The 230,686-nt window shown below is 55.5% G+C and carries 219 protein-coding genes, 5 tRNA genes and 4 rRNA genes (2 of these 228 only partly in view); 95 read left to right on the top strand and 133 right to left on the bottom strand.

Annotation, left to right across the window (positions count from 1 at the left end):
- Positions 1-1,006 carry the 3' end of an SbcC/MukB-like Walker B domain-containing protein gene (locus E2F51_RS12270; protein ID WP_134823576.1) on the top strand. 2,669 nt of this gene lie to the left of the window's left edge, so 1,006 of the gene's 3,675 nt are visible here — the last part of the coding sequence; the start codon falls outside the window, past its left edge; the stop codon is at positions 1,004-1,006.
- A gap of 31 nt (positions 1,007-1,037) precedes the next feature.
- On the opposite strand, the gene E2F51_RS12265 is transcribed toward E2F51_RS12270, so the two are convergent.
- From E2F51_RS12265 to E2F51_RS12255, 3 genes are read right to left on the bottom strand one after another with little or no spacing between them, the layout of a single operon-like run.
- Positions 1,038-1,682 carry a DUF799 domain-containing protein gene (locus E2F51_RS12265; RefSeq protein ID WP_013200996.1) on the bottom strand — a complete coding sequence of 215 codons (645 nt, stop codon included), beginning with the start codon at positions 1,680-1,682 and terminating at the stop codon, positions 1,038-1,040.
- Complete coding sequence (locus E2F51_RS12260) at positions 1,682-2,035, bottom strand: DUF4810 domain-containing protein (protein ID WP_013200995.1); 354 nt, start codon at positions 2,033-2,035, stop codon at positions 1,682-1,684. Before E2F51_RS12260 ends, E2F51_RS12265 begins: the two co-directional genes overlap by 1 nt.
- Positions 2,036-2,052: 17 nt before the next feature.
- Positions 2,053-2,730: a CsgG/HfaB family protein gene (locus E2F51_RS12255; protein WP_013200994.1), complete on the bottom strand. Its 678-nt coding sequence runs from the start codon at positions 2,728-2,730 to the stop codon at positions 2,053-2,055.
- A gap of 308 nt (positions 2,731-3,038) precedes the next feature.
- Here E2F51_RS12255 and E2F51_RS24050 point away from each other — a divergent pair, with 308 nt between their 5' ends.
- Positions 3,039-3,467, top strand: coding sequence for a cell envelope integrity TolA C-terminal domain-containing protein (locus tag E2F51_RS24050; RefSeq protein WP_134823575.1), 429 nt, complete (start codon positions 3,039-3,041; stop codon positions 3,465-3,467).
- Here E2F51_RS24050 and E2F51_RS12245 read toward each other — a convergent pair.
- Together E2F51_RS12245 and E2F51_RS12240 are read right to left on the bottom strand one after the other, a co-directional pair.
- Positions 3,464-4,531, bottom strand: a complete 1,068-nt coding sequence (locus E2F51_RS12245; protein ID WP_371732183.1) for an AraC family transcriptional regulator — start codon at positions 4,529-4,531, stop codon at positions 3,464-3,466. The two genes, E2F51_RS24050 and E2F51_RS12245, sit on opposite strands and share 4 nt — an antisense overlap.
- 147 nt (positions 4,532-4,678) lie before the next feature.
- Complete coding sequence (locus E2F51_RS12240; protein ID WP_013200992.1) at positions 4,679-5,683, bottom strand: phosphotransferase enzyme family protein; 1,005 nt, start codon at positions 5,681-5,683, stop codon at positions 4,679-4,681.
- A 238-nt stretch (positions 5,684-5,921) separates the two neighbouring features.
- Between E2F51_RS12240 and eat the strand changes: the two genes are divergently transcribed.
- Positions 5,922-7,286 (top strand): ethanolamine permease, encoded by a 1,365-nt coding sequence (eat, locus tag E2F51_RS12235; RefSeq protein WP_013200991.1) that lies wholly within the window; start codon positions 5,922-5,924, stop codon positions 7,284-7,286.
- A 35-nt stretch (positions 7,287-7,321) separates the two neighbouring features.
- Here the strand turns inward: eat and mak are convergent, their stop codons facing one another.
- The gene (gene mak, locus E2F51_RS12230; protein ID WP_134823574.1) at positions 7,322-8,227 is read right to left on the bottom strand and encodes a fructokinase; all 906 of its coding nucleotides are present in this window, start codon (positions 8,225-8,227) and stop codon (positions 7,322-7,324) included.
- Between the two features lie 144 nt (positions 8,228-8,371).
- Here mak and rdgC point away from each other — a divergent pair, with 144 nt between their 5' ends.
- Entirely contained in the window at positions 8,372-9,283 is a 912-nt protein-coding gene (rdgC, locus tag E2F51_RS12225; protein ID WP_134823573.1) for a recombination-associated protein RdgC, read from the top strand.
- Positions 9,284-9,357: 74 nt separating this feature from the next.
- Here the strand turns inward: rdgC and ppnP are convergent, their stop codons facing one another.
- From ppnP to aroL, 4 genes are all read right to left on the bottom strand, one after another.
- On the bottom strand, positions 9,358-9,648 hold the full coding sequence (ppnP, locus tag E2F51_RS12220) for a pyrimidine/purine nucleoside phosphorylase (RefSeq protein ID WP_013200988.1): 291 nt from the start codon (positions 9,646-9,648) through the stop codon (positions 9,358-9,360).
- 60 nt (positions 9,649-9,708) lie between these two features.
- Positions 9,709-10,386: an AroM family protein gene (locus E2F51_RS12215; protein ID WP_013200987.1), complete on the bottom strand. Its 678-nt coding sequence runs from the start codon at positions 10,384-10,386 to the stop codon at positions 9,709-9,711.
- A 298-nt stretch (positions 10,387-10,684) separates the two neighbouring features.
- On the bottom strand, positions 10,685-10,876 hold the full coding sequence (locus tag E2F51_RS12210; protein ID WP_013200986.1) for a YaiA family protein: 192 nt from the start codon (positions 10,874-10,876) through the stop codon (positions 10,685-10,687).
- Between the two features lie 103 nt (positions 10,877-10,979).
- Positions 10,980-11,504: a shikimate kinase AroL gene (aroL, locus tag E2F51_RS12205; protein WP_013200985.1), complete on the bottom strand. Its 525-nt coding sequence runs from the start codon at positions 11,502-11,504 to the stop codon at positions 10,980-10,982.
- A gap of 305 nt (positions 11,505-11,809) precedes the next feature.
- Between aroL and E2F51_RS12200 the strand changes: the two genes are divergently transcribed.
- On the top strand, positions 11,810-12,538 hold the full coding sequence (locus E2F51_RS12200) for a DUF2076 domain-containing protein (RefSeq protein ID WP_134823572.1): 729 nt from the start codon (positions 11,810-11,812) through the stop codon (positions 12,536-12,538).
- A gap of 37 nt (positions 12,539-12,575) precedes the next feature.
- Here E2F51_RS12200 and E2F51_RS12195 read toward each other — a convergent pair whose 3' ends face one another.
- Positions 12,576-13,028 (bottom strand): YaiI/YqxD family protein, encoded by a 453-nt coding sequence (locus E2F51_RS12195; RefSeq protein WP_134823571.1) that lies wholly within the window; start codon positions 13,026-13,028, stop codon positions 12,576-12,578.
- 172 nt (positions 13,029-13,200) lie between these two features.
- On the opposite strand from E2F51_RS12195, the gene proC reads away from it, so the two are divergent.
- The gene (gene proC / locus E2F51_RS12190; RefSeq protein ID WP_134823570.1) at positions 13,201-14,010 is read left to right on the top strand and encodes a pyrroline-5-carboxylate reductase; all 810 of its coding nucleotides are present in this window, start codon (positions 13,201-13,203) and stop codon (positions 14,008-14,010) included.
- A gap of 33 nt (positions 14,011-14,043) precedes the next feature.
- Here the strand turns inward: proC and E2F51_RS12185 are convergent, their stop codons facing one another.
- The 4 genes from E2F51_RS12185 to E2F51_RS23830 form a co-directional block, all read right to left on the bottom strand.
- A complete protein-coding gene (locus E2F51_RS12185) occupies positions 14,044-15,573 on the bottom strand; it encodes an FAD-dependent oxidoreductase (protein WP_134823569.1) in 1,530 nt (509 codons plus the stop codon).
- 208 nt (positions 15,574-15,781) lie between these two features.
- Complete coding sequence (locus tag E2F51_RS12180) at positions 15,782-16,087, bottom strand: PsiF family protein (protein WP_105759645.1); 306 nt, start codon at positions 16,085-16,087, stop codon at positions 15,782-15,784.
- Positions 16,088-16,238: 151 nt separating this feature from the next.
- Positions 16,239-16,499 (bottom strand): anti-adapter protein IraP, encoded by a 261-nt coding sequence (gene iraP / locus E2F51_RS12175; RefSeq protein ID WP_013200979.1) that lies wholly within the window; start codon positions 16,497-16,499, stop codon positions 16,239-16,241.
- Positions 16,500-16,728: 229 nt separating this feature from the next.
- Positions 16,729-16,872 carry a hypothetical protein gene (locus E2F51_RS23830; protein WP_162096468.1) on the bottom strand — a complete coding sequence of 48 codons (144 nt, stop codon included), beginning with the start codon at positions 16,870-16,872 and terminating at the stop codon, positions 16,729-16,731.
- A gap of 288 nt (positions 16,873-17,160) precedes the next feature.
- Between E2F51_RS23830 and E2F51_RS12170 the strand changes: the two genes are divergently transcribed.
- The gene (locus E2F51_RS12170; protein ID WP_167738398.1) at positions 17,161-20,241 is read left to right on the top strand and encodes a beta-galactosidase; all 3,081 of its coding nucleotides are present in this window, start codon (positions 17,161-17,163) and stop codon (positions 20,239-20,241) included.
- A 29-nt stretch (positions 20,242-20,270) separates the two neighbouring features.
- On the opposite strand, the gene E2F51_RS12165 is transcribed toward E2F51_RS12170, so the two are convergent.
- Positions 20,271-21,479: a multidrug efflux MFS transporter gene (locus E2F51_RS12165; RefSeq protein WP_013200977.1), complete on the bottom strand. Its 1,209-nt coding sequence runs from the start codon at positions 21,477-21,479 to the stop codon at positions 20,271-20,273.
- Between the two features lie 329 nt (positions 21,480-21,808).
- Complete coding sequence (gene cspA / locus E2F51_RS12160) at positions 21,809-22,021, bottom strand: RNA chaperone/antiterminator CspA (RefSeq protein ID WP_013200976.1); 213 nt, start codon at positions 22,019-22,021, stop codon at positions 21,809-21,811.
- A 571-nt stretch (positions 22,022-22,592) separates the two neighbouring features.
- On the opposite strand from cspA, the gene E2F51_RS12155 reads away from it, so the two are divergent.
- The 5 genes from E2F51_RS12155 (at position 22,593) to E2F51_RS12135 (ending at position 26,632) form a co-directional block, all read left to right on the top strand.
- On the top strand, positions 22,593-22,841 hold the full coding sequence (locus E2F51_RS12155) for a biofilm development regulator YmgB/AriR family protein (RefSeq protein WP_013200975.1): 249 nt from the start codon (positions 22,593-22,595) through the stop codon (positions 22,839-22,841).
- A 292-nt stretch (positions 22,842-23,133) separates the two neighbouring features.
- Complete coding sequence (locus E2F51_RS12150) at positions 23,134-23,481, top strand: hypothetical protein (protein WP_134823567.1); 348 nt, start codon at positions 23,134-23,136, stop codon at positions 23,479-23,481.
- A gap of 48 nt (positions 23,482-23,529) precedes the next feature.
- Entirely contained in the window at positions 23,530-25,410 is a 1,881-nt protein-coding gene (locus E2F51_RS12145; protein WP_134823566.1) for a protein-disulfide reductase DsbD domain-containing protein, read from the top strand.
- Positions 25,407-26,126 (top strand): DsbA family protein, encoded by a 720-nt coding sequence (locus E2F51_RS12140; RefSeq protein ID WP_134823565.1) that lies wholly within the window; start codon positions 25,407-25,409, stop codon positions 26,124-26,126. Before E2F51_RS12145 ends, E2F51_RS12140 begins: the two co-directional genes overlap by 4 nt.
- Entirely contained in the window at positions 26,126-26,632 is a 507-nt protein-coding gene (locus E2F51_RS12135; RefSeq protein WP_134823564.1) for a protein disulfide oxidoreductase, read from the top strand. The genes E2F51_RS12140 and E2F51_RS12135 overlap by 1 nt, the downstream gene beginning before the upstream one ends.
- 32 nt (positions 26,633-26,664) lie before the next feature.
- On the opposite strand, the gene E2F51_RS12130 is transcribed toward E2F51_RS12135, so the two are convergent.
- The gene (locus E2F51_RS12130; RefSeq protein ID WP_013200970.1) at positions 26,665-26,961 is read right to left on the bottom strand and encodes an I78 family peptidase inhibitor; all 297 of its coding nucleotides are present in this window, start codon (positions 26,959-26,961) and stop codon (positions 26,665-26,667) included.
- A gap of 295 nt (positions 26,962-27,256) precedes the next feature.
- Positions 27,257-29,776 (bottom strand): EAL domain-containing protein, encoded by a 2,520-nt coding sequence (locus E2F51_RS12125; RefSeq protein ID WP_134823563.1) that lies wholly within the window; start codon positions 29,774-29,776, stop codon positions 27,257-27,259.
- Positions 29,777-30,075: 299 nt separating this feature from the next.
- Here E2F51_RS12125 and E2F51_RS12120 point away from each other — a divergent pair, with 299 nt between their 5' ends.
- From E2F51_RS12120 to E2F51_RS12090, 7 genes are all read left to right on the top strand, one after another.
- Entirely contained in the window at positions 30,076-30,732 is a 657-nt protein-coding gene (locus tag E2F51_RS12120) for a CPBP family intramembrane glutamic endopeptidase (protein WP_134823562.1), read from the top strand.
- Positions 30,733-30,860: 128 nt separating this feature from the next.
- The gene (locus E2F51_RS12115; RefSeq protein WP_134823561.1) at positions 30,861-32,429 is read left to right on the top strand and encodes an ABC transporter substrate-binding protein; all 1,569 of its coding nucleotides are present in this window, start codon (positions 30,861-30,863) and stop codon (positions 32,427-32,429) included.
- Positions 32,429-33,481, top strand: a complete 1,053-nt coding sequence (locus E2F51_RS12110) for an ABC transporter permease (RefSeq protein ID WP_013200966.1) — start codon at positions 32,429-32,431, stop codon at positions 33,479-33,481. Before E2F51_RS12115 ends, E2F51_RS12110 begins: the two co-directional genes overlap by 1 nt.
- A complete protein-coding gene (locus tag E2F51_RS12105) occupies positions 33,478-34,338 on the top strand; it encodes an ABC transporter permease (RefSeq protein WP_134823560.1) in 861 nt (286 codons plus the stop codon). The genes E2F51_RS12110 and E2F51_RS12105 overlap by 4 nt, the downstream gene beginning before the upstream one ends.
- The gene (locus E2F51_RS12100) at positions 34,298-35,176 is read left to right on the top strand and encodes an ABC transporter ATP-binding protein (protein WP_134823559.1); all 879 of its coding nucleotides are present in this window, start codon (positions 34,298-34,300) and stop codon (positions 35,174-35,176) included. The genes E2F51_RS12105 and E2F51_RS12100 overlap by 41 nt, the downstream gene beginning before the upstream one ends.
- The gene (locus tag E2F51_RS12095; protein ID WP_134824863.1) at positions 35,169-35,834 is read left to right on the top strand and encodes an ABC transporter ATP-binding protein; all 666 of its coding nucleotides are present in this window, start codon (positions 35,169-35,171) and stop codon (positions 35,832-35,834) included. The genes E2F51_RS12100 and E2F51_RS12095 overlap by 8 nt, the downstream gene beginning before the upstream one ends.
- A 144-nt stretch (positions 35,835-35,978) precedes the next feature.
- Positions 35,979-37,553, top strand: coding sequence for an ABC transporter substrate-binding protein (locus E2F51_RS12090; RefSeq protein ID WP_105759652.1), 1,575 nt, complete (start codon positions 35,979-35,981; stop codon positions 37,551-37,553).
- Positions 37,554-37,587: 34 nt separating this feature from the next.
- Here the strand turns inward: E2F51_RS12090 and E2F51_RS12085 are convergent, their stop codons facing one another.
- Positions 37,588-37,782 (bottom strand): hypothetical protein, encoded by a 195-nt coding sequence (locus E2F51_RS12085; protein WP_013200961.1) that lies wholly within the window; start codon positions 37,780-37,782, stop codon positions 37,588-37,590.
- A 442-nt stretch (positions 37,783-38,224) separates the two neighbouring features.
- On the opposite strand from E2F51_RS12085, the gene E2F51_RS12080 reads away from it, so the two are divergent.
- Together E2F51_RS12080 and E2F51_RS12075 are read left to right on the top strand one after the other, a co-directional pair.
- A complete protein-coding gene (locus E2F51_RS12080; protein WP_013200960.1) occupies positions 38,225-38,449 on the top strand; it encodes a hypothetical protein in 225 nt (74 codons plus the stop codon).
- Between the two features lie 104 nt (positions 38,450-38,553).
- Positions 38,554-39,585: an acyltransferase gene (locus E2F51_RS12075; RefSeq protein ID WP_041691919.1), complete on the top strand. Its 1,032-nt coding sequence runs from the start codon at positions 38,554-38,556 to the stop codon at positions 39,583-39,585.
- Between the two features lie 70 nt (positions 39,586-39,655).
- Here E2F51_RS12075 and E2F51_RS12070 read toward each other — a convergent pair whose 3' ends face one another.
- Together E2F51_RS12070 and E2F51_RS12065 are read right to left on the bottom strand one after the other, a co-directional pair.
- Positions 39,656-39,886 (bottom strand): hypothetical protein, encoded by a 231-nt coding sequence (locus E2F51_RS12070; protein WP_013200958.1) that lies wholly within the window; start codon positions 39,884-39,886, stop codon positions 39,656-39,658.
- A 78-nt stretch (positions 39,887-39,964) separates the two neighbouring features.
- Positions 39,965-40,558: a class I SAM-dependent methyltransferase gene (locus tag E2F51_RS12065; RefSeq protein WP_013200957.1), complete on the bottom strand. Its 594-nt coding sequence runs from the start codon at positions 40,556-40,558 to the stop codon at positions 39,965-39,967.
- 547 nt (positions 40,559-41,105) lie between these two features.
- Here E2F51_RS12065 and yjbE point away from each other — a divergent pair.
- Positions 41,106-41,369, top strand: a complete 264-nt coding sequence (gene yjbE / locus E2F51_RS12060; RefSeq protein WP_134823558.1) for an exopolysaccharide production protein YjbE — start codon at positions 41,106-41,108, stop codon at positions 41,367-41,369.
- An 81-nt stretch (positions 41,370-41,450) separates the two neighbouring features.
- On the opposite strand, the gene E2F51_RS12055 is transcribed toward yjbE, so the two are convergent.
- Positions 41,451-42,338 carry a dihydrodipicolinate synthase family protein gene (locus tag E2F51_RS12055; protein WP_134823557.1) on the bottom strand — a complete coding sequence of 296 codons (888 nt, stop codon included), beginning with the start codon at positions 42,336-42,338 and terminating at the stop codon, positions 41,451-41,453.
- Positions 42,339-42,469: 131 nt separating this feature from the next.
- Between E2F51_RS12055 and E2F51_RS12050 the strand changes: the two genes are divergently transcribed.
- Complete coding sequence (locus E2F51_RS12050; RefSeq protein ID WP_013200954.1) at positions 42,470-42,679, top strand: hypothetical protein; 210 nt, start codon at positions 42,470-42,472, stop codon at positions 42,677-42,679.
- A 96-nt stretch (positions 42,680-42,775) separates the two neighbouring features.
- Here E2F51_RS12050 and E2F51_RS12045 read toward each other — a convergent pair whose 3' ends face one another.
- On the bottom strand, positions 42,776-43,924 hold the full coding sequence (locus tag E2F51_RS12045) for a Gfo/Idh/MocA family protein (RefSeq protein WP_013200953.1): 1,149 nt from the start codon (positions 43,922-43,924) through the stop codon (positions 42,776-42,778).
- A gap of 303 nt (positions 43,925-44,227) precedes the next feature.
- On the opposite strand from E2F51_RS12045, the gene E2F51_RS12040 reads away from it, so the two are divergent.
- Together E2F51_RS12040 and E2F51_RS12035 are read left to right on the top strand one after the other, a co-directional pair.
- On the top strand, positions 44,228-45,091 hold the full coding sequence (locus E2F51_RS12040; RefSeq protein ID WP_013200952.1) for a BadF/BadG/BcrA/BcrD ATPase family protein: 864 nt from the start codon (positions 44,228-44,230) through the stop codon (positions 45,089-45,091).
- Between the two features lie 52 nt (positions 45,092-45,143).
- Positions 45,144-46,256, top strand: a complete 1,113-nt coding sequence (locus E2F51_RS12035; RefSeq protein WP_013200951.1) for an ROK family transcriptional regulator — start codon at positions 45,144-45,146, stop codon at positions 46,254-46,256.
- Between the two features lie 52 nt (positions 46,257-46,308).
- Here the strand turns inward: E2F51_RS12035 and E2F51_RS12030 are convergent, their stop codons facing one another.
- Both E2F51_RS12030 and E2F51_RS12025 read right to left on the bottom strand, forming a co-directional pair.
- Positions 46,309-47,400: an ABC transporter ATP-binding protein gene (locus E2F51_RS12030; protein WP_134823556.1), complete on the bottom strand. Its 1,092-nt coding sequence runs from the start codon at positions 47,398-47,400 to the stop codon at positions 46,309-46,311.
- A 7-nt stretch (positions 47,401-47,407) separates the two neighbouring features.
- Positions 47,408-48,013 (bottom strand): GNAT family N-acetyltransferase, encoded by a 606-nt coding sequence (locus E2F51_RS12025; protein ID WP_134823555.1) that lies wholly within the window; start codon positions 48,011-48,013, stop codon positions 47,408-47,410.
- A gap of 557 nt (positions 48,014-48,570) precedes the next feature.
- Here E2F51_RS12025 and E2F51_RS12020 point away from each other — a divergent pair.
- The 3 genes from E2F51_RS12020 (at position 48,571) to E2F51_RS12010 (ending at position 51,668) form a co-directional block, all read left to right on the top strand.
- On the top strand, positions 48,571-49,917 hold the full coding sequence (locus tag E2F51_RS12020; protein ID WP_134823554.1) for an extracellular solute-binding protein: 1,347 nt from the start codon (positions 48,571-48,573) through the stop codon (positions 49,915-49,917).
- A 63-nt stretch (positions 49,918-49,980) separates the two neighbouring features.
- Positions 49,981-50,853: a carbohydrate ABC transporter permease gene (locus E2F51_RS12015; protein WP_013200947.1), complete on the top strand. Its 873-nt coding sequence runs from the start codon at positions 49,981-49,983 to the stop codon at positions 50,851-50,853.
- A complete protein-coding gene (locus tag E2F51_RS12010) occupies positions 50,853-51,668 on the top strand; it encodes a carbohydrate ABC transporter permease (protein ID WP_013200946.1) in 816 nt (271 codons plus the stop codon). The genes E2F51_RS12015 and E2F51_RS12010 overlap by 1 nt, the downstream gene beginning before the upstream one ends.
- A gap of 58 nt (positions 51,669-51,726) precedes the next feature.
- On the opposite strand, the gene iraP (E2F51_RS12005) is transcribed toward E2F51_RS12010, so the two are convergent.
- Positions 51,727-52,023, bottom strand: a complete 297-nt coding sequence (gene iraP, locus E2F51_RS12005) for an anti-adapter protein IraP (RefSeq protein WP_013200945.1) — start codon at positions 52,021-52,023, stop codon at positions 51,727-51,729.
- Positions 52,024-52,375: 352 nt separating this feature from the next.
- Between iraP (E2F51_RS12005) and E2F51_RS12000 the strand changes: the two genes are divergently transcribed.
- From E2F51_RS12000 to E2F51_RS11985, 4 genes are all read left to right on the top strand, one after another.
- A complete protein-coding gene (locus E2F51_RS12000) occupies positions 52,376-52,753 on the top strand; it encodes a hypothetical protein (protein WP_105759661.1) in 378 nt (125 codons plus the stop codon).
- A 189-nt stretch (positions 52,754-52,942) separates the two neighbouring features.
- On the top strand, positions 52,943-54,391 hold the full coding sequence (locus E2F51_RS11995; RefSeq protein WP_013200943.1) for a sugar porter family MFS transporter: 1,449 nt from the start codon (positions 52,943-52,945) through the stop codon (positions 54,389-54,391).
- Positions 54,392-54,505: 114 nt separating this feature from the next.
- Complete coding sequence (locus E2F51_RS11990) at positions 54,506-54,703, top strand: hypothetical protein (RefSeq protein WP_134823553.1); 198 nt, start codon at positions 54,506-54,508, stop codon at positions 54,701-54,703.
- Position 54,704: 1 nt separating this feature from the next.
- Positions 54,705-55,475, top strand: a complete 771-nt coding sequence (locus E2F51_RS11985) for a hypothetical protein (protein ID WP_013200941.1) — start codon at positions 54,705-54,707, stop codon at positions 55,473-55,475.
- Positions 55,476-55,524: 49 nt separating this feature from the next.
- Here the strand turns inward: E2F51_RS11985 and crcB are convergent, their stop codons facing one another.
- Positions 55,525-55,902, bottom strand: a complete 378-nt coding sequence (gene crcB, locus E2F51_RS11980; RefSeq protein WP_053141732.1) for a fluoride efflux transporter CrcB — start codon at positions 55,900-55,902, stop codon at positions 55,525-55,527.
- Between the two features lie 165 nt (positions 55,903-56,067).
- On the opposite strand from crcB, the gene E2F51_RS11975 reads away from it, so the two are divergent.
- Positions 56,068-57,111, top strand: coding sequence for an FUSC family protein (locus tag E2F51_RS11975; RefSeq protein WP_105759662.1), 1,044 nt, complete (start codon positions 56,068-56,070; stop codon positions 57,109-57,111).
- Positions 57,112-57,114: 3 nt separating this feature from the next.
- Here E2F51_RS11975 and E2F51_RS11970 read toward each other — a convergent pair whose 3' ends face one another.
- On the bottom strand, positions 57,115-57,756 hold the full coding sequence (locus tag E2F51_RS11970; protein ID WP_134823552.1) for an acetyltransferase: 642 nt from the start codon (positions 57,754-57,756) through the stop codon (positions 57,115-57,117).
- A gap of 227 nt (positions 57,757-57,983) precedes the next feature.
- On the opposite strand from E2F51_RS11970, the gene E2F51_RS11965 reads away from it, so the two are divergent.
- Positions 57,984-58,499 carry a GNAT family N-acetyltransferase gene (locus E2F51_RS11965; protein WP_013200937.1) on the top strand — a complete coding sequence of 172 codons (516 nt, stop codon included), beginning with the start codon at positions 57,984-57,986 and terminating at the stop codon, positions 58,497-58,499.
- Here E2F51_RS11965 and E2F51_RS23825 read toward each other — a convergent pair.
- The 14 genes from E2F51_RS23825 to E2F51_RS11900 form a co-directional block, all read right to left on the bottom strand.
- Complete coding sequence (locus E2F51_RS23825) at positions 58,474-58,632, bottom strand: hypothetical protein (RefSeq protein ID WP_157868006.1); 159 nt, start codon at positions 58,630-58,632, stop codon at positions 58,474-58,476. The two genes, E2F51_RS11965 and E2F51_RS23825, sit on opposite strands and share 26 nt — an antisense overlap.
- 197 nt (positions 58,633-58,829) lie before the next feature.
- The gene (locus E2F51_RS11960; RefSeq protein WP_134823551.1) at positions 58,830-60,161 is read right to left on the bottom strand and encodes an MFS transporter; all 1,332 of its coding nucleotides are present in this window, start codon (positions 60,159-60,161) and stop codon (positions 58,830-58,832) included.
- Between the two features lie 85 nt (positions 60,162-60,246).
- Positions 60,247-61,665, bottom strand: a complete 1,419-nt coding sequence (locus tag E2F51_RS11955) for a heavy metal sensor histidine kinase (protein ID WP_134823550.1) — start codon at positions 61,663-61,665, stop codon at positions 60,247-60,249.
- A complete protein-coding gene (locus tag E2F51_RS11950; protein WP_013200934.1) occupies positions 61,659-62,333 on the bottom strand; it encodes a heavy metal response regulator transcription factor in 675 nt (224 codons plus the stop codon). Before E2F51_RS11950 ends, E2F51_RS11955 begins: the two co-directional genes overlap by 7 nt.
- Positions 62,334-62,368: 35 nt before the next feature.
- Entirely contained in the window at positions 62,369-63,142 is a 774-nt protein-coding gene (locus E2F51_RS11945; protein ID WP_134823549.1) for an alpha/beta hydrolase, read from the bottom strand.
- 453 nt (positions 63,143-63,595) lie between these two features.
- Positions 63,596-64,753 (bottom strand): VENN motif pre-toxin domain-containing protein, encoded by a 1,158-nt coding sequence (locus E2F51_RS11940; protein WP_245174114.1) that lies wholly within the window; start codon positions 64,751-64,753, stop codon positions 63,596-63,598.
- A gap of 294 nt (positions 64,754-65,047) precedes the next feature.
- Positions 65,048-65,302: a hypothetical protein gene (locus E2F51_RS11935; RefSeq protein WP_134823548.1), complete on the bottom strand. Its 255-nt coding sequence runs from the start codon at positions 65,300-65,302 to the stop codon at positions 65,048-65,050.
- Positions 65,299-66,456, bottom strand: coding sequence for a VENN motif pre-toxin domain-containing protein (locus tag E2F51_RS11930; protein WP_134823547.1), 1,158 nt, complete (start codon positions 66,454-66,456; stop codon positions 65,299-65,301). The genes E2F51_RS11935 and E2F51_RS11930 overlap by 4 nt, the downstream gene beginning before the upstream one ends.
- Positions 66,457-66,684: 228 nt before the next feature.
- A complete protein-coding gene (locus tag E2F51_RS11925) occupies positions 66,685-66,954 on the bottom strand; it encodes a hypothetical protein (protein ID WP_134823546.1) in 270 nt (89 codons plus the stop codon).
- Positions 66,941-67,342 (bottom strand): hypothetical protein, encoded by a 402-nt coding sequence (locus tag E2F51_RS24045; protein ID WP_245174113.1) that lies wholly within the window; start codon positions 67,340-67,342, stop codon positions 66,941-66,943. The genes E2F51_RS11925 and E2F51_RS24045 overlap by 14 nt, the downstream gene beginning before the upstream one ends.
- Before the next feature lie 206 nt (positions 67,343-67,548).
- Complete coding sequence (locus E2F51_RS11915; RefSeq protein WP_134823545.1) at positions 67,549-68,508, bottom strand: glutathione S-transferase family protein; 960 nt, start codon at positions 68,506-68,508, stop codon at positions 67,549-67,551.
- Between the two features lie 167 nt (positions 68,509-68,675).
- Positions 68,676-69,587 (bottom strand): LysR family transcriptional regulator, encoded by a 912-nt coding sequence (locus E2F51_RS11910; RefSeq protein WP_013200931.1) that lies wholly within the window; start codon positions 69,585-69,587, stop codon positions 68,676-68,678.
- A gap of 294 nt (positions 69,588-69,881) precedes the next feature.
- Positions 69,882-70,205 carry an AzlD domain-containing protein gene (locus E2F51_RS11905; RefSeq protein WP_013200930.1) on the bottom strand — a complete coding sequence of 108 codons (324 nt, stop codon included), beginning with the start codon at positions 70,203-70,205 and terminating at the stop codon, positions 69,882-69,884.
- A complete protein-coding gene (locus E2F51_RS11900; RefSeq protein WP_041691918.1) occupies positions 70,205-70,867 on the bottom strand; it encodes an AzlC family ABC transporter permease in 663 nt (220 codons plus the stop codon). Before E2F51_RS11900 ends, E2F51_RS11905 begins: the two co-directional genes overlap by 1 nt.
- A 101-nt stretch (positions 70,868-70,968) precedes the next feature.
- Here E2F51_RS11900 and E2F51_RS11895 point away from each other — a divergent pair, with 101 nt between their 5' ends.
- The 4 genes from E2F51_RS11895 (at position 70,969) to araC (ending at position 76,153) form a co-directional block, all read left to right on the top strand.
- Positions 70,969-71,517, top strand: coding sequence for a helix-turn-helix domain-containing protein (locus tag E2F51_RS11895; RefSeq protein ID WP_013200928.1), 549 nt, complete (start codon positions 70,969-70,971; stop codon positions 71,515-71,517).
- Positions 71,518-71,743: 226 nt separating this feature from the next.
- Positions 71,744-73,783 carry a beta-galactosidase gene (locus E2F51_RS11890; protein ID WP_134823544.1) on the top strand — a complete coding sequence of 680 codons (2,040 nt, stop codon included), beginning with the start codon at positions 71,744-71,746 and terminating at the stop codon, positions 73,781-73,783.
- Positions 73,780-75,180, top strand: coding sequence for an MFS transporter (locus E2F51_RS11885; RefSeq protein WP_013200926.1), 1,401 nt, complete (start codon positions 73,780-73,782; stop codon positions 75,178-75,180). Before E2F51_RS11890 ends, E2F51_RS11885 begins: the two co-directional genes overlap by 4 nt.
- 115 nt (positions 75,181-75,295) lie before the next feature.
- Positions 75,296-76,153 carry an arabinose operon transcriptional regulator AraC gene (gene araC, locus E2F51_RS11880; RefSeq protein ID WP_053141707.1) on the top strand — a complete coding sequence of 286 codons (858 nt, stop codon included), beginning with the start codon at positions 75,296-75,298 and terminating at the stop codon, positions 76,151-76,153.
- A gap of 48 nt (positions 76,154-76,201) precedes the next feature.
- Here araC and E2F51_RS11875 read toward each other — a convergent pair whose 3' ends face one another.
- The gene (locus E2F51_RS11875; RefSeq protein ID WP_134823543.1) at positions 76,202-77,347 is read right to left on the bottom strand and encodes an MFS transporter; all 1,146 of its coding nucleotides are present in this window, start codon (positions 77,345-77,347) and stop codon (positions 76,202-76,204) included.
- A gap of 145 nt (positions 77,348-77,492) precedes the next feature.
- On the opposite strand from E2F51_RS11875, the gene E2F51_RS11870 reads away from it, so the two are divergent.
- Positions 77,493-77,993 (top strand): MarR family winged helix-turn-helix transcriptional regulator, encoded by a 501-nt coding sequence (locus E2F51_RS11870; RefSeq protein WP_134824861.1) that lies wholly within the window; start codon positions 77,493-77,495, stop codon positions 77,991-77,993.
- A 36-nt stretch (positions 77,994-78,029) separates the two neighbouring features.
- On the opposite strand, the gene E2F51_RS11865 is transcribed toward E2F51_RS11870, so the two are convergent.
- From E2F51_RS11865 to proB, 3 genes are all read right to left on the bottom strand, one after another.
- Positions 78,030-78,659 carry a LysE family translocator gene (locus E2F51_RS11865; protein ID WP_013200922.1) on the bottom strand — a complete coding sequence of 210 codons (630 nt, stop codon included), beginning with the start codon at positions 78,657-78,659 and terminating at the stop codon, positions 78,030-78,032.
- Positions 78,660-78,780: 121 nt separating this feature from the next.
- The gene (gene proA / locus E2F51_RS11860) at positions 78,781-80,034 is read right to left on the bottom strand and encodes a glutamate-5-semialdehyde dehydrogenase (protein ID WP_134823542.1); all 1,254 of its coding nucleotides are present in this window, start codon (positions 80,032-80,034) and stop codon (positions 78,781-78,783) included.
- Positions 80,035-80,044: 10 nt separating this feature from the next.
- Entirely contained in the window at positions 80,045-81,148 is a 1,104-nt protein-coding gene (gene proB / locus E2F51_RS11855) for a glutamate 5-kinase (RefSeq protein ID WP_053141697.1), read from the bottom strand.
- A gap of 245 nt (positions 81,149-81,393) precedes the next feature.
- On the opposite strand from proB, the gene ompC reads away from it, so the two are divergent.
- Entirely contained in the window at positions 81,394-82,509 is a 1,116-nt protein-coding gene (ompC, locus tag E2F51_RS11850; protein WP_013200919.1) for a porin OmpC, read from the top strand.
- 122 nt (positions 82,510-82,631) lie between these two features.
- Here ompC and crl read toward each other — a convergent pair whose 3' ends face one another.
- From crl to gpt, 3 genes are all read right to left on the bottom strand, one after another.
- Positions 82,632-83,033 carry a sigma factor-binding protein Crl gene (crl, locus tag E2F51_RS11845; protein ID WP_013200918.1) on the bottom strand — a complete coding sequence of 134 codons (402 nt, stop codon included), beginning with the start codon at positions 83,031-83,033 and terminating at the stop codon, positions 82,632-82,634.
- Between the two features lie 110 nt (positions 83,034-83,143).
- Positions 83,144-84,394 carry an esterase FrsA gene (frsA, locus tag E2F51_RS11840; RefSeq protein WP_134823541.1) on the bottom strand — a complete coding sequence of 417 codons (1,251 nt, stop codon included), beginning with the start codon at positions 84,392-84,394 and terminating at the stop codon, positions 83,144-83,146.
- A gap of 114 nt (positions 84,395-84,508) precedes the next feature.
- Positions 84,509-84,967: a xanthine phosphoribosyltransferase gene (gene gpt, locus E2F51_RS11835; RefSeq protein ID WP_013200916.1), complete on the bottom strand. Its 459-nt coding sequence runs from the start codon at positions 84,965-84,967 to the stop codon at positions 84,509-84,511.
- Between the two features lie 250 nt (positions 84,968-85,217).
- Here gpt and pepD point away from each other — a divergent pair, with 250 nt between their 5' ends.
- Positions 85,218-86,678, top strand: a complete 1,461-nt coding sequence (gene pepD, locus E2F51_RS11830; protein ID WP_053141691.1) for a beta-Ala-His dipeptidase — start codon at positions 85,218-85,220, stop codon at positions 86,676-86,678.
- A 78-nt stretch (positions 86,679-86,756) separates the two neighbouring features.
- Here the strand turns inward: pepD and dinB are convergent, their stop codons facing one another.
- The gene (gene dinB, locus E2F51_RS11825; protein WP_013200914.1) at positions 86,757-87,812 is read right to left on the bottom strand and encodes a DNA polymerase IV; all 1,056 of its coding nucleotides are present in this window, start codon (positions 87,810-87,812) and stop codon (positions 86,757-86,759) included.
- A 241-nt stretch (positions 87,813-88,053) separates the two neighbouring features.
- Here dinB and dpaA point away from each other — a divergent pair, with 241 nt between their 5' ends.
- A complete protein-coding gene (gene dpaA, locus E2F51_RS11820) occupies positions 88,054-88,794 on the top strand; it encodes a peptidoglycan meso-diaminopimelic acid protein amidase (RefSeq protein ID WP_013200913.1) in 741 nt (246 codons plus the stop codon).
- On the opposite strand, the gene E2F51_RS11815 is transcribed toward dpaA, so the two are convergent.
- Positions 88,765-89,532: a class II glutamine amidotransferase gene (locus E2F51_RS11815; protein ID WP_013200912.1), complete on the bottom strand. Its 768-nt coding sequence runs from the start codon at positions 89,530-89,532 to the stop codon at positions 88,765-88,767. The two genes, dpaA and E2F51_RS11815, sit on opposite strands and share 30 nt — an antisense overlap.
- A gap of 29 nt (positions 89,533-89,561) precedes the next feature.
- The gene (gene lpcA / locus E2F51_RS11810; RefSeq protein ID WP_013200911.1) at positions 89,562-90,140 is read right to left on the bottom strand and encodes a D-sedoheptulose 7-phosphate isomerase; all 579 of its coding nucleotides are present in this window, start codon (positions 90,138-90,140) and stop codon (positions 89,562-89,564) included.
- Positions 90,141-90,355: 215 nt separating this feature from the next.
- On the opposite strand from lpcA, the gene fadE reads away from it, so the two are divergent.
- Entirely contained in the window at positions 90,356-92,824 is a 2,469-nt protein-coding gene (fadE, locus tag E2F51_RS11805) for an acyl-CoA dehydrogenase FadE (RefSeq protein WP_134823540.1), read from the top strand.
- A gap of 92 nt (positions 92,825-92,916) precedes the next feature.
- Here fadE and mtnK read toward each other — a convergent pair whose 3' ends face one another.
- Complete coding sequence (gene mtnK, locus E2F51_RS11800; protein ID WP_013200909.1) at positions 92,917-94,116, bottom strand: S-methyl-5-thioribose kinase; 1,200 nt, start codon at positions 94,114-94,116, stop codon at positions 92,917-92,919.
- A gap of 154 nt (positions 94,117-94,270) precedes the next feature.
- Here mtnK and mtnA point away from each other — a divergent pair, with 154 nt between their 5' ends.
- Positions 94,271-95,305, top strand: a complete 1,035-nt coding sequence (gene mtnA / locus E2F51_RS11795; RefSeq protein ID WP_013200908.1) for an S-methyl-5-thioribose-1-phosphate isomerase — start codon at positions 94,271-94,273, stop codon at positions 95,303-95,305.
- Positions 95,306-95,357: 52 nt separating this feature from the next.
- On the opposite strand, the gene E2F51_RS11790 is transcribed toward mtnA, so the two are convergent.
- The 4 genes from E2F51_RS11790 to E2F51_RS11775 all read right to left on the bottom strand — a co-directional run bounded on the left by E2F51_RS11790 (position 95,358) and on the right by E2F51_RS11775 (position 98,305).
- Complete coding sequence (locus E2F51_RS11790; RefSeq protein ID WP_134823539.1) at positions 95,358-96,206, bottom strand: undecaprenyl-diphosphate phosphatase; 849 nt, start codon at positions 96,204-96,206, stop codon at positions 95,358-95,360.
- A 259-nt stretch (positions 96,207-96,465) separates the two neighbouring features.
- Complete coding sequence (locus E2F51_RS11785; RefSeq protein WP_013200905.1) at positions 96,466-97,008, bottom strand: acireductone dioxygenase; 543 nt, start codon at positions 97,006-97,008, stop codon at positions 96,466-96,468.
- Positions 97,005-97,694, bottom strand: a complete 690-nt coding sequence (mtnC, locus tag E2F51_RS11780; RefSeq protein WP_013200904.1) for an acireductone synthase — start codon at positions 97,692-97,694, stop codon at positions 97,005-97,007. Before mtnC ends, E2F51_RS11785 begins: the two co-directional genes overlap by 4 nt.
- Positions 97,691-98,305, bottom strand: coding sequence for a methylthioribulose 1-phosphate dehydratase (locus E2F51_RS11775; protein WP_134823538.1), 615 nt, complete (start codon positions 98,303-98,305; stop codon positions 97,691-97,693). The genes mtnC and E2F51_RS11775 overlap by 4 nt, the downstream gene beginning before the upstream one ends.
- A 150-nt stretch (positions 98,306-98,455) precedes the next feature.
- Between E2F51_RS11775 and E2F51_RS11770 the strand changes: the two genes are divergently transcribed.
- Both E2F51_RS11770 and E2F51_RS11765 read left to right on the top strand, forming a co-directional pair.
- Positions 98,456-99,616 (top strand): pyridoxal phosphate-dependent aminotransferase, encoded by a 1,161-nt coding sequence (locus E2F51_RS11770; RefSeq protein ID WP_134823537.1) that lies wholly within the window; start codon positions 98,456-98,458, stop codon positions 99,614-99,616.
- On the top strand, positions 99,604-100,371 hold the full coding sequence (locus tag E2F51_RS11765; RefSeq protein ID WP_041691916.1) for an amidohydrolase: 768 nt from the start codon (positions 99,604-99,606) through the stop codon (positions 100,369-100,371). The genes E2F51_RS11770 and E2F51_RS11765 overlap by 13 nt, the downstream gene beginning before the upstream one ends.
- A 26-nt stretch (positions 100,372-100,397) precedes the next feature.
- Here the strand turns inward: E2F51_RS11765 and uraH are convergent, their stop codons facing one another.
- From uraH to hpxU, 9 genes are all read right to left on the bottom strand, one after another.
- Complete coding sequence (gene uraH, locus E2F51_RS11760) at positions 100,398-100,733, bottom strand: hydroxyisourate hydrolase (RefSeq protein WP_134823536.1); 336 nt, start codon at positions 100,731-100,733, stop codon at positions 100,398-100,400.
- The gene (uraD, locus tag E2F51_RS11755; RefSeq protein ID WP_134823535.1) at positions 100,730-101,224 is read right to left on the bottom strand and encodes a 2-oxo-4-hydroxy-4-carboxy-5-ureidoimidazoline decarboxylase; all 495 of its coding nucleotides are present in this window, start codon (positions 101,222-101,224) and stop codon (positions 100,730-100,732) included. The genes uraH and uraD overlap by 4 nt, the downstream gene beginning before the upstream one ends.
- Positions 101,221-102,489 carry an allantoate amidohydrolase gene (gene hpxK / locus E2F51_RS11750; protein WP_134823534.1) on the bottom strand — a complete coding sequence of 423 codons (1,269 nt, stop codon included), beginning with the start codon at positions 102,487-102,489 and terminating at the stop codon, positions 101,221-101,223. Before hpxK ends, uraD begins: the two co-directional genes overlap by 4 nt.
- Entirely contained in the window at positions 102,489-103,727 is a 1,239-nt protein-coding gene (locus tag E2F51_RS11745) for an alanine--glyoxylate aminotransferase family protein (RefSeq protein WP_134823533.1), read from the bottom strand. The genes hpxK and E2F51_RS11745 overlap by 1 nt, the downstream gene beginning before the upstream one ends.
- Before the next feature lie 33 nt (positions 103,728-103,760).
- Positions 103,761-104,498: an amino acid ABC transporter ATP-binding protein gene (locus tag E2F51_RS11740; RefSeq protein WP_134823532.1), complete on the bottom strand. Its 738-nt coding sequence runs from the start codon at positions 104,496-104,498 to the stop codon at positions 103,761-103,763.
- A complete protein-coding gene (locus E2F51_RS11735) occupies positions 104,479-105,135 on the bottom strand; it encodes an amino acid ABC transporter permease (RefSeq protein ID WP_134823531.1) in 657 nt (218 codons plus the stop codon). The genes E2F51_RS11740 and E2F51_RS11735 overlap by 20 nt, the downstream gene beginning before the upstream one ends.
- Positions 105,132-105,800: an amino acid ABC transporter permease gene (locus E2F51_RS11730; protein WP_134823530.1), complete on the bottom strand. Its 669-nt coding sequence runs from the start codon at positions 105,798-105,800 to the stop codon at positions 105,132-105,134. The genes E2F51_RS11735 and E2F51_RS11730 overlap by 4 nt, the downstream gene beginning before the upstream one ends.
- 9 nt (positions 105,801-105,809) lie before the next feature.
- Positions 105,810-106,595, bottom strand: a complete 786-nt coding sequence (locus E2F51_RS11725) for a transporter substrate-binding domain-containing protein (RefSeq protein WP_134823529.1) — start codon at positions 106,593-106,595, stop codon at positions 105,810-105,812.
- Positions 106,596-106,900: 305 nt separating this feature from the next.
- On the bottom strand, positions 106,901-107,740 hold the full coding sequence (gene hpxU / locus E2F51_RS11720) for a MurR/RpiR family transcriptional regulator HpxU (RefSeq protein WP_013200892.1): 840 nt from the start codon (positions 107,738-107,740) through the stop codon (positions 106,901-106,903).
- A gap of 208 nt (positions 107,741-107,948) precedes the next feature.
- Here hpxU and E2F51_RS11715 point away from each other — a divergent pair, with 208 nt between their 5' ends.
- From E2F51_RS11715 to hpxZ, 4 genes are read left to right on the top strand one after another with little or no spacing between them, the layout of a single operon-like run.
- On the top strand, positions 107,949-109,535 hold the full coding sequence (locus E2F51_RS11715; protein ID WP_134823528.1) for a gamma-glutamyltransferase family protein: 1,587 nt from the start codon (positions 107,949-107,951) through the stop codon (positions 109,533-109,535).
- 12 nt (positions 109,536-109,547) lie between these two features.
- Positions 109,548-109,736, top strand: coding sequence for an oxalurate catabolism protein HpxX (gene hpxX / locus E2F51_RS11710; protein WP_134823527.1), 189 nt, complete (start codon positions 109,548-109,550; stop codon positions 109,734-109,736).
- Positions 109,733-111,133 (top strand): AtzE family amidohydrolase, encoded by a 1,401-nt coding sequence (locus tag E2F51_RS11705; RefSeq protein WP_134823526.1) that lies wholly within the window; start codon positions 109,733-109,735, stop codon positions 111,131-111,133. Before hpxX ends, E2F51_RS11705 begins: the two co-directional genes overlap by 4 nt.
- Positions 111,133-111,516, top strand: a complete 384-nt coding sequence (gene hpxZ, locus E2F51_RS11700; RefSeq protein ID WP_134823525.1) for an oxalurate catabolism protein HpxZ — start codon at positions 111,133-111,135, stop codon at positions 111,514-111,516. The genes E2F51_RS11705 and hpxZ overlap by 1 nt, the downstream gene beginning before the upstream one ends.
- An 86-nt stretch (positions 111,517-111,602) precedes the next feature.
- Here hpxZ and puuE read toward each other — a convergent pair whose 3' ends face one another.
- The 3 genes from puuE to E2F51_RS11685 are packed head-to-tail and all read right to left on the bottom strand — an operon-like array spanning position 111,603 to position 114,051.
- A complete protein-coding gene (puuE, locus tag E2F51_RS11695) occupies positions 111,603-112,562 on the bottom strand; it encodes an allantoinase PuuE (protein ID WP_134823524.1) in 960 nt (319 codons plus the stop codon).
- 2 nt (positions 112,563-112,564) lie between these two features.
- Positions 112,565-113,335, bottom strand: coding sequence for an allantoin racemase (hpxA, locus tag E2F51_RS11690; RefSeq protein ID WP_134823523.1), 771 nt, complete (start codon positions 113,333-113,335; stop codon positions 112,565-112,567).
- Positions 113,332-114,051, bottom strand: coding sequence for a GntR family transcriptional regulator (locus tag E2F51_RS11685; RefSeq protein ID WP_134823522.1), 720 nt, complete (start codon positions 114,049-114,051; stop codon positions 113,332-113,334). The genes hpxA and E2F51_RS11685 overlap by 4 nt, the downstream gene beginning before the upstream one ends.
- A 144-nt stretch (positions 114,052-114,195) precedes the next feature.
- On the opposite strand from E2F51_RS11685, the gene E2F51_RS11680 reads away from it, so the two are divergent.
- Entirely contained in the window at positions 114,196-115,689 is a 1,494-nt protein-coding gene (locus E2F51_RS11680) for an NCS1 family nucleobase:cation symporter-1 (RefSeq protein ID WP_134823521.1), read from the top strand.
- A gap of 79 nt (positions 115,690-115,768) precedes the next feature.
- Here E2F51_RS11680 and E2F51_RS11675 read toward each other — a convergent pair.
- Positions 115,769-115,845, bottom strand: a tRNA-Asp gene (locus E2F51_RS11675).
- Between the two features lie 133 nt (positions 115,846-115,978).
- Positions 115,979-116,713 (bottom strand): DNA polymerase III subunit epsilon, encoded by a 735-nt coding sequence (dnaQ, locus tag E2F51_RS11670; RefSeq protein ID WP_013200883.1) that lies wholly within the window; start codon positions 116,711-116,713, stop codon positions 115,979-115,981.
- Between the two features lie 51 nt (positions 116,714-116,764).
- Here dnaQ and rnhA point away from each other — a divergent pair, with 51 nt between their 5' ends.
- Positions 116,765-117,232, top strand: coding sequence for a ribonuclease HI (rnhA, locus tag E2F51_RS11665; RefSeq protein WP_041691914.1), 468 nt, complete (start codon positions 116,765-116,767; stop codon positions 117,230-117,232).
- Here rnhA and E2F51_RS11660 read toward each other — a convergent pair.
- The gene (locus E2F51_RS11660) at positions 117,214-117,954 is read right to left on the bottom strand and encodes a methyltransferase domain-containing protein (RefSeq protein WP_134823520.1); all 741 of its coding nucleotides are present in this window, start codon (positions 117,952-117,954) and stop codon (positions 117,214-117,216) included. The genes rnhA and E2F51_RS11660 overlap by 19 nt on opposite strands.
- A gap of 44 nt (positions 117,955-117,998) precedes the next feature.
- Between E2F51_RS11660 and gloB the strand changes: the two genes are divergently transcribed.
- The 4 genes from gloB (at position 117,999) to E2F51_RS11640 (ending at position 122,559) form a co-directional block, all read left to right on the top strand.
- Positions 117,999-118,754, top strand: coding sequence for a hydroxyacylglutathione hydrolase (gene gloB / locus E2F51_RS11655; protein WP_134824860.1), 756 nt, complete (start codon positions 117,999-118,001; stop codon positions 118,752-118,754).
- Between the two features lie 70 nt (positions 118,755-118,824).
- On the top strand, positions 118,825-120,204 hold the full coding sequence (gene mltD / locus E2F51_RS11650) for a murein transglycosylase D (protein WP_013200880.1): 1,380 nt from the start codon (positions 118,825-118,827) through the stop codon (positions 120,202-120,204).
- 305 nt (positions 120,205-120,509) lie between these two features.
- Positions 120,510-121,862 carry an MFS transporter gene (locus E2F51_RS11645; protein ID WP_134823519.1) on the top strand — a complete coding sequence of 451 codons (1,353 nt, stop codon included), beginning with the start codon at positions 120,510-120,512 and terminating at the stop codon, positions 121,860-121,862.
- 1 nt (position 121,863) lies between these two features.
- Positions 121,864-122,559 carry a cyclase family protein gene (locus tag E2F51_RS11640; RefSeq protein WP_134823518.1) on the top strand — a complete coding sequence of 232 codons (696 nt, stop codon included), beginning with the start codon at positions 121,864-121,866 and terminating at the stop codon, positions 122,557-122,559.
- A 25-nt stretch (positions 122,560-122,584) separates the two neighbouring features.
- Here E2F51_RS11640 and E2F51_RS11635 read toward each other — a convergent pair whose 3' ends face one another.
- The gene (locus E2F51_RS11635; RefSeq protein WP_134823517.1) at positions 122,585-123,349 is read right to left on the bottom strand and encodes a class I SAM-dependent methyltransferase; all 765 of its coding nucleotides are present in this window, start codon (positions 123,347-123,349) and stop codon (positions 122,585-122,587) included.
- 82 nt (positions 123,350-123,431) lie between these two features.
- The gene (locus tag E2F51_RS11630; RefSeq protein WP_134823516.1) at positions 123,432-124,235 is read right to left on the bottom strand and encodes an endonuclease/exonuclease/phosphatase family protein; all 804 of its coding nucleotides are present in this window, start codon (positions 124,233-124,235) and stop codon (positions 123,432-123,434) included.
- Between the two features lie 242 nt (positions 124,236-124,477).
- On the opposite strand from E2F51_RS11630, the gene yafC reads away from it, so the two are divergent.
- Entirely contained in the window at positions 124,478-125,392 is a 915-nt protein-coding gene (gene yafC, locus E2F51_RS11625; protein WP_134823515.1) for a DNA-binding transcriptional regulator YafC, read from the top strand.
- A gap of 15 nt (positions 125,393-125,407) precedes the next feature.
- On the opposite strand, the gene dkgB is transcribed toward yafC, so the two are convergent.
- The 10 genes from dkgB to gmhB form a co-directional block, all read right to left on the bottom strand.
- Positions 125,408-126,211: a 2,5-didehydrogluconate reductase DkgB gene (gene dkgB / locus E2F51_RS11620; RefSeq protein ID WP_134823514.1), complete on the bottom strand. Its 804-nt coding sequence runs from the start codon at positions 126,209-126,211 to the stop codon at positions 125,408-125,410.
- A gap of 168 nt (positions 126,212-126,379) precedes the next feature.
- Positions 126,380-126,456: transfer RNA gene (locus tag E2F51_RS11615), tRNA-Asp, on the bottom strand.
- 100 nt (positions 126,457-126,556) lie between these two features.
- Positions 126,557-126,672, bottom strand: a 5S ribosomal RNA gene (gene rrf / locus E2F51_RS11610).
- Between the two features lie 31 nt (positions 126,673-126,703).
- Positions 126,704-126,779 (bottom strand) — tRNA-Thr (locus E2F51_RS11605).
- 84 nt (positions 126,780-126,863) lie between these two features.
- Positions 126,864-126,979 (bottom strand): 5S ribosomal RNA (rrf, locus tag E2F51_RS11600).
- Positions 126,980-127,193: 214 nt separating this feature from the next.
- Positions 127,194-130,101 (bottom strand): 23S ribosomal RNA (locus E2F51_RS11595).
- A 202-nt stretch (positions 130,102-130,303) separates the two neighbouring features.
- Positions 130,304-130,379, bottom strand: a tRNA-Ala gene (locus tag E2F51_RS11590).
- Positions 130,380-130,534: 155 nt separating this feature from the next.
- A tRNA-Ile gene (locus E2F51_RS11585) sits at positions 130,535-130,611 on the bottom strand.
- Positions 130,612-130,686: 75 nt separating this feature from the next.
- Positions 130,687-132,227: ribosomal RNA gene (locus E2F51_RS11580) — 16S ribosomal RNA — on the bottom strand.
- Together the 16S, 23S and 5S rRNA genes with 4 tRNA genes alongside form the textbook arrangement of a ribosomal RNA operon.
- A 390-nt stretch (positions 132,228-132,617) precedes the next feature.
- Complete coding sequence (gene gmhB, locus E2F51_RS11575; RefSeq protein WP_013200873.1) at positions 132,618-133,178, bottom strand: D-glycero-beta-D-manno-heptose 1,7-bisphosphate 7-phosphatase; 561 nt, start codon at positions 133,176-133,178, stop codon at positions 132,618-132,620.
- Between the two features lie 179 nt (positions 133,179-133,357).
- On the opposite strand from gmhB, the gene metN reads away from it, so the two are divergent.
- From metN to proS, 6 genes are all read left to right on the top strand, one after another.
- On the top strand, positions 133,358-134,389 hold the full coding sequence (metN, locus tag E2F51_RS11570; RefSeq protein WP_134823513.1) for a methionine ABC transporter ATP-binding protein MetN: 1,032 nt from the start codon (positions 133,358-133,360) through the stop codon (positions 134,387-134,389).
- The gene (locus E2F51_RS11565; RefSeq protein ID WP_013200871.1) at positions 134,382-135,035 is read left to right on the top strand and encodes a methionine ABC transporter permease MetI; all 654 of its coding nucleotides are present in this window, start codon (positions 134,382-134,384) and stop codon (positions 135,033-135,035) included. Before metN ends, E2F51_RS11565 begins: the two co-directional genes overlap by 8 nt.
- Before the next feature lie 28 nt (positions 135,036-135,063).
- On the top strand, positions 135,064-135,879 hold the full coding sequence (locus E2F51_RS11560) for a MetQ/NlpA family lipoprotein (protein ID WP_134823512.1): 816 nt from the start codon (positions 135,064-135,066) through the stop codon (positions 135,877-135,879).
- Between the two features lie 146 nt (positions 135,880-136,025).
- Positions 136,026-136,430 (top strand): Rcs stress response system protein RcsF, encoded by a 405-nt coding sequence (gene rcsF, locus E2F51_RS11555; RefSeq protein WP_013200869.1) that lies wholly within the window; start codon positions 136,026-136,028, stop codon positions 136,428-136,430.
- Positions 136,427-137,134: a tRNA (N6-threonylcarbamoyladenosine(37)-N6)-methyltransferase TrmO gene (tsaA, locus tag E2F51_RS11550; RefSeq protein WP_134823511.1), complete on the top strand. Its 708-nt coding sequence runs from the start codon at positions 136,427-136,429 to the stop codon at positions 137,132-137,134. The genes rcsF and tsaA overlap by 4 nt, the downstream gene beginning before the upstream one ends.
- Positions 137,135-137,244: 110 nt before the next feature.
- On the top strand, positions 137,245-138,963 hold the full coding sequence (gene proS / locus E2F51_RS11545) for a proline--tRNA ligase (RefSeq protein WP_013200867.1): 1,719 nt from the start codon (positions 137,245-137,247) through the stop codon (positions 138,961-138,963).
- 100 nt (positions 138,964-139,063) lie between these two features.
- Here proS and arfB read toward each other — a convergent pair whose 3' ends face one another.
- Both arfB and E2F51_RS11535 read right to left on the bottom strand, forming a co-directional pair.
- Positions 139,064-139,483, bottom strand: coding sequence for an alternative ribosome rescue aminoacyl-tRNA hydrolase ArfB (arfB, locus tag E2F51_RS11540; protein ID WP_105760833.1), 420 nt, complete (start codon positions 139,481-139,483; stop codon positions 139,064-139,066).
- On the bottom strand, positions 139,480-140,034 hold the full coding sequence (locus tag E2F51_RS11535; protein ID WP_013200865.1) for a YaeQ family protein: 555 nt from the start codon (positions 140,032-140,034) through the stop codon (positions 139,480-139,482). The genes arfB and E2F51_RS11535 overlap by 4 nt, the downstream gene beginning before the upstream one ends.
- A gap of 132 nt (positions 140,035-140,166) precedes the next feature.
- On the opposite strand from E2F51_RS11535, the gene E2F51_RS11530 reads away from it, so the two are divergent.
- A complete protein-coding gene (locus E2F51_RS11530; RefSeq protein ID WP_071822098.1) occupies positions 140,167-140,367 on the top strand; it encodes a YaeP family protein in 201 nt (66 codons plus the stop codon).
- Positions 140,354-140,617, top strand: a complete 264-nt coding sequence (rof, locus tag E2F51_RS11525) for a Rho-binding antiterminator (RefSeq protein ID WP_013200864.1) — start codon at positions 140,354-140,356, stop codon at positions 140,615-140,617. The genes E2F51_RS11530 and rof overlap by 14 nt, the downstream gene beginning before the upstream one ends.
- Positions 140,618-140,656: 39 nt before the next feature.
- Here rof and tilS read toward each other — a convergent pair whose 3' ends face one another.
- The 20 genes from tilS to rpsB form a co-directional block, all read right to left on the bottom strand.
- Positions 140,657-141,958: a tRNA lysidine(34) synthetase TilS gene (gene tilS / locus E2F51_RS11520; protein WP_134823510.1), complete on the bottom strand. Its 1,302-nt coding sequence runs from the start codon at positions 141,956-141,958 to the stop codon at positions 140,657-140,659.
- A gap of 62 nt (positions 141,959-142,020) precedes the next feature.
- Positions 142,021-142,410 (bottom strand): VOC family protein, encoded by a 390-nt coding sequence (locus E2F51_RS11515; protein WP_013200862.1) that lies wholly within the window; start codon positions 142,408-142,410, stop codon positions 142,021-142,023.
- A 76-nt stretch (positions 142,411-142,486) separates the two neighbouring features.
- Positions 142,487-144,634 carry a lysine decarboxylase LdcC gene (locus E2F51_RS11510; protein WP_134823509.1) on the bottom strand — a complete coding sequence of 716 codons (2,148 nt, stop codon included), beginning with the start codon at positions 144,632-144,634 and terminating at the stop codon, positions 142,487-142,489.
- 116 nt (positions 144,635-144,750) lie between these two features.
- Positions 144,751-145,710, bottom strand: coding sequence for an acetyl-CoA carboxylase carboxyl transferase subunit alpha (gene accA, locus E2F51_RS11505; RefSeq protein WP_013200860.1), 960 nt, complete (start codon positions 145,708-145,710; stop codon positions 144,751-144,753).
- 12 nt (positions 145,711-145,722) lie between these two features.
- Entirely contained in the window at positions 145,723-149,205 is a 3,483-nt protein-coding gene (gene dnaE / locus E2F51_RS11500) for a DNA polymerase III subunit alpha (RefSeq protein ID WP_134823508.1), read from the bottom strand.
- 32 nt (positions 149,206-149,237) lie between these two features.
- On the bottom strand, positions 149,238-149,861 hold the full coding sequence (gene rnhB, locus E2F51_RS11495) for a ribonuclease HII (protein WP_053140127.1): 624 nt from the start codon (positions 149,859-149,861) through the stop codon (positions 149,238-149,240).
- A complete protein-coding gene (lpxB, locus tag E2F51_RS11490) occupies positions 149,858-151,003 on the bottom strand; it encodes a lipid-A-disaccharide synthase (RefSeq protein ID WP_134823507.1) in 1,146 nt (381 codons plus the stop codon). Before lpxB ends, rnhB begins: the two co-directional genes overlap by 4 nt.
- Before the next feature lie 3 nt (positions 151,004-151,006).
- Positions 151,007-151,795, bottom strand: a complete 789-nt coding sequence (gene lpxA, locus E2F51_RS11485; protein WP_013200856.1) for an acyl-ACP--UDP-N-acetylglucosamine O-acyltransferase — start codon at positions 151,793-151,795, stop codon at positions 151,007-151,009.
- A gap of 3 nt (positions 151,796-151,798) precedes the next feature.
- Positions 151,799-152,254: a 3-hydroxyacyl-ACP dehydratase FabZ gene (gene fabZ / locus E2F51_RS11480; RefSeq protein WP_013200855.1), complete on the bottom strand. Its 456-nt coding sequence runs from the start codon at positions 152,252-152,254 to the stop codon at positions 151,799-151,801.
- A gap of 162 nt (positions 152,255-152,416) precedes the next feature.
- On the bottom strand, positions 152,417-153,439 hold the full coding sequence (lpxD, locus tag E2F51_RS11475) for a UDP-3-O-(3-hydroxymyristoyl)glucosamine N-acyltransferase (protein ID WP_134823506.1): 1,023 nt from the start codon (positions 153,437-153,439) through the stop codon (positions 152,417-152,419).
- Between the two features lie 3 nt (positions 153,440-153,442).
- Entirely contained in the window at positions 153,443-153,940 is a 498-nt protein-coding gene (gene skp / locus E2F51_RS11470) for a molecular chaperone Skp (RefSeq protein WP_013200853.1), read from the bottom strand.
- 120 nt (positions 153,941-154,060) lie between these two features.
- A complete protein-coding gene (gene bamA, locus E2F51_RS11465; protein WP_013200852.1) occupies positions 154,061-156,463 on the bottom strand; it encodes an outer membrane protein assembly factor BamA in 2,403 nt (800 codons plus the stop codon).
- A gap of 55 nt (positions 156,464-156,518) precedes the next feature.
- Entirely contained in the window at positions 156,519-157,868 is a 1,350-nt protein-coding gene (gene rseP, locus E2F51_RS11460) for a sigma E protease regulator RseP (RefSeq protein WP_013200851.1), read from the bottom strand.
- Between the two features lie 8 nt (positions 157,869-157,876).
- The gene (cdsA, locus tag E2F51_RS11455) at positions 157,877-158,734 is read right to left on the bottom strand and encodes a phosphatidate cytidylyltransferase (protein ID WP_013200850.1); all 858 of its coding nucleotides are present in this window, start codon (positions 158,732-158,734) and stop codon (positions 157,877-157,879) included.
- A gap of 18 nt (positions 158,735-158,752) precedes the next feature.
- The gene (gene ispU, locus E2F51_RS11450; protein ID WP_013200849.1) at positions 158,753-159,508 is read right to left on the bottom strand and encodes a (2E,6E)-farnesyl-diphosphate-specific ditrans,polycis-undecaprenyl-diphosphate synthase; all 756 of its coding nucleotides are present in this window, start codon (positions 159,506-159,508) and stop codon (positions 158,753-158,755) included.
- Positions 159,509-159,696: 188 nt separating this feature from the next.
- On the bottom strand, positions 159,697-160,899 hold the full coding sequence (ispC, locus tag E2F51_RS11445) for a 1-deoxy-D-xylulose-5-phosphate reductoisomerase (RefSeq protein WP_134823505.1): 1,203 nt from the start codon (positions 160,897-160,899) through the stop codon (positions 159,697-159,699).
- A 140-nt stretch (positions 160,900-161,039) separates the two neighbouring features.
- Entirely contained in the window at positions 161,040-161,597 is a 558-nt protein-coding gene (frr, locus tag E2F51_RS11440; RefSeq protein WP_013200847.1) for a ribosome recycling factor, read from the bottom strand.
- A 137-nt stretch (positions 161,598-161,734) separates the two neighbouring features.
- Positions 161,735-162,460, bottom strand: coding sequence for a UMP kinase (gene pyrH / locus E2F51_RS11435; protein ID WP_013200846.1), 726 nt, complete (start codon positions 162,458-162,460; stop codon positions 161,735-161,737).
- Between the two features lie 154 nt (positions 162,461-162,614).
- Complete coding sequence (tsf, locus tag E2F51_RS11430; RefSeq protein ID WP_013200845.1) at positions 162,615-163,466, bottom strand: translation elongation factor Ts; 852 nt, start codon at positions 163,464-163,466, stop codon at positions 162,615-162,617.
- Positions 163,467-163,662: 196 nt separating this feature from the next.
- Positions 163,663-164,388, bottom strand: a complete 726-nt coding sequence (rpsB, locus tag E2F51_RS11425; RefSeq protein WP_013200844.1) for a 30S ribosomal protein S2 — start codon at positions 164,386-164,388, stop codon at positions 163,663-163,665.
- 332 nt (positions 164,389-164,720) lie between these two features.
- Between rpsB and map the strand changes: the two genes are divergently transcribed.
- The 4 genes from map to E2F51_RS11405 all read left to right on the top strand — a co-directional run bounded on the left by map (position 164,721) and on the right by E2F51_RS11405 (position 169,941).
- Positions 164,721-165,515: a type I methionyl aminopeptidase gene (gene map, locus E2F51_RS11420; RefSeq protein ID WP_053140142.1), complete on the top strand. Its 795-nt coding sequence runs from the start codon at positions 164,721-164,723 to the stop codon at positions 165,513-165,515.
- 123 nt (positions 165,516-165,638) lie between these two features.
- The gene (gene glnD, locus E2F51_RS11415; protein ID WP_013200842.1) at positions 165,639-168,284 is read left to right on the top strand and encodes a bifunctional uridylyltransferase/uridylyl-removing protein GlnD; all 2,646 of its coding nucleotides are present in this window, start codon (positions 165,639-165,641) and stop codon (positions 168,282-168,284) included.
- Positions 168,285-168,398: 114 nt separating this feature from the next.
- On the top strand, positions 168,399-169,223 hold the full coding sequence (gene dapD / locus E2F51_RS11410) for a 2,3,4,5-tetrahydropyridine-2,6-dicarboxylate N-succinyltransferase (RefSeq protein ID WP_013200841.1): 825 nt from the start codon (positions 168,399-168,401) through the stop codon (positions 169,221-169,223).
- Positions 169,224-169,548: 325 nt separating this feature from the next.
- Positions 169,549-169,941 (top strand): DUF3461 family protein, encoded by a 393-nt coding sequence (locus E2F51_RS11405; protein WP_013200840.1) that lies wholly within the window; start codon positions 169,549-169,551, stop codon positions 169,939-169,941.
- Positions 169,942-170,073: 132 nt separating this feature from the next.
- On the opposite strand, the gene E2F51_RS11400 is transcribed toward E2F51_RS11405, so the two are convergent.
- The 3 genes from E2F51_RS11400 to dgt all read right to left on the bottom strand — a co-directional run bounded on the left by E2F51_RS11400 (position 170,074) and on the right by dgt (position 174,513).
- Positions 170,074-171,231: a CdaR family transcriptional regulator gene (locus E2F51_RS11400; protein ID WP_013200839.1), complete on the bottom strand. Its 1,158-nt coding sequence runs from the start codon at positions 171,229-171,231 to the stop codon at positions 170,074-170,076.
- Positions 171,232-171,404: 173 nt separating this feature from the next.
- Positions 171,405-172,862 (bottom strand): serine endoprotease DegP, encoded by a 1,458-nt coding sequence (gene degP, locus E2F51_RS11395; RefSeq protein ID WP_013200838.1) that lies wholly within the window; start codon positions 172,860-172,862, stop codon positions 171,405-171,407.
- A 145-nt stretch (positions 172,863-173,007) separates the two neighbouring features.
- Entirely contained in the window at positions 173,008-174,513 is a 1,506-nt protein-coding gene (dgt, locus tag E2F51_RS11390; RefSeq protein WP_053140755.1) for a dGTPase, read from the bottom strand.
- A 120-nt stretch (positions 174,514-174,633) separates the two neighbouring features.
- Here dgt and mtnN point away from each other — a divergent pair, with 120 nt between their 5' ends.
- Both mtnN and btuF read left to right on the top strand, forming a co-directional pair.
- A complete protein-coding gene (gene mtnN / locus E2F51_RS11385) occupies positions 174,634-175,332 on the top strand; it encodes a 5'-methylthioadenosine/S-adenosylhomocysteine nucleosidase (protein ID WP_013200836.1) in 699 nt (232 codons plus the stop codon).
- Entirely contained in the window at positions 175,325-176,122 is a 798-nt protein-coding gene (gene btuF, locus E2F51_RS11380) for a vitamin B12 ABC transporter substrate-binding protein BtuF (RefSeq protein ID WP_134823504.1), read from the top strand. Before mtnN ends, btuF begins: the two co-directional genes overlap by 8 nt.
- A 50-nt stretch (positions 176,123-176,172) precedes the next feature.
- On the opposite strand, the gene E2F51_RS23955 is transcribed toward btuF, so the two are convergent.
- The 3 genes from E2F51_RS23955 to clcA all read right to left on the bottom strand — a co-directional run bounded on the left by E2F51_RS23955 (position 176,173) and on the right by clcA (position 178,426).
- The gene (locus E2F51_RS23955; RefSeq protein ID WP_157868005.1) at positions 176,173-176,385 is read right to left on the bottom strand and encodes a hypothetical protein; all 213 of its coding nucleotides are present in this window, start codon (positions 176,383-176,385) and stop codon (positions 176,173-176,175) included.
- Between the two features lie 167 nt (positions 176,386-176,552).
- Complete coding sequence (gene erpA / locus E2F51_RS11370; RefSeq protein WP_041691911.1) at positions 176,553-176,897, bottom strand: iron-sulfur cluster insertion protein ErpA; 345 nt, start codon at positions 176,895-176,897, stop codon at positions 176,553-176,555.
- 89 nt (positions 176,898-176,986) lie between these two features.
- Positions 176,987-178,426: a H(+)/Cl(-) exchange transporter ClcA gene (gene clcA / locus E2F51_RS11365; RefSeq protein WP_134823503.1), complete on the bottom strand. Its 1,440-nt coding sequence runs from the start codon at positions 178,424-178,426 to the stop codon at positions 176,987-176,989.
- A 171-nt stretch (positions 178,427-178,597) separates the two neighbouring features.
- On the opposite strand from clcA, the gene hemL reads away from it, so the two are divergent.
- Positions 178,598-179,881: a glutamate-1-semialdehyde 2,1-aminomutase gene (gene hemL, locus E2F51_RS11360; protein WP_013200832.1), complete on the top strand. Its 1,284-nt coding sequence runs from the start codon at positions 178,598-178,600 to the stop codon at positions 179,879-179,881.
- Between the two features lie 110 nt (positions 179,882-179,991).
- Here the strand turns inward: hemL and fhuB are convergent, their stop codons facing one another.
- The 6 genes from fhuB to hrpB all read right to left on the bottom strand — a co-directional run bounded on the left by fhuB (position 179,992) and on the right by hrpB (position 191,297).
- Complete coding sequence (gene fhuB / locus E2F51_RS11355) at positions 179,992-181,971, bottom strand: Fe(3+)-hydroxamate ABC transporter permease FhuB (RefSeq protein WP_134823502.1); 1,980 nt, start codon at positions 181,969-181,971, stop codon at positions 179,992-179,994.
- Positions 181,968-182,852: a Fe(3+)-hydroxamate ABC transporter substrate-binding protein FhuD gene (gene fhuD / locus E2F51_RS11350; protein WP_134823501.1), complete on the bottom strand. Its 885-nt coding sequence runs from the start codon at positions 182,850-182,852 to the stop codon at positions 181,968-181,970. The genes fhuB and fhuD overlap by 4 nt, the downstream gene beginning before the upstream one ends.
- Before the next feature lie 8 nt (positions 182,853-182,860).
- Entirely contained in the window at positions 182,861-183,655 is a 795-nt protein-coding gene (gene fhuC / locus E2F51_RS11345; protein ID WP_134823500.1) for a Fe3+-hydroxamate ABC transporter ATP-binding protein FhuC, read from the bottom strand.
- A gap of 48 nt (positions 183,656-183,703) precedes the next feature.
- Entirely contained in the window at positions 183,704-185,932 is a 2,229-nt protein-coding gene (gene fhuA, locus E2F51_RS11340; RefSeq protein ID WP_134823499.1) for a ferrichrome porin FhuA, read from the bottom strand.
- A gap of 293 nt (positions 185,933-186,225) precedes the next feature.
- Positions 186,226-188,727, bottom strand: a complete 2,502-nt coding sequence (mrcB, locus tag E2F51_RS11335) for a bifunctional glycosyl transferase/transpeptidase (protein ID WP_134823498.1) — start codon at positions 188,725-188,727, stop codon at positions 186,226-186,228.
- A 107-nt stretch (positions 188,728-188,834) separates the two neighbouring features.
- Positions 188,835-191,297, bottom strand: a complete 2,463-nt coding sequence (hrpB, locus tag E2F51_RS11330; RefSeq protein ID WP_134824859.1) for an ATP-dependent helicase HrpB — start codon at positions 191,295-191,297, stop codon at positions 188,835-188,837.
- A gap of 56 nt (positions 191,298-191,353) precedes the next feature.
- Between hrpB and thpR the strand changes: the two genes are divergently transcribed.
- The 9 genes from thpR (at position 191,354) to panD (ending at position 198,375) form a co-directional block, all read left to right on the top strand.
- Positions 191,354-191,893 carry an RNA 2',3'-cyclic phosphodiesterase gene (gene thpR / locus E2F51_RS11325; RefSeq protein ID WP_013200825.1) on the top strand — a complete coding sequence of 180 codons (540 nt, stop codon included), beginning with the start codon at positions 191,354-191,356 and terminating at the stop codon, positions 191,891-191,893.
- Positions 191,890-192,594: a DNA/RNA nuclease SfsA gene (sfsA, locus tag E2F51_RS11320; protein ID WP_134823497.1), complete on the top strand. Its 705-nt coding sequence runs from the start codon at positions 191,890-191,892 to the stop codon at positions 192,592-192,594. The genes thpR and sfsA overlap by 4 nt, the downstream gene beginning before the upstream one ends.
- A gap of 181 nt (positions 192,595-192,775) precedes the next feature.
- On the top strand, positions 192,776-193,231 hold the full coding sequence (gene dksA / locus E2F51_RS11315; RefSeq protein WP_013200823.1) for an RNA polymerase-binding protein DksA: 456 nt from the start codon (positions 192,776-192,778) through the stop codon (positions 193,229-193,231).
- Positions 193,232-193,293: 62 nt separating this feature from the next.
- Positions 193,294-194,178, top strand: a complete 885-nt coding sequence (gene gluQRS, locus E2F51_RS11310; RefSeq protein WP_013200822.1) for a tRNA glutamyl-Q(34) synthetase GluQRS — start codon at positions 193,294-193,296, stop codon at positions 194,176-194,178.
- A gap of 128 nt (positions 194,179-194,306) precedes the next feature.
- The gene (pcnB, locus tag E2F51_RS11305) at positions 194,307-195,728 is read left to right on the top strand and encodes a polynucleotide adenylyltransferase PcnB (protein WP_206404491.1); all 1,422 of its coding nucleotides are present in this window, start codon (positions 194,307-194,309) and stop codon (positions 195,726-195,728) included.
- Positions 195,725-196,204, top strand: coding sequence for a 2-amino-4-hydroxy-6-hydroxymethyldihydropteridine diphosphokinase (folK, locus tag E2F51_RS11300; protein WP_105760817.1), 480 nt, complete (start codon positions 195,725-195,727; stop codon positions 196,202-196,204). The genes pcnB and folK overlap by 4 nt, the downstream gene beginning before the upstream one ends.
- A gap of 60 nt (positions 196,205-196,264) precedes the next feature.
- Positions 196,265-197,059 carry a 3-methyl-2-oxobutanoate hydroxymethyltransferase gene (panB, locus tag E2F51_RS11295; RefSeq protein ID WP_105760816.1) on the top strand — a complete coding sequence of 265 codons (795 nt, stop codon included), beginning with the start codon at positions 196,265-196,267 and terminating at the stop codon, positions 197,057-197,059.
- Positions 197,060-197,074: 15 nt separating this feature from the next.
- Positions 197,075-197,929, top strand: coding sequence for a pantoate--beta-alanine ligase (panC, locus tag E2F51_RS11290; protein WP_134823496.1), 855 nt, complete (start codon positions 197,075-197,077; stop codon positions 197,927-197,929).
- 65 nt (positions 197,930-197,994) lie between these two features.
- Positions 197,995-198,375: an aspartate 1-decarboxylase gene (gene panD, locus E2F51_RS11285; RefSeq protein ID WP_013200817.1), complete on the top strand. Its 381-nt coding sequence runs from the start codon at positions 197,995-197,997 to the stop codon at positions 198,373-198,375.
- Between the two features lie 80 nt (positions 198,376-198,455).
- On the opposite strand, the gene E2F51_RS11280 is transcribed toward panD, so the two are convergent.
- The 3 genes from E2F51_RS11280 to E2F51_RS11270 form a co-directional block, all read right to left on the bottom strand.
- Positions 198,456-199,469: an acyltransferase gene (locus E2F51_RS11280; protein ID WP_134823495.1), complete on the bottom strand. Its 1,014-nt coding sequence runs from the start codon at positions 199,467-199,469 to the stop codon at positions 198,456-198,458.
- A gap of 443 nt (positions 199,470-199,912) precedes the next feature.
- Positions 199,913-200,683 (bottom strand): ABC transporter permease, encoded by a 771-nt coding sequence (locus tag E2F51_RS11275; protein ID WP_053140176.1) that lies wholly within the window; start codon positions 200,681-200,683, stop codon positions 199,913-199,915.
- Positions 200,680-201,606, bottom strand: a complete 927-nt coding sequence (locus E2F51_RS11270) for an ABC transporter ATP-binding protein (protein ID WP_013200814.1) — start codon at positions 201,604-201,606, stop codon at positions 200,680-200,682. The genes E2F51_RS11275 and E2F51_RS11270 overlap by 4 nt, the downstream gene beginning before the upstream one ends.
- Before the next feature lie 107 nt (positions 201,607-201,713).
- Between E2F51_RS11270 and can the strand changes: the two genes are divergently transcribed.
- Positions 201,714-202,376: a carbonate dehydratase gene (gene can, locus E2F51_RS11265; protein WP_134823494.1), complete on the top strand. Its 663-nt coding sequence runs from the start codon at positions 201,714-201,716 to the stop codon at positions 202,374-202,376.
- A gap of 70 nt (positions 202,377-202,446) precedes the next feature.
- Here the strand turns inward: can and hpt are convergent, their stop codons facing one another.
- Entirely contained in the window at positions 202,447-202,983 is a 537-nt protein-coding gene (gene hpt / locus E2F51_RS11260) for a hypoxanthine phosphoribosyltransferase (RefSeq protein ID WP_013200812.1), read from the bottom strand.
- A 255-nt stretch (positions 202,984-203,238) separates the two neighbouring features.
- Here hpt and E2F51_RS11255 point away from each other — a divergent pair, with 255 nt between their 5' ends.
- Positions 203,239-204,522: a cystathionine gamma-synthase family protein gene (locus E2F51_RS11255; RefSeq protein ID WP_134823493.1), complete on the top strand. Its 1,284-nt coding sequence runs from the start codon at positions 203,239-203,241 to the stop codon at positions 204,520-204,522.
- Here E2F51_RS11255 and E2F51_RS11250 read toward each other — a convergent pair.
- Both E2F51_RS11250 and cueO read right to left on the bottom strand, forming a co-directional pair.
- Positions 204,519-205,487 carry a glycosyltransferase family 8 protein gene (locus E2F51_RS11250; RefSeq protein WP_013200810.1) on the bottom strand — a complete coding sequence of 323 codons (969 nt, stop codon included), beginning with the start codon at positions 205,485-205,487 and terminating at the stop codon, positions 204,519-204,521. The genes E2F51_RS11255 and E2F51_RS11250 overlap by 4 nt on opposite strands.
- Before the next feature lie 404 nt (positions 205,488-205,891).
- Positions 205,892-207,559 (bottom strand): multicopper oxidase CueO, encoded by a 1,668-nt coding sequence (gene cueO, locus E2F51_RS11245; protein ID WP_134823492.1) that lies wholly within the window; start codon positions 207,557-207,559, stop codon positions 205,892-205,894.
- 186 nt (positions 207,560-207,745) lie between these two features.
- On the opposite strand from cueO, the gene E2F51_RS11240 reads away from it, so the two are divergent.
- The 3 genes from E2F51_RS11240 (at position 207,746) to speD (ending at position 209,896) form a co-directional block, all read left to right on the top strand.
- The gene (locus E2F51_RS11240) at positions 207,746-208,093 is read left to right on the top strand and encodes a YacC family pilotin-like protein (protein WP_013200808.1); all 348 of its coding nucleotides are present in this window, start codon (positions 207,746-207,748) and stop codon (positions 208,091-208,093) included.
- 109 nt (positions 208,094-208,202) lie between these two features.
- Positions 208,203-209,072, top strand: coding sequence for a polyamine aminopropyltransferase (speE, locus tag E2F51_RS11235; RefSeq protein ID WP_105760811.1), 870 nt, complete (start codon positions 208,203-208,205; stop codon positions 209,070-209,072).
- Between the two features lie 14 nt (positions 209,073-209,086).
- Positions 209,087-209,896: an adenosylmethionine decarboxylase gene (speD, locus tag E2F51_RS11230; protein ID WP_013200806.1), complete on the top strand. Its 810-nt coding sequence runs from the start codon at positions 209,087-209,089 to the stop codon at positions 209,894-209,896.
- A 59-nt stretch (positions 209,897-209,955) separates the two neighbouring features.
- Here the strand turns inward: speD and yacL are convergent, their stop codons facing one another.
- The 6 genes from yacL to pdhR all read right to left on the bottom strand — a co-directional run bounded on the left by yacL (position 209,956) and on the right by pdhR (position 220,456).
- Positions 209,956-210,318, bottom strand: coding sequence for a protein YacL (gene yacL / locus E2F51_RS11225; protein WP_013200795.1), 363 nt, complete (start codon positions 210,316-210,318; stop codon positions 209,956-209,958).
- Between the two features lie 183 nt (positions 210,319-210,501).
- On the bottom strand, positions 210,502-213,099 hold the full coding sequence (gene acnB, locus E2F51_RS11220; protein ID WP_134823491.1) for a bifunctional aconitate hydratase 2/2-methylisocitrate dehydratase: 2,598 nt from the start codon (positions 213,097-213,099) through the stop codon (positions 210,502-210,504).
- 265 nt (positions 213,100-213,364) lie between these two features.
- Positions 213,365-214,789 (bottom strand): dihydrolipoyl dehydrogenase, encoded by a 1,425-nt coding sequence (gene lpdA / locus E2F51_RS11215; RefSeq protein WP_013200785.1) that lies wholly within the window; start codon positions 214,787-214,789, stop codon positions 213,365-213,367.
- Positions 214,790-214,972: 183 nt separating this feature from the next.
- Positions 214,973-216,871, bottom strand: a complete 1,899-nt coding sequence (gene aceF, locus E2F51_RS11210; protein WP_134823490.1) for a pyruvate dehydrogenase complex dihydrolipoyllysine-residue acetyltransferase — start codon at positions 216,869-216,871, stop codon at positions 214,973-214,975.
- A 13-nt stretch (positions 216,872-216,884) separates the two neighbouring features.
- A complete protein-coding gene (gene aceE / locus E2F51_RS11205; protein ID WP_013200783.1) occupies positions 216,885-219,548 on the bottom strand; it encodes a pyruvate dehydrogenase (acetyl-transferring), homodimeric type in 2,664 nt (887 codons plus the stop codon).
- A 143-nt stretch (positions 219,549-219,691) separates the two neighbouring features.
- Positions 219,692-220,456 carry a pyruvate dehydrogenase complex transcriptional repressor PdhR gene (pdhR, locus tag E2F51_RS11200; RefSeq protein WP_013200782.1) on the bottom strand — a complete coding sequence of 255 codons (765 nt, stop codon included), beginning with the start codon at positions 220,454-220,456 and terminating at the stop codon, positions 219,692-219,694.
- A 505-nt stretch (positions 220,457-220,961) separates the two neighbouring features.
- On the opposite strand from pdhR, the gene aroP reads away from it, so the two are divergent.
- The 3 genes from aroP (at position 220,962) to E2F51_RS11185 (ending at position 224,922) form a co-directional block, all read left to right on the top strand.
- Positions 220,962-222,317, top strand: coding sequence for an aromatic amino acid transporter AroP (gene aroP, locus E2F51_RS11195; protein ID WP_134823489.1), 1,356 nt, complete (start codon positions 220,962-220,964; stop codon positions 222,315-222,317).
- 221 nt (positions 222,318-222,538) lie between these two features.
- Positions 222,539-223,945 (top strand): glycoside-pentoside-hexuronide (GPH):cation symporter, encoded by a 1,407-nt coding sequence (locus E2F51_RS11190; RefSeq protein ID WP_053140218.1) that lies wholly within the window; start codon positions 222,539-222,541, stop codon positions 223,943-223,945.
- On the top strand, positions 223,945-224,922 hold the full coding sequence (locus E2F51_RS11185) for a family 43 glycosylhydrolase (protein ID WP_134823488.1): 978 nt from the start codon (positions 223,945-223,947) through the stop codon (positions 224,920-224,922). Before E2F51_RS11190 ends, E2F51_RS11185 begins: the two co-directional genes overlap by 1 nt.
- Here E2F51_RS11185 and ampE read toward each other — a convergent pair.
- The gene (ampE, locus tag E2F51_RS11180) at positions 224,896-225,750 is read right to left on the bottom strand and encodes a beta-lactamase regulator AmpE (RefSeq protein ID WP_134823487.1); all 855 of its coding nucleotides are present in this window, start codon (positions 225,748-225,750) and stop codon (positions 224,896-224,898) included. The genes E2F51_RS11185 and ampE overlap by 27 nt on opposite strands.
- Before the next feature lie 5 nt (positions 225,751-225,755).
- A complete protein-coding gene (gene ampD / locus E2F51_RS11175) occupies positions 225,756-226,322 on the bottom strand; it encodes a 1,6-anhydro-N-acetylmuramyl-L-alanine amidase AmpD (RefSeq protein WP_134823486.1) in 567 nt (188 codons plus the stop codon).
- 188 nt (positions 226,323-226,510) lie between these two features.
- Between ampD and E2F51_RS11170 the strand changes: the two genes are divergently transcribed.
- The 6 genes from E2F51_RS11170 to gspE form a co-directional block, all read left to right on the top strand.
- Positions 226,511-227,071, top strand: a complete 561-nt coding sequence (locus E2F51_RS11170; protein WP_134823485.1) for a fasciclin domain-containing protein — start codon at positions 226,511-226,513, stop codon at positions 227,069-227,071.
- 70 nt (positions 227,072-227,141) lie between these two features.
- On the top strand, positions 227,142-227,711 hold the full coding sequence (locus tag E2F51_RS11165; RefSeq protein ID WP_134823484.1) for an RNA polymerase sigma factor: 570 nt from the start codon (positions 227,142-227,144) through the stop codon (positions 227,709-227,711).
- Positions 227,708-228,370, top strand: coding sequence for an anti-sigma factor domain-containing protein (locus E2F51_RS11160; RefSeq protein ID WP_134823483.1), 663 nt, complete (start codon positions 227,708-227,710; stop codon positions 228,368-228,370). The genes E2F51_RS11165 and E2F51_RS11160 overlap by 4 nt, the downstream gene beginning before the upstream one ends.
- Positions 228,371-228,463: 93 nt before the next feature.
- The gene (nadC, locus tag E2F51_RS11155) at positions 228,464-229,354 is read left to right on the top strand and encodes a carboxylating nicotinate-nucleotide diphosphorylase (protein WP_053140230.1); all 891 of its coding nucleotides are present in this window, start codon (positions 228,464-228,466) and stop codon (positions 229,352-229,354) included.
- A gap of 208 nt (positions 229,355-229,562) precedes the next feature.
- Entirely contained in the window at positions 229,563-230,015 is a 453-nt protein-coding gene (gene ppdD / locus E2F51_RS11150) for a prepilin peptidase-dependent pilin (RefSeq protein ID WP_013200774.1), read from the top strand.
- On the top strand, positions 230,015-230,686 hold the start of the coding sequence (gene gspE / locus E2F51_RS11145; RefSeq protein ID WP_134824857.1) for a type II secretion system protein GspE. Its footprint extends 723 nt past the window's final position; only the first 672 of its 1,395 coding nucleotides appear in the window; the start codon lies at positions 230,015-230,017; its stop codon lies off the right edge, out of view. Before ppdD ends, gspE begins: the two co-directional genes overlap by 1 nt.

The following is a 230,686-nucleotide window of genomic DNA, read 5'->3' as shown; positions in this document are numbered from 1 at the left end:
GGAAAGCAGCCAGGCCTGCCTGCAACAGTGGCAGATAGAGCAGAACCAGTTAAATACACTGACCGGACAGCATAACTCACTATCTGAGCAGTCGGTTACGCTGGAACGACGGCTTGAAGATGCTCAGCAAGCGTTGAATACCGCACTGGCCGCCAGTCATTTCAGTGATGAAGCGGACTTCACTGCGGCATTGCTGGATGAAGAACAGACACTGAAACTGCGTGCGTTGCAAAAGCAGCACGACCAGCGTCGCCAGCAAACCAGCGTATTGCTGCAACAGGCGCAAAAAACCCGGGATCGGCATCTTGAGCAGAAACCCGCCGAACTCACGGAGCAGACTGAGGCGTTAAGTGAAGCGGTCAGCCGGCTGGCTAACCTGCTGAAAGAGAATAATCGCCAGCAAGGGGAAACCCGCCAGCAGCTGACCAGCGATGCCGCGCGTCGCCAGCAGCAGCAATCGTTACTGGAACAAATCCGGCAGAACGAACAGGAAGTGGAAGACTGGGGCTATCTCAACCAGCTGATCGGTTCCCGCGAAGGGGATAAATTCCGTAAGTTCGCCCAGGGACTGACCCTTGATCACCTGGTATGGCTGGCGAACAACCAGCTGAACCGGCTGCACGGACGCTATCTGTTGCAGCGTAAATCGAAAGAGGCGCTGGAGTTGCAGGTGGTGGATACCTGGCAGGCAGATTCACTGCGCGATACCCGCACCCTGTCCGGCGGCGAAAGCTTCCTCGTCAGCCTTGCGCTGGCATTGGCGCTGTCGGACCTGGTCAGCCATAAAACCCGGATTGAATCCCTGTTCCTCGACGAAGGTTTTGGCACGCTCGATGCGGAAACGCTGGACAGTGCGCTGGACGCGCTGGATGCCCTAAATGCCAGTGGCAAAACGATTGGCGTGATCAGCCACGTGGAAGCGATGAAAGAACGCATCCCGGTGCAGATCAAGGTCAGGAAAGTCAACGGATTGGGTTACAGCAAGCTGGAAACGCCCTCGGCGTAAAGCGGGCGCCTGGAAGGCGCCCGATGATGACTTACAGGGTCGGCGATTTCGCGCGCGGCCCTTTTAAAATGCCGCCATTGTCATTGGCGCTCAGCAAACGGGCACTGGTGACAGAGGCTACGGTATGCGCCTCATCGCTGACGTTGTTGACGATCTGCTTCACCGCCGCCGCAACCAGCATCCCCACCAGTCCCTGGTTATTGTTGTTTTCGTTGTTCGCCGCGGTGGCCAACCCACTCCAGATTTGCGTGCCGGTGCGCAAATCCACCAGTTTGGCAGTGGCCGTCACCTGGGTCACGCTGTCTACCACAATGTACTTGGTGCCGTACGAAGTGATATCGATGTACAGCGCCGCATCCGCATTGAAGATACTGCGCAACTTAGCCGCGCTGACGCCACGAATGTCGGTGGCATTGGTCAGGCCGTTCTGATTAAAGGTCTCTTCCACCACGGCGACCGGGAAGACGTAGTAGCCCGATTCCGCCAGCGGCTGCGTGACCAGCGAGGCAAAACTGTGGGCGGCATTGATATCCGTGGTGCGATTTTCCGCAGGCAGCACCAGAATCGAGGCCGGCTTGCTGGCACGGAACGCGGTGTAATCATAAGGCGTTTTTTTGGCGCAGCCGGTCAGGGCCAGCACCGCCAGGACGGCGGAAATAACTACAATTTTCTTCATTAATTTGCTCCCTGCTTATTACGCATCAGAAAGTCCATATAGTGAGCGGATTCTGGAAACGCGGTCTTCTCGGCGTTAAATTGCTCGAATGCCAGATCCGGATGACCGGTATCGACATACAACAATCCCAATTGCGCGCGCAGGCCTGGCGCTACCGGTTTATTTTTGGCATGGGCTTGCTGAATAACCGCATTAAGCGTCTCAATTTCTTTTTCAGGTGCCGCACTTTTCTGGTAATAGCTGTAAAGCGAGGGCTGATAGTCACCCCAATAATAGATATTGCTACTTTTTTCGGCGCAGGCCGTCAATAACAGCGCGGTTGTTGCTATTAGCAGTGTCTTATTAATTCGCATTGTATTTCTTCCCTGAGTTATTTAGCTGCGCGCCATGCGCCGGACTCCAGTCCGCTGACCAGATGATTTACCGCTTCACGCATCGCCAGATCGATCACCTTGCCATTCAACGTCGAGTCATAGCTGGCGGTGCCGCCAAAGCCAATCACTTCACGATTTGAAAGCTGATATTCGCCCGCGCCCTGCACGGAATAAACCACTTCAGAGGTGGCAACATCGACGATATTCAGGTTCACTTTCGCGTAAGCAACCTGCGTTTTCCCCCGACCCAGGATGCCCCACAGCTGCTGATCGCCGACTTCCTTGCGTCCGAACTCGGTGATATCACCGGTCACCACATAGTCCGCACCCTTGATGGTCTGCGCGCTGCGCTTGTAGCCCGCTTCAGCCTTGAGCTCATCCAGGTTGGCGCGATCCAGCACGTTAAAGCGGCCGGTTTGCTGCAGGTGGGTGATCAGAATCGTTTTGGACTGATTGCCCAGACGATCGACGCCATCCGAGAAGATGCCGTTCATATACGCAGAGCGGTTATCGAACTTACCGACCGCGATGGGGCTTTTAGCGCCCTGCCAGGCCGGTTGCGTGGCAGCAGTCACCTGAGGCGCTTCAATGGCACGCGAGGATTCAGTCGCGCAACCGCTGAGCATGGCGCTACTTAATAAGGTCAATGCGAGGACGTTAATATAAGGTTTCATTTCTGTTCCATGAATTAAGGTGAAAACCCGTCTGACGGCTTTATTTACGGCAAACCTGTTGCCCTACTTCCCGAAGCACTTAATAAAAACAGGCATAATTTACGCTGGAAAAGCAGAATTGAAAAATAATTTATTTCCGTTATTAAGTAAATTCACTGCCAGTTTGTTTTAATCTGAGAGAATATTTCCGCTGAAGTAGAGATTTATCTGTAAAGAGTCTGACGGCGAAAAAAGAGTCAGCCAGCAAGAAGCTAACAGGATAAACTATCGGCTGGACGTCAGGATTCTTTAGAAATAGTGATGAATAAATGAAAATGAATCGGCACAAAATGGCATGGGCGTTGGCGGCAACGGTGATGACGACGCTGCTGGCCGGCTGTCAGTCAGCCAAAAATACTCAGCAAAATGCCCCGGCGACGGCGCAGGAAATGCAGGCGTTTGCTGACCAGCAGTGCACAGCCGCCACCGCAGAAATGTCTGAGGAAGACTGCCGCTACTACGCGAAAATGCAGTACGGTATTCAGCGCAATTTTTATGACCACGCGCGTTATGTCGGACGCGAATGCGTGCTGACCATCAGCTGGAAACAGAATGGGCGGTATAGCGTGTTGAGTACGTCGGGCGATGAGCAACTGTGTAAGAAAGCCTGGGGCGTGGTCAGCAGCGCGGAAAATCTGCCCGCGCCACCAAAAAAATTTCCCAGCGAAATTATTCTCGACTTCAAGCCGGCCGCTTAACCCGCCAACTCGTCCTGCCGCCACTGACGTGGGCTGATGCCAAACCAGCGGCGGAAAGCGCGGGAAAAGGCGCTGACTTCGGAATAGCCCAACAGCAGCGCCATCTCTGAAATTGGCAGCTGGCGCTGTTGCAGATAGTGCTTGGCCATTTCGCAACGCACCTTGTCCACCAGCGCGGTGAAGCTCAGGTTTTCATCGCGTAGCCGCCGTTGCAGCGACCAGCTCGACAGCCCCATTTTTTCAGCCACCTCTTCCAGCACCGGCTCACCTTTCAGCAACACCAGATGCACCTGTGCACGGGCCTGATCGACAATATTTTGTTGAGGCGTGGCGCTGTTCAGGCGGCGGATCGCATCCTGCATCACCATTAACAGCATCGGATCGCTGTCCGGCATCGATCGCGCCAGATCGCGTTTCGGGATCAGTAATGAGTTGAAGGGTTGATCAAAATAGACCGGCGCATCGAACACTTTGCAGTGCTCATGCCATTGTGAAGGCCGTGGATGCTCGAAATGGACCTCTCTGGGTGCCCAGTTTTTACCCGCCACATGGCGAATAAGGTTCATAAACATCCCCAGCGTCAGTTCAGCATCCTGACGGCGACAGAGGATCGCGCCGTGGCGCACCTGGTAATCCAGCCGCCAGCAATCCCCTTTATCAACCAGCCGGGTGAGCGTGTCGTGCTGATGATACGGAAAGGCATTCACCACGTTCTGCAATGCCTGTTCCAGCGTCGCCGAACACAGGCCGACATAACCAATCAGACCTAATGACTGCGGTTTAAACTGCTTGCCGTAGTGCAAACCGAAGTTATCAAAACCTGAATAACGCGCCGCTTCTTCCATCACGCGACAGTAGTTGATCAGCCCAAGGCTCAAGGTCGGACTGGAAAGCAGTTCGGGATCGATGCCGCTGACGCCAAAAATGCGATCGACATCGCCGCCCTTCTCACTGATAAAACTGCTCAGGCCGCTGGCTGCCGCCGCCAGAACCCCACGATTACTGACGGCGCTGGCATTCAGCGCCGTTGCCATGTCAGGCTGTCTGATAAGACCGGTTTCCATCATCGTCGCCTCGGCGTAGAAAATATGCTGCTAATGCAGCAATATTCATACCAACCTCGTCGGTGACGTTTAAAAACAAGGTGTTATGACAGGACAATCACGGGTAGATGCGGTGCCCGCCGCGTGCCTGCCCGTTCTGAGTGCAACTCAGGCGCCAACCGGAAGCTCGCAGGTCTCAAGGTAGCGGCGGCACAGCCGCACAGAATGATCCGCCCACTGCGGGCCAAGACTGTGTGCCATCTCGGTTTCGGCATGGGATCCGGCCCACGCCATCAGCTGGATGCGGCGCTGGATCAGCAGGGTTGGCAGCATCGCCATCTCTTCATCACTGATATGGGCAATCTGCTCGTAGCCTTTGATCCAGTGATCCACCCACTCTGCTGCACGAGGATGGTGCTCGACAAAACTGATCGCTGCCGCAAGATCGTGCAGATACCAGCCCATGCCGCAGTCGTCGAAGTCGATCACCCGCGTCTCGCCTTTGTGCAGCAGCAGGTTGGTCAGCCGCAGATCCGCATGGATCAAGCCGTAACGCGAGGCGTCTTTACCGAAGATCGTCAGATCGCTACCGACCCGGGCGATCGCTTCTTCCACCACCGGACGATCCTGCAGGCGCAGATTCGGCACATCGCGCCAGTCGCCCCAGTGACTCTGCGGGCTGACCATCGTCTGGTGATCCCAGATGATGCGCTGGAATCCCGCCGGCTTCTGCCAGCTTTTGCTGTGCTGATGCAGGCGGGCGGTGATATGGCCTAACTGCTGGAAGGCACGCGGATCGACCTCGGTGGTCGGCATCTCGCCTTCAATCCAGTCAAACAGCACCACATGGCGCTCGCTACCGTCTTCCAGTTGCAGCGTCTGCACGGTCTGACCCTCTTTATCCGGCACCGCCTGCGGCACCACGATGCCGGTTTCCCGCAGCGCATCGAGCCAGTGCAGCTCACTTTCGATATCCGCACGCTGATGATAATTGCCGCGATGCAGGCGCAGCGCGTAGCGTTTGCCACCGGCTTGCAGTAAAAACGTGGCGTTCTCTGAGCGGCAAAGCAGGCTCAGCGTTCCCTGCAAGGCTGCGGGATAACGGGTGAGCGTGCGCTGAGCAAGGTTTAGCAGCGCGGCTGTATCCAGGTTGTCATATTGCGTGGCAGTCATAGTCTGGCTCCGTAATGGTTGGCTGTCGGTTACCCGCCGTGTGATACCAGCATGGCGTCACCTGCCTCTGACCCGCTTGACCGCAGATGACCCTCTTTTGACTTTAGCGTGCATCTGGCGCTTTTTTTGCTTCTGAGTTGACAGCAGAGCACAAAATTCCTTACGCCAGCGTCAAGTTTTCCGGCGGGCCACGGCTGCATTATCGACTGACAATAAAACTCATCACGGGGAATGCGTTATGACAGGCAAACTGAAGCCCACTCTGGGCACAATACATCTGTGGGGCATTGCGGTAGGTCTGGTGATTTCCGGCGAATATTTTGGCTGGAGTTACGGCTGGGGTGTGGCGGGAACCTTAGGATTCCTGGTCACCACCGCGCTGATCGCCCTTATGTATACCTGTTTTATTTTTAGCTTTACCGAACTGACCACGGCGATCCCGCATGCCGGTGGCCCTTTTGCTTACAGCCGTCGCGCCTTTGGCGAAACCGGTGGCCTGATTGCCGGTATGGCAACCCTGATTGAGTTCGTCTTTGCCCCGCCGGCCATTGCGATGGCTATCGGCGCCTATCTCAACGTGCAGTTCCCCGATCTGAATCCGAAATATGCCGCAGTGGGCGCCTATATCATCTTTATGACGCTGAATATCCTCGGCGTTAAGCTGGCGGCGATGTTTGAGCTGGTGGTGACGGTGTTAGCGGTGCTTGAGCTGCTGGTGTTTATGGGCGTAGTCGCGCCGGGCTTCAGCGTGGCAAACTTCGCCGCCAATGGCTGGTCGGGTGGCGAGCACTTCGGACTGCCTGCGCTTTCCGGGATTTTTGCCGCTATCCCGTTCGCTATCTGGTTCTTCCTCGCCATTGAAGGGGCCGCGATGGCCGCTGAAGAAGCCAGGGATCCGAAACGCACCATTCCGAAGGCCTATATCAGCGGTATTCTGACGCTGGTGATCCTGGCCATTGGCGTGATGCTGCTGGCCGGCGGTGCGGGTGACTGGCGTAAGCTGTCGGACATCAACGATCCGTTGCCGCAGGCGATGAAAATGGTGGTGGGCGAAAACTCCGGCTGGATGCATATGCTGGTGTGGATTGGGTTGTTTGGCCTGGTGGCGAGCTTCCACGGCATCATTCTGGGCTATTCACGCCAGTTCTTCGCCCTGTCCCGCGCTGGCTATCTGCCTGCCGGACTGGCTAAGCTGTCCCGCTTCCAGACGCCACACCGCGCCATCATTGCCGGTGGTTTGATTGGCATTGCCGCGATCTTCAGCGACAGCTGGATTAACCTACAGGGCATGACGCTGACCGCCGCGATGATCACCATGGCGGTGTTCGGTGCCATTGTGATGTACATCATGAGCATGCTGAGCCTGTTCCGACTGCGCCGCACTGCGCCAGAGCTGGAGCGTAGCTTCCGTGCGCCGGGCTACCCAATCGTTCCGGGCATTGCGCTGGTACTGGCCGTGGTCTGTCTGATTGCCATGCTGTGGTTCAATGCGCTGATTGGGGCGCTGTTCGTGGCCTTTATGGTGGCAGGCTATATCTACTTCCTGATGACCAAAAACCAGCGTGCCAACGCACCGCGTGATGCGATGCTGGCAGGCGAGTAAGCAAGAAAAAGGGCCGACCCTCGGCCCTGTTTTTTTTACTGCGGCCAGAGCCAGGCGGCGCCACGTACGCCACTTGAATCGCCGTGAACCGCTTTACGCAGCGGGGTTTCACACTCTCCGCCAAACACCCACTTCTTCATCAACTGCGGCACCGTCTGATACAGACGGTCGTTATTGCTCATGCCGCCGCCCATCACAATCATTTCCGGATCGAAAATATTGACGATGTGCGCCAGCGATTTTGCCAGCCGCAGCTCATAACGGCTCATCGCCAGCTCCGCAACCGGATCCTGCTGCTCCAGCAGCGTGATAATCTCCGCGCCTTTCAGCTCCACGCCGCTCAGGCGGTGATAGTCCGTGGCGAAGCCGGTGCCGGAGATAAAGGTCTCAATGCAGCCCTGTTTACCGCAGTAGCACGGCACTTCTTCGCGGTAACGCAGCTCATCTTCGTCCATCCACGGCAGCGGATTATGCCCCCACTCGCCCGCATTACCGTTGCCGCCAATGTGCGCCTGACCGTTCAGCGCCACACCCGCACCACAGCCGGTGCCGATAATCACCGCAAACACCGTCTGCTTCCCTGCCGCCGCGCCATCCACCGCTTCGGAGACGGCCAGGCAGTTAGCGTCATTGGCGATCCGCACCTCACGGTTAAGCATTTTTTGCAGGTCTTTATCCAGCGGCTGCCCGTTGAGCCAGGTCGAGTTGGCGTTCTTCACCAGCCGTGTGTAAGGCGATAGCGTCCCTGGAATGCCGATGCCGACCGTGCCCTGCTCACCGGTTTTCTCTTCGGCCAGCCTGACGAGGCCGACCATGGCATCCAGCGTCTGCTGATAATCATCACGCGGCGTGGGCACGCGGTGACGGAACAGCGTCTCGCCTGATTCAGCAAGTGCTATCACCTCAACTTTAGTTCCACCTAAATCTATCCCGATACGCACTTGTTATTCCTCATTATTTGACGGTCATCGTCTTACCTTAGAAGGCCGGAGGCGGAAAGGCAATGAAACCCCGCCGCCGATTCGCTATCATGCGCGCTGACTTTGAATTAGCGCGCCTGATGCGCGCCCGAGAGGGAAAGCATAATGCTGTGGTTTAAGAATTTAATGGTATATCGTCTGAATCGCGAGATCCCACTGGCGGTTGACGAGATGGAAAAACAGCTTGAGGCATTCTCTTTCGCTCCCTGTGGCAGCCAGGATATGGCAAAAACCGGTTGGGTTTCGCCAATGGGCCCGCGCCATGATGCATTTACCCACGTCAATAATGGCCAGATCCTGATTTGCGCGCGCAAAGAAGAGAAAATCCTGCCTTCTACAGTGATCAAACAGGCGCTGGAAGCCAAAATCGGCAAGCTTGAAGCCGAACAGCAGCGCAAACTGAAAAAGACCGAAAAAGATTCGCTGAAAGATGAAGTGCTGCACAGCCTGCTGCCACGCGCTTTTAGCCGTTTCAGCCAGACCTTCCTGTGGATTGATACCGTTAACAACCTGATCATGGTTGACTGTGCCAGTGCCAAAAAAGCCGAAGATACGCTGGCGCTGCTGCGCAAGAGCCTCGGTTCGCTGCCGGTGGTGCCACTGACGCTGGAAAGCCCGATTGAGCTGACCATGACCGAATGGGTGCGTTCAGGTGAAACGCCGGCCGGTTTCGCACTGATGGACGAAGCCGAGCTGAAAGCCTTGCTGGAAGATGGCGGCGTGATCCGCTGTAAGAAGCAGGATCTGGTGTGCGATGAGATTGCTAACCATATCGAAGCCGGCAAACTGGTGACCAAACTGGCACTGGACTGGCAGGAGCGCGTGCAGCTGCTCCTCTCCGATGATGGCTCGCTGAAGCGTCTGAAGTTTTCAGACACCCTGCGTGAACAGAATGATGATATCGATCGGGATGATGTTCAGGCGCGATTTGATGCCGACTTTATTCTGATGACCAGCGAGCTGGCGGCGTTGGTGAGCAATACGATTGAAGCGTTGGGTGGCGAAGCGCAGCGTTAAGCAGATGCATTAAAGAAGCTCAGCGCGAGACGGCTGAGCTTCTTTTGGCGCCGAACGGCGTCGGCCCTTCAGGTTTAATCTTTCAGATAGCGGCACAGATAGGAAGAAGGCTCTGCCACCTGCAGATGAAACTCGCTGTGACCCGGGACGTTAAACACCTGGCCTGGCTCAAAGTGCTTCCACTCGGCTTCACCTGGTAACAACACCTTCAACGATCCGCTGACTACCGTCATCTCTTCCGCCTGGCCGGTGCCAAACGTATATTCGCCTTCCGCCATCACGCCCACACTGGCGCGCCCGGTACTGGCACTGTCGAAACCAATTGATTTCACTTTTCCGTCGAAGTACTCACTGACGTTGAGCATATAAACATCCTTAAAATCAGAGAAAAAGATAACAGTGTAAAAGTGCCGAGAAGTTCTCGTTTACACAAGCAGTTCTGCTGCCAGTTTGGCTATTAACACATTGGACAACAATACCGGAATGCCTAACAGTTTCTGCAGGAAATCCCGGTGCCGCTGGTGGTAGCCCAGACAATCCAGCACCACCACATCCGCGCCCTGCTCCTGTAAGTGCAGCGCAGCGGTAATCAGATCATCATCGCTGGTTTCCCACGGGCTGGCTACTGCAAAGTGGGGCTTCTGTCCCAGGCTCTGCCATTTGTACGCCTGCTCCGCGATATACTCTTCCCGCGCCACCACAATACCGACCTGATGCCCACCGGTGATCGCGTCCACCAGCGGCGGCAGGATACGGTAAGGTTCAAGCAGAATGGCGCTGTCAGTAAACAGGTTTTTGTACTGCCCGCTACACAGCATCAGGATAGTCTCAAAGCCCTGCTGTTCAAGTTCAAGGATCTTGTTTTGCAGCGCCGCTTCCACTTTCGCGGCCGAAAGCACCACGTGAGTGCCGTCTTCCAGGCGGGTCATCACCACCTTTTCATTGCCAGCCGTGGCGTATTTTTGCTGTATTTCGTCATGGGTCAGATCGTCAAGCAATCCAACGTGGGCGATTTGTTCTTCAGGGAGATTTTCCAGTAGCAGGGGATGGAGATCGCTACGGGCAGCCTGGCCTAGTGTAAGTGTTGCAAGTGAGTGTTTCATCGTTTTACTTTCCGCAAAGTTCGCCCTGTCAGCGAACGTAACCGCCAGATCCTCAGTGGTGTCAGTACCGGGAACCACAGATACAGAAAGCATAGCAGCTGCCTCTGAAACAGCGTGAGGGTCAGCAGGCGTGGCGGTGTTTTTCAGAAAATCTTTCAAGAGTCAGTCCAGCTCGGGCTAAGGGATGATCGGTTTTTATTTTAGGTAAATCAGGGTGCCACAGAAAAATACGGGGAGGGTCTGGCGGGGTCAAGTCATAATCTCGCGGGGAGATCGCTGGCATCCTTGCCGGCCGCCATCACTCTTTGTCTTTATCTTCGTAACGGATTTTGGCGTCCTGCGCCTCTTGCTCTGTTTCATGCTCACTGATCAGCGTGTCAGGCTTAGGATGATCGGCGCGCAGTTCATACCAGGTGACAGTTTTCTCGGTGGTGCCTTTTTTAACCGGGACAATTTTTGCTTCACGTGGATACGGGGGTTTACCAGCCATATAATTTCCCTCTTGTCAGAATAAAAACCTCTGTCGGCAATAAAGGCCCGACAATCGCGTATCTGACTAAGTATAGACAAAGACTGGTATTTTTCCGCAGTATTTAGCTGGCGCGGGCCAGAGAGAGCATCGTAATGATGTCCTCTACCACCTTGTCCGGGCACTGCATGGCATTAATCACGTAATGCGCGGTCTGCTGATACAGCGCATCCCGGGCTGCCAGCACTTCCACCATTTCATCGGCTATCGGGCGGCCGGTGAGCGTCGGACGCTGATCCTGCTCCGGGTAGGCTTCCAGCCGCGCGGCCAGCACGTTGGCGTCCGCTTTCAGGTAGATAACCCGGCCCTGTTCACGCATAAATTTGCCGTTCTCCGCCGCCAGAACCATACCGCCGCCCGTGGCGATGACCGTGGCCGGCGCCGTCACCGCTTTTAATGACAGCGTTTCACGCTGACGAAACCCTTCCCACCCTTCTGCGGACACAATATCAGCAACGGTGCGCTGCGTGGTTTGCTGGAGGTAGCGATCGGTATCACTGAAGGCATAGCCTAAAGCGTTCGCCAGCGCCTGACCTACGGTAGTTTTTCCGCAGCCGCGCGCGCCGATCAGATAAAGGGGTAACGACATAACTGGCACTTCCTCAGCCTGCTCGTCAGGGTCAACGCCCACGCCGAAAGGCAGATAATGATGAACTTTGCGTCGCATCATACCGATAATTTCCCTGTGCGACCAGTAGTCACTTTTTCTTTACACCCGCCGTGTGACCCATGTCGATTAACAGACTGAATTATAACAATTAACGGGGTGTAATTTTAACTTTACAGTCACAAAATAACCGCGCGATAACAGCAACATTTCCTTACCCGATGCACGTTTACTTTCCCGCGCGTAGCCCCAATATAGTCAGCATCACCCGTTACGGAGTTAGACTAATGCAGAGCGAAGAACAACAGTTAATAGAGAGCCTGTTTGGCCGTTTAAAACAGGCTGAAACTCAGTCCGGCCAGCGTGACGCCGAAGCGGAAAGATTAATCCAGCAGCAGGTTCAGCAACAGCCAGGCGCACCTTACTATATGGCGCAGTCGATTCTGATTCAGGAAGCGGCACTGAAACAGCTGAACAACCGTGTCAGTGAGCTGGAAGCCAGGCTGGCTCAGGCGCAGCAGCAACAGCCCCAGCAGAGCAGCGGCGGTTTTCTGGCCGGCCTGTTTGGCGGCGGCAGTCAGCGCCAGCAGCAGCCGACACAGCCACAGGCCCAGCAGCAGAACCCGTGGAACAGCGCGCCGCCTCCGCAACAGCAACAACAGCCTGCTTATGCGCCTGCGCCCGCTCAGGCTGCGGCCCCTTCCGCGACGCGCGGCTTTTTAGGCGGCGCATTGCAGACGGCGGTCGGTGTTGCCGGTGGCGTGGTGATGGCAGATATGCTGACCAGCATGTTCCATCATTCGCAGCCAGAGGAAATTGTGAACATTATCAACGAGCCGGCGATGCCGCAGGAAAACTTTGATAATAATCTCGATACCTTTAACGGCACCGGCAATGACAATCAGTTCGCCAGTCAGGATTCGGGCTATCAGCAGGATAACAGCAATGATTTTGCTGATTTCGGTGGTGATGACTTCAGCGGCGATGATTTTGGCGACGACGACAGCTTTGTCTGATTAACGCAGCGGGTGGAGTTCTCCACCCGCTTCTTGATTATTTCTTTTTCTGGCTGAGCAGCCACTTATCCAGTTCATTGGCAAACTGCTGGCGATCGCGCTGGTTCAGCGTCGCCGGTCCGCCGGTCTGCACGCCACTGGCCCGCATCGTATCCATAAAATCACGCATGGTCAGCCGTTCGCGAATCGTGGCGTCGCTGTAGCGTTCACCCCGTGGATTCAGCGCAATCGCCCCCTTCTCCATCACTTCTGCCGCCAGCGGAATATCCGCGGTGATCACCAGATCGCCCGCTTCAGCCCGGCGCACAATTTCGTTATCGGCCACATCAAAACCCGCCGGCACGCGCAGCGTGGTAATAAAGCGCGATGGCGGTACGCTCAGCGGTTGATTCGCCACCAACGTGACCTTCATCTGCTCGCGTTCGGCAGCCCGGTAAAGCACCTCTTTGATCACTTTCGGGCACGCATCGGCATCCCCCCAGATTGGCATATGACCCCTTTCCTTTTTGTTATTACGATAAACAGGGAGATCATGCCGTGCTTTTCAGGAATGGCAAATCTAATCTGCCGGTAACGGCTAAACGAAGCGGAAACTGGATAAAGGCCGGGAATGACGTAAGCTAGAGCCGTATCAAATACTGACTGAAACAGGGAGCACAACGGTGGAGAAGAAAATTGGTTTTATTGGCTGCGGCAATATGTCGAAAGCCATTATCGGTGGTCTGGTTTCGTCGGGTCAGATCGCACCTGAGAACATCTGGGTATTTGACCGTAAACCGGCCACCAATGAAGCGATGCAGCAGCAATACGGCATTACGCCGGCGTCCAGCGCGGAAGAAGTGGCCAAACAGGCCGATATCCTGTTTGGTGCGGTGAAACCCAATGTCATTTTGAACGTGCTGAAAGAGATCGCCAACAGCCTGAATAAAGATACCGTGGTGGTGTCAATTGCGGCGGGCATCACGCTGGATTCACTGGCGAACGTACTGGGCCACGACCGTAAGCTGGTTCGCGTCATGCCGAACACGCCGGCACTGGTGAATGAAGGGATGACCTCAGTGACGCCAAACGTGCTGGTCACCAAAGAAGAAGCCGATGAGATTGTTGATATCTTTAAGGGTTTCGGTAAAGCCGCGCTGGTGCCGGAATACATGATCCATGCGGTGGTCGGCGTAAGCGGTTCTTCCCCGGCGTATGTGTTTATGTTTATCGAAGCGATGGCGGATGCAGCGGTGCTGGGCGGGATGCCACGCGCGCAGGCGTATCAATTTGCCGCGCAGGCGGTTAAAGGCGCAGCGCAGATGGTGCTGGAAACCGGCAAACATCCTGCTGAACTGAAGGATATGGTGTGCTCGCCTGGCGGCACCACCATTGAAGCGGTGAAAGTATTGGAAGAGAAAGGCTTCCGCGCGGCGGTGATGGAAGCGATGCAGCAGTGCATGGCCAAATCCGAGCGGATGAGCAAGGCCTGACCTTAAGGGGCGAACGGCGTTCGCCCCTGTCGATCACTTCAGCGCTTCTTTGACCAGCGCAGCGGTTTCAGCCATCGTCATCGGCTCCTGCATCCGCAAGACCAACTCGGCGGTGAAGGTATACAGCCCGCAGGAGGCTACCGCCGCCAGCTGGCCTTTCTGCCCATACAGCGCGACAAATTTCTTATCTGCCAGCGACCCAAACAGCTGATAGTCATCCCACTCTTCCGCATGACCCAGATATTCGTAGCGCGTCCCAAACTGCGCGGTCCAGAAGAACGGCACGCGATCGAACGCTTCGTTTTGCCCCAACATGTTCTTAGCGGCAACCCGACCCTGCTGTTGCGCTACCCGATAGTGCTCAATCCGCAGCGGGCCTGACGCCGCCGGGAAGGTGGCGATATCGCCTGCGCTCCACACCTGGCTGGCCACTTCTAGCGTCTCACTGGTGGTCAGGCTGGCATCGTCATTGAGCGGAATGTCATGAATAAACGAGGTGCCCGGCGCGACGCCCGTAGCCAACAGAACGATATCAGCCGGCACAATTTTACCGCTTTTTAACGCAATCGCACTGACGTGACCGTTATCTTCCTTCAGCTCGGCCACCTCGCCGTCGATAAACTCCACGCCTTTATCTTCATGCAGCTTGCGGAAATAACCGGCAATCTCCTCACCGAAGGTGTTTTTAAACGGCAACGGTTCAGGTGCAATCACCTGTACCTTCACATCCTGCGCACGTAGCGCAGACGCCAGCTCCATGCCGATAAAACTGTTACCAATAATCACCAGCTGCTTGGTGGCATCGACCGCCTGCAGCAGCTTGTCAGCCTGCTCAAGGCTGCGCAGCACATGCACGCCCTGCAGCACCTTACCTTCCAGATCTGGCCGCTGCGGAATGCCGCCGCTGGCAATCAGCAACTTGTCATACTGCAAGCTTGTGCCATCGGCGAAATGCAGGGTCTGATTACGGCTTTCAAGCCGTTCGACGTCCGCCAGCTTATGTTCGGCATAAGCGGAGAAATCCTCTTTTAACAGCGGAGGAACCTCATCAATCTTCATGTTGCCGGAAGGGACAAATTTGGTCAGCACGGTACGATCGTAGGGCGCCTCACTTTCACGATCGACCAGGATCAGCTTGCCGGTAAAGCCTTCCCTGCGCAGCGTCCATGCCGCAGCCGCTCCTGCCGCGCCGGTGCCCAGGATCACAAAGACCGGATCCTGGCGATCGGCCTGGAAAGTGGCCAGCGGCGGCAGCGGTTCGGGATCCACCTGCACCATGCCGTTTTCTACTCTGACCGGATAGCGCTTAAGATCGCTCAGCGCTAACGGCTCGCACAGACTGCCGTCATTCAGGCTGAAGTTGGCTTTATGCCACGGGCAAACCAGCCTGTCGCCATAGATTGCGCCCTGCTCTAACGGCGCGCCAGAATGGGGGCATTTGCTTTGGAAGGCTTTCACTTCCTGCTGCTCGCGGATCAGAATTATACCGGTTTCACCTACCGGCACTCTGACGGGTTTTCGCTCAGGGAGATCCTGTAAAACGATGGCATTTTGATAGCTCACGACAAGGCTCCTTTTTATTATCTGTTTTCAAATCAACAGTAATAAGCCTGGCATTTACAGGGGAAAGGATCGAAAAGGGGCAGGCGAAGCGAGGATAATTAAGGTTAAGCCATTGTTTATCATTGATTATTAATATTTAAGGAAATATGAATGAACGGTGGGACGGAGGGAAGTGCAAAAAGAGGGGCCTGAGCAGGCCCACCTCAGGTTAACTTTTTTTCAGGCAGCTGCTCATATAGGTTTTACGTTCATCCCCTTTCAGCATTTTTTCACCGGCCTGGGTATTACAGGTTTTCATTTTCATCTGCTGTGGCGTCATCGAGTCCATTTTGCTGTCTTTCTTCAGGCAATTGCTCATAAAGGTTTTTCGTTCATCGCCTTTTAAGGTCTTTTCACCGGCCTGCTGATTACACATGGTCATTTTTTGTTGTTGGGCGGTCTTTTCTGCCGCGCTGGCATAACCACCGGCCATTAACGAAAGCATTGCCGCAACCATCAGATATTTCAGCTTCATGTTTTCCATCCCTATTTGATTAACGAACACTCAAAGTTTGGCAGAAATTCAGACGGGAGCGAGAAAGAAAAGCAGAAATAAACATAAGGGAATAATGAACGGGGTCAACTCGTCACCGCATACATGCGAGCGACGGGCTTGATAAAGCAGATTACTGGCGGGGATGAAGCAAAAGGCGCTGAATGTAACCTTCCAGCAATGACGAGTCTTCGGGATTGATGGTCTCTGAACGTGTCGCCGTGTCCATCGCGGTAGTGATGCTGTCTGAGATCTGCTGGAATTGATGACTGTCCAGCTTACGCAGTAATGCGGTCACCACGATTTCTAACGCCTCAACCTGAGCCACTAATTCCTTGGACTCTTCTTCCTTCTCCGCCAGCCTGACCAGTAGTTCTGCAATGAGGTTTTTCATGCGGACGTCTCAGCGAGTTAAAGCAAGACGTTAACACCAGCAAAAAAAAAAGAAAATAGATAATCGCTATATTTTTTCGTTACTTAAACACGGTATTGATTTCATTATTCACTTTTGCGAAGCGCGGCAAATTTTTATTGCGAGCGAAACGTTTTGCTGCCTGTTAATGTCACAAAATAATCGTCAGAAATAAAAATCAGAGGCAATTTGCCTCTGATTAAAGGTTTTATCAGCCTGGGCCCTGAGAGAAGCCACCGCGTGGGCCACCGCCGCCCCAACCGCCACCGTGACCGCCGCCGCCGCCACCACCTGGAGGTGGGAACAGGCAACCACTTAAGGCTGTTACCAGCGCAATCACACTTACTACTTTCATTAATCGGTTCATTGTACAGACCTCCACGGAACAGTGGCGCTGATAGTAAGCGTCCGTCACCGGCCCAGCAATGCAGAATAGTCCGGTTCAGGGCCATTTTTACCGTCAGTCACTACGCTTAACACTTTCCTGTCAGAACCCCGTAACAATGCTGGGTTAACCCGGTAAATTGCGGATTATCCGCAGGCTGTTTTACCTGCGATCGTGCTCGCAGGATCGCAGGGATCTGCTTTACAACGACGCCAAACCGGCGCAATGTGAGCGCATAACATTTATGAGGTATTGTTGATGAAACCCGCTCCTTCTCTCTCTTTGCAACAGCAACTGATCCGCCGTGATTGGGAAAATCCGGCCGTAACGCAATTGAATCGCCTGCCTGCGCATCCGCCTTTCTCCAGCTGGCGTTCCGTTGCTGCGGCCAGAGAAGACAGAGCGAGCGAACGTCGCCAGTCACTGAATGGCGTCTGGAACTTCAGCTATTTCAGCCAGCCAGAACTGGTTCCGGACAGTTGGTTAGCGCAGGATCTGCCGGAGGCGGATCCCCAGCCGGTGCCGTCAAACTGGCAGCTGGCTGGTTATGACGCCCCGATCTACACCAACGTCCAGTACCCTATTCCGGTCACGCCACCTTTTGTGCCGAAGGAAAACCCGACCGGCTGTTATTCACTGACCTTCAGCTGCGATCCGGACTGGCTGACGTCCGGACAGACGCGGATCCAGTTCGACGGCGTGAACTCGGCCTTTTACTTATGGTGCAACGGCCAGTTTATTGGCTATTCGCAGGACAGCCGCCTGCCGGCAGAATTCGATCTCTCCCCGGTGCTGACCCACGGCGAGAACCGGTTGGCGGTACTGGTACTGCGCTGGAGTGACGGCAGCTATCTGGAAGACCAGGACATGTGGCGCATGAGCGGGATTTTCCGCGATGTCAGCCTGCTGCATAAACCCGCCGTGCAGCTGAGCGATATCCAGATTGAAACGCATCTCAGCCCTGAGTTTCACTCCGCCCAGCTGAAAATTCTGGCGGTCTGCTCACTGGAGCATGCCGGGCAGTATCAGGTTGAGGTTCAGCTGTGGCGGCATAACGCGCTGGTTGGCAGCGTTCACCAACCGTTTGGCAGCGCGATCGTGGATGAGCGAGGCCGCTACAGCGATCGCACCACGCTGACGCTGCGCGTGGAAAATCCTGCGTTATGGAGTGCGGAAACGCCGCATCTATATCGGGCGACCGTGGCGCTGCGCGATCTGCAGGGAAACCTGATGGAAGTGGAAGCCTATGATGTCGGTTTCCGCAAAATCGAAATCCATCAGGGCTTGCTGAAGCTGAATGGCAAACCGCTGCTGATTCGCGGCACCAATCGCCATGAACATCATCCGGAGCATGGCCAGGTGATGGATGAAGCGACGATGATCCGCGACATCACGCTGATGAAGCAGCATAACTTCAATGCCGTGCGCTGCTCGCATTATCCCAACCATCCGCTGTGGTATCGCCTCTGCGACCGCTTCGGACTGTATGTGGTGGACGAAGCCAATATCGAAACGCACGGTATGCAGCCGATGAACCGTCTGTCGGACGATCCGGTGTGGTTCAATGCCTTTAGCGAACGCGTGACCCGAATGGTACAGCGCGATCGCAATCACGCCTGCATCATCATCTGGTCGCTGGGCAACGAATCGGGGCATGGCAGCACGCATGACGCGCTCTGGCGCTGGATCAAAAGTAACGATCCGACGCGGCCGGTGCAGTATGAAGGCGGCGGTGCCGATACCGCCGCCACCGATATCATCTGCCCGATGTATGCCCGCGTCGATCAGGATCAACCGTTCGACGCGGTGCCGAAATGGTCACTGAAGAAGTGGATCGGTCTGCCGGAAGAAACCCGTCCGCTGATCCTCTGTGAATACGCGCATGCAATGGGCAACAGCTTTGGCGGCTTTGCCAAATACTGGCAGGCCTTCAGAGCGTTTCCACGATTGCAGGGCGGCTTTGTCTGGGACTGGGTCGATCAAAGCCTGACCCGTTACGATGCGCAGGGCAATGCCTGGCAGGCTTACGGTGGCGACTTTGGTGACACGCCCAACGATCGTCAGTTCTGCATGAACGGTCTGGTTTTTGCCGACCGTACGCCGCATCCTTCCCTGTTTGAAGCGCAGCGTGCGCAGCAATTCTTCCAGTTTTCGCTGCTCAGCACGCGGCCGTTAATCCTGCGCATTGAGAGCGAATATCTTTTCCGCCACAGCGACAATGAAATCCTGCGCTGGTGCATTGAGCATAATGGCGTGGAGATAGCGGCAGGTGAACAACCGCTGGCCATCGCTGCGGAAGGTCGGGTGGATATCGAACTGCCACCGTTTGCCGAACTTGATGATCAGCTGTGGCTTAACGTTGAGATTATCCAGCCAGAGGCGACAGCGTGGTCGCCGGAAAATCATCGCGTGGCCTGGGATCAATGGCAACTGCCTTCTCGTCTGCCGATGCCTTCACCGCTTAAGTCGTTGTTCATCCCCGAAATGGTGGAGACCGAACAACTGATCGAAATTCGTCAGCAGAATCAGCGCTGGCAGTTCTCAAAGCACAGTGGCGAACTGGTGCAGTGGCTGATTGATCAGCAGCCTCAGCTACTGACGCCATTACGCGATAATTTCACCCGCGCGCCGCTGGATAACGATATCGGCATCAGCGAAGTGACTAAAGTCGATCCGAATGCCTGGGTTGAACGCTGGCAGCGCGCCGGTTTCAATCATCTGGAAAGCGAGCTGACAGATTTCCAGGCTGATGCCCTCAGCCGCAGCGTGCAGCTGACCGCCACCCATGCCTGGTTGCATCAGGGCGAACGGCTGTTTATCAGCCGTAAAAGCTACCTGATTGATAGCGCGGGAGAATTACATATTCAGGTAGAGGTAGATGTGGCTGCCGGCTTACCGGCACCGGCCCGCATCGGTCTCAGCTGCCAGTTAAGTCAGCCGGCAGAAAACGTCAGCTGGCTGGGCCTGGGCCCGCACGAAAACTATCCGGACCGCCTGCTGTCCGCGCAGTTCTCACGCTGGACGCAGCCACTGGACGCGCTCACTACGCCGTATGTGTTTCCCAGCGAAAACGGTCTGCGCTGCGGCACAAAATCGTTAAGCGTGGGCAGGATGAAAGTCGACGGGGAGTTTCATTTCTCGGTCAGTCGCTACAGCCAGCAACAGCTTCGCGAGGTGACCCACCGTCATCTGCTGCAGGAAGAGGAAGGCTGCTGGCTGGTGCTGGATGGGTATCATATGGGCGTCGGCGGCGATGACTCGTGGAGCCCCAGCGTCAGCCCTGAATTTCTGCTGTCAGCCTCACGCTATCGTTATGCGCTGACGCTGAAAGCAGAATAAACGCGTGTTCAGGCCTGACGGCAGCAGCGTCAGGCCTGAGCCGCAGTCACCACTTTGCGGTTACGCCAGGTGACGATCAGCTGAACCGTATTGGCCAGGACCACCACCGCCGTTGCCGCAAATACCCAGCGGAATCCGCCAATGGCCGACACGCCGGAACCAATCAGCGGCCCGACGACGTTGCCGAGGTACATAAATGACTGGTTGTAGCCAAAAATGCGTCCGGTAACCCGATCGCTGGAATAGCGCAGCAGCATGGTTTGCACCGCGGGCATCATCGCCCCTTCCGCAAACCCGAGCAGGAAACGCAGAGCACCCAGCTGGAAGGCACTTCCGGCCCACGACATGGTCACAAACAGCACGAAGGTCAGGATCAGCGCGGAAAACAGGATGCGCTGGGCGCCAATCCGGTCGCCCAGTTTCCCCAGCGTCGGCGCCGAAAACAGCGCAGACACGCCGGGTATGGCCGCTACCACGCCGCTGATAAAGGCAATGTTCTGCACGTTCGGCTCAAGTTCCCGCACAAACAGCGTCAGAATTGGGCTGATCGAACCATTGCACAGCTGAATAGTCAGGGTGGTCAGAAACAGGCTGATAATCAGGCCGGGATTGCCGAGTGAACGGAAGACCATGGTGCCGGAGAGCTTATCCTCTTTTTTCACTCGCGGCTGGCCGCCCTCTTTGATCAGGAACAGCGTGATCAGAAAACTGGTCAGCAATAATCCCGAGGTAATCAGGAACACCGCGCGTAGCCCAACCCAGTCCGCCAGGAAACCGCCCATCATCGGCCCCATGATCACGCCGCAAATTTGGGCGGTGGTCACCATACTCATCGCCCAGCCGCTGCGCTCACGCGGCACCTGGGTTGCCACCAGCGCCATGGCGTTGGGAATATAGCCGGACGTCAGCCCCATTAAGGCCCGCAGCAAAAACAGCTGCCAGACATCGGTGACAAATGCCTGCAGAAAAATCACTATCCCCATGCCCAGAGAAGCACGAAGCAGCATCAGCTTGCGGCCTTTACGATCGGCAAGGCTGCCCCACATCGGCGAGACGATGGCCGAGACCATAAAGGTTACGCTAAAGATAAGTCCGGACCAGAGGGTCAGCGAGCTGGGATCGGTAACGCCCAGTTGCTCAACGTAGAGCGGCAAAAAAGGGATGATTTGACTGATCGCGAGGCCGGTAAAGAGGCAGCCGAACCAGACTGAGATGAGGTTAACCTTCCAGGATTCCATCTTGCTGTGCTGAGGGCCTTATAACAGAAGAGCGAGTTGGCAGTGTAACAAGGGCATTTTAGCAATGAGTGGCAAATAACGGGATGGGGTTAACTTTGAAGTTTTACCCTGTTGGCATAGGGTCTCCAGCCGCAAAATGGCGCTGGCGCTGGCATTTCATGCCGGATGCGCAGTATTTCTGACTGGTGAAAACGTGGCGGGAAAGTGCAGCATGTCGCAGCCAGGATTTAAAAGCCCCAGACGCAAAAAACCCGCCGTTAAGCGGGTTTTCGTATTCTCGCTAGCTCTACACGGAGTAGACTCCGGTTCGCCTGCGAAAAGTTCTCTAATTACAGAGCAGTTACGTTAGCAGCTGCTGGGCCTTTCTGGCCGTTTTCGATAGAGAACTCAACTTTCTGACCTTCTTCCAGCGTCTTGAAGCCGCCGTTCTGGATTGCAGAGAAGTGTACGAATACGTCTTTGCTGCCGTCGGTTGGGGAGATGAAGCCGAAACCTTTCTCAGCGTTGAACCATTTTACTAAACCAGTCATTTTGTTAGACATTTGTCTTTCCTTCAATAAGTATTAAGCCGCAAAGGGCACGGGTTTTTCAACAGGGTGGACTTATGAGGCACTTAAGAAGGAAGTCAGGAAGAGATATCAGAGATAACCTTTAACTGAAAACTGCTTTAATAAATTTGCTCGCATACGTTGTCTGTTTCAAAACCGACGATGCATTTACTCATAACGCAGGATGCAGTTCAATACCTGATGATTAAAAAAAACCGAAACCACTATCAAGTCACTGTAAAATAACTAAAAATAGTTTAGTTTTTTTCGTTAAGCGACGAAATCCTCCACTTTACCTTCTCATTTACCGTGGCAAACCCCAGTCAAAACCGGCCTGTGGGTCCGCTCTCCTCTGCGCCAGAGTAAAAAGCATAATGAAAAATATTTCTGATTGTTACTGGCTTTCCTGCGGCTGCCATCTAGAGTAATTAAAATCTCCGCCTGATTATTCGCAGGCTCAGTATCGATTGACCGTCCTGGTGAATCGACGCGTATTTAAAAATGATAATCCTGATCTCATCGGTTCGCCGCTGGGCGATCGGTGGTGCCTTTCTGGAGGTTAATCATGAGACATTCAACGCCTGGCGCTGGCCGCGCAATAACGGAATATTTTAACAGTCCGGCTTTTCATGCGCCGAAAGAGAGTGAACTGCTGGCGGCAATCCTGACCGAACTGATGCGCCGGGGACGGCCTACCCACAGCAAAGTGATTATCGCCACGGTGATTGCCAAGCTGGAAGGGGAAGTCGATGAGGCGCTGCTGCAAGGGTATCGCAATTTACTGACGCAGCTATTGGAAGAGAAAGAAGAGTAATTTTCGGCCTGCCCTCCTGCTTGATGAAAGGTGCCCACCTGCGTGTCGCTGCCTTAATTTCGCCTGCCTGATGCAAAAAAAATCCCGCACGAGGCGGGAATAAGACGAGCATTGCATGTTTCGCAGTGACCAGCAGATCACCTTTGTTAGCCCGATACCCTACCGCGCCCAGGTTGCAATTCTGTGACATGCTGAACTTCCTTTTCCTGATATTACGTATGTTTACACGCGACCAGATTGCTAACCCTGACCACCCCGTTATCATTGGCGCACTCTTTTCAAAGGATTCGGCATGAACGCTCAGCGACGGCGCGCAACGGGATTATTAAGTCTGGCCTGTCTGGTTATCCTGCTCTGTCTGGGTGTGCGGATGGTCGGCGCGCCTGCACCCGCGGTAACCTCCGTTTCAACACTCAGTGACGCGGCTGACTCAGACCTGTCTCCTACCCCTTGTGAACTGAGCGTGAAGTCCCTGCTCTCTGCCTTGCCCGAAATTGCCGCGATGGCGTTGCTGGCATTAGCGGTGGTGATCCTGCTGTTTACGCCATTGCTGATGCGCCTGCCAGTCCGCTACCTGCGTCCGCCGCTGGCCCCGCCTGAACGAAGGCTCCATCTCTGCCACTGCGTCTTCCGTGAATAAGTCACCGCCCGATCGGATTGGTGTCTTTTACTTATTTACGGAGAAACAATGCAATATCTTTTCAGGACCTTACTGGTTGTCCTGCTGAGCCTGTGGCTGCCTGCGTTGCAGGCAGCAGACAGCGGATGGCTGACCACCCCTCAGAACGATCACGCCCAGGTTCGCGTTCGTGCCGATAATGCCAGCGAAGGAACCACCCGCGTGCTGCTGGATATCAAACTGCAGGACGGCTGGAAGACCTACTGGCGATCGCCCGGCGAAGGCGGAATTGCGCCCGAAATACGCTGGGACGGTTCGCCTCCAGCAGCCAGATGGTTCTGGCCGGTGCCGCAACGCTTTGACGTCGCGGGCCTGACCACCCAGGGTTATCACCACCGGGTCGCGCTGCCCATTACGATGGCGGGCAACGTACGCGATCGCCTGAGCGGCACGCTGACGCTTTCAACCTGTAGCAACGTCTGCATTCTGACCGATTATCCGTTCAGTCTGGCTATGCAGCGCCCCTCAGACAAACGCTTTGCGCATGATTTTGCCGAGGCGATGGGGCAGGTTCCGGTAGCCAACGTGCTGACCGATACGCTGCAGGCGGGCTATCAGTCCGGCAAGCTGCAGATCACCGCGACGCGTGCCGGCGGCTGGCGCCAGCCGGACCTGTTTATTGACGATCGCAGTGACGCCAGCTTTGGCAAACCGGCGCTGACCATCAAGGGTGACACCCTGCAGGCAGTGGTGCCCGTCAGCGATCAATGGGGCGAAGGTGCGCCGGATTTGCAGGGCGAAACGGTCTCTCTGGTGCTTGCCGACGGCGGTCTGGCCCAGCAGAGCGAATTAAAAATTGGCCCGCCCGTGGCGTCAATCGGCGGCGGCATTGCGCTGTGGCAAGTGGTGTTAATGGCGCTGGCGGGCGGCTTTATCCTCAATCTGATGCCCTGCGTGCTGCCGGTGCTGGGCATGAAGTTAGGTTCCATCCTGCAGGTAGAACAACGCAATAAACGCGCGGTGAGGCTGCAATTTATCGCTTCCAGCGCCGGTATTATCGCGTCCTTTATGGCGCTGGCGCTGCTGATGACCGTCCTTCGTCTGAGCAACCACGCGTTAGGCTGGGGAATTCAGTTCCAGAATCCGTGGTTCATCGGCTTTATGGTGCTGATTACGCTGCTGTTCAGCGCCAACCTGTTCGGCCTGTTCTATTTCCGTCTGCCCTCTTCTCTCTCCACGCGTCTGGCCACGCACAATGGCGACGGCATCGCCGGGCATTTCTGGCAGGGTGCCTTTGCCACGTTGCTGGCAACGCCGTGCTCTGCGCCGTTCCTTGGAACAGCGGTGGCCTTTGCGCTGGCGGCTTCCCTGCCGATGTTATGGGGAATTTTCATCGCGCTGGGGATCGGTATGAGCCTGCCGTGGTTGGTAATCGCCCTGTTCCCCGCACTGGCGCTGAAGTTAGCAAAAGCCGGTCGCTGGATGAACGGCGTGCGTATTGCCATGGGCGTGATGATGCTGGCTTCCTGCCTGTGGCTGGTCAGCCTGCTGTTCAGTCATCAGGGCGTCAGCTTCACGCTGATGGATGACCACATCAACTGGCAACCGCTGAGCGAGCAAGCCATTACTGATGCCCTCGCCACCGACAAACGGGTGTTCATCGATGTCACGGCCGACTGGTGCATTACCTGCAAGGCCAACAAATTCAACGTGCTGATGCGGCCAGACGTCCAGCAGGCCTTACAGTCCGAGGACGTGGTGGCACTTCGCGGCGACTGGAGCCGTCCCTCTGCGGCCATCAACACCTTTCTGAAACGTCGCGGCAGCGTGGCTGTCCCGTTCAATCAGGTTTATGGCCCAGGCAATCCACAGGGAACCGTGCTGTCACCGCTGCTTGATCGTCAACAATTATTAACCGCGTTATCTGACGCAAAAGGAAAGGCGAAATGAAAAAGTTACTGATAACTCTGCTGCTGGCCAGTTCTCCGGTACTGGCTGCGCCACCGTTTACGCCCGAGCAGGAAGTGCGTATCCGGGAACTGATCCGCGAAACGCTGGTTGAGAACCCTAAAATCCTGGCGGAAGCGGCAGATGCTTATGATAAGCAGGCGCAAAAAGAGCAAGGCGCGGTGATTGCTCAGGTGATTGAACAAAATAAAGCGGCGCTGTTCGAGGATGAGAGCAGCCCACGGCTGGGATCGAAACAGGCCAAAGTGACGCTGGTTAACTTTACCGATTACAACTGCGTTTACTGCAAACAGTTCGATCCCGAGCTGGAGAAATTAGTCAAAAACTACCCGGATGTTGCGGTGGTGATCAAACCGTTGCCGTACCGCTCGGAAACCTCCCTGACCGCCGCACGCCAGGCACTGATGTTCTGGCGTGAAAAGCCGGCGCAGTTTTGGGCACTCCACCAGCGGCTGATGGCAAAAAAAGGCTATCACGATGAGGCCAGCATCAAAGCGGCGGAGAAAAAAGTGGGGCTGAGCTTCATCGAACCCGATCGGCGCAGCACGGAAACCATCAACAGCAACCTGCAGCTGGCCCAGCATCTGGGCGTTTCCGGCACGCCCGCCACGCTGATTGGTGAGCAGATGGTTTCAGGCGCGATCCCTTATGAACAGCTGGAAGCGCTGGTCAAAGCGCAGCTTGAGCAGGTGAAATAATGGCTAAGGGCCGACGCATTCTTCGCGATCTGCTGCTGATGATGATGATGATGGCGGTGCTGTTTACGTTGATTGATTTCTTCCGTGCCCCGCAGGCGCCGACAGGTTTTGCAGACATCCCGCTTCACACCATTGATGGCCGGGACGTGACGCTGGCCGAGCTGAGCATGAAAAAACCGCTGCTGGTTTACTTCTGGGCGAGCTGGTGTGGAATCTGCCGTTACACCACGCCGGACGTGGTGAAACTTAGCGATAACGGCAGCAACGTGCTGACCGTGGCCATTCGCTCGGGTGACGACAGTCGCGTGGTGCGCTATTTGAATGGCAAACATCTGACGCTGCCGGTGGTCAACGATCCGCAGGGAAGCATGGCGGCTAACTGGGATGTCAGCGTAACGCCGACGCTGCTGGTCGTCTCGAAAGGTCAGGTGGTGCAAAGCACTACCGGCTGGACCAGCTACTGGGGAATGAAGTTGCGCCTCTGGTGGGCGCAAAAAAAACATTAATACTGAACGGGCCGGAAATTCGGCCCTTTTTTTTAGCCGCAATAAACCCGGCTGATGTTGCTTTTGGCATCGCCCATAAAGTTCAGACGATTGAGGTTGAAGTCCATTGTCACCGCAGAATTATACGGAATCGCGCGAACAGGATGTTCGAAACGCAATCCATCTATGGCTGACAAGGGTTTGCCCACGTACTGCTGATATTCAGAGGCACCACAACGATCCATTTCCGGATCGACCGCAGCGGAACTGTTCCCATTCTTCGTCGCCGTCTGGCAACCGGATAGCGCCAGCAGCGCTGCAATAGCGGCAATTTTTCCATAAAACTTCATAACTTCTCTCCTGTGCTTTTATCTTCGGCAATCAACAGGAAGCCTACCAGACCCGACGCCGTGATGATAATCGCTTTTCGTAACGCTGTTTGTTTCTGTGATCCGGGATAACGCGGCACAAAATGCCTCAGCGAGATGCCGTAGCCAGCGTTATAATTTAAGAATTATCTGAGATAGGAGGTTCTTATGGAACTGGTTGTGTTTGTGCTGTTCGCCATCATCATGACGTTTGTTGCGGTTCGTGTCCGCTAACGTAAAAAGCCCGCTTAAGCGGGCTTTTTTGTGTCGGCGATCGTCATGCTACCGGTGAAACCGCCGTGTCCAGCAGCAGGCGGAACCGGTCCAGCGGCATCGGCCGGCCGAGGTAATAACCCTGGCCTTCCTGGCAGGCAATCGCCTGCAACTCCTGCAGCTGCTCGCGGGTTTCAATCCCTTCTGCCGTCACCGTCAGGGCAAATGCTCTGCCGAGGCCAATGATGCCTTCGACGATCGACAACGCCTGTGGCGAGTTCGGGAAGTCATTCATATAGGAACGGTCCATCTTCATGCCATCGAATGGGAAGGTTTTCAAATACCCCAGCGAGGCATAGCCTGCGCCGAAGTCATCCACCGTTAACCGTACGCCAAGGGTCTTCAGCGCCTGCATCACTTCCAGCGCGCTTTGGGGATTCTCCAGCGTGATATTTTCGGTGATTTCCAGTTCAAGGCGCTCCGGCGGCAGCCCGCTGCTGTGCAGGGCATTCGCCACGCGCTTCGCCAGGTGGCCGCTGCGAAACTCAACCGGAGAAATATTCACCGAGACGTACATCGGCGACGGCCAGCTCATCGCATCGGTGCAGGCGCGGTGCAACACCCAGGTACTGATATCGATGATTAAACCAGTTTCTTCCGCCAGCGGGATAAAGCTGTCCGGCATGATCATCCCGCTGGCCGGGTGCTGCCAGCGGATCAGCGCTTCCGCCCCTTCCAGCCGCTCTTTTTTCAGGTCATAGCGTGGCTGATAGTACAACCGCAGTTCATCGCCGCCGATGGCTTTACGCAGGTTGCGCTCCATCTCACGGCGTTTGACCAACAGTTCGGCCATTTCTGGCGTGTACCAGGTCCAGCGATTGCGCCCTTCCTGCTTCGATTTATACAGGGCAATATCCGCCAGCCGCAGCAGTTCTTCGGCCTGCATCGCATCGCGCGGTGCCAGCGCAATCCCCAGGCTTGCCCCAAGGAAAACGTCATGCTGGCCGAGCATAAACGGACGACGGAGTTCATCGATCAGCGATTTACAGCAGGCGGCAATTTCCGCCTCATCGGCCAGATTAGAGACGATCAGCACAAACTCATCGCCGCCCTGCCGTGACACCAGATCGCCCGCCTTCAACACGCTGCGCAGTCGGTGAGACACCTCATTCAGCACACAATCCCCGGCCGCATGTCCCCAGGTATCATTGATCGGTTTGAAGTTATCCAGATCCAGGCTGATCAGCACCAGCGGCCGCTCCAGCGTCGGTTGCGCCTGCAGGCGACCGAGCAGAAACTCGCTCATATAGACGCGGTTTGGCAGGCCGGTCAGCGCATCGTGCTGAGATAAATAGTGGCTGCGCGCCTGGGCTTCCACTTCCTGGGTGATATCAGACACCGTGCCGCGATAACCGGCGATCTGCCCATTCACCGTCACCGGATTGGCAATCAGGCTACAGATGCGCTTCGCGCCCAGTGCAGTCACCGAGTAGCAGCGCAACGCATGGCGCAGACCGTCGGCACGCTGCTGGATAATCCAGTCAGAGACCAGATGCTCGTCGTGCTGCAATACGTCATCCAGCGAACGGCCCAGCATCTTCGCCACATCGTAATGGGTGACGGCGGCGAACCGTTTGGAGAGGTAGGTCAGCGCGCCCTGGGCATTGGTTTCCCAAATCCAGTCCGAGGCGGTTTCTGCCACGTCGCGAAAACGGGATTCACTGTCCGCCAGTTCGCGCTGGCTGTGCATTAGCTGGGTGAAGCGATCGTCGGACAGCGCGGCGTTATGCATGGCGTGGTTAATCACTCTGCGGGCCACCAGCGCCAGGATCAGCGCGGTAATCAGCAGCATCGGCAACACGATAAACAGCAGGGTGCCGCCGGGCGCTAACGAATCCCAACGGATCACAATCGGCGGTTCGTCAGCAACATCTTCATTGATCAGCGGCGGGATAAAGCTGTCGTGGGCGCTGTCAGGGATCCGGGCGTTGATGACGCCTATACTGTCGCCAAACGCTTTCAGTTTTTCCGGGGTGAAGCGATTCACAAACACCATCACCGACGGCGGGCCGGGCATCGTTTTCAGGCCAGGGACTTTGCCGGTGGTGATCGGCGCAGCGGCGACAATTGCCGGTGTGGTGCCAATCATCGCATTGGTGGTCAGCGCATTATCCTCGGCGGCGAGCGCGCGGGCACTTTTGATCAGCGGCGCCGCATGAATGCCCAGCCAGCTTTCCAGCTTCAGGTCGGACAGCTTGCCGTTGATCACCGCATAACTTGTCCGCCCGCTGCCATCCACCACAAACACCCCTTCATAGTGATATTCGGTGAAAAGTCCCGGACCAAAGTTCTGCTGATCGTAAGCCCAGACCGGATCCACGGTCAGATGCAGATGGTTCCAGGCTTCGCCCCAGAAGGCATAGTCACGGATATCGGTCAGAATGTTCTGGCGGTTTTCCTTCCAGGCGTTGTGCAGCAAGAACGTCTCTTGCTTTACCGCGTCGGCATTCTGTCGCCAGGCAATGCCGACCACCAACAGCATTGCCAGCAGCATCACGATACTGAGCAACAGGGACAGCGACATCAGTAACCGCCGGGTGAAAAACGTCGTTTTATGACCCTCGGCGGTAAGGTGTAGATTCAGGGTCGGTGGAAATTTCATGTACTCGGACCTTTTCAAGCAGGCTGACTTACTTCGCCTGTCGTTTATTGCCTGCATGGCGTAGTGGAATCGCTGGTCCTCTCGTCCTCAAGACGCGATCGTTAATGCACTATCGGCCTGGCGGGCAAACTGTTTAGCGGGTTTTTCCAGAAATGCGGGCGCCTCGACAGCCCCCAAACCGCTTGCTACCATCCTTTCACCCCGGACCGAGAGACCTTGCAATGAACAATCATGCCGACAGAGTGACCTGTACGCTGCTGTGCATGGGGATGTGCCTGGTCTGGTATTCGATCACCGTGATGATCAGCGCCCTGCCGGCCTATCCGGCGTTAAGGGAAACGGGCCTGTTGATGCCGGTGCTCTGTGCACTGGAGTTTTCCGCGCTGGTGCCGCTTTATCGCTGGTATGCCAGGCACTACAGCAATATCCCGTTCGGTAAAATCAGCGTCCGCCAGGGGCTGATATTCAGCGGACTGCTGCTGTGCCTGATCCTGTCTCAGTCGTTATATCTGCAGCAGGAGAGCTGGACCGGCGGGCAGTTTGGCGAAGGGAAAAGCAAAATCCTGCTGTTCTCGCTGGCGGTGGTGCTACTGGCACCGGTGTTTGAAGAGATCCTGTTTCGGGGATTTGTGCTGCAAGGTTTGCTGCTGTGGGCTCCCCGGCAACGGCTGGCGTGCGCCCTGCTGACTTCGATCGGTTTTGCCGCCATGCACACGCAGTACACCCATCCGCAAACGATGATTGCGTTGATCGCCCTCTCGCTGCTGCTGTGCTATGCGCGCTTAATCTCGGGGGGGTTAAAACTGCCGATTTTTCTGCATATGCTCAACAACCTGATTGGCGTGTCGCCGTGGCTGTGGCTGGCTCTGGCGGGATAACCTGCTGACGGTTTATAACCAATTCCCGCGCGTTATAACAATTTCATCTATCGATAGCCGATAATCTACTATTTGTCTTACCGGCGGGTACCTTACACTCGCCAGCAACTCACAGGTAAGGAAACGTCATGAAATCGTTTTACCCGTCAATTATTGCCCTTGCACTGACCGCCTCCTGGGCTGCTCACGCTGCAACCCCGCCAGATACGCTGGTGATTGCTCAGTCCATTGATGATGCCAGCAGCTTCGATCCGGCCGAAGGATTTGAGCTGACGTCGGTACAGGCGTTTACCAACCTGTATCAGCGCCTGGTGCAATCCGATCCGCAGAATCCGACCGATCTGAAACCGACGCTGGCCACATCCTGGCAGCCGGGCAGCGATAACCGCAGCCTGACCTTTGCCCTGCGCGATGGCGCGAAATTTGCCTCCGGCAATCCGGTGCGTCCGGAAGATGTGATCTTCTCGCTGGGTCGCGTGGTGAAGCTGAACCTCGATCCCTCTTTCATCCTGACCCAACTGGGCTGGACCAAAGACAATGGGGATGCGCAGCTGAAGAAGGTCGATGCAACGCATGTGCAGATTAGCTGGACCGCCGACGTCAGCCCGACTTACGTGCTGAGCCTGCTGGCCGCCCCGGTTTCATCCATCGTTGATGAAAAAACCGCGATGGCCAATGCCAAAAACAACGATTTCGGTAACAAGTGGCTGGCGGTGCATTCTGCCGGCAGCGGCCCGTTCCAGATCCGCAAATACATTCCGCATGAAGTGGTGCTGCTGTCCGCCAACCCAACCTCACCAGGTGGCGCGCCGAAGCTGAAAAACGTGCTGATCAAAAACGTCCCGGAACCGGCAACCCGCCGCCTGCTGCTTGAGCAGGGCGATGTGGATATTGCCCGTAATCTGGGCGCCGATCAGATGGCCGGGCTGAAGGGCAAACCGGGCGTGAAGCCAATGGCGATCCCGATGGCGTCGCTGTACTACATGCAGTTCAACATTGATGCCAATCCGGCGTTGAAAAACCCGGCCTTGTGGGAAGCCTCGCGCTACCTGTTTGACTACAAAGGCATTGCCGACGATCTGCTGAAAGGCCAGTTCCAGGTGCATCAGTCGTTCCTGCCGGAAGGCTTCCTCGGCGCGCTGAACGACAATCCTTTCAGCTACGATCCGGAGAAGGCGAAAGCCATCCTCAAGAAAGCCGGTCTGAACAACGTCAGCTTTAAGCTGAGCGTCAGCAACCAGCCGCCGTATCTGGACATTGCCCAGGCCCTGCAGGCCAGCTTTGCCAAAGGGGGTATTAAGGTTGAGCTGATCCCAGGCCTGAGCAGCGAAATCGCCACCTCGGTTAAAGCCCACAAATATGAAGCCACCCTGAACGCCTGGGGCGCGGATTACTTTGACCCGAACACCAACGCCGCCGCCTTCGCCTATAACCCGGAAGATGGCAGCAAAACGCTGGCCTGGCGTTCAAACTGGCATATCCCGGAGCTGAACAAGCAGACGCTGGCCGCCACCGCGGAAAGCGATAAGGCTAAGCGCGTCGAGCTGTACCAGAATATGCAGCGCGAAATCCAGAAGAACTCCCCGTACGTGGTGGGTCTGCAGGCGCGTAACCTGATCGCCCTGCGCGATAATCTTAAAGGCTACGTCCAGGGCATTAACCCGGATATGGTTTACTACAGCCAGGTCACCAAGTAATGACGGTCACTGTTGCACAAGCCGGGTCCTCCCGGCTTTTCTGGTTAAAGAGCGGACGCCTGCTGACCGGGTTAGCCTCACTGCTGGTGACGCTGCTCGGTCTGCTGGCCTTCACCTTTATGCTTTCTCATCTGTCGCCGGTCGATCCGGCGTTGCAGATTGCCGGCGATCACGCCAGTGAATCGACCTACGCCCAGGTTCGTCACGATTTAGGGCTGGATAAGCCGCTGCCGGTGCAGTTCTGGCACTATCTGACGCACCTCGCGCATGGCGATTTGGGCATTTCCAGCCTGACCAATCAGGCCGTATCCAGCGATCTCTTGCGCACCTTCCCGGCCACCATTGAACTCGCCACCTGCGCGATGATCTTTGGTGCGTTCTTCGGCATTGTGCTGGCACTGCTGGCCGCGTGGAAGCCCGGTAGCCTGCTCGATAACCTTGCGCGGATGATTTCCCTGCTTGGTTACTCGGTGCCGGTATTCTGGCTGGGCCTGCTGGGTCTGCTGCTGTTTTATGCGGTGCTGCACTGGTCGGCCGGTCCCGGACGACTGGACGATATCTGGATTTACACGCTGGAGCCAAAAACCGGGCTGGTGCTGGTTGATAGCTGGCTTTCCGGCGATCCCGAGATGTTCCGCAATGCTGTCGCGCATTTATGGTTACCGGTGGTGGTACTGGGCCTGCTGGCGATGGCCGGTATTACCCGCTTGCTGCGCGCGGCGCTGCTGGAAGAGAGCAGCAAAGAATACGTCACGCTGGCGCGGGCCAAAGGGGCCAGCCGTGGGCGGATTTTACTGCTGCACGTATTCCCTAACGTTCGTGGCACGCTGATTACCGTGCTGGCCCTCTCCTACGCCACGCTGCTGGAAGGATCGGTTCTGACCGAAACGGTGTTTGCCTGGCCCGGCGTGGGACGCTATATGACCACCGCGCTGTTCGCCTCCGATACCCCGGCGATTCTGGGCTCGACGCTGCTGATCGGCAGCTGCTTTATCATCCTCAATGCGCTGGCAGATGCGTTAACCTGGCTAACCGACCCGAGAACCCGATGACGCAAAATCTTACCGACCTCGACAACGTGGCACCATCGCGCCGTCGCCGTCCCCGCCTGACGTCGCTGATGATTGGCGGCACGCTGGTGGCGATCCTGCTGCTGGCGGCGCTATTTGCGCCGTTACTGGCGCCATTCGACCCGAATGCGCAGGAGATGTCCGCGCGCCTGCTGCCGCCTTCCTCCCTGCACTGGCTGGGAACCGATGGCTTTGGCCGCGACCTGCTTTCACGGGTGATTTATGGCTCGCGCCCGACCCTGCTGCTGGTGTCGCTGATCCTGGTGCTGACCATTCCGGTGGGCATGCTGATCGGCATCTGTGCCGGCTACCTCGGTGGCTGGACGGAGCGCGTGCTGATGCGCATCACCGATATTTTCCTGTCCCTGCCAAATCTGGTGATCGCACTGGCGCTGGTCGCCATGCTCGGCCCCGGCCTGATGAACGGTGCGCTGGCGCTGGCGCTGACCAGCTGGCCGCCGTTCGCCCGTCAGGCACGTGCTGAAACGCTGGCGCTGCGTCGCAGTGATTATCTGGCGGCGGCGCGGATGCAGGGCATCAACGGCTTACGCCTGATGTTTGGCCATATTTTGCCGCTGTGTATGCCGAGTGCCGTGGTGCGTGCCGCGCTGAGCCTCGGCGGCATCATTCTGTCTGCGGCCGGCCTCGGCTTCCTCGGAATGGGCGTTCAGCCGCCGACCGCGGAATGGGGATCGATGGTGGCCGAAGGCAGTAAAGTGATATTCGATCAGTGGTGGGTAGCCGCCGCACCAGGCGGGGCGATTTTGTTTGCCAGCCTGGCGTTTAACCTGACGGGCGATGGCCTGCGTGACCGACTGGATACCCGAAATGGCAATTGAAACCTCTGACCTGATCGTCGCGGATAAGCTGAAAATCGACAGTCCGGACGGCACGCCGCTGGTGAAAGAAATCAGCTTCACACTGGGCCGTGAACGTCTGGCGCTGGTGGGTGAATCCGGCTCCGGTAAGTCACTGACCGCCCGCAGCCTGATGGGCCTGCTGGCACCGGGTTTGCAGCTGCAGGCGAAGACGCTGCAGGTGGCCGGAGAAAACGCCCTGACCCTGAGCGAGCGCCGCTGGAGCCAGCTGCGCGGCAGCAAGCTGGCGATGGTGATGCAGGATCCAAAATATGCCTTAAACCCGATGCGCACCATCGGCTGGCAGGTGGCGGAGCCGCTGAAGCTGCACAGCAAGCTGGGACGTGCGGAAATCAACGAGAAAGTCTGTGAGATGCTGGATGCGGTCGGCTTGCCCGATCCTAAGCAGTTGATGCAGCGCTATCCGCATCAGCTTTCCGGCGGGATGGGCCAGCGTGTGATGCTGGCGATGGCGCTGATTGCCGATCCCCACTGCCTGATTGCTGATGAGCCAACGTCCGCACTGGATCACGCGATGCGCGATCAGGTGCTGGCATTAATCCGCCGTCTGGTGGAAGAACGTAATATGGGCCTGCTGTTGATCAGCCATGATTTACAGCAGGTTTCCGAGCATTGCGATCGGGTGATGGTGATGTATCAGGGAAACATTCTCGATACGCTGCCCGCCGCTGAACTGCCCAATGCCACCCATCCTTATACCCGCACGCTGTGGTCCTGTCGCCCGAGTAAAGCCACTCAGGGCCAGGCACTGCCGGTACTGGATCGTGCTGCGCTGGAGGCCTGGCGTGAACATGATTGAACTGAACAAATTAAGCGTTTCCCATCGACAGGGTTATGAGCAGCGCACCGTGGTGCACGATGTCAGCCTGCAGGTGAAGGCCGGTGAATGCTTCGGACTGGTCGGCCCGTCCGGCTGCGGTAAGTCGTCGCTGCTGTGGGTGCTGGCGGGACTGAATCCCAACTGGCAGGGCGAAATGTCGCTGGCACAGCATCAGGTTAAGCCCGGTAAATCCTTTACCGGCCAGTTGCGTCAGGATGTGCAGATGGTGTTCCAGGATCCTTATGCCTCGCTGCATCCGCGTCATCGTCTGCGCCGCACGCTGGCGGAGCCGTTGGCGTTGCTGAAGAAGAGTGACATCAACGATCGTATCGATCGCGGCTTCCGTCACGTGGGATTAGATCCGGCGATGGCCGATCGCTATCCGCACCAGCTTTCAGGCGGACAGCGCCAGCGCGTAGCGATCGTGCGCGCCCTGCTGCTGGAGCCGAAAATCCTGTTGCTGGATGAGCCGACCTCGGCGCTGGATATGTCGGTGCAGGCTGAAATCCTCAACCTGCTTAACAGCCTGAAGCGTCAGGACAATCTGACCATGGTGCTGGTCAGTCACGATCCTGACGTGATCGATCATATGTGCGATCGCGCGGTGCATATGGAACGTGGCTACATCGTCAGCTGAACCTCAGGGGCCGGCCTGCAGGTCGGCCCCAATCTACCTTTCCGGCTATGCTGTTAATCAGATTACGCTTGCCGGAATTGGTATTTCTCCCTCCTGCGCTTTCCCTCTATAGTCCTGAAATCACTCATTTTACAGGACCTGTTGATGCGTAAATTGTTGCCCGTAGCCCTTGCCTGCGCGTTAAGCCTGACGGCTGCTGCCCATGCTGCCACCCCAGCCGATACGCTGATTGTCGCCATCCCGCTGGACGGCATCATCAGCTTTGATCCGGCCGAAAGCTTCGAAACCGTCAGTACCAGCAGCCTGCTGAACGTCTATCAAAAGCTGGTTGATTCGGACCGTACCGATCCGCGCAAGCTGGTGCCGCAGCTGGCATCAAGCTGGCAGCCGGGAAGTAGCGAACATAGCCTGCTGTTTACGCTGAAGTCGGGGGCGAAGTTTGCCAGCGGCAATCCCCTGACGGTGGACGATGTGATCTACTCGCTGACGCGCGGCGTGAAGCTCAACAAAACGCCGGCATTTATCCTCAATGAATTTGGCTGGTCGGCCGACAATATTGACGCGCAGTTCACCCGCCACGGCAACAACCAGCTGGAGATCCGCTGGACCTCGGCCATCGGTCGGGATTTGGCCTTGCGGCTGTTGAGCGCGCCGGTGGCCTCCATCGTCGACAGCAAACTGGCGGAGCAGCACGCGGTCAATCATGACTTCGGCAACGGCTGGCTGAAAACCCATTCGGCAGGCAGCGCGGCTTACGCCATCAAAACCTACGTGCCGCAGCAGGCGCTGGTGCTTGAGCAAAACCCCAATGCCCAACCTCAGCCAAAACTGAAGCGGGTGATCCTGAAAGGGGTCTCCGATCCCGGTTCACGCCGTCTGCTGCTGGAGCAAGGTGATGCCGACGTCGCTTACGAGCTGGGCGCCGATCAGTTTGATGCGCTGAAGAAAGTCTCTTCGGTGCGGGTTGCCAGCTTCCCTTCCAGCCTGATTTATTACCTCGGCTTTAACACCCAGGATAAAGCGCAGCCGGCGTTAGGAAATCCGGCACTGTGGCAGGCCGCCCGCTGGCTGGTTGACTACCAGAGCATTTCGCATGAGCTGCTAAAAGATCAGTATCAGGTGCATCAGGCCTTTTTACCGCAGGGATTTGACGGCGCGCTGGAGAACCAGCCGTTTAAGTACGATCTGGCTAAGGCGAAGGAGATTTTAAGCAAAGGCGGCATCAAGCCGGGCACGCAATTCTCGCTGACCATCGTTAATCAACCGCCGTATACCGATGTGGCGCAGGCCTTACAGGCCAGCTTTGCCAAGGCCGATATTCAGATCGCCATCAAGCCGGTTGCCGAGGCGGAGCTGTGGGCCAAGATGCGCAGCAGAAACTTCCAGTCGATCTTTATTTACTGGGGCGCTGATTACGTCGATCCCAACACCAATGCCAGCACCTTTGCCTATAACGTGCCGAACGGGCCGAAAACCCTGGCGTGGCGCGTCGGTTGGTCGATTCCCAAACTGAGTGCCGAGACGAAGGCCGCCGCCGCAGAGAGCGACGTGAAGACGCGCAACGCGCTGTATCAGCAGTTGCAGACCGAGGTTCAGCAAAATTCGCCTTACGTGGTGACGTTGCAGGGACAAAAACTGGTGGGATTACGCAGTAATATTACCGGGGCCAATCAGGGTATTGGTAACAGCATGCTGTATTACGATCAGGTCAGCAAATAGGGTTAAAGGGCGGCCTCAGGCCGCCTTTTTGCTATCAGGAGATAGCCGAGTCCGTGGAGTGCTTGTGCTTATCCGCTTCAAAGTGATCTTTAAACTGCTCGTAGATAGAGATCATATTGGCGGCATCGCCCTGCATTGGGCTCAGTTTACCGGCACGCACCAGTTCAATAACCAGTTGTAACGCGGCCTGCTTTGGGCTGCTGGCAGGATGGGAGATTTCAGTAGTCATCTTGGCTTCCATGAAAAAGGACGAAAGAGTAATTTTAACAACTTTCCCGCGCTGTGGTGAATTTTTTCCCAAGCCGCCCGACCGCCACCGAACCGCCCTTTTTCCGCCTAAGCCAAATTATCCTGCGCGTTGAAAACTTGATAAAAAAACTGGTCCTGAATTATGGTGCGCCCTGATAGCTGGAAAAATAAATCCCTTTTCACTCAATTATCTCCAATAGGACCGCTTAACCGTCGCCAGATCACAGCCGTGGAATATAGACCAGGTAAAATAAGAAAACTCTGCTGGCTTACCCCCAGGCTTCGTCCGATATTGCATGCCGACGCTTGCAGTCGGCCAGGCACTGATGCGAGGGTCATGTTTTCTGACACCCTTTGCGGAGGGATTGTCAGAGCGGAACCCTTCTTTTCACTTTTTCTGGCTGTCTGATATGAATGGAATAATGAAAGTCATCTCACTGGTGGTGACGCTGGGCGTTAGCACCTTATGGTCCTGTTTTGTGCCCGCTGAGCAAGTGGTCCTGACGCTGTCCCAGGAACAGGATGGCGGTGACGCTGGCCGGGCCTGCATGTACATCCATCAGGGGAAAGCGGAATACCGCGTTGTTCAGCCTCAGCAGGCCTGTCCCGCCACGCTGACGGTAGACGCAACGCGCCATTCGAGCTGAAAGCGCCCGGCCTTTTTCTTAGCAGAAGCTACATCGGCAACCGCGAAATATGATACCTTTAGCCAGGTGGCGACAGTCTGTTCCTTTCCGGCAGAGTGTGCTTTATGACAAGGAACCTGGCATTGAAAACGATTAATATAAAGCTGCTCACACTTGTGGCAACGTTTTTAGTTATTTTGTTGCATACGGCTGCTATCCCTTTTAGCTATTTCCATCTGGCCTGGTCGGTCTCGGTAATGTACGAAGCGCTTGGGCGCATCGCATTTCCGCTGTTCCTGCTGGTCGCCGGTTATGTTTCCCTCAATAAAAATGAGTCGCTACTCAGTACGCTGAAAACCCGCGTGCTGGATTTAGTGATCCCGCTGATTGCCTGGTCGGTGATTTATATTGTCTACGGGCAACAGGTGAAAATGAACCACTCGTCGGTCAGCGTGCTGGAGCTGCTGAGTACCCCGGCGTGGCCGCATATGTGGTTTATTTACACCATGATCCTGCTGTATCTGGTGACGCCGCTGCTGAATACCTTTATCACCTATGGCAGCCAGCAGCGGGTTAACTACACGCTGACCATCTGGTTTGTGCTGGCCTCGGTGTATATGTTATTTGATAACGTGAAGGCCAATTTACTGGAAAACCGTCCGCTGCCGGATCCGAGTAATATCGATATGGTGGTGTATTTGTCCGGGTTTTATATTCTCGGTGGGGTGGTTCGCCGCTTTAAAATAAATCCGAAGGTGATCATTGCGGGCGTTATTTTTATTCTGTCCGTGGTGTTAACGGCGGTCATGACTTACTCCCTGTCGATCAGTACCTTCAAGCCTAACCAAATCTTCCTGTTTTACGCCGCGCCAACCATGGTTGTGGTGTCCCTGTCGTTCTTCTTTATGCTGCTGAATGCCCCGTTACGCTTCGGCAAATCGGCTATTGGGGTGATCCGCGCGCTGTCCAATCTCAGCCTCGGCATCTTCTTTGTGCATGCAATGGTGCTGGAAGTGCTGCTGAACCTGCTGCAGCTTAATTTCGAAGGCTACTATTCGATTCTGACCATTCCGCTGGTGGCGATCGCCTGCTTTGCCATCTCTGCACTGATTGTCTGGCTGATCAGACTGATCCCCTTCGTGCGCCGCATTACCTGAGCGCAATAAAAACGGCCACTCTGTGAGGAGCGGCCGTCTTTCCGACAATGTGCCGGTATGCCACGCGAGATTAGAAGGCTGCAGCAGCAAACCTGTGTGGCTGGTTGATTGCCTTCCGGGCAATCCAGTACAGTAAAATGCGTTCTTCATCGCCATCCTGATCTGCCATCGCCAACAGCTTGTGTGCCAGCGTAGCCTTATTGACAGGTTGCCCGGTGATACTCAGGTCAACCACTGCTTTGCCAATGATAGTGCAGACTTCTTCATCACTTGAGGTGGGTAGGTCACTTTCAATACTCATTATTTCCTCCTGTTGTGGGTAAAGGTTAAGCCTGGCAGACCATACGGAGATTGCCATCTCTAAGTCACATTCCCTTCATCAGGGTGTGCTAACTCCCGCATTCTCCTGCGGTAAATTATCCAGCGAATGGCAGCGATACACCCATGCTGGCGGCAGATTGCACAGCACGCGGCTGCGGTTCCACGCAAAGTATTCGGACAGCAGCGGCTCAGAGAGCGAGGTGTACTGGAACTGCACGAAGACGCCCTGCGGGCTCAGCAGCGACGCGGCGCGCTCCAGAATGCCGTGACGGACCTCTTTCGGCAGCGACAGCAACGGCAAGCCTGAGAAGATCGCGTCGTATTCACCGCTCAGGGTTTCAGCGGATGCGCCGGTGACCCGCAGGCGGGGATCGTCAATGGTGGCCAGCTTGGGATGGAAACGGCTGTTGGTCTCGAAGGCCAGCAGCTCGGCATCGGGCCGCATGCGCGTCAGCAGATGGCGGGTGACCACGCCGTCACCGGCCCCCAGCTCAGCAATACGCTGACACTGGTTCCAGTCGACGGCATCAGACATGGTTTTGCACAGAGACAAAGAGGAAGGAGCGATAGTGCCTGTTTTCCGTGGATCGGAGATGAATTCCTGTAAATACCCGGTTTTATCTTTGATATAGGAAAACGCAGATAACAACATAGTTGAGCCCCTGGCAAAAATGATTACGCCCAGTAAGCCACAAGACACTTAACAATTTCTTAAAACCTTTCAGCCCTGGGTTAAAACCAGGATTAATCGCATAAATGCCGCCGTATTTCGGGGTAATCATTTATATTTCGCAACAGATATCAATATAGCCTCACACTCAATTCGCTCCCGAGAAATTTGCTTTAGGGAGAAAAAGCGAAAAAAAGGCGCCGGTATTTATTCTTAAAACGCAGGGTAAACTACAGCGCAGATTGGCTCATATTTATGGCCAGCATGAGCAATTTGTCCTGTGAGATAAATTCCCGACCGTTTTAAGGATAATCTGGCTTTAATCACCCCGACTTCAATCCCAACGGCCCTTCCGCCAGTCAAGCAACCCTAATCTGTCATTTTTACTGTGGAAATTACTGGCGCTAAACCGGTAACACCTTAATCAGAATAACAATAATTCCCTCTCGGGCGGCCACTATTCAACCCTGAACTTTAAAATTATGCTCTCAAGCGTTGTCTGGTTACCCCTTCCTGAGGAACGATAAAAATGAAAAAAATAACGACGCTTGCTCTGATTTTGACTCTGGCTACCAGCGCCAGCGTCTATGCCGCACCGACTACCGGAGCAGCAGCAGGAAGTGAAGCCACTGCGATGTCTGACGGCAACTCAAATGCTGTGGGTATCGGTGCTGTCGCTGCGCTGTTAGGTGTTGCCCTGGCGACTATGGGCGGCGGCGGTGGTGGTAGCGATGGCTCCAACACCGGCACCACCACCACCACCACCACCACAACCGGCACCATGGCGCATTAATTCGCGTTATCAGCACTGACTGGCAGGATGCGTAATGCGGATTGCAGAGGCCTTTCCTCACGGGAAGGCCTTTTTCATTGGCTAGTCCAGCTGTAAATCCCGCAGCACCATCTCCACTTTTTTATAATCCTCAGGCCGCAGCGGAAGTAGCGGACGTGGCAATACCGGCTGACAAATCCCCAGAATTTCCGCCGCGCTGTACATCACGCGCAGGCTGGTGAGGGTCTTGAATAAGGTCCACATTGGCTGAAGTTCAGCGTTGAGCTGGGCAAGCTGTTCGCCATCCTTGCGTAACGCGGCCTCAGTCAGGGCCATCGCCTGTTTTGGCAGCAATCCGCCCAACACGCTGAACCAGACGTCGCCACCGGCGTACAGGGCTTCTGGCGCATGCCAGTCGACGCTAAAGCCAAGGGCAAAATCGTCCGCGAAGCGTCCACGCAGATCGGCCACCAGATCCTTATCGGTTTTGTCGGACGACGGCTGCTTAAGCGCTTTCACCGTGGGCAGCGTGCCAAGGCGAGCCAGCAGGGTCGGCGTAAAGGTGAAGTGCGTGGTGCCCGGATTGTTATAGATGCAGATCGGCAGCGATGTGCTCTGGGCCACCGCCGCGTAGTGCTGGAACACTTCCTCTTCCGTCAGCGGCGTATAGGACACCGGCGCCAGCAGGATCCCATCTGCGCCCGCCGCCTGTGCATCCTCAGCCAGCTGGATGGCGTCATCCGTGCGCAGCGCACCGGCGCTGACGATAATCGGGATCTCGCCTTGCAGGCAGTTAACGGCGGCTTCAATCGCGCGGCGCTTCTCTTCCCGCCGCAGAAACGCATACAGCCCGGTGCTGCCGAGCAGGCCAACGGAATTGACCTTCGCCTGCTTCAGGCGCAGCAGAACCTTTTCCAGTGCAACAACATCAACCACACCCTGTTCACTGGCGGGTGTGATGGGGAAAGCGGAAAGACCGGTGAATTGCATCAGAAATCTCCCTGAAAGGATTACGCATGGTTGCCCTTTTTTATATCACCTCAGCACACAGGGTGATACCACAGCCGTCTCGCTGCTGGACTATACTGAACATTGGGTCTGATTCATCAAAGGAGTGAGCTATGTTAATTGGCTTCGTTTTACTGGTCAGCGCCTGTGGCCATGATGCCTGTGATGCATTGCCGGTTTCTGAGCACATTTTTCCCACGCAGGTCGCCTGTGAACAAATGGCCGGCCGTATTCACCAGCGTCGGCCGGATGCGGTGTTGCTGTGTGGTGAGGTTCACCGCAATGAAGGTACGACGATTACCCGTGTCAACGGAGAAAAATGACCGTCGGGTTCGGCGGTCAAGCAGTCAGTCAGCGTGCCATCAGAAGGCCAGCCTGCGGGGGAAATGCCAGGCTGACAGTGTCAGGAAGGGAGTTAATTAGCGACCCAAATTGGCGTCAAAGGTGTTCCAGCAGTCCGTCAGATCGATAACCGTCCGCGACTTACGCGCTTCATCGATTTTTATCGCCGTCAGTCCCGCCTCCAGCGCATCAATCACCGACACCTTCAGCAGCGAACCGGTTTTAATGTGCTTCACAATCTCCGCAGCCATCAACGCATCCGCGCCGTAATGGCCATCGTAAGCATTGCCTTCATACTCTGTTGCAACGGTTTTCTCGCCGGTGCGCGCGTCATGGACGCGGAAGTAGTTGCGTACAAAGTCACCTTCGGCCATGCCATCGGTGCCCATCACGCAGAAACGGCGGAACTCATCCGGCACGTTGAGGTTGGCGTGAAATGCCATGGTGGCACCGCCGGCGTACTCCACAATCGCCGTCTGATAATCAACAATATCCGCATCACTTTCGAACACCGCTTCGGTGCTCGACCAGCCGCTCGGCTTGATATGATACAGCTCGGAATCGGCGGTAATCGCGCCCTGAGGTGCATGTTCCGGGGTGAAGGATTTGCGGCCACCGAAGCTGGCAACCCGCACCGGCCGTTCTCCCATTAATCCCTGATAGAGATCGATATCGTGGCAGCATTTTTCCAGAATGTAGGGACCGGCATAGCGCTCGTAGCGACGCCAGTCGCGCATAAAGAACGCCCCGTGATACGGCTTGATGTGCTCGGTGGCTTCGATAGAGGTAATTTCCCCCAGCCGGTTTTCCGCCTTGGCCTGCAACAGATCGTGGTAAAGCGGCGAGTAGCGCAGCACCAGCCCAACCAGAATATTCTCCTGACCGTACTGGCTGATCAGTTTTGCCAGCGCCATGGTCTGCGCTTCGTTGATCACCACCGGTTTTTCCGTGAACACCCGCTTGCCGGCCTTCAGTCCGGCTTCAATATGCTCAAGGTGCAGATAGTTAGGTGAGCCGACCATCAGCAGATCAAACCCGCCTGCTGCCAGCATTTCGTCCAGCGTGGCAAACGCTTTTCCGGCAGGAATACCAAACTTCTCAAGGTTAGGTATGCCCGCGGGTGCCGGATCGACGTACCCGACAATACTGAAATCCGGGTCAGCTTTGTTGAACTCATTTACTACGTTCGACAGCCGAAAGCCCAGTCCGATGATCGCTACTTTCATATTGACCCCTGCCCATCTTGGTCACGGAAAAAGAAAAGCGTCCCTGATGCGGTGTGATCGGCATCCGGAATCGCGCAATTGTTGGACACCAACTTAGTACGACAGAAAAACTAATGTCAACAATGAAAGCTCAAACAAAAAACACATTTTTTATTAAACACTTGATTTAAATCATTATAATATTAACAAACCCATCCATATTTATTTGTTATTGCGATTTAAGTTTTTTTATTTTATCGTTTCGAGCAAAATAGCCAGTAGTTTTTCGCCACACTGTGGGTCAACGCCGGTCACGGGAGGATCATGCAATCAGAATTTTTGATCGGAGTAGATGGCGGCGGCACGCATTGCCGGACCAGACTCACGACGCCTGACGGCAGGATCCTCGCGGAGTGCACCGGCGGATCGGCCAACGTCTATTCTGATTTCACCGGCGCGCTGGACCGCGTCAACACGCTGATCGAACAGACCTTTATCGCCGCTGACCTGCCTTTATCGGCGCGTAAAAACACCCACGCGGTGTGGGGACTGGCAGGGGCGAATGTGCCGTCGGTCGACCAGCGTTTGCAGCAACATCCGTCTTCTTTTGCCCGACTCTCGTTATTCTCTGACGTCGATATCGCCTGCGCGGGCGCCCATCAGGGGCAACCGGGCGCGGTGCTGATTGCCGGTACCGGCAGCCAGGGCGCGGCCTGGGACGGCACGCGTTTTCATCGGGTCGGCGGCTGGGGATTTGCGCTTGCCGATCACGGCTCTGGCGCCCTGCTGGGCCAGCGCGCGCTGCGAAAAGCCTTACAGGCTCACGATGGCATTATTGCCGTCACTCCGCTGACTGAGGCCGTGATGCGCCATTTTTCACACTCACCGGATGCGCTACTCAGCTGGACCCGGCACGCCACGCCCGGCGACTGGGGACATTTCTCGCCCTGGGTGTTTGACGCCGCTCAGCAGGGTGATGAACTTGCCGCTGAGCTGATCGCCGAAAGCGCCGCAGAAGTGACGGTGATGCTGGATGCGCTGGCGCAAGCCAGCCACGGCCCGCTGGCGTTGATGGGCGGAATGGCCGCCCCGCTTCTCCCCTGGCTGGCTGCAGCCACGCGCAATAAGATTGTGCCTGCACAGGAAGATGCGCTGTCAGGTGCTTTGCGTCTGGCCAGCCTCTGTTGAGCCGGTCAACCGCTGACAGCCAGCCACTTACTTTTTGAGACCCGCACCTTTTATGATCGCACCGAACGTTACCTCCCGCATTTTGCGGCTGATTGTTGAGAACTCCCCGATCAGCCAGTCCGATCTGAAAGTCCGCAGCGGGCTGAGCATGTCCACCGTGTCCCAGGCGGCAAACCGCCTGCTGAGCCGGGGGATCATCATTGAAAAAGGCCTGCGTCGCGTCTCGATGGGCAGACCCAAAACCCTGCTCGGCCTGAATCCGGATTACGCCACGGTGGTCGGCATCCAGCTCAATGCGGAACGTAACCTGATTGTGCTGACCGATCTGACCGGCAACCTGATTGGCGAGCAGCAGATGCCCTCAGGCGAGCTGACGCCCAAGCAGCTCAGCGATGCGCTGGCAAAGTTCCTGAAAACCGTTGAGGACAAGCGCGTGGCAGCGATTGGTCTGGCGCTGGCGGGGCTGGTCGATCCGGTCAGCGGCCACTGCATCCGTTCGACGGTGCTGGACTGGACCCACGTGGCGATTGCCTCATTGCTGGAAGAGCGCTTTGCCATTCCGGTGTATATCGAGAACGATGCCAATGCGCTGGCCCTCGCCACGCTGGTCTTCGGTCAGCTTGGCGCAGCGCAGACGGCGATTATCGCCACCTACGGTAAAGGGATTGGTGCCGGGATTATTCTGGATCGGGCGCTGTATCGCGGCCGCACCGGCACCGCAGGCGAGATCGGCAATGCGCTGCTGAACGATGGCTCAAAGTGCACGCTGGAAGAGATCGCCTCGTCCAAAGCCATTCTGAAGACCCTGCAGCAGGCCGGTGAAGCGGTGCCGGCCAATCTGCTGGCGCTGGATAAACACCCGTCACCGCTGGCGCTGCAAACGCTGGCGACGGCCGGTCAGCATCTGGGCCTGTCGCTGGCAAACCTGGCCGTGGCCTACGATCCCGATGTGATCTATCTGGCGATGGAGCCGCAAATGGCTTCGCGCATTTTACTCGATCAGATCAGCCAGAGTTTCCAGGAGTATCGCCTGAAGCTGACACCGCAGCTTACGCCGCTGCAGTTCCTGACCGAATCGAGCCGCATGTGGGCCCTGGGCGCAGCAGGATTCACCGTAAACCGGCTAATTGACGTGCTGTCGGCGCAGGCTGATGAAGAAGGGTAACGGGGTTACGGGCAGGTTCTGGCGGCGGGATTAACCGACGCCAGGCTGAAATCTAGCGGATGCGCATGCCCTGCTCATCGAACAGCATGCAGTGCTGCGGGTTAAGCGCCAGCTGCACCTCTTCTCCCAACTCAACCTCCTCCATTTTCCGCGCTTCAATCACCAGCAAACTCTCGCGGCCAATGTCCAGGTAGAGATAGTTGGTGTGGCCAAGCCGCTCGGCAAATGACAGCGTGCCGGGGAATGACCACTCACGGTTATCCTGTTCGGCGCTGACGAAATGCTCAGGTCGGATGCCCAGCGTCACCTTCTGCCCTTCCTCCAGCGCCGCGTGCACCGGCAATTCAATCGACGTCAGCTTCAGCTCCGGCACCGCCAGCCGCACCTTACCCGCTTCGACAGACAGCACGCGAGCGCTGACGAAGTTCATTTTCGGTGAGCCGATAAATCCGGCGACAAACAGGTTGTCCGGGTCGTGATAGAGATCCAGCGGCGCGCCAACCTGCTCAATTTTACCCTGCCGCAGCACCACGATGCGATCCGCCAGCGTCATCGCCTCCAGCTGATCATGGGTGACATAAATCATGGTGTTACCCAACGATTCATGCAGTTTGGCAATCTCGATACGCATCTGTAAGCGCAGCTCGGCATCAAGGTTGGAGAGCGGCTCATCAAACAGGAAAATTCGTGGCTGACGAATGATCGCCCGGCCAATCGCCACACGCTGGCGCTGGCCGCCTGAGAGCGCGCGCGGATGGCGATCCAGCAGTTCGGTCAGGTGCAGTTTTTCGGCGGTGATCGCAATCTGTTCGGCAATTTCCGCCTTCGGCCGCTTGGCGACTTCCAGCGGATAGGCCAGATTGCCTTTGACCGTCATATTGGGATAGAGCGCGTATGACTGGAAGACCATCGCAATGCCGCGTTCGGTAGCCGACTGGTGGGTCATATCCTGTTCATCGATAAACAGTTCGCCGCTGCTGATCTCTTCCAGGCCGGCGATCATCCGCAGCAGCGTGGACTTGCCGCAGCCGGATGGACCCACGAACACGATAAATTCCCCGTTATCGATTTTCAGATCGATGCCGTGGATCACATTGACGTGCTCGTAAGACTTTTTGACGTTTTTTAAGTGCAGAGTAGCCATAGCGTCCTCAGTTCAGATCCTGGCCCATATAAATGGCATTACTGCGGAAGAGCGGCTGAAAACCGAGTTGCTGATAGAAATAGGCAACCGCTTCATTTTGCAGGCTAATACCGAGATAAACGCCGCTGACACCTGCGGCTTTTAATGCGGCAAGTTCATGTTCAATCAACCGTTTCCCCCAGCCGCCGCGCTGGCCTTCTGGCAAGATATTGATATGCAGATGCGCGGGATAGCGGCGGGTCAGCGCCTCAGAGGCGGTTTCAGGCTGGCGAACCGCATCGAGGATTTTACTGTCCAGCGCTTTAACCGGCTGACGGTCGGCAAAGCGTTCCACCTGCAGTGGCCACCACTCTTTCAGCAACTGCTGCTCAAACGCCACGGTGTCGGGCGTTGCCACCACATAGCCGATTACCTTGCCGGCTTTCTCCAGAACAAAGGCGAAATCAGGGGCAAACAGCGCATAGGGCACGGCAAAGCGGGTGCCCGGATAATGAGGATCGGCATACAGATCGCTGGCATCTTTGCCGGCATCCGCGGTTTTCAGGCAGATCTCATAAAGGGCGTCGGTATCATCGGCGGTTGCCGGGCGGATCTTTCCTTCAAGCAAAGTCATCGTCCACGCTCATACAGTCGGTGAAGAAGAGATCACCAACTTAAATAAAGCCGACTTTGTTTTCAAGAAAAAATAATACCCCTGCGCCGCACCTGAGCCGCTGAGATTATGCAGTCGATCACAGTCTTGAACTTTAGTCTGGCGTAAGAACCCCCGCAGACGGCAATCTGACGGCAAAATCCCGCCATAATGCAGGCGCAGTGCCGTTCTCTGATAATATGGCCCCTGACGACATACTATTTTCATATGACCATTCAGTGGATTAGCTCACCCCAACGCCCACCAGACAGAACACCTGATCGCCCCAGGGAACACGGCGTTTAAGCAGGAAAAACGCGATTCTGCAGTTTTTCACCCTGATAAATGAAAAATTATCAGTTTTTCTGCTCTGCATCACCTTTCAGCAATGCGGAGGTGGGGATGTTTGACTTTATTTAATCATTAAAGTAAGTATGAACTAAGGCTACGTGATCATCTATAAACGCCCTCATGCAACCAGCGGGAAAGTCGGTTGCCATCATGAAAGGATGCTCTCTTGATGTTGGAGAAACAGATCCATGTTCACTGCTTCCAGGGTTACCCGTTCTTCCCGCACTGTCACTACCCGCCCGGCGCTGTCGTTGCTGGCGGTTGGCTTGCTTACCGCACTGTTCCAGCTGCCCGCGCAGGCGGACACCAAGCTGTCCGAGTGGGATATCTATAACTATCCGTCCCAGACCTCGGCCATTGATGAAGCGATCAAAGAGTTTACCGCGCAGAATCCGGGCGTCAGCATTGACCGTTCCGTTCACTCCTTTGACGATACCCGCATCCCGCTGAAACTGTCGCTGAACTCCGGTGACGGCCCGCAGGTTGCCCAGGTGAATCAGGGCGGCGGTGATATGGGTGCGCTGGTGAAAGAGAAGCTGCTGATCCCGCTGGACGGCTACGCCAAACAGTATGGCTGGACCACGCGCTTCCCGGATTCGATGCTGAAGCGCAACCGCTGGTCTGATAGCCAGCAGTTCGGTAGCGGAAGTCTGTATGGCGTTGCCAGCCTCGGTGAAATGGTCGGGCTCTATTACAACAAGCAGCTGCTGGATAAGGCCGGGATTGCCGTGCCGAAAACCATGGCTGAGTTTGAAGCCGCGATGGCGAAGCTGAAAGAACAGGGCACGGCGCCACTGATGTTAGGCATCCTCGACGGCGCTGCCGGCCAGCAGATGCTGACCACGCTGTGGCAGGATCAGATTAGCAGCAGCGATCGCAAAGCGATGGATGACCTGATTTACGACGTCGGCGGCACCTTTAAAGATGCGAAATTGCAGAAAGCTGCCGCCCTGATGCAGGAGTGGAATAAGAAAGGCTACTTCTTCCCAGGCTTCCAGGGCATTGGTAAAGACGATGCGGCCACGCTGTTCCAGAGTGGGCAGGCCGCGTTCTTTGTCAGCGGCACCTGGTATATGGGGCAGTTCAAAGATAATAAAGATATTCACTTCGCTGCGTTCCCGCAGTTCGACGGCGTCAGCAAACCGCTGATGGTCGGCGGAACCGATTTGCCGTTCTCCATTACCCTGACGGCGAAAACCAAAGAACAGCAGGATGCGGCGGCCAAATACATTGATTACATCGTTTCCGACAAGATGGCTGAGAAATGGCTGAAGGCTGGCTTCCTGCCCGCCAGCGCCAACAAGGATGCCAAACTTCCGGCGGACAACCCGTTGCTGGCCGATGTGTATAACGTCTGGACCACGGTTAACGGCCACGATGGCCTTGGCCACTACGTGGACTGGGCAACACCGACCATGGGCAATGCGCTGAATGAAAATGTGCAGCTGCTGCTGGCCGACAAGCTTACGCCGCAACAGATGACCGACAAACTGGATACCAATTACCAGCAGTACCTCTCCAGCCTGAAAAAGTAAGCCCTCTGCCCGGCGCTGCGACAGGCCGGGCCGTTATTCAGTTTGACGCGCGAGAACACCGTTATGCTTAATAAGTCACGACTGCAAAATGCGCTGTATATTTTGCCCTCAATGCTTATCTATTCGCTATTTTTGCTGTTCCCTTTGCTGGTCTCGGTCGGCGTCAGTTTTACCTCGTGGGACGGTGCGACCCGGCCGATTTTTATCGGGCTGAATAACTTTATCCAGATGTTTAGCGATCCGGTGTTCTGGGTGGCGATAAAAAATAACGCCGTACTGATGCTGTTCTACACGCTGTTCCCGCTCTGTATTGGCCTGGTGTTGTGCAGCTTCCTCAACGATACCCGCAATAACAAAGAGCGCAGCCTGCTGCGTATCCTGTTCTTCCTGCCTTATATCATGCCGATGGCGGTGCTCGGCGTGGTCTGGCGCTGGTTATATAACCCGGCCTTTGGGCCGATCGATCACTTCTTCCGCGCGATTGGATTGCCGCAGCTGGCGCTGTCCTGGCTGGGGGATTTTGACTGGGCGTTACCGGCGGTCGGCTTTGTCGCCACCTGGTACTTCTTCGGCTTCTGTCTGGTGCTGTTTATGTCCGGCCTGCAACGTATGGATCCGTCATTGCTGGAAGCCGCCGATCTGGATGGCTCGTCGCGCCGGCAGAAGTTTATGCGCATTACCTTGCCTGGCCTGCGGCCTGAAATTCGCGTCGCGCTGCTGCTGACGGTGATCTCCAGCCTGAAAGCCTTTGACCTGGTGTACGTGATGACCCATGGCGGACCAGGCACCTCCACGCTGGTGACCAACCTGTATATGTATCAACAGGGCTTTGATTTACGCCACTACGGTTACGCTTCGGCGGTGGCCATCGTCGGGATGATCATTGTGTTTGCGATCAACAGTATTATTCATTTTGCCATCCGGGAGCGTCACTGATGCGCGCTACGCCTGTTGTTTCACGTGCGGTTATCTGGCTGATCGCCATTGTCACCATTTTGCCTTTCCTGATGGCGTTGATGACCTCGTTTAAGACGCAAAGCGAGCTGTTTGCCGGGGTATTTGCCCTGCCCTCGCACTTCAGTTTTGCTAACTACGTTTCCGCCTGGCGGGAAGGCCATTTCAGCACCTATTTCCTCAACTCGGTGCTGGTGGTGTTCCCGGTGGTGATTATCAGTATCCTGGTCGGCATTCTGTCCGGGTTTGGTTTCGCCTTCCTGCGTATTCCGGGTAAAACGGTGTTTGCGGCGCTGATGGCGTTAGGCATGGTGCTGCCCAGCGAAGCCTTTATTATCCCGCTGTATCACGAATTGCACTGGATGGGACTCACCAACACCTATCTGGCGCTGATCCTGCCGCAGGTGGCGCTGTCGTTGCCGTTTACCACGCTGATGATTGCCACCGCTTTCCAGCAGGTGCCGAAAGAGCTGGTGGAAGCGGCGGTGATGGATGGCTCGAAACGCACGCGCATATTGTGGGGGATCCTGGTGCCGGCGATCGTGCCGACGCTGACCACTCTGGCGCTGCTGCTGTTTATCTGGACGTGGAATGAATTCCTGATCCCGCTGATTCTGGTCAACAAGGATGAACTGAGGACGCTGCCGATCGGAATGATGTTCTTCCAGAACAAAAACACCATCAACATTCCGGTGCTGATGGCCGGCGCGATGATCGTGATTTTACCGCTGGTGGCGGTATTCCTGGTGTTCCAGCGTAAGTTTATCAGCGGCGTGACGGAAGGGGCGGTGAAGTAGTCGTCGCGCGTATACGGCCTGGGGGAATGCATCGGTGCATTGTCCCAGGCACAGGCGCTTAGCTTTGCTCTTCGGTATCGGATTTCTCGTCAACGTAGCGGGTAACGGCCAGCAGGCGGTTAACGTGGGTCAACAGCAAATCAACATCCGACTGCATAAAACCCTGACCTGAACTTGAGGCGGTGACAATCGCATTCTGGATGTTTTCAGAAATGTTATTGGCCCCTTCTTTACCTGCAGTCAGCAACAGAGCAGCAATCAGCAGAGATTGGGCTTCGACTTGCGCGGTCAGTTCCTTCGCGTCTACATCGATTTTTGCAATCTTCATTAAGATATCAATAACTAACTGTTTCATGGCCTGCTCCTGAAATAATATGCCCCCGAAATTACCATCACCTCTGGTCACGAGTAAACAGGATTTCGCTGACTCTTATTCAGAACTGTTGGGATATTTCTGGCGGCATTACCCGCTGTATCAGCCGCTTGCCGCGCTGCTCCCCTGCTCCTGAATGCGTAATTTTCCTAAAATCTCTTCACACGGTGGCGAACAGGCCGATTTCGACTAGATTTAAGCTGCCAACCGGCTATCCCGCCGGGTTTGGCGCATTCCCTCTACTAATTACACGAATAACCCTGTTATTCCGCCCTCTGTCCAGGGCGTTTTTTTGATTACACACACAGAGAAAAAACGGAGAGGTTAATCCGTCATGGATAAAAATCATTTTTATGAGCGACTGACGCGCTGGCAGCATCTGCGCTTTAATGACGTCACCCTGCGTGAACGTCCCGACACACAAGCCTGGAATAAAAAGTACGAGATTTATATTCAGGACAAGAGCAAAACATCCGCGCAGCTTTACATCCGCACCACCCAGCCGGGTGAGGATATTGCGCAGGTGTTGGGCGAATATCTGAAGTGGTTGCAGGAGTACAACGGCAGCGACATCGCCGTGGCGGCACCACAGGAAACGCCGGTTGTTGCGCGTGGCATCACCAAAGAAAGCTGTCGGCCACTGACCGGCAACCACCAGCCCAGGCTGCATACCACTACCCCCGCTTCAAGGCTGACACGCAGCCTTTCCTAGCAGGCATCAGGCTGCCGGCATTATCCCGGTAGCCTGTCTGTCACTTCCCGCCCCGCCTGATTACCTCGCAAAAAATTAAAAATCGTCATTTCGCTGGCAAATTCGCATATCTGTCTTAAATTTAAGGGTCGTGTGATCTGCATCACACTACTAAAAACAGAATAATAACGTTTTTCCAGGGAGTGACTTGTGACTGACTCATCAAACAGTGGGACGACGGCGGCAAAAGCACCGCAGCCGACCGAACCGCTGGTAAAAGTAATTGCGTTTATTGCCACGCTGGGCGGCCTGCTTTTTGGCTACGATACCGGCGTGATTGCCGGTGCTTTGCTGTTTATGAAGCACGACCTGCATCTGACCTCACTGACCACCGGGATGGTCACCAGCTTCCTGATCCTCGGATCGGCGATTGGGGCGATCTGTGCCGGCCGCGTGGCCGATCGGTTTGGCCGCAAAAAGGTCATTCTGGTGATGGCGGTGATCTTTATGTGCGGCTCGCTGGGCTGTGCGCTGGCACCGAACGTGGTGCTGATGATCCTGTTCCGCTTTATCCTCGGCCTGGCGGTCGGTGGCGCAGCGGCTATCGTGCCAATCTATATTGCGGAAATTGTCCCGGCTAACCGCCGCTGGCAGTTTGTCACCCTGCAGGAACTGATGATTGTTTCCGGTCAGCTGATTGCCTACACCAGCAACGCGGCAATCAATGAAGTCTGGGGCGGCGAAACCACCTGGCGCTGGATGCTCGGCGTGGCCTGCGTGCCGGCGGTGATCCTGTGGGTCGGCATGCTGTTCCTGCCGGATACGCCGCGTTGGTATGCGATGCATGGCCGCTACCGCGAAGCGCGTGACGTGCTGGAGCGCACCCGCCATTCTGGCAGAGTCGAAAAAGAGATGAGCGAAATCCGCAAATCGATGGATTCGAAAAGCCAGAAAAATGCCCGCCGTCAGAAAACCATCTCGGTATGGATGAAGCGGCTGGTGGCGCTGGGGATCGGTATTGCGATGCTGCAACAGCTATCCGGCGTTAACACCATCATGTTTTATGCGCCGACGATGCTGCAGGCGACCGGCCTCGGTACCAATGCCTCGCTGCTGGCAACCATCGCCAACGGCGTGATTTCGGTGATCATGACCTTTGTCGGCATCATGTTACTGAGCCGCTTTGGCCGCCGTCCGCTGCTGCTGGTGGGTCAGATCGGCTGCACCTGCTCACTGCTGGCGATCGGTCTGGTGACCTGGCTGATGCCGGAAACGGTGCACGGTCAGCCTGACGTGCTGCGCAGTTACCTGGTGCTGGGTGGCATGCTGATTTTCCTCAGCTTCCAGCAGGGCGCGCTCTCTCCGGTGACCTGGCTGCTGCTGTCGGAAATTTTCCCGATGCGCATCCGTGGCATGGCCAACGGCATCTCGGTATTTGCCATGCAGATGACCAACTTCTCCATCGCCTTTATGTTCCCAATCCTGCTGGAAGCCTTCGGTCTGACCACCTGCTTCTTTGCCTTTGCGGTGATTGGCGTCGCGGGCGGGATCTTCGCGCTGATTTTTGCGCCGGAAACCCAGGGCAAAACGCTGGAGCAGATTGAAGTCCACTTCAAAAAACACCTGCAGGACGATCCGGCGCCGCAAACCGGTAGCTGATATTGCGTGCCAGGGACGGCACTTCAGGTCTAATTGTTGCATTTCATACTAATCTTATGGAGAGACGTCGGTTTGCCGACCAGGCTTAGTGCTTATTCTTAAGAAAGGATCGTCATGTTCAAGTTTTTATGTTCCCTGTTTTCCAGCCCCGAATTGCTGCTGCAAGTCATGAGCCAGCAAGATATTGAAGAATCCATTGAAGAAGGTGAGCGCATCCTGATTGATGAGGATGGCAGCGCAACCGTGAATATCTTCAGCCCGGATGTGCGTGAGGATTTTGCCCGGCACGTCAACGCGCTGAAGAGGGCTTAACATGGGAACGGCAATATTTATGGTGCTGATGGTGTGCGGCTACTGGTACACCAGTCGCGACCTCTCCACCCGGTTTAAGGTAAAACGCTCTTTCGGCTGGGATGTTTACTTCCTGGTGGCCCTTTACGGCTGTATTTTCGTGCTGCAAGGGGTGATCGCTACCGGAATTATCTGGCTAATCCTGCTGATTGTTTCCGCCGGGCTCAACGCCTTACCGCAGCTGAATGAAGGCTTACACCATCACTGGCAGGTCGAGTTTATGACCTGGAGCTTCCTGGGTATTCAGGCACCGGTGGTGATCATGCTGGCCTTTGCCGTGGCGTTCTGTCTGTATCGCTCCAGCTGGTCTGGCAGTGCCAAACTGAACAGCTCGGGCCGTAAAAAACTCTATAAGAAACTGTCGCGTTCGAATGGTGTTGAAGGGCTGATGTTCCAGTGCATGGAAGAAGGTGAGCTGGCCTGGGTAACGCTGAAATCCCGCCGCATCTATATCGGCATGATCCACACCGCCACCTATGACAACGCCACTACCGCCAATATCGTGCTGATCCCGATGCTCAGCGGCTATCGCGATGGCAAAACCCTCAGCCTGTGCATCGAGCACAACTACAGCAAATGGTATGACGAGCATGGGATCACGCTGGATTCAGAACCTAAATCCGCGATGGCGTTCCGTAAAGTGATCATGCTTGATCAGATTGAAAGCCTGTCGCTGTTTGATGCCGCCAGCGCCAGCGCGTTGGCAATGAAAAGCGACGAAGAACCGGCCTGAGGATCGCGGGCAGCAGCAGCGCGTTGCCGCCCGGTCAGTAAGTTGCGGGTCAGAACAGCAGAGAAATCAGCCAGAAGCCGGCAAAGGTCATCAGCAATGAGCCAATGACGTGGGTGAAGACCGAAATCATCGCCCACAGATAATTGCCGGACTGCATCAATCCGACGATCTCCATCGAGAAGGTGGAGAACGTGGTTAATCCCCCGCAAAACCCGGTAATAATCAGCAATTTCCACGCCGGATCGAGTTCCGGATTACGCAAGAAGTAGGCCATTGCCCCGCCGATGATAAAACCGCCCACCAGATTGACCGTCAGCGTTCCCGGCGGAAGAGACGGAAAAATCGCGTTCAGACGCACCGACAGCAACCATCGCAGGATACTGCCTGCGGAACCGCCCACTGCAATTGCCACTAACGTCTTAAGCATAACTCTCTCATTGTTGACCCATCACCCGGAACGTTAGCCTACTGAGCAGGCTCATTTTTTGCAATAAGCAAAGGTCAGCGGCGCCGGTGATGATCTGCCGGCGGTGGGCTGCTAAGCTTCAACGTTTCGTTAACCTTATTGTCAGCCCAGAGAGCCCGAATCCCGATGCGTCTTTCCGCCGTTTTAAAACACGATATGCTGCTTGGCCTGTGCTGCCTGCCCGCCATTGGGGTAATTTTTCTGGTCGGCTTCCTGTTTCAGCAGGTGCCTGCGGCCAGCATCATGGCCAGCGGTGCGCTGACCTTAGCCTTCGGTGCCAATAAAACCTGGGAAGGATCGTCGTTTTCACTGTTGCTGACCACCAGCCTTGGCCTCGCCTTCTCTTCCTGGCTCGGCTGTCTGACCGGCAACGTGATGCCGCTGTATATCGCCGTGGCGATGCTGTATGCCGGTGTCTATGTCGCGATGGCGAATATCGACAGCAGCGCCTGGTGGATGCTGTTGCAGTGGTCAATTGCCTATCTGGTCTCCGGCTATTATGCCGGCAACATGGCATACGCCGCCGAGCGCGCGGCGTTAACCGGCGCAGGCGGCCTGTTGCAAATGGCCTTTCTCTATCTGGTGTTCCGCCGCTTTCCCTTCCATTTACAGGACATCAGCCCGCGCTCCTGGCTGATGTTCTTTCGCGTCACGCTGAGTAAATACAAACACAAAATTCATCTGCAATGGTCGGTGTTTTATGCCCTGCTCACCATGTGCCTGGCGCTGAGTACGGTGGAAATTTTCCAGATGAAGAACGGTTACTGGGCGGGCATGACGCTGCTGTTCTGCCTGCGGAATAACTACAAGGATACCTTTTCCCGCGTTCAGGCCAGGGTGTTGGGCACGCTGATGGCCAGCATTCTGGCCGCAACCCTGGTGCGCTATTGGCACAGCCCGTTGTTCCTGGTGTGCAGCTTTATCCTATGCGGCTATATCGCCTTCACCTTCTCCTATTCACTGATTTCCAAATCCTATTTCGTCTTTACCTTCTTTGTAACGCTGATGGTGATCTTTATGATTTCAAGCCTGGGCGTGACGCAGACCGATGCGGTTGCCACTCACCGGCTGGAAGCCACCGCCATGGGCGGCGCATTTGCGCTGTTCGCCATCCTGATGACCCGCCTGTTTACCCGCAGGCAGATCGTCAGAAAATCGTCAAAGCCGTAAGCGCTAACGGGAAAGCGGGTCCCAACGGTCACAAAACGCGTTGATGTCGGTGGCTTTAAAATCGGCCAGATGCGCCATGATCTCGCTCATCGGCCAGTCCCACCAGGCAATCCGCGCCAGCCGTTCCGCCACCTCGGGCGAAAAGCGCGCTTTGATCGCTCTGGCCGGCACGCCGCCGACAATGGTGTAGGGCGCGACATCTTTGGTCACCACCGCACCCGCGGCAAGCACCGCGCCAACCCCCACCGTCACCCCGGGCAATACCGTCACCGCATGGCCGATCCCCACATCGTGGCCAATCACCACCTTGTCCGCCCGTCGGGCGGCGAAAAAGTCACGGTCACGCTCGGCGGTGGCGCTGTAATATTCCGCGCAGTAGGTAAAGCGATGCTGTGAAGGCCGATCGATCGGATGGTTGGGTGCCCCTAAGCGGACGTTAGAGGCGATGGCGGTGAATTTGCCAATCTCACTGTCAGCCACCGTACAATACGGGCCAAGATAGCTGTAATCGCCGAGGCTGGCATACTCCAGGTGGCTATGGGCGAGGATTTCACAGCAGCGTCCAATCTCCACTTCACGCAGCGTGACGCTCTCATCGATAAAGGTGTCGGCTAACTTAGGCTGATGCAATTCAATGACGGTCATAAAGCCTCATCTGGTCGGATATCTGGATGAGTGCAGCGCGCACAAAAAGCGGAGCTGCCCTGCATCGGGTTAACTTCAGCAGAGGCTACTCTGGCACAGCCAGATGACAGATTGGTGGAGCGGAGATGACAGACAGCCTTAAGTTAACATTTTGCTGAAAATTCATTTTTCAGCGGCGGATCTTGCGTGATAACGTCTTGCAATCAATCCCTTACTTGCGAACGATTATGCACAGCAGCCCACGACTGACGCTTCGCCCGGTCACCTCCGCAGATGCCCAGGCCCTGTTTGCTATCTATGGCGATCCGGCGACCAACCTGTTCAATCCTGCCGGCCCGTTTTCCTGCCAACTGGTCGCCGATGAGGTGCTGGATAAGTGGCTTGTACACTGGCAGCAATTTGGCTTTGGTAACTGGGCGCTGACGCTGACAGGCAGTGACGAGGTGATTGGCTTTGGCGGCCTGACGGTGCGCCAGGTGAATCAGCAGGATTTCATTAATTTGGGCTATCGCTTCAGCACGGTGGCGTGGGGAAAAGGGCTGGCCACGGAGTTTGCCCGGTGGGCTGTCGATTTTGGCTTTCGGCAGCTCGGCATGACCGAGATTTCCGCCACCGTCAGGGAGAATCACCTGGCATCGCAAAAGGTGCTGATCAAAGCCGGGATGCGCTGCACCGGGATGATCCTCGACGTGGAGGGCTTTCAGCCCAGCTTATTTTTTACGGTTCGTCAGGAGGCTGGGTAGCCTCTGGCTCCTCCGGCACATCGTCCGGGAGGAGCGCCTGTAAAAAGGATTTTTGCTTGCGGGTTAACGCCCAGCCGGCTAACGGCCCATCTTCTTCAACTTCCCGGTTGTCATCGTCCTTCCCTGCAGTCATGCCGCCATTCCCCACAGCAGGAGGAGTGCCCAGAAGGCAATACACCCGATGATAATCACCAGCCAAACCTTTCCTCTGGTCGACATTAGGATCCCTTATACTTGGCAATCAGTTTTAGACTGGTAGCCAGTATAAACAATCAGCACTGGTGATCAACTTTCGGATTATCCTTAGCGAAAAAATCACATTTTTAAACTTTATCTGATTTCGCTCTCACTGCTTTCTAACTCACTCTCCTCTTCGCCATTTTCTTCAACATCGGTTTCTTCGGTGTCAAACATCGCGGTCTGGATGTCTTCTTCGGCGATTGTCGGGTTAAGTGCCGCTGCCAGCGGTGAGCTGGTCAGGCTGGCAGGCAATACCACGTGCGGGATCGGCGCGTCGGTAATAATTTGACGCTGTCTGCTGGCCAGCCAGCTGATCACCGCAATCACACAGCCACACAGGCAGAAGAAGACGTAAAGCATATTGCCGCCCAACGGCTGCATAATCGCGCCGGTGACCAACGGCCCGATACAGGCACCGACGCCGTAAGCCATCAGCAGACAGGCGGTCAGCGAGACCCGGCGTTCAGGCGCAACGATATCGTTAGCCATCGCCACAATCAGCGGATAGAGCGAGAACTGCATCATACTGGTGACAAACGCCACCACCACGATGGCGAAGAAACTGAAGTGGAAAGGCATGGTCAACGGCAGCGCCGCGAGGATATAGAACAGTGCGGTAAACAGCAGCAGGCGGCTGCGGTCAATGCGGTCAGACAGCCAGCTTAGCGGGAACTGAGAAACCAGCCCGGCAAAGATGGTGATGGCCATAAACAGGCCGGTTTGCTGGGTGCTGAAGCCCAGCTGGCTGGTGTACACCGGGGCCATGGCGTAGAACGCACCGATGGCCATGCCGGTCGCCAGCGTCACCAGCAGAATGCGGGGAATGGCGCGGAAAAAGTAGCCCAGTTCCATCGGTGCAGGCGTCATTGGGTGCGGATTGGTGCGGGTAGTCAGGGCCATCGGCACCAGGCAGAGCGCAAAGCACAACGCGACAATCAGCAGGCTTGAGGGTCCGGAGCCAATCTGCGTCATCAGGATGATCTGCCCGGCGGAGAGGCCAAGGTAAGTGGCGACCATATAGAAGCCAAAAATCAGCCCGCGCTGCCCGGTTTCTGCCCCATCATTCAGCCAGCTCTCCAGCACCATGTACTGGCACATCATGCACAGACCGATCACCAGCCGCAGGAAGATCCACATCGGCAGATAATCGGTCAGCCCGTGCCCCAGCACCGAAGCGGTAATGATCCCCGCACAGGATACGTAGGCCCGAATATGGCCGACGCGGGCAATCAGGTTGTGGCCGACTTTGCCACCCAGCACCAGACCAAAGTAGTTGGCAGCGGTGATGGCACCGATCATGCTGCCGCTGACCGCTTCATGGGCCAGCCGCAGCGAGACATAGGTGGTTAGCAGGCCGGAGCCCAACAGCATCAGTAACGTGGTGGTGTAAAGCGGTAAAAAAGTGCCGAGGACTTTTTTCATGACGGCTCCCTGTCTTCATCGTTCCGGGAAAAACCCAACCTGAGCCGTCAACAGTAGTCGCTATTCCGCCCGACAGGCAAGTTCGCTAGCGATCTTGCGGAGGATTCCCACCGCGAGAGGGGAAAAAGAGCGAAAAATGGGTTTCTCCCGACTGACTCTGCACCGCGTAACGTCCCTGATGCAGTTGCATAATGCCGCGCACGATCGACAGCCCCAGGCCGCTGCCGGTTGACGAGTTATGACGTGACGCGTCAGCACGATAGAAACGATCGAACAGCCGCGCCTGTTGCGTCGTTGAGATGGTTGCGCCCTGATTCTCCACCGCAATCGTCACGCCGTCCGGCTCGCTCTGATGGGTAATGGCGATGGTGCTCCCCACGTCGGCATAGCGGATGGCGTTGGCCACCAGATTCGCCACCGCGCGGCGCAGTAAATCGGCGTCGGCGTAAACCGTCCCCTGGTGCGGAAACACCAGCTGGATCTCGCGCTCTTCCGCCGGACCTTCAAAATAGTCAGCCAGCGGCTGCAGCACCTCAGATAAAGGTTGCTCCATGCGGTGGATCGCCTGGCTGGCATCCTCTGCCCGCGCCAGAAACAGCATGTTGTCGATCATCCTTGCCAGCCGCTGCAACTCCTCAAAATTGGAGCCGAGCAGCCCGAGATAGTAGTCATTGCTGCGTTTTTGCGTCAGCGCGACTTCCGTCTGGCCGAGCAGATTGGCGATCGGGGTGCGCAGATCGTGCGCCATATCGGCCGACACCTGGCTCAGCTGCTGAAAGCTGGTTTCCAGCCGATCCAGCATCTGGTTGAACGCCGCCACCAGCGATAGCAGTTCATGCGGCACGTTGGTCAGGGTGATGCGCCGCGACAGATGGCGAACGTCGATGGCGGCGGTTTCCTGCGCCAGCCGGTGTAAGGGCCGCAGGCTGCGGCGCGTCAGGAACCAGACCATCAGCGCCGCAACCAGCGTCGCCAGCACAATCAGCACGCCGATTTGCTGGCGATAGTCGCTGAGCGTGGCGGTGCGCTCGGTCATCAGCCTGCCGGTAATAATCTCCAGCTGGCCGGGCCCGTCACGGGTTTGCGCCAGCGCCGCCGCCGAGATAAACGGCGTGCCGTCATGCGTTAGCTGGTGATGCACGCTGGCCAGGCCAAGCGACTGGCCCTGCGGCACCGGCATCAGATCCGGGATCGCCGCATGGCCAGGGTTGACTTCGATTAACGGCGGCTGACCGGGAAAACGCAGCACCAGCAGCGACTCGGTATTGCCGAGCATATTGGCAAACAGTTTGGGTTTGTCGCGGATCAGTTGTAGCGCGTCTTCATTAAGTAACATCGTGCGGATCTGCTCCATCCGCGACAGCAAGGCGCCATCATCGCGTACGCTGATTTGCCGGGCCAGCGAGTGATACAGCGCCATACCGACGAGGATCATCACCAGCAGTACCATGCCTGAAATCAGCAGCGACAGGCGCGTGGTCAGCGAGAGCGGTTTCATCAGCATCCGTCACCTTCACAGCGATAACCGACGCCGTGCACGGTGTGTATCAGCGGCGTGGCAAAGGGCTCGTCCACCTTCTGCCGCAGCCGGCGAACGGCCACGTCGACCACGTTGGTATCACTGTCGAAATTCATATCCCACACCCGCGAGGCAATCAGCGTGCGGCTCATCACCTGGCCGGGATTCAGCATAAACAGCTGCAGCAAATTGAACTCTTTGTTGGTCAGATCGATGCGCACCCCGGCCCGCTCCACGCGGCGTTTCGCCCTATCCAGCTGCAAATCACCGACCTGCAGCAGCTCATCACGCTTGACGTTAGCGCCGCGCCGCAGTGCCGTGCGGATCCGCGCCAGCAGCTCGGCAAATGAGAAAGGCTTGACCAGATAGTCGTCGGCACCCAGTTCCAGCCCTTTGATCCGGTCTTCGACGGTGCTTTTCGCGGTGAGGAAAATAACCGGGATATTCTGCGCATCCAGCGTTTTCATCACTTCCCAGCCATCCAGCTCCGGCATCATCACGTCCAGCAGGATCAGGTCGTAATGATATTCCTGCGCCATAAACAGCCCTTCGCGGCCGTTTACCGCCACATCAACCACATAGCCAGATTCGGTTAAGCCGCTGCGCATGTATTCCCGGGCTTTGGGCTCATCATCAATCACCAGAATTTTCATCGTCTTCTCCAGGATAGCGGGCGCAGCGGACAGGATTACTTCAGCGCGTGTTGTGCAGCCTGCTCGATCAGTGCGGCAACCTCTTTCGGGTGTGACTCATAGACCGAATGGCTGGCCCCGGCCACTTCCACCGTAGTGCTGTGGGCGCGTTTGGCGTACATACGTTCTAAATCAGGATTAATGATTTTGTCGGCTTTTGCCACCATGTACCAACTTGGTTTGGTTTTCCATGCCGGATCGGGAATATTTGCGGTAAACACCGAGGCTGAGGTCGGCATTTGCGCCTGAGCTTCAAAATCCGCCTGCTTTGCTGAAAGGTCGGCGGCAAAGTCACTGTGGAAGTTTTGTGGCGCAATCATCAGGAAGCCGTCCGGCGTTTTCATAAATGGATGGGCGGCATTAGGAAATTTCTTGCCGTTGATTGCTTCGGTTTCGCCATTATCCAGCGCATGGGCAGCGATATAAACCAGACCCGCCACGTGCGAATCATTGCCTGCCTCAGTAATGATCGCGCCGCCATAGCTGTGTCCCACCAGGATTGCCGGACCCGTTTGCCGATCGAGAATGCGTTTAGTGGCGGCCACGTCTTCCGGGAAGGAAGTCAGCGGCTCCTGCACCAGCGTCACCTTGTAGCCATCATGCTTAAGGATGTCGTACACCGGACGCCAGCCCGAGCCGCCAACAAATGCGCCGTGGACCAGCACGATATTGTTAACCGGTTGCGCCATCGCGGCGCTGCTTGCGCCTGCCAGCAGAAAAGCACTGGCGATCGCCGCAAATTTTACGTTTTTTTTCAGTGATGCGTTCATGTTGCGTTCCTCAGGAGAATGTTGGGTTTACGCTGAGGAGTTTACGGCCCGGCAACTGACGACGGCATGAGCGAGTTATGACAAAAGAATGACATTGGGAGGCAAGGGGCTGAGGTAATGGGGGTTGGAGGAATTCGGGACGGTAATGAGCAAAAAAACCAGCCTCCAAGGCTGGTTTTTTGTGGGGCTCAGGAAGGGTCTGAGGGTGGAGATTTTCTGGCTTTGCGTTCATCTATTTTTGCGAAAATCCATATCCTTGCCCCTGAGGCTATACCTATTATTAAACTCACAACGCATAGGTAGCTCAATGATTTTTCTGAAAAATCGACTACTTCTGAAGTAATTAACTCAATAATTACGTTATTAACCAAAAAAATAAATGTAAAAAAACAAATGCCATAGTAGATTGCGGTTGAAATAAAAAGACTAAATGTTGCTCGCCTCTGGACAGTTTTAATTATCATTAACTTTGTCCTTAAATTTATTACTAATTATTTCCCCTCCAATGCCACCAAATAGATCATTCATTTCTCCAGGAAAAGGAGCTAACTCTCCAAAAAAACCTCCTGCCAAAGCCCCTAAAGCAGCACCACCTACAGCCCCTACATCAGGCCCATCTGTGAACACTGCCCCACCTGCTGCTATGCCTACGTTTTTCCAGACACCACGTCCCGGAGCCAGTGCGCCAGTTATCCCTGCTGATGCACTTCCCCAGTAATCCCAACCTTTACTCTCATTGCCCGGCTGATTTAAGTCAAACCATTGGTAAGAACCATTAGCAATTTCCGCGATGATAGCACCGCCCACGGCTTTACCTATCGATGCAGCAGGTCCTAAGTAAGCTGCGCCCGCTATTAGCACGCCATCCTTATATCCGTTGATTATCACTTTGGGAATATTGGCACCTTCGGGTAGGTCACCAGTAGTCAGCTTATGCAGCCCCGCCTCTTTTTGTTCCAACGTCAGGCCATTCGCCTCTGCGTATCGGTTCCAAGAGCCTGCAGCGTCAATGGAACTCATCATCCCACCCGGTAAGCTCAGGTCATTATTCTCAACCGCGTTCTTACCCGCAACCTGCGCCGTGGCAATCGCCGCAACCGAATTCCCCTCAAGCCCGCCAAGGATCCCTGATGAAATCTGGCTCAGGGCACTGACGATATGCTTCTGTTCTTCCGTAAGATTTTGCGCCTCAACACCCGGATACAACGTGGCGACAATGCTTCTTGCGATCAGCTCTCCACCCGCCGATCCTACTGCGCCTGCCGTTGCGCTGTTGCCCGCCATTTGGGCAAGTACCGCCCCTTCAACCGCATGCGCCATCGCGTTGGCAATCACGTTATCACCGGTGGCCGCTTTTATCTGCCGGGCGATATAAGGTGCCATTGCGCCGCTGGCCGCCGCGCCAAGGTTGCCGGCAGTGATCCCGCTGAAGGCTGCCGTCACCGCAGTAATCGCCATTGGGACGGTACCGCCCACTCCCCAGGTTTTTATCTGCTCGTGATAGGTGGCATCGTCTGCCAGCATTGATGCCCGCTCAGCTGGCGTTGCCTGACGGTATTTATCGCTGGTCAGCATCAGGCGATTTTCAGCCTCAGCTTTAGCATCCTGCACTTTATTCCTGCTCAAATCACTGCTGAACTGCCCGGCCAGTTCCGTGATGCCTTTTGCCTGATACTGAGGTTAAGCTACCCATGCAAGAGCAGGAGGTGTTACGGGCCCTGCGCCATCTCTGCCCGAAGCTCTCCATCCGTAAGCAGCGTGGGCTGATGGACGTGATTTAGGTGATGGCGGAGCCGAAGAAGCGCGGCGGTAGCTGACCGTTAAAGTAAAAATCCCGGCTCGACGGCCGGGATGGGTGAGGTTACTCAGGTTAGAGTGCGTTTTTTATGGGCTTTGCGTTCTTCACTAATTATTCACCCTGATCTTATTTACAGCATCTAATAACTCTTCAAGTTCTTTTCCATAATCATTTGGTCCAAAACTTTCAGTAATACCATTTAACATAAATTCATTGGATATCAAGCTGCACAACACCTCGACCTCGTTTGATGTAAGTATTCCTACAATTGCTTTTTCAGCGAGTGATTGTGTAGAAGCATCACTATCATTACATAAACTGACGATCAAATTCTGCTGGGAAGGATTTAGTAGATTATTCATTTTGCTGTCCCCGATGACGATTTGGCCCAACCTGTAACTACTTTTCCATCCTGATTTATAACAATAACTGCATCTTTTCCAGTATATCTAAACGTTGGACCATATTTTGACGGTACATATTCTATTTTCAGCGGACTCGACCAGGCATTATCTATTGCACTTTTACTTACCTCTTTACCTCCATCTCTCCCAGCTATTTGCTCTAATGCATGTTGAGAATAACTGGTTATTTTAGCTGGAGCTCTGGTTCCGGCAGCCTGTTCAGCAGCAAGTTGCATATTCAATCGAGCACCGCTAGCTACGTTTTCTGCACCATTCATAGCTTTAGTAGCTGCAGCTTTCACCGCCGTTTCTTCAGCAGCTGCCTTGTCTGCACCTACCGCACCACCTTTACCATTAACAATATCATCAATAACAGAGGCAGGTTTACTTGCACTATTCGCCCCCACTATTGGCGTTTTCTCTCCACTTTTCGCGGGTTGATCTAACGTCAAAGCGATAATTGTTGAAGCCAGCACTGCTTTGGTCAGGTTATCCTTATGAAGTTGTGTATTATTCGCTATTGGCTCAAACTGCGATATTGAGTAATTTGCCAACTTCCGGCATTGATCTACGCAATCAGAAGAAGCGGCGAGCTGCTTCAGTTTCGCAAGCTCTGATTTCTGGTCATTAACAGAAATACCTGTCGCCAGCGCCTTTGCCTGCTGTGCTGCGTCCAGCTTTTTCAGGTCAGACCGTAACTGTTCTTTCTCAGCATCTGTCTTCGCCTTCTCGTACTTTTCGGAGAAAGTGATGATGTCCCTATCACTCAGCGAGTTATTCTCAACCGCATTCTTACCCGCAACCTGCGCCGTGGCAATAGCCGCAACCGAATTCCCCTCAAGCCCGCCAAGGATCCCTGATGAAATCTGGCTCAGGGCACTGACGATATGCTTCTGTTCTTCCGTGAGATTTTGTGCCTCAACACCCGGATACAACGTGGCGACAATGCTTCTTGCGATAAGCTCTCCACCCGCCGATCCTACTGCGCCTGCCGTTGCGCTATTGCCCGCCATTTGGGCAAGTACCGCCCCTTCCACAGCATGCGCCATCGCGTTGGCAATCACGTTATCACCGGTGGCCGCTTTTATCTGCCGGGCGATATAAGGTGCCATTGCGCCACTGGTCGCCGCGCCAAGGTTGCCGGTAGTGATCCCGCTCAACTATCGTTACCTGTCGGAATTCATCGCTGGTCAGCTGCAGGACTGTCCAAACATCAGTCTGTAGGATGCGGCTTTGGGACAGGTCAACCGATGAAGATGATTAACCTGTCCAGGATGTTATACGTAAATTGCATAATTAATTGAAAAAAAACAGATTCACAAGCTGATTTTTTGTGGTGCTCAGGAAGGGTCTGAGGGTGGGGATTTGCTGGCTTTGTGTTCATCTATTTTTGCGAAAATCCAGGAACCTAAACTTGCCGCTGTGCCCGCGATGATGCTTGTAACTAAGATATTTAAGATGACCTCTCTGGTCAAAGTCACCTCATCCTCAAATATAAAATCAATAACGGCATTGGCTATGAAGAAAAAAATAAAGCACGCAACATTAAGGTAAATGACTGTCAAAAACAAAAGGGTCAAAGTTATCTTATTGTTTTTATTTATTGGCATTGTCATATTCCTTTTCATTGATTTTAGCTTTGGTTTTATTCCCAATAAATTCACCGCCAACAGAGCCATTAACTTCACTCACAAAACCAGAGTCCGGACCTAAAATAGGTTCCAACACGTGTGGAGAAAGTGCTCCCATAGTTGCACCAAATACCCATCCAGCCTCAGTACCAGTTAAAGCGCTTTTATCCAAATCGTCTATAAATATAGTCCAACCTGCAGAGATGCCGGCATTTTTCCAGACATTTTTTCCCGGAGCCAGTACGCCTGTTATACCTGCTGATGCACTTCCCCAGTAATCCCAACCTTTACTCTCATTGCCCGGCTGATTTAAGTCAAACCATTGGTAAGAACCATTAGCAATTTCCGCGATGATAGCACCGCCCACGGCTTTACCTATCGATACAGCAGATCCTAAGTAAGCTGCGCCCGCTATTAGCACGCCATCCTAATATCCGTTTAATATCACTTTGGGAATATTGGCACCTTCGGGTAGGTCACCAGTAGCCAGCTATCGCTGGTCAGCATCAGGTGCTGTAACGAAAAAAAGCCGTCACCTAAATAAAGGTAACGGCTTTCTGTTAATACAGTCGCTTACAGCCCGTAAGCCGTTAAATCCGGCCCGGCAGGTACAATGCCATTGGGGTTTAATGCCTTAATCGAGTAATAGCCCTGTTTAATATGATCGATATTGACCGTTTCACGCACACCGGGAATATCCAGCATTCGTTTGGTGTAAGCGTCCAGTCCGGCATATTCGTTGAGCTTGCGCTGATTGCATTTGAACAGGCCATGATAGGCCGCGTCAAAACGGATCAGCGTGACGAACAGGCGGATATCCGCTTCGGTAAGCTGGTTGCCGGTCAAAAATGCCCGGCCATCGCTCAACCGCTGTTCCAGCTTATCCAGCATGGCGAAGACGTCATCGCTGGCTTCCTGATAACTGATCTGCGTGGTGGCAAAACCGGCGCGATATACGCCGTTATTCAGGCGTGGGTAGATTTCCGCGTTTAATGCCTCAATCTCACTCTGCCAGTCCGCAGGATAGAGGTCGAAACTGTGACTCGCCAGCTCGCCAAAGCCGCTGTTAAACATGCGCACAATATCGGCTGACTCGTTATTGACGATGGTGCGGGTTTTCTTATCCCACAGCACCGGCACCGTTGCCCGACCGGTAAACGTGGCATCAGCCTGGGTGTAAAGCTGATGCACCCACTCGGCCTGATTCAGTTCGTCCTTATTTGCGCCAGGATAGTCACCAAAGTGCCAGCCTTCATCCAGCAACCATGGCTCGACTACCGACAGGCTGACCACTTTCTCCAGCCCTTTCAGCTTGCGGGCAATCAGCGTGCGGGATGCCCACGGACAAATCAGCGCCACATACAGGTGATAGCGATCCACTTCGGCCTTGAAGCCCGCTTCGCCGGTCGGTCCGGCGGCGCCGTCTGGGGTGACCCAGTGACGAAAGCTTGAGGTCTGACGGACGAAACCGCCCTTCTCATCGGTAGCCTGCACCGGGTGCCATTCGGCCGTCCATTTTCCATTAACCAGCATAAATCCTCCCTTATCCTTTCAGCGGTGTTGGCTTCAGGGCATAGGGTGCGCTACGGGTATCAGTCATGGTGGTGTCCTCTCAGTAGTTGATGAGAGGACTCTATCTTATTTCCGGAATGATGATTATCCAGCGGTTCTGCGGATGTTTTATTCCATTATGGAAACAATCACCAGCCCTGCTCCCAAACGGGCTCGCCGGCAAAGGCTTCAACCAGATAATCGATAAAGGTGCGGGATTTATGGGCCAGGTATTTGGCCGGGGGATAGAGGGCGAACAGCCCGAGCGGCACAATCTCGCTGGCGGCGAGCACCGGCACTACCTCTTTATTCTTCAGGGCTTCGCCAGCGACAAAAGAGGGCAAGCGGGCAATGCCCAGTCCGGCAATGGCGGCTTTTAAGCACACCTCGGCATTGGAGAACTTCAGGCGTCCGTTAACCGGCTGCCCCTGCAGCGCCAGCTTCTCGTCCTGAAACGGCCAGCGCCAGGGATCGCGGAAGTTGGTATCAATAATGCAGTCATGGCTGGCCAGGGCTTCCCAGTGCTCGGGCGTGCCACGCTCTGCCAGATAGCCCGGCGAGGCAACGGTGATAATGCGGATATCGCACAGCTTTCTCGCCATCAGGCTGCTGTCCGCCAGCTTGCCGATGCGCAACGCCAGATCAAAGCCTTCATCCACCACGTTCACCGCACGGTCGGCAAAGCTGACGTCCAGTTCGATACCGGGATAGCGCCGCGCGAAGTCGATCAGATGCGGAGTCAGCTGGGTGGTGCCGAAGGTCACGGGCGCAGAGATACGCACTTTTCCGGCCGGGGCATCCGATGAATTGCGCACCGAGTCATTCAGCGCATCGTAATCCGCCAGCAGCACCCGGATTTTTTCATAATAGGCGCGACCCACGTCGGTGGCGGCCAGCGCCCGGGTACTGCGGCGAAACAGCTGCACGCCGAGATGCTGCTCAAGGCGGGAGATAAGTTTAGATGCCTGGCCGTGGCTGGTGCCCAGACGCTGAGCGGCGGCGGTAAAGCTGCCGGTTTCCATTACCGCGATAAACATCCGGTCGCAATCCAGTCTCTCCATCTCTCGTCTCCTGACGCAAAAATCAGCCCCTAAAATAGCGGCTTAGCCGACTATTCCCAACATTTACCTGAACAGCCACGCGCGTTGCGGCGGCAGGGGGGAATTCCCTCTTTTTGCTAGCAAAAGTAATCCCGAATTTGGCCTAAAGTTTCTGCCGTTATTACCGATGTATTGAGTACTTAACCTAAACACCTGCCAACATCATGACCTATTTTAAACCTGTCGAACTTATTTTATTATCCGTAACAATAGCTTACTGCTTTACCATGTCGTCATGGTTCTGGTAGTTGTGGATCAGGGCACGCCGACGTAACGCAGCAGCGCGGTAACCACCGCCGCCGCCAGAATCACGCCGATTAACGGCACTTTTCGCCAGGCCAGAATCACTGCCACCGCCACGCCCGCCACGCGCGCGGTTCCGGCAAAATGCACGCCTTCATAAAACGTATTCCCTAATGCCACGGCCAGCAACAGCGTGGTGGCGGCATCGGACAGTAATGCCCGCGTGCGCTCGGACAGCGCCATACGATTGCCCAGCTTCACCCCGGCAAAACGCATCAGGTAAGTGCCGACAGACAGTAAGGCGATCCCGGCAATAATTAATTCATTCGACGGCATTATTTTTTCCTCGTCAGTAAGCCCAGCATCGAGATCAGCACCGGCATCCCCACGGCGACAAACGGCGTCACCGCTAATGACAGTAGCGCCCCGGACGACGCCCTGATCAGCGTGGTTTTCGATTTCAGTGACGGGATCACCAGCGCCAGCAGGATCGCCGGAAAGACCGCATCCAGGCCGATCGCATTGATATCCGGCAACAGTTTACCCACCACGCTTCCCGCCATCGCGCCAACCGGCCAGACGATCGCCACGCCCAGCCCACAGAGCCAGTACGCGTCTTTACGCTGTTTCGGGGTGGATTGCGACAGACCAAACACCACGCTTTCGTCATTCATAATGTGGCATCCCAACAGGCCCTTAAGACGGGTGCCGGCCAGATCCCGCACCGCGATGCCGAAAGGAAAGTGCCGGGCGTTAACCAGTAATCCCGCCACCGCCGCAGCCAGCGGATTGCCGCCGCTGGCGATGATGGCAACAAACATAAATTCCGATGCTCCCGCCAGCACAAACAACGTGGAGAACAGCGGTACCCATAACGGAAAACCGTAGGCCGTGGCCAGCGAACCGTAGGAAGCGCCCACCACGCCGACGGCAAGGCACACCAGATAAATGGCTTTTTTAGTCTGAGAGTTCAGGCTGGAAAATGCGTGCATAAGCATAAAGTTTTACCATATCGAACGAAATCGCCATTATAATGAACGCAACAAACAGCGAGATCAAGCGAACGATTCGTTCGATTAAATGAACAAAGAGGTACACCATGACCCAGCCTATCAGCGTCATTGCCGCAAGCCTCGCACGGGAACGCACGCGTGCCGGGTTGTCGCTGGCCGAGGTCGCCCGTCGGGCGGGGATCGCCAAATCCACGTTATCGCAACTGGAATCCGCTAACGGCAACCCGAGCATTGAAACGCTGTGGGCCTTATGCGGCGCGTTGAATATCCCGTTTGCCAAATTACTTGAGCCGGTAAGCGCCAGCACTCAGGTGATCCGCCGGGGTGAAGGCAGCAAGGTGGTGGCTGAAAAGGCCGATTATCAGGCCATTTTGCTGGCAACCTGCCCGCCGGGCGCGCGTCGGGATATCTACCTGCTGATGGCGCAACCGGGATCGGAGCGTCAGTCTCACCCCCATCCGTCGGGATCGGTGGAGCACATTATTGTCACCCAGGGCCGCGCGCTGTTGGGGCTCAAGGCCGCGCCAGAAGAGTTAGGCGTCGGGGATTACATCTGTTACCCCGGCGACCAGGAACATATTTTTGTCGCACTGGAACCCGATACGCTGGCGATCCTGGTGGCCGAACAGAGCTAACCCCCCTTCCAGTAACTGCCCTGCTCACCCGCAGGGCAGCCCGCAGGCTTCTTATTACCGACCCCACCCGGCGAAAGCGCAAAGCGGTCCGGCGAGTTTTGTGATCCAGATCGGACTGCGCTGACGGCAGCAGATTTCTTTATGTTGACGACAGTCAGCTACCGCTTCGGCTGATTGTTCTCCGCTAAGTTAGCAGCACACTTACAGAGACTGCATTGAGGCTGAAATGGATAAGATCTGGTTTGGTACGGCGTATTACCGCGAATATATGCCAGAGGAGCGGCTGGAAAAAGATATCGCCATGATGAAAGCCGCCGGTATCAACTATGTCCGCATTGCCGAAAGTACCTGGAGCACCTTTGAACCTCAGGAAGGCGAATTTGATTTCACTTCGGTGATCACCGTGCTCGACCAGATGCAGGCCAACGATATTAGCGTGATTATCGGTACGCCGACCTACGCTATTCCTGGCTGGCTGGCAAAGAAATATCCTGAGGTGATGGCCGTGACGCCGCAGGGGCTGAATAAATATGGTCCCCGGCAGAAGATGGATATTACCAGTCCAGTCTATCGCTATTATTCCGAGCGTATTATCCGCAAGCTGTTAACGGCCACCGCGTCCCATCCCGCCGTGATTGGTTTCCAGGTCGACAACGAAACCAAATATTATGAAACCAGTGGCCCGGCGGTGCAGATCGCCTTTGTTAAATATCTGCGGAAAAAATTCAACGACGATCTGCAGGCGTTAAATCAGGCGTTTGGTCTGGATTACTGGAGTAATCGCGTGGAGGCCTGGGAAGATTTCCCGTCGGTCCAGGGCACCATTAATGCCAGCCTCGGCGCTGAGTTTCAGGCCTTTCAACGCCAGCTGGTGATCGATTTTCTGCGCTGGCAGGTCGATCTGGTCGGCGAATATAAATCGGCCGATCACTTCGTCACCCATAACTTCGATTTTGACTGGCGAAACTGGTCGTTTGGTTTGCGAAGCGAGGTCGATCACTTCGCGGCGTCTGAGGTCGTCGATATTACCGGCGTGGACGTTTATCATCCCGGCCAGTCGCGGCTGACCGGCGCCGAAATTGCCTTCACCGGGGATATTGCCCGCACCACCAAGGATAAGAATTACTTTGTGCTGGAAACCCAGGCTCAGGCCTTTAAGGACTGGACGCCTTACCCTGGCCAGCTGCGTCTGCAGGCGTTTAGCCATATCGCCAACGGTGCCAGCCTGGTGGGCTACTGGCACTGGCATTCGATTCATAATTCGTGGGAAACCTACTGGAAAGGCCTGCTCAGCCACGACCTGCTGCCTAATCCGGTGTATGACGAGGCCTGCGACATTGGCAAAACGCTGCAGCGCTTAACGCCCGAACTGAGCGGCTTAAGCAAAAGTAACCGCGTGGCGATGCTGGTCAGTAACCGTGGGCTGACCGCCATTGACTGGCATCCGTGGCGCGGACATCAGTTCGGCGGCGACAAAAATCACCAGTACAACGATCTGTTCCGCAGTTGGTACGATGCCCTGTACCGACAAAATATCGAGATGGATATTCTTGATGCCGACGATCCGCGTATCGAACGCTATGACGTGCTGATCGTCCCCTTGCTCTACGCGGCATCCGATGCGCTGTTGCAGCGACTCAATGCCTTCGTCGGGCAAGGCGGCCATATCATTTACTCCTTTAAATCCGGCTTTGCCAATCAGGATCTGAAGGTGCGCACGGCTATCCAGCCGGGCATTATCAGCGAAGCCTGCGGCGTGACCTATCAGCTGTTCGTTGAGCCAGATGAGGTGCAGCTGTCCACTGAGACCTTTGCGCTGACGGAGGAAACAGGTCAGGTGACCGACTGGATGGAGCTGCTGGAACCGGTATCGTCACAGACCGAAATTTTGGCCCGCTATCAGCATCCGCAGTGGGGAAAATATGCCGCCATCACCCGCAATCAGTTTGGCAAAGGGACGGCGACCTATATTGGCTGCAACCTGTCATCCGCCGGAATGGAGCAGGTTTTCTCGACCCTGTTCAGCACGCCGGCATTGAGCGCGTTACGGTCGGAGGTGAGTTTCCCGCTAATAATTCGACGGGCGCAAAGTAAAGCGCAAAAGGACCTGTGCTTTATCTTTAACTACTCTCAGACGCCGCAGCAGCTGCGAAACCCGTTGGGGCAAGCCACTTCGCTGATTGATAACCGGCAGGTTGAACCGGGCGAAACGCTGGAAATAGCCGGTTGGGATTTTGTCATTTTATCTGGCGGAGAAGCGGTATGAAGAGTGATGGCGTGGCAACCCAGCCGATTGGGCTGAAAGAGCGTCTTTCTTTTGGCCTCGGCGATTACGGCACTAACCTCACCTACACCACGATGGTGACCTTTCTCGCCTATTACTATACCGACGTGGTGGGCGTGTCAGCATTACTGGTGGGCTCGTTAATGTTCCTTGCCAGGGTGCTCGATGGCCTGCTGTGCATCTGGGTGGGTGTGCGTATCGATATGACGCAAACCCGGATGGGGAAAGCCCGGCCGTGGGTTCTCTGGACCGCCATCCCGTTCGGACTTTCCACCTTTCTGCTGGCCTGCGTACCGGACAGCAGCTATGCGGTTAAAGTCACCTGGGTGTGCGTAACCTATTTGCTGGCTAACATTCTTTTTACCGCCAATAACATCGCTTATGGCTCGTTGCTGGCGTTGATTACCCGCGATACCGTAGAACGCGGCGTGTTAAGCGTATTCCGCAAAGGCCTGTCGACCTGCGGATCGCTGACGGTCGGCGTCATTACGCTGCCGTTGGTGGCGTGGTTTGGTAACAGCAGCGGTGCGTGGATGACCATCTTCGCCATTTATGGCTTTTTCACCGCGCTGTTTCTTACCCTTACCGCACTGGGCACCCGTGAACGTATTAAGCCGGTACGGCAAGACAACCGCGAAAATATTGAGCTTAAGAAAGTGCTGCCGGCAATACGGGCGAATAAATACTGGCTGATGATCTTTATGTATTTAATGATCACCTTTACCAGCCTGACCGCGCTCAGCACCGTCAGTGTTTATTACACCAAATACATTCTGAAAGACCTGTCGATGATGTCGTGGGTCAGCGTGGCGCAATATTTACCGGGATTACTGACGCTGACGGTGATCCCTTTTTTAATTAAACGACTGGGCAAACGTAAGCTGGCGCTGAGCGGATTACTGGTCTGCTGTATTGGCTATCTTCTGCCGCTGTTTGATCGTCAGGATGCCTTCTTTGTGATAGCGGCGACGGTGGTCAGAAGCATTGGCTTCTGCGGCATTGGTGCCACAATGTTTGCCTTCCTTGCCGACACCATCGATTACGGCGAGTGGGTGTCCGGCTTGCGGATTGAAGGGATTTTATTTAGCGCGGGCACGCTGGGTCAGACGGTTGGCATGGGGTTGGGAACGGCAAGCGTCGGGTGGTTGCTAAGCCTGGCCGGATTCACCAGCGGAGGCGGCATGCAACCCGCCAGCGCCATTCAGATGATCCAGTTCCTGTTTATATTCTTCCCGGTGATCCTCGCGGTGGCCAATATCGTCCTGCTCTATTTCTACAAGCTGGATGCTATTTATCCTCAGGTTGCCGCAGACCTGGCAGAAGGAAAGTTTGCGCAGCCGGTTGATTCCGGGTTATCCGCCACCTCACTGCAAAATTAGTCTGTGCTGAGCGCAGGTATTCTGAATGTTGAGAAGATGTGAGCCGCATCGCGGCAGGGTTAATTCTCTGCGCTATGCTGCTCAACTCTTTATTCTGTCGGCAGGAAGCGCAGCGATGGCGCATAGTGAAGATACCGAGATGCTGAATTTTTCACCTCTCTACAGGCGCTTTACCTTCACCGCATGGATGGTGGCAGGATTCACCCCAATATCCCGCGGAAGTAAGCTCGACTTTTATATTAACCGGGCTGCCGGCATGAAGGGCCACGTGTTAAATATCACCCTAAAAGGTGAAGGGAAAATTCATACGTCTCAGGGCACCTTTATCTGCAAGCCGGGCGAAGTGCTGCATTTTCCGGCTGGCGTACCGCATCATTATGGTCGCAGTGAACACAGCGAGTGCTGGGACCATTTGTGGATCTATTTTATTCCGCGAACCTACTGGATTGACTGGCTGCAGTGGGACAATGTTCGCGATGGCATCGGCCGTCTGACCTTTGCCGCCGCAGAAGACACCAGTCAGATGCAGGCGCGATTTATGGAAGTGATCCAGCTGAGCGTCAGTCAGGAACCGTTATCCGAAGCGCTGGCAATGAATGCCGTTGAACGGGTGATTCTGGAGTGCTTCCGCGCGCAGCCCAATTTGCACCGCCACAAATGCGATCCCCGCATCGAGGCCCTCTGCCAGTATCTGAACGAACATATGGCTGAAGAAACCACCATCGAACAACTGTCCCGTCGTGCCTGCCTTTCCCCGTCACGCCTTGCCCACTTATTTAAAGAAGAGACCGGCCAAACTGTATTTGCCTGGCGTGAGAAACAGCGTATTGCCCGAGCCTGCCTGTTGCTAAGCAAAACCAGTTTTGCCATCACCCATATTGCGTTAACGGTCGGCTACACCGATCCGCTTTATTTCTCCCGCCTGTTTCGAAATCATATGGGAATCAGCCCAAGAGAATTCCGTAAGAAATAAGGTCGTTGCCGGGAAACTGCCGAACATGACTTGCGACTGCGCGGCCTGTCACGCTGGCCGAAAACGGCGGGAGAGGATCATCAGCAACACAATTCCGCCGCTCATCAACATCCATGCCGTATTCAGTGACGCCGTGCTGTCCAGCACCATGCCGGCAATTAATGGCATGGTTGCGGCGATGATATAGCCTCCGCCCTGAACAAAAGAGAGGAGTTTACCTGCTTCTTCCGGCGTTTTGGCGTGGTCAAAGGTCACGATCAGCGAAAGCGGAAACAGTGCGCCAATTCCCAGCCCCAGCAGCAACGTCGACAGGATCGCGGCCTTTCCTCCGAAGAACACCAGACAGAGCAGCCCGGCCAAAATCATCAGCAACACCAGCAGTAAAGGCGCGCGTCTGTCGGTGAAACGGTGGATCACCGCCGAAACGATAAAGCCGGAAACCACTTCGGTTAAGGTCAGCGCGGCGAGCAGAAAGCCGCTGTTACGTGCGCTCCAGCCGTGCTCAATATAAAACGGCGGCAGCCAGACCAGCACCAGCGTGTAAGCGCCGGTCCCGATGCCAAAAAAAGCCAGCAGCAGCCAGGCGCGCGAGGTCGAATACGTTGACTGAACCGGTTGAGTCGCCGCCTGCGGCTGATTCTCTTCGGCGGCGAACCAGATGATAAAGGCCAGCGCTGCTGGCAACGCCGCCAGGCCGAGGGCATAATTCAGCCCCAACGAGACCGACAGCGGCTCTGCTGTTGCCGCCGCCAGCGCTGCGCCGCCCATAATCCCGGTTGAAAACAGCGCCATCAGCGTACCGGTATGCCGGGCGTAGCGCCGCTTGATCAGGGCAGGCATCGCCGCCTGCACCAGGCCAATGCCCATTCCGCCCGCCAGCGCAGTTGCCATTAACATCCCGCCGGACGTATAAAACCCTCTGAACACGCAGGCAAATGTAATAATGCCCAGGCCAGTGGCGATGCCCCGCGCGTAACCGATTCGGCGCAACACCGTGCCGCTGGCCAGCGCGATGACGCCCATCATCAGCACCGGCAGGGTCGTTAACAGGCTGATAGTGGTGCCCGTCAGCTGCTCCTGGCGTTGTAACAGGGGCAAAAGCGGCCCGACAGCGGCCATCAGTGGCCGCAGATTAAGGCCGACCAACAGAACAAGCAGGGCAAACAGCGTAATGGCTGAGAATGCAGATTTCATAACCGACTCCTTCGGATAAGGTGTTGCTCAGCAGAGGTGTGCTGGCAGTGTGAATTGATTTATCTTAACGTTAAGATAAATTTCGCCTTACCGATAGTCGGTGCGCACTAATGAACATGTTAACCACAAAGAATTAAGGGAAATGATGCCAGATCATGTTGATTTCGTTATCGCTCAATGGGCTGACGCCATGCCGGATCTGGATGCGTCGTCGATGGCGGTGTTCGGCAGAATGTTGAGGATTATGAAGCAGCTGGGTAAAGCCCGGGCCAGCGCACTGGCGCCGTTTGGCTTTCGTGAAGGTGAGTTTGATGTGCTGGCCACGCTGCGCCGTGCCGGAGAACCCTTCCGCCTGACGCCCACCCAGCTTTTCACTTCGCTGCTGGTGACGTCCGGGGCGATGACCAACCGGTTAAGTCGGCTGGAAGCCAGTGGGCTGATTGCGCGGATCCCGGACCCGGCGGACAAGCGCAGCATGATGGTGGGCTTAACGCCAAAGGGATTTACGCTGATTGAGCAGGCGCTGGTAGTGCATACGCAAACCCAGGACAGGATGCTGAAAGGGCTCAGTCAGCCACAGCAGATCGCGTTGCAGGATCTGCTGCGCCAGATGCTGGCGGAAGAAGAGAGTGCGTCAAGGATTTAACGAGGCGCCGATCGATGAGATCGATCGGCCGCGACGCTATTTTCTGCCATCCATCACCATGCGCAGGGCCAGTCCGGTCAGCACCATGCCCATCAGCCAGCGCTGGATTTTTTGCCAGGTTGGGCGCTGAGCAAGGAAGTTAGCGATAGTGCCTGCGGCGAAAATAATCAGGCCATTGACCAGCATACTGGTGACGATCTGCGTAATGCCTAAGGTCAGAGACTGGGCCAGCACGTGCCCCTGTTCAGGCCGGATAAACTGCGGCAGCAGAGTCAGATAAATCACCGCGGTTTTCGGGTTAAGCAGGTTGGTCAGCAGCCCCATGGTGAACAGCTTACGCGAGCTGTCGGGCGGCAAATCGCGGACCTGGAACGGCGATTTGCCGCCGAAGACAGCCTGCCATGCCATGTACAGCAGATACGCTGCACCGGCGATGCGCAGCGCATCGTAGGCCAGCGGCACGGCCATAATCAGCGCGGTAATCCCCAGCGCGGCACAGACCATATAAAACATAAAACCCAGCGCCACGCCGGTCAGCGATATATATCCCGCTTTTCGTCCCTGACAGAGCGAACGGGAAATCAGGTAAATCATATTTGGACCGGGCGTCAGCACCAGACCGAGCGCGATGGCAGCGAAGGGAAGAATTTGCGACAGGGTAACCATGCAGAATGTCCTTACGATGTTGAGCAGCAACAGGCGACAACTTCTCCCTGGATACGACCAGAGCCCCTTCCCTGTGGCTCTGCTTGCCCGATAAATTCAGGCTTCAACGTCGGACTTTTGCTTACGCACGCACCGTGTCATTGCCGAAGGCCACCCACTTATAGGTGGTCAGCGCTTCAAGGCCCATCGGGCCACGGGCATGCAGCTTCTGCGTGCTGACGGCGACTTCAGCGCCCAGACCAAACTGGCCGCCATCGGTGAAGCGCGTGCTGGCATTGACGTACACCGCCGAGGAATCGACTTCATTCACAAAGCGATCGGCATTGTGAATGCTGCGGGTCAGGATCGCATCGGAATGCTGAGTGCCATACTCACGGATATGGGCGATGGCCTGGTCAAGATCGTCCACCAGCTTAACGTTCAGATCCAACGCTAACCACTCGTCACGGTACTGCTCTTCAGTGACCGCACTGACTTCAGCCGGGCCTTGTTGCAGCAGCGGCAGCGAACGCGGATCGGCATGCAGCGTGATGCCCTCTTCCGCCATGCTGCGGCTCAGTTCCGGCAGGAAGCTGTCGGCGATAGCCGCATGCACCAGCAGCGTTTCCACCGAGTTACAGGCGCTTGGACGCTGTTTCTTGGCGTTGATAATCACCTTCATGGCCGCTTCCAGCTCGCTCTGCTGGTCGACAAAGATATGGCAAACGCCAATGCCGCCGGTGATCACCGGAATGGTCGACTGTTCGCGGCACAGCTTGTGCAGACCGGCGCCGCCGCGAGGGATCAGCATGTCGACATAGCGATCCAGTTTCAGCAGCTGATTGACCAGCTCACGATCCGGGCTTTCAATCGCCTGCACCGCACCCGCAGGCAGGCCGTGTTCTTTTAACGCCCCCTGGATAACCCGCACGGTTGCGCCGTTGGTGCGGTAGGTTTCCTTGCCGCCGCGCAGGATCACCGCGTTGCCGGTTTTCAGGCACAGGCTGGCGACGTCTACCGTGACGTTCGGGCGGGCTTCATAAATCACCCCCACCACACCCAGCGGCACACGGCGGCGTTCGATGCGCAGACCGTTGTCCAGCACGCCACCGTCGATCACCACGCCCACAGGATCCGCCAGACGGCAGACCTGACGCACATCATCGGCAATGCCTTTCAGCCTCGCCGGATTGAGCATCAGGCGATCCATCAGCGCGGCACTCATGCCGTTCTGCCGCGCATCGGCCAGATCCAGTTCGTTAGCCGCGAGGATCTCCGCGCTTTGCGCTTCAAGGCGGTCGGCAATGGTCATCAAGACCTTATTTTTCTGCACGGTGGACAGCACCGACAGCTGGTAAGACGCGGCTTTCGCGGCTTTGCCCATTTCTTCAAGCATGTCCTGCTCCTTAACTGACGATCATATCGTCGCGGTGAACGGCTACCGGACCATATTCATAACCGAGAATGTCGCTGATCTGCTGGGAATGGTGCCCGGCAATCATCCGCATCGCATCGCTGTTGTAGCGGCAGACGCCGTGCGCCACATCGCGCCCTTGCAGGCTGCGAATGCGGATCACTTCGCCACGCGAGAAGTTGCCGCTCACCTCGCGAATGCCTTTCGGCAACAGCGAGCTGCCGCGTTCCAGAATGGCGGAAAGCGCACCGTCATCAACGGTAATTTCACCCGCAGGCGGCGCACCGAAGATCCAGCGTTTACGGTTTTCCAGCGGGGTTTCCAGCGCATGGAAACGCGTGCCGACCGGCTTGCTGTCGATGACGTCACCAATCACGCCGGCGCGATTGCCGGCAGCAATAATGGTGTCGATGCCCGCGCGGCAGGCCACGTCGGCCGCCTGCAGCTTGGTCGCCATGCCGCCGGTGCCCAGTCCGGAAACGCTGTCGCCGGCTAATGCCCGCAGCGCATCGTCGATCAGATGCACATCACCAATCAGTTCCGCTTCGGGATTATTGCGCGGATCGGCGGTGAACAAACCCGGCTGATCGGTCAGCAGCAGCAGCTTATCTGCGCCAGCCAGGATCGCCGCCAGCGCCGACAGATTATCGTTATCGCCGACTTTGATTTCAGCGGTGGCCACCGCGTCGTTTTCATTAATCACCGGCACGATATGGTTATCCAGCAACGCGCGCAGGGTGTCACGGGCGTTCAGGAAACGTTCACGATCTTCCAGATCCGCGCGGGTTAATAACATCTGGCCGATATGGATACCGTAAATCGAGAACAGCTGCTCCCACAGTTGAATTAACCGGCTCTGCCCCACCGCAGCGAGCAGCTGCTTTGAGGCGATGGTCGGCGGCAGTTCCGGGTAGCCAAGGTGCTCACGTCCGGCCGCCATGGCGCCCGAGGTGACAATCACAATCCGATGGCCTGCCGCATGTTGCTGCGCGCACTGGCGCACCAATTCGACGATATGTGCCCGGTTCAGCCGACGCGATCCGCCGGTTAATACGCTGGTCCCCAGTTTCACTACCAGGGTCTGGCTGCTGCTCATTATTTCCTGCCGTTACGTAAAAAAAAGCGTGAACTGACTTTTTAACAGGTGTGGTGCTGGAAGCCAACAGGCGGCGGGAGAAAAGGCGGAATTTAGCGTGACAATCAGCTAGTTCAAAAGTTCGCAAATAACAAGAAATGAGTCGAAATGTAATAAAACTTTAATCTCCTCAAGGTAAAACGTTCCTGCCTTCAGAGAAGTCTTAAGGCCACTTGAAAACTTACTCATTCGGGATTGATAGCAAAATGAAGAAAAGCGCACTGGCAATCTTAACCGCCGCACTGGCTCTGTCCACCGCTGCACAAGCCGCAGAAATCTATAATAAAGACGGCAACAAGCTGGATCTGTACGGTAAAATTAAAGGCCTGCACTATTTCAGCGACAACGACGGCAGCAACGGCGATAAGTCCTACATGCGTATGGGCTTCAAAGGTCAGACCCAAATCAACGATCTGATGAGCGGTTACGGCCAGTGGGAATATCAGTTCAACACCAACAACTCTGAAGGCAGCGATGCCAATACCGGTAACAAAACCCGTCTGGGCTTTGCCGGTCTGAAATTTGGCGACTACGGCTCAATCGATTATGGCCGTAACTACGGCGTGCTGTATGACGTGGAAGCCTGGACGGATATGTTCCCGGAATTCGGCGGTGACGGTACGGCGCGTGGTGATAACTATATGACCCAGCGTACCACCGGCGTGGCGACCTACCGCAACTCAAACTTCTTCGGTCTGGTTGATGGCCTGAAGTTCGCCTTACAGTATCAGGGCAAGAACGATGCGGGTTCTTCTAACTCGCGTACTGACGTCAGCAAGCAGAATGGCGACGGCTACGGTCTGTCGGCGGTATATGCGCTGGGCGACAGCGGCGTGAGCCTGAGCGGTGCTTATACCTCTTCAGACCGCACCAACGCACAGCAAGCGCGTGTCTGGGGCCAGGGCGACAAAGCCGATTCCTGGGGCACCGGTCTGAAATATGATGCGAACAGCGTTTACCTGGCCGCCATCTACACCGAAACCCGCAACATGACGCCAATCAGCGGCACGGCCGTGATCAACGGTGCCACCACCGCGGTCGCGGGTGCAGCCAACAAAGCACAGAACATTGAATTGGTGGCACAGTACCAGTTCGATAACGGCCTGCGTCCATCCGTGGGCTACGTGCAGACCAAAGGCAAAGACATCGAAGGACTGGGTGATGTTGACCTGGTGAAATACATCGACGTGGGCGCGACGTACTACTTTAACAAGAACATGAACACCTACGTTGATTACAAAATCAACCAGCTGGACGACGACAACAAACTTGGTCTGAACAACGACGACGTGGTTGCTGTTGGCCTGACGTACCAGTTCTAATCCGTTTTTTTATTCCCCGTAACACGCCACTGCTACGGTTGTTCCACCCTCGTTATGTGTCTAAAACAAAGGCTGGCAATTGCCAGCCTTTTTTAATGCTCAGGTTATGACTTCCGCCGGGATCAGGCGGTCAGTTTGACCGGCGCATCCGCAAAGTCTGCAGCGGGTTTCAGCCCCAGCTCCATCTCTTCCAGCAGCGCTTTCAGCCGCACGTGGAAATTGCGTAAGGTCTCTTCCAGCCGTTCGTTATTCTCTTTCCCTTTCACGGTCGACGGCTTCCAGTTGCCTTCTTTATCGAACAGACCGAAGTGGTACTCGTAGGTGAAGTGATCGCTTTGCGCTTCCAGCTCCATCCACCAGCCCCAGAACTCACGCAGCTCAGGTGAGGGTTTCACATTGACGCAGACCGCCAGGCAGTCAAAGAAAAAACGGTCGTCTTCACATTTCGCTTCGCGAATATAAGGCCCCAGCGATCCAAAGCGCTTCATTAAGCGGCTTTTGGGATGCCCACTCGGTAACGTCATCAGTAAACCTCCATCGTTGAGCCTGTTAATTAATCCTCTATGGCGCTTAAACGCGGCAACACAGCGGTTTAAGGCTTAAAGGTTATAGCAAAGGATTGAATTTTAGCAACTCATCGCGTCAGCCGTTTCGCTAACCAGTCGACAATATCACGTAATGCTTTATCAAAGTTGAGCATTGCAGGCGAGAGCGGGATCGGCATCAACTTCCCGTCAGCGGACGAGTTGACGATAAGCCGGGATTCCTCTTCCGGGCTGAACGGGTCGTTTGGCCAGTAGCCGGACAGCATCGGCGTAGGGCATCGACGTCCCAGCAAGCCCTGCATCTTCAGCGAATAACGATTAAGCTCAACGCGCAGCGCAGAGTCAGACGCGGTGGCCATGCCCAACCGGCTGGCCAGCACGTCCATATACATCTCGGGAACGCTGTCCTGCTTCGCCTGATCGCACAGCAGGCTGTGCACCACCGGCCCCAGGCAGGCCACGGCCCGCAGGCGCGGCGCTTCCAGATAGGCCAGCCTGACGGCGACGTTCGCACCAAAGCGGTAGCCAAACGCGCCGACGCGCTGATGATCGACCCAGGGCACGTTCTCCAGCTGACGCAGAACATGCTGATGCAGGAAGCTGGCATCCTGCGTCAGCTTCCATTTGGCCGAGAAGCCTACCGACGGCATATCGATGGTCAGCATGGCGATGCCGCGCGGCGCCAGGTAGTCGTGGAACAGGCGATAATGGTCGGTTTGCAGCGAGTCGAGGCTGCCGCACAGCAGCACGGTAGGATAAGGCGCGCTGACGCCGGGCGGCATATGCAGGAAGCCAAAGATCGGGCTGCCGCCGGGAATGGCAAATTCCAGCTCCTTCAGTTCACCGGACAGGCGCGGCGTGGCTTCTTCATACGCGCGGTTCGCCAGTACCTGCGCCTGCTCGGCCAGCTCATCGCCTTTCAGATGCGGATAACCGGCAATGCCATACAGATTGGCGGCATGCAGCCAGCACTGGCCGGCCTTCGCATCGGTTTCAGCCTCACCGGCTTTCTTCTGCCACAGCGCCGCCTGTTTCGACCACTCATAAATCCAGTTACCGCCCCGATAACCGACCACGGTATCCAGCAGCTGGTCGTCGGTGTGCTCAACGCGACTGACGGCGATGCGGGCCAGCACTTCACTGATTTCCTGCGGGGTGATGCCGCGCCACGTCCACAGCAGGCGGTTGATCATCCGATACCAACCGGCATTACTATCCCCTTCCAACGCGGAGTGGATGGGCAGCGGTTTATGGTGATGGAGACGGCGAACTAACGATGACGTTTCAGGATGCTTGAAGCGAGGTTTGAACAGCTCTTCGCTCAGATTTTTAGGTGACATGACGTAACGATCCTCCAGCACGGGGCATGGGATGAGTCTATCCCAGCCTCAGCCCTGACGCTCGTAAAAACGACAACGCCCGGCATAACCGGGCGTTGCTTTGACGTGCGTCAATCAGCCTTTAACAATTGGCGGCAGATAGACCACGCCCATGTCCCACGGCTGCTCAATCCAGGTGTTCTGCGGGATATCGACCACATAGTCGTCCACCAGCGGGCGACCGGCTGGCTTAGCGAAAATGGTGACGAAGTGCGCTTTTGGATACATATCACGGATGGCCTGAGCGGTGCCGCCAGTATCTACCAGATCGTCAATGACGATAAAGCCTTCACCATCGCCTTCTGCACGCTTCAGCACGGTCATTTCGCGCTGGTTGTCGTGATCGTAGCTGGAGATGCACACGGTATCGACGTAGCGGATGCACAGCTCACGAGCCAGCAAAGAGGCGGGAACCAGACCACCGCGGCTGACCGCGATAATGCCTTTCCACTGTTCAACAGGAAGCAGGCGCTGGGCCAGTTTACGGGCATGAATTTGCAGCATGTCCCAGGTGACGACGTATTTTTCACTCATAAAGGAATCCCGACCAATGGTGTTGGCTTAAAAATGTACAATGGGAGAGGTTGCGCGGAATTATAGTGATCTGAGCCGCTAAAAACCAGCGCCGTGACCCTTTTTTCCTTCCGCGAAGTAAGCACGGCTGCGGAAACGATGATATTCTTTGCCCATCGCGTCAGAGCATCTGACGGGAGTCATCCACTCGCTAAACATCCTCGCCATCCGCAGCCCAGCTGGCCGATGGTGATGACACAGGAGATTTGTCGTGTCTGAATTATCTCAACTTTCCCCCCAGCCGTTGTGGGATATTTTTGCCAAAATCTGCTCGATTCCGCACCCGTCTTATCACGAAGAAGCACTGGCAGAACACATTCTGTCGTGGGCGAAAGAGCAAGGTTTAACGACCGACCGCGATGCAGTGGGTAACATTCTGATCCGCAAGCCTGCCACTGCCGGTCTGGAAAATCTGAAGCCGGTGGCCCTGCAGGCGCACCTCGATATGGTGCCGCAGAAAAATAACGACACCGTGCATGACTTCACGAAAGATCCGATTCAGCCATGGATTGACGGCGAATGGGTAAAAGCGCGCGGCACCACGCTGGGCGCCGATAACGGCATTGGCATGGCGTCCGCGCTGGCGGTGCTGGCCGACCCGAGCGTTGAGCACGGTCCGCTGGAAGTGCTGCTGACCATGACCGAAGAGACCGGCATGGTCGGCGCCTTTGGTCTTCAGCCGAACTGGCTGCAGGCCGATATCCTGATCAACACCGACTCCGAAGAAGAAGGTGAGATCTATATGGGTTGCGCCGGTGGCATTGATTTCACCTCGACGCTCGCCATCAGCCGTGAAGCCGTTCCGGCTGGCTACGAGCCGCTGAAGCTGACCCTGAAAGGCCTGAAAGGCGGCCACTCTGGCTGTGATATTCACGTCGGTCTGGGTAACGCCAACAAGCTGCTGTCCCGCTTCCTGTTCGCGCACGCTAAGGCGCTGGATCTGCGTCTGGTGGACTTCACCGGCGGCACGCTGCGCAACGCCATCCCGCGTGAAGCGGTGGCCACGCTGGCGGTACCGGCAGACAACGTCGACGCGCTGAAAAGCCTGGCGCTGAGCTATCTGGAAACGCTTAAGTCCGAGCTGAGCCTGAAAGAGAAGAACATCAACATCGTGGTTGAGAACGTGGCGGCTGGCGACCAGGCGCTGACGGCGGCAAGCCGCGATACCTTTATTGCCCTGATGAACAGCACGCCAAACGGCGTGATCCGTAATTCAGACGTGATGAAAGGCGTGGTCGAAACCTCGCTGAACCTTGGCGTGGTGTCGTTGAAAGAGGATGAAGCGAAGATCAACTGCCTGATCCGTTCGCTGATCGACAGCGGTAAAGACTACGTGGTGGAAATGCTGACCGCGTTGGGCGAGCTGGCGGGCGCGAAAACCGTGGCCAAAGGCAATTACCCTGGCTGGCAGCCGGACGCGTCCTCGCCGGTAATGGCGCTGGTTGGTGAGACCTATAAAAAGCTGTTTGGCAAAACGCCGAACATCCAGGTGATCCACGCGGGTCTGGAATGTGGTCTGTTTAAGAAGCCGTATCCGGACATGGATATGGTGTCTATCGGACCGACCATTACCGGCCCACACTCACCGGATGAGCAAGTGCATATCGAAAGCGTTGGCCTGTACTGGAAACTGCTGACCGCGCTGCTGAAGGCGATCCCGGCCAAGTCATAAGCCGGCTGACGGGCGGGAGAGATTCCGCCCGTTTTCTTTCATCCCCCGGCAACCTCTGTCGATCACAACTCCGCCGTCTTACAGCCCCAGCAATAACTGCCTTTCCAGCTGCGGATTCAGCAGCGTAACGTGCAATCCTACCAGCCTGACGCCTCTTCCGCCGCGCCGCTCTTCCCAGGTTTTGCGCGCCACCTCGATCAAATCCGCCTTATTCAGCATCGGCCAGATGTGCTCCTGAGTGGTTTGCTGGAAATCCGAGAACTTCAGCTTCACGCCCTGACGCGCAATCTGCCGGTCGGGTTTGATTTTGATCAGCCGACGCTCCAGCTCGTCATACAGGAAATCGATGATCTCCAGGCAGGCTTCCCAGCTGTGAATATCTTCCGACAGCGTGCGTTCCACGCCGAGTGATTTGCGTAAGCGTTCGGTCACCACTTCCCGCTCGTCGATGCCGTTACTGCGTTCCCAGATCACCCGGCCAAACTTGCCAAAGCGTTTTAACAGCGCGGAGAGATCGGTGCTCTGCACGTCGGCGCAGGTTTGCAGCCCCATTTCCTCCAGCTTTTTGGCGGTGACTTTACCGACGCCGGGAATTTTCGCCAGCGGCAGCGTCAGCAGAAACTGCGGTAGCGAGTCGGGCGTAATCACATATTGCCCGTCAGGCTTGTTTAAATCGGAGGCGATTTTGGCGGCGAACTTGATCGGCGCAATGCCGGCGGAAGCGGTGAGATTGAGTTCGCGGGCGATGGTCTGGCGGATGTCGCGCGCCATCAGCGTGGCAGAGCCGTGACAGTGCGGGCTGTCGGTGACGTCGAGATAGGCTTCGTCCAGCGACAGCGGTTCAATCAGCGAGGTGTAGCGCGAGAAGATTTCACGAATATGCTGGCTGGCTTCTTTATAGGCTTCGAAGCGGCCAGGGATCACTTTCAGATGCGGGCAGAGCTTCAGCGCCATCGCGGTGGACATGGCGCTGTGCACACCAAACTTCCGCGCCGGGTAGTTGGCCGTGCTGATAACCCCGCGCTTCAGATGGCTGCCGCCAATGGCGATCGGGATATCACGCAGGCTGGGATCGTCGCGCATTTCTACCGCCGCGAAAAAGCAGTCCATATCAACGTGAATGATCTTACGCATATCCCCCCCAGATGCACTGGATAAGTATACAGTTAATCAGCCGGGTTTCAACATGCCGTTCGCCCGGTAAAGCGCAGCGGCATAGGCTTCCGGCAATTTTTTCTTTCTCAATTTGTTCACTGGCGACTTGATAAAAAAATAGACAATGCTAATGTGACGCAGCGATAGCGGATTTCTCCGATATTGCAAGTGACACTGCCCTCGGGCATAGCATCCAACCCTCTTTTTCAAGGGAACCAGAATGGGCAAAATCGCACTGCTGTTTGCGATGATTTTTCTGCCAGCCGTCGTCTTCGCTAGCGTACCAACGTCCCCGGTACTTCCGCTCGCGCCGGTAAGCAAAGAGTTAAAGAAACAATTACTCGGCACCCCCGTGTATATCCAGATTTTCAAAGAAGAACGTACGCTGGAACTGTATGGCAAAATCGGTAACGACTACCGCTTGCTGGACAGCTACCGCATCTGTAACTTTTCGGGCGGTTTAGGCCCAAAACGTCGTCAGGGCGATTTTAAAAGTCCGGAAGGATTTTACAGCGTGGGCCTTTCCCAGCTGAAGCCTGACAGCCGGTTCTACCGCGCCATTAACGTCGGCTTCCCCAACGAATACGATCGCCAGCAGGGTTATGAAGGGAAATACCTGATGATCCACGGCAGCTGCGTATCGATTGGCTGCTATGCGATGACCGATGCCAACATTGCCGATATCTATCAGTTTGTTGATGCGGCGCTGCGTAACGGCCAGCCGCGAGTGGAAGTGAGCATTTACCCGTTCCGCATGACCGACAGCAATCTGCAGCGTCATCGCAATTCGGTGTATTACAGCTTCTGGAAACAGCTGCAGCCTGGCTATGCACAATTTGTGCAAAACCGCCTGCCGCCGTCAGTGAGTGTTAATGAAGGTCATTACGTGCTGAACCAGCCAGGTTCCCTGATCAGCGCGCCGGTTTCCGGATCAGCGCTCGCGCTCACCGAGGCAAAATAACGCCCAGTCACCTGGTTCAATCTTGTTCCAGGTTTCATTCCCCGTCAGGGGCTGAGTGGCGATCACCGTGACCACGTCGTTCGGCGTGGTCTGCTTTTGAAAATCAATCTCGACATCCTGATCCAGCAACGTGGCTTTGCCAAACGGTGCCCGTCGGGTGATCCAGAAAAGATTGGTCGAACAGAACGCCATTAAATACCGCCCGTCCGACAGCAGCATATTAAACACGCCCTTCTCACGCAGCTCCGCCGCCAGTTCAGCAATATAACGGAATACCGCAGGCCAGTTCCCCGGCGTACGCGGATAACGGGTGGTCAGCTTATGCAGCAGCCAGCAAAATGCCTGCTCGCTGTCCGTTTCACCGATCGGCCTGAACGGCCCGGTATCCATCCCTTTATAGCCTTTCAGCTGCCCGTTGTGCGCATAGGTCCAGTTGCGGCCCCACAGTTCACGGGTGAACGGATGGGTATTTTCCAGCGACACTTCGCCCCGGTTGGCCTGGCGGATATGCGCCACCACCGAACGGGACTTGATCGGGTATTCCTGCACCAGTCGCGCGATAGGCGAATTAAAGCTGGGCTCGGGATCTTTAAAGGTGCGGCAGCCTTTCCCCTCGTAAAAGGTAATGCCCCAGCCATCTTTGTGCGGGCCCGTTCCCCCACCGCGCTGCACCAGCCCGGTAAAGCTAAAACAGATATCCGTCGGAACATTCGCGCTCATCCCGAGCAATTCGCACATAGAAAATCCTCACGTAGCGGCCAGAAAAACTACTCGGCCATCTCTTTTTCAATCAGCAGGATCAGGATGTGGATCACTTTGATGTGGATCTCCTGAATGCGGTCGGCGTAACCAAAGTGCGGCACACGAATTTCCACATCGGCCATGCCGTCCATCTTGCCGCCATCTTTGCCGGTCAGGGTGATCACCTTCATGCCCTGAGCGCGAGCGGCTTCAACCGCTTTGATCACGTTGGCGGAGTTGCCGGAGGTGGAGATACCGAACAGCACATCACCGGATTTACCGACCGCTTCAAGGTAACGCGAGAAAACGAAATCATAGCCAAAATCGTTGCTGACGCAGGACAGGTGGCTGACATCAGAGATAGCAATGGCCGGATAGCCTGGACGGTTCTCACGGTAGCGCCCGGTCAGCTCTTCGGCGAAGTGCATGGCGTCACAATGGGAGCCGCCGTTGCCGCAGGAAAGCACTTTGCCACCGGCTTTGAAGGCGTCTGCCAGCAGCACCGCAGCGCGCTGGATAGCGTGAATATTGGCATCGTCACTGAGGAATTTATTGAGCGTTTCCGCTGCTTCGTTGAGCTCGGCGCGAATGATGTCCTGATACATAGGGAAAGTCCTTTAGAGGTGAGGTCGCCATCAGTTTACCAAGTTGGGAGAGGGGCGAAAAGCGCCCTGCACCTCAAGCTTGGGCTTTGACTTTTGGTGCGGCCGGTTTGTGAGCCAGGTTGTAATTATTATGTAAACAGATTGCTAACGCGCAGCTTCTCCATTAAACCTGTATTCAACAGGTCAGACCTCTTACAACTTACGGAGCGTTAGTTATGATGGTTCTCAGTATCGTGGCCACGATCGTGTTGATCGGCGCACTCTTTTATCACCGCGTAAACCTGCTGCTGAGCAGTGCGATCATGCTCGCCTGGACAGCTGCGTGGTCATTTGCGCACCTCTGGACGCCGTGGCTGTTGATCCCGCTGGCGATTATTCTGCTGCCTTTCAACCTTTTGCCACTGCGTCGGGCGATGTTCTCCAAATCCATGCTGCGCACCTTCCAGAAGGTGATGCCGCCGATGTCGCGCACCGAAAAAGAAGCGATCGAGGCCGGCACCACCTGGTGGGAAGGCGATCTTTTCCGCGGGACGCCGGACTGGCAGAAACTGCACAACTACCCGCAGCCACGGCTGAGCGAAGAGGAACAGGCGTTCCTCGAAGGCCCGGTTGAGGAAGCCTGCCGGATGGCCAATGATTTCCAGATCACCCATGAAATGGCCGATCTGCCACCGGAGCTGTGGGCCTATCTGAAAGAGCACCGCTTCTTTGCGATGATCATTAAGAAAGAGTACGGCGGGCTGGCCTTCTCGGCTTACGCTCAGGCGCGGGTGTTGCAGAAACTGGCTGGCGTCTCCGGGATCCTGGCGATCACCGTTGGCGTGCCGAACTCACTCGGCCCTGGCGAACTGTTGCAGCATTACGGCACCGATGAGCAAAAAGATCATTATCTGCCGCGCCTGGCGCGCGGTGACGAAATTCCGTGCTTTGCCCTGACCAGCCCGGAAGCGGGGTCGGATGCGGGTGCTATTCCGGATACGGGCGTGGTGTGCATGGGCAACTGGCAGGGTCAGCAGGTGCTGGGCATGCGCTTAACCTGGAATAAACGCTACATCACCCTCGCGCCGGTCGCTACCGTGCTGGGCCTGGCCTTTAAGCTGTCGGATCCTGAGCATCTGCTGGGTCAGACCGAAGAGCTGGGGATTACATGTGCGCTGATCCCGACCGATACCGCCGGCGTGGAAATCGGTACCCGCCACTTCCCGCTTAACGTGCCGTTCCAGAACGGGCCGACGCGCGGTAACGATATCTTTGTGCCGATTGATTACATCATTGGCGGGCCAAAAATGGCCGGTCAGGGCTGGCGGATGCTGGTGGAATGTCTGTCCGTAGGACGCGGCATCACCCTGCCATCCAACTCCACCGGCAGCCTGAAAAGTATTGCGCTGGCGATTGGCGCCTATGCGCATATCCGTCGTCAGTTCCGCCTGCCAATCGGCAAGATGGAAGGGATTGAAGAGCCATTAGCGCGCATTGCCGGCAATGCCTACGTGATGGATGCCGCCGCCACGCTGATCACCTCCGGCATTATGCTCGGTGAAAAACCGGCGGTACTGTCCGCCATCGTCAAATATCACTGTACCCACCGTGGGCAGCGCGCCATTGTCGATGCGATGGATATCGCCGGCGGTAAGGGCATTATGTTAGGTAAAAGCAACTTCCTGGCGCGGGCTTATCAGGGCGCGCCGATTGCCATTACCGTTGAAGGGGCCAACATCCTTACCCGCAGCATGATCATCTTTGGTCAGGGCGCGATCCGGTGTCATCCTTATGTGCTGGAAGAGATGGCCGCCGCACAAAGCAACGACGTGGTGAAGTTTGATAAAGCCCTGTTCAGCCATGTTGGTCACGTGGGCAGCAACCAGATGCGCAGCCTGTGGCAGGGTCTGACCGGCGGACGCACCAGCGCCTCGCCAACCCGCGATGCCACGCGCCGTTACTATCAGCATCTGAATCGCCTGAGCGCCAATATGGCCCTGCTGTCGGACATTTCGATGTCGGTGCTGGGCGGCAGCCTGAAACGTCGCGAGCGCATTTCGGCCCGTCTGGGCGATGTGTTAAGCCAGCTGTACCTGGCCTCGGCGGCGTTGAAGCGTTATGAAGATGAAGGCCGTAACGAAGCCGATCTTCCGCTGGTACATTGGGGCGTTCAGGATGCGTTGAATCAGGCGGAAATCGCCATTGACGATCTGCTGCGTAACTTCCCTAATCGTCTGGTGGCGGGTGTGTTACGCCTGACCGTGTTCCCGCTGGGTCGTCATTGCCGTGCGCCTTCAGACCGTCTGGATCATCAGCTGGCGCGTATTCTGCAAATTCCATCGGCCACCCGCACCCGTCTGGGCCGTGGCATGTACCTGAAGCCGACCGAGCATAACCCTGCCGGTCAGCTTGAAGAGGCGCTGGCCGATGTGATGGCCGCCGAAACCATCCACGATCGCCTGTGTAAACAGCAGAAGAAACACCTGCCGTTTACCCGTCTGGATGAGCTGGCGAAGCAAGGCTTGCAGGAGAAATGGCTGAGCGAGGAGGAAGCGAGCGTGCTGATCCGTGCGGAAGCCAGCCGTCTGCGTTCCATCAACGTTGATGAGTTTGAACCTGAAGCGTTGGCGACCCAGCCGGTAAAAAAGGCGCTGCCGGTGGTGCAGGCTGAGCCACAGCAACCGCGCAAAACCGAAGCGGCCTGACCGCTAACGTAATAAAAAAGGCCGGAAACTTTCCGGCCTTTTATGATCCTGTCACCCTGTGGACATCATGCCGACAGGGGGAATCCTCTGGCTCAGCCGTTCTGACGCACGCGGGCAATCAGCGCATCGCTGTCGGCGATATGATCGGCCGCCAGGATCAATGTCCGGCCCAGCGTGATGCACTGGCGAACGCACTCAACGCGCATGGTGTCGTCTTTGATGGTTTTAATGTCGGCGATCTGCGAAATGCCCACGGTACGGCGGATCATTTCCACGCCACAGAAGCCCAGCGTATCCCGCCAGATTTTCTGCAAAAACGCCGCCGCATAGCCCGGATAAGCCAGCGCGCGATCGGTGGTTTTTTCCGCCGCCAGCGCGAGGAATCCTTCGGCAAAACTTTTCCACGCGGCACTGACGTCACGCAGACGCTTTTCGCGCACGTCTGCCGCTTCACGCGGTGCCAGCAGCCCCGGCAAGGCGCAGTAGTTCAACAACAGGTTGCCGAGCGCGCTGCCGACATCAAAGCCAATCGGACCGTAATAACCAAACTCCGCATCAATGACTTTCAGGCTGCCTTCGGCGACAAAAATCGACCCGCTGTGCACGTCACCATGCAGCAAGGCTTCAGCGTTCGACAGGAAGCGATGCTTCAGTGCCGCCACTTTCAGACGCAGCTCGTCGTCGGTCCGCAAGGAGGCGACCAACGGCTCAAGCGCCGGGGCATAGGCGTTACGCTCGTGAATTTCGTAAGGCTCGTCGAAGAACAGGTCTTCGGTCATCTGGCACAGTTCAGGGTTAGTGAAGCGGATGACATCGGCTTTTTTCTGATGAGGATGCTGATGGAAATCAGAGGTATGGAACAGGGTCTGCGCCAGATATTCCCCGAGCTGCGAAGCGGCCTGAGGATAGTCCACTCCTTTAACCTGCTCACCGCGCCAGATGGCATGGCTGGAGAGATCTTCCATCACCATCACCGCCAGCACCGGATCGTAATGCAGGATTTTTACCGTATGCGCCGGGCAGAATGTGCCGTGCACCTTCAGCACTTCGGCTTCAATACGCGCACGGTCTAAGGTCAGCGGCCAGGACTCGCCGACGCAACGCACATACGGCAACGCCTGCTTGACGATCACCCGGCTGACGCCTTCGCTGTCGAAGATTTTAAAGACGAGGTTCAGGTTACCATCACCGATTTCCTGTGACTCCACCAGACTCTCTGGATTTTCAACGCCGCCGAACTGGCGGGCATAGTCCACGGCATCCGCTGCAGTGAAGGTACGGTATTGCGACATTAACTCATCCTCATCAAAACGTTCCAGTCTGCCCATCGCGTATCGTGCGAGCCTTTTTCGCGCAAATTTGTTGCGCAAGCCGTTCAGACGTCTATACATCCGTTCCGCATGTTGGCACAATATGCCCTGATTACGCAACCAGGATTTAACCTTCATGCAGACACTGAGCACAACCAGCTTACAAGTTCGTGATAACCAGCTTTGGATCCTCGATCAGCAGGCGCTACCGCAAAAAAAAATCTGGTGCCCAACGCCAGACGTCGCTGAACTGGTTGGTCACATTAAAGCGTTGAGAGTGCGCGGTGCGCCGCTGATTGGCCTCTCCGCCAGCCTGCTGCTGGCCCTGTTAGCTGAAAACGGGCTGAGCAAAACCGAACTGGCCGAGGCGCTGGAGGTGTTGCGCGCATCACGGCCAACCGCCGTCAACCTGATGAACAATCTGGACCGCATGAAGCAGGCGTTAGCGCAGGAGAATTTTGTGACCGCGCTGACCTTTGAAGCCCTGCGCCTGGTGGAAGAAGACAAAGCCTTGTGTGACAACATTGCCACCGCTGGCGCGAAGTTGATTACGCCGGGCAGTCGCCTGCTGACCCACTGCAATACCGGTGGTCTGGCAACCGCAGGCGTGGGCACCGCGCTGGGGGTGATTTCGCGCGGCTGGCAGGAAGGCAACGTGGCGAACGTCTGGGTGGATGAAACCCGTCCGTTGTTGCAGGGCGGACGCCTGACCGCCTGGGAGCTGGGTGAGCTGGGCGTGCCGTACCGCCTGATTTGCGACAGCATGGCGGCCAGCCTGATGGCGCAGAAACAGGTTGATGCGATTTGGGTGGGTGCAGACCGCATTGCCGCCAATGGCGATGTGGCGAATAAAATCGGCACTTACAGCCTGGCGGTACTGGCGAACTATCACGGCATCCCGTTCTATGTTGCCGCGCCACATACCACGCTGGATCCCGCCTGCCCGGATGGCAGCGCAATACCTATCGAGCAGCGCGCGGCCAGTGAAGTGACCGGCGTTGCGGGCAGTTTTGGTGACGTGCAGTGGGCACCGGAAGATGCGCAGGTTTACAACCCGGCATTCGATGTGACGCCTGCGGCGTTGATCAGCGGTTGGGTGCTGGATACGGGTGTGGTCACGCCTGCACAGGTTGAGGCGGGCATTTTCCAGCCTTCCCGCCCGACCGCGTAACATTGCCCCTTTGCCATCCGCTGCTGGCAAAGGGGATTTCTGTGCGTGGCGATTAGCCAAACACCCCCACCACCACGGCGGCCAACAGGCAGTAGCCGCCAAACAGGTGCCATCTGCCGTGTTCAAGCCAGCGTGAAAGCCAACGCAGCGCCAGCAAACCGGACAGGAAGCTGAACACCATCCCCACCAGCGACGGCACCAGGATCCCGCTCATCGCCCCATGACCACCGGCAGCAGCGGCCTGCCCACCGTGCTGATAGACCCTGACCACTTCCTTAATAATCACCGGCGGCGTTAACGCTACCGCCAGCGCAAAGCTGAACTCTTCCGCCCGTTTGCGGGACACGCCAGACGCCATCCCGGCCGAAATCGTCGCACCGGAACGCGAAAAACCGCGAAACGGCAGGCAGAGTCCCTGAACGATACCGACGATCATCGCGCTCTTTGGGCTCAGCTCGCCGTCTTTATTCTCTTTCTGTCTGGACGAATAGAGGATCAACAGCCCCGCCGCCGCCAGTCCTCCCGCAATCAGTTTGGTATTACTGAACAGCTGTTCGATTTCAAAGTCCGGCGCATTTTTGGCATACAGCGCGGTAATCACTTTTAATAACAGCAGCCCGACAATGCCGGTACACAGGCTGGCTAAAAATATCAGCAGCATATTCTTTTTAAATGCCCGAACTGAGCTGAAATAGGTTTCTACCCAACTCTTCCAGAAATACACAATCACCGCAAACATGGTTCCGGCGTGAAGCATCACCAGGAGCAACGTCATATCCGGGGCGGAAGGATCCAGCCCCAATAACTTCTCGGTCATGATCACGTGAGCCGAGCTGGACACCGGCAGCAGTTCTGCCAGCCCCTGCACGACGGCCAGCAGCAGTACATGGAATAAGCTCAAGACATTCTCCCTCTGTGAAATAAAGATGACGTTTTCATGGCAGGCAAATGCCCACAAAAAATAAACAACGACCCTTAAATTATCACAGCGGTTTTTTTCTGCTCCTGAGCTAAATCTTATTCACCCGGCACGTTTAACTCCCGGCTAGGTTGGCGGCCCGAATTAAGAAACGACCTGGGCGAAGTCCCAATGGCATGGTGAAATGATAGTAAGAATAAAGCGGGCGAAAGCTGCTTTCGCCCCTATTCTTTACCGCGAGTTAAGGCAGACGCGGATAGGCATCCGCGATGGTGTCGCCGGTGAAATTGGCGATCCACCCTTCCTGATTATCGAAAATACGGATGGCGGTGAAATGCGGGGATGACCCCATATCAAACCAGTGCGGCGTGCCGGCGGGCACGGAAATCAGATCGTTCTTCTCGCAAAGGATCTGATAAATGTGCCCATCCAGATGCAGGCAGAACAAGCCCGCGCCTTCGACAAAGAAACGCACTTCATCTTCGCCATGCGTATGCTCGGACAGAAACTTGCCGCGCAGAACCTCTTTCTGTGGATTGTCGGCACGCATGCTGATCACGTCCCAACTCTGATAGCCTTTTTCAGCCACCAGCTTGTCGATGGCGTGTTGATAGGCGTTAATCACCGTTTCCGCTGCCGGGTTTTCGCCCAGATCGCGGTCGGCTTCCCAGCGCTCGAAACGCACGTCTTTGGCGTTCAGCCGCTGGCGGATCTCTTCAGCATCGGTGCTGTGCCACACGGGGGTGGTCGCTTCGCTGTCAGTAAAAATAGTCAGTGCACTCATGAGGAAAACAGCTCCAGGTTGATCTGATCAAAACGGTTTACCTGACGATGGCGGCTTTCGGCATCCGCTTCGCCGCGTAGTAACTGCACGGTGTTCCAGCCCGCATCCTGTGCGGCATCCAGCTCCTGGTGTATATCGGACAAAAACAGCAGCTCATGCGCTGGCAGGCCAATCTCTGCCGCGATATTGCGGTAAGACTGCACGTCACGTTTGGCGCCAACATGGGTATCAAAATAGCCGCTGAATAAGCTAGTGATATCACCCTCATCGCTGTAGCCAAATAATAATTTCTGCGCGGCAACCGAGCCTGAGGAATAAATATAGAGATCAACGTCTTGCTGCTTCCATTTTTCCAGGGCTGGCAATACGTCCGGGTACAGGTGGCCAGTGAAGCTGCCGCTAACATAGCCATCGTGCCAGACCATGCCCTGGAGGGCTTTCAACGCCGTGGATTTCCGGTCTTCATCCATAAAGCCAAACAGCGCGGCGATCAGTTCATCGACCGTGGCCTGCGGCTGAGCCAGTTCGGCACGCAGATCGGTTAAGGCTTGCGCCACGTCTTCGCGGTGCTGGAACGCGGTGATAAATGCCGGCAGATTCTCGCGGGCATAGGGGAACAAGACGTTATGAACAAAGCGAATATCGCTGGTCGTTCCTTCAATATCGGTGATAATCGCGCGGATCATTTGGCCTCCAGCACACGACGTTGTAATTCACACTGGAACAGGAATTCCAGACCTTCAAGATGGCGACGTGCTTCATTGACATCCTTTCCCCAGCAGGTCAGCCCGTGGCCACGCAGTAAAAAGCCGTACCGCAGCGGCGTCTGTTCGGCAAACTGCGCAATCCGCACCGCCAGAGCATCAATATCCTGATCGTTATCGAACAGCGCAATCGGCAAGGCATCAAGGTGCGAGGTCTGCCCGGCGAGGGTTTTCTGCATTTCATAGCCCTGCAACACTAATGCGGCGCCCTTCTCAACCCGGGAAAGTACCGTGGCGTTGACGGTATGGGTATGCAGCACGGCGCCGGCCTCAGGAAACAGGCGATAGATTAAGGTATGAAGCCCGGTTTCCGCCGACGGTTTGCGCCCTGATGGCACCTGATTGCTGGCGATATCCACCTGGATAAAGTCGTCACGCGTCAACGCGCCTTTATCTTTGCCCGATTCACTCAGCAGGCAGTATTCACGGTCCTGACGCACCGACATATTGCCGCCGGTTGCCGGTGCCCACCCTTTTGCACCGATCCAGTGGCAGGCCGCCACCAACTGATCCAACTGCGGGGTTATGCTCATACCTTTCCTTATAGAGCCGGTTATTTTCCGGCCATTTAGTGGCATTTAGACGTCTAAGCGTCTCGATTGCCAAATAGTAGCATCGACGCTATAGTGGCAGCAACACAGGGTTAACACATCATAAAAACCGTTATTCAAGGGTTAACATTCATGAGCCAGACTCCACGCGTTCCCGAGAGCAAACTGCCTGCTCTGGGCACCACCATCTTCACGCAAATGAGCGCCCTGGCGCAGCAGCACAACGCCATCAATCTGTCGCAGGGTTTCCCTGATTTCGACGGCCCGGACTATCTGAAAGCCCGCCTGGCGCACCATGTCAGCCAGGGTGCGAATCAGTATGCGCCGATGAGCGGCGTCCAGCCGCTGCGTGATGCCATTGCGGCCAAAACCGCCGAGCTGTATGGCTACCAGCCTGACAGCAACAGTGAAGTGACGGTGACCTCTGGCGCAACCGAAGCGCTGTATGCGGCGATCACCGCGCTGGTGCGTCCGGGTGATGAAGTGATCTGTTTCGACCCAAGCTATGACAGCTATGCCCCGGCGGTGACGCTGGCCGGTGGCGTGATGAAACGCATCGCGCTGCAGCCGCCGGCATTCCGCGTCGACTGGCAGGCGTTCTCTGCCCTGCTGTCACCACGGACCCGACTGGTGATCCTGAATACGCCGCACAACCCTTCCGCCACCGTCTGGCAGAAAAGCGATTTTGAGTCGCTGTGGCAGGCAGTAAAAGCGCAGGAAATCTATGTGCTGAGTGACGAAGTGTATGAGCACATCTGCTTCGATCCGAACGGTCATGCCAGCGTGCTGGCGCATGCCGAGCTGCGCGAGCGGGCGATTGCCGTGTCGTCATTTGGTAAGACCTTCCATATGACCGGCTGGAAAGTGGGTTACTGCGTGGCCCCGGCGGCGCTGACGGCGGAAGTGCGTAAGGTGCATCAGTACCTGACGTTCTCGGTGAACACCCCGGCGCAGCTGGCGATCGCCGATATGCTGACCGCACAGCCTGAGCATTACCGCGAGCTGCCGGATTTCTATCGTACCCGTCGCGATGTGTTCGTGCAGGCGCTGGCCAAAAGCCGCCTGGAAGTGCTGCCTTGTGAAGGCACCTATTTCCTGCTGGCCGATTACAGTGCGGTCTCAGACCTCAACGACGTCGAATTCTGTCAGTGGCTGACAAAGGAAGTGGGCGTAGCCGCCATTCCGCTGTCGGTGTTCTGTGCGGATGCCTTCCCCCATAAACTGATCCGCCTGTGCTTCGCCAAACAGGAAGCCACGCTGATTGCTGCTGCGGAGCGCCTGTGTCAACTTTAAACCTGACGGTATTACAGCAACCGCTGGTGTGGATGGATGGCGAAGCGAACCTCGCCTTTTTCGACACCCTGTTAGCGGACCTGCAGGGCAAGGATCTGATTATCCTGCCGGAAATGTTCACCACCGGCTTCGCGATGGAAGCGGCCAAAAGCTCGCTGCCGCAGGCGCGGGTGATCGAATGGCTGCAGGCGAAGGCGAAAGCCACCAAGGCCATGGTCGGCGGCAGCGCGGCGATTCAGACCGAAAAAGGCGCGGTGAATCGCTTCCTGCTGGTTGAGCCGGAAGGCAAGGTTCACCACTACGATAAACGTCACCTGTTCCGTATGGCCGATGAACATCATCACTATCTGGCCGGCGATCGCCGTGAAATCATTGAATGGCGCGGCTGGCGTATTCTGCCGCAGGTTTGCTACGACCTGCGTTTCCCGGTGTTTTCCCGCAACAGCAACGATTATGACCTGGCGCTGTACGTCGCCAACTGGCCTGCTCCGCGTGCCGCGCACTGGCAGGCGTTGCTGCTGGCGCGCGCAATTGAAAACCAGGCGTATATCGCCGGATGCAATCGCGTCGGCACCGATGGCAATAACCATCAGTACAGCGGCGACAGCCGGATTATCAGCCCACAGGGTGAAATCCTGTCGGCCGGCGAAGCCCATCAGCCAGCCATTCTGAATGCCGAGCTGTCGCTGGAGAACCTGCGCGAATATCGCGAGAGATTCCCCGCGTGGCGCGATGCCGACGCCTTTAGCCTGTAAGCGGTACGCGAGTAACGCGTGCTGACTCAGCTACCGCGGTAAGTGGACCACGACCAGGGTGAAATCAGGAAAGGCAGATGGTAATGCCCACCCTGTTCGGGCAATACGAAGTCAATTTGCGCGCTGGCATACAGCGTTTCGCGGCCGCTGGCGGCAAAGAAGCTGGCGATGTCGGCCACCAGCCGATACTGGCCCGCGCCCACACCTTGCGGGGTTAAATCCTTGATACGGCCGTCAGCATCGGTACTGCCTTTGCTGACCGGCTGCCAGCCGTTGCTGCCGTGCTGCTCCAGTGAAATCGACACGCCGGTGGCCGGTTTGCCTTCGGCGGTGTCCAGCACATGCGTGGTAATGGTGTTCATGCAAAAGTCTCCTTCAAACGCAGCAGCGTAATTTCACGCAGTTGCTGCAGGGCTTCCTGCTGCTCCTGCTGCGGATCGTTCGCCAGCCGCCGGACCAGCTCTGAGAGCATCTCTTCGCCGCTGCGGCCTTTCGCGCGGATCAAAAAGACCCGGCCAAATTGTTCTTCATAGGCGGCATTGCCCGCCTGAAGGGCCTGTTTAAGCGCCAGATCGTCTGCGTTAACGCTCGACTGCTCGCCACGGGAAAGCGTGGCTTCTTTGCCTGTTCCCTGCGCTTTTTCACCAATGCGGGGATGGGCAGCCAGCGCCTGGTTGAGCGCCTGCGCGTCCCACTCTCCGGCCAGTGCATTAGCGGTGGTCAGTAGCGATGCCAGTGACGCAAACGGTCTGGCGGCCACCAGTGCCTCAGACCAGTCGTCAATCGCCACGCAGTGCGCAATCTGCTGCTTCGCGTCCGCTACCGGGGCCTGATTAAACTGTTCAAGGCTCATTTCACGCCTCCCGACGCCACGTCAAACACCACCCGGGTATACGCCTGAATCGCCTGCGCCACATCCTTTTCCATCACCGCTTCGGCGGGATGATGGCTGATGCCGCGATCGTTACGGACGAACAGCATGCCCACCGGCCAGCGTTCGGCAATGGCGATGGCGTCGTGCCCTGCGCCGCTCGGTAATGAGATGCTACGGCCCTGCACGCCGGAAACGGCGCGGCTTAACGCCGCCTGCAGGCCATCATCACAGCGCGTCGCCGGGATATGATAATACTCTTCGGCGCTGAAGGTCAGCCCACGGCGCAGCGCAATGGCTTCGGCCTGGGTCAGCAGATCGGACAGCAGTTCCGCCAGCGGCAGATCTTCCGGCCCACGCACATCCAGCGTCAGGGCAACGTCGCCCGGAATCACGTTTACCGCGCCAGGTGAACACTGAAGCGTGCCCACCGTCGCCACCAGCTGAGGGCTGTGTTTCGGCGTGGTCTGCTCGATAAACACCATCCATTCGGCCGCCGCCGCCAGCGCGTCTTTGCGGTGCGACATCGGCACCGTGCCGGCATGACCGGCTTCGCCGACAAACTGGCAGTTCAGACGGCGGGCACCGTTGATCGCCGTGACCACGCCCAGCGCCAGGTCTTCCTGCTCCAGACAGGGTCCCTGTTCAATATGCAGTTCCAGATAGGCGACAATCTCGCTGACATCGCGGGCCGCCTGCTGGATTTTTTCACCGTCCAGCCCGATATCAGCCATCGCCTGGGCGACGGTAATGCTGTTGCCATCCGGATGGGTGACCCAGCTTTCCGGCCAGGTGCCGGTAATGCCACGGCTGCCGAGCAGGGTGATGCCGAAACGGGTGCCTTCTTCATCGCCAAAGCCGACGATTTCAATCGCCAGCGGCAGACGTTGCTGCTGTTGATGCAGCGCCTGCACGGTTTCGATGGCGGTCAGGACGCCCAGCATGCCGTCATAGCGGCCCGCATTGCGTACGGTATCGAGGTGCGATCCCAGCAGCAGCGCCTGCGCGCCGGTTTCCAGCCCTTCGTAGCGTCCGCAGATATTGCCGACGCTATCCTGCCAGACGCGCATCCCAGCTTCGCGCATCCACTCGCCCACCAGCGCATTCGCCTGCATATGCTCAGGTGACAGGTAAACGCGCGTCAGCATGCCGGGCGTTTCGCTGATCTCCGCCAGCCGATCGCAACGCGACATCACCCGGGCGGCCGCCTGCGCCGCACTGGCGGCATTCATCAGGCCGTCGCTCATCAGTTGCTCCCGTTGGCGTAATGATCCCAGGCGGACTGCATCGCCGCGCCCTGCGGGGTTTTGTAGCCCAGATGGGTCAGCACTGATTCCAGCGCGCTGAGGGTTTGCATCACGCAGTCTTTACGCGCGTTGTAGCCCATGGTGCCAATGCGCCAGACTTTGCCGTGCAGCGGACCAAACGAGGTGCCGATCTCGATGCCGAAGTCTTCCAGCATCAGCTTACGCGCCTGGTCGCCGTTGATACCTTCCGGGATCACCACGCCCAGCACGTTGTTCATTTTGTGTTTCAGGTTGCCGAAGGTGGCGAGGCCCATCCCCTGAATGCCTTTCAGCATCGCATCGCCATGCAGCTTGTGGCGGGCGATGCCGTTATCGAGGCCTTCCTGCAGGATCAGACGCGCGCACTCACGCGCACCGAACAGCGCGCTGGTGGCTTCGGTGTGGTGGTTTAACCGCTCCGGTCCCCAGTAATCCATGATCATCCCGAGATCGAAATAGTTTGAGTAGATCATCTCGTCATCGCCGTCCTGATGGGCCGCGGTACGAATGCCTTCCTCAACGCATTTGCGCTTGCGGATCGCCGCTTCCATCTCCGCGCTTAAGGTCACTGGCGAGGTGCCCGAAGGGCCGCCAAGACACTTCTGCATGCCCGCAGAGACCGCATCCAGTCCCCAGGCATCGGTTTCCAGCGCGTTACCGGCAAACGACGCCGTGGCATCGGTGTAGAACAGCACGCCGTATTTTTTACAGATTGCGCCCAGTTCTTCCAGCGGTTGCAGCATGGTGGTCGAGGTATCGCCCTGCACGGTCAGCAGCAGGCGCGGTTTCACTTTTTTGATCGCGTCTTCGATCTGATCCGGCGTGAAGACTTCACCCCAGGGCACTTCAATGGTGTGCACTTCTGCCCGGCAGCGACGGGCGATCTCACACAGCAGATGGCCAAAGCGGCCAAATACCGGCACCAGCACCTTATCGCCAGGGCGGATCGCCGACAGCAGGATCGCTTCGATCCCGGCGCGTGAGGTGCCGTCGATCAGCAGGGTCCATTTGTTTTTGGTGCGAAACACGCCGCGATACAGTTCCATCACTTCATTCATGTAATGGGTCATCGCCGGATCGTACTGTCCCAGCAGCTGGCTGGACATCGCGCGCAGCACGCGCGGATCGGCATTGATCGGTCCCGGCCCCATCAACAGGCGTTGTGGCGGGTTAATCTGTGGGTATTTGGTGATATCCATCTGCTCTTTCCTTTTTGGTCTGAACCGGCGCGGTTAACTTAAGCCACGCACCGAGGAGATAAATTGTTTAAGTTCCTGCGTCTGCGGATTGGCGAACAGGCTTTTGCTGTCGCCCTGCTCCCAGACCCGCCCCTGATGCATAAACACCACGCGGTCGCCCACTTCACGGGCAAAGTTCATTTCGTGGGTCACCAGGATTAAGGTCATGCCTTCTTTGGCTAACTGCTCCAGTACCTTCAGCACTTCGCCCACCAGCTCCGGATCCAGCGCCGAGGTGATTTCATCACACAGCAGCACTTTCGGCGTCATGGCCAGCGCACGGGCAATCGCCACGCGCTGCTGCTGTCCGCCTGACAGGTTGGCCGGGAAGTAATCCATACGGTCGCCCAGGCCGACTTTTTCCAGCATCTGGGCGGCCAGCGCGCGACAGTCCGCTTCACTCTTTTTCAATACGCGGCGCGGGGCCAGCATCACGTTTTCCAGCGCGGTCATATGCGGGAACAGGTTGAAGTTCTGGAACACCATGCCGATTGAACTGCTGATTTCACGCGCCTGTGAATCGCGGTTGGTGATGGTCATGCCACCCAGCTTGATGCTGCCTTCCTGATAGCCTTCCAGTCCGTTCATACAGCGCAGCAAGGTACTTTTGCCCGAGCCGCTGCGGCCGATAATGGAGATCACTTGCCCCATATCGATATCGAGATCCACGCCTTTCAGCACGTGGTTCTCGCCATAATATTTCTGCACCTGATTAATGGTGATGAGCGGCATTGAATTTCTTCTCCAGGTACTGGCTGTAACGGGACAGCGGATAACACATCAGGAAGTAGCCCAGCGCTACCAGCCCGAAAACTTTGAACGGTTGATAGGTGACGTTATTCAGGATGGTGCCGGCTTTGGTCAGCTCGATAAAACCGATAATCGAGGCCAGCGCGGTGCCTTTGATCACCTGAACGGCAAAGCCGACGGTGGGCGCAATGCCAATCCGCAACGCCTGCGGTAATACCACGCGAAATAAGGTCTGACCAAAGTTCAGGCCCAGACAGCGTGAGGCTTCCCATTGCCCTTTTGGCAGCGCCAGAATGCTGCCGTGCCAGATAGCCACCAGAAACGCGCTGGTGTAAAAGGTTAACGCCAGCGAGGCCGCGGTCCATGGGGACACATCAATGCCAAATAACGCCACGCCAAAGAACGCCAGGAACAGCTGCATCAGCAGCGGCGTGCCCTGAAACAGTTCGATGTAGCCGCGGATCAGGCGGTTCGGCCAGCGGCGGCGGGTTAATCGCACCATCACCAGCGGTAACGCGACCACCGTGCCGCCAAAGAACGCGGTCAGCGACAGTAAAATCGTCCAGCGGGCAGCCAGCAGCAAATTGCGCAGGATGTCCCAATCGGTAAAGGTATTCATCCCTGGGCGCTCCCTAACCATTTACGGCCTGCGGCCAGCAACAGCTGACGCATCACAATCGACAACGCCAGATAGATCAGCGTGGTCACCAGATAGACTTCAAAACTTAAAAACGTGCGCGACTGGATCAGGTTGGCGGCAAAGGTCAGCTCTTCATAAGAGACCTGCGACACCACCGACGAGCCAAGCATCACGATAATGCACTGGCTGACCAGTGCCGGGTAAATGCGCTTCAGCGACGGCGGCAGTACCACCCGCATAAAGGTTTGCAGTCGGGTTAAGCCCAACACGCGGCCGGCTTCCCACTGCCCTTTCGGCGTTACCTGAATGCCGGCGCGGATAATCTCGGTGCTGTATGCGCCGAGGTTAATCAGCATCGCCAGCAGCGCCGCCTCGCCAGCGGTCAGCTTCAGCCCCAGATTTGGCAGGCCAAAAACGATAAAGAACAGCTGAACCACAAACGGCGTGTTGCGGATAAGCTCGACATAGACGCCCCACAGGCGACTCACCAGCGAGGGCTTGCCGCTACGCAGCGCGGCGCCGAGGATCCCCAGCGAGACGCCACCCACGGTGGCCAGTACGGTCAGCTGGATGGTGACCCACAGGCCGGAAAGCAGTTCCGGCCAGTAGGGCCAAAGAGCGGGAAAGTTCAGTTGCCCAATCATTGCCTGCCCTTACGCGCCCAGATCTGCAGGCAGTGGCGCTTTCAACCACTCTTCAGACAGACCGTTCAGCGTTTTGTCTTTGATCGCCTGCTCAATCAGCGCGTCGACTTTGGTTTTCAGTGCCGGCTCATCTTTACGCATGCCGATAAAGCACGGTGAATCTTTCAGCATAAATTTCGCCACCGGCGCTTTGTCGGCATTCTGGCGGGCAATCGCCGCCACCACCAGGTTGCCGGTCGCCACGTACTGCACCTGACCCGACAGATAGGCAGATAGCGTGGTGTTGTTATCTTCATAACGCTTCAGCTGGGTGTCTTTCGGTGCCACGTCGGTCAGCACCATGTCTTCCACCGCACCGCGCGTCACGCCAATGGTTTTGCCGCTCAACGCCGCAGCATCTTTCAACTGCGCGTCTTTCGGTCCAAACACCCCGAGGAAGAACGGTGCATAGGCCCGGCTGAAGGCGATAACTTTCTCACGCTCCGGGTTTTTACCCATGCTGGAGATCACCAGATCCACCTTGTCGGTCTGCAGATAAGGCACGCGGTTGGCGCTGGTCACCGGCACCAGCTGCAACTTAAGTTTCATCTGCTTCGCCAAGTATTTCGCCATATCAATGTCGTAGCCCTGCGGCTGCAAATCGGTGCCGACTGAGCCAAACGGCGGGAAGTCCTGAGGAACGGCCACGCGCAGAACGCCACGTTTTTCAATGTCCTGCAGCTGATCGGCCATTGCATGCGTCACCTGCGTCAACATCAGTGCCGCGCCAAGCATTGCCAGTATTGCTTTCTTCATTAGGTGTTCCCCGAGTAATAAAACATGAAACGAAAGATTCTTGAATAATTTATCTGCAACTAATGTGCCAGCGAGAATAAAAGGCGGAGAATTTTTTGCGGCGGCGAGCCGCGTGCAGGATCGCGGGGAAGATCGGGCGATAAAAACCGCGTTGAAACCGGAAGTTAAGGTTTTAGTGGCAGTAATTTGCCAGGCAATCGTTTGCTATTGCGCCAGAAGCCCGCGTGAATCGGGCGGGTATGATGAAAGGGTTTAGCGATGGGCCAGCGCCCTATAAACAGGCAAAGCACCAAAATGGTGCCCCATTAGCGCTGTTCCAGCTCGTCCAGATGGCTGTAAAGGTCGGCGATTTGATGAATGCGCTGGCGTCCTTCGGTTAAAAGTTCATGCAGCACGGCATTGGCCAGCAGGTTGATTAAGCTGTTGGCCGAGGCGTAGCTGTCAAAGGCGGAAACGCTGTCCAGCGGAGCGCAAAGCTGCCAGCGGGCCAGCGCAATAATGGCCTGCGCCTGCGGTTCACAGATCACCAGCGTGGGGATGCCATCATGCTGCAGCTGTTGCAGTAACGGCTTGATAATACGGGGACGGCGACGGAAGGCCAGCACCACCACCATATCCTCCTGCGTCACTTCCACCAGCTCTTCAGACAGCGTCTGGCCTGGCTGCGGCAGCACCTGAATGCCGCCCCGCGCCTGCAGTAACTGCTGGCGGAAGTGCAGCGCCACCGGATAGGCGTTGCGCAGCCCGACCACAAATACGCGCTTGCTGTTGGCCAGATGCTGAACCACTTCACCAAACTGAGCGGTATCCACCTCGTTAACCCACTGGGTGAGATTGGCCATCTCCTGCTTGTAGTGGCGGGCCAGCAGCGTGTTGCCCTGCACGGCGTCACGGTTGTCGGTTAACGGCATCCCGCTTTGACGCAGCGTGCGCAGTTCATCGCGCATATCCTTATATTTTTCATAGCCTAAGCGCTTGAACAGGCGGCTGACCGTCGCCTTTGATACGCCGCTCAGGCGGGCCAGCTCGGCGCTGTTGTAGCTGATCAAATCATCAAAGTGATCGAAAACAAAATCCCCTACCCGTTGCTCCTGCGGCGAGAGCTGCGGATAGTGACTTCTGAGACGTTCATCGAGCTGCTTCATGGTATTGACCTTGTAACTTTTGTTTCAGAGAACCTAACATATACAAATAACGTGCCCATCCGGGGAAGTCATTCTGCCGTCAGACGAGAAATTTGTCTCTCTCTTCCGCGCCGGCCGGCAGTTTTCCACGCTTAAGCGCCCTGATCCTGAAAAACTGGAACATCTCTTGCTTCCTTGTTCCCCTGTAACCCTAAAAAAAGAGACTGGAATGATTCAGAGTAATATCGCCCCGCTGGGCATGGCCGTGGCGCCGCACCATCTGGCAAGTGAAAGCGCGCTGGCCGTCTTACGCGAAGGCGGCAATGCCATTGAAGCGATGGTGGCCGCCGCCGCGACCATTGCCGTGGTCTACCCGCACATGAATGGATTGGGCGGAGACGGCTTCTGGTTGATCGTGCCACCAAAGGGTGACCCGATTGCCATCGACGCCAGCGGCGCTGCCGGTTCGCTCGCCGATCGCGCGTTCTACGAGGGCCTCGCGTCGATTCCGCATCGTGGCCCTAAAGCGGCGCTGACCGTGGCCGGCACCGTCAGCGGTTGGGCTGAAGCGTTAACGATTTCAGCCGAGTTTGGCGGCACGCCCACCCCGGTTGCGCGGTTACTGGCCGATGCCATCCGTTATGCTGCCGATGGCATTCCCGTCACCCAGTCACAGTCTGCCGCCACCGAAAGCAAATACCATGAGCTGGCGAAGCAGCCTGGCTTCGCTCACACCTACCTGCCGGATGGCGAAGTGCCGAAAGCGGGTAGCCGCTTCACCCAGCCGGAGCTGGCGAATACCCTCAGCCTGCTGACGGAAGACGGGCTGGAGAGTTTTTATCGCGGTCCGCTGGCCAATAAGCTGGCCAGCGAGATGTCGCGCCTGGGGATGCCGGTCACCCTGGAAGACCTGAATAATCACCGCGCTAAGCGCCGGGTACCGCTGCGTATTCAGCATGAGTATGGCGAGGTCTACAATATGACGCCGCCAACCCAGGGGCTGGTGTCTCTGGCGATCCTTGGCATTACCGACCGCTTAAATATGGCGGAAGCCGATGAAGCCCAGACCGTGCACCGCATTGTCGAAGCGACCAAACTCGCCTTCAGCCTGCGCGATCGCTACATCACCGACCCGCTGCATATGCGCGAAGAGATGCAGGCGCTGCTGGATTCCGACGTGCTGGCCACCCTGGCGAACCAGGTCGATGAGCAGAAAGCCGCGCCCTGGGGAACGGGCAAAGGTCCGGGCGACACCGTGTGGAGGGGCGTGATGGACAGCAGCGGCATGGCCGTGTCATTTATACAGAGCATTTATCACGAGTTTGGCAGCGGCGTGGTGCTGCCCGACACCGGCATTACCTGGCAGAACCGCGGCGCGGCATTCAGCCTCGATCCTGACCATCTGTTAACGCTGATGCCCGGCAAACAGCCGTTCCATACGCTGAATCCTGCCGCCGCGCGCCTGAATGATGGCCGCACCATGGTGTATGGGTCGATGGGCGGAGATGGACAGCCGCAAACGCAGGCCGCCATTTTCACCCGTCACGTGGTTCAGGGGATGCCGCTTCAGCAGTGCATCAGCGCACCGCGCTGGCTGCTCGGCCGCACCTGGGGCCAGGCCTCCGATTCACTGAAGCTGGAAAGCCGCTTTTCCGAACACACCTTTGCACAACTTCGCGCGTTGGGTCACGACGTTGAAGCGCTGCCCGATTACAGCGAGGCCGTTGGTCACGCCGGCGCCATCGTCCGTCATACCAACGGCATGCTGGAAGGGGCATGTGACCCAAGAAGCAACGGCAGCGCTGCCGGTTTTTAACAGGAGAGGATCATGAAGCAAACTTCGCCCGACTGGGCAGCCTACGTGGCACAAATGGAACAGGTTCTGGGCGTGCCGCTGGACGAGCAGCGACGTGCCGAACTGTTAGTGCAGTTTACCCGCATCGCCGGAATGGCCGCCCCGTTGATGGCGTTCCCGCTGGATGATCGTCTGGAAGTGGCAGGAGTGTATCAAGCATGAATCCGGCCTCATTATCCATTACCGACATTCAGGGCGCGCTGGCGAAAGGCGAGCTCAGCGCCCGCGAAATCGCGCAGCAGACGCTGAGTCATATTGAAGCGGCCAACCCGGCGATCAACGCCTGGACGGAAGTGACGCAGGATCGCATGCTGAACGAAGCCGATCGCCTCGATCGTCTGCGTAAAGAAGGCCGTGCGCTCCCGCCGCTGGCCGCGGTGCCGTATGCGGTGAAAAATCTGTTTGATGTTGCCGGGCACGCCACCCTCGCCGGTGCCAGCCTGTTCAGCGATCGTCAGCCGGCAAAACAGGATGGCTTTGCGGTGAATAAACTGAGCGAATCCGGCGCCCTGCTCTCCGGCATGCTGAATATGGATGCCTATGCCTACGGTTTCACCACCGAGAACACCCATTATGGCGCGACCAAAAACCCCCGCGATCTGCAGCGGATCGCGGGCGGATCGTCCGGCGGTTCCGCTGCCGCCGTTGCGGCAGGTCTGGTTAACTTTTCGCTGGGCACCGACACCAACGGTTCGATCCGCGTACCGGCTTCGCTGTGTGGCATTTTTGGCCTGAAACCGACCTTCGGTCGCCTGTCCCGCAGCGGCAGCCATCCGTTTGTCGCCAGTCTGGATCACATCGGTCCGTTTGCCCGTTCGGTGGAAGACCTGGCGGTCGTCTACGACGTGCTGCAGGGACGCGATGTGCAGGACAGCTTCCAGGCGGAGAAAGCCATTCATCCCGCCCATCGCCTGCTTGAGCATGGCCTTGAAGGCCTGCGCTGCGGCGTGCTGGGCGGCTATTTCCAGACCTGGTGCAGTGAAGACGCCCGCGCGGCGGTCGCGGTTGCGGCTAACGCATTGCACGCGCAGGATGAAGTGCTGTTCCCGGAAGCGGAGCTGGCGCGTACTGCCGCGTTTATCATTACCGCCTCTGAGGGCGGCAACCACTATCTCCCGGCGCTGCGTACCCAGCCTGGACGCTTTGAACCGCTGTCGCGCGAGCGTTTACTGGCTGGTGCGATGATCCCGTCGGCCTGGTACGTGCAGGCGCAGCGGTTCCGTCATCACTTTAAGCAGCAGATCCTGCCGCTGTTTGAGCAGTTCGACGTGCTGATCGCGCCCGCGACGCCAACTACCGCAACGCTTATCGGCCAGGAAACTATGCACATCAATGGCACCGATCTGCCGATCCGCGCCAGCATGGGTATGCTGACGCAGCCGATCTCCTTCCTCGGCTTGCCGGTGACCACCGTGCCGCTGCAAACGCCGGGCGGTTTACCGATCGGTCTGCAGCTGATTGCGGCACCGTTCAAAGAAGAGGCCTGTCTGCGTGCCGCATGGGCACTGGAAAAAATGGGCATTGCGCAAGCAGCCCCCGTCAACGTGAGCGCAAACTAATGAAGAGTGAATATATCGATCGCCCGGCGATTCTGGCTGAAGTCACCACCGCGTTTTACCGCTATGAAGAAGCCCTGATCAGCAATGATACTGGGGTGCTGGATGAGCTGTTCTGGCATGACGATCGCACCGTGCGTTTGGGTGCCGGTGAGAATCTGTATGGCATTGAGGAGATCAGAGAATATCGCGCGTCACGGCCGTCAGCCGGCTTGAACCGCGATCTGCGCAATACGGTGATCACCACCTTTGGCGAAGATTATGCGGTGTGTAGCACCGAATTCACCCGCGAAGGAACGGATAAAATTGGCCGTCAGCAACAGACCTGGGTCAAGCTGCCGTGCGGCTGGCGCATCGTGGCCGCGCAGGTCAGTTTGATGGTATAAAGCAGGCGAATCCGGGCCGGATGTAACCATCTGGCCCGGATAGCCGATCCCGGTGGCCCGATTTCTCAGGCCACCCGCTTGCAGACTCACTCCGTCGGCGCGGGATGGGTTTTGACCCAATGCTCGGCGATTTGCTGACGCGTACAAATCCACACGTTTTCGTGCTGCTGAATATGATCCAGGAAGCGCAACAAGGCCTTGAAGCGACCCGGACGGCCCAACAGGCGGCAGTGCATGCCAATCGACAGCATCTTCGGTGCGGTTTCGCCCTCTTCATACAGCACATCAAAGCTGTCTTTCAGATAGGTATAAAACTGCTCTGCGGTGTTGAAGCCCTGCGGCGTGGCGAAGCGCATATCGTTGGTTTCAAGCGTGTACGGGATGATCAGATGCGGCTCCACCGTGCCATCCTGACAGGTGACCTGCGTCCAGAACGGCAGGTCGTCGCCATAATAGTCGCTGTCGTAAGTGAATCCGCCCTGCTCAACCACCAGCCTGCGGGTGTTCGGGCTGTCGCGTCCGGTGTACCAGCCTGTCGGCGCTTTGCCAAACAGATCTTTTAAGGTATCCACCGCCTGCTGCATATGCTGACGTTCCGCTTTCGGGTCCATCGACTGGTAGTGGATCCAGCGCCAGCCGTGGCTGACCACGTCGTAATCGGCAGCCTTAATGGCATCAACAATCTCGGGATGACGCGCCAGCGCCATCGCCACGCCGAACACCGTTAGCGGCAGCCCGCGCTTCTGGAACTCATTATGGATGCGCCAGAAACCGGCACGGGAACCGTATTCATACAGCGAGTCCATCGACATATGACGCTCGGGATAGCTTGCCGCGCCGATAATATCGGACAGGAACTGTTCGGAACCCGCATCGCCATGCAGCACGTTGTTCTCTGCACCCTCTTCATAGTTCAGCACAAACTGCACGGCGATCCGCGCGTTGCCCGGCCAGGCCGCATGGGGTGGATTGCCCGCATAGCCACGCAGATCGCGTGGGTAGTTTTTGTTAAAGCTGTACTCTTTTTTCTCTACGGCATCATTCATGGTCAAAGTCCTTGTGTCGGGACGACATAATCCAGTTTAAGAGAGGCAAACTGACCCGACAGAGTTTTTCTTACAGGATAGTCCAGGTCACCGTGTTTACTGGTCGATAACCCCAGCGCCACCAGCGACTCCACCATTTTTACTGCGGCTCCCACGCCATCAATGACCGGGATACCCAGTTCCAGCGTTAACTCACGCGCCAGCGTGGCCATGCCACCACAGCCGAGCACAATGGCACCGCTGCCGTCTCGCTTCATCGCTTGTATACAGCCTTCGCGCACTTTCTCCTGCGCCAGACCGGTGCCATCTTCCAGTGCCAGCACCGGCAAATCGATGGCATGCAACGCGGCGCAATGCTGTTCAAAGCCATACTGCTGTAGCAAATGCCGTGCAATGATTAAGGTACGCGGCAAGGTGGTGACGATAGAGAAGCGGGTCGCCACCATCGTCGCCATATGCATCGCCGCTTCGGCAATACCAATCACCGGTCCCTGAGCCAGTTCGCGGGCGGCTAGCAGCCCCGGATCGCCAAAGCAGGCAATCACGTGCCCACTGACGCCCAACTCACGGCCCGCCTTGATCTGTTCCAGCACGCCGATGGCGGCGATAGCCTCGTCAAAATGCCCTTCGATAGACGGCACGCCCTGCGACGGGCACACCGCGAGGATCTCGGTTCCCGGCGCGGCCACGGCGCGTGCTGCGGCTCCGATTGTCGCGGTCATCGCCTGGCTGGTGTTCGGGTTAATCACCTGAACGATGTGCTTCACGCTCATGCTTTCGCTCCAAAGCCGGCAAACAGGCGGCCAAAGTCAGGCAGCTGCTCGCCGCTGCGTTCAAAGTGCAGACTGTCTACGATATGCGCGAAATGTTGCTGCATTGCGTCAGTCAGCGGTTGCAGCGCTTTTTGTCGCAACAGTTCAATCAGCCGATCGTGATCGTCACAGCGGCAGCCCTGCTGCCACGGCGCGCCATACGCCGCAATCACCAGCGACGATCGCTGCGTTAATCGCGTCACTATTTCGGTCAGCACCTGATTGCCTGAGATAGCCTGCAGCTGAATATGAAAAGCGGCGGAAAGGCGGATAGCGGCCGGGCCATCGTGCGCCTCGTGCGCCTGTTGTTCCTGGCGATTGAGTTTCTCCAGCGCCACCAGGTGCGTCGACTGGCAACGTGCGAGGATCGCCGGCAGATTGGCACATTCAAGTAAGGCACGGGTGCGGAAAATATCCTGAGCCTCTTCCACTGAGGGTGTCGCTACCTGTGCACCACGTTTGGGCGTCAGGATGATCATTTGCACCGCGGCGAGGCGCTGAAGCACTTTGCGGATCCCGGTGCGGCTGATGCCAAACACCTCCGCCAGCGCTTCTTCCGGCAGCTTACTGCCCGGTGGCAGCTGGTGCTCCACAATGGCCGACATCAACGCCTGATAGATCGGCTCGTCCTTGTCGTTCAGGTCAGAGGCCGTTTTCAGGCCGTTTTCACTCTTCATTACCCACTCCGGTAAACATCAGTTCCGTAAAGAATCGTACACATGAATCTCAAGTTTTGTATACAAAAAAACGATTCTGGCCTGATTCCTGCAATGTCTTCCTAAACCGATTTGCGTTTAGTGACCTATACAGGAGCAGGTTTCATGCCAAATAGTCAGAATGTCAGCCAGGCGTCGGCGGTTGAAGCCCACGCAAACTACAGCCCACGGCTGTGTAACAAAGACCTGGCGCCTACTCGCGACCAGAACTGGAGCTGGTACAACATCTTTTCTTTCTGGATGTCGGATGTACACAGTATGGGTGGCTATGTGGTCGCCGCGAGCTTCTTTACGCTCGGGCTGGCAAGCTGGCAGGTGCTGCTTTGCCTGCTGGTCGGCATCTGCATCGTGCAGATTTGTGCCAACCTGGTCGCCAAACCGAGCCAGATGGCCGGCGTGCCCTATGCGGTGATTTGTCGTCAGGCCTTTGGCGTGTTTGGTGCCAATATCCCGGCGGTGATCCGCGGACTGATTGCGTTTGCCTGGTACGGCATCCAGACCTATCTCGCCGCCAATGCGCTCATGCTGGTGTCGCTGAAATTCTGGCCGTCGCTGGCCGCCATGACGCACGCGTCCTGGCTGGGTCTGTCTCAGCTGGGCTGGATTTGCTTCGGCATTATGTGGCTGGCGCAGGCCATGGTGTTCTGGCACGGCATGAGCGCCATTAAGCGCTTTATCGATATTGCCGGTCCGGCGGTGTATGTGGTGATGGTGGCGCTGGCCGGTGGGATTGTGTACAAGACGGGCTTTGACGGTATTTCGCTGACGCTGGCCAGCAAGCAGCTCACCGGAGGCCAGCAGGTCTGGGAAATGATTACCGCGACCGCGCTGGTGGTCTCCTACTTCTCTGGCCCACTGCTGAACTTCGGTGACTTCTCGCGCTATGGTAAGAGCATGAATGAAATCCGTCGCGGCAACCGCTGGGGCTTACCGTTCAACTTCCTGCTGTTTTCCGTGGTGACGGTGGTGATTGTTTCCGGTACTCAGTCGCTGTTCGGCCATATGATCACCGATCCGATTGAAACGGTGAGCCGCGTCGGCAACGATCTGGCGGTCGCCATTGGTCTGCTGACGATGATCACCGCCACGATCGGCATCAATATCGTCGCGAACTTTGTTTCCCCGGCGTTCGACTTCTCCAACTGTTCACCGCAGAAAATCAGCTTCCGCACCGGCGGCATGATCGCGGCGGTCGGTTCCGTGCTGTTAACGCCGTGGAACCTGTTCCAGTCCCCTGAGCTGATCCCCTACACGCTGGACGTACTGGGTGCCTTTATTGGGCCGCTGTTCGGTATCCTGCTGTGCGACTTCTATCTGATCAAACGCAGCCAGATTTCCGTGAAGGATCTGTTTGATGACACGCCTCAGGGCCAGTACTGGTATCGCGGGGGATTCAACCCGAAAGCCATCGTCGCCCTCGTCCCGTCGGTGTTGATTGGGTTGGTGATCAGCTTTATTCCTTCGCTGCATGACGTGGCAAACTTTAGCTGGTTTATTGGCGTGGCGTTGGCTGGCGGGTTCTATCGCTGGATTGCGCGTGAGGATCGGGTGGTCAGCAGCCAGGGTTATGGTGGTAAGGTTGCGGTAGAGAAGCGTTAATAAAGGAGGGGACGGCGTTTTACCGTCTCCAGAAACGACAAAAGCCTGATTCATTGCTGAATCAGGCTTTCTGAATACTTGGCGGAACGGACGGGGCTCGAACCCGCGACCCCCTGCGTGACAGGCAGGTATTCTAACCAACTGAACTACCGCTCCACCGATGTTCCCCGTCGGGAACGGGGCGAATATTACGGCCAGCCCTTCCCCCCGTCAACGCTTTTTATCGGGGTTTTCAACCGACTGCCTGTTTTTTCGCCTTTTCGCTGATTTAATCCGTGATTTTCAGCACTTATGCGCGCCAGAGGCAGCTTCCGCCCTTCTTCATCACCAGATCCAGCCGCTCTTCGTGGGCCATGTTTTCCGCCTCACTCGCCGATAACACCACCAGCCCCGAGGCCGGACGCGTAATGCGATGAATGGTGTCGCCGTTGCTTTGCTGCTGCTGATCGCCTTCCATCGAGAACTTCAGCAGCGTCTGGCCACCGGTCATCGCCAGGAACACTTCCGCCAGAATTTCGGAGTCCAGCAGTGCGCCGTGCAGGGTTCGCTTGGTGTTATCTATTTCGTAGCGTGAGCAGAGCGCATCAAGGCTGTTACGCTTACCGGGAAACATTTTGCGCGCCATCGCCAGGCTGTCGGTAATGCGGCAGAAGGTTTCGGTCTTCGGAATATTGCGCCCAAGCTTGGCAAACTCGTAGTCCATAAAGCCGATATCAAACGACGCGTTATGGATCACCAGCTCGGCGCCATCGATGTATTCGAGGAAGCCGTCGGCGATGTCGGCAAAGGTGGGTTTGTCGGCGAGGAACTCATCGGCAATACCGTGAACGCCAAAAGCTTCCGGATCCACCAGCCGATCGGGCTTCAGATAAACATGGTAGTTATTGCCGGTCAGACGGCGGTTTATGACCTCAACGGCACCGATTTCAATGATGCGATGCCCTTCATAGTGCACCCCAATCATGTTCATACCGGTGGTTTCAGTATCGAGTACGATCTGACGCGTTGTATTTACTGTGCTCATAGGACCCGTTTATGTCAGACTTGGCGTTTTTCAGCAGGGAGTCTACCAGAGATGACTAAGCAGGTAGAAATTTTCACCGACGGTTCTTGCCTTGGCAACCCCGGACCGGGCGGTTATGGCGCTATCTTACGCTATGGTAAGCACGAAAAAACCTTCAGCGAAGGCTATTTTTTAACCACCAATAATCGCATGGAGTTGATGGCTGCTATCGTCGCGCTGGAAGCCTTAACGCAGAAGTGTGAAGTGGTGCTCAGCACCGACAGCCAGTATGTTCGCCAGGGCATCACCAGCTGGATCCATAACTGGAAAAAACGCGGCTGGAAAACCACCGATAAGAAACCGGTCAAGAATGTCGATCTGTGGAAGCGGCTGGACAGCGCCCTGAGCCACCATGAGATCAAATGGGAATGGGTTAAAGGTCATGCGGGACACGTCGAGAACGAACAGTGTGACGAGTTAGCCCGCGCGGCCGCAGGCAACCCGACCCAGCAAGACGTGGGCTACACGTCAGAATCCTGATGTCCCTGCCGCGAGCGAAACTGGCTGGTTGCGCCAACCGCCGAGGTGATCCTTCTTTTCGCCGCGGCCCGTTTGGCCGGATTCATGATCAGTGGGAAGGTGCGCTTACGCGCGACAATGATGCTCAGGCAGCCCAGCGCCGGAAAATGCGTGCTGATGACCTTGCCGCCCTGCCGGTTCCACGGCACGACCTGGAACCGCGTCCGCTGAACCACTTCGTAATTCAACAGGCTTAGCCAGTCCATTAACCTCATCTGCGTAAACATCCGACTGTTCCACGGCACGCGCTTGTGGATGCCCGGGATCAGTTTGCCGATCCCCAGCACGCTAAATGGGTTAAAGCCGCTGATAATGATCCAGCCATCGTCGATCAATACCCGATCCCCTTCCCGCAGAATGCGGTGCGGATCGCTGCTCCAGGCCAGACAATGTGCCAGCAGGCAGGCATCAACGGATTTCGATTCAAACGGCAGGCTCATCGGATCCGCCTTGACCTGCAGCCCTTCGCCGCTTAATCCCACGTTAACCTGATGAGAGATGGCGCAGCTTTCGGTGTCGATTTCGGCGCTAAGATGGCCCACCTTTAACAGATGAAAACCGTAGAGTTTGGCGAGGCAAGGCTGGAGATGCTTGTTGAGGGCATCACGATAAAACTCTCCCCATGGGATCTCTGCCCACGAGTCTGGCACCTGACGAATTTGGCGTGTTTTAGCGGGCTTCATGCTTTACCATTCTCTTTCCATTTCAGCCAATAAAAGAGGCGATGATGAATCTTACCAGCATTCCGGCACTTCAGGACAACTACATCTGGACATTAAATAATGAACAGGGCCAGTGCCTGATCGTTGACCCAGGCGAAGCGGCGCCGGTGCTCTCCGTTCTGGCAAAAAACCAGTGGCAGCCCGTGGCGATCTTGCTTACTCATCATCATCACGATCATGTTGGCGGCGTGAAAGAATTGCTGGAGAAATATCCGGGAATGACGGTCTATGGACCGAATGAAACCGCCGATAAAGGGGCGACATCGATCGTCAGTGAAGGGGATAGAATTACCGTGCTGGATACCGAATTCAGCGTGATCTACACACCCGGTCACACTTTAGGACACATCTCATATTTCAGTCACCCTTACCTTTTCTGCGGCGATACGATGTTCTCTGGTGGTTGCGGTCGATTATTCGAAGGCACGCCGGAACAAATGTTTGAATCATTTCAGAAACTTAACGAGCTACCCGCCGATACACTGATATGTTGCGCGCATGAGTATACTTTATCGAATTTAACCTTTGCGCATGCCGTTTTACCGCAGGATGCGAAGATAGAGAGCTATTACCGTGAAATTAAGGAGTTACGCGCGAAAAACGGCGTTTCCGTGCCGACAAAGCTGGAATTAGAGCGACAAATTAATGTTTTTTTAAGAACGCAAGAACCTGATTTACAAAGACTTATAGGGTATGAAACATCTCCACAACATGAGTGGCAAGTATTTGCAACTCTACGCGAGAAGAAAGACCGTTTTTGATTTTTCGGGTTGTGTTGCTATGGGCGAGCAAGTATAGTTGCTCGTCTTTTAAGCGAAGAATGACACACACATGAAGGCTAAAGCGATATTACTCGCCTCGGTCTTGCTGGTGGGTTGCCAGGCGTCAAAGCATGACACCAACATCCCGGAACAGCATGCACAGAGTTTGTCTTCGGCAGGTCAGAATGAAGCAGAGCAGGACACAGATCGGTTGTTATCCCCGCGTTGGCAGGATGATGGAACCCGCGTTACGCAGGATAAAGATTTGTGGAATCTCATCAGTACCGAGCTGAAGATGAAGGTTCCGGATAATGCCCGGATACGCGAACAAAAACAGAAATACTTAAGCAACAAGAGCTATCTCCACGATGTAACATTACGGGCAGAGCCGTATATGTACTGGATTGTCGAGCAGATTAAAGAACGTAAAATGCCGATGGAACTGGTACTACTACCCATAGTGGAGAGCGCTTTTGACCCCCATGCGACCTCAGCCGCCAATGCCGCAGGCATCTGGCAGATTGTACCGCAGACGGGGCGAAACTACGGTCTGAAGCAGAGCCAGTGGTATGACGGACGCCGCGATGTTGTGGCTTCCACCAAGGTTGCGCTGGACATGATGGAACGTCTGAACAAGATGTTTGACGGTGACTGGTTACTGACCATCGCCGCCTATAACAGCGGTGAAGGACGCGTCATGAAAGCGGTAAAAGCCAACAAAGCCCGAGGGAAACCGACGGACTTCTGGCATTTATCTCTGCCACGCGAAACCACGGTCTACGTGCCAAAAATGTTGGCTTTGGGAGATATCCTGAAGAACAACAAGCGTTACGGTTTACGTCTGCCGGCGCCTAACGAAACCCGTGCTCTGGCACGTGTCGATGTGGGCCAACAGATTGAACTGACGCAGGCGGCAGAAATGTCGGGCATGTCACTGAGCAAGCTGAAAAGTTTTAACGCGGGCTACAAACGCGGCACTACGGCACCGAAAGGTGGACCTCAGTACATCATGGTACCGAAGTCGAACGTAGCGCAGCTGCGTAACTCGCTGGCAACAGGCGATATTGCTGCCGTGCAGCCAACAGCGTTGGCGAATAACACGACAGCCGGTTCTTACAAGGTGCGCAATGGCGATACCCTGTCAGGAATTGCTAAACGTCTGAACGTCTCGGTGAAAGACCTGCAGCGCGCAAATAACCTGCGTGGCGCAAGTATCAAACCAGGGCAGACCCTGAGCACGGGCGGTAGCGGCAACGCCACCAAACTGGCCGATAATGGCAACAGCATCACCTATAAAGTTCGTAAAGGTGATTCTCTGGCCAGCATTGCTAAAGGGCACGGTGTTGAGATTAAAGATGTGATGCGCTGGAACACCAGTGGCTCACAGAACATCCAGCCAGGCGACAAGCTGACGCTGTTTGTAAGCAACACCAGTACGCCAGACAGTTAAGACTGAGACCGATAAAAAGCCAATCTGCGGATTGGCTTTTTTTATGCCCTGAATTTCCCCTTACTCCCCTTCACTCCACGTTGTGATCGCCTCGCGGCTTCACGCATCCTTGCTGGTACAACTGTGATCAAGATCCAGTAACCGTCAATCAGCGCTTGTATGGTAGTAATCTCAGTGTCTATGTTATCAACTTGTTTATTTTTTGTTCTACTATTTTCGGCATACATAACAAGAAACAGCGTAAAACAGGGCGCGGACCGTTTACTGACGGCCGCAGACAACGATGACATTGAAAGGCACCAGATATGACACTCCCTTCTTCTGAACTGGCTGAACATCAAACGACTCAGGATAGCCCTGCCGCTGGCGCGCAGGCACCCCGGCGTGGGCTTTTACGCTTCCTGCCGAGAGCTCACCCGCTTTCCTGGGGGATGCTGGTGATCACCACGCTGGCGATCCTGATGAATTCCATCGACAGGATTATTCTGCCGACCCTGCTGCCGGCGATCATGAAATCCTTCAACCTGACCGAAGTGCAGGCTGGCTGGCTCAACTCGTTAAGTTTTGTCGGCACCTTAACCGGCGCCGTGCTTTTCGGGCTGTTCTCGGATTGGGTCGGCACCGGTCACAAGCGCTGTTACAGCTGGTGTGTCGCGGTGTTGGTAGAGATTGTCTCGGGTGTCGCTACGGCATTTTGCAAGTCTCTCGGGGCGTTTCAGGCGCTGAGAGTGGCGATGGGGATGGGCACCGGCGGCTCAGAACCGATTAACGTCGCGCTGCTGGGCGAATGGTGGCAGAAAGAGAACCGTGGATTTGCTATCGGCGTGCACCATACCGGCTTCCCGCTGGGACAGTTTATCGGCCCAATCCTGATCGCTGCCATTCTGGCTTTTGCTACCTGGCGCGAAGCCTTTCTGTTTATCCCGCTGATTGGTCTGGTGATCCTGATTGCCCAGCTGATTATCGGCACCCGCAAAAATCATCAGAAAGTGAATGACTGGATTGTTGAAAACAAACTGACGCCGCCGGTCACCGAATCTCTGCAAAAAACGGTAGAGAACGCCTCTCTCTGGTCCAACGCGGTCTCCTGCCTGAAAAACCGCAACTGCCAGCTGGCAATCCTGCTGATTTTTGGCTTTACCTGGGCCGAGATGGGCATTGCTAACTTCCTGACGTTGCAACTGACCCGCGAAGTGGGACTGGACCTTTCCACCGCAGCGATTATTTCGGGTGCCTCTGGCTTAACCGGATGGATTGGCCAGATCCTGTGGGGCAGCTTCTCAGACGTTAAAGGACGCAAACGCTCGCTGACTTTTATTATTGCTGGCTGGATCCTGGCGGCGGCACTGTGCATGTTTATCCACTCTGCCGCGCTGGGTTGGGCGATCCTGATTTTCTGGGGGCTGTTCCGCAACTCTCCCTATCCCGTTGCCTACGCTTTACTGATTGACTCCTCGCCGCGTGCCGCCGCATCCAGCATGGGACTGATGATTGGCCTGGCCGTCGGCATTGCCGGCATTCTGGTTGCGCCCGTTAGCGGCTGGATCATTCACAGTTATGGCTTCACCGTTCACTATCTGGTGATTGTCGGCGTGCTGCTGCTCTCCTGCGCCCCACTGTGGTTTATCAAAGAAACCGTCAACCTGAATAAGGCCTGATATGACTCACGATCTGCTTAGCGTATTGCGTCAACACCGCCTCATCGAGCTGAACCACCAGTATGAGGAATTCATGCCCGTCTGGCCGACCCACGGCAAGTTTTTCTGTAGCCGCGCGGAGGATTATGCTGCCGGAGACGGCAACTATAACTGCCAGCTAAGCCTGGGAGATCACTGCGGTACGCACGTTGATGCGCCGGTGCATTTTATTGAGGGTGGCAAGACGATTGAACAGGTGGACGTGCAGCAACTAACGGGACGCGGACGCTGCCTGGATATGTCCCATCTGGCGGAAAACGCCGATATCACCCGCGAGATGATCGCCTCATGGGAGGCAGAGCATGGCGAGATTCTGGCTCAGGATATTGTGATTTTTCGCACCGGTTATGATGAGAAATGGCGTTGCCGTCCGCATCAGGCGGCGTTTTTGCAGAACTGGCCAGGACTGTCAGGAGAAGGCGCGCAATATCTGATAGATAAAGGCGTGACGGTGTTCGGGACGGATGCGATGTCGCTCGATCGCTACAGTAATGAAGCGCATCCCGCACACCTTGCCGTGTTGGGTGCCGATTGCCTGATTATTGAGAATCTGGCGAATCTGCGAAGCCTGCCGACGGCCTTTATCTTTATGGCGTTACCGCTACGAATTAAGGGCGCTTCCGCCTCGCCGATTCGGGCCGTGGCACTGGTTGAGTAACAGCCCCTTGCGGGGCCGTTTTGATTCAGGGCTTAAACGCCTCGATAAAGATCACGTCAGTACTGAAGCTGCCATCCGGCTGTTGAGCATAGTAGCGCTGCACTTCTTCAGAAGCAGACTGCTGATAAGCCCGGATGGCATCTGCCATCACCTTCGGCGTGCGCATGCGCTCAATCCAGCTGCTGAACTCCAAATCCAGACGGTCATGGCTGACGGCCGTGATTGCCAGCCCGGCTTCCGTGAACATCGTCAGCCATTCTCCAGGATTGTAATCGCGGACGTGGGACGTATCGCGCAGCGCCTCAACGGTCTGTAACCAGATATCCAGCACGGCATTGCCCGGCGCGTTCACATCCATAAAGATCACTTTACCGCCTGGCTTCAGGATGCGCTTCACTTCGCGCAGTGCCCGCCCGACATCATGCCAGTGGTGGGCTGAATAACGGCTGATAACGATATCAAAGGATCCGTCGGCAAAAGGCAGGTATTCCGCATAGCCCTGCACCGTCGACAGATGCTCATAGCCACGCTCTTTCGCCGCTTCAGCCACCACCGCCAGCATTTTCGCCGAGAGATCGTATGCCACCACGCTCTTAACATGCTGAGCCGCAACATAGCTGGCGTGCCCACCACCACACCCCAAATCGAGTAAATGCGCATCCTTTTCCGCAAACAGACGTTCACCCAGACGCTCTAAGTCGCGGCCGCTGGCGTGCACGGCACTGCTCAGATAGGCGCTTGCCTGGTCACCAAACTGTTTGTCGACGTTATCATGATGATGTGTAGCCATATCTCTGTGTTCCTTACTGATTTTTTGGAGTTATGGGCAGAACGTGAGGTCGACCTGCCCGTGACGGCAGGCCAAACATTCCCTAGAGAAGCGCAGGCTTGCCGGGATGGAATTCGACGAGTAGGGGATTGTGATCGGAGGCGCGGGTAACCAGCACGGAGGCTTCAGCCACGCCAAGACCGCGGTAAAACACAAAATCTAACGGACGACCAAAGGCTTTGCGTCGGTGATCGTCGGTAAAGCGCACTTCTTCCAGCCCCATATCGCGGGCGAAGGTATATAACGCATTGATGCGCTGACGGCTCCAGGCGTTAAAGTCACCGGCCATAATCACCGGGCCGCGATGATGAATTATCTGCTCGCCAATCGGCCCCAGCTGTTTGCTGTAAACATCAATCCCCAGACTGAAGTTAACGGCATGGATGTTCACGACCATCAGCATCTGATCGTCAGGCAAGGCATAGGCCGTCACCAGAGCAGATTTAGACAGCCTTAACAAAGGCTCGCGTTCGCGTAACGGGCAGCAATAGACGGGATGGGCGGAAGCCAGCGTCATCACCCCAGACGGATGCTGAGGCAGAGCAAAGGCCGGAACCTGATCGGCGGCCAGATAGTTGGAGGTGGCGAACCGCACCAGCTCCGGCGTGGTTTGCGCTTCCTGTAACAGCACCAGGTGCGCTTCCTTACCAAAATTCTGCAGGACGGAGAGCCAGTCCGCACGCTGCTGTTTGAAGATGTTCCACACCAGCACCCGCAGCGTGGACTCCGTCGTCAGCGGCGTTCCCGGCGGCAAGGCTTTGCCAACGTGCAGCATGGCACCGGGCGGAAAAATGCGTTCCGCTGGCTGTCCCGCTACATATCTCATGGCATACGTCTTTCTTCGCACTCTACCGCCTGGCCTTAGTTACTGCTGAATGAATCATTGTGTCATTCAGTTATAGGGGCTTTGGTAGTGAGTTTCAATCGGATCAGACTAATAACTGCTGTTAGTCGGTAAACAAATGATAACAAGGGCCGAGCGTTATCCGGCTTGCTTGCGGTAACGGTTTCCATAGCGCTCGGGATCCGCACATGATTAAATATCAAAATAATTCAAAGTCTCAGCAGAATTTTGCTCAAGGAGCAATAATGAAGGCCAATTCAGAAGAACTGGCAATCTTTGTCGCCGTGGTCGAGAGCGGCAGTTTTAGCCGGGCAGCAGAGCAGCTGGACATGGCTAACTCTGCCGTCAGTCGGGCAGTCAAAAAGCTGGAAACCAAGTTGGGTGTGGAGTTACTGACCCGAACCACAAGACAGGTCAATCTCACTCAGGAAGGCGAAGTCTATTTTCGCCGGGTCCAGTCGGTGCTACAGGAGATGGCTGCGGCTGAAAACGAGCTGATGGAAAGCCGACAGATACCGCAAGGACTGTTGCGGATCGATGCGGCCACGCCGGTCGTGCTGCATCTGCTGATGCCGATGATCAAGCCTTACCGGGAGCGCTATCCGGAAGTCACGCTTTCGCTGGTGTCTTCTGAGACCTTTATTAATTTGATTGAGCGGAAGGTGGATATCGCCATCCGGGCAGGTAACCTGACTGACTCCAGTCTGCGGGCTCGCCCTCTTTTTACCAGCTACCGTAAAATTGTTGCCAGTCCCGGCTACTTGCAGCAGCACGGTATCCCGCACTCTTGTCAGGATCTCGCCGGGCATGTCTGCATGGGATTTGTCGAACCTCTGAGTCTGAACCGCTGGCCGATAGCAAAAGCCGACGGGCAGCTTTACGACATCACGGCGGATCCCACCTCTAACAGTGGCGAAACCATCAAGCAACTCTGCCTGAGCGGCAACGGCATTGCCTGCCTGTCAGACTTTATGATTGACCGTGAGATCCGCGAGGGAACCCTGGTGGAATTACTGGCTGATAAGATCCTGCCCATCGAAATGCCGTTTAACGCGGTGTATTACAGTGACCGGGCGGTGAGTACGCGCATCCGTTCATTTATCGATTTTCTCGATGAGTGGGTGAAAGCAGCGCTCCCAGGGACACGGGAAGCGCCGTAAAGCCAGAGTGAAGATTTAATCCCAGTCTGGTGCCAGACCTTCAGGGCTGACCAGACGTTCAGCACGATCCAGTTTGGCGATCTTCGCCCGATCCTCTGCATCCAGCTTCAGATCCCTTGCTGCCATGTTGCTTTGCAGATTCGCACGTTGAGTGGAGGAAGGGATCACCGCATACCCTTCCTGCATAGCCCATGCCAGCACTACCTGAGCGGCTGTCGCCTGATGCTTAGCGGCAATCTCAATGATCACCGGTTCCTGCAAGGCTTTACCATATGCCAGCGTCATATAGGAGGTGATAGGGATCCCCTTCTCACGGGCGAAATCCACCACCTTGCGGTTCTGCAGGAAAGGATGGAGTTCGATTTGGTTGGTAGCAATCTGCTCAACCCCGACCGCATCAATCGCCTGCTGCATCAGCCCTGTGGTGAAATTGGAGATACCAATTTGGCGAGTCAGGCCAGCTTCTTTCGCCGCAACCAGCGCCTTCATGGTTTCCGCGACCGTTACCGCGGCAGCTGGCGATGGCCAGTGAATCAAGGTCAGATCGACGTAATCAGTGCGTAACTTGCTCAGGCTCTCTTTCAGGCTGGGGATCAAGGCGTCGGCACTGAGGTTTTCTACCCAAATCTTGGTAGTGATAAACAGCTGGTCGCGCGCCACACCGCTTTCTGCGATCGCCTTCCCTACTGCAGCTTCGTTACCATAAATCTGGGCGGTATCTATGGCGCGATAGCCGAGATCCAGCGCATTTTTCACTGAAGCGATTACCACGTCATCTTGCAGGCGGAAGGTGCCCAAACCGAAGGCTGGAAGTGTCATAAATCCTCTTTTGTTGCTGTTGTTGGTTAAGTTGCGAGGAGTATGACAGAGGAATTATTGACGAAAAAGCCGCTAACAATCACAACACTTTTGCCCTGTGAGCAATAATAGCCAAATGACAGACACAAAAAAGCCCTGAGTCTTATGACTCAGGGCTTCATGTTTAAGTGGCGGAACGGACGGGGCTCGAACCCGCGACCCCCTGCGTGACAGGCAGGTATTCTAACCAACTGAACTACCGCTCCACCGATTCTGTACTGAATTCAGAATGTTGCTTCTGATATCAGGTGTTTCACCCTTTCCGTGTCACTGGAAAGGTCATGACCATAAATGGTCTGAATTGATGCCTGGCAGTTCCCTACTCTCGCATGGGGAGACCCCACACTACCATCGGCGCTACGGCGTTTCACTTCTGAGTTCGGCATGGGGTCAGGTGGGACCACCGCGCTAAAGCCGCCAGGCAAATCTGTTACCGATTTATCGGTTAATTACTGGTGCTGATACCCAGAGTCGAACTGGGGACCTCACCCTTACCAAGGGTGCGCTCTACCAACTGAGCCATATCAGCACGCTTATTTCTTGCAATAAGCGGGTTACTCACGCTTATTTCTTGCAATAAGCGGGTTACTCACGCTTATTGGTCTAAATTGATGCCTGGCAGTTCCCTACTCTCGCATGGGGAGACCCCACACTACCATCGGCGCTACGGCGTTTCACTTCTGAGTTCGGCATGGGGTCAGGTGGGACCACCGCGCTAAAGCCGCCAGGCAAATTCTTGTGCCCGAAACGAATATTTTACGCTGCTGCTTCGTTGGCCGCGCTTGTAAACTCAGTCACATACTTCAGTATGCTCCTTCCTTCACGGCGCTTGCCGCCTTGCTTCAGCAAAAAATCTTTCGTTTCCGCTAATTCTTTAATCCGGTTCAAGCTGAAAATCTCTGTTGTGTCTCTCAGACACCCACCAGAACGCTTCTGGTGTTGTAAGGTTAAGCCTCACGGGTCATTAGTACCGGTTAGCTCAACGCATCGCTGCGCTTACACACCCGGCCTATCAACGTCGTAGTCTTCAACGTCCCTTCAGGGGCCTTAAAGGCCCAGGGAAGATTCATCTCGAGGCAAGTTTCGCGCTTAGATGCTTTCAGCGCTTATCTTTTCCGCACTTAGCTACCGGGCAATGCCATTGGCATGACAACCCGAACACCAGTGGTGCGTTCACTCCGGTCCTCTCGTACTAGGAGCAACCCCTCTCAATCTTCCAGCGCCCACGGCAGATAGGGACCGAACTGTCTCACGACGTTCTAAACCCAGCTCGCGTACCACTTTAAACGGCGAACAGCCGTACCCTTGGGACCTACTTCAGCCCCAGGATGTGATGAGCCGACATCGAGGTGCCAAACACCGCCGTCGATATGAACTCTTGGGCGGTATCAGCCTGTTATCCCCGGAGTACCTTTTATCCGTTGAGCGATGGCCCTTCCATTCAGAACCACCGGATCACTATGACCTGCTTTCGCACCTGCTCGAGCCGTCACTCTCGCAGTCAAGCTAGCTTATGCCATTGCACTAACCTCACGATGTCCGACCGTGATTAGCTAACCTTCGTGCTCCTCCGTTACTCTTTAGGAGGAGACCGCCCCAGTCAAACTACCCACCAGACACTGTCCCCACGCCGGATTACGGCGCCAGGTTAGAACATCAAACGTTAAAGGGTGGTATTTCAAGGTTGGCTCCACGCAGACTGGCGTCCACGCTTCAAAGCCTCCCACCTATCCTACACATCAAGGTTCAATATTCAGTGTCAAGCTATAGTAAAGGTTCACGGGGTCTTTCCGTCTTGCCGCGGGTACACTGCATCTTCACAGCGAGTTCAATTTCACTGAGTCTCGGGTGGAGACAGCCTGGCCATCATTACGCCATTCGTGCAGGTCGGAACTTACCCGACAAGGAATTTCGCTACCTTAGGACCGTTATAGTTACGGCCGCCGTTTACCGGGGCTTCGATCAAGAGCTTCTCCTTGCGGATAACCCCATCAATTAACCTTCCGGCACCGGGCAGGCGTCACACCGTATACGTCCACTTTCGTGTTTGCACAGTGCTGTGTTTTTAATAAACAGTTGCAGCCAGCTGGTATCTTCGACTGGCTTCAGCTCCGGGAGCAAGTCCCTTCACCTACGCGCCAGCGTGCCTTCTCCCGAAGTTACGGCACCATTTTGCCTAGTTCCTTCACCCGAGTTCTCTCAAGCGCCTTGGTATTCTCTACCTGACCACCTGTGTCGGTTTGGGGTACGATTCCGTGTTACCTGATGCTTAGAGGCTTTTCCTGGAAGCAGGGCATTTGTTACTTCAGCACCGTAGTGCCTCGTCATCACACCTCAGCGTTAAAAAGAGTCCGGATTTACCTAAACTCTCCGCCTACATGCTTAAACCGGGACAACCGTCGCCCGGCTAACATAGCCTTCTCCGTCCCCCCTTCGCAGTAACACCGAGTACAGGAATATTAACCTGTTTCCCATCGACTACGCCTTTCGGCCTCGCCTTAGGGGTCGACTCACCCTGCCCCGATTAACGTTGGACAGGAACCCTTGGTCTTCCGGCGAGCGGGCTTTTCACCCGCTTTATCGTTACTTATGTCAGCATTCGCACTTCTGATACCTCCAGCAGACCTCACAGTCCACCTTCGACGGCTTACAGAACGCTCCCCTACCCAACAACGCCTAAGCGTCGCTGCCGCAGCTTCGGTGCATGGTTTAGCCCCGTTACATCTTCCGCGCAGGCCGACTCGACCAGTGAGCTATTACGCTTTCTTTAAATGATGGCTGCTTCTAAGCCAACATCCTGGCTGTCTGTGCCTTCCCACATCGTTTCCCACTTAACCATGACTTTGGGACCTTAGCTGGCGGTCTGGGTTGTTTCCCTCTTCACGACGGACGTTAGCACCCGCCGTGTGTCTCCCGTGATAACATTCTTCGGTATTCGCAGTTTGCATCGGGTTGGTAAGCCGGGATGGCCCCCTAGCCGAAACAGTGCTCTACCCCCGAAGATGAGTTCACGAGGCGCTACCTAAATAGCTTTCGGGGAGAACCAGCTATCTCCCGGTTTGATTGGCCTTTCACCCCCAGCCACAAGTCATCCGCTAATTTTTCAACATTAGTCGGTTCGGTCCTCCAGTTAGTGTTACCCAACCTTCAACCTGCCCATGGCTAGATCACCGGGTTTCGGGTCTATACCCTGCAACTTAACGCCCAGTTAAGACTCGGTTTCCCTTCGGCTCCCCTATACGGTTAACCTTGCTACAGAATATAAGTCGCTGACCCATTATACAAAAGGTACGCAGTCACACCACGAAGGTGCTCCCACTGCTTGTACGTACACGGTTTCAGGTTCTGTTTCACTCCCCTCGCCGGGGTTCTTTTCGCCTTTCCCTCACGGTACTGGTTCACTATCGGTCAGTCAGGAGTATTTAGCCTTGGAGGATGGTCCCCCCATATTCAGACAGGATGTCACGTGTCCCGCCCTACTCATCGAACTCACAGCAAGTGCATTTTTGTGTACGGGAGTATCACCCTGTACCCTGCGACTTTCCAGACGCTTCCACTAATGCACAAACTGATTCAGGTTCTGGGCTGTTCCCCGTTCGCTCGCCGCTACTGGGGGAATCTCGGTTGATTTCTTTTCCTCTGGGTACTTAGATGTTTCAGTTCCCCAGGTTCGCCTTGCAACACTATGTATTCATGTTGCAATGATGCACCAAAGTGCACCGGGTTTCCCCATTCGGGTATCGTCGGTTATTACGGTTCATATCACCTTACCGACGCTTATCGCAGATTAGCACGCCCTTCATCGCCTCTGACTGCCTAGGCATCCACCGTGTACGCTTAGTCACTTAACCTCACAACCCACAAGCGTCCCGAAAGACACATTGCTGTTGTAAGCATTTGAGAGACTCGAACATATCGTTAATTTCATTCTTATTACGGAGAATGAAAACGACATGTCGTTTCAATTTTCAGCTTGTTCCGGATTGTTAAAGAGCATAATACTTCGCAGCACACCGTTGCCGGTACGCTCTGAAGTATTGTCAGAAAACTGCATGGTGGAGCTAAGCGGGATCGAACCGCTGACCTCCTGCGTGCAAGGCAGGCGCTCTCCCAGCTGAGCTATAGCCCCATACAGTTACTGCAGAGACCATCTACTACCACTCAACGTGAGTTCATCAGCCACCGTGAGGTGACAAATGTTAATTTTTGCTCAGGCAAGGCATGTTTTCGCGCCGCATAGTTCACTATGCAAGCCGGAAACATAACGCAGCATGAGTGAAAATTTGGTAGGCCTGAGTGGACTTGAACCACCGACCTCACCCTTATCAGGGGTGCGCTCTAACCACCTGAGCTACAAGCCTGTAGAGGTTTTTTCTGCTCGTTACTTTTCTATCAGACAATCTGTTGTGGACACTACGCGGGAAAGTATCTTCAGGTAAGGAGGTGATCCAACCGCAGGTTCCCCTACGGTTACCTTGTTACGACTTCACCCCAGTCATGAATCACAAAGTGGTAAGCGCCCTCCCGAAGGTTAAGCTACCTACTTCTTTTGCAACCCACTCCCATGGTGTGACGGGCGGTGTGTACAAGGCCCGGGAACGTATTCACCGTAGCATTCTGATCTACGATTACTAGCGATTCCGACTTCACGGAGTCGAGTTGCAGACTCCGATCCGGACTACGACGCACTTTGTGAGGTCCGCTTGCTCTCGCGAGTTCGCTTCTCTTTGTATGCGCCATTGTAGCACGTGTGTAGCCCTGGCCGTAAGGGCCATGATGACTTGACGTCATCCCCACCTTCCTCCGGTTTGTCACCGGCAGTCTCCTTTGAGTTCCCGACATTACTCGCTGGCAACAAAGGATAAGGGTTGCGCTCGTTGCGGGACTTAACCCAACATTTCACAACACGAGCTGACGACAGCCATGCAGCACCTGTCTCACGGTTCCCGAAGGCACTAAGGCATCTCTGCCGAATTCCGTGGATGTCAAGGCCAGGTAAGGTTCTTCGCGTTGCATCGAATTAAACCACATGCTCCACCGCTTGTGCGGGCCCCCGTCAATTCATTTGAGTTTTAACCTTGCGGCCGTACTCCCCAGGCGGTCGACTTAACGCGTTAGCTCCGGAAGCCACGCCTCAAGGGCACAACCTCCAAGTCGACATCGTTTACGGCGTGGACTACCAGGGTATCTAATCCTGTTTGCTCCCCACGCTTTCGCACCTGAGCGTCAGTCTTTGTCCAGGGGGCCGCCTTCGCCACCGGTATTCCTCCAGATCTCTACGCATTTCACCGCTACACCTGGAATTCTACCCCCCTCTACAAGACTCTAGCCTGCCAGTTTCAAATGCAGTTCCCAGGTTAAGCCCGGGGATTTCACATCTGACTTGACAGACCGCCTGCGTGCGCTTTACGCCCAGTAATTCCGATTAACGCTTGCACCCTCCGTATTACCGCGGCTGCTGGCACGGAGTTAGCCGGTGCTTCTTCTGCGGGTAACGTCAATCGACAAGGTTATTAACCTTATCGCCTTCCTCCCCGCTGAAAGTACTTTACAACCCGAAGGCCTTCTTCATACACGCGGCATGGCTGCATCAGGCTTGCGCCCATTGTGCAATATTCCCCACTGCTGCCTCCCGTAGGAGTCTGGACCGTGTCTCAGTTCCAGTGTGGCTGGTCATCCTCTCAGACCAGCTAGGGATCGTCGCCTAGGTGAGCCATTACCCCACCTACTAGCTAATCCCATCTGGGCACATCCGATGGTGTGAGGCCCGAAGGTCCCCCACTTTGGTCCGAAGACGTTATGCGGTATTAGCTACCGTTTCCAGTAGTTATCCCCCTCCATCAGGCAGTTTCCCAGACATTACTCACCCGTCCGCCACTCGTCACCCGAGAGCAAGCTCTCTGTGCTACCGTTCGACTTGCATGTGTTAGGCCTGCCGCCAGCGTTCAATCTGAGCCATGATCAAACTCTTCAATTAAAAGTTCGATTTGCTGAAACAAGTTCAGCGGTGCTCAAGTGTAAAACGTCATAATGAATTTCATTATGTGTTCACTCTTAAGGCTTGATATTTTTTTGCGCCTTGCGGCGCTGATATCAATCCTGCGAGTGCCCACACAGATTGTCTGATAAATTGTTAAAGAGCGTTGCGGTAAGTGCCTTGGCGCCTTACTGCGAGGTGGCGTATATTACGCTTTCCTCTTTCAGAGTCAACCCCTTAAATCAGGATTTTTCTCTTCATCTTTCAGCACACTGAGCGTTTGCTCGTTGCCGTTCGATGGAGGCGCATTATAGGGATACGCCGCGGGAAGGCAAGCGTAAATCTGAACTTTTTTACCGTTCGATGAAACTTCACTCAGAACGCTGCTTTTTAGCCCTGTTTGATGCGTGCAGGCAGGTCTGCAAGGCTATTAATCACCCAGTCAGCTGCTTTTTCACCCTCTTCGGTAATCGGCTTGCCGCTACGAACTAATACCTTTATTCCTACACCGGCGGCTTTACCTGCCAGCATGTCATCAATTTTGTCGCCAACCATATAAGAAGCGGCCATATCGATGTTCAGTTCTTTCTGCGCGGATAACAGCATGCCGGGTTCTGGCTTACGGCAATCACACTGCTGGCGATACTCTTCTATTACACCTTCCGGATGATGCGGGCAGAAATAGATGCCATCCAGGTCAACGTCACGATCGGCGAGCGACCAGTCCATCCATTCAGTGAGCTGCATAAAGGTGTCTTCGGAAAAGATGCCGCGCGCAATACCGGACTGGTTCGTCACCATTACCAACGCGTAACCCATCTTCTTCAGTTCCTGCATGGCCTCAATGGCACCGTCTATAAACTGAAAGTTGTCGATCTCATGGACGTAGCCATGATCCTCATTCATCGTGCCATCACGATCGAGAAATATGGCGGGGACTTTGTCTGTCACGTAGAAACTCCTGCTACTAAAGTTGCCGTAGAGTATCGCATGATTGCGCTAACGGTGAGAATGGCAGATTGAATGACTTTGATTGATTTAGACGTCTGGATGCCTTAACATCCACTCGCATTTCGCCCAAGGGCGATGCACTCAATACACGCCACGGATAACTGCACTACGATAATAAAATGATAAAACTTAACTCTATCACCAAAGTGTTCCAGCAGGGCACACGCACCATTACAGCGCTGTCTGATGTCAGCCTGCACGTGCCGGCCGGACAAATTTATGGCGTTATTGGCGCATCGGGCGCAGGGAAAAGTACCCTGATCCGCTGCGTGAATCTGCTTGAACGCCCAACGTCCGGCATTGTGCTGGTCGACGGTCAGGACCTAACCGGCCTTTCTGAAACTCAGCTGACCCAGGCCCGTCGCCAGATTGGCATGATCTTCCAGCACTTCAACCTGATGAACTCCCGTACCGTTGCAGGGAACGTTGCCCTGCCGCTGGAGTTAGGCAAGCTTTCCCGCAGCGAAATCAACGCCCGCGTAAAAGAGCTGCTGGAGCTGGTTGGCCTGGCGGACAAACACGATTCCTGGCCGGCTAACCTGTCTGGCGGGCAGAAGCAGCGCGTGGCGATTGCCCGTGCGCTGGCTACCAATCCGAAGGTTCTGTTGTGTGATGAAGCCACCAGCGCACTGGACCCGGCAACCACGCGTTCAATCCTCGAATTGTTGAAGGACATTAACCGGCGTCTGGGGATCACCATTTTGCTGATCACCCATGAGATGGATGTCGTGAAGCGCATCTGCGATCAGGTTGCGGTGATCAGTAACGGTGAACTGATTGAGCAGGACACGGTAAGTGAAGTGTTCTCTCATCCGAAGACGCCGCTGGCCCAACAATTTATCCAGTCGACGCTGCATCTGGATATCCCGGAAGACTACAGCGCCCGTCTGTCCGCAGACAACACTCCTGAGAGCGTGCCTTTATTACGCCTGGAATTCACCGGTCAGTCTGTCGATGCGCCACTGCTGTCCGAGTCGGCCCGCCGCTTCAACGTGAATAACAATATTATCAGTGCCCAGATGGATTACGCCGGTGGTGTGAAGTTTGGCATCATGCTGACCGAAATGCATGGCACCGAAGCCGATACTCAGGCGGCTATTACGTTCCTGAAAGAGCATCATGTAAAGGTAGAGGTATTAGGTTATGTCTGAAGCGATGATTATGCTTCTTTGCCGGGGCGTCTGGGAGACGCTGGTCATGACGTTTGTCTCTGGCTTCTTCGGTTTTGTTATTGGCCTGCCGCTTGGCGTTCTTTTATATGTCACTCGCCCAGGTCAGATTATTGAAAGCCGTTCACTGTATCGCTCACTGTCAGCGCTGGTGAATATCTTCCGTGCGATACCCTTCATTATCCTGCTGGTGTGGATGATCCCGTTCACCCGAATGATTGTCGGCACCTCTATTGGCCTGCAGGCGGCGATTGTGCCACTGACGATTGGCGCGGCACCCTTTATTGCCCGTATGGTTGAGAACACGCTGCTGGAACTGCCTACCGGCTTGATCGAGGCTTCCCGCGCGATGGGCGCCACGCCGTTCCAGATCGTGAAGAAAGTTCTGCTACCTGAAGCACTGCCCGGCTTAATTAATGCCGCTACCATTACGCTGATTACTCTGGTTGGCTATTCCGCAATGGGCGGTGCCGTTGGCGCCGGCGGTCTGGGCCAGATTGGTATTCAGTACGGTTATATCGGCTATAACGCTACGGTGATGAACACGGTATTAGTGTTGTTAGTTGTTCTTGTGTATTTGATTCAGTTCTGTGGCGACCGCATTGCACGTGTAGTCACCCATAAATAACCAACTGTTCTTAGATTAAGGAAGGGATATGTCTTTTAACTTTAAAACATTTGCCGCTGTGGGCGCGCTGATTGGTACATTGGCGCTGGTTGGTTGCGATCAGAAAGCGAAAGATCCAAACCACATTAAGGTCGGCGTGATTGTTGGTGCAGAACAGCAGGTTGCTGAAGTGGCCAAGCAGGTCGCGAAAGATAAATACGGCCTGGATGTTGAGCTGGTGACCTTTAACGATTACGTGCTGCCGAACGAAGCGCTGAGCAAAGGCGACATTGATGTTAACGCCTTCCAGCACAAACCTTACCTGGATCAGCAGATCAAGGATCGTGGTTACAAGCTGACGCCGGTTGGCAACACCTTCGTTTACCCAATCGCGGGCTACTCCAAGAAGATCAAATCTCTGGATGAGCTGCAGAACGGTGCGCAGGTTGCTATCCCTAACGAACCAACCAACCTGGGCCGTTCACTGCTGCTGCTGCAGAAAGTGGGCCTGATCAAACTGAAAGAAGGCACCGGCTTGCTGCCAACCTCTCTGGATGTGGTTGAGAATCCTAAGAACATCAAACTGGTTGAACTGGAAGCTCCACAGCTGCCACGTTCACTGGACGATCAGCAGATCGCGCTGGCGGTGATTAACACCACTTACGCCAGCCAGATCAACCTGACCCCGGAAAAAGACGGCATCTTCGTAGAAGATAAAGACTCTCCTTACGTGAACATGATTGTGGCGCGTGAAGATAATAAAGACGCAGAAAACGTGAAGAAATTCGTTCAGGCTTACCAGTCTGACGAAGTGAGCGCTGCGGCTAACAAGATTTTCAATGGTGGTGCAGTCAAAGGCTGGTAAGCCGGGCGGTGGCGGAGATCGCCGCCGATCCAGCGTGACTCAGTACAAAGCGGGCTTTTGCCCGCTTTTTGCCTTTTTAAGCGCTTGTTATTTCCCTGAAGGCTTGTTTCAATAACGCCACTTTTACCGAACCTGAGGATAATCCCATGCGTGTTTTACCGCTCTGTTTGTTAGCCCTTTCGCTGACAGGGTGTTCGTTGATGCATAAACCTTATAAGCCCGTCGAACCCTTTAAGCAGACTACGCAGACTCAGCCTGAACGCAGCAAACCGCAAACGCGGCCCGCGCCGGTAAAACTCTATACCAATGCCAGCGACCTGGTGAGTAAACCATTCCGCGATCTTGGTGAAGTTTATGGCGATGATTGTCAGGCAACGATGCAAAGCTCGCCACCGAACCTCAACACCGCGCGCAAAAGAATGCAGATCCGTGCTTCTGCGATGAAAGCCAATGCGGTGCTGGTCCATCAGTGTGAAATCGTCAGCAATGCACCAGGCTGCTACCGCCAGGCCGTTTGCCAGGGTTCAGCGTTGAAAGTCTCCAATCAATGAGTGCATTTTCCTTCCAGCAAATCGCAACGGTTCATTCCCCCTGGAAGGAGAAGTTTGCCGTTCCCCGCCAGCCCGGCCTGATTGAGGATGGCGGCGGAGAACTTCATCTGCACGCGCCTTATAATCAGCCCGAAGCCGTGCGCGGCCTGGAAGCCTTCAGCCATCTGTGGCTGCTGTTTGTCTTTCATCAGACGATGGAAGGCGGCTGGCGACCGACGGTTCGCCCTCCCCGGCTTGGCGGGAATGCGCGTATGGGAGTCTTTGCGACCCGTTCCACCTTCCGGCCCAATCCCATCGGCATGTCGCTGGTTGAGTTAAAAGGCATTCGTACCGATAAAGGCCAGGTGATTCTCGAACTGGGCAGTCTGGATCTGGTTGATGGTACGCCCGTCGTCGATATCAAACCCTACCTGCCTTTTGCCGAGTCGATTCCTGAGGCCCAGGCCGGATTTGCGCAAATGGCCCCTGAAGCCGCCATGTCAGTGACCTTTTCGCCGCTGGCGCAGCAACAGCTTGCTTTACACCGCGCGCAATATCCTCATCTCGAACGCTTTATTCAGCAGGTTCTGGCGCAGGATCCGCGTCCGGCTTACCGTAAAGGCGAAGAGCCCGAACGTGAATACGCGGCCTGGCTGCTGGATTTCAACGTTCGCTGGTGCGTAAACGCAGCGGGAACCGTGGTGATTGCGCTCGATCCTCGTTAATTTATTCCCCTGCATCTTTTGAGTCATCGGCCACGCTGGTACACTAGCCGCCAGAATTTTTTTGGCTCTGCTTACTTCGAATAGCTTTCCGCTTAATGGAATCGTAACTCATGCGTACTACTCAATATCTGCTCTCCACCTTAAAGGAGACGCCAGCCGACGCCGAAGTGATCAGCCACCAGCTGATGCTGCGTGCCGGGATGATCCGCAAACTGGCCTCAGGTTTATACACCTGGCTGCCAACCGGTCTGCGCGTACTGAAAAAAGTTGAAAACATCGTGCGTGAAGAGATGAACAACGCCGGTGCGATTGAGATCTCCATGCCGGTCGTTCAGCCCGCTGATTTATGGCAGGAGAGTGGACGCTGGGAGCAATATGGTCCTGAGCTGCTGCGCTTTGTCGATCGTGGCGATCGTCCGTTCGTTCTCGGTCCAACGCATGAAGAAGTGGTCACCGATCTGATCCGTAACGAGCTGAGCTCTTACAAGCAGCTGCCGCTGAACGTGTTCCAGATCCAGACCAAATTCCGTGACGAAGTTCGCCCACGTTTTGGCGTGATGCGCTCCCGTGAGTTCATCATGAAAGATGCATACTCTTTCCACGCGTCACAGGAGTCGTTGCAGGCCACCTACGATGATATGTACCGCGCCTACAGCCAGAGCTTCAAGCGTATGGGTCTGGACTTCCGTGCCGTGCAGGCGGACACCGGTTCTATCGGCGGCAGCGCTTCGCATGAATTCCAGGTGCTGGCGCAGAGCGGTGAAGATGATGTGATCTTCTCGACCGAATCTGACTATGCGGCCAACATTGAGTTTGCCGAAGCCGTGGCGCCAGCGGGCGGCCGTGCTGATGCTAAACAAGCGATGCAGGAAATCGACACGCCAAACGCGAAAACCATCGCCGAGCTGGTTGAGCAGTTCAACCTGCCGGTCGAGAAAACCGTGAAAACGCTGATGGTGAAAGCGACCAAAGAGAGTGGCCATACGCTGGTTGCTCTGCTGGTTCGTGGCGACCACGCGCTGAACGAAATCAAAGCTGAGAAGCTGGATATCATTGACGCGCCGCTGACTTTCGCCACCGAAGAAGAGATCCGTGCGCTGGTTGGTGCCGGTCCGGGTTCACTGGGTCCTGTTGGTCTGAACATGCCCATCATCATTGACCGCACGGTCGCCGTGATGAGTGACTTCTCTGCCGGTGCCAACGTTGATGGTAAGCACTTTACCGGCATCAACTGGCAGCGCGATCTGCCACTGCCACGTGTAGAAGACATCCGCAACGTGGTGGAAGGCGATGCCAGCCCGGACGGGAAAGGTACGCTGCAGATCAAACGCGGCATTGAAGTGGGCCATATCTTCCAGCTGGGAACCAAGTACTCGGAAGCGATGAAGGCCTCAGTGCAGGGTGAAGATGGACGCAATCAGATCCTGACCATGGGCTGCTACGGCATTGGTATTACCCGTATTGTGGCGGCATCCATTGAGCAGAACCACGATGAACGCGGCATTATCTGGCCTGCAGCGCTGGCACCTTTCCAGGTCGCCATCCTGCCGATGAACATGCACAAATCCTTCCGGGTGAAAGAGCTGGCAGAAGAGCTGTATGCTCAGTTACGCGCGAAAGGCATCGACGTGATTCTGGACGATCGTAAAGAGCGTCCTGGCGTGATGTTTGCGGATATGGAGCTGATTGGTGTGCCACATACGATCGTGATCGGCGACCGTAACCTCGACAGCGAAGAAGTTGAGTACAAATCCCGCCGTGAAGGCGAGAAGCGGATGATCAAAACCGGCGAAATCCTTGATTTCCTGGTCAGCGAGATCAACGGCTAGTAAGACCGCGGGCCGGATAATCCCTTATCCGGCCCGCAATGCGTTTCACCTTAATTCCTGCCACATCGTTGCCTTGTGCAACGCGCGTTCAAAACCAGGCTTACTCTGCTCCACGCATTTTTCCACGCAGCGATTTGGTGGTCGCCTTACGCGACTTGCCTTCCAGCCGGCGTTTCTTCGATGCCAGCGTAGGCCGCGTCGCTCGCCGGGTCTTTTCGACCACCGTCAGCTCCTGAATCAAATTCTCCAGTCGCTTCAGCGCCGCTTCGCGGTTCATTTCCTGGCTGCGGTATTCCTGCGCCTTGATGATCACTACGCCTTCCGGGGTAATCAGATGGTGGCTGACCGCCATCAGTCGCTCCTTATAAAACTCAGGCAGGCTTGAGGCACGGATATCAAAACGCAGATGGATCGCCGTCGAACTTTTATTGACGTTTTGTCCGCCGTTTCCCTGAGCCCTGATCGCCGTTAGTTCCAGCTCACTGTCAGGGATGGTGACGTTGCGTGACAGAATAATCATGCGCGTTTGCCGTTAACCAACCAGTCAGTGAAGCGCAGCTCCAGGTGGTTTTGGTCGTCAGAAAGCCAGATCGTGCCGTCCTGAATCGTTGCCTGCAGCGTCATCGAGCGTGATGCCAATTTGATCAACGCACTCAGCTGCTCATCGTCGATAAAACGAATGGTCAGATTATCCTGCTGTGCCAGTTTGCTCTGGTTTTGTTGCCACCAGATCTGTGCTGCACGTCCGTTATAGGTATACAACACCACGCTGGCAGAGCGATTACAGGCTCTTTTCACCCTTCTCTCTTCCGGCAGGCCCAGATCAACCCACAGCTCAATGCCGTTGTGGTCGTTCATCAGCCAGATTTCTGGCTCATCTTCCGCGCTCAGACCGCGGGTAAAGACCAGACGTTCGTGCGCGTTCACCAGCCAGGCAAGCAGCCGCAGCATCAAACGCTCTTCGGTTTCCGAAGGATGACGAGCCAGCGTGAGGTTGCTGTCGATAAAAACATTTCTGTCCATATCCGCAACGTTGACCGTTGCTTTATAAATGGTCGCTTTAAGTGCCATGGGGTTCCTTATCGTTATTGGTTGCTATTGTAACCCGTTGACACAGCAAATCACTCGCCGGTGGGCTGATTTCACGCAAAAGCCTGTGTTATAGTCGTGAAATAGCCAGAGAAAACTCTGAGTGAGGTGCAAATGCAAAAGTATTGTGAATTAGTTCGCCGCAAGTATGCCCAGATAGGCAGCGGCGATCTGGGATACGTGCCAGACGCATTAGGTTGCGTACTGAAAGCACTTGACGAGGTAGCGGCAAATACTGAGCTACACTCTTCCATCAGGGAACAGGCAGCTTTTGCTGCTGCAAACTTATTGGTGAGCGATTATGTTGACGAATGAAGCCTACAAACCGATAAACTGCGACGATTACGACAACCTTGAACTCGCCTGCCAGAACAGCTGGACGCTGGCGCTGGAAATGAAAGATGGTGAAAAGCTGAAGGCGAAAGCCACAGATATGGTGTCACGAAAGAATGTGGAATATCTGGCTATCGATCTTTCTGGTGAAGTCCGCGAGCTGCGACTGGATCATATTTCCAGCTTCAGTCATCCCGATCTGGGCACCGTAGTGGTCAGCGAATCTGATTAAACCGCCGGGCGGGATTGCTCCCGCCCATGTTCCTCAGTATCACGCCTGTTTTATCCAGCTCACCTGCCAGTAACCGTCCTCATCAGGCTTACCTTCCCGCGTGACAAACACCCCAACCGCTGCAATCAGCGTTTCGCCATAAAACAGCAGTGGCGTGCGATCGCGTTGCCAGGGTGGAATGCCCTTTTCCTGCCAGATTTTTTTCAGCGCGCGGCTGCCGGCCCGATCGGTAAGATGGAATTTCCCCTGCGCCTGAAAACGTACGCTGACGATCTCCTCCGGCAAAGCTGGCCGGATCTTTATGCCGGCATCATCGCGCAGCAGGTGTCCCAGCCCGTCCGGCAAGCGGAGAGAGGCATCGCCTGCAGGCCAGCGGAGAACCAAATCGGTGACCGGCTCGGTCAGCGCCAACCAGTAAAGCCGATCGCGATATCGCCTGACGTCAAACCGACCCAGCCGCAAACGCGGTTCGGCATCTTCACGGCTACACGCCACTTCCTGCCACAGCCGCTGCAACGACGCCTTCGATGGCATCAGTCCGCCCTGTGAGGCAATCCAGCGACGCAGCAGCGCCGCCCGCCTGACATCGCTCATGGCCAGCAACGGTGCCCATGCCAGACCACCCGCCGCATCCACCAGCGAGCCCAATGATTCAGCCAGCAGCTCATCCAGCAGTTGCTCCTGCTCACCACAAAGCGTCGCGCTGCGGGCAACTGACTGAGCAAAATGGGGCCAGCGGGACGTCAGCTCGGGGATCACCTTCTGCCGCAGAAAGTTACGGTCAAAACGGGTGTCCTGATTGCTGTCATCCTCAATCCAGCTTAACGCATGCTCCGCTGCCCAGGCTTCGAGCTGTCCCCGGGTTTGTAAGAGCAGAGGACGAAGCAGCGTATGCGTGCCCAACAGCGACTGAACCGGCATGCCTGCCAGCCCGGCGGGCCCACTGCCGCGCTTTAACGCCAACAGGAAGGTTTCGCACTGATCGTCCAGATGCTGGGCGGTGAGCAGGCATTCGGCAGGTCGAAGATTGTCAGCAAACGCCTGATAGCGCGCATCTCTGGCAGCCGCTTCCACCCCTTTTTCACGGCTATCCAGCGTGACGTACACCACCTCCAGCTCGACCTGCCATCGCTGGCACAGCTGCTGACAATGCTCCACCCAGCCATCGGCCAGCGGATTCAAACCATGATGAATATGGATAGCCCGCAGGTGCAGATCGCCCCGCTGTGCACGCAGGGTAACCAGCTGATGCAGCAGAACCGTTGAATCCAGCCCACCGCTGAAGCCCACCAGCAGATGCTGATGTCCGGCGAGGTGCTGAGCAAGTGCATGCAGTGCCATGAGCATTCCGTTACGGGAAGTGATAACCCGGCCAGAGCTGGCCGGGTTTGAATGGCGCTATATTACGCCTGATACAGCTCCAGCGGCAAACCATCCGGATCGTTGAAGAAGGTAAAGCGCTTATCGGTGATCGGATCGATACGGATGTCTTCGCAAATTACGCCCTTTGATTCCAGATGCGCTTTGGCGGCATCAATATCGTCAACGCTGAAGGCCAGATGGCGCAGGCCACAGGATTCAGGTTGAGTAGGCCGCGAAGGCGGGAAAGGGAAAGAGAACAGTTCAATGGTGTACTGACCGTTGAGCGCCAGATCCCCTTTCCAGGAGTCGCGTGCTTCGCGGTACACTTCGCCGATTAAGGTAAACCCCAGAATGTCGCAATAAAAGTCCTTACTGACCTGATACCGGCTGGCAATAATGGCGATATGGTGCACCTGCTTAATACCTAACATAATAACTCCTTAATAATGGCTTCTATCCCTTACTGTACGCAGGCCTTCAACGACCGACAATGGCACTAATCTGGAATTAATCGACCGGGTTTTTTAATACCCGCACCAGATACTGCCCTTCCTCCGTCAGCTTCGCGCCGTGAATGTCCGTTTCGAATCCCGGGTAATGTTTGCCGATGGTGCAGAGCATCAGCAGGAAGTCGAGCACCGCACGGCTTTGCTCGGTGATCATTTCACCCGGCATCACCACGGGAACGCCCGGCGGATAAGGCAGGATCATATTGGCCGAAACGCGCCCAACCATCTGCGAAATATCGACCGTCTCAACATTGCCCTTCACCTGCTGCTGGAACATCTGATGCGGCGTCATTTTCATTTCTGGCAAGGTGGCGAAGGCTTGCAGCATCAACCGTGGCAGATCGTGTTCGCGGATCAGCCGGTGGATCCCCTGCGCCAGATCCTGAATGCGCATATTGCGGTAGAAATCAGGATCCTCCGCGTAGAGATCCGGCAGCATGTTTTTGACCCGCAGATTCAGATCGTAAGCACGTTTAAACTCGGTCAGGCCACGTAGCACGCTCATCGCTTTGGTCTTGTCGATGCCAATACTGAACAGGAACAGCAGATTATAGGGCCCGGTTTTTTCGACCACTACGCCGCGCTCATCGAGGAATTTAGCCACCAGCGCCGCCGGGATCCCTTCCTCCGCCATCACGCCCAGTTCGCTCATCCCCGGCGTCAGGATGGTGACTTTGATCGGATCGAGGTACATATGATCCGCATCCGCCTCTTTGAAGCCGTGCCAGTCCTCTTCGCCTGGCTGGATTGGCCAGCATTCTGGTTCATCAACCCCTTCCGGCTGCCAGATATCGAAGAACCAGCCTTCTGACTCTTCGCGCAGTCGCTGGACTTCCCGGCGGAAGTGCAGCGCACGCTCAACAGAACGGTTAATCAGCCGTTTACCCGGATTGCCACGCAGCATTGCCGCCGCCGTCTCGATGGACGCGACGATCGAATAGTTCGGCGAAGTGGTGGTGTGCATCATATAGGCTTCATTAAAGGTTTCTTCGTCGTAATCGCCTTTAATGTGGATCAGTGAAGCCTGCGAGAACGCCGCCAGCAGCTTATGCGTCGACTGCGTCTCGTAGATCACTTTTCCCGGCGTACGATCGCCGCTCATCCCGCTCAGCCCTTGATAGATCGGATGGAAATTGGTGTAAGGCACCCAGGCAGAATCAAAGTGGATCGACGGCACGTCCAGCGTCTCTTTGATGTACTGGGTGTTGTACAGCAGCCCGTCATAGGTTGAGTTGGTGATCACCGCATGCACCGGCCAGGTGGCGCGTTCAGTCTGCGCCACTTTCAGCGCAATACTCTCTTTGGTGAATTCGCGTTTGGGAATCCCGCCCAGAATGCCGAGCGCATTTCGGGTTGGCTTCAGCCAGATGGGAATGATATCGCTCATCATCAACAGGTGAGTCAGCGATTTGTGGCAGTTACGGTCGATTAATACCGTGCTCCCTGCGGCGGCGGCATACATGCCGACGATCTTATTTGAGGTCGAGGTGCCATTGGTCACCATGTAGCTCTGTTCAGCACCAAAGGTGCGCGCGACATACTCTTCCGCTTCCAGATGCGGACCGGTGTGGTCCAGCAGCGATCCCAGCTCAGTCACCGAAATAGAGATATCGGCCTTCAACGTATTGGCACCAAAGAAATCATAGAACAGCGTACCGACCGGACTCTTCTGGAAAGCGGTGCCAGCCATATGTCCAGGCGTGCAGAAGGTGTATTTGCCCTCTTTGACATAGTTGAACAGCGCCTTGGTCAGCGGTGGCGTAATCGTATCGATGTATTCATTGGTGTACTGGCGGATACGCTGGGCAATCTCTTCGGAAACGCCGAGGCCGTATTCAAAGAACCACATCGCCATGCGCATCTCGTTGATGCTGACGTCCATGCTGGAGTGGGTGTTGATAAAGGCGTAAAGCGGAAGGTATTCGTTCAGCAGCTGGATTTCGCTGCACAGATCCTGGCTGTATTCATCCCAGTCAAAGATGACGCCGCAGATCCGGGGATTGTGTTCAATCAGCTTGAGCAGGTCGTTCGCATCTTTCGGGTAGATAGTCTGGAATCCCTGGGCGTTGAGCGCCCCGTCCAGCTCACGGATGGGTTCATCTTTATAGAATGCGTTATGCGGTCCCATGATCGCGATGATATTCAATGCGTACCTCCTGGTATTGTGCAGCAGGGGTAAGCATAGCGAAGATGGCGGGCAGAAGGGAAAAAATTGGGGAATGAACCACCCACAACATGACGTTGTGAGTGGATCATGAACTGTCAGGCGTAGCCGTAGTTCATCAAACGCTGGTAACGACGGTCCAGCAGTTCTTCAGTACTCAGCACGTCCAGATCGGCCAGGTCGGCCAGCAGCTGGGCTTTCAGTGTGGCACCAATCACCAGCGGCTCGCGATGCGCTCCGCCTAATGGCTCTGGGATCACCGTGTCGATCAGCTTCAGTTCTTTCAGACGCGAAGCAATAATGCCCATCGCTTCTGCGGCCAGCGGCGCTTTATCAGCGCTTTTCCACAGAATTGAGGCACAGCCTTCCGGTGAAATCACCGAATAGGTGCTGTACTGCAGCATGTTTACTTTGTCGCCAACGCCGATAGCCAGCGCGCCACCGGAACCACCCTCACCAATAACGGTACAGATGACCGGCACTTTCAGACCGGACATCTCACGCAGGTTGCGTGCAATGGCTTCGGACTGACCGCGCTCTTCTGCGCCAACACCCGGATACGCACCCGGGGTGTCGATAAAGGTGATGATCGGCATTTTGAAGCGCTCGGCCATCTCCATCAGACGCAGTGCTTTACGGTAGCCTTCTGGTGCAGGCATACCGAAGTTACGACGGATCTTCTCTTTGGTTTCGCGGCCTTTCTGATGACCAATGATCATCACCGGGCGACCATCCAGACGAGCGATGCCGCCAACAATGGCTTTATCATCCGCATAGGCGCGATCGCCTGCCAGCTCGTCAAAGTCAGTAAACACGTTGCGGACATAGTCCAGCGTGTAAGGACGCAAAGGGTGACGCGCTAATTTCGCGATCTGCCATGCGCCCAAATCGGAGAAGATCTTACGGGTCAGCTCGACGCTTTTCTCACGCAGACGCTGAACTTCTTCATCCAGATTAATATCCAGTTTTTCATCCTGACGGCCAACCGATTTGAGCGAATCAATCTTCGCTTCAAGTTCTGCGATTGGCTGTTCGAAATCCAGGTAATTAAGACTCATAATATTCCTGTTTTAGTCAAACTCCAGTTCCACCTGCTCCGACCCTATCAGCGACCGCAATTCGTTGAGTAAACGATCGCTGGGCGACACACGCCAGGCTGCGCCAAAGCGCAACTTCGCCCGTGCATCCTCTCTCTGATAGTAGAGATGTACCGGAATGGTCCCCGAACGATGGGGTTCCAGGGATTGACGGAGACGGTTCAAAAGCTGGTCATCAATTTGCCTGTCCGTCAGCGAGATAGCAAGCCCACGAGCATATTTTTCACGGGCTTCATCAATGTCCATCACATCGCGGGCGGTCATTTTAAGCCCCCCGCTGAAGTCATCGAAGCTGACCTGTCCGCTGACGATCAGGATACGGTCTTTTTCCAACAAATGCTGGAACTTCTCTAACGCATCTGTGAATAACATCACTTCCAGACGACCAGAACGGTCGTCCAGCGTGCAGATGCCAATCCGGTTACCGCGTTTTGTTACCATTACGCGGGCCGCCACCACCAGACCAACTGCCATGGTCATTTTGCCACGATCGGTCGGATGCATGTCTTTCAGGCGCATTCCCCCCACGTAGCGCTCAATCTCTTTCAGATACTGATTGATCGGGTGCCCGGTGAGGTAAAGCCCCAGGGTTTCTCTTTCGCCATCCAGCTGGACCTGTTCAGGCCAGCGCTTGATGTCCGCATAGGATTTTTCGATGTGTGCCGGCTCTTCCGCCAGCACGCCGAACATATCGGCCTGGCCGATCGCTTCCGCTTTCGCATGCTGATCGGCGGCTTTCAACGCTTCTGGCAGCGCGCTCATCAGGGCGGCACGGTGCGGCCCCAGACGGTCAAACGCGCCGGACATCACCAGCTTTTCCAGCACGCGGCGGTTAAGCTTTTTGGTGTCGGTACGGGCACACAGGTCGAACAGCTCGCGGAAGTAGCCGCCTTCATTACGCGCTTCGATGATCGCTTCAATCGGGCCTTCGCCCACGCCTTTAATGGCGCCGATGCCGTAAACAATTTCGCCGTCATCGTTGACGTGGAACTGATACTGACCGGAGTTGATATCCGGTGGTAACACCTTCAGCCCCATGCGCCAGCATTCATCAACCAGACCGACCACCTTCTCGGTGTTATCCATATCGGCGGTCATTACCGCGGCCATAAATTCGGCCGGGTAGTGCGCTTTCAGCCACAGCGTCTGATAAGAGACCAGCGCATAGGCGGCGGAGTGGGATTTGTTAAAACCATAACCGGCAAATTTCTCTACCAGGTCAAAGATTTTAACCGCCAGCTCACCTTCAATACCCCGTGACTTGGCGCCATCTTCAAAGCCACCGCGCTGTTTGGCCATCTCGACCGGGTTCTTTTTACCCATCGCACGACGCAACATGTCCGCGCCGCCCAGGCTGTAACCTGCCAGCACCTGAGCAATCTGCATGACCTGTTCCTGGTACAGAATGATGCCATAGGTTGGCTCCAGTACCGGCTTCAGGGATTCATGCTGCCACTGGATATCCGGGTAGGAGATCGCTTCACGGCCGTGCTTACGGTCGATAAAGTTATCTACCATGCCTGACTGCAGCGGACCCGGACGGAACAGCGCCACCAGGGCGATCATATCTTCAAAGCTGTCGGGCTTCAGACGTTTGATCAGATCTTTCATGCCGCGCGATTCAAGCTGGAACACCGCGGTGGTTTCAGATCGCTGCAGCATATCAAAGCTTTTTTTATCGTCCAGCGGGATCGCGGCGATATCGATTGGCGGTTCGCCCTGCTTCTTGCGCCGGGCGTTGATCATCGCCAGTGCCCAGTCGATGATGGTCAATGTGCGCAGACCGAGGAAGTCGAACTTCACCAGCCCGGCATATTCCACATCGTTCTTATCAAACTGGGTTACCGGGAAGTTGCCGTTTTCATCGCAATACAGCGGCGCAAAATCGGTGATTTGCGTCGGTGCGATCACCACACCACCGGCGTGCTTACCGGCGTTACGCGTGACGCCTTCCAGCTTGCGCGCCATATCGATCAGCGCTTTAACTTCTTCGTCAGCTTCGTAGATTTCTGGCAGCTGCGGCTCGGCCGCAAAGGCTTTTTCCAGCGTCATGCCGGGCTCTGGCGGGATCAGCTTGGAAATACGATCGACGAAGCCATACGGATGCCCCAGCACGCGCCCAACGTCACGCACCACGGCTTTCGCCGCCATGGTACCGAAGGTGATGATCTGAGATACCGCTTTACGGCCATACATCTCGGCCACGTGCTCAATCACCAGATCGCGTTTTTCCATGCAGAAGTCGACGTCGAAGTCGGGCATCGATACACGTTCCGGGTTCAGGAAACGTTCGAACAGCAGGTCAAACTCAAGCGGATCGAGGTCGGTAATTTTCAGCGCATAGGCCACCAGCGATCCGGCACCGGAACCACGACCTGGCCCTACCGGCACGTCGTTATCCTTCGACCACTGGATAAACTCCATCACGATCAGGAAGTAGCCCGGGAAGCCCATCTGGTTGATCACGTTCAGCTCGATTTCGAGGCGTTCGTCATATTCAGGCCGTTTTTCTGCCCGCACTGCGGCGTCCGGGAACAGGAATTCCAGACGCTCTTCCAGCCCTTCCCGGGATTTCATCACCAGGAAGTCTTCGGTGGTCATTTCGCCCGTCGGGAACTGTGGCAGGAAGTACTCACCCAGGCGGATGGTGACGTTACAACGCTTAGCAATTTCTACGCTGTTAGCCAGCGCTTCGGGGATGTCCGAGAACAGCTCGCACATCTCCTCTTCGGTTCGCAGATATTGCTGAGGGCTGTAGTTTTTCGGTCTTTTGGGATCGTCGAGGGGGAAACCATCGTGGATCGCCACGCGGATTTCATGCGCATCAAAATCGCCGGCTTCCAGGAAGCACACTTCGTTGGTGGCGACCACGGGAATACTGTTGGCAATGGCCAGCTCGACGGCAGCATGAACCCAGGTCTCTTCATCCTGGCGTCCGGTGCGGATCAGCTCAAGATAGTAGCGCTCAGGGAAGTATTGCTGATAGAACGCCAGGCACTCGGCAACCTGGGCATGGTTACCGCGCAGCAGCATCTGGCCAACGTCGCCACGACGCCCGCCGGAAAGCAGGATCAACCCTTCGCCCAGCTCGATCAACCAGTCACGATCGATGATCGGACCGGCGGCACCATAACCACGCTGGTATGCTTTTGAGATCAACAGGGTGAGGTTCTGATAACCGGTGTTGTTCGCTGCGAGGATCGTCAGCTGACCCAGATCGTCGCCCATCGCGTCACTGCTGACCTTAAAGTCCGCACCGATGATCGGCTTAACGCCCTGACCGTGGGCACCGCCGTAGAATTTCACCAGGCCGCACAGGTTGAGGTAGTCGGTGATCCCAATGGCCGGCATGCCCAGAGAGGCAGCTTTTTTCACCAACGGGCCCGTCTTGGCTAATCCATCAACCATGGAATAGTCACTGTGAACGCGTAAATGAATAAAACGAGGTTCGGCCATCTTGGATCCCACTTAAGGCTGAGGGGTGAAAATTACAGGGTCTGTCCGGCTGAAGCCGCAACGTCGGCATCCAGTATCGCATTACGCACCGGTGCAAAACTGCGACGGTGATGCGGTGTTACGCCATGCTGCGCCAGTTTTTCCATATGCAGTGCGGTCGGGTAGCCTTTATGCTGAGCAAAACCATACTGCGGGAACAACACATCCAGCTCGCTCATTTCCCGGTCACGCGTGACCTTGGCAATAATAGACGCCGCGCTGATTTCACGCACCAGGCTGTCGCCCTTTACCACCGCCAGAGAAGGCATCGCCAGCGCCGGGCAACGGTTTCCGTCAATCAACACAAAGTCTGGACTGATATGCAGTCCGGCAACAGCACGCTGCATCGCCAGCATGGTGGCATGCAGGATATTCAGCCGATCGATCTCTTCCGGCTCAGCCCGACCTAAACTCCAGCTTAACGCCTTCTCGACTATCTCATCGTACAACGCCAGGCGGCGTTTTTCAGACAGCTTTTTGGAATCGGCCAGACCCACTATCGGACGGGCTGGATCGAGAATAACCGCCGCGGTCACCACAGCGCCGACTAACGGGCCACGCCCTACTTCGTCCACGCCGGCAATGCAGGTCGCGTCAGGATAGATAAAGTCGCTCATGGACAGAGTTCCAGTACGGCAGCCGCGGCCTGCTCATCGGCATTCCAGCGGATTTGATGATGAAGTTCGGTAAAGGTTGCCAGCAACTGATCGCGGGTGTCGCCTTCTGCCAGTAAAGGTTCCAGCGCGGCAGCCAGCAGATCGGGCTGACACTCTTCCTGCAGCAGCTCTTTCACCAGTTCACGGCCCGCCAGCAGGTTAGGTAACGACACGTAATCCGTTTTCACCAACCGCTTGGCCAGCCAGAAGGTGAAGGGCTTCATGCGGTAACCGACCACCATCGGGCATTTAGCCAGCATACACTCCAGTGCTGCGGTACCGGACGCCAGCAATGCCGCATCGCTGGCAACCATTGCCTGACGCCCTTTGCCATCCAGCAAATGCATTTTCAGGTCTGGCGCCACTTCGGCTTTAATTCGTTCGAACTGTTCACGGCGGCGCGGGTTAACCAGCGGCACCACGATTTCCAGCTCTGGCCATTTCTGGCGCAACAACATCGCCGTTCTCAGGAAGTCAGCGCTGAGCATCTCAACTTCCGCATTGCGGCTGCCTGGCAGCAAGGCCAGGCACGGCGTTCCCTCTGCAATCCCCAGCTCCAGACGCGCAGCGCGTTTGTCTGGCTGGATCGGCATCGCATCAGCCATGGTATGGCCGATAAAGCGGCAGGGAACATTGAAACGATCGTAGAACGCTTTTTCAAACGGCAAAAAGGCCAATACCAGATCGGTAGAGCGGCCAATTTTGAACACGCGTTTCTGACGCCAGGCCCAGACAGACGGGCTGACGTAATGAATCGTGCGAATACCGTTCTGCTTAAGACGCCCTTCAAGCGTAATGTTGAAGTCAGGCGCATCAATACCGACGAAGACATCGGGCTGCAGTGCAGTGAAGCGTTTGGTCAGATCGCGACGGATTTTCAGCAGGCGAGGCAGACGTTCAAGCACCTCAACAATCCCCATCACCGCCAGCTCTTCCATCTCGTACCAGGCTTCACAACCCTCGGCCTGCATCAGCGGTCCGGCAACGCCGACAAAGCGGGTTTCCGGGTGCTTTTCCTTCAGCGCGCGGATAAGACCGGCACCAAGAATATCGCCGGAGGTTTCTCCGGCGACAAGGGCAATCGTTAAAGGATGCTTTGGCATGAGTTAACGAATCAAACCCCGCGTAGAGCGAGCGAAGAAATCGTAGAACGGCTGCACTTCTGGATGCTTGCTGGCAATCTCAGCGATTTCTGGCTTCGCTTCTTCCAGCGTTTTATTGCTGCGGTAAAGGATCTTGTACGCATTGCGGATCGCGTGTAAGGCCTCTTTACTGAAGCCACGACGCTGTAGCCCTACCAGATTGATACCAAACGGCGTGGCATGGTTACCCTGGGCAATGACGAATGGCGGAACATCCTGGACGACGCCAGAACAGCCGCCAATCATCACGTGCGCGCCGATAACGCAGAATTGATGAATCGCTGTCATCCCACCAATAATGGCAAAGTCATCCACAACCACATGGCCACCCAGCGTTGCATTGTTGGCGAGGATACAACGATCGCCAATAATGCAGTCATGAGCGATGTGCGCGTTAACCATAAACAGGTTATCGCTGCCCACTTTGGTCAGGCCGTCAGCCTGAGAAGTGCCACGGTGAATTGTGACGCTCTCACGGATGCTGTTACGGTCGCCCACTTCCACTCGGGTTGGCTCGCCAGCGTACTTCAGATCCTGGTTAGCTTCACCGATGGTGGTGAACTGATAAATGGTATTGTCTTTGCCAATACGGGTGTGACCATTGACCACCACATGAGATTTGAGGACAGTGCCTTCACCAATCTCAACATTCGCCCCAATAAAACAGAATGGGCCGATATGGACGCGAGCGCCAATGACGGCGCCCTCTTCAATGACGGAACTTGGATGGATTACAGCAGTTTCATCAATCACGAATTATCCCTCCCGGCTGCGGGCACACATCATCGTTGCTTCACAGACAATTTTACCGTCTACGGTTGCCACGCCTTTAAAGCGCGTCAGACCACGGCGGGTTTTCTCGAAGGTGACTTCCATGATCATCTGATCGCCAGGCACGACAGGGCGCTTGAAGCGCGCGTCATCAATCCCTGCGAAGTAGTACAGCTCGCCAGGTTCCAGTTTGCCCACGCTTTTAAACGCCAGAATACCGGTTGCCTGAGCCATAGCTTCTAAAATCAGCACGCCTGGGAAAATCGGCTTACCAGGGAAATGGCCCTGGAAAAACGGTTCGTTGACCGAGACATTCTTCACTGCGCGCAGGAACTTGTGCTCTTCGAACTCAAGGACGCGGTCTACCAATAAAAACGGGTAGCGGTGAGGCAGCAGTTCAATAATCTCTTCAATCTTCAGAGTATGAGTTTCAGTAGTCAAAATACTCTTCCTGTCCTAAAAAATTCTGATGGCATCAATAACACGGCCTGCAAAGATCATCCGCAGGCCGCAAATCAGGTTCTGTGCGCCGGGCTTCCTTGCTTAGCATTCTAATTCTACCCTGTGGGGTAATGTCAGCTGGTCAAGGTGCTGGGAAGGCGTTTAGTCTTTGTCGACTTTACGCTCGATGGCTTTTAAGCGTTTGCTTATTTCATCGATATTCATCACCAGCGCTGCCGTTTTGCGCCAGGTTTTGTTGGGTTGCAGTGGAATCCCGGAGGAGTATACCCCAGGTTGGGTGATTGGTCGCATGACCATTCCCATTCCGGTGACCGTAACTTTGTCACAAATTTCCATGTGACCGTTAATTACGCTTGCACCACCAATCATGCAATAGCGGCCGATTTTCAGGCTGCCTGCCATGATGACGCCACCCGCAACCGCGGTATTGTCGCCAATCACAACGTTATGTGCAATCTGGCACTGGTTATCAATGATAACACCATTCCCGATCTGAGTGTTATCCAACGCGCCGCGATCGATGGTGGTACAGGCACCAATCTCAACACGATCGCCGATAATCACCGTTCCGAGCTGCGGGATTTTCACCCAATTGCCACGATCGTTAGCGTAACCAAAACCATCCGCACCGATAACGGTGCCAGACTGGATCAGGCAACGCTCGCCGATCTGAATTTCATGATAAATAGAGACGTTGGCCCACAAACGGGTTCCGGCGCCAATGCGGGTATTTTTCCCGACGAAACAACCGGCACCAATAACCACGTTATCGCCCAGCTCAACGCCAGATTCGATAACGGCATTTGCGCCAATAGAGACATATTGACCCAGCTTAGCGCTGGCATCGATCACCGCGCTCGGCGCGATGTCTTTGGCAGGCTGCGGCGTGCTGTCCAGAATCTGAGCCATGCGGGCATAAGTCAGATAAGGATCTTTCACCACCAGAGCGGCGCCTTGAACGCAGTCCAGATCCGCTTCCGTCAGCACCACGGCGGAGGCCTTACAGGTGACGAGCTGCTCGCGGTAACGGCTGTTAGAGAGAAAAGTGATTTGACCGGATTGGGCGGATTGCATAGAAGCAATGCCGGAGATGACGAGTTCGCCATCTCCGTGCAAATCTGCATCCAACTGCTGGGCTAAATCAGCCAGTCGAATTGAAGACATCGATTATTTAACCTGTTTCAGAACATCAGCAGTGATGTCTTTAGATTTAGCTGCATACGCAACAGCGTTAGCATCAACAACGACGTCGTAACCTTCATCATCAGCAACTTTCTGCACAGCATCCTGAATACGGCTCAGGATTTTGTTACGTTCTTCTGCCTGGCGACGACGGTTATCCTGCTCGAAAGCCTGAGCTTTAGTTGAGAAGGCTTCACGCTGAGCCATAACGTCTTTTTCCATACGGCTGCGATCGCTAGCCTTCATGGTAGAGCCGTCACGCTGCAACTTCTGCATTTTAGTCTGCAGATCGCGTTCCATACCCTGCAGCTCAGTTGCACGGCCTTTGAACTCGTTTTCAAGCTGTTTCGCAACTGTCGCACGCGCCGGTAACTGTTGGAAAATGCTGGAAACGTTCACCACTGCAATTTTATCTGCAGCCTGGGCACCAGCGGAAACCGCCAGAGCGATAGAGAGGCCTGCGGCACACAACAACTTTTTCACTATAAACTCCTTACCATCAACGTTTGTGTCTTCGACACATGTGTTGCGCGTTAAGGCAACCACGCAGGTTGCCATTAAACGTCGCGATACTCACTTACACGCTTCCGTGCGAAACCGCCGTTACCAGGTTTTACCAATGTTAAACTGGAACTGCTCGGCCTTATCTCCATCATACTTTTTGAACGGCTGGGCGTAAGAGAACACCAGTGGACCCAGTGGAGACATCCACTGCAGTGCCAGACCCGCCGACATACGGATGTTGCCCGGATCGCTGTAATCAGGAATACCCGCGGCACGTGTTTCGGCCGTGTTTTCCCAATTGGTATCCCACACTGTACCGGCATCGACAAACAGCGATGTACGGACAGAGTTGGCATACTTCTCGCTCAGGAACGGTGTTGGGGTAATCAACTCCGCGCTGGCCGTAGCCAATGCGTTACCACCAACCGCATCGCTGGAATCACACAGCGTGCCCGTAGAACATGTATCCGAACCATTATTGTAGTAGGCCGCTTTAGGACCGATGGTATTAGAACGGAAACCACGCACGGTGCTGGAACCACCGGCATAGAAGTTCTCGTAGAACGGCAGTTCTTTGCCGCTCAGACCATCGCCATAACCGACTTTACCGCGACCCAACAGAACCCAGGTGCGATCCTGATTCAGCGGAACATACTGCTGAGTATCCAGCGTCGCTTTGTAGAAGGCGTTATCCGATCCCGGGATCGTCACTTTACCGTTCAGGTTGGTACGGTTACCGGACGTTGGGAAGAACCCACGGTCCAGGTTGTTGTATGTCCAACCATAGTTGAAGGTGAAGTCATCTGCTGCATAATCTGCATCTTCCGACAGGCTAGGATCCTGACCGACCGAACGCAGATAACGGAACATTGATACCTGAGGCTGCATGTTGGACAGGTCGTTGTGCACGTAACCCAGACCGACACGCAAGGTGTTATTTTCGTTAACCGGGAAGCCCAGCGTACCGTCTAAACCATAGCTCTTGTTGGTATAGTCAGACAGGTCAGCATCATCCGCTTTAAAGTCGTTATAGAACACACGACCGCCCAGGCTGACACCGTCGACCGTGAAGTACGGGTCGGTCAGTGAGAATTCAGCATAGGTCTGATAATCGTTTTTGGTGCCGCTGATACCGACGGTATTACCCGTACCTAACCAGTTTTCCTGCGTCACGCCAACCTGGAAGCTGACGCCACTCTCGGTGCCGTAACCGACGCCGAAGTTGAAGGTACCGGTGTTACGTTCTTTCACCTTGTACACCACGTCAACCTGGTCTGGTGAGCCTGGCACGCGCTGCGTGTCGGTATCAACCGTCTCAAAGTAACCGGTACGGTTCAGACGCTCTTTCCCCTGCTCAACCAGGTCACTGCCCAGCCATGCACCTTCCATCTGGCGCATTTCGCGACGCAGAACGGAATCTTTAGAGGTGTCGTTACCTTCAAAGCGCACTTTACGCACGGAGTAACGGTTGCCCGCATCGACGTTGACGTGCAGCTTCACGGTTTTATCCGCATCATTGATTTCTGGCTGCGTCGATACGCGTGGATACGCGTAACCATAACGGCCCAGCATCTTCTTGATGTCATCTTCCATTTTGGTCACTTTGGCGCCGTTATACAGCTCGCCTGGCTTGACCTTCGACAGCTGCTCAACTTCAGCTGAATGGCCGGCCATGCTGCCGTTAACCACTACGCCAGAAAGCTTGTACTGATCGCCTTCGGTGATGTTGATGGTGATGTAGATGCCTTTTTTGTCCGGCGTCAGGCTGACCTGAGTCGAATCAATGTTGAAACGGGCATAACCACGATCGAGGTAGAAGCTGCGCAGGGTTTCAAGGTCACCCGCCAGTTTCTGCTTCTGGTATTTGCGATCGCCAACGACGTTCCACCATGGCACTTCATCACGCAGTGAGAAGCGGGAGATCAGTTCATCAGACGAGAAGGCTTTGTTGCCGACCACGTTGATTTGCTGGATCTTGGCAGAAACACCTTCGGTAAAGACCAGTTTCAGATCGACACGGTTACGCGGCAGCGGTGTGACCACAGCTTTTACGCTGGCGCTGTACTTACCGACGCTGTAGTAGAAGTCTTCAAGCCCTTTCTCAATGGATGAGATGGTGGTGCGGTCAAGGGCTTCACCCACGCGCACGCCAGAGGCTTCAAGGTTCTGCTTCAACATGTCATCTTTCACCGCTTTGTTACCGGAGAAGGTGATGCTGGCAATCGTTGGGCGTTCTTTCACCTGGACGATCAGCGTAGTGCCGTCGCGCAGGACCTGTACGTCTTCGAAGTTCCCGGTCGCGAAGAGAGCACGGATAGTATTACTGATATCATCATCGGAGACGGTGTCTCCCACGCGGACAGGCATACTCAGCAATGCCGCGCCGACGGCGACTCGCTGCAGGCCTTCGAAATGAATATCCTTCACTACGAAGCCGTCTGCCGCGTATACGGTAGCGCTGCTAAACAGCAGCGACGCTATGAGCAACTTTTTCATCGCCATCGTTGTTATGCATTCTTCCTAACTGGTTCTCACGGGTAGTTTGCCTGTTGGCAGACTAAAGACGTGAGAAATCATTGAATAGTGCAAGCCCCATTAACAGCACCAGCAAAATAGAGCCAATGCGATAACTGAAGTCCTGAACTCGCTCAGACACCGGCCCACCTTTGATCTTTTCGATCGCCAGGAACAGCAAATGTCCACCATCTAATACCGGCAACGGGAACAGATTGATAATCCCGAGGTTCACGCTGATCAAAGCCAGGAACATCAGGTAGTAGATCAAACCATATTCCGCCGACATCCCAGCACCCTGGGCGATAGAAATCGGCCCGCTGAGATTGTTCAACTTCACTTCGCCGACAATCAGTTTGCCCAGCATATTGACCGTCAGTTTCATCAGCTGCCAGGTTTTGGCGCTAGCCTCACCGATCGCTGCAAACGGACCATACTGGCGTACCGTTTTAAATTCATCCGGCAGAGGAACAATGCGCGGGATCACCCCGGCAAACCCTTCTGCTTTACTGCCTGGCTTCACGTCTGGCGTCAGTGTCACTGTGACTGGACTGCCCTGTCGCTCAATGTCTACCGCCAACGCTTTACCCGGATTATCGCGAACCAGAGTGACAAAACGCTGCCACTGGTCCACCGGCTGACCATCGACTTTAACGATCCTGTCGCCCGCTTGCAAACCCGCCTTACTTGCCGCCGAGTTCGCCTGGACTTCTGCCAGCACCGTTTCGATCTGTGGTCCACGCGGCTTAATGCCGAGTGAAACAACAGGATCCTGCTTATCCGGTTCGAACTGCCAGTTGCGCAGATCGAGCCGCTTGTCACTGACCTGAGAAGAGCCAAATGGCGCCACGCTTAACGTGGTTTGCTGGTCGCCAATTTTCGACACCAGCGCCATACGCACAGCATCCCAGTCAGGCGTTTCGATACCGTCAACGGCTTTAAGTTCCATCCCAGGCGTAATTTGAGCCTCAGCAGCCTGCGAACCGCTCACTATTTCGCCAACAACCGGGCGAACACCAGGCACACCGATGATAAACACCAGCCAGTAAGCGAAAATGGCAAAGATGAAATTGGCGATGGGACCGGCACTAATAATCGCCGCGCGTTGCAGCACGGTTTTATTATTAAACGCCTGGTTACGCAGCTCAGGCGGCACGCTTTCAACACGCTCATCGAGCATCTTGACGTAACCACCCAAGGGGATCAGAGCAATGACGTATTCCGTTCCCTGTTTATCGGTCCGGCGCCACAGCGCTTTACCGAAACCAACAGAGAAGCGTTCAACCTTGACTCCACAACGACGGGCCACCCAGAAGTGGCCAAACTCGTGCACGGTGATCAATACGCCGAGGGCAACGATAAATGCCCCAAGGCTCCAGAGAATGCTTAGCATAGGGTCCCTTATAGCGTCCCGAAAACCAGCAACAACAGGCAGGCGAACACAGGTACGGCTGCAGTCAGGCTGTCGATACGGTCAAGGATGCCCCCATGTCCGGGGATCAAATTACCACTGTCTTTAATGCCGGCTTCGCGCTTGAACATGCTCTCGGTTAAATCCCCTAACACCGAGGCCAGTGCGGCGACCAGTGAACAAACCAACAGGGTAACAGGCGAGATAGTCAGCGGCGCCCACAGGCCAAACAGCCAGGCAATCAGTGCAGACGTCAGCAGGCCACCAAAGAACCCTTCCCAGGTTTTCCCCGGTGAGACTTTAGGTGACAGCTTGTGTTTACCAAACAGGCGGCCAAACATGTAGGCACCAGAATCAGCGCCCCAGACCAGCAGCATCACGTACAGCAGCCACCAGGCACCGGCAAAATGGTCGGTATCGTAGTGATACTGGCGTAACGTCAGCATGCCCCAGAAGAACGGCACAATGGTCAGGACACCGAACAGCAGGCGAAGCGCTTTAGACGAGCGCCAAAACGAGGCCGAGCCGGGATAAGAGAGCACCAGCAGCAAGGCTACGATCCACCAACAAAGGGCGGCCCATAGCGAACCGGCAACCTGTGGCAGGTGTACCGAGTGCTGATAAGCAGGAAGAGTGAACATCATAAAGGCGAGCAGCAGTCCACACAGGACTGCCAGCCAGATGCGTTGCGAGCGGGTCGCGAAGCCCGCAAACTGTCCCCATTCCCAGGCGGCAAGCATGCATACCACCAGGGTCACAATGGCAAATCCAGGAGGCGGAAGCAGGAACAGCGCTGCAATCACAATCGGGATAAGTATAAACGCGGTAATCAGGCGAGACTTCAGCAAAGATTACCCCCAGTGCGCTTAAGCGCCGCCGGGTGCTGCACCGCCGAAGCGACGCTCTCGTTGTGCAAACGCATTCAGTGCACCTTCAAAGACTTGTTCATCAAAATCAGGCCAGAGAACATCGGTAAAAAAGAACTCTGCATAGGCAACCTGCCACAGCAAGAAGTTACTGATTCGATGCTCTCCCCCTGTCCTTATTACCAGATCCACGGGAGCCAGTTCATTGAGGCAGAGATACTGACCAAGGGTTTCTTCCTCGATCTGATCAGGACGGATAAGACCTTCCTGAACCTGCTCTGCTATTTTTCTGACGCCATGGATGATATCCCAACGTCCGCCATAATTCGCGGCAATGTTGAGGGTTAGTCCATTATTTTGTTGAGTAAGTTCCTCAGCGCGACGAATACGCTCCTGCAGACGGTCACTGAATCGGCCGATGTCGCCAATAATCCGCAGACGAACATTGTGCTTGTGCAGACTTTTCACTTCGCTGTCGAGTGCCCAGACGAACAGCTCCATCAAGGCCATGACTTCCTGTGGAGGACGGTTCCAGTTTTCGCTGCTGAATGCATAAAGCGTCAGCGCAGTGAGATTGTTGCTGACAGCAAAGCTCACCGCACGACGAACGGACTTCACTCCGGCTTTGTGGCCAGAGATACGCAATTTTCCACGGGTTTTGGCCCAACGGCCATTGCCATCCATGATGATGGCTACGTGACGGGGATTCTCCCCTTCTTGCAAGTCATCGGTTTTTAGTTGATTTTCGGACGACATAACGCGTAATTATTTCCTTTAATCAGAAATACAACGGCTTCTGAAATATCTTACCCGCTCGACGTAAGAAAACCGTGCTAAACACGGTTTGTATCCCCGCTACATCGCAACGAATTACTGAATTAGCGGCCGAAGACTATACCATCTCCGCCCTCGCCTCACAAATAGCGGCGCGCTAATTGTCTGAATTATCGGGCTTCAGAGAAGCGCGACAGCTGGGCCTGAGCAACCGCTCGTGCCTGTCTGTCAATCTCCAGCACCGCTTCAACGCTGTCCGGTTCTGCACAGGAAAGCGCCTCCAGCACGGCCAAATTGACCGCAGCAATATCGGTAAAGCGAATTTGCGAATCCAGAAACGCGGCAACCGCAGTTTCATTGGCCGCATTCAGCGTGGTGGTCGCCGCCTGTCCGGCAGAACAGGCGTCTATTGCCAGCTTCAGGCAGGGATAGCGAGCATAATCCGGCTCGGCGAAAGTCATCGCCCCCATGCGGGTGAAATCCAGTGGCTTCGCCCCGGACGGCACGCGCTGTGGCCAGGCCATCACATGCGCAATCGGTGTGCGCATGTCCGGCGATCCCAGCTGAGCCAGCACGCTGCCATCACGGTAACGCACCATCGAGTGGATCACCGACTGCGGATGCAGGATGACCTCCATCTGGGCATCGGTCGCATTAAACAGCCAGCGGGCTTCGATATATTCCAAACCTTTGTTCATCATGGTGGCGGAATCAACGGAGATTTTGCGCCCCATTGACCAGTTCGGATGCGCGCAGGCCTGATCGGGAGTCATACTCTTGAGCAGGTCCAACGGCGTGTCACGAAAAGGGCCACCCGACCCCGTGAGGATAATGCTATCAATGCCATTATCTTCCAGAGAAGCGTATCCTAACTGTTGCTGGAGGGAAGCAGGCAAACTCTGAAAAATGGCGTTGTGCTCGCTGTCGACGGGTAACAGCTGCGCTTTTGAGGCGCTGACCGCCTCCAGAAAAAGCTGGCCGCAGGTGACGAGCGACTCTTTATTCGCCAGAAGAACCTGTTTTCCGGCACGAATTGCGGCTAACGTAGGCAATAATCCTGCCGCACCGACGATTGCCGCCATAACCTGATCGACATCATCCAGCGCGGCCAGATCGCAGGCAGCCTGTTCGCCACTGAACACCTCGGTCGCCACATTCAAACTTTTCAGACGAAGTCGCAGGGCCGCTGCCGAGTGTTCATCGGACATTGAGGCATAGGCCGGACGGAAGGCCAGACACTGTTCAGCCATCAGCTCAACATTGTGGCCTGCGACCAGCGCCTTAACGGCAAACAGCTCTGGATTAGCCTGAACGACTGCCAGCGTGCTGGTGCCAATAGAGCCCGTTGAACCGAGGATGGTCAATTGCTTCATGAGGTTGCTCTGTGTCAACTCCGCCGCCAGGGAAAGCCTTTCCCTGCACGCCAGATAAGAGAATAAATGCAAAACGCCGCAAGACTGACCACTCCAAAGAACGGCAATCTGTACGGCGTTTCATCGGAACCATGACAGACTTAGAAGTCCATCAGCTCCGCTTCTTTTTCTGCCAGCGCAGTATCAATTTTCTTGATAAAGACGTCGGTCATTTTCTGAATGTCATCCTGTGAACGATGTTCATCATCTTCACTGATTTCTTTGTCTTTCAGCAGCGCTTTCACTTTGTCGTTCGCATCACGGCGAACGTTACGCACGGACACACGGCCCTGCTCTGCTTCACCACGAACGACTTTGATCAGGTCTTTACGACGCTCTTCAGTCAGGGCTGGCAGAGGAACACGGATATCGCTGCCCGCTGAACTTGGGTTAAGACCCAGGTCAGAAGTCATGATTGCCTTTTCAACAGCAGCACTGATAGAACGGTCAAACACGTTGATTTTCAGTGTGCGTGAATCTTCAACGGTCACGCTGGCCAGCTGGCGCAGAGGCGTTGAAGAACCATAATAGTCGACCATAATGCCGTCAAGAATGCTTGGCGAGGCGCGGCCAGTACGGATTTTGCTGATGTGGTTTTTGAATGCTTCGACGCATTTTTCCATGCGCGTTTCAGCATCTTTTCTGATTTCGTTAATCACGTTGGAACCCTTGGATTCTGGTTACCAGGCAGGCTCTGAACACAGAGCCCGTTTCAAAATAATCTATGACGATCCTGAGTGTAGCGTGCAACACGCCACAAAGGCAGAATATACCTTATTTTACGCAGCGACTGATATTATTGCGTAATCAGGGTGCCTTCTTTTTCGCCCATCACCACGCGGCGCAGCGCGCCAGGTTTGTTCATGTTGAACACGCGGATCGGCAGTTTGTGGTCACGGGCCAGCGTAAAGGCCGCAAGATCCATGACTTTCAGTTCTTTATCGAGCACGTCGGTGTAGCTGATCTGGTCGTACAGGGTCGCATCTGGATTCTTCACCGGATCGGCCGAGTAAACGCCATCCACTTTGGTGGCTTTCAGCACCACGTCAGCTTCAATTTCGATACCACGCAGGCAGGCTGCGGAGTCAGTGGTGAAGAACGGGTTACCGGTACCGGCGGAGAAGATCACCACGCGGTTGTTACGCAGCAGGCTGATTGCTTCTGCCCAGCTGTAATTATCGCACACGCCATTCAATGGGATTGCGGACATCAGGCGGGCATTCACATAGGCACGATGCAGAGCATCACGCATTGCCAGACCATTCATCACGGTCGCCAGCATGCCCATATGGTCGCCCACTACGCGGTTCATTCCAGCCTGCGCAAGACCCGCGCCACGGAACAGATTACCACCACCGATAACCACACCCACCTGAATGCCCAGTTCTACCAGTTCTTTCACTTCCTGAGCCATACGATCCAGCACGCTGGCATCAATGCCGAAGCCTTCGGCACCTTGCAGCGCTTCGCCACTCAGTTTAAGCAGAATACGTTGATATACAGGTTTTGCATTGGTCGCCATGGTGTATTTTCCCGAATGGTTTAATCGATGTGAGGAGTAAAATCTGGACTATCATCCTCTTAGCATCGGAGAAATGCTATTGGGATGAGACTGAAAATGGGTGGAACGAAAGACAGATAAAAAAGAACCGCCGATTGGCGGTTCTTATCGTTCATTAAGACTGCTTGGACATCGCCGCAACTTCTGCTGCGAAATCTGTTTCAGCTTTCTCAATGCCTTCGCCCACTTCAAAGCGGATGAAGTTAACAACGTCTGCGTTTTTCTCTTTCAGCAACTGGCCCACAGTTTTAGATGGGTCAATAACGAAAGGCTGGCCAGTCAGAGAAACTTCGCCGGTGAATTTCTTCATGCGGCCTTCAACCATTTTCTCTGCGATTTCTTTCGGCTTGCCAGACTGCATGGCGATGTCCAGCTGAACCTGGAACTCTTTCTCAACCACTTCAGCAGACACATCTTCAGGCTTAACGAATTCTGGCTTGCTGGCAGCAACGTGCATTGCCAGCTGCTTAACCAGCTCTTCGTCAGCGCCGGTAGCGGCGATCAGAACACCGATGCGAGCACCGTGCAGGTAGCTACCCAGCACATCGCCTTCCAGGATGGAAACGCGACGGATGTTGATGTTTTCACCGATTTTAGCAACCAGTGCAACGCGCTCTTCTTCGAACTGGGCTTTCAGCACTTCAACGTCAGTGATTTTGCCTGCAGCAGCAGCGTCCAGCACTTTGTCAGCAAAGGCCTGGAAACCACCGTCTTTCGCAACGAAGTCAGTCTGGCAGTTTACTTCCAGAATCACGCCGAAGTTGCCTTCGATTTTGGTTTTGATCACGCCATCAGCAGCAACGTTGCCTGCTTTCTTAGCAGCTTTGATCGCGCCAGATTTACGCATGTTCTCGATCGCCAGCTCGATGTCGCCGTCAGCTTCAGTCAACGCTTTTTTGCAATCCATCATGCCAGCAGCAGTACGCTCGCGCAGTTCTTTTACCAGAGCAGCGGTAATAGCAGCCATTCTATAATCCTCGGTTAGCTTGCATCGGTCAGCGAGAGCCTGAGAGGTTCGCCACTGATGCCTGGTCTCGGGAGAAACATTCTGCCCCGCCGTAATCATAACCGGCAAAGCGAATTCGAATAAAATAAAGGGGCCAATGCAGGCCCCTTACAGATTAACATCTGACGTCTAAGGGCTCTCGGGAGAGCGATCCTTATTACTCAGCTTCGGCGAATTTTTCTTCAGCCTGCTGAGCCAGGTCCTGAGAGCGACCTTCACGTACAGTAGTCGCTACTGCAGTCAGGTACAGGCTCACAGCACGGATTGCATCGTCATTACCAGGAATGATGAAGTCAACGCCGTCTGGATCAGAGTTGGTATCAACGATAGCAAAGACTGGGATACCCAGGTTGTTTGCTTCTTTGATAGCGATGTGTTCGTGGTCAGCGTCAACAACGAACAGTGCGTCAGGCAGGCCGCCCATGTCTTTGATACCGCCCAGGCTATTTTCCAGCTTGGCCAGTTCGCGAGTACGCATCAGCGCTTCTTTCTTGGTCAGTTTATCGAAGGTACCGTCCTGAGACTGGATTTCCAGGTCTTTCAGACGTTTGATGGACTGACGAACGGTTTTCCAGTTAGTCAGCATGCCACCCAACCAGCGATGGTTTACGAAGAACTGATCGCAGCTCAACGCAGACTCTTTTACTGATTCGCTTGCAGCGCGCTTAGTACCAACGATCAGGATCTTACCTTTACGGGAAGCGATCTTGTTCAGTTCAGCCAGAGCTTCGTTGAACATTGGTACAGTTTTCTCAAGGTTGATGATGTGAACCTTGTTACGAGCACCGAAGATGAATGGCTTCATTTTCGGGTTCCAGTAACGGGTCTGGTGACCGAAGTGTACACCGGCCTTGAGCATGTCGCGCATGGAAACAGTTGCCATGATTACCTCTATAGAATGATTTGGGGTTAAGCCTCCATGTATCCCATACAACCGACCCGGCAGACTGCTTACGCAGGCGTTCAGGCACCCCGGAGTATGTGTCGATACATGTGTGTTATTTACACATAATGAGAGTTATGCGTTTCCCTGTAGAACTTCCCTACAGAGAATCGTCGGCGCGCTTTATACCACAAAGCGCCCTGTGAAGCCAAGTTTTGTTAGCAACAGCCCACCCTGACACAAACTGCAATTGGCAGAGCAAGGGTGGGCTGCTACCATTGCTGCACTTCCTTTATTATTGTCGAAAATAGCGACAACTGCGGACAAAATTGATGGCAATTACAATTAAAACCCCTGAAGAAATCGAAAAAATGCGCGTGGCGGGCCGTCTGGCTGCTGAAGTGCTGGAAATGATTGAAGAACACGTGAAGCCGGGCATCAGCACCGGTGAACTGGATCGCATTTGTAATGATTACATCGTCAATACGCAGAAAGCGATCTCAGCCAGCCTGGGCTATCACGGCTTCCCAAAATCTGTCTGTATCTCGATTAATGAAGTGGTTTGCCACGGCATCCCTAGCGACGAGCGCATTCTGAAAGATGGCGATATCGTCAATATCGACGTCACGGTGATCAAAGATGAGTATCACGGCGACACCTCAAAGATGTTTATCGCCGGCAAACCAACCATCCAGGGTGAGCGCCTGTGCCGCATCACTCAGGAGAGCCTGTATCTGGCGCTGCGGATGGTAAAACCGGGCATTCGCCTGCGGACCATTGGCCGTGAAATCCAGAAGTTTGTCGAAGCTCAGGACTTCTCCGTGGTGCGCGAATATTGCGGTCACGGCATCGGTAAAGGCTTCCATGAAGAGCCACAGGTACTGCATTACGATGCGGATGACGGCGGCGTGGTGCTTCAGGCCGGTATGGCGTTTACCATCGAACCGATGGTTAATGCCGGTGATTACCGCATTCGCAGCATGAAAGATGGCTGGACGGTAAAAACCAAAGATCGCAGCCTGTCGGCGCAGTACGAGCACACCATCGTGGTGACGGAAAACGGCTGTGAAATTATGACACTGCGCAAAGATGACACCATTCCCGCCATCCTGACGCACGACGAGTAACCGCTCGTTAAATAAAAAAACCGGCTGAGGCCGGTTTTTTTTGATCTCAGGCTGGTGCTGGCGCTATTGTCAGTGTTGATTTTTCCTATTCTGACTCGCAGAGCATTTAGCAGGAGCACTGGCGTGACCAAAACCCTCAAGGATTACAAGAAGTCTGGCTCCCCTGCCCACTGGGCTGATGCGGAGTTGACCCGCGAATCCCTCAAACAACACCTTGAGCAATTTCATCAGCTGCTGGCCATCGAGTTTGATGCTGGCGCAGAGGTGGAAGCGCTGATTGACGCACGCACACTGTTTATTGACCGCCTGTTGCGACGCCTGTGGCGCTTTTATGGCTTCCCGGAAAAGGACGGCATCGCGTTAGTGGCAGTCGGTGGCTATGGTCGTGGTGAACTGCACCCGCTTTCCGATATTGATGTGTTGATCCTCAGCCGCCTGCCGCTCTCCGAACAGGATGCCCAACGCACCAGCGAATTACTGACGCTGATGTGGGATTTGAAGCTGGAAGTCGGCCACAGCGTGCGCACGCTGGAAGAGTGTCTGCTGGAAGGTCTGTCCGATCTGACGGTGGCCACTAACCTGATTGAGTCCCGCATGTTGACTGGCGACGTGGCGCTGTTCCTCGAGCTGCAAAAGAACGTCTTCAGCGATGGCTTCTGGCCGTCTGACCGCTTCTTTGCCGCCAAAATTGAGGAGCAGCAGGAGCGCCACCTGCGCTATCACGGCACCAGCTATAACCTCGAACCCGACATCAAAAGCAGCCCCGGTGGCCTGCGCGACATTCATACCCTGCTGTGGGTGGCCCGCCGCCATTTCGGCGCCACCTCGCTGGATGAGATGGTCGGTTTTGGCTTCCTGACCGACGTGGAGCGTAATGAGCTTAACGAGTGCCAGACGTTCCTGTGGCGCATCCGTTTTGCCCTGCATCTGACGCTGCCGCGCTACGACAACCGCCTGTTGTTCGATCGTCAGCTGACCGTGGCTCAACGCCTGAATTATCAGGGCGAGGTGAATGAGCCGGTCGAACGGATGATGAAGGATTTTTACCGCGTCACCCGCCGCATCAGCGAGCTCAACCATATGCTGTTGCAGCTGTTTGATGAGGCGATTCTGGCGCTGGGCACCGATGAAAAACCCCGCGCCATTGACCATGAGTTCCAGGTCCGTGGATCGCTGATCGATTTGATTGATGAAACGCTGTTCGCCCGCGAGCCGGAAGCAATCATGCGGATGTTCTACGTCATGGTGCGTACGCAAAGTATCACCGGCATCTATTCAACGACGCTGCGCCAGCTCAGGCATGCGCGTCGCCATTTGAAGGAGCCGCTGTGTAACATTCCGGAAGCGCGTCAGCTGTTCCTTGCCATCCTGCGTCATCCGGGAGCCGTCAGCCGGGCGCTGGTGCCGATGCATCGCCACAGCGTGCTGTGGGCGTATATGCCGCAGTGGGCCAACATTGTCGGACAGATGCAATTCGATCTGTTCCATGCCTATACCGTTGATGAACACACCATTCGCGTGCTGCAAAAGCTGGAAAGTTTCGCCAGTGAAGCCACGCGTCCTCGTCATCCGCTGTGTGTTGAGATTTGGCCGCGCCTGCCACAGGTTGAACTGCTGCTGATGGCCGCGCTGTTCCACGATATTGCGAAAGGACGTGGCGGCGATCACTCCATTCTCGGGGCGCAGGATGCGCTGGAATTTGCCGAACTCCACGGGCTTAATTCCCGTGAAACCCAGCTGGTCGCCTGGCTGGTTCGCCATCATCTGCTGATGTCCGTCACCGCTCAGCGTCGGGATATTCAGGATCCGACCGAGATCCAGCAATTTGCCGAAGTGATGCAGAATGAGAATCGCCTGCGTTACCTGGCTTGCCTGACCGTTGCCGATATTTGCGCCACTAACGAAAACCTGTGGAACAGCTGGAAACAGAGCCTGCTGCGCGAACTGTTTTTCGCCACCGAGAAACAGCTGCGTCGGGGTATGGAGAACAGCCCTGACCTGCGTGAACGGGTACGTCATCACCGGTTGCAGGCGCTGGCGCTGCTGCGGATGGACAATATCGATGAGCAGGCGTTAAACCATATCTGGGGACGCTGCCGTGCCGACTATTTCCTGCGTCACACGCCAAACCAGCTGGCGTGGCACGCGCGCCATCTGATGAATCACGATCTGACCAAACCGCTGGTGCTGGTCAGCCCGCAGGCAACCCGAGGCGGCACGGAGATCTTTATCTGGAGTCCGGATCGCCCATACCTGTTTGCCACGGTAGCCGGAGAACTGGACCGACGGAACCTCAGCGTGCATGACGCGCAGATCTTCACCAGCCGTGATGGCATGGCGATGGACACCTTTATCGTTCTGGAACCGGATGGCAGTCCGCTGGCTGCCGATCGCCATGAAATGATCCGCCAGGCGCTGGAGCAATCCATCAGTCAGACCAGCTGGCAGTCACCGCGTCCGCGCCGCCAGTCATCCCGGCTCAAGCATTTCAGTGTCGATACTGAAGCCAAATTTTTACCGACCCATACCGATCGCCGAACCTATATGGAACTGATCGCGCTGGATCAACCTGGGCTGCTTGCCAGAGTGGGTGAAGTGTTCGCCGATCTCGGTGTTTCGCTGCACGGCGCACGCATCAGCACCATTGGCGAACGCGTCGAGGATTTGTTTATTCTGGCGAACAGCGAACGTCGTGCCCTGAGTCCGGAATTGCGTGAAGTGTTGCAACAACGGTTGACAGAGGCCCTTAATCCAAACGATAAAGTGTGACCCAGATTTAATTTTTAACACGCCTTGTGGGGCAGAGTGAGCGGATTCGGCCAGCCGAAAACCGCGCAACCTTCCCGCACCTGGAACACGATTTGACACAGGAAATCTGAATTAATGCAACAATTACAGAATGTTATTGAGAGCGCTTTCGAGCGTCGCGCTGAGATCACCCCCGCTAACGCCGACACCGTCACCCGCGAAGCGGTCAGCCAGGTTATCGCCCTGCTGGACAGCGGTGCCTTGCGTGTCGCAGAAAAGATCGACGGTCAGTGGGTGACGCATCAGTGGCTGAAGAAAGCCGTGCTGCTCTCGTTCCGCATCAATGACAATCAGGTGATTGACGGTGCAGAAAGCCGTTTCTACGACAAAGTTCCGATGAAGTTTGCTGACTACGATGAAGCGCGCTTCAAGAAAGAAGGTTTCCGCGTTGTGCCACCCGCCGCCGTGCGTCAGGGTGCCTATATCGCCCGTAACACCGTGCTGATGCCGTCTTACGTCAATATCGGTGCGTATGTTGATGAAGGCTCAATGGTGGATACCTGGGCGACCGTGGGTTCTTGTGCGCAGATTGGTAAAAACGTTCACCTGTCTGGCGGCGTGGGCATCGGTGGCGTACTTGAGCCACTGCAGGCTAACCCAACCATCATCGAAGATAACTGCTTTATCGGCGCGCGCTCAGAAGTGGTTGAAGGCGTGATCGTTGAAGAAGGCGCGGTGATCTCCATGGGCGTGTACCTCGGCCAGAGCACCAAAATCTACGATCGCGAAACCGGTGAAGTGACCTATGGCCGCGTGCCAGCAGGTTCTGTTGTCGTTTCAGGTAACCTGCCTTCGAAAGACGGCAGCTACAGCCTGTACTGTGCGGTTATCGTGAAGAAAGTGGACGCGAAAACCCGCGCGAAAGTCGGCATCAATGAGCTGCTGCGCACCATCGACTAACGTCATCCGGGCCACCTTCAGTGGCCCGTAATCTTTTCTTTACACTTCCCCCGACAACTACCTGTTTCGCGCATCGAAATAACTGATGCTATTGCGCAACAACTGAGCGATAATCCGCGCCGTTAAGCGCACAGACGCTCCCCCATCGCCTCCAGATTTCACAGTTTTCACCTTGAGTACGGGATGAGCGAGCTCAGCAAAGACATCGCGACCAGGCACTGCCACCGCAGCGTACATGCAGTACGCAAGTACAGGCATGCAGGGTTAACGCAGGATTTGTAACGCGCAGCCGAATCGACAATCTCCCGCAAAGGAACACGACATTATGTATGACAATCTGAAAGGTCTGGGCATCTCTTCTCCTGACGACATCGACCGTTACAGCCTGCGTCAGGAAGCCAGCAACGACATCCTGAAAATCTATTTCCGTAAGGATAAAGGCGAGTTCTTTGCCAAAAGCGTGAAGTTTAAATACCCACGTCAGCGCAAAACCGTGGTGGCCGATAACGCCAGCCAGGGTTACAAAGAAATTCAGGAAATCAGCCCGAACCTGCGTTATGTGATTGATGAGCTGGACCAGATTTGTCAGCGCGACCAGGTTGAAGTGGATCTGAAACGTAAAATTCTGGAAGACCTGCGCCATCTGGAGCACGTGGTTTCCAACAAAATCAGCGAGATCGAATCCGATCTGGAAAAGCTGACCCGCAGCGGCCGTTAATTACCGGTAATCTGCAACAGAAAGGCGGAGATCACTCCGCCATTTTTTATGCCTGAAATATTCCCTTCCGCAGTATCCCTACGCGTCACGTCGCAACGTCTTTCGCTTAATCCTTCCCTGCCCTTCCCTCACTCAAGGCTGTTCATCAAGCTGCAGCGCAACATACAACAGCAAGCGGTCGTCAAAATTACTCAGGTTAAGCCCGGTCAGCTCAGAGATGCGGTTCAGACGGTATTCCAGCGTATTACGGTGGATATACAACGCTTTAGCGGTCGCCGACGGCTGGACGTTATTGCTGAACCAGGAAATCAGCGTTCTTCGCAGCAATCCATTGTTGTCCATCGACTTGAGTTTCGCCAGCGGCAAAGAAAGTTCATTGGCCTGCCAGCCTCCACGCAGGCTGTCGAGCAGTACCGGTAACACCAGGTCCTGATAGAAATAGCTGCGTTGCTCGGGCATCCGCTGCTTGCCCACCACCATGGTGGTATGCGCGGTACGGTACGAACGGGCGATACTGCCCGGCCCGGTGAAGAAATTCCCTAAGGCGATACGCATCCGCAGATGGCCACTTTCGGTCATGCGTGACTGTAGCAGCTCCACCCGCTTGCGGTGATCGTCGGCGTCATAGCGGCCATGGGCGTTAAACGCCGGTTTGAGCACTACCATTTCGGTCAGGGAAACTATGGCAATCAGATTGTCCCTTTCGGGCGTGGTCAGCAGCGTTTGCAGCTGCTGCAGTTCCGACATTGCGCTGTCTACGCCCAGCTGGCCACTGTCCACTTCAACGACCGCCACAACCCGGGGTTGGTTAAGGTCGATGCGAAGACGCTGCGCCCATTCCACCAGCGCGGGCGACAGCGTGTCGCTGCGGATCAGGTTCAGCACCAGCTCTTCTCGCAGACGGCTGTCCTGCGCCAGCATATGCAGCAGGCGGGCCTGTTCCAGCATCATTTCCGCGGTCATGCAGACCAGCTCGCCATAATGCCTTAAGGTTTCTGGCGCGCCGGTGAGACCGATGACGCCAACAATATCGCCGTCGATGCGCATCGGCAGATTGATGCCGGGCCGAACGCCGTGCAGATGTTTCGCCACGCCTTCGTCGATATCCACCACGCGCGCCTGCGATAACGCCAGCAGCGCGCCTTCGTGCATTTCACCAATACGTTCGCGGTCACCGCTGCCGATGATCCGGCCACGCGCATCCATCACATTGACATTGCTGTCAATAATTTGCATGGTGCGGGCGACAATGTCCTGTGCCAGGCGGGCATCGAGATGATAGGTAGCCATTCACTGCTCCTGAAAAGCGTTATTCAGTCAGCATACCTGTGCAATACCGACGGTACATTGTGCATCTGCACTAAGCGGCGTTTAGTCTGTGAAAATTGCGGGGAGCATCACAAAGAGAAGGGATTAACGCGGGCATAAAGCGGTGCCGGCGACGGTCGCCGGCACCTGAGGGTTTACTGCATCAGCAGGTAGATTGTGCTGTCACCACGCTGAATATTCAGCGCCAGTACTGAAGGTTTGGTATCGAGGATCTTGCGCAGTTCGCCAAGATTCGCAATCGCCTGTTGGTTAACGCCGAGGATCACATCGTCCTTCTTCAGACCAATGCGTGCAGCGGCAGAGCCGGCCTTCACGTTATCGACCTTAACGCCTTTGGTGCCCTTCTCGTCAAAGTTGCTCAGATCGGCGCCTTCAATGCCGGTGTAGATCGTTGCCGATTCCACTTTGGTCTGAGTACTTTGCTGAAGCTCAACGTTCACCGTCACCGGCTTACCGTCACGGATCAAGCCCAGCGACATTTTGGTGCCCACCGGCAGCGATCCAATCTGCGCACGCAGTGCGGAGAAGCTGGAGATCTGCTTACCGTTGATCGACGTCACCACGTCACCCGCCTTCACGCCCGCTTTAGAAGCGGAAGAGTTCGGCAGAACCTGGCTGACAAACGCCCCACGCTGGGCATCGACATTCATCGCCTTCGCCAGCTCGGAGTTCAGCTCGGTACCCATGATGCCCAGCTCGCCGCGTTTCACCTGGCCATATTCAACCATCTGCGCGGTCAGGTTTTTCACCATGGTACTTGGGATAGCGAAGCCAATGCCGATGTTGCCGCCGTCCGGTGCGAGGATCGCGGTATTGATACCGATCAGTTCACCGTTAAGGTTGACCAGCGCGCCGCCGGAGTTACCCCGGTTGATTGCGGCATCGGTCTGAATAAAGTTTTCGTAGTTTTCAACGTTAAGGCCGCTGCGTCCTAATGCAGAAACGATCCCGGAGGTGACCGTTTCACCCAGTCCATACGGGTTACCGATCGCCACGGTGTAGTCGCCCACACGCAGATCGTCAGAATCAGCAATCTTAATGGCCGTCAGGTTTTTGGCATCTTTTAGCTGGATTAACGCAATATCTGAACTTGGATCTTTGCCGATGACTTTCGCATCATATTTGCGGCCGTCGCTCAGCTGAACCTGGATTTTGGTAGCATTGTTGACCACATGATTATTGGTCACGACATAGCCTTTCGCGGCATCAATCACCACTCCCGAGCCCAGCGCACGGAATTTCTCCTGCTGGGTTCCGGCTCCGCCCTGATCCTGGCCCTGGTCTTGTCCCTGGCCCTGCGCACCGCCGCCCTGACACATCGGAGAGCTCTGGAATGGCGAGCCGTCCTGACAGAATGGCGAGTTATCACCGAAGAACTGCTGGAACTGTTGTGGCATACGCGGCGTTTTCACCGTGGTACTGCCTTCAACATTGATGCTCACAACGGAGGGCATCACTTTTTCGAGCATCGGAGCCAGGCTTGGCAGCTGCTGGCTGGAGGAAGAAGCGGTTTCGGCTGCGGAAGCAACCAGCGGGGTCATCGCCATTCCCAGGCTCAGAGCCAACGCGCTTGCTAAAAGTGTTTTTTTCATGCGTCTGTTTCTCTAGTGTCCAATTATGCAACCATTGCTGTGGTCGTGATGATGAGATTCACGTTTTAACGCTAAGTTCATGAAAAAGTTTCAGCCAAAGGTAAATATTTATTCTCTGGCTTTACAATTCAACCGGGCGTAAACGTTATTCCACCGCCATCAGGCGGCGATACTCATCCCATGCATATAAATCCGTCATTCCGCTGACGTAATCCTGCAGCATTCTCGCCCGGTAATAATATTCCCAGATAGCGATATCGCCCGCGCGATTATCCAGACGACCCACGGCCTCACTATATGCCAGACGAAAGCGCGTCGACAATTTATGGAAAAGGCGTGTCTCAATCGGATAGCCTTTTAAGTAATCTTTTTCGATCAGTTCGGCAAATTCGTCCTGACTCAGCATCAGTAAAGGGTGATAAATATCCAACAGCCCTTTGATCACCCGATAGCCTTGCAGCTCGAGCTGTTCAACGTCAGGATGGTTAAATACATGACGAAAGGCAACTTTTTTGAAAATTTCCAGTAACTGACTCTGGGCATTCCCATCTTCCAGCAGTGCGCCATTGAATTTCCCGTCAAAGACTTCCGGCAAATTATCAATAAAGCGGCTGGCCGCATGTGGCACCAGGCGGGAAACCGTATTCACCCGCAAATACATAAAGAACTGATCTTCACTGCTGCGGCTGGTTTGGGAACTTCTGGATTTATCCAGCGCGTTGGTTACCACTAGATTGAATAAATCATTCGGCTTGTGGCTCGGCCATAATGCATATAAGTGCTCGTAAAGTTGCTCAACGCTGAAAATGTTTTTTTCAACCGCATCTTCAAGATCGGCCACGCAATAAGAGATATCGTCCGCGGCTTCCATGATATAGGTCAATGGAAAGCGACAGTGCGGTTGAAGATCCAGTTCTTTGCGTAATCTGGCGACGTATTCTGCTTCCGCCAGATAATATCCCGGTTTTTTCATCAGATAATCGTGGCCTGGCGGAATTTTTCCTCTGTGCCACGCCGGACGGGTATATTTCAAAATACAGCCCACCTGTGCCCAGGTCAGGTTCATTCTTAACAGCGAATGCACCATGCGGATCGCCTGCGCATTCCCCTCAAACTGGGATAAATCTTGACGAATCTTTGCACGAAGATCGTTAAAGCCATCGGTTTGATAGCGCAGGACTTCCGGCTCACAACGGTCTGCGCGATCGTCTGGCGGGAGAAAATCGTTATCCATCCGCTGACGGAACCAGTCATTGATCGCCGATTCACCAAAATGGCCGAAAGGCGGATTGCCGATATCGTGCATCAGGCAGGCCATTTCAACGATGCTTTCAAACGGACCGGTTAGCTGATCCAGACCGTAATTTTCCAGCTGTCCTGACTCTTTCAGACGGGTCAGGATCTCTTTGGCGATATAGCGTCCAACCTGTTGCACTTCAAGGGAATGAGTCAACCTTGAGCGAACGGCGGCATTGCGTTCAAGCGGGAAAACCTGGGTCTTCTGCTGCAAGCGGCGGATAGCCGCCGAATTGATAATGCGCCCGCGGTCGCTCTCAAAAATACGCAGAATCTCATGCTCGTCTTTCATTCCCTGCATCGGGCGATAACGGCGCTGATAATTGATCTTTTTTCTGAAGTCGATTTCGGTCATGCCTGCTTCCCGTTGTCCGGCACCAGATTCAAGCCTGGTACGCGTGATGCCTTTCATCCTGCCATGATAGACTATGCGCCGAAACCACAGATTAATTCCACAACATTAGCGAGTATCCCTATGAAAGCAGGCATTATTGGTGCAATGGAGCAGGAAGTGACTCTGCTGCGCGACAAGATTGAAAACCGTCAAACGCTGACGCTGGCAGGCTGCGAAATTTATACCGGGACGCTCAATGGCGTTGAGGTTGCGCTGCTGAAATCGGGCATCGGTAAAGTCTCTGCCGCGCTCGGAACGACCTTGCTGCTGCAACTCTGCAAACCCGATTTTATTATCAACACCGGCTCTGCGGGTGGGCTGGCGCCATCACTGAAAGTGGGCGACATCGTGGTGTCGGATGAAGTGCGTTATCACGATGCGGATGTGACTGCTTTTGGCTATGCGCCAGGTCAGATGGCGGGTTGCCCGGCGGCCTTCACTGCGGATGCAAAACTGATCGAAGCGGCTGAAGCCTGTATTAAACAACTCGGCCTGCACGCGGTTCGTGGTCTGGTGGTCAGTGGTGATGCGTTCATTAATGGTGCTGAACCGCTGGCGCGCATTCGCTCTACCTTCCCAGATGCTATCGGTGTCGAAATGGAAGCCACGGCGATTGCCCATGTCTGCCATCAGTTCGACGTGCCGTTTGTAGTGGTTCGTGCCATTTCCGACGTGGCCGATCAAGAATCGCACCTGAGCTTTGATGAATTCCTGGTGGTCGCGGCAAAACAATCCTCTCTGATGGTAGAAACCCTGCTGACCAATTTGTCACGTGGCTAAGCGTTTCTTCGCCTGTCTGCTGCTGCTGGCCTGTTTTGCCACAGCAGCGGCATCGCCCCGGGTGGTCACCCTGGCCCCCAACCTGACAGAACTGGCGTTCGCTGCCGGGATTACCCCAGTTGGCGTCAGCGCCTGGTCCGATTATCCGCCTGCCGCGACGCACATTGAGCAAGTGGCAAACTGGCAGGGCATTAATACCGAACGCATTCTGGCCCTCAAGCCTGATGTGGTGCTGGCCTGGCGCAGCGGCAACCCCAGCCGTCAGGTGGATCAACTCAGCGCCTTTGGCGTCAAAGTCGTGTGGATTGACGCCACCCGCGTTTCTGAAGTAATAGCCAACCTGCGGCAGCTTAAGAACTGGAGCCCCGATCCGGCGAAGGCCAATGCGGCCGCGGATAGTCTGCTTCATCAGCAGCAAACCCTGAGCCGTCGCTATGCTGGCCTGCCAAAGAAGAAGGTATTTTTACAGTTTGGTCAGCATCCTCTGTTCACCGCCTCGGGCAGAACGGTGCAGAATGAGATTTTGCAGCTGTGTGGTGGGGAGAATATCTTTGCTGACAGTCGGGTCGCCTGGCCGCAGGTGAGCCGCGAGCAGGTGCTGATGCGTAAACCCGACGTCATTGTGACGGGAGGAGAGGCAACGCCCGCAGAAGTCGAAAACTTCTGGCGTCCGCAATTAACGGTACCGGTGATTATTGTTAATGATGACTGGTTCAGTCGCCCCGGACCCCGTATTATGCTGGCAGCTCAACAATTGTGCAGCCAACTGCATCCAGAGCAAAAACCCTGAAACCTTAAAAACCGCATCAAAGCCGGTTAAAGTTTCAACAAAATTTGTCGTTAATCAAATAACGAGGCGGCGAAATATTTTATTCTCGCTGCCCAATTTTTAGGCGAAAGCCCTGATTTTTCTTCACCAGGAAAGAACATACAATGAAAGCCGTTTATCTGGCCCTTGGCCTTATGATGGCTGGTCATGCCTGTGCTGCGTCCATAACGGGCAGCATTGGGGTCAAACTGACCATTTACTCGCAATGTCACATTGACGGGCAAAGCACGACACCAGCAAACTCACCCTCAGTAAACTGCGGCCAGCAGCTATCGGCCCAGCCAAAAGTGACTGAAACGGTACTCTCTGCAAAGAGTCGGGACCGGGAAGCGTCGAAGTTGATTACGGTAGAATGGTAGGAACCCCGGCTTAAGCCGCCGGGGCAACATCATCAGATGCTGAACGAAGAACCACAGCCGCAGGTGGTTTTCGCGTTCGGGTTGGTCACAATAAACCGGGAGCCTTCAAGGCCTTCGGTGTAATCGACTGCGCCGCCAACCAGATACTGCAGACTCATCGGGTCTACAACCAGCGACACGCCCGCTTTCTCAATGGTCATATCGCCATCGTTGATCTTATCATCGAAGGTAAAGCCGTACTGGAAACCGCTGCAGCCACCACCGGTGATATACACACGCAGTTTCAAATCCGGGTTCTCTTCGTCTGAAATCAGATTTTTGACTTTACTGGCCGCTGCTTCAGTAAACTGCAGGGGCAGAGCTATATCGTCACTCATTTAATACTCCAGTATGCATTCAGGCGGTTGCCTGCCAGGTCATAAATCGACCATCTATCGCATCATTATCTTATACACAAGTATAGCAATCAAGTATCCGCCGTTTTCACTGCCGCCTGCGTGGCACTCTGTGCTGCCACTTTGTCATCATCTTTCTGCTGCTGTTTTGCCAGTGTGCGCGCCAGAAGTGAGGAATAGAGCGGTTTGCCGCCAAGAAACTGTGCCAGTAAGGTTGCCCCTAAACAGGTAATAATCATCGGCAGAATAAGCTGATAATTGTCGGTCATTTCCAAAACCAGCACGATCCCGGTCAACGGCGCCCTCACCGAAGCGGCGAAAAGCGCCCCCATTCCGGCAATGGCAAACGTACCGGCCTGCAGATGATAGGCCGGAAACAGAGAAGCGCTGGCCATGCCATACGCCGTGCCGAGCAGCGTGCCCAGCGCCAGCATCGGGGCAAAAATACCGCCCGGCGCGCCGGAGCCGAAACAAAGCAGCGTGGTGACTACGCGGGTGATAAAGATAAACAGCAGCATGCCGACGGTATAATTTCCGGCTGCGGCAATCGGGATCAGGTTAAAGCCCCCGCCCGCCGCTTCTGGCTCAATCACGCCCAACACGCCACAAATACCGCCCAGCACGCCGCCGATAATCAGGACTTTGCGCATGTTGCCACCATGCAGGCGCTGGAACATATCCTGAGTGCGGAAAATCAGCGTGTTAAACAGCACGCCGACCACACCGAACAGCATTCCCAGCAGCAGATAGAGCCAGAGCGTATTCACCGGTGCATTCGCCAGTTTGCCGACTTCAATTACCGCGCCTTCACCGTTGAAGATGCGGAAAACAATGCTCGACATGATGACGCCAATAAAAACGGCCTTGATCGAGATAACGCTGTAGCGAAACTGCAGCCGCATCTCTTCGATAATAAACAGGATGCCGGCCAGTGGCGCGTTGAACGCGGCGGACAGTCCGGCAGCCGCGCCCGTGGCCAGTAACGAGTGGCGGGCTTCGGTGCTTTTCATGCGGAAAATATCCAGCACCATGCGGCCGATATTCCCGCCCAGCTGAACGGTCGGCCCTTCCCGCCCCAGCACCATGCCCGCACCCAGCGCGCCCATGCCGCCGACAAACTTAACCGGGATCACGCGCCACCAGCGAACCGGACGTAACTCTTCCAGCGCGCCTTCAATTTCCGGGATGCCAGAACCTGAGGCTTCCGGCGCAAAGCGCCTGACCAGGTAGTAACCCACCATCGCCAGCAGCGCAGAGAGAATGAACGCTAACGGGAACACCAGCACCCAGTGCTTCTCCACCGTGGCCAGCATCGACAGGCGTTGGCTGACCACCGCGTTGACGGCCTTTTCGAACGCCACCCCGACCAGGCCCGCCAGGGTGCCAACAATACCCGCCACAATCAACACCGCAGCGGGTGTTTTATCCTTGCGCAGCAGCAGGCGTAAAAAGTCGCCGCGCCGCGCCGGTACGGTGTTCAACTGCTCAGTAGATGACGTCGTCTCGTTCATATCCTGTTCATTGTTCAGTAAAGGCAGGCCAATATCTTACTCCGCTGCGTGGCGATGTCCCGGGGAAAATTCCTCTCTAATCGTGTCAAAAGCGCGACTTGCCTTTTATCCGCCCCCCATGTTCCCTTAGAATGGTCGGGTTTTTCTTAATGCATCCTCAGGAGCGGAACCATGAGTAAGTCTGAAAATCTGTATGCTCAGGCGCAGCAACTAATTCCCGGTGGCGTGAATTCCCCGGTGCGCGCGTTTAGCGGCGTTGGCGGCGTACCGCTCTTTATTGAACGCGCTGACGGCGCTTACTTATATGATGCCGATGGCAAAGAGTACGTCGATTACGTCGGCTCCTGGGGCCCGATGGTGCTGGGTCATAACCATCCTGCCATCCGTGATGCGGTGATTGAAGCGGCCCAACGCGGCCTGAGCTTCGGTGCGCCGACCGAGATGGAAGTGAAGATGGCGAAGCTGGTCACCGACCTGGTGCCCACCATGGACATGGTGCGTATGGTGAACTCAGGGACTGAAGCGACCATGAGCGCGATCCGTCTGGCGCGTGGCTTCACTCACCGTGACAAGATCATCAAGTTCGAAGGCTGCTATCACGGCCATGCTGACTGCCTGCTGGTAAAAGCCGGTTCAGGTGCGTTAACCCTGGGCCAGCCGAATTCTCCGGGCGTGCCTGCGGATTTCGCCAAGCATACGCTGACCTGTACCTACAACGATCTGGATTCGGTGCGCGCGGCCTTTGAGCAATACCCGCACGAAATCGCCTGTATCATCGTTGAGCCGGTTGCCGGCAACATGAACTGCATTCCACCGCATGCTGACTTCCTGCCAGGCCTGCGTGCGCTGTGCGACGAATTTGGTGCGCTGTTTATTATTGATGAAGTGATGACCGGCTTCCGTGTGGCGCTGGCTGGCGCTCAGGCGCATTACGGCGTGAAGCCCGATCTGACCTGCCTCGGAAAAATTATCGGTGGCGGCATGCCGGTAGGCGCCTTTGGTGGCCGCCGTGACGTGATGGAAGCGCTGGCGCCGACTGGCCCGGTGTATCAGGCGGGAACGCTGTCCGGCAACCCGATTGCCATGGCGGCGGGTTTTGCCTGCCTGAGCGAAATTGCCAAGCCTGGCAGCCACGACAAGCTGACCGCGCTGACCACGCAACTGGCGGACGGCCTGCTGGCGGCAGCGAAAGAAACCGGGATCCCGCTGGTGATGAACCACGTTGGCGGCATGTTCGGTCTGTTCTTCACGTCGGCGAAAGAAGTGACCAGCTACCAGGACGTGACTGAGTGTGACGTCGAGCGCTTCAAGAAGTTCTTCCATCTGATGCTGGAAGAAGGCGTATATCTGGCACCGTCGGCCTTCGAAGCGGGCTTTATGTCTCTGGCGCACAGCCAGCAGGATATCGAGCGCACGGTAGATGCGGCACGCCGGTGCTTCGCTAAACTGGCCTGATCGCCATCGCGCTGACCAACGTGCTTCCGCCCAGCGGATAGCACGTTGCCCATAAAAAAACGCCAGACGATGACTCGTCTGGCGTTTTTTTTAGCGGCGGGTTTTTGCCCTCACACCTTACGCAACAGATAAACAAAGTAAGGTGCGCCGATAAACGTCGCCAGCAGCCCTGCCGGGATCTGGTTCGGGAAGGCCACAATCCGACCACTCCAGTCCGCTATCGCCATTAACCCCCCGCCCATCAGCGCGGCCATGACCACCTGCGGCACCGCGCGGCGGAAGCCCAGCATTCTGACAATATGCGGCGCCATCAAACCGATAAAGCTCAGCGGACCAATGGTCAGCGTCGCCGCCGCGGTTAATCCGGCCGCCAACAGCAGCAGAGCAAAGCGCGAGGGTTTCAGCGCCACACCCAGCGCACGGGCGGTCTCTCCGCCCAGTGGTAGCAGCGTCAGCCAGCGGCGCCAGAGTGGCACCAGGGCCAACAGCACCACGGTGATTATCACCGTGCGCCACGCCTGCGCCGCATCAACGCTGTAGGTCGACCCGGAGATCCAGGTCATCAGGTTCGCCATGCGCGGATCGCCACTGGCTAACAGCATCAGCAGCAGCGTGGCAAAAGCGGTACTCAGCGCCATTCCCGCCAGCAGCATCCGCTCGGGCGAGAATCCGCCGCGTCCGCCAACCACCGTAATGATCAGCAGCGTCACCGCCGCACCCAGGCTTCCCGCCGGCAGAAGCCAGCCGAAGGCATCACCAGGCACCAGGAACAGCATTACCACCACGCCAAAAGCCGCGCCGGAACTGATCCCCAGAACTTCCGGGCTGGCCATTGGGTTGCCGGTCAGACGCTGGACAATGCATCCCGCCACGCCCAGCATCATGCCTGTGGCGATGGCGGCGACCAGACGCGGCATTCTCCACGGCAACAGCTGTTGCCAGAGATCGCCGGACACCCAGCTCCAGCCCTGAGCATCGCGACCGAAGCTTAACGCCACAATCGACAGAACCAGCAGCACGCCGCCGCCGATGGCCGCCCACAGCCAGACATTATTGCGCTCAGCCGGAACGCGGTCGCCATAACTGGTCGATGGCGGTGTCCCCGCCGTCTTCAGACGAGGCAGTAACCACAGCAACAGCGGCGCGCCAATCAGCGCAGTTGCGGTGCCGGTGGAGACTTCCTGCCAGTTATCGGTCAGCCAGATCACGATCTGATCGGCCAGCCACAGCAGCAACATGCCAATCAGCGGTGCCAGTAACAGCCGACTCAACAGGCGCCGGGCACCGAGCATTTTTGCCAACAGGGGCGCGAAAAGGCCAATAAAGCCGATGATCCCTGCGGCGTTGACCAGTTGTGCGCTCAGCACAATCGCCAGTGCCAGCACGCCAAGCCGGGCAGCCGATAAGGCCAGTCCCAGATTTTTGGCGACGCCGTCATCCAGTCCCATCAGCGCCATTGGGCGCAGCAGCAGCAGCGAAAGCACAAAGCCCACCAGCAGCTTCGGCCAGATAAAGCTGACGCTGTGCCAGTCCATCTGATTCAGCGTGCCGGTACTCCACAGAAACATGCTTTGTAGCCGTTCGTGATTGAACAGCCCGAGGATCTGATTCACCGCGCCGCAATAGAGCGACATCACCAGCCCGGCAAGGATCAGCGTCACCGGCGAGAGGCGTTTGCCCCAGGCGATACCAAACACGATCAGTCCGACGGCAATCGCGCCGACCATCGCGGCGATCTGCTGGGTAAACAGGCCACCGGGCAGGTTCCAGAGGGTAACCACCGTCAGGCCCAGCTGTGCGCCGGTCGCCACGCCGAGCGTGGTGGGTTCGGCCAGTGGGTTGCGCAGCACCTGCTGGAACAGCAAACCGACCAGCCCCAACCCCGCGCCAACCAGCAGCGACAGCGTCAGCCGTGGCAGCAGGCTGAAGTGAAACACCATCTGATCCACGCGATCGGGATCCGCTGAATAGAACGCCTCGCGCCATTGCGCGACGGGTAAATGCTGGTTCAGGTTGTAAAAGGTCAGTCCGGCGGTCACCAGCAGCAAGGCGGTCAGCAGAAGGAATGGGAAACGCAGTGTGGTTTTCATGCGGTCACCAGTGCACTGCTCAACAGCCGGCTAAAGCGCATCGCAGACAGCGTGCCGCCGTAGAACCACACCTGAGGAACGCGGTGGAAACGATTTTTGCGCACGAAAGGCATCGACTGCCACAGCGGCGTCGACGTCACCTGCGCCATCATCAGATCCTCGCCATGATCGAAGCAGACCACGTCCACATCTTCAGCAATCGACGCCAGGCGTTCAATACCAATCACCGCACTGCCCCAGAAATTAGTTTCGCCTTGCCAGGCATTTTCCAGCCCCAGATCGCCCATTACCTGCAGGAACAAACTGCCTTTGCCAAACACCAACGTGTGGCGGGGATCCAGTACCGACATCAACAGCACCGGGCGTTTTGGCCGATGGGACAGCTGATTTCTCATCTGCGCGGTAAAGTCGTCATATTCCGCGAGGTGCTTCTGTGCCACAGGCACCCGATCTAACCGCCTGGCGAGCTGCATCAGCGACTCACGGGCGACGGTCAACGGCTTGCCGCGATCGTCACTGAAGGCAAACCCCATGCTTGGGGCAATCTTGTTGAGGGTGTCGACAGAAGGACCATAGCCAGAGGAGTAAAGCAGCAACGAGGGCTTCATCTGAATCATCAGTTCGATGTTCGGTTCGGTTCGCAGCCCGACATCCACCGTCGAAGCCGGCAGCGCAGGCTCACCCACCCAAAGACCGTAGTTGTAGAGTTCAGCGGCACCCATCGGCGGCACGCCGAGGGCCATCAGCAGCTCCGTCGGCCGCCACTCCAGCGAGATAATGCGCTGCGTGTCGACAGAGGCGGCAGCCTGCGTTCGCAAGGCTGGCAACAACGGGGAAAGTGCCATCGCCATCAGCAGGCGTCGGCGAATTAAGTCCGGCATGGAAACCCTTAGTAAACGAAGCTCACCGGCGCACCGCCGTTAGGGTGAGGCAGGATCCCCATCGGGATACCATAAATTTTGTTCAGCACATCGGCCTGCATAATCTCAATGGCATCGCCCTGGGCGATCACCCGACCACTGTGCAACGCCACCAGATGGTCGCAGTAACGAGCGGCAACATTGATATCGTGCAGGACGGCAATCACCGTCAGTCCGCGCTCACGGCCCAGACGTTGGATCAGCGCCAGCACCTCAATCTGATGGGCGATATCAAGCGCCGAGGTCGGCTCATCCAGCAACAGGCAGCGGCTGTTTTGTGCCACCAGCATCGCTATCCAGGCACGTTGACGCTCCCCGCCGGAGAGGCTGTCTACCAGGCGTTGAGCAAAAGGCTTAAGTCCAACCAGCGTAATCGCTTCCTCGACCCGCTCACGATCTTCTGCGCCATACCGGCCCAGCGCGCCATGCCAGGGATAACGCCCCATCGACACCAGCTCGCGCACCGTCATACCTTCAGCCGGCGGAAGCTGCTGCGGCAAATAGGCCACCTCACGGGCGAACGCTTTACTTTGCCACTCTGAAATCGTTTTACCGTTCAGCAGAACCTGGCCTTCTGTGGCCGGATGGTGTCTGCCAAGCAGCTTTAACAGCGTCGATTTCCCGGAGCCGTTGTGGCCAATCAAGCCACAGACTTTCCCGGCAGGAAAGGTCAGTGACAGCGGCTGCAACAGCGTTCTGCCCGGGACGGTAAACGAGGCATGATCAAGCGAGAAGATTGTTTCTGTAGCGTGCGGATGAGACATAGCGGTCTTCTGATTGGTGGGCGCGGCGAACCGCGCCCGATTTAAAGATTAGAAACGGAAGGTCGCTGTTCCAACGACCTGGCGTTCCGCGCCCCAGAAGCAACCATAAGTCTGGAAGCAACTGGCCACGTATTCACGATCGAACAGGTTGTTCACGTTAATTGCCAGGCTGGAGCCATACAGGCCGAAACGTCCAAGGTCATATTTCACTACAGCATCCATCACTGCAGCGCTGCCTACTTTGAAGCTGTTCGCCGGATCGCCGTAGCTTGATCCGATAAAGCGTCCGCCAGCACCGACAGTCAACCCACTGATTGCACCGCTATTGAAGGTGTAATCACCCCACAATGAAGCCATGTGTTTAGGCACCTGCTCTGGCGTATTGCCTTTCAGGGTGGTGTCTTTAGTGAACTCGGCTTCGGTATAAGTGTATGACGCGGTCATGTTGATGTTAGGTGTCAGCGCAGCCTTGCTTTCCAGCTCAACACCGCGAGCACGAATTTCACCTGATGGAACCTGGTTCAGAGCGTTGGTTGGATCCGCCGTCAGCGTATCGCTTTTGGTCAACTGGAAGACGGCTGCGGTCATCACAATTGGACGGTCTTTTGGCACAAACTTCACGCCGGCTTCGTACTGTTCACCTTTTGATGGCGCATATGCCACGCGTGGATCGCTGAACAGGCTAAATGCGTTAGGTTCGAATGACTGACTGTAACTGAAGTAAGGTGAAACTCCGTTATCAAACAGATAGTTCACACCACCACGCCAGGTAAACTGACGGTCGTTGCGCTCAACATAACCGTTATCAGCACGCACGGTAGTCGCCTGAGTAGACCAATCGTAACGTCCACCGAGCGTAAACACCCATTTGTCCCACTCAGCCTGATCCTGAACATAAATGCCAGTCTGCTTCGACTCGTTCATCTGGTAGGGTTCAGCGTTGTCAAAATCGACATCACTCATCGACGGCAGATTATCCAGATCCAGGGCTGGCGCGTTGCCATAGGTTGCGCTGATATCGTTACGCATCCGCGAATAGTCAACGCCCGTTAACAGAGTGTGGCCCAGATCGCCGGTAGCGAATTTGCTCTCCAACTGGGTATCCACGCTGAAGTTTTGCAAACGTTCCTGAGCCACAACAGTACCGCGGCCCAGATAATGAGCCTGCTGGGCTGGAGTCAGTGCCTGGCAGTAACTGTTGAAACCATTCATGCTGTTATTACACAGCCCAGTGCCATATGCGCTTTGCTGAGAGGTTTTCATCTCTGAATAACGCAGATTCTGACGTACGGTGAAGGTGTCATTAAAACCATGTTCGAATGCGTAGCCGACCATTTTCTGGTTGCGCGAATAACTGTTGTTGCTCGCACCTTCATTAAAGTTTGTCGGCAGATGGCCGCCATTCGGTAATGGCTCAACCGTTCCCTCTTTCGGTAACCACCCGTAGTAACCGGTTTCTGGTTCATTCTGGAAATAGGAGAGGAAGGTGAAGTTGGTTTTGTCATTCGGCTTCCAACTGAAGGAAGGCGCAATGGCATAACGCTGTGTTTCCGCATTGGTCTGCTGTTCGTTGGCAGAGCGAGCCAAACCGGTCAGGCGGTAGGAGAACTCTCCGGCATCGTCCAGCGAATCGCTGAAATCGAAACCAGTTTGCATCAGGTTATCCGTGCCCATTTTGAACTGGATTTCGCGCAGTGGCTCAGTCGTCGGACGCTTGCTGACCATCGAAATGATCCCGCCCGGGCTGCTTTTTCCGTAAAGCACCGAGGTTGGGCCGCGCATTAACTCAACGCGCTCCAGGAAATAGGGATCGATCACTGCATCGTTATAAAAGTCGCCCTGCAACTTTTGCCCATCCAGATAATTATTCTGGTTAAGGCCGCGTGAAGAGAATCCGCGAATAATAACAAAGTCATATGTATTGGAAGCGCCACGGCTGCTCACTGTCACACCTGGCGTGTAACCCAGCGCCTGCTTCACTGACATTGGTTGATGAGTATCCATCTCCTGACGGGTCACCACGGAGACAGATTGAGGATTCTTTTCGATCGGCGTATCGGTTTTGGTGCCGGTAGCACTGTGCTTCGCCGCGATGGTTGGGGCGGGTCCCCAGGCACTCTCTTGCGGCGCGGTGCTGTTCGCATCGGCGCTAACCGTCAAGGTTTGTTCACTGGCAGCATAAGCAGAAGAGGAGATCGTCATTGCAACAAGGAGAGCCAGACGACGTTTTGAGGTATTCACTGGCAAAGATAAACGATCAAAAGACAAAGTAGCCATTTAGCATTTCTCTGAATGAGATTGATTGAATGTAAACGTAAACGAGAATTATTATTATAACGATTGGATAATATGCGAACTGGCGGCGTTTCTGCAAGAAGAAATGCCCGGTTGGCAGGCCGTTTGGCTTAGGAATAACCGCATGTTAAGTGTGGGAAATGACGCATTGAACAGGATGTTGCGTCTAAGAGGCGAATTATGATCTTTTACCGGTGATCATTCAGGCCCAGCGCAATCTGACAGGCATAAAAAAAGCCGGCTCATCATGAGCCGGCTTCTTCAGGTCAGAAGGATTACTTGCCGAACATATCCTTAATCCAACCCGCCACACCGTTACTGTCTTTCTGCTCGCTCTGCTGCTGTTGCTGCAACTGTTGTTGCTGCTGAACCTGCTGCTGTTGCTGCTGACACAGCGCACTGGCATCGGTGGTCCAGACTGGCAGCGTTCGCCAGGTGCTGCTGCCGGTGCCACAGACAAAGTTACCGGCTGAATCCACCGTCATCGGCGCAATGTCTTCCGGCGGCGTTGGCGTTAGCGGCATCGGTGCCTGGTTATCCAGATAGCGGCGATAAATCTGCATCGCACCGCTGGCGCCGTAGAGCTTGGTCGGCTGGTTGTTATCACGCCCAACCCAGGTCACCGTCACCTCTTTGCCATCGACACCGGTAAACCAGCTGTCGACCAGATTATTGGTGGTCCCGGTTTTCCCGGCCAGATGAGCCTTCGGATAACGGGCACCCAGCGCACGTGCCGTACCGTGATCCGCAACCTGCTGCATAGCATACAGCGTCAGGTAAGCGGCCTGAGCCGGAACCGCACGTTCAGCCTGCGGGAAGCTCTGATACAGCACGGTACCGTCTTCAGCGATCACCGAACGCAGCGCGGATAGCGAGGCACGGTTACCGCCGCTGGCGATGGTCTGGAAGGCCTGCGCGACTTCAATTGGCGTCAGGTTCAGCGCACCCAGCAGCATTGAAGGCACCGGCTGCAGCTGATCTTTGCTCACGCCCAGTTTGGTCCAGGTATCAATGACCTGTGGCAGCCCAAGCGTCATCCCCAGGTTGACCGTCGGAACGTTCATCGAGTTGGTTAATGCATCCACCAGCATCACCTGACCGCTAAAGCGATGGTCATCGTTCTCCGGTTTCCACACCTGGCCATTAGGCTGTTTCAGCGCAATCGGGTTATCGGCAATCCAGGTATTCAGGCGGTACTTATCTGGCTGGCTTAACGCCGTCAGATAGGTGGCCGGTTTTGCCAGAGAGCCGATAGAACGACGCGCCTGCAGCGCACGGTTATAACCGGCAAACTGCGGATCGGCACCGCCAACCATCGCACGTACTTCACCACTGAAGCGGTCAACCACCACCATCGCGGTTTCCAGATCCTTCAGCCCACGCTGTTTACGCAGCGCCGGAATGCCGTCTTCCACCGATTTCTCGGCCGCATCCTGTGAGACCGGATCCAGCGTGGTGAAGATTTTCACCCCGGAGAGATCTTTGACTTTATCGCCCAGCTTGGCCTGCAGTTCGTTACGCACCATCTGCATAAAGGCTGGCTGAGGGGTGATCACGCCGCCTTTAGGCTGCACGCCTAACGGACGGGCGCTGAGCATGTCATACAGCTCCTGGTCGATCACTTTCTGCTGCTGCAACAGACGCAGCACCAGGTTGCGGCGCTCGAGGGCCAGTTTCGGGTTACGCCACGGGTTATACAGTGACGCGCCTTTTACCATGCCAACCAGCAATGCCTGCTGATCGAGGCTCAGCTCATCAACCGGACGGCCGAAGTAGTAAAGGCTGGCCAGCGGGAAGCCGCGGATCTGATCGTTGCCGGCCTGGCCGAGGTACACCTCATTCAGATAGAGCTCAAGAATGCGGTCTTTGCTGTAACGCGCATCCATGATCAGCGCCATATAGGCTTCGTTGGCTTTACGCCACAGCGAACGCTCGTTGGTCAGGAACAGGTTTTTCACCAGCTGCTGCGTCAAGGTACTGCCACCCTGCACGGCTTTACCGGCAGTGATGTTGGCAAGGAACGCACGGCCAATCGAGTACAGGCTGATACCGTCATGCTGATAGAAATGACGGTCTTCTGTTGCCACCAGGGTGTCGACCAACAAGTCCGGGAAGCCGGCACGCGGGACGAACAGACGCTGCTCGCCGTTTGGCGATTGCAGCATGGTGATCAGACGCGGATCGAGGCGGAAGAAGCCGAAGTCACGGCCGCTGTCGAGGTTCTTGATCTCGCTTAAGGTGTCGCCGCTAAAGCTTAACTGCGCGCGGATCTGCCCTTCTTTGCTGTCCGGGAAGTCAAACGGACGGCGGATCATCTCAATGCTGTTGGCCTGCACGGTAAACTCGCCAGGACGCGTCATCTTCGTCACTTCACGATACTGTGTGCCTTCCAGCAGGGCGACCATCTCTTTCTTGCTGTAGGACATGCCCGGCTCAAGGTTGACCATACGGCCATACACGGTGGCCGGCAGCTGCCAGACTTTGCCATCAATACGACTGCGAATTTGTGAATCGAGGTAAACCCCGTACACGGCCATCACCACGATAAAGACCAGCAATAGCTTAATCAATAAGCTCAGCCAGCCTCTTTTCTTACCGGGTGGACGCCCTTTTCCTTTACGTGGCACCGGTTCTACCTCCTCGTTTTCATGGTCATCATCCTGAAAATCATCATAATCATCGTGCTCATCATCCCTGCGGCGACCTTTGCCCGCCACCTTGCGCGGGGGTTTGGGCTGTTTTCCCTTGCGCCCAATCGGTTCGCGATCGTCAGACATTCGTTTTTCTTCTCCGGGAACTGCCGTCGGCAAAGCCGACTACTGTGTTCTTACTCAATAAGCTTCGGAACTGGAACCTTCCGAAATGCGTACTCCAGCCGCTTCCTTCAGGAAGGTGCCGAGAATTTTTTGGTACGCCGCGTCGGCAGCGCGGTTGCCGGGTTATCGGGCCAGGCATGTTTTGGATAGCGTCCTTTCATCTCTTTTTGTACCTCGCGGTACGCACCCTGCCAGAACCCGGCGAGATCGCGGGTAATTTGCAGCGGGCGCTGAGCCGGTGAAAGCAGCTCAAGCACCAGAGGGACTCGCCCACCCGCGACCGCGGGATTTTGCGCTTCGCCAAACATTTCCTGCAGGCGAACGGCCAGCGCCGGGGGCTTCTCTTCATCATATCGGATCGGAAGCCGGCTTCCGGTCGGCACAGTGTAATGAGTTGGCAGGACAGTATCCAGTTGCTGACGCTGTGACCATGTGAGCAATTGTAATAAAGCCCCGACAATATCCAGCTGCTTCAAGCCCCGGCCATCACGCACGCCCCCCATCGCCGGCAACAACCAGTGCTCCAGCGACGCCAGCAGGTCCGCCTCTGTGGCCGCAGGCCAGGCTTCTTCCGCTAACCACTGGCGGGCGCAAACCAGCCGGATCCGCAGCTGTTCCGCCTGCGGGGTCCAGTTCAGTACCGATAACCCTTTGCTGCGGATCCAGCGCAGCATCGCCAGATGCAGTTCGGCCTCGTCGGGTTTAGCCAGCGGTTGCGAGCTAATGACCAGCTCGCCGATCTGCTGCCGTTGCCAGGCCCGCAGCGTACCGCGTTCTTCATCCCATTCCACTTCCGTGCGGCGATCCAGCAACTGTGGGCATTCGCTGGTCAGGCTGTCAATGTCGAACGGCATGGCATGAAGCATTCTCGCGTCAGGTTGTGAGCTGCCTTGTAAAAGTGCCGGTGCAATCAGCCATTCGTAGCGGGTCAGCGCCGCGTCATTATCCAGCATGGCGCCCATCCCGTTCGCCAGCTGATAGCGTCCTTCTGAACCGCGCCGACGGGCAATGCGGTCGGGAAACGCACCGGCAAGCAGTGGCACGATAAGGTCGCTGTCCGCAGTGCCACCGGTCACCTTCAATCGCCGCTGCAACTGGGTGGCGCGCTTCAGCCAGTTGGGCTGTCGGCGGTGAAAACTGTCGCGAAGGTCGGCGCTTCCCCGCGCAGGCTCTTCCAGAATAGCCACCAGCAGGGCCGCGGTGGCGGCTCGGTCCGCATCGCGGCCGGCCTCCACTAACAGCGCAGAATTACGGGGATCGCTGCCAAGATTGGCCATGCTTCTGCCTTTCGCGGTCAGCATACCCGTTTTATCCGTCGCGCCTAACTGCTGTAATAATTTTCGGGCCTGAATCAGATTATTCTCCGGCGGGGTATCCAGCCACTGCAACTGGCTGACGTCATGACAGCCCCACTGCAGCAGGTCCAGCCACAGCGAGGCCAGATCGCTGTGCAGGATCTCCGCTTCGGCATGCGTCGCTGCCCGCTCGGCCTGCTCTTTCGCCGTCAGATGCAGGCAAATTCCGGGCTCCAGTCGTCCGGCGCGTCCGGCACGCTGGGTCATCGACGCCTGGCTGACGCGTTGCGTCTGCAAACGCGTTAATCCGCTGCGAGGATCAAACTGGCCGGTGCGTTCTAACGCACTGTCCACCACCAGGCGGATGCCTTCAATGGTCAGGCTGGTCTCGGCAATATTGGTGGCCAGCACCACTTTGCGCCGCCCTGCTGGCGCCGGCAGGATGGCTTTTCGCTGCTCGCTCAGCGGCAGCGCGCCATATAAGGGGCAGAGATCGACATCATTGCCGATCAGTGAGGCAAGCTGGGTCTGGATGCGCTGGATCTCGCCAACGCCCGGCAGGAAAAGTAACAGCGATCCGGACTCTTCCCGCAGCAGTTGGCTGACCTGCTTTGCCACCGCCTCATCAAAACGCAGGTGGGTGGCCAGCGAGGTATAGCGCCGGTCGACGGGAAAAGAACGGCCTTCAGAGGCGATCATCGGCGCGTCAGGCAGCAACTGCTGCAGCCGCTGATTATCCAGCGTGGCGGACATCAGCAGGATTTTGAGGTCATCACGCAGGCCTTGCTGCACGTCCAGCAGCAGCGCCAGCGCAAGATCTGCCTGCAGACTGCGCTCATGGAATTCATCAAGGATCACCAGCGAAACGCCGTCCAGCATCGGGTCCTGCTGCAACATGCGCGTGAGGATCCCTTCGGTCACCACCTCTATCCGCGTAGTGGGCCCGACACGGCTTTCAGAACGCATGCGGTAACCAACGGTGTCGCCGGGCTGCTGCCCGAGTAATTCGGCCAGTCGTTGTGCAACATTCCGCGCCGCCAGCCGACGGGGTTCCAGCAGCAAAATACGTCCGCTAAAATCCGCCTGCTGCAGGATTTGCAGCGGCAGCCAGGTGGATTTGCCTGCGCCGGTAGGTGCCGCCAGCAGCACTTGCGAAGAGGTCCGCAGCGCCGAAAGCAGTTCGGGTAATACGGCACTCACCGGTAATGAACTCACGTTTTTGCTCCATAACGTCATGGTCATAAATAGCCGGGCATTGTAGCATCCCTGTTTCTGGAAAACCGGAGAGCCCCATGAGTGAGCAAAAAAGGCTGTTTTTCGGCATCGCATTGCCGGATGAAATCAGTCAGAGCGTCATTCAGTGGCGTGCTGACACCTTCCCCGCCGGGGCCGGTCGTCCGGTCGCCGCGGCGAATTTACATCTGACGCTGGCGTTCCTCGGTGAAATCAGTGATGAAAAGGCCGGTGCGTTAACGCAGCTGGCGGGCCGCATCCAACAGCGTCCGTTTACGCTGACGCTGGATGATGCCGGGCACTGGCCGCGCTCCGGCGTGGTCTGGCTGGGGCCAAAACAGTCGCCGCGTGGATTGCTGCAACTGGCGGAACTGTTGCGATCGCAGGCAGCCAGAAGTGGGTGTTATCAAAGCCCGATGCCCTTTCATCCGCATGTCACATTACTGCGCAACGCTACGCAGCCCGTCTCGTTGCCGCCACGCAATTTTAGCTGGCCGTTTCGCGTCGAGCGCTTCGCGCTGTTTCAGTCCGTTTACGCCGGTGGCCGAACCCGCTATCAGCAGCTCGCAGAATGGGCGTTAACACAGGAAGTGATATGAGATTTAGCCCTGCGCTACAGTCGGCAACGCTGATAAAGCGTTACAAACGTTTTCTGGCCGATGTTGTCACACCCGACGGCGAAACGCTGACAATACACTGTGCCAACACCGGTGCGATGACCGGTTGCGCCACACCAGGCGACACCGTGTGGTACTCCACGTCCGACAGTTTGACGCGGAAATACCCGCACAGCTGGGAACTGACCGAGACACAGCAAGGCGACTGGATATGTGTGAACACGCTGAGAGCCAACAGCTTAGTAAAAGAAGCGTTCGCGCTCGGCGCGATTCCAGAATTTTCCAGTTACACCGACATCCGCGCTGAGGTGAAATACGGCGCAGAAAAGAGCCGCATCGACTTTCTGTTACAGGCGGAGGATCGGGTAAACTGCTATATTGAAGTCAAATCCGTGACGCTACTCCATCTAGGTAAAGGGTATTTTCCGGATGCGGTTACCGAACGCGGCCAAAAGCACCTTCGCGAACTGGCGAAGATTTCTGAAAATGGTCAGCGTGCGGTTCTGTTTTTTGCCGTTTTGCACTCGGGGATTGAGGACGTTTCCCCGGCGCGTCATATTGATGCGCGCTACGCAGAACTACTGGCACAGGCTCAGCAGAGCGGGGTTGAAGTGCTTTGTTATAAAGCGCAGTTATCATCCGATGGCATGTCATTGAAAAAGCCACTGGCTGTGGAGTTGTAAAGTAAGGCGCAATTTGCTGTTATAGGAAAGCTCTTAGCTGGCGCCCAAATACGCTTTTCCTCACAGGCTTGTCAAGGCATGTTGAGGAATAATTGCCAACCTTGATCGCTTCTGCTATTTATAGCGACCTGTTTTTATCCCCATTGGGGATCGATAGTGCGTGTTATCCAGGAGAAACAACATGCAAGAAGGGCAAACCCGTAAAACCTCGTCCCTGAGTATTCTCGCCATCGCTGGGGTGGAGCCATACCAAGAGAAGCCGGGCGAAGAGTACATGAACAAAGCCCAGCTGGTGCATTTCAAGAAGATCCTTGAAGCCTGGCGCAACCAGCTCCGGGATGAAGTTGATCGCACGGTAACTCATATGCAAGATGAAGCCGCCAACTTCCCCGATCCGGTTGACCGCGCTGCACAGGAAGAGGAATTTAGCCTTGAACTGCGTAACCGCGACCGTGAGCGCAAGCTGATCAAGAAGATTGAGAAGACGTTGAAGAAAGTCGAAGACGACGATTTTGGCTACTGCGATTCCTGTGGCGTTGAAATCGGTATCCGTCGCCTTGAAGCACGTCCTACTGCCGATCTTTGCATCGACTGTAAAACGCTGGCGGAAATCCGCGAAAAACAAATGGCCGGTTAATGGCTAATGGATTGTGCAGTGAGGCTGGTACGTTACCCGCTTCACTGCCTGTCTCTACTACCATGCTCACTTCCTGCATCGGGCGTTTTGCCCCCTCTCCCTCTGGTGAATTGCATTTTGGCTCCCTGATTGCTGCGGTTGGCAGCTACCTGCAGGCCCGCGCTCAGCATGGCCAGTGGCGGGTGCGCATTGAAGATATCGATCCGCCCCGTGAAGTCCCCGGCGCGGCAAACAGGATCCTGCAACAGCTGGAACAGCACGGTCTTGTGTGGGATGGCGACGTGCTCTGGCAGTCAGCGCGTCATCAGGCCTACCGCGACGCGCTGGCCTGGCTGGAAGAACATCAGCGCAGTTACTACTGCACCTGTACGCGAAGCCGCATTCAACAACTTGGCGGCCTGTACGATCGGCACTGCCGCGATTTGCATCTGGGTGCGGAAAACGCCGCGATCCGTTTGCGAGTAGACCATCCTGTTAGTCAGTTTCAGGACGCGCTGCGCGGTGAAATAGTGGCGAATGCCGGTATGGCAGGCGAGGATTTTATTATTCATCGCCGTGACGGCCTGTTTGCATATAACCTGGCGGTGGTGGTCGACGATCATTTCCAGGGCATTACCCATGTGGTCCGCGGAGCCGATTTGATTGACCCGACGGTCAGACAGATTGCCCTGTATCAGCAGTTTGGCTGGCAGGTGCCTGACTATCTGCACCTGCCACTGGCCATCGGTGCGGATGGCAATAAGTTGTCGAAACAGAATTACGCCACGCCGCTGCCCACGGGTGATGCGCGCCCGGCGGTTGTTCAGGCATTACGTTTTCTGGGCCAGCCGGTCAGTGAAGGCTGGCAGGATCTGCCGCTGTCAGCGACGTTGCAGCAGGCAATTGTTCACTGGAATGTGGCTAAGATCCCCTCAGAAAATGCTGTTTATAATCGTGCGCAGACCTGACAAAAACCCGGTTACTATCGGGAAGATGTCCGGGATGTCAGATGAGCATTCTCAAATGCGCTTCTCTGAGCTATGATTAGCCGCTGTTTTTTATCGCCCAGATTTTAATGTCACTATCGAGGTGTCCCATTTTTACCCGAGTTGCTAATTTTTGCCGAAAAGTTTTGAGTCGCGAAGACGAAGCGCCAGCTGCTGAGGTCGGTGTAGTGCATCAGATGACCGTGATCCCTCGCGATCGTCATACTATTTCGCGCAAAGACATCAGTGAAAATGCCCTCAAGGTCTTGTATCGCCTGAATAAAGCAGGGTACGAAGCCTATCTGGTCGGTGGCGGCGTCCGCGACTTATTGCTGGGTAAAAAACCGAAAGATTTCGATGTCACCACCAACGCCACGCCGGATCAGATGCGTAAACTGTTCCGCAACTGCCGTCTGGTTGGCCGTCGTTTCCGCCTGGCCCACGTGATGTTTGGCCCGGAAATTATCGAAGTGGCGACCTTCCGTGGTCATCACGAAGCCGAGCAGGTCGCTGAAGATCGCAACACCTCTCAGCGCGGCCAGAATGGCATGCTGCTGCGCGACAACATTTTCGGCACCATCGAAGACGATGCTCAGCGCCGTGACTTAACCATCAACAGCCTTTATTACAGCGTCTCTGACTTCTCAGTCCGTGACTATGTTGGTGGCCTGAACGACCTGCAGCAGGGCATTGTCCGTCTGATTGGCGATCCTGAAACCCGCTACCGTGAAGATCCGGTGCGGATGCTGCGCGTGGTGCGTTTCGCCGCCAAGCTGGATATGTCTGTTGCCGCTGAAACCGCCGAGCCGATCCCCCGTCTGGCGACGCTGCTGCATGACATTCCGCCGGCCCGTCTGTTTGAAGAAACCCTCAAGCTGCTGCAGGCGGGTTACGGCTACAGCACCTATCTGCAACTGCGTGAATACCAGCTGTTCCAGCCACTGTTCCCGACCATTACCCGTTACTTTACGGAAAAGGGCGACAGCAATATGGAGCGGATGATTGTGCAGGTGCTGAAAAACACCGATCACCGTATTCACAATCAGATGCGCGTTAACCCGGCATTCCTGTTCTCCGCCATGTTCTGGTATCCGCAATTAGAAGCGGCCCAGAAGATTGCTCAGGAAAGCGGCCTGGCCTACTACGATGCCTTCGCGCTGGCGATGAATGACGTGCTGGATGAAGCCTGCCGTTCGCTGGCAATTCCAAAGCGCATCACCACGCTGGTTCGTGATATCTGGCAGCTGCAGTTGCGTCTGTCCCGTCGTCACGGCAAACGCGCCTGGAAGCTGATGGAGCATCCTAAGTTCCGTGCCGCCTATGACCTGCTGGCGCTGCGTGCAGAAGTTGAAAACAATCAGGAACTGCTGAAGCTGACCGCCTGGTGGAACGATTTCCAGGTTTCCGCGCCGCCGCAGCAGAAAACCATGCTGAATACCCTGGGTGACGATCCGGTGCCACGTCGCCGCACCCGTCGTCCGCGCAAGCGCGTGCCTGGCCCGCGTCGTGACGGTAACAACAGCAACGCATGATGCGCGTCTACTTAGCGCTGGGCAGTAATCTTGCCGATCCAATGCATCAGGTGCAGGCTGCACTTGATGCATTGGCTGCTATCCCTCACACCACGCTGGTTGCCACCTCCGCTTTCTACCGCACGCCACCTTATGGTCCACCCGACCAGCCTGACTACCTTAATGCCGCCGTTTTGCTGAAGACTTCACTGTCGCCGGAAGCCTTGCTCGATCACACCCAGCGTATTGAGCTGGAACAGGGACGCGTGCGCAAAGATGAACGCTGGGGACCGCGCACACTGGACCTGGACATCATGCTGTTTGGCGACCTGACGCTGAATACCCCCCGTCTGACCGTGCCGCATTACGATATTGCCAATCGCGCCTTTATGCTGGTTCCCCTGCTTGAGATCGCCCCCAATCTGACCTTCCCGGATGGAACCGCCGCCGAACGCATGCTGGCTAAACTGGATGCGAGCGCCATTCAGCGCTGGTAGTGCAAACCCCCTTCCCTTCCATTAAGATACGCCCACCAGAACACGCTTACAGAGGTTGCGATGAAACCGACCACGGTCTCTACCCTTCGCCAGTGGAAAAAGAGCGGACGCAAGTTTGCCTCAATTACTGCCTATGATTTCAGCTTTGCCCGACTGTTCGCCGATGAAGGCCTGCAGGTCATGTTGGTGGGCGATTCGCTGGGCATGGTGGTTCAGGGACATGATTCAACGCTGCCGGTGACCCTTGCCGACATCGTTTACCACACTCAGGCCGTGCGCCGCGGTGCGCCTGCTGCATTGCTGCTCTCCGACCTGCCGTTTATGACCTATGCCACGCCTGAGCAAACCTTTGACAGCGCCGCGCAGCTGATGCGCGCCGGGGCCAACATGGTCAAGCTGGAAGGCGGAAAATGGCTGGCAGAGACGGTCAGGCAGTTAACCGAACGTGCCGTGCCGGTTTGCGGACATCTCGGCCTTACGCCACAGTCAGTGAATATCTTTGGTGGCTATAAGGTTCAGGGTCGCGAAAGCGAGGCGGCCGATGCCCTGCTGGCCGATGCGCTGGCGCTGGAAGCGGCCGGTGCGCAGCTGCTGGTGCTGGAGTGTGTGCCGGTGGCGCTGGCTCAGCGCATCACCGACGCGCTGAGCATTCCGGTGATCGGCATTGGTGCCGGCAACGTCACCGATGGTCAAATTCTGGTGATGCATGACGCCTTTGGCATTACCGGCGGCCACATTCCCAAGTTTGCTAAAAACTTCCTCGCGGAAACCGGCGATATCCGCGCCGCCATCAGGCAGTATGTTGCGGACGTCGAAACGGGGACTTACCCTGCCGAAGAACACAGTTTTCACTAACACAGGAGACGATCTGTGCTGATTATTGAAACCTTGCCGATGCTGCGCCGTGAAATCCGGCGCTGGCGGCAGGACGGTAAGCGCATCGCGCTGGTGCCGACCATGGGCAACCTGCATGACGGTCATATGACACTGGTCGATGAAGCGCGCGAGCAGGCAGACATTGTGGTTGTCTCGATCTTTGTTAACCCGATGCAGTTTGAACGTCCGGACGATTTGGCCCGCTATCCGCGCACCTTGCAGGAAGACTGCGAGAAGCTGAACCGCCGCAAAGTCGATTTGGTCTTCTCCCCGGCACCGGGCGAAGTCTATCCAAAGGGACTGGGCGATCAGACCTTTGTCGATGTACCGGGCCTTTCAACGCTGCTGGAAGGCGCCAGCCGTCCCGGCCATTTCCGTGGCGTGTCGACCATTGTCAGTAAGCTTTTCAACCTGGTGCAGCCCGATATGGCGCTGTTCGGCGAGAAGGATTACCAGCAGCTGGCGTTAATCCGCAAGATGGTGGCGGATATGGGCTACGACATCGATATCATCGGTGTGCCGACGGTCAGAGCCAAAGATGGTCTGGCACTCAGTTCGCGTAACGGCTATCTGACCGCGGATGAGCGTAAAATCGCCCCGGTAGTCAGCAAAGTGATGAACAGCATGGCCGAGCGGTTGTCCAACGGTGAGCGGCATATCGAAGAGATCATTGCCGCCGCGGAAGAGGCGCTGGCAGAAAAAGGCTTACGGGCTGATGGACTGGCGATTTGCGATGCCGATACGCTGCTGCCGCTGAATGTCGACAGCCAGCGCGCGGTGATCCTGATGGCCGCCTGGTTAGGTAAAGCGCGTCTGATTGACAACCAACAGGTCGATCTGACGCAGTAACAGTCACTGGCGCTCAGGGGTTCCTGGCGTTCGTTTTTGTGATTTCCGAGAAAGGTAACAAGGTTATGAACCGTACTATGCTGCAGGGCAAGCTTCACCGGGTGACCGTCACTCAGGCGGATCTGAATTATGAAGGCTCCTGTGCCATCGATCAGGATTTCCTCGACGCTTCCGGCATTCTGCAATACGAAGCGATCGACATTTACAACGTGACTAACGGCCAGCGTTTCTCGACCTATGCCATTGCGGCTGAGCGCGGCTCAAAGATTATCTCTGTTAACGGTGCCGCAGCGCGTTGTGCCTGTGAAGGGGATATTTTGATTATCTGCTCTTATGTGGATATGCCGGATGCAGAGGCACGCGAATGGCAGCCGAAAGTGGCCTATTTTGAAGGCGCAAACGTCATGAAGCGTCTGGCGAAAGCGGTTCCGGTTCAGGTTGCCTGATCCCCTACCCCGTCCAAACGTGCAAAGGGCCGACCGCTGTCGGCCCTTTTTTATTGCCTGCTAATCTGAATAGCTTGGTCTTAATGCACCAGCGTGGCGGTGACCTTGGGCTTTTTCTTCAGGGTGAACAAGAAGTTCAGCATCCCGTGCTTGCGTATCCAGCAGATAGCCAGCGGCAGCAGCAGTGCGGAGAGGAAAGCCGCGATAAATTTCAGATCGCTGATCAGGATATTGCTGCTGTTGATTTTCACCGCTTTGGCAAACACCTGCACGGCCAGATAGTGCGACAGGTAAAAGACAATCGAGTTAACGCCAACAAAGTGCACCAGCTTCACATTGGTGTGCAGCGCCAGGAAGATAAAGATCGGGATCGAGCATAGGGCCAGTGGCGCCAGCAGCTGCCAGGAAATACCTTCCTCTATCAACAGATTCATCGAAGAGAGCGCGATAAAACATAACAGCGAAGGTAATAAAATGGATTTTTTGCTGATGACGGTGGGAATATCGACCTGCTTCCGTACCAGCATATCCCCGAGAAAAAAGAACGGGAACAGGTAAAACATTCGGTTAACGTGGCTGTTATCAAAACCAGCAAATACGCTGTCTGCGGGAATTTCTGGCAGGATATAACTGATAAACAACGACAGCGGAATGACAATATAAAATGGAACGCGCCGCACTAAGGGAATGATCATGAAGAAAATGAATAACGAATGCAGAAACCAGGTAATATCGCCACCGCCGGTCAAATGCGAAAGCAGGATATTCATGGGCGACTGTGGTTTATTGGAGACCGAGTTAAACAGGAGTTTCAGCCCGCCATAAATCGCCACCCAGACGATAAACGGGTAAAGAATGCTTTTGACCTTATTTTTCGCAAAGCTATCAAAGCCTTTCTTCAATCCACTGTCCACAAACAGCCCTGAGACAAAAAACATCAGGCCCAGCCTGACGGGCTCCAGCAGATGGTTTACGGTGTTCGTTACGATGGTAAGGTGCCCGGCATCGCCATTTACAGCGATAGTGCTATGTAGAAAAATAACGGCAAGCACACTCATCCCACGCAGGTTATCAACCCATGTTAGTCTGTTCATATTTATCCCGTGCCAATAGTTATTATTGTAATAGCAATAACAAGCCTGCCTGATGGCGAATCATATTTTGGCCATAAGAAACGTCAGGCGTTGATTGTGAAACGCCAGTATACATAAACTGACATTTGAGAAAACAGCCTGAAACAGATCTAAGGGTAAAATGAGAATATGCTTAAAGTACCGTTACGGTATTTATAAAGTTATTGCCTGTATTTATTACTGGAGGAAGGAGGTTGCTTTATTAGCGCAATAATCATTAATGGTTCTTCAGAATGACTTGAATAAATAATGGACTTAGATTAATTAAAATTATGTGATAACGCGGAGGTGAATCCGATCGACAGGCCGCGGGAGAAAGAGAAGATTATCAATAAAGACAATGGGTAGTCACAAGGGGGAAGAATTCAGGATCTCTCCCAGACGGGAAGAGATCCTGAAATACATCAGGTGCGCAGGCCTCTGCCACGTTGGATCAGTACCCAAACCAGCAAATAGAACACCGCAATAAAGGCAAGCAACACCGCTAAAGTGAACACCACCGGCACGTCAGAAATGCCCAGGAAACCAAAACGGAAGCCGCTGATCATGTAAACAATCGGGTTCAATTTGGAAATCATCTGCCAAACCGGTGGTAGTAAAGTTAGCGAATAAAACACGCCGCCCAGGTAGGTCAGCGGGGTCAGCACGAAGGTAGGGATCAGGCTGATATCGTCAAACGTCCGGGCAAACACCGCATTCAGCAGACCTGCCAGCGAGAACAGGATCGCGGTCAGCAGCAGCGTCACCGCCACCATCAGCCACGAGTGAACCTGGAACGGCACGAAGAACAGCGAAATAGCCGTGACCAGCACGCCCACGCAGATACCGCGTGCAACGCCGCCGCCAACATAGCCGGCGATGATGACGTGAGTCGGCACCGGTGCCACCAGCAGCTCTTCAATATTGCGCTGGAATTTGGCACTAAAGAACGACGACGCCACGTTGGCATAGGCGTTGGTGATCACCGCCATCATGATCAGGCCCGGCACAATAAACTGCATATAGCTGAAGCCGTGCATCTCACCGATACGGGAACCGATTAAGTTACCGAAGATGATGAAATACAGCGTCATGGTGATCACTGGCGGCACCAGCGTCTGGATCCAGATACGGGCAAAGCGGTTAACTTCTTTGCCCCAGATGCTCTTCAGAGCGACCCAATAAAGGTGTGTCATGATTTCTCTCCTTTGCGACCGTTGACCAGGTCGACAAACAGCTCCTCAAGACGGTTAGCCTTGTTGCGCATACTTAATACCTGCACGCCCTGATGGCTGAGCTGGCTGAACACGCTGTTCAAGCCCTGCTCGCGAAGCACTTCCACTTCCAGCGTCGAGGTGTCCGTCAGGCGATACTGGAAACCTTCCAGTTGTGGCAACGGACTTTTCGCGGCCAAATCGAGGATGAAGGTTTCGGATTTCAGCTTCGACAACAGCCCTTTCATCGAGGTGTTTTCCACCAGCTCACCGCGCTGAATGATGCCGATATTGCGGCACAGCATTTCAGCTTCTTCCAGATAGTGGGTGGTGAGGATGATGGTGGTGCCTTTGGCATTCAAATCCTGCAGGAAGGTCCACATCGAACGACGCAGCTCAATGTCGACACCGGCGGTCGGTTCATCAAGGATCAGCAGTTTTGGCTCGTGCATCAGGGCACGGGCAATCATCAGACGACGCTTCATGCCGCCGGAGAGCATGCGCGCACGTTCGTTGCGCTTCTCCCACAGATCGAGCTGCTTCAGGTATTTTTCAGCACGCTTCAGCGCCTCCGGCTTTTCCACGCCGTACAGACCAGCCTGGCTGACCACGATTTGCATCACGGTCTCAAACTGGTTGAAGTTGAACTCCTGTGGCACCAGGCCCAGCTGGCGTTTGGCATTGACCACATCCTGCTGCAGGTCATAACCAAAGACGCGCACCTTACCGGCCGTTTTGTTAACCAGCGAGCTGATAATGCCAATCGTGGTGGACTTGCCGGCTCCGTTCGGACCCAGCAGCGCATAGAAGTCACCGGCTTCTACATTGAGATCAATTCCCTTGAGGGCCTGAACGCCGCCTGCATAGGTTTTGGTCAGTTTTTCAAGTTCCAGTGCATAAGTCATAGGTAAAAGAGTGCCCTGTTTTGTGTGGTTTTCTTGTTTGCCGTTTTAAATCACGCCGCGTTGGCCTATATTATTGCAACGCATTTCGAGTATTGGTCGACACTAACATGAAAGATATTGATACCCTTATCAGCAACAACCGCCAGTGGTCCAAGCTGCTCAAAGAGGAAGACCCAGGCTTCTTCGAGCGTCTCTCACTGGCGCAGAAGCCGCGTTTTCTGTGGATTGGCTGCTCTGACAGCCGCGTTCCCGCCGAGCGCCTGACCGGCCTGGAGCCGGGCGAACTGTTTGTTCACCGCAACGTGGCCAACCTGGTTATTCACACGGACCTGAACTGTCTGTCCGTGGTGCAGTACGCCGTTGAAGTGTTAGAAGTGGAACACATCATCATCTGCGGTCACTATGGCTGCGGCGGTGTCCAGGCGGCGGTTGAGAATCCAGAACTGGGTCTGATCAACAACTGGCTGCTGCATATCCGTGATTTGTGGTACAAGCATAGCGCGATACTGGGTGAACTGCCGCCGGAAAAACGCTTTGACAAACTGTGTGAAATCAACGTGATTGAGCAGGTGTATAACCTGGGTCATTCCACCGTGATGCAGTCTGCGTGGAAACGCGGTCAGAATGTGACTATCCACGGTTGGGTTTACGGTATTCAGGACGGCTATCTGCGCGATCTGGAAGTGGCTGCCACAAACCGTGAAATCCTTGAGCAACGTTACCGCCATGGTATCGCCAACTTGCTGAACGACGTGCAAAGCCCGGATTAACGGGTTCGCATCTTATATCAGGCCGGAAAAACCGGCCTTAGTCGTTTGTGCTGTAACCCTGCCTGCGTAATTACTCTTCCAGCATCACCACTTTGCCGACGTACGGCAGATGACGATAACGTTGGGCATAATCAATGCCGTATCCCACCACGAACTCGTCAGGAATGGTGAAGCCGACGTATTCAACCGGCACCTCCACTTCACGGCGATCGGGCTTATCCAGCAGCGTACAAATGGCCAGAGATTTTGGCTGACGCAGGCTGAGGATCTCACGCACTTTGCTCAGCGTATTGCCGGAATCGATGATGTCTTCAACGATCAGCACGTCCTTGCCGCGAATATCTTCATCCAGATCTTTCAGGATGCGCACGTCGCGGGTGCTGGACATGCCGCTGCCGTAGCTGGATGCCGTCATAAAATCGACTTCATGGGACACCTCAATTTTACGGCACAGATCGGCCATAAACATAAAGGAGCCGCGCAACAGGCCCACCAGCACCATGTCGCTGCCACTGTCTTTATACTGCTCGGTAATCTGCTGGCCGAGCTCGGCAATGCGTTTCGCGATCTCGTCTTCGGGGATCATCACTTCTACGGTATGTTTCATAACTTTTGTCGTTCTTGATGGCTTAAGGGAAGCAGCGAAGTCTATCACAGATCCGCCGTCGTTTTCCCGTTGTTGCGCAAACCGCGCAGCGGAATTCGCCGCAGACGTATAGACTTCTATCTGTCGGGAAAGCCATATTTAATCATGCAAAAGGTTTTAACCATAGAACGATAATTCATTTATCAGCGCGATTGGGCCCATGATAACGTATGCTCACTTTAACCCCCTCAGCATGCCTCAGCGGCAGGAGTTTGCATGGCCTCTCCCCATTCTAAGAAGACCCATATTGGCAGTCGTGAGCTTCAGCCCGAAACCCAAATGCTTAATTATGGCTACGATCCGGCGCTGTCTGAAGGCGCGGTCAAACCGCCGGTGTTTCTTACCTCAACCTTCGTCTTTAATACCGCAGAAGAAGGCCGGGATTTCTTTGATTACGTCTCGGGACGCAAAGAGCCACCGGCGGGCGGCGCCAATGGTCTGGTCTATTCACGTTTTAATCACCCTAACAGTGAGATTGTTGAAGACCGGCTGGCAATTTATGAACGCACCGAGAGCGCCGCACTCTTTTCCTCCGGCATGTCCGCCATTTCCACCACGCTGTTGGCATTGGTCGAACCTGGCGATGCGATCCTCCATTCTCAGCCGCTGTATGGCGGCACCGAGACGCTGTTAAGCAAGACCTTCAGCAAGCTGAAAGTGGCGGCGGTAGGGTTTTCTGATGGGTTAGATGAGGCGATCGTGCAGGCCGCCGCTGAAGAGGCGATGAAGCTGGGCCGCGTGTCGGTGATCCTGATTGAATCACCGGCCAACCCGACCAACAGTCTGGTGGATATCGCCCTGATTAAACGGGTGGCCGACGCCATTGAACAGCAGCAGCAGCATCGCCCGATCATTGCCTGCGATAACACCCTGCTCGGCCCGGTTTTCCAGCGCCCTATCGAGCACGGCGCGGATCTGTCGCTCTATTCGCTGACTAAGTATGTTGGCGGCCATTCAGATTTGATTGCCGGAGCGGTGATGGGCAGCAAAGCACTGGTCAGGCAGATTAAAGCACTACGCAGCGCGATTGGCACCCAGCTTGATCCGCATTCCAGCTGGATGATTGGCCGTTCGCTGGAAACGCTGGCGTTAAGAATGGAGCGGGCCAATGACAATGCCGTCGCCGTTGCGGGCTTCCTGCGCGGGCACGAGAAGATCGCCAAGCTGCATTCACTGTCGTTCCTTGAGCCGGATTCACCGGCGGGCAAGACGTTCAGTAAGCAATGCAGCGGCGCAGGCTCGACCTTCTCCTTCGATGTGGTTGGCGGCCAACCTGCCGCGTTTAAGCTGCTGAATACGCTGCAGCTGTTTAAACTGGCGGTCAGCCTGGGCGGTACAGAATCACTGGCCAGCCATCCGGCCAGCACCACCCACTCCGGCGTCCCTGCTGATGTCCGTGCAAGAATTGGCATCAGCGAGGCAACCGTGCGGGTCTCAATCGGCATCGAAAACAAAGATGACCTGATTGAGGATCTCAAGATCGCGCTGTCAGCCCTTTAACCGGCGGCCTTGCTGCGCAATTTTTTGGCGGTGAATTGAAACGTCGAGACGGTCAGCCAATACGCTGCCTGAATCAGACGTTTCTTCATCAGCAGCTTTTTCGCGTAGTGATAGGATTCAAAGGCTTTTTTCGGCAACTCCAGCGGGACGTCTTTCCACGGTGAGCGGTTATACATATCAATGTATTTTTTGTTATAACCCGACTCATCGATGGAAACGCTCCAGGGTTTAGTCTGCCCGGCGTAATGAATAAACACCGGCGCTTTATTGGTGCTTTTATTTTTAGGAATAAAGTTAAATTCTGGCTCTATAAAATACACTTCATTATCCAGGATGATATTCAGGCAATCCTGATCCGGGAAAGTGTATTTTTTATCTTTGATTTTAACGAAGAATTCCGCCGTCACATCATGATCAACCCAGGCCTGAGTGTTAATTAACATCACGCCAGAATTGAAGTATTTTTTCTCTTTGCTTAACCCCAGATAGGTCAGATAGTCGCTGTTCATTCCCTTATCCTGCACGGCAGCGATGGTGTAGTCCGCCATGTCGATGGCTAATAGCGGAGCAATGTTGCCATCACAGACGATATCGCAGTCGAGGTACAGCAGTTGGCTCACCTGCTCATGCAGGATGTTGGAGGCCACTATGCGATAGTAGATTGATCTGGGATAGAAATCATACACTTGCAGTCCATCGAATACCGCATTATTCAACAGATACACCACCACGCTGACATTGGGATAACGGGTAAAGAACGACGCCGGGAAAAGGTCGTTATACTCATCGGTAAACAGGTGGAAGGTAATATTCAGTGCCGGATTTTTATCAATGATTGAAAAAATACAGACGCCACAATACGTCAGATAGCGTTTATCCGTGGTAAACAGAATATGAATATCGGCATTAAGATTGCCATCTGCCGTATAAGTTACTTTTTCTTTCACCAGCTCATGCGCATTCATCAGAGTGTCAGCTTTGTGTAAGGGGAAGTTATTTCAACTTATTGCCGCAATGAATATCAGTCAAGAAAGCATTAACGTTCCAACACTGCTACGGGCAGGCATATTTTCGCTTAATATCACCAAGACCAGCCAATAACAGAGTTCATCCGGGCTGGGATTTTAATTTCAGAAAACAGCTAAGGCAGGAAAAAACAGATCTTACAGCAGGTTAAAATAAGAACTAATACCATGTAATATTCAGGTCGACTCGGTTAAATCTCATTAAATAAATGCTGGTCTTATTTTTCAATCGCAAATAACTTAAGCCAAATTCAGATTATTCACAGAAGGTGTGCGGGCAAGTCAGGCAGGAAATTCACCCGTGGAAGGCGTCACTGTTCCACGGGTGAGGGATTTTACGGACGTTACTCGCTCACCGTAAAGCCGAGCATCATGCCGGTATCTTCATGTTCCAGCAGATGACAGTGCGCCATATAGGCCTGATCTTTCGCCGCCAGGTTGTCAAAACGCACCAGCACTTCGCTGCGCCAGCCCTCAACCCTGACAATATCCTTCCAGCCGCTGCGATGCGCTGCCGGAGGCTTGCCATTTTCTGACAGGATACGGAACTGGGTGCCATGAATATGGAACGGGTGCAGCATCTCGTCGCCTTCACCCGAAATCGTCCACTTCTCGACAACACCACGCTTCACGTCAAAGGACGGCGTATTCATATCAAAGGCTTTGCCATTGATTCGGTTGCCGCTATGGAAATCCCAGGCCGCCTTATCGCCGCCGTGATCCATACCGGACATCGCGCCATCATCCATGCCCGCCATCTTGCTATGGTCCGTGCCGGCCACAGGCTCCTGTTCCATCCCGGCCATTTTGCTGTGATCCATGCCGGCCATGCCCGCATCATCCCTGTCGTTATCGTGTGCATCGCCGCTCATGCCGGCCATGGCCGCATGGCCATATTTCTCCATCAGGGCGAGCATGCCACGGCGATCGAGCTCCGGATCCATGGTCAGTTTAAGCTGTCGTTCAGCAATCCCTTCAGTGGAAGGTAAAGCCGGCATCTCGACCAGGCTGTCCGGCAGCGTACCGCTGGCCATAATTTGCAGCGGCACGATGTGCAATATTGGCAACGGCTGGTTAAAGGGTGCCAGCGACATGCCCATCTGCCGCACGGGAAGCGTTTGCAGATCGAACTCTTTGCCATCGCTGGTATCGACCATGATTTCAAAGCGTTCACCCGGCATCATTGGCAGCTCTGTCAGCTCAACCGGCTCGGCCAGCAATCCGCCATCGCTGGCGATAACGTACAACGAACGACGATCGCAGGCGGTCAGGTTCAGCGTGCGCGCATTGCAGCCGTTCAGCACGCGCAGACGTAACCAGCCGCGCGGCACGGCGTGCTGAGGATAAATGGCGCCATTGGTCAGCATGGTATCGCCAAACCAGCCCACCGCCGCGCTCATGATATCCAGCTGATAATCGATTTTACTGCCGTCGCTGCTCAATCGTTTGTCTTGCAGGATCAGCGGAATATCATCCACGCCCCAGATTTTTGGCAGCAGCAGCTTCTCGCCAGCGATGTCTTTCACAATCACCAGCCCAGCCAGCCCCTGAGCGACCTGATAACCGGTCCTGCCATGCAGATGAGGGTGGAACCAGCAGGTGGCAGAGCGCTGGTCAGGCGTGAAGCTGACGGTGCGGGTCTGTCCCGGTGCGATCTGCGCCTGCGGGCCGCCATCCACGGAACCGGGGATGTCCAGACCGTGCCAGTGAACGGTGGTCGCTTCCGGCAGCTGGTTGCGCACGTTGATGGTCACCGGCTTGCCGCGTTCCAGCTGGATCGCCGGACCGAGCAGATCGCCGTTATAACCCCAGGTTGGCACGGTTTTACCCTGCCAGACCTTAGAACCGGTCTTCGCCGTAATATTCATCACGCCGCGCGGATCGGGCGTTAACAGCGCCGGGATCGGCAATTCAGGACGGCGTTCAGCCGCCATGGCGCTGCGGCTCCATAATGGCAAGGCACTGGCCGCGCCCATTGCCGCGGTTAGCTTAATAAAATCACGACGTTGCATTGATTCAGTTCGCCCTGGAAGAAAATTCTTGTTGGGAAGCATAAACCCTTCCCTACCGGGAAGGTCAAGCTTTGCCACCCCAGGGCCAGTAAAATAGCCGGATCCGGAGTTTTCTGCCGCAAAATTGTCTGAAGCCTGCGAATAACTGTGCTAACGTCAGACTATTGCAATCGGTTGAGATCAATTATGAAGAAAAGCATCAAGGCTCTGTTGTTACTGAGTCTCTTTGGCTTCTCGTCGACCAGTTTCGCACTGAGCGAATCTGAAGCGGAAGATTTAGCCGATTTAACGGCTGTGTTTGTCTATTTGAAAAATGACTGCGGATATCAGGATCTGCCGGACGGGCAAATTCGACGGGCGCTGGTGTTCTTTGCCCAGCAGAACCGCTGGGATTTGGCCAATTACAGCAGCTTTAATATGAAAGCGCTGGGCGAAGACAGTTATCGTGATTTGAGCGGTATCGCCGTTCCGAACGACATGAAGTGCAAATCCCTGGCACGTGACTCCCTGAGCCTGCTCGCGTACGTGAAATAATCCCCTCCCTTTTTCCAATTCTTGCTGATAATTTGACCGTGCAACCACGGTCAGAGTTAGCTATTATGTCGCGCCCATTTTTCGTGGCTGTTATGAGGAGAATCCCAGCATGGCCGAAAAAGAAATGTGGTATGAAACGCTTCATACCGGGTTTGGACAGTACTTTTCTGTCGATAAGATCCTGTACCGTGAACAGACCGGTCATCAGGATTTAGTCATCTTTGAGAATGCCGCGTTAGGTCGCGTTATGGCGCTGGACGGTGTGGTACAAACGACCGAGCGCGATGAGTTCATTTATCACGAGATGATGACCCACGTTCCCCTTCTCGCGCACGGCGCAGCAAAACGCGTATTGATTATTGGCGGTGGCGATGGCGCCATGCTTCGTGAAGTCAGCCGTCATAAAAATATCGAACAGATCACCATGGTGGAGATCGACGCGGGCGTGGTGACGTTCTGCCAGCAGTATCTGCCAAATCACAGCGCCGGTGCGTACGACGATCCGCGTTTTAAGCTGGTGATTGACGATGGCGTGAACTTTGTCGCTCAGTGCAGTGAAAAGTTTGATGTGATCATTTCTGACTGCACCGATCCGATCGGTCCGGGAGAAAGCCTGTTCACCTCGGAATTTTACGCCGGTTGCCAGCGTTGCCTTAATGAAAATGGCATCTTCGTGGCGCAGAATGGCGTTTGCTTCCTGCAGCAGGAGGAAGCGGTTAACAGCCACCGCAAACTGAGCCACTACTTTGGCGACGTCAGCTTCTATCAGGCGGCGATCCCAACCTATTACGGTGGCATTATGACGTTCGCCTGGGCCAGCAACAATCCCGCGCTGCGCCAGCTTGACAGCGCCACGCTTCAGGCCCGTTTTACCGCGGCAAACCTGACCTGTCGCTACTATAATCCGGCGATCCACACGGGCAGCTTTGCCCTGCCACAATATTTGTTGAATGCGCTGGCCGACCAGCCGGGCGTTTAAGGGGGTGAACGAAATTGCAAAAGCTTAAACTACATGGCTTCAACAACCTGACGAAAAGCCTGAGTTTTTGTATCTACGATATCTGTTACGCCAACACAGATGCAGAGCGTGACGGATACATTGCGTACATTGATGAGCAGTACAACGCCAACCGCCTGACGGAGATCCTTAGCGAGACCTGTTCGATTATCGGCGCTAACGTGCTGAATATCGCGCGCCAGGACTACGAGCCTCAAGGGGCCAGCGTGACCATTTTGGTCAGCGAAGAGCCGATCGATCCGAAAGATATCGACACCTCGGAACATCCGGGCCCGTTACCTAACTCGGTGGTAGCGCATCTGGATAAGAGCCATATCTGCGTGCACACCTACCCGGAGAGCCACCCGGAAGGCGGACTCTGCACCTTCCGCGCGGATATTGAAGTCTCCACCTGTGGGGTGATTTCGCCGCTAAAGGCGTTGAACTACTTAATTCACCAGCTGGAATCCGACATTGTCACCATCGACTATCGCGTGCGCGGCTTCACCCGCGATGTGAATGGCCTGAAGCACTACATCGATCACCAGATCAATTCGATTCAGAACTTTATGTCTGAAGACATGAAATCGATGTACGACATGCTGGATGTGAACGTCTATCAGGAGAACATCTTCCATACCAAGATGCTGCTGAAAGAGTTTGATTTGAAACACTATCTGTTTAACACCCGACCGGAAGACCTGAGCCCGCAAGAGCACAAGCGTATTACCGATCTGCTGTGGAAAGAGATGCGTGAAATTTACTACGGCCGCAATATTCCGGCCGTGGGATCAAAATCGCTGTAAGGGTTATGGCGTTAAGCAGCGGGTGGCCTCAGGGCCGCCCGTTTTTTTTGGCGCCCGTTTTACCGACCCTGCAGAAACGCCCGGTAAGCGGCGATCACCGCGAGGAAATCCTCCACGCCGCAGAAGCACAGGCTCTCTTCGTCGTAGTAGTTCATGCCCTCTTCCATCTCATCGCCTTCAACGCTCAGCAGGTTAGCGCGGACAATCACCTCTTCCTCGTCCAGCCACAGCGTGTATTCATGGCCAATGCGCTGCCACTGGCGCTCGCTGCCTTTTACGCTCTCTACCGCGGCTTCCACTTCATCCAGCAACGCCAGGTTGCCTTCCACCTCTTCATTAAACCAGTGGCCAACGGCTTCATGTCCCATCGACATGCGCACTTTCACCCCGCCGGTGAGGTCACGTAAAAATTCGTATTCCATACTGCTGTCCTCTGACTGCCTGTTTTGCACTGATAATGTGCATTTTCCGCGCATTGTGCGCTTTTAATGGGGGATAGCCCGCATTATCGCAGTCTGTCAGACGAAAAACAGCGATTTCAGGTCGGGTCGAAGCAATAAAAAAAGGGAGGCCATCAGGCCTCCCTTTCTCATCCAGCACCGACGTTATACGGCGGTCTGGAAGATCACACCGTCAGCTTTGTCCGTGTACTGGGACAGCTTGTCGAAGTTCAGATAACGGTAGGTGTCTACCGCGGTCTTATCGACCTGCAACATAAACTGCTGGTATTCGTCTGGCGTAGGCAGTTTGCCTAACAGCGACGCGACCGCAGCAAGTTCGGCTGATGCCAGGTAGACGTTAGCACCGGTACCCAGACGGTTCGGGAAGTTACGGGTTGAGGTGGAGACCACCGTCGCGCCATCTGCCACACGCGCCTGGTTACCCATGCACAGTGAACAGCCCGGGATCTCGATACGCGCACCGCTCTTACCGAAGACGCTGTAGTAGCCCTCTTCCGTCAGCTGCGCGGCGTCCATCTTGGTTGGCGGTGCCACCCACAGACGGGTCGGCAGCTGGCCTTTGTGGCTATCCAGCAGCTTACCGGCCGCACGGAAGTGACCGATGTTGGTCATGCAAGAGCCGATAAACACTTCATCGATTTTCTCGCCCTGAACATCAGACAGCAGACGGGCATCGTCCGGATCGTTTGGCGCACACAGGATCGGCTCCTTGATCTCCGCCAGATCGATTTCGATCACTGCCGCGTACTCTGCATCCGCATCGGCTTCCAGCAGATTCGGTTCAGACAGCCATTTTTCCATGCCCTGAATACGACGCTCAAGGGTACGACGATCGCCGTAACCTTCAGAGATCATCCACTTCAACAGCACGATGTTGGAGTTCAGGTACTCGATAATCGGTGCCTGGCCCAGCTTGATGGTACAACCGGCAGCAGAACGCTCGGCAGAGGCATCAGAAAGCTCAAACGCCTGCTCAACTTTCAGCTCTGGCAGACCTTCGATTTCCAGGATGCGACCTGAGAAGATGTTTTTCTTCCCTTTCTTCTCAACGGTCAGCAGGCCCTGCTTGATGGCGTACAGCGGGATGGCGTGAACCAGGTCGCGCAGGGTGATGCCAGGCTCCATTTTCCCTTTGAAACGCACCAGTACCGACTCAGGCATATCCAGCGGCATCACGCCGGTCGCCGCAGCAAACGCCACCAGACCTGAACCTGCCGGGAAGGAGATCCCGATTGGGAAACGCGTATGCGAGTCACCGCCGGTACCCACGGTATCCGGCAGCAGCATACGGTTCAGCCAGCTGTGGCTAATACCGTCACCCGGACGCAGTGAGACGCCACCCCGGTTCATGATGAAGTCTGGCAGCGTGTGGTGAGTAGAGACGTCAACCGGCTTAGGATAGGCTGCGGTGTGGCAGAAGGACTGCATCACCAGATCCGCAGAGAAGCCCAGACAGGCCAGGTCTTTCAGTTCATCACGGGTCATTGGACCGGTGGTGTCCTGAGAACCGACAGAGGTCATTTTTGGTTCGCAGTAGGCGCCAGGACGCACGCCGTCGGTGCCACAGGCACGGCCAACCATTTTCTGCGCCAGTGAGTAACCACGGGTGCTGACCGCCACGTCTTTCGCCAGGCGGAACACCTCGCTGTGCGGCAGGCCCAGAGATTCACGGGCTTTGGTGGTCAGGCCACGGCCGATGATCAGTGGAATACGGCCACCGGCGCGAACTTCGTCCAGCAGCACTTCGGTTTTCAGTGAGAAGGTCGCCAGCACTTCGCCGGTTTCGTGGTTCTTCACTTCGCCTTTGTACGGGTAGATGTCAATCACATCGCCCATATTCAGGTTCGCCACAGCCACTTCGATTGGCAGTGCGCCCGCATCTTCCATGGTGTTGAAGAAGATCGGGGCAATGTTGCTGCCCAGTACCACGCCGCCGCCTTTCTTGTTCGGCACAAACGGCAGGTCATCACCCATAAACCACAGCACCGAGTTGGTGGCGGATTTGCGCGATGAACCGGTGCCGACAACGTCACCCACGTAGGCAAGAGGGAAACCTTTCGCCTGCAGCGCTTCAATCTGCTTGATTGGGCCAACATTGCCGGCGTCGTCTGGCTCAATGCCTTCACGGGCATTTTTCAGCATCGCCAACGCGTGCAGTGGGATATCAGGACGGGACCAGGCATCCGGGGCCGGAGACAGGTCATCGGTGTTGGTTTCGCCGGTGACTTTGAAGACGGTAACGGTGAGTTTTTCTGCCAGCTCGGGACGTGACAGATACCACTCAGCATCAGCCCAGGACTTCAGGATCTTCTGCGCGTGTGGGTTACCCGCTTTGGCTTTCTCTTCCACATCGTAGAAGCTGTCAAACATCAGCAAAGTATGGGAAAGGGCTTTCGCCGCGATCGGGGCCAGCGTCTCATTGTCGAGCGCATCGATCAGCGGATGAATGTTGTAGCCGCCCTGCATGGTGCCCAGCAGTTCTACAGCTTTTTCAGGGGTAACCAGAGGAGAGGTCGCTTCGCCTGCGGCGACAGCAGCCAGGAAGCCAGCTTTCACGTAAGCCGCTTCGTCCACGCCTGGTGGAACTCGATTGATTAACAGATCAGACAGGAATTCTTCTTCGCCCGCAGGCGGGTTTTTCAGCAGTTCAACCAGCGCGGCCATTTGGGAAGCATCAATTGGTTTTGGAACGATCCCTTCGGCAGCACGCTCGGCAACGTGCTTACGGTATTCTTCTAGCACGACGTTCTCCTCGCTCACATTGTTATGGCATACCGGGCGGTTTACCGCGAAGTGAGGTGCGTATTCTGTAGGGTGAAGCGCCCGGTTACGCGAGGGGCAGCATAGCAGGATTTCGTTAGCATGTTAATCTGTTTACAAAAAAGCAACATTAATTCCCTGCAAAGCGCGATTCTATAGGCGTAACGCGCCTTACCATAACCAGACGTTTTGATTGGACAAAAAAAACGGCCCCCGTTGGGAGCCGTCTGGTAAACCACGTAGCGACTTACTTCTTCTTCGCTTTCGGGTTTGGCAGGTCAGTGATGCTACCTTCGAACATTTCGGCAGCCAGACCCACGGATTCATGCAGCGTTGGGTGAGCATGGATGGTCAGCGCGATATCTTCCGCATCACAACCCATCTCAATAGCCAGACCGATTTCACCCAGCAGCTCACCGCCGTTGGTACCGACAATTGCACCACCGATCACGCGGTGAGTTTCTTTGTCGAAGATCAGTTTGGTCATACCGTCTGCACAATCAGAAGCGATGGCACGACCGGAGGCCGCCCATGGGAAGGTGGCAGTTTCGTAACTGATGCCCTTCTCTTTCGCTTCTTTCTCGGTCAGACCGACCCAGGCAACTTCTGGCTCGGTGTAAGCAATCGATGGGATCACTTTCGGGTCGAAATAATGTTTCTTACCGGAGATCACTTCTGCTGCCACGTGGCCTTCATGCACGCCTTTGTGCGCCAGCATCGGCTGACCGACGATGTCGCCGATAGCGTAGATGTGCGGCACGTTGGTACGCATCTGCTTGTCGACGCGGATAAAGCCACGGTCGTCAACTTCCACGCCCGCCTGACCGGCATCCAGACCTTTACCATTAGGTACGCGGCCAATCGCCACCAGAACCGCGTCGTAACGCTGTGGTTCGGCCGGCGCTTTTTTGCCTTCCATGGTGACGTAGATACCGTCGTCTTTCGCTTCAACCGCGGTCACTTTGGTTTCCAGCATCAGATTGAACTGCTTGCTGATACGCTTGGTGAAGACTTTCACCACGTCTTTGTCAGCCGCAGGGATAACCTGGTCAAACATCTCAACCACGTCAATCTGTGAACCCAGCGCGTGATACACGGTCGCCATTTCCAGACCGATGATACCGCCACCCATAACCAGCAGGCGCTCAGGCACTTCTTTCAGTTCCAGGGCGTCGGTGGAGTCCCAGACACGAGGATCTTCATGCGGGATGAATGGCAGCTGAATCGGACGGGAGCCCGCAGCAATGATGGCGTTGTCGAAGTTGATGGTGGTGGCACCATTCTCGCCTTCAACCACCAGCGTGTTAGCGCCGGTGAATTTACCCAGACCGGTGACCACTTTCACTTTGCGGCCTTTCGCCATCCCTGCCAGACCACCGGTCAGCTGGTTGATGACTTTTTCTTTCCAGGTACGAATTTTGGTGATGTCGGTTTGTGGCTTACCAAACACGATACCATGCTCTTCCAGGGCTTTAGCTTCTTCAATCACTTTCGCGACGTGCAGCAGCGCTTTGGAAGGGATACAACCCACGTTCAGACAAACCCCACCCAGGGTGCTGAAACGCTCAACGATGACGGTCTCCAGACCTAAATCGGCTGCGCGGAAGGCTGCAGAGTAGCCCGCAGGACCTGCCCCAAGTACCACGACCTGAGTTTTAATTTCTGTACTCATCATGACCTCTTAGTTAACCGCTGGGATATTCATTCATCCACCGGTACGTTTACACCGCAAGAGTTTACAGAATTGTTAACAGACTGCAAACCGCTTGATACGAAACGTTTTCAACTACCTTGTCGACTTAGCACATCGAAAGTCGGCTATGAGAAGGCCGGCAAAAGCCGGCCTTGTAACGGTTTACATCACCAGACGGCGGATATCCGCCATGACTGTTGCGATGTAAGCCGCGAAGCGTGCACCGGCTGCGCCATCGATCACACGGTGATCGAAGGAAAGCGACAGTGGCAGCATCAGGCGAGGAACGAATTCTTTACCGTTCCAGACCGGCTCCATCGACGATTTAGACACGCCGAGGATCGCCACTTCCGGCGCATTGACGATAGGGGTGAACGACGTGCCACCGATGCCGCCAAGGCTGGAGATGGTGAAGCAGCCGCCCTGCATATCGCCGGCCGTCAGCTTACCGTCACGCGCTTTCTTCGAAATTACCGACAGTTCGTTAGACAGCTCAACAATGCCTTTCTTGTTGACGTCTTTGAACACCGGAACCACCAGACCGTTTGGCGTATCAACCGCCACACCGATGTTGATGTATTTCTTCAGCGTCAGCTTCTGTCCATCTTCAGACAGCGAGCTGTTGAAACGTGGGAACTCTTCCAGCGCTTTGGCAACGGCCTTCATGATGAACACCAGTGGGGTGATCTTCAGATCCAGTTTCTTCTTCGCGGCTTCGTCGTTCTGCTGCTTACGGAAGTTTTCCACTTCGGTAATGTCGGCCTTGTCGTGCTGGGTAACGTGAGGGATCACGATCCAGTTACGGCTCAGGTTGGCACCCGAAATTTTCTGGATGCGGCCCAGCTCGACTTCTTCAATCTCACCGAACTTGCTGAAGTCCACTTTCGGCCATGGCAACATGCCCGGCATACCGCCACCGGCCGCTGCTGCAGGTGCAGACTCGGCACGTTTAACCGCATCTTTGACGTAAGACTGCACGTCTTCTTTCAGAATGCGGCCTTTACGGCCCGTGCCTTTCACTTTCGACAGATTGACGCCGAACTCACGTGCCAGACGACGGATAACCGGCGTGGCGTGAACGTAAGCATCGTTCTCAGCGAACTCACCTTTGGATTCCGCTTTCGCCGGTGCCGGAGCCGCTTTCGCTTCCTGCTTAGCCGGTTCAGCCTGCTGTGGTGCCGCTGCCGGAGCAGCCGCCGCTGGCGCAGCGCCTTCCACTTCGAAGACCATGATCATCGAACCGGTTTTCACTTTATCGCCGGTGCTGATTTTGATCTCTTTCACGGTGCCCGCGAACGGTGCCGGGACTTCCATCGAGGCTTTGTCGCCTTCAACGGTGATCAGCGACTGCTCGGCAGCCACTTTATCGCCCACTTTGACCATGATTTCGGTGACTTCGACTTCGTCATCACCGATATCCGGCACGGCGACTTCTTTCGCGCCGCCGGCGGCGGCTGGTGCCGCTGCCGCTTCTTCTTTCACTTCTGGCTTCGCTTCAGCCGGAGCCGAACCTGAACCGGCAGTTTCGAAGACCATGATCAGCGAGCCGGTGCTGATTTTATCGCCGGTACTGATTTTGATCTCTTTCACCACACCCGCGAAAGGTGCAGGCACTTCCATTGAGGCTTTGTCGCCTTCAACGGTAATCAGCGACTGCTCGGCTTCCACCGTGTCACCGACTTTGACCATGATTTCGGTCACTTCAACTTCGTCAGAACCGATATCCGGCACGGCAACGTCTTTGCTTTCTGCCTGAGCAGGCGCAGCGGCTGCCGCCGGTTTCGCGTCTTCTTTTTTCTCTTCGGCTTTGGCCGGTGCCGCAGCACCTTCCGCGTCTTCGAAGATCATGATCAGCTTGCCGGTTTCAATTTTGTCACCGGTAGCAACCTTGATCTCTTTCACGACGCCCGCCTGAGGGGAAGGGACTTCCATAGAGGCTTTATCGCCCTCTACGGTGATCAGCGACTGCTCAACTTCAACCTTGTCGCCCACCTTGACCATAATCTCGGTGACTTCCACTTCGTCTGCACCGATATCCGGTACGGTAATTTCGATAGCCATTAATCTTTCCCTCTTATGCCAGACGCGGGTTGACTTTATCGGCATCGATATTGAATTTGATGATCGCTTCCGCCACCACTTTCTTCTCGATTTCGCCGCGTTTAGCCAGTTCACCCAGAGCCGCAACCACTACGTAAGACGCATCCACTTCGAAGTGGTGACGCAGGTTTTCACGGCTGTCAGAACGACCGAAACCGTCGGTGCCCAGTACGCGGTAATCGCTGGCTGGCATGAAGGTACGGATCTGCTCGGCGAACAGTTTCATGTAGTCGGTTGAGGCCACGGCCGGTGCATCGTGCATGATTTGCGCAACGTATGGCACGCGTGGTTCTTCTGTCGGGTGCAGCATGTTCCAGCGCTCGCAGTCCTGACCATCACGGGCCAGTTCGGTGAACGAGGTGACGCTGTAAACGTCAGAGCCAACGCCGTAGTCTTTCGCCAGGATCTGCGCAGCTTCACGCACGTGACGCAGGATAGAGCCTGAACCCAGCAGCTGTACCTTACCTTTGTTGCCTTCTACCGTTTCCAGCTTGTAGATACCCTTACGGATACCCTCTTCCGCACCCTGCGGCATCGCAGGCATGTGGTAGTTTTCGTTCAGCGTGGTGATGTAGTAGTAGACGTTCTCTTGCGCTTCGCCGTACATACGTACCAGACCGTCATGCATGATGACTGCCACTTCGTAAGCGTAAGAAGGATCGTAAGAGATACAGTTAGGGATAGTCAGAGACTGAATATGGCTGTGGCCATCTTCGTGCTGCAGACCTTCACCGTTCAGCGTGGTACGGCCGGAGGTACCGCCAACCAGGAAGCCACGAGCCTGCTGATCGCCTGCTGCCCAGCACAGGTCACCGATACGCTGGAAACCGAACATTGAGTAGTAGATATAGAACGGGATCATTGGCAGGTTGTTGGTGCTGTAAGACGTTGCCGCCGCCAGCCATGAGGCGCCTGCGCCCAGTTCGTTAATCCCTTCCTGCAGGATCTGGCCTTTCTCGTCTTCTTTGTAGTAAGCAACCTGCTCGCGGTCCTGCGGGGTGTACTGCTGACCGTTCGGGCTGTAAATACCGATCTGACGGAACAGACCTTCCATGCCGAAGGTACGCGCTTCATCGGCGAGGATCGGAACCAGACGATCTTTGATCGACTTGTTCTTCAGCATCACGTTCAGGGCACGCACGAAGGCGATGGTGGTCGAAATTTCTTTGTTCTGCTCTTCCAGCAAGGCGGAGAACTCTTCCAGCGCAGGCATTTCCAGCTTCTCGCTGAAGTTTGGCTGGCGGGTTGGCAGGTAGCCACCCAGTTTCTCACGCTGACCGTGCAGGTATTTGTACTCTTCGGAGTCTTTCTCGAAGGTAACATATGGCAGTTTTTCGATGTTGCTGTCGTCAACAGGCACGTTGAAACGATCACGGATATAGCGCACGCCATCCATGTTCATTTTCTTCACCTGGTGAGCGATGTTTTTGCCTTCAGCGGATTCGCCCATACCATAGCCTTTGATGGTATGTGCCAAGATAACCACAGGTTTCCCCTTGGTATCCTGCGCTTTTTTCAGGGCAGCAAAGACTTTCTTCGGATCGTGACCGCCACGGTTCAGTGACCAGATCTCGTCGTCAGACATGTCTTTAACCAGCGCAGCGGTTTCCGGGTAACGACCGAAGAAGTGCTCACGCACGTAAGCGCCATCGCGGGATTTGAAGGTCTGGTAGTCACCGTCCACGGTCTCGTTCATCAGCTGAACCAGTTTACCGGTGGTGTCTTTACGCAGCAGTTCGTCCCAACGTCCGCCCCAGATAACTTTGATCACTTCCCAACCGGCGCCAGCAAAGATGCCGTCCAGTTCGTTGATGATTTTGCCGTTACCGGTGACCGGGCCATCCAGACGCTGCAGGTTACAGTTAATGATGAAGACCAGGTTGTCCAGCTTCTCACGGGTGGCGATCGTGATCGCCCCTTTGGATTCTGGCTCATCCATCTCGCCGTCGCCGAGGAAGGCGTAAACGGTCTGCGCCGCGGTGTCTTTCAGACCACGGTGCTCAAGGTACTTCAGGAATTTCGCCTGGTAGATCGCGCCGATTGGGCCCAGGCCCATGGATACGGTCGGGAACTGCCAGAAATCAGGCATCAGTTTCGGGTGCGGGTAAGAGGACAAGCCTTTCCCGTCAACTTCCTGGCGGAAGTTGTTCATCTGCTCTTCGGTCAGGCGGCCTTCAAGAAAGGCACGTGCGTAAACGCCCGGAGAGATGTGGCCCTGGAAGTACACCAGATCGCCGCCGTCTTTTTCGCTACGCGCACGGAAGAAGTGGTTAAAGCACACTTCATAGATGGTCGCAGAAGACTGGAAGGAGGACATGTGACCACCGAGGTCCAGATCTTTCTTCGATGCACGCAGAACGGTCATGATGGCGTTCCAGCGAATTGCGGAACGGATACGACGTTCGAGAGAAGTATTGCCCGGATAGTCCGGCTCGTCTTCAACAGCAATAGAGTTGACGTAGTTGCGGGCATTCACGCCTGCCGCGATTTTAACGCCACCTTTACGTGCTTCGCTCATTACCTGGTCGATCAGGAACTGTGCGCGCTCAACACCTTCTTCACGGATGACCGATTCGATCGCCTGTAGCCAGTCGCGAGTTTCGATCGGATCCACGTCATTGTGTAAACGTTCTGACATGGGGGTATTCCTTATCTGTGTCTAATACGTTGAATTGTCTGGAGCCTGTCCCGCTGTGTCCGCAATCCTTCAGGCACAGTGAGACAGGCTCGTCGTGTATACCTTGCCAGTGGCAGGGCATAGTTCCGCGTTATGGTTACGCGTTAGTCCTTACGTTGCTGTAATCGTCGTAAGGAGCGCTCTCTGCGACTCTGCTCCCGACTTCTGTCCAGCAATATTTCCTCGATAAACGCCAGGTGACGGTGTGAGGCTTCGCGCGCCTTTTCGGGTTCGCGTGCCACAATCGCCTCAAAAATTCTGGCGCGGTGACCGCCTACTTTTGCCAGCATTTCCCGGCGCGAGTAGAGCAATTCGAAGTTCTGTCTGACGTTCTGTTCCAGCATCGGCCCCATGCTGCGGAGTAAATGCAGCAGCACCACATTATGGGCCGCTTCTGTTACAGCGATCTGATACTGCATCACCGCATCCGCTTCTGCGTCCAGATCCCCGCTGTCTTGTGCGGTCTGGATCTGCACATGGCAGTGGCGAATACGTTCAAAATCATCGTCCGTGCCCCGGAGCGCGGCGTAATACGCGGCGATCCCTTCCAGTGCATGGCGCGTTTCCAGCAGGTCAAACTGGGATTCCGGGTGGTCAGCCAGCAGTTCAACAAGCGGGTCGCTCAGGCTTTGCCACAGGCTGGTTTGCACAAAGGTGCCACCGCCCTGACGACGCAGCAGTAAACCTTTCGCTTCCAGACGTTGGATAGCTTCACGCAGAGAAGGACGGGAGACATCAAACTGTTTTGCGAGCTCACGTTCCGGGAGCAGCTTTTCACCCGGACGCAGGGTCCCTTCCATAATCAGGGACTCGAGCTGTTGCTCGATAGCATCGGATAGCTTTGGTTGGCGGATTTTACTGTAGGCCATCATCCCTTCTTCTGCCATTTGCCGAAGTTAATTGGTAATACCAATTGCAAAAAGGTGCCCGTAAACTAACAAAGTATTCACCTTATGTCCATATGGCAACCCACTGAAACAGGACCCACGTCTCGTTTTCCCATAGAGGAAGAGTCCCGAAAATGGGGTGGAAAAGCGGGGTGTTTCAAATGTTAAATTTTTTAACTTTTCTGAAACAAGGCAAGCGTTTAGTGGGTAAAAATCCACCGGCCATAAGGCAACGTTATTCGTCTTTTGGTCGGGTTTGTGACAGAAACATGAATTGTGATTAAGCGATGAATTTTTAGGCATTCTCCCGCACAAAAAGCGAAAGCGAGTGCAATAGCCCCCGCTTATCACTATTCTTGTCGCGAAGGTAGCATGAGCCTCTTTTTAGTGTCTCTGGCACTGTAAATTTTTCAATACGTTACCTGTGACAACTGACTGACAAAGACGCGTCTTTTGTTGAAAATAATAACGACATCATGAGGTTTATATGGAACAAACACAGGGCGAAACGCTGAAGCGGGGATTGAAAAACCGCCATATTCAGCTGATCGCGTTGGGCGGTGCCGTGGGTACTGGCCTGTTTCTCGGCATTGCCGATACCATCCGCATGGCGGGCCCGTCGGTGCTGCTGGGCTACGCGATCGGCGGCTTTATTGCCTTCCTGATTATGCGTCAGCTGGGTGAAATGGTGGTCGAAGAGCCGGTAGCCGGTTCCTTCAGCCACTTTGCCTACAAGTACTGGGGCAATTTTGCCGGTTTCGCCTCTGGCTGGAACTACTGGATCCTGTATGTGCTGGTGGCGATGGCGGAACTGACCGCCGTCGGCAAATACATCCAGTACTGGTATCCGGATATTCCGACCTGGGTGTCTGCCGCCGTGTTCTTCGTGGTGATCAATGCCATCAACCTGACCAACGTAAAAGTGTACGGTGAGATGGAGTTCTGGTTCTCGATCATTAAAGTGGCTGCGGTCGTGGCGATGATTGTGTTCGGCTGCTGGTTACTGTTCGGTGGCCATGCCGGACCTGAAGCGCGCGTCTCCAACCTGTGGGATCGTGGCGGCTTCTTCCCGAACGGCATTTCCGGCCTGGTGATGGCGATGGCGGTTATCATGTTCTCCTTCGGTGGCCTTGAGCTGGTTGGCATCACCGCGGCAGAAGCGGATAACCCAGAGCAAAGCATCCCGAAAGCGACCAACCAGGTGCTGTACCGCATCCTGATTTTCTATATCGGCTCGCTGACCGTACTGCTGTCGCTGTATCCGTGGACCAAAGTGATTGGCGGTGCCAGCCCGTTCGTGATGATTTTCCACGAGCTGGGCGACAGCCTGGTGGCGAATGCGCTGAACGTGGTGATCCTGACGGCGGCGCTGTCGGTGTATAACAGCTGCGTGTACTGCAACAGCCGCATGCTGTTTGGCCTGGCGCAACAGGGCAACGGCCCGAAAGCGCTGCTGAAGGTCGATTCGCGCGGCGTGCCGGTAATGGCCATCGCGGTTTCTGCTGCCGCCACCGCCTTCTGCGTACTGATCAACTATCTGATGCCGGGTGAGGCCTTCGGTCTGCTGATGGCTCTGGTGGTGTCGGCGCTGGTGATTAACTGGGCGATGATCAGCCTGGCGCACCTGAAGTTCCGCCGTAAGAAAGATCAGCAGGGCGTGGTCACCCGCTTTAAGGCGCTGCTGTATCCCGTGGGTAACTATATCTGCCTGCTGTTCCTGGCCGGTATTCTGGTGATTATGGCGATGACGCCAGGCATGGCGATCTCCGTCTGGTTGATCCCGGTGTGGATTGCCATTCTGGGCGTGGGTTATATGCTCAAGTCACGGTCTCAGAAAGCCTGACAGCAAGAGGGCACGCCCGTGCCCTCTTCTTTTCCTTCCGCTCGTTCACCAGTTCTGCTTACTGTTCATCGTCGGCTTCCCCGCCTGAAAGCATAAATGTTATCCACCTCACACTTTCTCGCCGACAGGGATTTTGTCCATCTCTGCGACGCTTTCCACCAGCGCAAATCCCCCCTAAGCCATTAATACTGCACTTCATGATTCCAGTAAGGGAAAAATCCATGAAGGGCACTGCACTTTCGATTAAAGAGAAGATTGGCTACGGCATGGGCGATGCGGGCTGCAATATGATCGGCGGCGCCATCATGCTGTTCCTTAATTATTTCTACACAGACGTGTTTGGTCTGGCGCCCGCGCTGGTCGGCGTGCTGCTGCTGTCGGTACGGGTTATCGATGCGGTGACCGACCCGATCATGGGCGCGATTGCCGACAGAACGCAGAGCAAATATGGCCGCTTCCGGCCCTGGCTGCTGTGGATTTCCCTGCCCTATGTGCTGTTCAGCGTGCTGATGTTTACCACGCCAGAATGGACCTATAACAGCAAGGTTATCTATGCCTTTGTCACCTACTTCCTGATGTCGCTGACCTATACGGCGATCAATATTCCCTATTGCTCGCTGGGCGGCGTGATCACCAATGACCCGAGCGAACGCGTCTCCTGCCAGTCTTACCGCTTTGTGATGGTCGGTATCGCCACCCTGATCCTCTCCCTTTCCCTGCTGCCGATGGCGGAGTGGTTTGGCGGAGAAAACAAAGCCCGCGGTTACCAAATGGCGATGAGCGTGCTGGCGCTGATTGGCCTGTGCATGTTCCTGTTCTGTTTCGCCACGGTGCGCGAACGTATCCACCCGGCGGTGCCCAGCAATGACGATCTGAAATCTGACCTGAAGGCCGTGTGGAAAAACGACCAGTGGGTTCGCATCCTGCTGCTGACCTTCTGCAACGTCTGCCCCGGCTTTATCCGTATGGCGGCCACCATGTACTACGTCACCTGGGTGATGGGCCAGTCAACGCACTTCGCCACGCTGTTTATCAGCCTGGGCGTCATTGGCATGATGATTGGCAGTACGCTGGCGAAGGTGATGACCGACCGCTGGTGCAAACTCAAGGTATTTTTCTGGACCAACATCGTGCTGGCGATTTTCTCCAGCGGCTTCTACTTCCTCGATCCTCACGCTACCGTGCTGGTGGTGGTGATGTACTTTGTGCTGAATATCCTGCATCAGATCCCTTCGCCGCTGCACTGGTCGCTGATGGCAGATGTGGATGACTACGGTGAATGGAAAACCGGCAAACGCATTACCGGTATCAGCTTCTCCGGCAATCTGTTCTTCCTGAAAGTGGGACTTGCGGTCGCCGGTGCCATGGTGGGCTTCCTGCTCTCTTATTATGGCTACGACGCTGGCGCGAAAGCGCAGGCACCGAGTGCCATCAACGGCATTATGCTGCTGTTTACCGTGATCCCTGGCGTGGGCTATCTGATCACCGCCGGCGTGGTTCGCCTGCTGAAAGTGGATCGTCCGATGATGCTGCAAATCCAGCAGGACCTGGAGAAGCGTCGGCAGAACTTCCAGGAATTGAACGACTATCACGACAGTAAATCCCCAATCAAACCGGTGAACACATAATGACTTCCTCACTCTGGCAAAACCCGTTAATCGAGCAGCGCGCCGATCCTTTTATCCTTTTCGATCGCGGCAACTACTACTTTATCGCCTCCGTCCCGGAATATGACCGGCTGGAAATCCGCCAGGCTAAAACGCTGGCCGCACTGGCTGAGGCCTCGCCGGTTGTAGTTTGGCGAAAACCAGACAGTGGCGAAATGAGCGAGCTGATCTGGGCACCCGAACTGCACAGAATCGACGGTATCTGGGTCATCTACTTTGCCGCGGCGCCCACCCAGGCGATCAAAGACGGCCTGTTCCAGCACCGGATGTTCGCGCTGGCCTGCACGGACGATAATCCCCTCACCGGCGCGTGGCGAGAATGCGGGCAGATTGTCACCCCGATCGACAGCTTTGCGCTGGATGCCACGCACTTTGTGCATCAGGGGAAGAACTGGTATTTGTGGGCGCAGAAAGATCCGGCCATCGCCGGTAACTCCAACCTCTATCTGGCGGAGCTTGCCACGCCGTGGGCGATAAAAGGTGAGCCGGTGATGATCAGCCGGCCCGAATTTGACTGGGAATGCCGGGGGTTTAGCGTCAACGAAGGCCCCGCCGCAATCCGCCATGGCAATCGTCTGTTTGTCAGCTATTCCGCCAGCGCTACCGATGAAAACTACTGCATGGGCTTACTGTGGATTGACGCGGATGCGGACCCGCTGAACGGTGCTAACTGGCATAAATCGACGCAACCGGTCTTTACCACCAATACGCAGCACCGCCAGTTTGGGCCCGGTCATAACAGCTTTACGGTTTCAGAGAAGGGAGAGGATGTGCTGGTCTATCATGCGCGGAATTACACCGAAATTGAGGGCGATCCGCTGTATGACCCTAATCGTCATACGCGGATCAAAACCTTTTGCTGGAATGCGCAGGGGATGCCGGAATTTGGCACGCCTCCCGCAGATTCGTCGTCAGACCAGCGTGCCGTAAATGGTTAACAGCGCGACCACCACCACCATCACCCACGAAACCTTCTTCGCCAGCGCTACGGCGACGCGAGGGGTTTCGACCTTATCGGTGTGCGGATCGCGCGCCAGAGAGAACTGGGCCAGCCGCGTCAGCACCTGATATTGCGAGGTGTGGCGGTCGCCAAGGGAAGCAAACCAGGCGGGCAGCGCGCGCTCGCCATGGCCCAGCAGCGCATACGCCACGCCCACTAACCTGACCGGCAGCCAGTCAACAATATGCAGGATCGCATCCCCGCCCGACTGTGAGCGCTCCAGCGGTGAATGATGACGCGCCAGCCACGACTGCCACGCACGCAGGAAGGCGTATCCCACCAGCAATACCGGTCCCCAGGGGCCGCCAACCACAAACCAGAACAGCGGGGCCAGATAGTAGCGGAAGTTAATCCACATCAGCGCGTTTTGCAGTTCGCACAGGTATTCCCGTTCGTCGCAATCGACCGGAATACCGTGGATGAGCGTCAACTCTTCCGCCATCGCCTGATGCGCATCGGTGTCGTTATGGCTCGCCGCTTTCAGATAGGTATGATAATGCAGGCGAACAGACCCGGCACCGATGCACAGCAGCCCAACTGCAATCCAGAACAGCAGTTGCAGCACGCCGAAAAACAGTCCTTTCAGCGCCAGCAGACAAACCACCATCACCGCCATCGCCAGCAGCATCATCGATAGCGTACGCACCAGCGAAAACCGGTGCTTCTTGCGAAACAGCGGCGCCAGGTGATGATCCAGCTGCCAGTGTTCGCCCATTTTGAACAGGCGTTCCCAGCCCAGAACCAACAACAAACTAAAAAGCGTCATGCCTGTTACTCCTGTACTGGGGCGTCCGGGCGGCTGCCCAGCGCGTCCCGAAATCTTGTCCAGTCAAAAGCCGGACCCGGATCGGTTTTTCTTACCGGCGCAATATCACTGTGCCCGGTGATGTGCTCGGCTATTCCGGGATAATGAGCGATAAGCAGCGCGGTGAGTTCTTCCAGCGCCTGATACTGCGCATCGGTGTAGGGCAGGCTGTCCGTCCCTTCGAGTTCGATGCCAATGGAAAAGTCATTGCAGGCTTCACGGCCCTGATAGGTCGATACGCCAGCGTGCCATGCGCGAAGGTGGAAAGGAACGTACTGCACGATTTCACCGTCGCGGCGGATCAGGCAGTGCGCGGAAACCCGCAGCTGGGCGATATCGGCAAAATAGGGATGGGCGTGGGGATCTAAGGTCCCGGTGAATAACGCATCGATCCACGGACCGCCAAACTCACCGGGAGGCAGGCTGATATTGTGGATCACCAACAGCGACGGCGTTTCATTATCCGGACGCTCATTGAAATGCGGCGAGTGAACCCGCTTCACTCCGTGGATCCAACCCTCGTGCAACTGCATGCCCTGCTCTCCTTTTATAACGATTTCATCAGAGTAGCATGAATCATTTTTGGATAACCAAACTTCTGATAAGCGCCAAATCCGGCCGATGAAAATTATTTTATTTTTCCTGCATCCAGTTCGCGTCCCCAGCCGTAGATAGCTTTGTAAGGCAAATGTGCCTTCTCTGACTCTCAAAGGAACACATCATGAAAACAATCGTTCGCACGGCGCTTTGCGCATCATTACTGTTCAGCGGTGTCGCCATGGCTGACTCGATGAGCAACAACGTTATGGTCGGCGGCTCTGCGATGTTCCCGTCAAAAAACATCGTTGAAAATGCGGTGAATTCCAAAGATCACACCACGCTGGTGGCGGCAGTTAAAGCGGCTGGCCTGGTCGATACCCTGCAGAGCAAAGGCCCGTTCACGGTCTTCGCGCCTACCAATGCCGCGTTTGCCAAACTGCCTGCGGGTACCGTCGACAACCTGCTGAAGCCGGAAAATAAAGCCATGCTGACCAGCGTGCTGACCTATCACGTGGTTGCCGGCAATTATGACATGAAGATGTTAGAGAAAAAGATTAAACAGGGTAAAGGCCATGCCGAGCTGAAAACCGTTAACGGTCAGCCGCTGGGGATTATGAGTAACGGCCCGCACAATATTCAGCTGAAAGATGGTCAGGGAAATGTCGCTAATATCAGCACCTACGATGTTCATCAAAGTAACGGCGTAATCGACGTAATTGATACCGTGCTGATGCCGAAATAACAAAAAAGCGTTATACCAGGTGCAGCAGGTTTTCTCAGATCCTCTGCACCTTTTTTTTACAGGAAGCTTCATGACAGACGATGTTATCGACAGTCAGGTTCTTTTACTGCAAGCGGTCGGCCAAGGTGACAGGCGGGCGTTTGAACAGCTTTATCGCCAACTTTCCCCTTATCTTTTCGCCATCGCCTTGCGCATGCTTCGGCGGCGCGGCTGGGCCGAAGAGGTGCTGCACGACACGATGCTGGTCATCTGGCAGCGCGCCGCCAGCTACGATCCGCTGCTGAGTGCACCAAAGACCTGGATGACCACACTTATCCGCCATCGGGCCATTGATTACCTTCGGCTGAAGGGCAACCAGGCCTCTCCGCTGGATACGCTGGATATCGACACGCTGAACGAAGATTACACTGAGGGACTCTCCTGCACCTTTGCGGACGGTTTACCCTCGACCTCTGAAGCCCGCAGATTAGCGGACTGCCTGGATCATCTTCCGGGAGAACAACGACAAAGTGTGATGCTGGCCTATTATCAGGGCCTGTCGCACAGCGAAATTTCTGAGCACCTGCAGCAACCGGCTGGCACCGTTAAAAGCTGGATCCGTCGCGCATTGGCCCATTTGAAAGAGTGTGTGGGAATATGAAAACAACAAGCCAATACGATTCGGCCCTCGCTGCAGAATATGCCCTCGGCACCTTACGCGGCCCCGCGCGCCAGCAGTTCGAACGCCGGTTGCAACAGGAGCCCGCACTGCAGGAAGAGGTCAGCCGCTGGCAGACAATGCTCGGCCATATGGACCACGCGGTGCAACCCGTTGTCCCTTCTGCCGACGTCTGGCAAAAAATCCTGCGTGACCTGCCAGCCGAAAAACGCGCGCGGATGCCATTCCGCTGGCATTACCTCGGCTGGGCGCTGGCCGCGTCCTTCGCCGGCGCGCTGATCGTCAACATCTATCAACAACCCGCCTCTTTGCAGGCCGTTGCCGTGCTGAACAGCAGCGGGAGCCAGCAGGGTTCCTGGGTGGTTGCGCTGAATCAGGCCCGGAGCGAGCTGACGCTGCAGGCAATTAATGCCAGCGCGCTGCCCGCGAAGCAAAGCCTGGAACTGTGGCTGATCCCGCCGGGACAAAAGCCGCAGTCATTGGGTCTGGTTGATCCCACGCGCATCACGCGCATCGCCTTGAACAGCAACCGACTCAGCGACCTGCCGCTGCTGGCCATCAGCCTTGAGCCGCAGGGCGGTTCACCCACCGGCCAACCCACAGGTCCGGTGGTGTTTAGCGGCAAGGTTTCGTCAATCTGACGGTGGCAATTGCGGCATCGCGGCTTGCTGGCAAGCTTCCGCTAAACAGGCTAGCATGGTCGAACTCTCTATCCGACCTTTCGGAGTTCGATCATGACTACCCGCCGCTACGATCCGGACAGCCGCCGCACGGCATTGCTGGAACGTGTTGAGGATGATATTCCCCCAAGTGTTGCTCAGGCCCTGCGTGAAGATCTGGGAGGCGAAATTGACCCCTGCAAAGATATCACCGCCAGCCTGTTACCTGCCGAAGCAACCTCGCATGCCGTTGTTATTACTCGCGAAGCGGGTATTTTTTGCGGCAAGCGTTGGGTGGAGGAAGTGTTTATCCAACTCGGCAATAAAACCCAGATCCTCTGGCATGTTGAGGACGGTGATGCGATCGCCGCCGATCAACCGTTGTTCGAAATCACCGGCCCTTCTGCATTGATCCTTACGGCAGAGCGCACGGCGCTGAATTTTGTGCAGACGCTGTCTGGCGTGGCGACGGAAGTCAGCCGCTATGTGGCGATCCTTGAAGGGACCCGCACCCAGCTGCTGGATACCCGGAAAACCCTGCCGGGCCTGAGAACGGCCCTGAAATATGCGGTGCTCTGTGGCGGCGGCGCTAACCATCGCCTGGGGCTTTCTGACGCGTTCCTGATTAAAGAGAATCATATTATTGCCACCGGTTCGATTCGCGATGCCGTGGAAAAAGCCTTCTGGCTGCATCCGGATGTCCCGGTTGAAGTCGAAGTCGAGTCTTTGGACGAGCTGACCCAGGCGCTGGCTGCCGGTGCAGATATCGTGATGCTGGATAACTTCACCGTTGAGCAGATGCGTGAAGCCGTGAAGCAAACCGACGGCAGCGCGCTGCTTGAGGTCTCCGGCAACGTCACCGATGAAACGCTGCGGATCTTTGCGGAAACCGGCGTCGACTACATCTCGGTCGGGGCGTTGACCAAACACGTCCGTGCGTTAGATCTTTCAATGCGCTTCAAATAAGCCTGCGCATTGTGCCCCCACGCCATCGTCTTTGCGATGGCGTTTTTACCTTAAGCTTTCGTTATGCGATCCCCCTTCCAGCCCGTGCACTGAATACTGCAACCGGTTAAAACTTCTTACGGCCCGCCCCGGCGTTGCCGGCTTTCGCCATGGCAGACTGATTTTTGCGGCGTTATCGTGCAGCCTCTTAATCACAAGGAGGTTTGGCATGAAACAGCAGCAAGGATTTACTCTGATCGAGCTGATGATCGTTATTGCCATCATCGCGATTTTAAGTGCCATAGGCTTGCCGGCGTATCAGGGCTATCTGCAAAAAGCGGCGCTCACCGATATGCTGCAAACCGCGCTTCCCTATAAAACTGCCGTCGATCTCTGTGCCATTGAGCATGGCGGGTTTGGCAATTGCAGTGAGGGAAGTAACGGTATCCCCAACGGCAAAGGATCGCGGTATGTTGCGGCGGTCGGCATTAATGCCGGGGTGATTTCACTGACCGGACAGGAGAGCCTCAGCGATCTGCGGGTCGCCATGCGGCCTGACTGGGATGCGGCGCAGGGTCAAATCAGCTGGCAACGCAGTTGCAGCAGCGCCCAGGCAAGCCTGAAAGAAGCCTGTGAGAATGTCTTCCGCTTCGATGACGATAGCAGCGGGGTGTCAGAATGATCCTCGAATCTACGCAACGTGCCGTAGAAGCACTTTGCCAACGCCATCACGCGGTGATCGTCAGTTTTACCGCCGAGCGGTTGCAGCTGGCGATGGCGACCCTGCCGGAAGAGGAGCTGCTCGCATCCCTGCGTTTTGCCACCCACTGTGCGCTGGACATTGAATGCTGGCCGGAGGCACGCCTTGAGCAGTTTCGACAGCAGCAGAAAAACGCCCCTTCTCAGCAACCCACCGCCGCAACCGATCGCGGCGCGCCAGATAAAATCCAGCAACTGTTACTGCTGGCCGTGCAGCGGCGCGCGTCGGATATTCATCTTGAACCGCAGGCCGGTTCGTTAAGGGTCCGCTTACGTGTCGATGGCGTGCTGCAAACCCTCTCCGGCAATGAACAGGATAACGCCGCAGCCTTGCTGGCACGGCTGAAAATATTGGCCAGTCTGGACATTACCGAACGCCGGACGCCCCAGGATGGCCAGTTTACCGTTGAGCTGAACGGTAACCCGGCGTCGTTCCGCCTCTCGACGTTGCCCACACAGTTTGGCGAAAAGGCCGTTATCAGGCTGCTGCAAAGCGAGCCGCAGGCGGTGGCGCTGGATAAGTTAGGCATGCCGCCTGCCCTGCTTAAGATTTATTGCCAGGCACTGGCGCGACCGCAGGGTTTGATTCTGGTG

It is taken from the genome of Erwinia sp. QL-Z3 (genome assembly GCF_004551645.1).
In the GTDB taxonomy this organism is placed as follows: Bacteria; Pseudomonadota; Gammaproteobacteria; order Enterobacterales; family Enterobacteriaceae; genus Erwinia; species Erwinia billingiae.
Note: the sequence above shows the minus strand (reverse complement) of the source record. Positions and strands in the feature narration are given on the sequence as shown.

Coding starts and splice junctions, on each gene's coding strand:
- E2F51_RS12265 (WP_013200996.1), bottom strand. CDS start 1,682: ATGAAGAAAATTGTAGTTATTTCCGCCGTCCTGGCGGTGCTGGCCCTG.
- E2F51_RS12260 (WP_013200995.1), bottom strand. CDS start 2,035: ATGCGAATTAATAAGACACTGCTAATAGCAACAACCGCGCTGTTATTG.
- E2F51_RS12255 (WP_013200994.1), bottom strand. CDS start 2,730: ATGAAACCTTATATTAACGTCCTCGCATTGACCTTATTAAGTAGCGCC.
- E2F51_RS24050 (WP_134823575.1), top strand. CDS start 3,039: ATGAAAATGAATCGGCACAAAATGGCATGGGCGTTGGCGGCAACGGTG.
- E2F51_RS12245 (WP_371732183.1), bottom strand. CDS start 4,531: ATGGAAACCGGTCTTATCAGACAGCCTGACATGGCAACGGCGCTGAAT.
- E2F51_RS12240 (WP_013200992.1), bottom strand. CDS start 5,683: ATGACTGCCACGCAATATGACAACCTGGATACAGCCGCGCTGCTAAAC.
- eat (WP_013200991.1), top strand. CDS start 5,922: ATGACAGGCAAACTGAAGCCCACTCTGGGCACAATACATCTGTGGGGC.
- rdgC (WP_134823573.1), top strand. CDS start 8,372: ATGCTGTGGTTTAAGAATTTAATGGTATATCGTCTGAATCGCGAGATC.
- ppnP (WP_013200988.1), bottom strand. CDS start 9,648: ATGCTCAACGTCAGTGAGTACTTCGACGGAAAAGTGAAATCAATTGGT.
- E2F51_RS12215 (WP_013200987.1), bottom strand. CDS start 10,386: ATGAAACACTCACTTGCAACACTTACACTAGGCCAGGCTGCCCGTAGC.
- E2F51_RS12210 (WP_013200986.1), bottom strand. CDS start 10,876: ATGGCTGGTAAACCCCCGTATCCACGTGAAGCAAAAATTGTCCCGGTT.
- aroL (WP_013200985.1), bottom strand. CDS start 11,504: ATGTCGTTACCCCTTTATCTGATCGGCGCGCGCGGCTGCGGAAAAACT.
- E2F51_RS12200 (WP_134823572.1), top strand. CDS start 11,810: ATGCAGAGCGAAGAACAACAGTTAATAGAGAGCCTGTTTGGCCGTTTA.
- E2F51_RS12195 (WP_134823571.1), bottom strand. CDS start 13,028: ATGCCAATCTGGGGGGATGCCGATGCGTGCCCGAAAGTGATCAAAGAG.
- E2F51_RS12180 (WP_105759645.1), bottom strand. CDS start 16,087: ATGAAGCTGAAATATCTGATGGTTGCGGCAATGCTTTCGTTAATGGCC.
- iraP (WP_013200979.1), bottom strand. CDS start 16,499: ATGAAAAACCTCATTGCAGAACTACTGGTCAGGCTGGCGGAGAAGGAA.
- E2F51_RS23830 (WP_162096468.1), bottom strand. CDS start 16,872: ATGAAAGTAGTAAGTGTGATTGCGCTGGTAACAGCCTTAAGTGGTTGC.
- E2F51_RS12170 (WP_167738398.1), top strand. CDS start 17,161: ATGAAACCCGCTCCTTCTCTCTCTTTGCAACAGCAACTGATCCGCCGT.
- E2F51_RS12165 (WP_013200977.1), bottom strand. CDS start 21,479: ATGGAATCCTGGAAGGTTAACCTCATCTCAGTCTGGTTCGGCTGCCTC.
- cspA (WP_013200976.1), bottom strand. CDS start 22,021: ATGTCTAACAAAATGACTGGTTTAGTAAAATGGTTCAACGCTGAGAAA.
- E2F51_RS12155 (WP_013200975.1), top strand. CDS start 22,593: ATGAGACATTCAACGCCTGGCGCTGGCCGCGCAATAACGGAATATTTT.
- E2F51_RS12150 (WP_134823567.1), top strand. CDS start 23,134: ATGAACGCTCAGCGACGGCGCGCAACGGGATTATTAAGTCTGGCCTGT.
- E2F51_RS12145 (WP_134823566.1), top strand. CDS start 23,530: ATGCAATATCTTTTCAGGACCTTACTGGTTGTCCTGCTGAGCCTGTGG.
- E2F51_RS12140 (WP_134823565.1), top strand. CDS start 25,407: ATGAAAAAGTTACTGATAACTCTGCTGCTGGCCAGTTCTCCGGTACTG.
- E2F51_RS12135 (WP_134823564.1), top strand. CDS start 26,126: ATGGCTAAGGGCCGACGCATTCTTCGCGATCTGCTGCTGATGATGATG.
- E2F51_RS12130 (WP_013200970.1), bottom strand. CDS start 26,961: ATGAAGTTTTATGGAAAAATTGCCGCTATTGCAGCGCTGCTGGCGCTA.
- E2F51_RS12125 (WP_134823563.1), bottom strand. CDS start 29,776: ATGTCGCTGTCCCTGTTGCTCAGTATCGTGATGCTGCTGGCAATGCTG.
- E2F51_RS12120 (WP_134823562.1), top strand. CDS start 30,076: ATGAACAATCATGCCGACAGAGTGACCTGTACGCTGCTGTGCATGGGG.
- E2F51_RS12115 (WP_134823561.1), top strand. CDS start 30,861: ATGAAATCGTTTTACCCGTCAATTATTGCCCTTGCACTGACCGCCTCC.
- E2F51_RS12110 (WP_013200966.1), top strand. CDS start 32,429: ATGACGGTCACTGTTGCACAAGCCGGGTCCTCCCGGCTTTTCTGGTTA.
- E2F51_RS12105 (WP_134823560.1), top strand. CDS start 33,478: ATGACGCAAAATCTTACCGACCTCGACAACGTGGCACCATCGCGCCGT.
- E2F51_RS12100 (WP_134823559.1), top strand. CDS start 34,298: ATGGCCTGCGTGACCGACTGGATACCCGAAATGGCAATTGAAACCTCT.
- E2F51_RS12095 (WP_134824863.1), top strand. CDS start 35,169: ATGATTGAACTGAACAAATTAAGCGTTTCCCATCGACAGGGTTATGAG.
- E2F51_RS12090 (WP_105759652.1), top strand. CDS start 35,979: ATGCGTAAATTGTTGCCCGTAGCCCTTGCCTGCGCGTTAAGCCTGACG.
- E2F51_RS12085 (WP_013200961.1), bottom strand. CDS start 37,782: ATGACTACTGAAATCTCCCATCCTGCCAGCAGCCCAAAGCAGGCCGCG.
- E2F51_RS12080 (WP_013200960.1), top strand. CDS start 38,225: ATGAAAGTCATCTCACTGGTGGTGACGCTGGGCGTTAGCACCTTATGG.
- E2F51_RS12075 (WP_041691919.1), top strand. CDS start 38,554: ATGACAAGGAACCTGGCATTGAAAACGATTAATATAAAGCTGCTCACA.
- E2F51_RS12070 (WP_013200958.1), bottom strand. CDS start 39,886: ATGAGTATTGAAAGTGACCTACCCACCTCAAGTGATGAAGAAGTCTGC.
- E2F51_RS12065 (WP_013200957.1), bottom strand. CDS start 40,558: ATGTTGTTATCTGCGTTTTCCTATATCAAAGATAAAACCGGGTATTTA.
- yjbE (WP_134823558.1), top strand. CDS start 41,106: ATGAAAAAAATAACGACGCTTGCTCTGATTTTGACTCTGGCTACCAGC.
- E2F51_RS12055 (WP_134823557.1), bottom strand. CDS start 42,338: ATGCAATTCACCGGTCTTTCCGCTTTCCCCATCACACCCGCCAGTGAA.
- E2F51_RS12050 (WP_013200954.1), top strand. CDS start 42,470: ATGTTAATTGGCTTCGTTTTACTGGTCAGCGCCTGTGGCCATGATGCC.
- E2F51_RS12045 (WP_013200953.1), bottom strand. CDS start 43,924: ATGAAAGTAGCGATCATCGGACTGGGCTTTCGGCTGTCGAACGTAGTA.
- E2F51_RS12040 (WP_013200952.1), top strand. CDS start 44,228: ATGCAATCAGAATTTTTGATCGGAGTAGATGGCGGCGGCACGCATTGC.
- E2F51_RS12035 (WP_013200951.1), top strand. CDS start 45,144: ATGATCGCACCGAACGTTACCTCCCGCATTTTGCGGCTGATTGTTGAG.
- E2F51_RS12030 (WP_134823556.1), bottom strand. CDS start 47,400: ATGGCTACTCTGCACTTAAAAAACGTCAAAAAGTCTTACGAGCACGTC.
- E2F51_RS12025 (WP_134823555.1), bottom strand. CDS start 48,013: ATGACTTTGCTTGAAGGAAAGATCCGCCCGGCAACCGCCGATGATACC.
- E2F51_RS12020 (WP_134823554.1), top strand. CDS start 48,571: ATGTTCACTGCTTCCAGGGTTACCCGTTCTTCCCGCACTGTCACTACC.
- E2F51_RS12015 (WP_013200947.1), top strand. CDS start 49,981: ATGCTTAATAAGTCACGACTGCAAAATGCGCTGTATATTTTGCCCTCA.
- E2F51_RS12010 (WP_013200946.1), top strand. CDS start 50,853: ATGCGCGCTACGCCTGTTGTTTCACGTGCGGTTATCTGGCTGATCGCC.
- iraP (WP_013200945.1), bottom strand. CDS start 52,023: ATGAAACAGTTAGTTATTGATATCTTAATGAAGATTGCAAAAATCGAT.
- E2F51_RS12000 (WP_105759661.1), top strand. CDS start 52,376: ATGGATAAAAATCATTTTTATGAGCGACTGACGCGCTGGCAGCATCTG.
- E2F51_RS11990 (WP_134823553.1), top strand. CDS start 54,506: ATGTTCAAGTTTTTATGTTCCCTGTTTTCCAGCCCCGAATTGCTGCTG.
- E2F51_RS11985 (WP_013200941.1), top strand. CDS start 54,705: ATGGGAACGGCAATATTTATGGTGCTGATGGTGTGCGGCTACTGGTAC.
- crcB (WP_053141732.1), bottom strand. CDS start 55,902: ATGCTTAAGACGTTAGTGGCAATTGCAGTGGGCGGTTCCGCAGGCAGT.
- E2F51_RS11975 (WP_105759662.1), top strand. CDS start 56,068: ATGCGTCTTTCCGCCGTTTTAAAACACGATATGCTGCTTGGCCTGTGC.
- E2F51_RS11970 (WP_134823552.1), bottom strand. CDS start 57,756: ATGACCGTCATTGAATTGCATCAGCCTAAGTTAGCCGACACCTTTATC.
- E2F51_RS11965 (WP_013200937.1), top strand. CDS start 57,984: ATGCACAGCAGCCCACGACTGACGCTTCGCCCGGTCACCTCCGCAGAT.
- E2F51_RS23825 (WP_157868006.1), bottom strand. CDS start 58,632: ATGACTGCAGGGAAGGACGATGACAACCGGGAAGTTGAAGAAGATGGG.
- E2F51_RS11960 (WP_134823551.1), bottom strand. CDS start 60,161: ATGAAAAAAGTCCTCGGCACTTTTTTACCGCTTTACACCACCACGTTA.
- E2F51_RS11955 (WP_134823550.1), bottom strand. CDS start 61,665: ATGCTGATGAAACCGCTCTCGCTGACCACGCGCCTGTCGCTGCTGATT.
- E2F51_RS11950 (WP_013200934.1), bottom strand. CDS start 62,333: ATGAAAATTCTGGTGATTGATGATGAGCCCAAAGCCCGGGAATACATG.
- E2F51_RS11945 (WP_134823549.1), bottom strand. CDS start 63,142: ATGAACGCATCACTGAAAAAAAACGTAAAATTTGCGGCGATCGCCAGT.
- E2F51_RS11935 (WP_134823548.1), bottom strand. CDS start 65,302: ATGAATAATCTACTAAATCCTTCCCAGCAGAATTTGATCGTCAGTTTA.
- E2F51_RS11930 (WP_134823547.1), bottom strand. CDS start 66,456: ATGGCACCTTATATCGCCCGGCAGATAAAAGCGGCCACCGGTGATAAC.
- E2F51_RS11925 (WP_134823546.1), bottom strand. CDS start 66,954: ATGCCAATAAATAAAAACAATAAGATAACTTTGACCCTTTTGTTTTTG.
- E2F51_RS11915 (WP_134823545.1), bottom strand. CDS start 68,508: ATGCTGGTTAATGGAAAATGGACGGCCGAATGGCACCCGGTGCAGGCT.
- E2F51_RS11910 (WP_013200931.1), bottom strand. CDS start 69,587: ATGGAGAGACTGGATTGCGACCGGATGTTTATCGCGGTAATGGAAACC.
- E2F51_RS11905 (WP_013200930.1), bottom strand. CDS start 70,205: ATGCCGTCGAATGAATTAATTATTGCCGGGATCGCCTTACTGTCTGTC.
- E2F51_RS11900 (WP_041691918.1), bottom strand. CDS start 70,867: ATGCTTATGCACGCATTTTCCAGCCTGAACTCTCAGACTAAAAAAGCC.
- E2F51_RS11895 (WP_013200928.1), top strand. CDS start 70,969: ATGACCCAGCCTATCAGCGTCATTGCCGCAAGCCTCGCACGGGAACGC.
- E2F51_RS11890 (WP_134823544.1), top strand. CDS start 71,744: ATGGATAAGATCTGGTTTGGTACGGCGTATTACCGCGAATATATGCCA.
- E2F51_RS11885 (WP_013200926.1), top strand. CDS start 73,780: ATGAAGAGTGATGGCGTGGCAACCCAGCCGATTGGGCTGAAAGAGCGT.
- araC (WP_053141707.1), top strand. CDS start 75,296: ATGGCGCATAGTGAAGATACCGAGATGCTGAATTTTTCACCTCTCTAC.
- E2F51_RS11875 (WP_134823543.1), bottom strand. CDS start 77,347: ATGAAATCTGCATTCTCAGCCATTACGCTGTTTGCCCTGCTTGTTCTG.
- E2F51_RS11870 (WP_134824861.1), top strand. CDS start 77,493: ATGCCAGATCATGTTGATTTCGTTATCGCTCAATGGGCTGACGCCATG.
- E2F51_RS11865 (WP_013200922.1), bottom strand. CDS start 78,659: ATGGTTACCCTGTCGCAAATTCTTCCCTTCGCTGCCATCGCGCTCGGT.
- proA (WP_134823542.1), bottom strand. CDS start 80,034: ATGCTTGAAGAAATGGGCAAAGCCGCGAAAGCCGCGTCTTACCAGCTG.
- proB (WP_053141697.1), bottom strand. CDS start 81,148: ATGAGCAGCAGCCAGACCCTGGTAGTGAAACTGGGGACCAGCGTATTA.
- ompC (WP_013200919.1), top strand. CDS start 81,394: ATGAAGAAAAGCGCACTGGCAATCTTAACCGCCGCACTGGCTCTGTCC.
- crl (WP_013200918.1), bottom strand. CDS start 83,033: ATGACGTTACCGAGTGGGCATCCCAAAAGCCGCTTAATGAAGCGCTTT.
- frsA (WP_134823541.1), bottom strand. CDS start 84,394: ATGTCACCTAAAAATCTGAGCGAAGAGCTGTTCAAACCTCGCTTCAAG.
- gpt (WP_013200916.1), bottom strand. CDS start 84,967: ATGAGTGAAAAATACGTCGTCACCTGGGACATGCTGCAAATTCATGCC.
- dinB (WP_013200914.1), bottom strand. CDS start 87,812: ATGCGTAAGATCATTCACGTTGATATGGACTGCTTTTTCGCGGCGGTA.
- dpaA (WP_013200913.1), top strand. CDS start 88,054: ATGGGCAAAATCGCACTGCTGTTTGCGATGATTTTTCTGCCAGCCGTC.
- E2F51_RS11815 (WP_013200912.1), bottom strand. CDS start 89,532: ATGTGCGAATTGCTCGGGATGAGCGCGAATGTTCCGACGGATATCTGT.
- lpcA (WP_013200911.1), bottom strand. CDS start 90,140: ATGTATCAGGACATCATTCGCGCCGAGCTCAACGAAGCAGCGGAAACG.
- fadE (WP_134823540.1), top strand. CDS start 90,356: ATGATGGTTCTCAGTATCGTGGCCACGATCGTGTTGATCGGCGCACTC.
- mtnK (WP_013200909.1), bottom strand. CDS start 94,116: ATGTCGCAATACCGTACCTTCACTGCAGCGGATGCCGTGGACTATGCC.
- mtnA (WP_013200908.1), top strand. CDS start 94,271: ATGCAGACACTGAGCACAACCAGCTTACAAGTTCGTGATAACCAGCTT.
- E2F51_RS11785 (WP_013200905.1), bottom strand. CDS start 97,008: ATGAGTGCACTGACTATTTTTACTGACAGCGAAGCGACCACCCCCGTG.
- mtnC (WP_013200904.1), bottom strand. CDS start 97,694: ATGATCCGCGCGATTATCACCGATATTGAAGGAACGACCAGCGATATT.
- E2F51_RS11775 (WP_134823538.1), bottom strand. CDS start 98,305: ATGAGCATAACCCCGCAGTTGGATCAGTTGGTGGCGGCCTGCCACTGG.
- E2F51_RS11770 (WP_134823537.1), top strand. CDS start 98,456: ATGAGCCAGACTCCACGCGTTCCCGAGAGCAAACTGCCTGCTCTGGGC.
- uraH (WP_134823536.1), bottom strand. CDS start 100,733: ATGAACACCATTACCACGCATGTGCTGGACACCGCCGAAGGCAAACCG.
- uraD (WP_134823535.1), bottom strand. CDS start 101,224: ATGAGCCTTGAACAGTTTAATCAGGCCCCGGTAGCGGACGCGAAGCAG.
- hpxK (WP_134823534.1), bottom strand. CDS start 102,489: ATGAGCGACGGCCTGATGAATGCCGCCAGTGCGGCGCAGGCGGCCGCC.
- E2F51_RS11745 (WP_134823533.1), bottom strand. CDS start 103,727: ATGGATATCACCAAATACCCACAGATTAACCCGCCACAACGCCTGTTG.
- E2F51_RS11740 (WP_134823532.1), bottom strand. CDS start 104,498: ATGCCGCTCATCACCATTAATCAGGTGCAGAAATATTATGGCGAGAAC.
- E2F51_RS11735 (WP_134823531.1), bottom strand. CDS start 105,135: ATGAATACCTTTACCGATTGGGACATCCTGCGCAATTTGCTGCTGGCT.
- E2F51_RS11730 (WP_134823530.1), bottom strand. CDS start 105,800: ATGATTGGGCAACTGAACTTTCCCGCTCTTTGGCCCTACTGGCCGGAA.
- E2F51_RS11725 (WP_134823529.1), bottom strand. CDS start 106,595: ATGAAGAAAGCAATACTGGCAATGCTTGGCGCGGCACTGATGTTGACG.
- hpxU (WP_013200892.1), bottom strand. CDS start 107,740: ATGAAGCAGCTCGATGAACGTCTCAGAAGTCACTATCCGCAGCTCTCG.
- E2F51_RS11715 (WP_134823528.1), top strand. CDS start 107,949: ATGATTCAGAGTAATATCGCCCCGCTGGGCATGGCCGTGGCGCCGCAC.
- hpxX (WP_134823527.1), top strand. CDS start 109,548: ATGAAGCAAACTTCGCCCGACTGGGCAGCCTACGTGGCACAAATGGAA.
- E2F51_RS11705 (WP_134823526.1), top strand. CDS start 109,733: ATGAATCCGGCCTCATTATCCATTACCGACATTCAGGGCGCGCTGGCG.
- hpxZ (WP_134823525.1), top strand. CDS start 111,133: ATGAAGAGTGAATATATCGATCGCCCGGCGATTCTGGCTGAAGTCACC.
- puuE (WP_134823524.1), bottom strand. CDS start 112,562: ATGAATGATGCCGTAGAGAAAAAAGAGTACAGCTTTAACAAAAACTAC.
- hpxA (WP_134823523.1), bottom strand. CDS start 113,335: ATGAGCGTGAAGCACATCGTTCAGGTGATTAACCCGAACACCAGCCAG.
- E2F51_RS11685 (WP_134823522.1), bottom strand. CDS start 114,051: ATGAAGAGTGAAAACGGCCTGAAAACGGCCTCTGACCTGAACGACAAG.
- E2F51_RS11680 (WP_134823521.1), top strand. CDS start 114,196: ATGCCAAATAGTCAGAATGTCAGCCAGGCGTCGGCGGTTGAAGCCCAC.
- dnaQ (WP_013200883.1), bottom strand. CDS start 116,713: ATGAGCACAGTAAATACAACGCGTCAGATCGTACTCGATACTGAAACC.
- rnhA (WP_041691914.1), top strand. CDS start 116,765: ATGACTAAGCAGGTAGAAATTTTCACCGACGGTTCTTGCCTTGGCAAC.
- E2F51_RS11660 (WP_134823520.1), bottom strand. CDS start 117,954: ATGAAGCCCGCTAAAACACGCCAAATTCGTCAGGTGCCAGACTCGTGG.
- gloB (WP_134824860.1), top strand. CDS start 117,999: ATGAATCTTACCAGCATTCCGGCACTTCAGGACAACTACATCTGGACA.
- mltD (WP_013200880.1), top strand. CDS start 118,825: ATGAAGGCTAAAGCGATATTACTCGCCTCGGTCTTGCTGGTGGGTTGC.
- E2F51_RS11645 (WP_134823519.1), top strand. CDS start 120,510: ATGACACTCCCTTCTTCTGAACTGGCTGAACATCAAACGACTCAGGAT.
- E2F51_RS11640 (WP_134823518.1), top strand. CDS start 121,864: ATGACTCACGATCTGCTTAGCGTATTGCGTCAACACCGCCTCATCGAG.
- E2F51_RS11635 (WP_134823517.1), bottom strand. CDS start 123,349: ATGGCTACACATCATCATGATAACGTCGACAAACAGTTTGGTGACCAG.
- yafC (WP_134823515.1), top strand. CDS start 124,478: ATGAAGGCCAATTCAGAAGAACTGGCAATCTTTGTCGCCGTGGTCGAG.
- dkgB (WP_134823514.1), bottom strand. CDS start 126,211: ATGACACTTCCAGCCTTCGGTTTGGGCACCTTCCGCCTGCAAGATGAC.
- metN (WP_134823513.1), top strand. CDS start 133,358: ATGATAAAACTTAACTCTATCACCAAAGTGTTCCAGCAGGGCACACGC.
- E2F51_RS11565 (WP_013200871.1), top strand. CDS start 134,382: ATGTCTGAAGCGATGATTATGCTTCTTTGCCGGGGCGTCTGGGAGACG.
- E2F51_RS11560 (WP_134823512.1), top strand. CDS start 135,064: ATGTCTTTTAACTTTAAAACATTTGCCGCTGTGGGCGCGCTGATTGGT.
- rcsF (WP_013200869.1), top strand. CDS start 136,026: ATGCGTGTTTTACCGCTCTGTTTGTTAGCCCTTTCGCTGACAGGGTGT.
- tsaA (WP_134823511.1), top strand. CDS start 136,427: ATGAGTGCATTTTCCTTCCAGCAAATCGCAACGGTTCATTCCCCCTGG.
- proS (WP_013200867.1), top strand. CDS start 137,245: ATGCGTACTACTCAATATCTGCTCTCCACCTTAAAGGAGACGCCAGCC.
- arfB (WP_105760833.1), bottom strand. CDS start 139,483: ATGATTATTCTGTCACGCAACGTCACCATCCCTGACAGTGAGCTGGAA.
- E2F51_RS11535 (WP_013200865.1), bottom strand. CDS start 140,034: ATGGCACTTAAAGCGACCATTTATAAAGCAACGGTCAACGTTGCGGAT.
- E2F51_RS11530 (WP_071822098.1), top strand. CDS start 140,167: ATGCAAAAGTATTGTGAATTAGTTCGCCGCAAGTATGCCCAGATAGGC.
- rof (WP_013200864.1), top strand. CDS start 140,354: ATGTTGACGAATGAAGCCTACAAACCGATAAACTGCGACGATTACGAC.
- tilS (WP_134823510.1), bottom strand. CDS start 141,958: ATGGCACTGCATGCACTTGCTCAGCACCTCGCCGGACATCAGCATCTG.
- E2F51_RS11515 (WP_013200862.1), bottom strand. CDS start 142,410: ATGTTAGGTATTAAGCAGGTGCACCATATCGCCATTATTGCCAGCCGG.
- accA (WP_013200860.1), bottom strand. CDS start 145,710: ATGAGTCTTAATTACCTGGATTTCGAACAGCCAATCGCAGAACTTGAA.
- dnaE (WP_134823508.1), bottom strand. CDS start 149,205: ATGGCCGAACCTCGTTTTATTCATTTACGCGTTCACAGTGACTATTCC.
- rnhB (WP_053140127.1), bottom strand. CDS start 149,861: ATGAGCGACTTTATCTATCCTGACGCGACCTGCATTGCCGGCGTGGAC.
- lpxB (WP_134823507.1), bottom strand. CDS start 151,003: ATGCCAAAGCATCCTTTAACGATTGCCCTTGTCGCCGGAGAAACCTCC.
- lpxD (WP_134823506.1), bottom strand. CDS start 153,439: ATGTCTTCAATTCGACTGGCTGATTTAGCCCAGCAGTTGGATGCAGAT.
- bamA (WP_013200852.1), bottom strand. CDS start 156,463: ATGGCGATGAAAAAGTTGCTCATAGCGTCGCTGCTGTTTAGCAGCGCT.
- rseP (WP_013200851.1), bottom strand. CDS start 157,868: ATGCTAAGCATTCTCTGGAGCCTTGGGGCATTTATCGTTGCCCTCGGC.
- ispU (WP_013200849.1), bottom strand. CDS start 159,508: ATGTCGTCCGAAAATCAACTAAAAACCGATGACTTGCAAGAAGGGGAG.
- ispC (WP_134823505.1), bottom strand. CDS start 160,899: ATGAAGCAATTGACCATCCTCGGTTCAACGGGCTCTATTGGCACCAGC.
- pyrH (WP_013200846.1), bottom strand. CDS start 162,460: ATGGCGACCAATGCAAAACCTGTATATCAACGTATTCTGCTTAAACTG.
- tsf (WP_013200845.1), bottom strand. CDS start 163,466: ATGGCTGCTATTACCGCTGCTCTGGTAAAAGAACTGCGCGAGCGTACT.
- rpsB (WP_013200844.1), bottom strand. CDS start 164,388: ATGGCAACTGTTTCCATGCGCGACATGCTCAAGGCCGGTGTACACTTC.
- map (WP_053140142.1), top strand. CDS start 164,721: ATGGCAATTACAATTAAAACCCCTGAAGAAATCGAAAAAATGCGCGTG.
- dapD (WP_013200841.1), top strand. CDS start 168,399: ATGCAACAATTACAGAATGTTATTGAGAGCGCTTTCGAGCGTCGCGCT.
- E2F51_RS11405 (WP_013200840.1), top strand. CDS start 169,549: ATGTATGACAATCTGAAAGGTCTGGGCATCTCTTCTCCTGACGACATC.
- E2F51_RS11400 (WP_013200839.1), bottom strand. CDS start 171,231: ATGGCTACCTATCATCTCGATGCCCGCCTGGCACAGGACATTGTCGCC.
- degP (WP_013200838.1), bottom strand. CDS start 172,862: ATGAAAAAAACACTTTTAGCAAGCGCGTTGGCTCTGAGCCTGGGAATG.
- dgt (WP_053140755.1), bottom strand. CDS start 174,513: ATGACCGAAATCGACTTCAGAAAAAAGATCAATTATCAGCGCCGTTAT.
- mtnN (WP_013200836.1), top strand. CDS start 174,634: ATGAAAGCAGGCATTATTGGTGCAATGGAGCAGGAAGTGACTCTGCTG.
- erpA (WP_041691911.1), bottom strand. CDS start 176,897: ATGAGTGACGATATAGCTCTGCCCCTGCAGTTTACTGAAGCAGCGGCC.
- clcA (WP_134823503.1), bottom strand. CDS start 178,426: ATGAACGAGACGACGTCATCTACTGAGCAGTTGAACACCGTACCGGCG.
- hemL (WP_013200832.1), top strand. CDS start 178,598: ATGAGTAAGTCTGAAAATCTGTATGCTCAGGCGCAGCAACTAATTCCC.
- fhuB (WP_134823502.1), bottom strand. CDS start 181,971: ATGAAAACCACACTGCGTTTCCCATTCCTTCTGCTGACCGCCTTGCTG.
- fhuD (WP_134823501.1), bottom strand. CDS start 182,852: ATGCCGGACTTAATTCGCCGACGCCTGCTGATGGCGATGGCACTTTCC.
- fhuC (WP_134823500.1), bottom strand. CDS start 183,655: ATGTCTCATCCGCACGCTACAGAAACAATCTTCTCGCTTGATCATGCC.
- fhuA (WP_134823499.1), bottom strand. CDS start 185,932: ATGGCTACTTTGTCTTTTGATCGTTTATCTTTGCCAGTGAATACCTCA.
- mrcB (WP_134823498.1), bottom strand. CDS start 188,727: ATGTCTGACGATCGCGAACCGATTGGGCGCAAGGGAAAACAGCCCAAA.
- hrpB (WP_134824859.1), bottom strand. CDS start 191,297: ATGACGTTATGGAGCAAAAACGTGAGTTCATTACCGGTGAGTGCCGTA.
- thpR (WP_013200825.1), top strand. CDS start 191,354: ATGAGTGAGCAAAAAAGGCTGTTTTTCGGCATCGCATTGCCGGATGAA.
- sfsA (WP_134823497.1), top strand. CDS start 191,890: ATGAGATTTAGCCCTGCGCTACAGTCGGCAACGCTGATAAAGCGTTAC.
- dksA (WP_013200823.1), top strand. CDS start 192,776: ATGCAAGAAGGGCAAACCCGTAAAACCTCGTCCCTGAGTATTCTCGCC.
- gluQRS (WP_013200822.1), top strand. CDS start 193,294: ATGCTCACTTCCTGCATCGGGCGTTTTGCCCCCTCTCCCTCTGGTGAA.
- folK (WP_105760817.1), top strand. CDS start 195,725: ATGATGCGCGTCTACTTAGCGCTGGGCAGTAATCTTGCCGATCCAATG.
- panB (WP_105760816.1), top strand. CDS start 196,265: ATGAAACCGACCACGGTCTCTACCCTTCGCCAGTGGAAAAAGAGCGGA.
- panD (WP_013200817.1), top strand. CDS start 197,995: ATGAACCGTACTATGCTGCAGGGCAAGCTTCACCGGGTGACCGTCACT.
- E2F51_RS11280 (WP_134823495.1), bottom strand. CDS start 199,469: ATGAACAGACTAACATGGGTTGATAACCTGCGTGGGATGAGTGTGCTT.
- E2F51_RS11275 (WP_053140176.1), bottom strand. CDS start 200,683: ATGACACACCTTTATTGGGTCGCTCTGAAGAGCATCTGGGGCAAAGAA.
- E2F51_RS11270 (WP_013200814.1), bottom strand. CDS start 201,606: ATGACTTATGCACTGGAACTTGAAAAACTGACCAAAACCTATGCAGGC.
- can (WP_134823494.1), top strand. CDS start 201,714: ATGAAAGATATTGATACCCTTATCAGCAACAACCGCCAGTGGTCCAAG.
- hpt (WP_013200812.1), bottom strand. CDS start 202,983: ATGAAACATACCGTAGAAGTGATGATCCCCGAAGACGAGATCGCGAAA.
- E2F51_RS11255 (WP_134823493.1), top strand. CDS start 203,239: ATGGCCTCTCCCCATTCTAAGAAGACCCATATTGGCAGTCGTGAGCTT.
- E2F51_RS11250 (WP_013200810.1), bottom strand. CDS start 205,487: ATGAATGCGCATGAGCTGGTGAAAGAAAAAGTAACTTATACGGCAGAT.
- cueO (WP_134823492.1), bottom strand. CDS start 207,559: ATGCAACGTCGTGATTTTATTAAGCTAACCGCGGCAATGGGCGCGGCC.
- E2F51_RS11240 (WP_013200808.1), top strand. CDS start 207,746: ATGAAGAAAAGCATCAAGGCTCTGTTGTTACTGAGTCTCTTTGGCTTC.
- speE (WP_105760811.1), top strand. CDS start 208,203: ATGGCCGAAAAAGAAATGTGGTATGAAACGCTTCATACCGGGTTTGGA.
- yacL (WP_013200795.1), bottom strand. CDS start 210,318: ATGGAATACGAATTTTTACGTGACCTCACCGGCGGGGTGAAAGTGCGC.
- lpdA (WP_013200785.1), bottom strand. CDS start 214,789: ATGAGTACAGAAATTAAAACTCAGGTCGTGGTACTTGGGGCAGGTCCT.
- aceF (WP_134823490.1), bottom strand. CDS start 216,871: ATGGCTATCGAAATTACCGTACCGGATATCGGTGCAGACGAAGTGGAA.
- aceE (WP_013200783.1), bottom strand. CDS start 219,548: ATGTCAGAACGTTTACACAATGACGTGGATCCGATCGAAACTCGCGAC.
- pdhR (WP_013200782.1), bottom strand. CDS start 220,456: ATGGCCTACAGTAAAATCCGCCAACCAAAGCTATCCGATGCTATCGAG.
- aroP (WP_134823489.1), top strand. CDS start 220,962: ATGGAACAAACACAGGGCGAAACGCTGAAGCGGGGATTGAAAAACCGC.
- E2F51_RS11190 (WP_053140218.1), top strand. CDS start 222,539: ATGAAGGGCACTGCACTTTCGATTAAAGAGAAGATTGGCTACGGCATG.
- E2F51_RS11185 (WP_134823488.1), top strand. CDS start 223,945: ATGACTTCCTCACTCTGGCAAAACCCGTTAATCGAGCAGCGCGCCGAT.
- ampE (WP_134823487.1), bottom strand. CDS start 225,750: ATGACGCTTTTTAGTTTGTTGTTGGTTCTGGGCTGGGAACGCCTGTTC.
- ampD (WP_134823486.1), bottom strand. CDS start 226,322: ATGCAGTTGCACGAGGGTTGGATCCACGGAGTGAAGCGGGTTCACTCG.
- E2F51_RS11170 (WP_134823485.1), top strand. CDS start 226,511: ATGAAAACAATCGTTCGCACGGCGCTTTGCGCATCATTACTGTTCAGC.
- E2F51_RS11165 (WP_134823484.1), top strand. CDS start 227,142: ATGACAGACGATGTTATCGACAGTCAGGTTCTTTTACTGCAAGCGGTC.
- E2F51_RS11160 (WP_134823483.1), top strand. CDS start 227,708: ATGAAAACAACAAGCCAATACGATTCGGCCCTCGCTGCAGAATATGCC.
- nadC (WP_053140230.1), top strand. CDS start 228,464: ATGACTACCCGCCGCTACGATCCGGACAGCCGCCGCACGGCATTGCTG.
- ppdD (WP_013200774.1), top strand. CDS start 229,563: ATGAAACAGCAGCAAGGATTTACTCTGATCGAGCTGATGATCGTTATT.